Source organism: Acinetobacter sp. AS167 (assembly GCF_037152175.1).
In the GTDB taxonomy this organism is placed as follows: domain Bacteria; phylum Pseudomonadota; class Gammaproteobacteria; order Pseudomonadales; family Moraxellaceae; genus Acinetobacter.
Genome location: NZ_JBBCMP010000002.1, coordinates 230686 through 461371, shown reverse-complemented (window position 1 = coordinate 461371; position 230686 = coordinate 230686). Strand labels below are relative to the sequence as shown.

Here is a 230686-nt window from a genome sequence, read left to right as displayed (position 1 = left end):
TAACAATTCCAAGTTAATTTTCATTTTGTTCAATCCATTGAACCAAATCATAAATTTTTTCAGCGACTTCAACTCCTTTATTTTCAGATAAAGAATATTCTACATGTGGCGGAATAACTGGATATTCCTTACGAATCACAAAACCATCATTTTCCAAATCACGTAAAGTTTGAGTCAACATTTTTTCACTGATGCCATCAATTCTACGTCTTAACTCACTAAAACGGTGAGTCCCTCTTCTTAAACAGAACATGACCAAAACGCCCCAACGATTGGTTAAATGCATAAGCTTAACCCGAGAGGGGCAATTCTTTGACAACACATTTGCGGCTAAACAAGATTCATCAGCATTCATAAACTTTCCACGACTAAAAAACACTTACTTTTTTGTAAGTACTTACAAAAAGTAAGTTTATTATTTACTATAACAAATATCAGCAAAACTGTGTGGCTTTTCACACATTTTGAATTATATATTTATAGATGAGAGTTAATTTATGGCTTCTCCAATTCTACACTGGATTATCGACCCGATCTGCGGCTGGAGTTATGGTGTACTGCCTTTAATTAATGCAGTCGAAGAAAAATTTCCAAATCTACAACGTCTACATTTTGGTGGACTTTATAGTGAAGATCATCAACCACAAATGACAGCAGCAATGCGAACACAGATCATTCACTATGATGAACAAATCCATCAACTCACAGGCGTGGATTTTGGTGATGAATATAAAAATGGCTTGCTTAAAGACTGCACACTGATCATGAACTCTATCCCTGCAACTCATGCTTTACTGAGTATTCAGCAGGGGGGAGGGCATAGCGCGATGATTTCGTTATTAAATTTAATACAACAGGGCTACTATCAAAAAGGTCTAAATGTTACACAATATAGTGTACTGGCGCAATTTGCTGTCGAGTTAGGACTGAATAATGACCAATGGTCAAAATATTTAGATGCGATCGATCAAGATCAACAAGATGAATATATTCAACATGCACGCCAATTATTATCCCATGTTCGAGGACAAGGTTTTCCAACATTGGTGTATGAAAATCAACATGGTGAAATGGGCAAAATACCGCTTCATGGTTTTTATAATAAATCAGAGGATTTTGTACGTTTTTTAGATCAACAACTACTTAAATCTTAATTTAATTCTAAAGAGAGCCAACAATATGAAATTATTCTTAAAAACACTTCTTGCAAGTTCAGTGATGTTGAGTGCTTCAGCATTTGCAGCAGAGTTAAGCTATAAAGTTTATAACCCACAAGCACAAGGCATTTTTCCAGTTACATCTACACTTATTTCGGGTGAAAAAGATGCAGTGCTGGTAGATGCGCAATTCAGTGTTAACGATGCAAAGAACTTGGTTAAAATCATTCAAGACAGCGGTAAAAACCTTAAATATATTGTGATTACAGCGGGTGATCCTGATTTTTATTTTGGTTTAGAGCCACTGGTACAAGCATTTCCAGATGCAAAAGTGATTGCAACCCCTGAAGTTGTTAAACATATTGAAGCAACCAAAGAAGGTAAGTTTGCTTATTGGGGGCCTATCTTAAAAAATGGTGCGCCATCTCAAGTGATTGTACCGAGTACCAGCGAAGATAAAACCATTGTGCTTGAAGGTGAAAAAATTGAGATCAAATCACCGGGTAAATACGCATCTTATCTTTGGGTTCCAAGCAATCGTACAATTCTAGGTGGTGTAGGGTTATCTTCAGGGATTCATCTGTGGACAGCAGATGCACAAACTGAAAAAGAACGTAACGAATGGCGAAAAACGCTAAAACAAATGAATCGTTTAAATCCACGTGCAGTGATTCCTGGACATTATATTGGTGATATTCCAACAGGAACTCAAGCAATCGACTTTACTTATCAATACCTTGTGGATGTTGATCAAGTTTTAAAAGATCATAAAGATTCAGCATCAGTGATTGCTGCTTTAAAAGAAAAATACCCGAACTTGGCTGAAGAAAGCTCTTTGGAGTTAAGCTCTAAAGTGTTGACGGGTGAGATGGAGTGGAAATAATTTAACAATGACCTATTGTTTTAAATTCATGAACTTCGTGATTGTTGGTGAACGAGGATAATGTGTTAAGCTAATCAGGTGAAACTTAATCTAAGATCAGGGTTAAGTTTCATCATTAAAGCCATCGATTTTTTCTAAGCGGCATTTTGAGTTTCAAGGCTCAATACACAATCAACATTTAAAAAATCACTCACAGTATTCCATTTCATCGCCACGTTGTATTTCTGTATCAAACGTGAGTATTGATCGTAGAAAAAATAAAAATTTCTTTAAATATAGTTTAATAAAAATTAAATACTTATTTTTAATAAAAGCAGGGTTTATCGGCAGCGATAGTCTGATAAAAATTGAATTCAGCATATGTTTTAAAATTGTAGAAATAGGGGTTTTCCCTCATTCAAAAATCTTTTTAGGGCAGAATATACTGTGCATGTTGAATATATCCTCTATAAGAACGCTTGGAGTAAAAAATGACTGAACTAAGTAAAATACCTACACCAGATACTGCTGAAGATAATGCATTTTTTCCATCCCCTTATTCTTTAAGCCAGTACACCGCATCGAAAACAGATTATGACGGTACGACTTATTCCAACCCATATCATGGTGACAAAAAAATTCTGATGATTGCAACGGATGAGCGCTATATCCTGATGCAGAACGGTAAATTCTTTTCTACAGGAAATCATCCAGTTGAAATGTTACTTCCAGTATTTCATTTAGACAATGCAGGCTTTGAGTTTGATATTGCAACGCTTTCAGGCAATCCTGCCAAGTTGGAAATATGGGCAATGCCGAATGAAGACCAAGTGGTTTTAGATACTTATGCAAAGTACGCTGAAAAACTTAAAAACCCGTTAAAGCTTGATGATATTTTAGACGAGATCATTACTGGAAACTCGCCATATGCAGGTGTTTTCATTCCCGGTGGTCATGGTGTACTCGCAAAAATTCCTGAAAGTAAAAGTGTAAAAAAAGTTTTAGAATGGGCGATAAACAATGATAAATATGTGATTACACTGTGTCATGGACCCGCAGCTCTACTTGCCGCAGCTGTCGATGAAAAACCAGAAAACTATATATTTAAAGATTATGAAATTTGTGTATTTCCTGACTTTTTAGATAAAGGCGCAAATATTGAAATTGGTTATATGCCGGGACCATTACAATGGTTGGTGGGTGAAAACCTCGATAAATTAGGCGTTAAAATCCTAAATAAAGGTATCACAGGGCAGGTCCATAAAGACCGAAAACTTCTGACTGGAGACAGTCCTTTGGCATCGCATAATTTAGGTAAGTTAGCCGCTGAAACCTTATTGGCTGATCCTGAATTGCTATAAGCATCAATCAAGAGGTTGTTTCTATTTAGACGCAATTTTTTATCTCAATATTGGAGATCTAGAGGCGATTTGCTACTGATCTCCAATATTTTAGTTTTAAGTGTTCAGTTTAGTGAGAAGACGGCTTTATGAGACTTGCAAGCAATCAATTGGCCGATTTATTGTTTCAGACCGTTCACCAATTGAGACAAGCACGTGACCTCGAAAGTCTATTTAAAATTCTGGTGGGATTTGCTGCTCAGCTAAATTTTGATCGGATTATTGTATGTAGTGTTTCACCTCAAAACCAACATGAATGGATTGATGAAGTTTTCTTTGTGCATGGTAACTGGGTTGATCGCAGCAATATCGAAGAGCGTGAAGTTTATTTACGCCGCTGCCCAATCACCAAGCATATTTTTGAATACGATGAAGCCTTTTTTTGGGCAAAGAGCTCGCATAAAAAAACTGCAAAAGAAACCTATCGGATTATCAAAAGCCCTCTACATCTTGGTGAGGTCAATGGAATACAAGTGCCCGTATTTGGTCGAACAGGTTTAGAGGGTGCAATTTCATTTGCAGGTGAGATTTCGGATATGGGTGCTGATTTTAAACTCACAGTACAGATGGTTTGTAATATTGCTTTTGGTGAAATTCTATATAAACAAAAGCATAGAATTGCGCATAGAAAAATACTGACCAAACGTGAAAAAGAAGTTTTAAAATGGGCAGCAGTGGGTCAAAAGCATTTCGAGATTGCCGACATTTTAAAAATTTCAGAGAGAACTGTTGAAAATCATTTACGCAGTATAAGAAAGCGCTTAGGAGTAAAATCTACTGCTCAAGCAATTGCTTCTGCCATCATCAGCAGAGAAATTGAATTATAAAGCAGCCCGATGTTTGCGACTTTTAAACATTCAGGTTTAGCCAAAAGCGCAGCGATTCTTTTAAGAAGCATAGCGTGAGCATTGAGATTTTAAGCCCCCCCCAAAAAAAAGAAAAGAAATAATAATGATCGCCAAATAAAAACCAGAAGGACTTTTTATTTGGCGTGTATATCTAGAAAGTTTGGTTTGTATTCACGATGCCCAAATTGAAGCGATGAGATTTTATCAATGCTTAAAAATAAATAAATTTTGAAATTTTATCGGCATACTCAACCACATTTTGAGAAATTTCACCTCTAAATAAATCTTCTGTATAGGTGCTTAATGGGCAACTTACAGATAATACGGCAGCGATTTCTTGAGTTGCCTGACTATAAATCGGTGCAGCGCTGGCAGCCATGTCGGTATTAAAGTGCCCCCAACTGATCATAAAATCCTGACTGCGGACATAATTTAAACGTTCTAATAAACTCGCCAAATCACGTGGTGTACGATCAGAATAGACTTTCCAATCAGTAAAGTGTTCATAGCGTTTAATCACTTCAGTCTCAGAAAGGCGAGATAAAATTAATTGTCCAATTACAGTGGCATGGGCATGCCAACGTGTACCAATATGCACATTACTGGTAAATGAACCAATGGATTGGGCATTACTGATAAAGACAATATCAGTGCCTTCTAAAATCGAAAGATGCACAGCAATCTTAATTTTATCGCGTAATTCACGCATGATGGGGCTAGCCAGATCAGTCAGCGATGATTTGGATAAGCTGTTAAAACCAAGTTCCATCACGTTGCTGTTCAGCGCATAAGTCTTTTGCGACATTTTTCTTAAATAACCACAAAACTCTAAAGTGTGGATTAAACGAAAAGCACTCGAACGGTTTACATCTAATTTTTCTGCGATTTCAGAAATGGTCATTTCCTGATGCTGTTGATCAAATAATTTTAAAATAGCTAAGCCACGCACCAAACCCGGTACTAAATAACGCTCATCATTATTGGGTTCAGCATTTTGCTCCAAGAGAGCATCATTTATTAAGTTCATTGCCAAGTTGCCCTGTGTTTATTTTGGAATTCCTGCACATGGAATATCACTATAGTAATCATCAATTTTTCTAATCTCAATGTTTATATATAAAACATTTTTTTGATTAAGAAACATCTAAAAATATAACTTTTTATTAATTCATTGAAAAACATAAAAATATAGTATTTGACAAGCAAAATGATCAAAGCTTATGCTATTCATTATGTTTTAAATGCTAAATTAAGTTTTATATATAAAACAAATAAGGATGCAAAAATGAGTTGGATCTCAGTTTGTCAGCAAGATGACATTACCGAAGACGAGCCGAAAGCCATAGAAGTCGAGGGTAAGAAAATTGGTGTTTTTTTTATCGATGACAATTATTTTGCGATCGAGAATGTTTGCCCACATGCCTTTGCGTTGCTAACAGAAGGTTTTATTGAAGATCAAACCGTGGAATGCCCATTACACGAGGCAATTTTTGATATTCAAACAGGTGAGCTAAAGAGTGGACCGGGATGTCGTGATTTGTGTACTTATCCCGTACGTGTTGAAGGGCAGGACGTTCAAATTCAACTATAAGTCTTATTTATAAGGATGGAATCTCATGAAAACATTTAATGAGAAGCTAGCGAACTGGATTCATGCCACGCCAGCGACCGAAGCAGGGATCAACAATATTCAAATACCGGGACAGCCAGAGCTTTTGATTTGGCAAACGCGCTATAAAGTGCCAACAGTCTATGAGCAGGATTTTGTTCAACATTTAATTCAAGCCTTTTCTTCAGGCGTAACAGAACTTACCGATTTGGTTCAATCTTTAAATCAACAAGGTTTTCGTTGCGAGTCTGGTGAACTTTGGACTTCTGAAACATTTTCTGAAGAAATGCAACGTTTAGGTTATTGATTCAAGGAAGAACAGTGATGAATGCAGCAGTAACAGTGACTCCGAGTGTTGAGGAGTATTTAGATTTAGGTTTACGTGATCAGTGGCATCCTGTACTGGCAAGTTGGGAAGTCGCAGCCAATCCTGTGGGTATTACCCGTTTAGGTGAAAATATCGTGGTTTGGCGTGATGACCAAGGTCAGGTACATGCTTTAGAAGATCGTTGTCCGCACCGTGGTGCTCGTCTTTCTTTAGGCTGGAACTTAGGTAATCGCGTGGCATGTTGGTATCACGGCGTTGAAGTTCGCCATGATGGCAAGGTTGAAGATGTACCCGCAGTACATGAATGCCCAATGAAAGGCACAACCTGTGTGAAAAGCTACCCAGTGATTGAGCAACATGGTGCAATTTTCCTGTGGTTTGGGATTGATCCAAATGAAGTCGCTAAACCCCTTGATTTTCCTGAGCAATTGGCGAGTGAGGAGTGGAGTTCATTCCTATGCCAAGCGGATTGGAAGGTCAATCATCAATATGCGATTGATAATGTGATGGACCCAATGCATGGCACTTATTTGCATTGTACCTCGCACTCAATGGCAGACGGTGAACGTACCGCAGAAATGAAACACCGTTCAACAGAAAATGGCTTTGTCTTTGAAAAAGAGGGACAAACTGGGGTCAATTTTGACTGGGTTGAATATGCCAATACTGGTGCAAGTTGGTTACGTCTTTCGATTCCTTATCGTAAAGATTTTGGTCCAGGCGGTGAGTTTTGGATTGTGGGGTATGCCACACCGATTGATGCTCAAAATACCCGTGTTTTCTTCTGGCGTTGTCGTAAAGTCAGTGGTTGGCAACGTAATGTTTGGCGTTTTCTTTATCGCAATCATTTAGAAAAACTGCATTGGGATGTCTTGGAACAAGATCGAATTATTTTAGAAAATCTTGCGCCAAACGCACGTCAACATGAATTCCTCTATCAACATGATGTCGGTTTATCGCGCTTACGCCGTTTAATGAAAAAAGAAGCGGAAAAGCAGATAAAGAAAATTGCGAGCTTGAATAGCTCAAACCGTATTGAAATGCAGGAACAAGTTCATGGTTAATGTCGCATTGTTGCAGGGCAAGAAAGTCTTTGTTACAGGCGCAGCAAGAGGCTTGGGACGAGACTTTGCACAGGCCATTGCCGAAGCAGGTGCTCAAGTGGTCATGGCGGATATCTTGGCAGATCTTGTGCAACAAGAAGCAGCAATATTGCAGGCACAGGGTTTACAGGTGACTGCGGTCACGATTGACTTGGCTGATGCTGATTCGATTCAACAGGCTGTTCAGCAAGCAGCTGAACATTTAGCTGGAATAGATGGTTTGGTGAATTGCGCTGCACTTGCGACCAATGTGGGTGGTAAAAGCTTGATGGATTATGACGCCGATCTATGGGATCGCGTCATGAACATCAATGTCAAAGGGACGTGGTTGGTCACCAAAGCATGTGTGCCATATCTCAAGCAGTCCGATGCAGGCAAGGTAATTAATGTGGCATCGGATACGGCTTTATGGGGCGCACCTAACTTGATGGCTTATGTTGCAAGTAAAGGTGCTTTGCTGGCAATGACCCGTTCGATGGCAAGAGAGTTAGGGCCATTTAATATTTGTATCAATACGCTTTCTCCAGGATTGACGCTGGTTGAAGCAACAGAATATGTACCGCAAGATCGTCATGATTTATATGTAAATGGTCGTGCGATTCAACGTCAGCAGTTACCACAGGATCTGAACGGAACAGCACTTTATTTACTTTCGGATTTGTCCTCATTTGTGACTGGACAGAATATTCCCGTAAATGGTGGTTTTGTCTTTAATTAAGGAATTGTTTCATGATTACAGGGATTGAGATTTTAAAGTTTGGCGTTGAGGATCGGGCTGCTTCAAATAAATTTTTGGCAGATTTTGGTTTAAAGCCAAGCCAATCAGATATTGAGGGTACGGATCTTTATCAAACCCAGAACGGCAGTAAAATTTATTTATTTGATTGTGATGATCAGCGTCTACCACAGGCCATCGAGTCAGGTTCAACCTTACGTGAAGTGACTTGGGGCTTGGATGATGCAGCACAGGATTTGGCTGATTTAGCGACTCGCCTGAAAGATGTAGATGGCTATCAAGCCACGGCTGACATGCTGCAATGCTTAGACCCAAATGGGATGACCATTTGCTTTCAAGCCAGCTTTACCCAAGAGCTACCTGCGTTAAAAACTGAAGGGATTAATCAATACGGCAGTATCACTCGTGTCAATGCAGCCAGTCCAGTGTATGAAAAAGGGCAACCTGTTGCGATTGGACATGTGGTGTTCTTTACTCCAGATTTAGAAAAAACAGAATCGTTCTATATCGAAAAGCTCGGTTTCTTCTTATCGGATGCTTATCGTAATCGTGGTGCTTTTTTACGTTGTCGTGGCAAAGGCTATCATCATGATTTGTTTTTGCTTTCGGTACCCAATAAACCTGCTGGACTCAATCATGTGGCCTTTGTGGTGCGTGATATTCATGAAGTGATTGGCGGTGGCTTAAACATGAACCGTTCTGAATGGTCTACTTTTATTGGTCCGGGTCGTCATCCAATTTCTTCGGCTTACTTCTGGTATGTCAACTCACCTTTGGGTGGTGCATTTGAATACTACACCAATGATGATTATTTGACGGAAGAATGGCAACCACGTGTTGAAGAACATTCTTTAGAACTCTTTACTGAGTGGGCGGTTGAAGGTGGTTTAGATGACCACACTCGTCGCCAAGTCAAACCTGTATAAGCAGTTGGAACAGAGAGATTAAGCTATGCAAAGAATTGTCATCGTTGGCGCAGGACAAGCCGCAGGTTGGGCGGTCAGCACACTCCGTCAACATGGATTTCTAGGTGAAATTCATGTGGTATCCAATGAGGAACGGGTATTTTACGAACGCCCACCGCTGTCAAAACAAGTCCTCTCCAAAGAAGCCAGTTATGACAGTTTGCATCTGTTCTCTGCTGAACAGGTTCAAGATTTTAATATCGAGTGGCATAAACCAGCTGTGGCAACTCAAGTGGATCGCCAACAAAAACATGTGGTTTTAGAAAGCGGTCAAGTTTTGCCTTATGACAAATTATTGATTGCGACTGGAAGCCGAGCACGTGTGCCAGTCAATACATGGCAGTTTATTCCCAATGTGGTGACTTTACGTAATGTACAAGACTGTGAACGTTTAGCCGAAATCTTACAACATACGCAAAAGTTAGCAGTAATTGGTGGTGGTTGGATCGGCTTGGAAATTGCAGCAACGGCACGGAAACAAGGCAAACAAGTGCATGTTTTTGAATACGGTGATCGACTTTGTGCACGTAGCGTTAGCTCTGATGTGTCTGAATTTCTGCAAAATATGCATCAACAACAAGGTACTCAGATCCATTTAAATAGTAAAAATGTGCATTTGATTGAAGCAGGTCAACAGCAAGTTGAAGTGGTGAATCATCCAAATGCCAGTGAACTGTTTGATTGTGTAGTAGTGGGTGCGGGTGCTGATATTGCCAAAGAGCTGGGTGTGAGTGCGGGTTTAGACGTTAAAGATGGCATTGTCGTCAATGGTTTTGGACAAACTTCAGACCAAGACATTTATGCCGCAGGTGATGTGGCGATACATCCAAGTTTGGGCTATTGCATTCAGTCTTGGGCCAATGCACAAAATCAAGCCATTGCCACGGCAAAGTCAATGTTAGGTATGGATACGGAATATCTGGATATTCCTTGGTTATGGTCAGATCAGTATCACTACAACATTCAGATTTTAGGAACTTACCAACCTGAAAAAACTAAGCAGATTGTGCTACGTCAAAATGCAGCAGATCAGTGCAGTTATCTTTATCTGGATGAGCAAAACTGTTTGATCAACATGATTGCAATCAATGACTCAAAACTGGTCAAACTGGCAAAACGCTGGATGCAATCCAATACCGTGTTAGACCCTCAATTATTAGCAGACCCTGAATTTAATGTAATGAAATTAAAACCGTAAACCTTAGAGTCTGTTGATATTTAAACCATTGTGAAATGTCAACAGCACCTAGATCCGGTTCATGACTCAATCGAAGGAATGAAATATGAGTAATGAAGAGAAAAGTGGATTGAAGCATTGGGTTCCTGCTTTTGTCCTGATGATCTGTGTCGTTCTGGCATTTTTCGACAAAATTAGTATCGCAGTCTTATTTGCTGACCCGCACTTTCAGGGCGCGATGGGGATTGCCCAAGACAAAGCAAAACTTGGATGGTTAATGACCAGCTTTTTATTGGCTTATGGTTTTTCCTCTGTGTTCTTAAGCTTCTTAGGCGATATTTTTAGCCCTAAAAAAATGCTGTTTTGGAGCGTCTTATCTTGGGGGATACTCATGTTCTGTATGGGTTTTACCACCAACTATACAGGGATGTTGGTCCTCCGCGTTCTGCTTGGATTAGCTGAAGGCCCATTATTTGCCTTGGCTTATACCATCGTGAAACAAACCTATACAGATCGTCAGCAAGCACGTGCTTCCACCATGTTTTTATTGGGTACGCCGATCGGTGCCTTCTTGGGTTTTCCAATTACAGCGGCTGTTCTCGCAAACCATGATTGGCATACCACCTTCTTTGTGATGGCTGGTTTAACTGTAATTGCACTGATTGCGATTGTCTTTGGCTTACGTAATTTACAACTCAAGAAAACCATTGAGCTGGAAGCGACCAGTAAACGTGTCAATTTTAAAGGGCATATCCATAACACCAAGGTGCTATTACAGAACGGTTCATTTTGGTTGGTGTGTATTTTCAATATTGCACTGATGACTTATCTGTGGGGATTAAACAGTTGGGTTCCATCCTACCTGATTCAAGACAAGGGCTTTAACCTTAAAGAGTTTGGTATTTATTCAAGTTTCCCATTTATCGCCATGTTGATTGGTGAAGTGATTGGTGCATTTCTTTCTGACAAGTTAGGTCGTCGTGCCATTCAAGTTTTTAGTGGCTTATTGGTGGCCGGCATCTTTATGTATGTCATGGTCATTATGACAGATCCAATTTTAGTGATTGTTGCAATGTCTCTTAGCGCAATGGCTTGGGGCTTTGGTGTCGCAGCAATATTTGCACTACTTGCTCGTGTGACCACTGCTGATGTGGGCGCGACTGCGGGTGGGATTTTTAATGGACTGGGTAATTTTGCCAGTGCAATTGCACCCGTTCTGATCGGTTACATCGTGATGCAAACCCATAGTTTTAATTTAGGAATTACCTTCTTAGCAGCAGTTGCTGTGATTGGATCGTTCTTCTTAGTTCCTTTACTAAAACGTTATTAATTCAAGATATCTAGGAGTTAAAACATGACTACTCAACAATTCGAATCATGGTCACAGCCTGAAGGTACAAGCTTACAAGATTGGTTAAATACCCGTATCGCACGTTTTGAAACACGTAAATATGATTTTGATGCCTTGAAGTTCCAAGCGGACTATGACCCCAAATATCGTCGTGCCCAAATGCGTTATATGGGCACGGGTGCAACAGGTGTAGTGAATGATGGCAACACTGTTCCAGCAGAAAACTTCACTTTTTCAACCATGGTTTTACCTCCGCAGTGCGAAGGGCCTTTGCATATTCATCATGATGTTGAGGAAGTGTTTTTTATGTTGCGTGGTGAGATTGACCTATTTATCGAACATAACGGTGAGAAATTTCAAACCAAACTTAAAGAGCGTGATCTGATTTCAATTCCACCTGGAATTTACCGTGGCTTGTTTAATCCAGGTCAGGAAGATGCCTTGATGTGTGTGATGTTAGGTGCGGGTAAACCGACCATTCCGAACTATCCACCAGAACATCCATTGTCGCAAATCAAACGTTGATTGAATCGACAAAGCCCAGCCCTACAGCAAAGGAATCCAGCCATGACATTGCTTGATCGATTAGCCAAATATCCAGTCAAAACCATTGTAGTTGATGGACAAGTACACGCCTATCGTGAGGCGGGTCAAGGCCAGCCGTTGATTTTGCTACATGGGATTAGTTCGGGTTCTGCTTCATGGATCAACCAACTTGATGTACTGAGTCACTCTTTTCGTGTGATTGCTTGGGATGCACCGGGTTATGGCTTATCAGAAGGTTTAAATACAGCGCAACCGAATGCAGAAGATTATGCACAACGTTTGTTGGGTTTAATCGATGCTTTGGCAATTTCGCAAGCCATTTTGGTTGGTCATTCCCTTGGGGCTTTACAGGCCAGTGCTTTTGCTCATCTTTATCCTGAACGTGTACAGACTTTGCTGATTGCCAATGTAGCACAAGGTTATCAACGTTCAGATGAGGAAAGCAAATCACAGGTTTATCAAAAACGACCAATGCTGTTGAAAAGCTTAGGTCATGCAGGCATGGCGGCAAGTCGTGGACCGCATTTAATTTATAAACAAGATACTCAAGCTTTGGCTTTGGTCACAGCGGTGATGCAGGATTTGACCCTAGACGGTTTTACCCATGCATCGTATTTGTTGGCCTATGACGAAATTAGAAATTATTTAACAGATATTCGTGTTCCTTGCGTCGCGATTGCAGGCGATCAGGACCAAATTACACCTGCACAAGGTACCCAAGACCTTGTCGCAGAAATGCAATTGAGCCGATGTCATCTGATTACAGATGCAGGTCATCTGAGTTATGTCGATCAACCACAACAGTTTAACGACATTATTTTATCGGCACGTTAATACTCAAACGAGAGAAAAAAATGAGCTTCCAAGTTGAAGGAAAAATAGCAGTAGTAACAGGTGGCTCGTCAGGCATTGGTTTGGCTGCTGTCGAAATTTTAGTTGCAGAAGGTGCCCAAGTGGCATGGTGTGGTCGGGATGAACAGCGTTTAGCAGAATCAAAAAATTATATTTTGGAAAAGTATCCGCAAGCCCATATTTTTACTCAAGCCTGCAATGTTTTAGACAAACAAGATGTAAAACGCTTTGCACAACAGGTCAATCAAAATTTAGGCAATGTCGACATGTTGATCAATAACGCAGGTCAAGGGCGTGTATCCAATTTTGAAGACACCCAAGATGAAGATTGGATGAAAGAAATTGAATTGAAGTATTTCAGTGTTTTGCATCCTGTACGTGCATTTTTAGATGATTTAAAAAATTCGGCGTGTGGATCAATCACCAATGTCAATTCCTTACTGGCCTTGCAACCTGAACCACACATGATCGCGACTTCATCGGCACGCGCCGCTTTGCTGAATTTAACTCATTCCTTAGCACATGAATTTAGCCAGTATGGGATTCGGGTGAATTCAATTTTATTGGGCATGGTGGAGTCAGCACAGTGGAAACGCCGTTTTGAAACACGTTCAGATAGCCAAGCGTCATGGGAACAGTGGACAGGCAATATTGCAAAAAACCGTGGTATTCCAATGCAACGTCTAGGTAAACCTGAAGAACCAGCAAACGCTTTGGTCTTCTTGGCTTCACCATTGGCATCATATACCACGGGTGCAGCCTTGGATGTCTCTGGTGGATTTAACAAACATTTATAAGGTGTGCCCATGAAACAGTTGATGATGATTGGTTTCGGTGCAATGGCAGCAGAAGTGTACGCACATATGCCACAAGATTTACAGCTTAAATGGATTGTGGTGCCTGCACGCAGTGTTGAAAAAGTACAGGCACAAGTATCCGCTCAGGTACAAGTAATTAGTTCGATTGATGCATGCCTTGGCACGCCTGATTATGTGATCGAAGTGGCAGGCCAAGCGGCGGTAAAAGAACATGCCCAAAAGGTGTTAGAGAAAGGTTGGACCATTGGTCTGATTTCAGTAGGAACCTTAGCCGATAGCGAATTTTTCTCTCAACTGAAACAGACTGCGGAACAACACGATGCCCATCTGCATCTTTTAGCGGGTGCGATTGCGGGGATCGATGGTATCTCTGCGGCAAAAGAAGGTGGTTTGGAAAAGGTCACCTATAAAGGCTGTAAAAGCCCGAAGAGTTGGCGTGGCAGTTATGCTGAACAATTGGTTGATCTCGATCAGGTCAGTGAAGCTATGGTTTTTTTTCGTGGTACAGCCAGAGAAGCAGCACTGAAGTTTCCAGCCAATGCCAATGTTGCAGCAACCATTGCACTCGCAGGTTTAGGCATGGATGAAACCATGGTTGAGCTTACGGTTGATCCAAAAACTAATAAGAACAAGCACACCATTGTGGCAGAAGGCGTGTTTGGTGAAATGACCATTGAATTGGTGGGTGTGCCTTTGGCAAGCAATCCTAAAACCTCAACTTTGGCTGCGCTTAGCGTGATTCGTGCATGTCGCAATAGCGTTGAAGCAATTCAGATTTAAAAGGATTTGATCATGGTAAAGGAAATTTATATCGCAGGTGAATGGCGATTAGGTAAAGGCAATACGATTCAAAGTCTGTTTCCAGCAGATCAATCTGTCAATGCTGAAATTTCTACAGCGAGTTTAGATGATGTCAATGAAGCAATTGAAAAAGCAGACTTGGCATGGCGACAAGCGGGCTGGCGCAATAGCATGCCACATGAACGTGCGCGTATTTTGTATAAAGTGGCAGAGATTATTGAAGCGCGTGTAGATGAGCTTGCAAAATTACAAACCCGTGATAATGGTAAGCCACTGGCTGAAACACGTGGTTTAGTGATGAGTGCAGCCGCGACAGCACGCTATGTTGCCGCAGCATGTGAAACGCTGAATGATGAACTCACCACACAACGTGCGGCTGACTTTATGACCATGAGTGTGCATGAACCTGTCGGTGTGGTGGCCGCGATTACACCGTGGAATTCACCGATTGCCAGTGAAGTTCAAAAACTTGCCCCTGCGATTGCTGCTGGAAATGCGGTGATCCTTAAACCGGCAGAGGCAACGTCTTTAATTGCCTTGGAACTTGCGAAAATCTTTGAACAAGCAGGACTGCCAAAAGGCTTACTCAGTGTTTTAGTGGGGCGTGGTTCTGTAATTGGTGATGCCATCGTAAAGCATCCTTTGGTCCGCAAAATTTCATTTACTGGCGGAACCACTACAGGGCGTCATTTGGCTCATCTTGCCGCAGATAAATTGATTACCACCTCATTAGAGCTTGGTGGAAAATCCCCTACGATTGTTATGCCTGATGCAGACATTGAGTTGGCTGCTAAAGGTGTGGCTTATGGGATCTTTAGTTCCGCAGGACAAGCCTGTATTGCAGGTTCACGACTCTTCGTGCATCACAGTATTTACGATCAGTTCCTTAAGCGTTTGGTTGAAATTACCAAAGCTTTACGAGTGGGACATCCAGAAACCGCGGGTGTACATTTGGGCTCTTTAATTAATCCAAAGCATTTGGCTTCTGTCGATGCCTATGTGCAATTGGCCAAGCAAGAAGGTGGTCAAGTTGTAGTGGGTGGTCAAGCGCTGACGGATGGTGATTTGGCGAAAGGAAGTTATTACTTACCGACCATCATCACCGGCTTAAATAATACTGCACAAACCTGTCAGGAAGAGATTTTTGGTCCAGTCTTGGTGGTGATGAAGTATCACGATGAAGCTGATTTAATCACCCAAGCCAACGACAGTTGTTTTGGGCTTGCAGCAGGAATCTGGACTGAAAATTACCGTAAAGCTTGGCAAATTGCGCGTGCTTTGGAAGTCGGTACAGTCTGGATTAATACCTATAAAAAATTCTCTATTTCGGCACCGTTTGGTGGCTTTAAAGAAAGTGGTATCGGGCGTGAAAAAGGGCGTTTAGGTATTTTGTCTTATATGCAGCAAAAAAGTATTTATATGGGATTAAGCGAACAGCCAAATCCTTGGTGTGAATAATAAATTCATGGAATGAAAAAGTTTTTGAGGAATAAACAATGACAGAACGTGTAAATGTAGGCGAAGCAATCGCGCGTGTTTTAGAAGCACACCAAGTGGAAAGTATCTATGGGGTGATTTCAATTCATAACCTACCAATTGCAGATGCCGTAGGGCGTCGTGAAAAAATTCGTTTTGTGGCAGCGCGTGGCGAAGCAGGTGCAGTCACGATGGCAGATGGTCACTCACGCTTTAAAGGTTTAGGGGTTGCTTTGACCAGTACCGGTGCTGGGGCAGGCAATGCAGTAGGTTCATTGATTGAAGCGATGAATGCTGGAAGTCCTGTGTTGCATTTAACAGGGCAAGTTGAACGTGAATATCTTGATCGTGATGCCAGCTTTATCCATGAAACCAAAGATCAACTGACCTTCTTACGTGCTTCAAGCAAAGCTGCATTTCGTATTACCAGCCCAGACAATGCAGTGGGTGTAATTCGTGAAGCAATTCGTGTTGCAACCACAGTACCGATGGGGCCTGTAAGTGTTGAGCTCCCGATTGATGTGCAAGCTGCAGAAATTGACTTGCCATTGAATTTAGGTCCTGTCAAAGCGCTTGAATTACCGCAGGCTGAGCAAGTTGAAATAGATTTAATTGTTGAAGAAGTTAAAAAAGCCAAACGCCCCATCTTCTGGATTGGTGGTGGCACATTAAATAGTGTTGATGAAGTGAAAGCCATTGCGGATCTTGGGATTCCTGTTGTTTCTTCTACCCATGCTCGTGGTGTGTTAGCGGATGAGCATCGACGTAGTTTAGGTGCATTCCATAATTCAGCAGGGGTTGAGCAACTGTTAAAAGAGGCTGACTTATTGGTGGTGGTGGGCTCGCGTTTACGCAGCAATGAAACTAAAACCTATTCGGTACAATTCCCTGATAATCTGATTCAGATTGATGCCAATCCAGTAGCACAGCAACGTAATTATAAAGTTCGTAACTTCATTTGTGGTGATGCCAAAGATGTATTACAACGTGTGCTCACAGGGCTAAGCGGTATCTCAAAAGTTGATGCAGATTATGATGCAGCGGTTGTTGCGGCAAAACAGTCAGCTATTGAGGCGTTGCGTACTCAGCTGGATCAATATGCCCTGATCTGTGATCACTTACGTGCGGCACTACCTCAAGACGGCATCTTTGTTCGTGACATTACCATGTCAGGCAGTACTTGGGGCAGCCGATTATTTCCAGTACAAGCACCAAATCAAAATATTCACTCACTTGCAGGGGCAATTGGTCTTGGATTAGCCACAGCAATTGGTGCTTCTATTGCCAATCCAGATAAAAAAGTGATCGGCTTAGTAGGGGATGGTGGTTTGATGCTCGGTATCGGTGAGATTGCCACCATGGCACAAGAAAATACCAACATGGTGCTGATGATCATGAACGATGGTGGTTATGGCGTCATGCGTGGTATCCAAAAGAATTACTTTGAAGGGCGTCAATATTTCAATGAATTGCATACCCCAGATTATAAAATCTTAGGGGAAGCAATGGGAGTGAAAAGCTGGAAAGTGGGCAGTGCAGATGAGTTTAAAAGCGTGATTCAACAAGCGGTCGATTTTCAAGGGCCAAGTGTGATCGAATTGGATATGAATTCGATTGGACCACTGAACTTTGCAGGACCACCGCAGAAAAAACTCTATTAAACCCAGTTGAACATCCGATGCTGGCATCGGATGTTCAGCAAAAGCTCCGGCAAATTTTTTTGCTCAAAATACAATAAAAACTATGTTTTATAGGTAAAACAAAAGTCCAACAGGATCGTTGGAACACAAGGGAAGGACGCAATTATGAAAAAGACATCAATCGCGATGCTACTTGCAGCAATTTATTTGGGTACCACATCCAATGTTTTGGCGCAAAGCTCAGCATTAGAATGGAAAAGTGAAGATGGGACGGACTCTATAAAATTGGGTGGCGTGGTGCGATTAAACCAACGCTATGAAAATTGGGAAGGGCCCAATGATGGCTTTGGCAAACTCTATTTTGATATTTTTAGAGTCGATGTAAAGGGTAAATTTAACGATGCCTATTTTAATGCAAGTTATCTGTTTCAAGATCAAGAGAAGCGCTCGATTGAAAAAGCTTATGTGGGCTACAATTTAGACCAACAGAATAGTCTAGAAGCAGGATTTGTATATAAGCCTTTTGCGATTTATCCTTATCCGCAAAATGGTTGGACTTACCATATCCCATTCTTTTTGGGCTATGGCAATAACATTGCGCCAGGTTTGAACTGGAATTTTCATAATCAGGACTGGGAGGTAAAATTGGGCTATTACCCTGAAATGCTGGCAACCAATCTGCGCTATTCGCCCGAAAGTGCCACTTATGATGACCTAGCCGACAATGCATTTCCAAGTCAAAAAGCCTATCAAAATGAAAAGCGCCATCAATTCAATACGCGGATTGTGCGCAAGCTAGACACCAAAGTGGGTAAGCAGGAAGTCGGGGTATCAGGGGCAATTGCGCAATTGCATAATAAAACCACCGATAAAAATGGTCAATATTATGCAGTAGGGGTGCATAGCGATAACAATTACAAACGCTTTAATTTACAAAGCTCTGTGATTCATTATCAATATGATGCAAAGAATCCTGATGGGGTCAATAATGATATGACTTTAATGGGGAATAACGGATTTACCCCTGCTTATTTTATTGCCTCTGAAGCGACAGTTGCCAGTTTAAATCTTGCCTATACCTTACCTATGCAAAATATGGGCAAACTCAAAGCGATCCGATTCTACAATGATTATAGTTATATGGATAAGAAACGTGATGATTGGTCAGATTCTCAAATGAATACCACTGGGATGATGTTTATTGCGTCACCCTTTATGGTGTGGGCCGATTATACTTGGGGGAAAAATGCCAATATTATTGGTGGTGCAATGAATTCAACCGGTTTTAGCTCGACCGTTTCACCCTATAGTGACCAATGGTTGTATCGTATCAATTTAAACCTTGGATTTAGTTTTTAGAAAGCTGATTTGGGAATTGATTTGTTTGTTACGCCGATATTTGCTATGGCAATAACCGCTTTGTTGCACTTAGATTTAAACACCGCTGGATGACATTTACTTATCATTTGAGTATCTGTCAAAGCAGCGGATCGGCTGTGTATGCAACAAAGCATGTTTATCGGATCAATTTTATAACTTCACAAGCGCATACGACGATCGTTTACGCTTGTTTTGCTAAGGCCATCAACGACTTTAATTGCTGAACTTCCAGTGGGGTAGCATGTTGTAACGGTTTTCTTGGTTCACCTACAGAAAAACCTAATTCATTTAAACCCGCTTTGACTGTTTTAGGTAAGCCACCTTGTACAATAAAGCGCAGCAAAGGCAATTGACGATAAAACAAGGCTTTGGCGTGGTCTAAATCACCATCTTTGACTGCCTGATATAACTGACTTGGTAGCTCACCGAGTAGATTTGGCGCCACAGTACACCAGCCACTTGCCCCTGCACAAAATGCCTCAAGTGCCAAAGGATTACAACCATTATAAAAGGGCAACTGTCCTTGAGATAATTCATGAAATTTATGCATGCGCTGAATATCGCCGGTACTGTCTTTAACCATGCAAATATTCTCAATTTCTTGAAACATTTTCACGATCAATTCTGGTGACATATCTACTCCACTGGTTGCAGGGTTGTTATATACCATGATTGGCAGCTTGGTCGATGCAGCAATTTGCTGGTAATAATCATAGATTTCTTGATCATTGAGTTTCCAGTAAGACACTGGTATCACCATAATTAGATCAGCGCCAAGCTCCTCAGCTTTTTGGGCTTTTTGAATCGCCATCGCCGTTGTGAGTTCAGAAATTCCCAACATGACTGGGACACGTTGATTAACGACTTCGATACTTTTTTGTGCGACTTGTTGCCATTCTTGCCAAGATAAATAGGCACTTTCACCAGCACTGCCCAATGGCACAATCGCATTACATTGTTGTTCTAGCAGAGCATTTAATGTGATGGTCAGCGCATCAACATCGACAGCTTGGGTGTCTGGGTGAAATGGTGTGATTGGGTATGCAATAATGCCTTCTAATTTCATTTTCATTACTCCTCGATACAGTCCGCATGATTTTTTAAAGCTTTACGCGCATAGTAGGCAAAATTGACATGATTACGCTTGTTGGTAGAGACCCAGTCATGAGCTTCTTTTGCCAGTTCATGTGGGATAGGTTGAATTTGTCCAGCAGCCATTGCCAAAAGCTGAAGTCGGGCAGCGCGTTCAATTAAAATGGCTAAGTTGCAAGCCTCTTCAATGGTTTTACCTGCCACCAGCTGACCATGATGTGACAGTAGTACAGCGCGGTTTTTACCTAAGGCTTCTGAAATAAAGATACCTTCTTCATTGCCGACAGGGACTCCCGGCCACTCTTCCACAAAAGAACAGTCTTCGTATAAAGCGCAAGTATCCATTTGTGCGATCGCTAAGGGCACACGGAGCATTGACAACGCTGCAATATGTGTTGGATGGGTATGGATAATGCAATTCACTTCAGGATGTTGTTTATAGATCCATGTATGAAAGCGATTTGCAGGATTTGCCATACCTTGTTGGTCAAGTGGTTTTAGATCTTCATCAACTTCCAATAAATTTTGCGCTGTAATTTCATCAAAGCCGAGACCAAAACGCTGAGTGATAAAGGTATTGCCTTGCGTGGTACGACAAGTGATTTGTCCAGCTAAGCCAGCATCATGTCCGTGATCAAATAAAATACGGCAGGTTAATGCCAACTTTTGTCGATCTGTATAGCTTGAATCTTGAATAAATTGCTGCATGTTTTGCTGTGCATTTTGCATCAATTGCTGTTTGTCTAGTTGTGCCGTTTGCATAAATAAAACCTCTCGCTGAGTTGATTTTCACATCGCCTAAGTACAGAATAAAAATTCTGTGGATGGATTAAAATATCCAGTTTCTAAAACTTATATGGGCCAGAGAGTTATGCGTCAGCCTTGGAAAATTCGGCTACATTTAGAAGATCGTGAAGAAAAGACCCTTTTTTTAAAGTTGGCAAATCAGATTATTCAAGAGATTTTATCTGGCAGAATTACTCAGGGAACACGCTTGCCTGGTTCACGCACTCTGGCAGATGAACTTGGGATTAACCGAAAAACCGTACAATCGGTATATGAAGATTTGGAGGCACAGGGGTGGCTGGTCTCAAAAGCCAGACAGGGCACTTTTGTTTCAGAAAACTTACCAGACCTAAAAGTGCAGTCATCGCCTACACTCAAACAGATTGATATCACACCCATTTTTCCTACGCAGATACTTATCAAAAATGATGGTGTGCCAGACAATCGGTTGATCCCCTATGAATTGTTTTCTCGGGCTTATCGGCATGCATTGATTCAAGTGACACGCCATCAAACCATGGGATATGGAGATCCTCAGGGCAGTTTAGAACTTCGTCAAGCCTTATTAAATATGTTATCTATGGAGCGTTTTATACAAACCTCTATGGAAAACATTTGTGTGGTTCGTGGCAGTCAAATGGGGATTTTTCTAGCTGCGCGGGTTCTGGCTCAACATCAGTCTCAGCGTCATATGATTGTGGTAGAGCAATGGGCTTACCCACCGGCAGTAGAAACATTTCTTTCTAATCATTATCAAATTATTCGCGTGCGTTTGGATAAGCATGGTTTAGATACCGATCATTTAACTGAAATTTTGTCCAGCCATGCAGTTGCTGCGGTCTACACCACACCCCATCATCAATATCCAACGACAGTGACGATGTCTATGGATCGACGATTAAAACTATTAGAGCTGTCTAAAGCCTTTGATTTCTATATTATTGAAGATGATTATGACCATGAGTTTCATTATGACAGCCGACCCATTCCGCCGTTAATTAGCTTACCAGCAGCAGACAAAGTGATTCATATCGGCTCTTTGTCTAAAGTATTCGCGCCCAGTTTAAGAATTGGTTATGTGGTGACCAATGTACAGATTATTCAGGCGATGAAACAAGATATTTTGCTGATCGATAAACAGGGCAATGCGATTACTGAATTGGCAATGGCTGAGCTGATGCAGCAGGGTGAAATTAAGCGACATATCCGTAAAATGCGCAAGATTTATCAGCAACGTCGAGATTTTGCTGTGATGGCTTTTCAACAGACGTTTGAAGATAGGGTTAAAATAGCCACACCCGCAGGTGGCATGGCGTTGTGGGTAAAATTTAAGTTGCCTTATCAACAGCAGTTTTTAATGGTTTTAAAACAATTACATATTGATTCTGAATATGATTTTGGTTCGGTATGGCATCATTCAGATGATAGTTTTTATATTCGTTTTGGTTTTGCAGCCCTGACCGAATTGGAAATCCGTCAAACTGTTGAAAAGTTATATCAGGTTTTTGTGAGTTCATGATGCTCAAGAGATTGAAAAATCAGCTTAAGTCATGTTGAACTGACTTTAGAACGGTTTAGGTTTAAGTAAAGATGCTACAAATTGAAATAATCACAATATATTGAGATTTAAGTAAAAACCAGAAGCATTGTGTTTCTGGTTTTTTATGGATTAATTTAAAGGCATACGATATTCAATGACCCCTGGTTTTTCAGCAATCCAGTCATAGAGTTTTTGTGCAGTTTGATTGCTTTGTTGAGTGTGCCAATACAAACGCGCGCAGGGTTGAACTATAGCTTGCTGTTGTACATATTCAATCAGGCGCTTGCCTACATGTTGACCTCTTGCCTGTGGAGAAACATATAAGTCTTCTAGATAGCAAAAGTTGGTCTCGGCCCATGTCGAGCGATGGATCACATAATGTACAAAGCCAAGAACATGCTCAGCTTGTTTAGCAACAGCACAATATATCGGCTCTTGATCATCAAAAAAACGTTGCCAAGTGGTTTGCGTAACAGTGTTGGATAAAGCCACTTTGTAAAAGTCTTGATAAGCCAGCCAATACTCCAGCCATTGTTTATAGTCTTGTTGTGCAACAGGCACAATTTGAACCACTAAATTTTCCATAGGTATTCTCCAGTTGTCGGGAAAGAAAGAGGAGAAATGAGTTTAAGTATGATTGTGGTATTGAAATAAGATACACTTTGAGTATTTTTAACAGTACCAGTTTTGTTTATGGTGACAGTAACCTCTGCTTATTTCCCTCATTTGATCTTACCTAAAGGGGTGATTAAAGAGGGTTTATATAGCGTCTTACGTGATGCAATTTTAGATGGTCGTCTAGCTTCTGGAACCAAACTGCCCTCTAGTCGTGTCTTGGCAGAAATGATGTCGATTTCTAGAAATTCAGTCTTGGCTGCAATGGACCGTTTACTGGATGAAGGCTATATTGTGACCAAGCCAAGCTCTGGTACTTATGTCGCAGAGCTGATTCCTGATCAATTAATTTCTATACAAGAGATACCGACAGAATCTTCATCTGATATCTGTCACAAGCTAAATATTAATCCGCATATCGCAAGCTTATTACCTGCTTGGCAGCAACAAAATGTATCTGGGCAGGGTGAAAAAATATTTCATGTCGGCGTTGGTTGTATCGATTTATTCCCACATTCGCTTTGGGGGAAATTATTGGGACGTGCTTGGCGGCAGTCTCATCAGCAATTGGGGCAGTTTCATGATTGTCGAGGCTATTTGCCTTTACGTCAGGCAATTTGTGATTATGTTCGTTCTACACGGGGACTAAAATGTGATGTACAACAAATTTTGATTGTAAATGGTACCCAACAAGCGATTCATCTTGCAGCTTATGCATTATTACAACCTTTGGATCAGATCTGTTTAGATGAGCCGGGCTATGATGCCGCTTTAAATATTTTTCGGAGTTTTGGCATTCAAGTTCATCCTGTATCAAGTGATCACGAAGGGATGAAAGTTGCCGAGATTATTCAGCATTATTCCGAAAGTAAATTAATCTATACCGCACCTTCACATCAGTTCCCTTTAGGTGGAACACTCAGTTTAAGTCGACGATTGGCCCTGTTGGAATGGGCAGCGAGTCAGCAAAAATGGATTTTTGAAGATGATTATAATAGTGAGTTTAGATATGGAACTCATCCAATTCAAGCCTTACAGGGCTTAGACCAACAACAAAGAGTGATCTATTCTGGTACTTTTTCTAAAATGATGTTTCCGGAGTTCCGACTTGGATTTATGGTGGTTCCAGAATCGCTGATAGAAACATTGAGTCTGGCAAAATACTATACTGATACGCGGAGTGCTTATTTAGAACAAGCGGCTTTGGCTTTGTTTATCAAAGAGGGGCATTATGCACGCCATGTACGTAAAGTGCGTAAAGCTTGCCAAGAACGTCAACAGGCATTAATTGCTGCGATTCAACAATTTCTTGCAGATGTATTGACTGTTCAGCCAACCGACTCAGGGATTCATGTGATTTGTTGGCTAAATGCCCCATGGACTGAGCAAAGCTTTATTGACCAGTGTCTTGCCATTCATTTGGCTGTTCAGCCTTTATCCCGCTACTGTCAACAACCTTATGAAAAAGCTGCGGTATTGTTTGGCTATGCAGCGCATACTCCAGATGAGATTAGCATGAATATTCAGAAGCTGGCGCAACAGATCAAGCACAAGTAACACGGATTCCAGTTTCATCTTCTATATTTCTTCATTTCCTATATAAATCGCTAGCTGGTCTAGCTGTATAAGCACTGATGATAATTGTTGTACATCTGTTTATGTAATGTTATAACATAACAATAAATTACAATTCGGAATCCATGATGCGTCACCATACTTTAGCAATCGCTATTTCTTTACCGGTCTTTCCTGCATATGCGATTGAAAACAAACAACTGACTGTACTTCCAGTGATTCGAGTCAATGCCGAAAATGATCCATTTATCAATCAAAGTATTGTTGTAGAAAATAGAAATGCAGACAATAAAACTTTAGGTGATGCTTTAAAGCATCTTTCAGGGGTACAAAGTAGCGCTTTTGGTCCCAATTCAGGTGCGCCTGTGATTCGCAGTTTAAGTGGAAACCGAGTGCAGATTTTGGAAGATGGTCAGTCTATTTATGGAATGAATAGTATCAGCGGCAATATTAATATCCCTTTTGATCCTTTATTCACTCAATCTGTTACTGTCAATAAATCTTCAGACAGTGTACGTTATGGTGGCAATGCCATTGGCGGAAGTGTGAATATTGATTCTGGTCTAATCGATACAGCGATGCCGAATAAAAGTTCTCAATTAGAGCTGGTAGCGAAAAAGGGCTGGAATGATTTTGATGCCAAAGGTTTTAAGCTCAATCTCAATAACCAAAGTAATTTTTCCACCAATTTATTGTTTTCTAGCCAAGATATGTCAGCTTATAAAATTCCGGGAGAGGGTAAAGCGAGCGTATGTAATAGTGGCGTATTTCCAGCGACGGGTGGGGTAAATACAGCATTAGCAGATGCTTGCCAAAAAGAAGTACGCATTCAAAAAAATTATAACACTGCATCTCAGCCTTATATTAACCAGTTTATGACAGAAAACCCTGATTGGGCAGATGGTTCATTTTCCTTCTATACGGATCAACCAACTACTGAGATGCGTGGAAAAACCTATACCAATCCGATAAACCCTAAATATGTGCCCAATACCCAGCAATATACTGAAAACAAAATTAATAAAGATGTCACACCCAACTATAAAAAAAAGCTGGGCAATAGCTATTTAGACAATCAACACTTTGCGATTGGAAGCACTTATTTTCTTAACAATGGACGTATTGGGCTCAGTGCTGATTCAAAAAAAAGTGAATATGGGGTACCCGGATTTTCTCTTGAAAATAAATCTTTTCAATCTACCAGTGACAGCATACCAGTCGGGGTGAAAACAGATCAGCGAAGATATGCCTTAGACAGCGAGTTTAATTTTAGCCCGTTGTTATTGAAACAAATACAATTTGATGTGAGTAAGAGCGTTAATACATCAGGAGAATATTTAGGATCAAAAATGGCCAATAACTATAAATTTGATACCCAACAGGCTGAATTATTACTTATGCATAGACCTGTTGAATTTTGGAATGGTTTTATTGGCTTTAATCAGATTGATCGTAAAGTGGTAGGGCATGGAAATTTACGTTATTTACCGAATATCAATACGCAAACACAAGCCGTGTTTATCAAGGAAAAATTAGACTTTGATTGGCTAGAACTCGATGCTGGTTATCGTAACGAAAAGGTTGAACATAAAATTCAAAAAAGTGATTTTGTACCATCCAGAAACTCACCGAATACAAAACTCACCGATACGAAATTTAATCTTGAAAGCTATAGTTTCGGTTCATTCTTAAAATATAATGATCTATTGGGTTTAAAGTTGCGTTATTCAGTATCAGATAGAGCACCTGAAATTAATGAACTTTATGCCAGCCATCCACATTATTCAATTATGTTACAAGAAGAAGGTAACCAAAAACTCAAAGAAGAACAGTCCAAAAATCTTGAGTTAACAGGTCTGTTCAATTATAAAAATTTTAATTTTGAAGCAACTGTATATAAGATGAAATATGACAAGTATTTGTATTTGACCCATTCAGGGGCACAAATGCGTAATCGTTTGCCACTCAAATATTGGACCCAGACAGATGCTGAAATTACTGGATTTGAAATTGATTTAAAACAAAAGTTTGAACTCAATCAGTATGGTAATCTTTTGATCTCTGCTTTTGCTGATTTGGTGAAAAATAAAAACTTGAATCCAAACAAAACCAGTTTAGCAAATGATGGAAATTACTTACCTAATATGCCAACGAACCGTTATGGGCTAAATCTTGAATGGAATAAAAATGATTGGTTAGCACGCTTATCCAATATTTACTATGATCAAGCTCAGTATTTAGGCAAAAATGTGTCTAAAGAAATTCCATTGCCGTCTTATAACTTGCTGGATCTACAAATTCAGAAACACTTCAAATTACAAAATGCCAATTTTGATGTTTTCCTCAATGGATCTAATTTGTTAAATGAAGATGCACGACCACAGAACTCGCCATTAAAATACATTGCACCTCTTCCTGGGCGTGGGGTACAGCTGGGTATAAGTATGAAAATTTAATCGCTTAACTTTTGTTGGCTAAATTTTATATGCGAGATCTTAACTTAAGATTTATTATCGGGGGCAATAAGTTGCTGTTGTCTAGAAGACTTCAAGCAACATGTTGGCCCCTTTATTTTGATAGATTGAGAGTAACAAATTGATGTGATTAAATTAAAAAATAGCTGTTAAAAATAGTCTATTCGATTCAATCATTACAGCTTGATTTATTACAGCGTGAATTGTTTAACATGCGATTGCTGCTTCACGTTCAAAAATAGATTCAACACTTTCAAATACCAAATGACAAGTTTGGTTTTGATATTGTCGCGCATAGCTGTTTACTGCATTTTCAAGCACTTGTAAAAAATCATTATAATTCTGTTCAAAGTCTAATAAGTCGAGTAAATCTGATTTTTTGCTGTTATGGCAGTTATATTTTTGAATAAAATCAAGCATTATTTTTTGAATAGGGGCGTGAGTAAAATAAATTAAATAAGTCGCTGCCGAACCACAATGCAAACAACCTTGTTCAAGATAAATTTCTTCACTGTTTAACCAGCAACATTGTAAGGTAAAAAATGCTCGAATCGCTTCAGTCGCTAGAGTAGGCTGTTCCAAAGTGTTCACCAATCTTTAGATAATGAAATTGATAATCATTATCAATTATATTTTGCAAAAAGTCTATTTGATAATCATTAAATTTCTTAAATGGTGTGCTGAAAGCTGTATTGTGAAATTTAAAAAGCTTTTATAAGAAAAAATCGATTTAACAAAGACTGCAACTACAGAGTTCAAATATACAAATTATTTTTAATTGCTTAATAATTAAATGATATTTATTGTTTTTTTGAGATTATTTACATTTTGTGTTAAGTTTTGCTTATTAATTTTAGGCTATAAGAATAAATAAATGTTGAACAATATTTTTACTTTCTTCAATAGCTAAAAATACTTATACATCTGATAACGCTTATCTAAAAAGGAAATATTAATGAATAAACTATTTTCTTCTTTATTACTCACCACTTGCATGATCACGACAAGTTGCGCATTTGCACAATCAGCAATAAAAAATACTGGAAATAATATGATCAATTTAGAAAAAACTAAAACTTATTGTATTGGGCGTTATGTGGTGGATATTCCTGCTGAGGCTAATCCATTAGAACGTTATGATAAATATGATTCTTTTACTATTAAGGTTCAAACTAAAGCAACACGTCAAGATTTTGATGAAGCAGTTCAAAAAGTGAGAAAAGAATATTCTGAAGACGGTTGGTTTATCACTGATGATCCTCAAGAACAAAAAATTGATAGTCGAGTCACTAAAATTATCAAAGGTAAGACATCAAAACATAAAGGCGATCCTTTAGATGTCTTTGGCTTTGTACTTGATAAAAATACTTTATATTTAATTGAAGGTGGGCATAGTGACTCCCCTGAAAGAACCAAGAGAAGTAACGAGGCGATTCATAATTTAGTGAAAAACTTACGCTATCGTAATGAACATGAGATTCCTAAGGAAGCAGGACAATGTATTTACCAAGGCTTTATCAAAGATCAAACCAAACAGTACCGCTATAGTATCCAAAAGCTTGGTTTTAGATTTAAGGACTATCCAACAGTAGTGTTACGTTTTGAGGCAGAAACAAATGATGAATATGTCTTGCCAATGATTCCACGGATAGAAAAAAAGTTTAAAGAGGTCGGGCAAAGCCAGCGTCAAATTGATAAAGGCAATATTCGTAAAGGTGAAAAAAATACTGGGCATTTAACGGGACAAGAATGGATTTCAGTAGAAAAAATGAAAGGAAAAAATGGCATTAGTGCCTTATGGGAACATACAGGCAGTGCCAATAATAACCAAGATCCATTGATTAGTTTTGAGGTAGATACGGCACGTTCTTCACCTCTTACACAGAGCAGTAGCCTAGAACAATATGATGCCTTAAAACTATATGAATCGATTCTAAAAACCATCCGTAAATTCGGAGAATAATAATGTCAAATAATGTCCATCGTCATGAAGCCTATGAAATACTTTACGAATCTGGAAGTGTGTCTTATGTTTCATATACCACACCAGAGAGTGTTAATTCCGAGTGTGTAATTCCTGCACCTGTCAAATATGTCGTGCCGATTATTTTTATTCCAGGGATTATGGGGTCAAATATTAAAGATACCGCTGATGATAAAGAGGTTTGGTATCCCCGAATATCACTGTCTACAATTATTGAATACAGTAAACGAGATGCACGAGAACGACAGATTGCCCTGAACCCAGCAACAACTCAGGTTGGGTACGATGGCGATGTAAAAATAAGTAAAAAAGCAATTCCACATATGACCAAAGACTTGGCTTTGGCACGCGGTTGGGGTTCAGTGATTACCATGGGTTATGCAAATTTACTGATTTATTTGGAGAGTAATTTAAATCAACCCTTCAAGAAATTAAAAGATCAAGAGAAGGATAAGTTTAATGGTACAGCTGAATGGGAAAAAATTGTCCAACCCGGCAATGCAGATACGGAAAAAATACTTAAAAATTGGTCGTCGCAAAAAACTGTTGAATTATTAGGTCTAGAACAGCATGAGGAATTGGCAGATTATGCTTTTCCAGTGTTTGCCTGTGGCTATAACTGGTTACAAAGTAATATGAAGTCAGCAGATCATGTTGCAGACCGACTGAATAATCAAGTTATGGCGCAAGTTAAAAAAGAATTTCCTACAGCAAAATTTAAAAAATTTATTATCGTTAGCCACTCTATGGGGGGCTTAGTGACTCGCGCCCTGATCCAAAATGCTAAGGTTAAAGATAAGATTGCTGGTGTGATACATGGTGCGATGCCTGCCAGTGGTGCGCCAGCAGTATATCAACGCCTCACTGTAGGCTGGGATGGTTGGAAAGCCTCAACAGGACTTTTCAAAAGTGCTGTAGCTTGGGCAACCAAATTTATGTTTGGGAATACTTCTGAACGTCTCACCGCAACATTGGCAAATGCGCCCGGTGGCTTAGAGTTATTGCCTTTTTCAAATTATTCCAATGTTGGGGATTTTCCCAAAAATTCTCAAGCATGGTTGGTCATTAAAGCGAAAACGCCTACAGGTGAAATGACTGCCACATTGCCAAAAAGCAATGATCCTTATAATGATCTCTATAAAAGAAAAGACTGTTGGTGGGCGATGATCAATCCTGATTTTATCGATCCTGCTGGATTGGTTGCAAAAACGGTAGATAAAGAAGGATATGATAGTATTTTTGATGTTTATAGTAAGAATATAAATATAGTCAAAAAATTGCATGATCATATAAAAGATACCTATCATGCCAATACTTATGCAAGCTATGGTGCTGACGAAGGGTTTAAAGCATTTGGTCAAGTGGTGTGGCGTTGTAAAGAAGAGTTAAATATTAGCAGTGAAAATGAACTAATTGAATTAATGAACTTATATGGCAAGAAAAATTTAATTGAACTTCCAGATATAAAAGATCGAAGTGATATAAAAGAAGACGATGTAAAACATGTTCAGGAAGATGATGCTGAATTAAGTATAAAAGGTTCGAAAATCCATAATTTACTAGACAATGCCTATAAAAAAGATGGCATAAGGGAAGTCTTGCTAGATGAAAAGTCCAAAATTTCTAAAACCAATAAAGCCACATTTTATTTAGATATTAAGCCAACTTCAAAGGGAGACGGAACGGTTTGTTATCAGTCTGGACAGGATGTGCGTGCTGATGGTCGTAGTCCAATTGAAACATTTATTATCAATGGTTATGAACATGCAAGTAGTTATGATAATGCGCATGTTCAATTAAATACCATCTACTGTATCGCAAATATTGTTGACATTATGAAGCAAGCTTCAGCAGCAGAAGTGTGTAAAAGTGAAATAAACAGACCATAAGCTAACTTTAGTAAACCAAACCATAGCTGTTGTTTAAGAAATTGATCAAACAGCACAGTCAACGATGATGGCGCTGTTTAATCCAATAGATTTTGTCATAAGAACATGCAGTTAAATGACGGTTTTAAACTTATTTGCTGTTTAAACGATGCCCTGATTTAAAACCATTTTCACTTGCTAAAAATACAATACATAACCCCAATAATGATAAGGCGATGATACAAACAAAAAATGAGTCTATTCCTACATTTTGCAGTAGGATGCCGCCAAAAATACCGCCCCCTGCAACAGCAAGATTGAACACTGTCACCAGCATTGATTGGGCAATATCTACATTTTCACCTGCAACATCTGCCAGCGCAGTTTGTAGTAGGGTTGGTGCACCACCAAAAGTCATTCCCCAAAGTACGATACCTAGCATCGCAAGCCAGATGTGATGACCGCTCAAGCCCATCAAAAGAGCAGCGATTGCAAAACCTGTTAAACTGATCAGGATTAATTTGCGTAATGATCTATCTATCCAAATCGCTGTAATCCAAATGCCGAATATTGAAGAAAGACCAAAAATAAGCAGGATAAGATCAATATGCTCACTCAGCTGGACAGCTGATAAATAAGGAGAAATAAAGGTATAAAGTATGTTATGTGCCAAAATCCAAACAAAAATAACTGTCAAAATTGCGCCTATACCAGGGTGAACCAAGACTTTGAGGATAGACTGTTGCTTACTCGGGGGTTGTCCAGCCAAATGAGGAAGGCTTACTTTAATCCAGATGATTAGGATTAAGGCAAGCCCTGAAATCATCCAGAAAACCCCACGCCAGCCAAACAGATTGCCCAACCAAATGGCTAAAGGCACACCCATACATAATGCGATGGGTTGACCAACCCCAACGATTGCCATCGCTCTGCCTTGTAGATGGGCAGGAACCAGATTTCGAGCATAACCAGCCAAGATACCCCAGATAATTCCAGCAGACATTCCGGCAATAAATCGTGAAATCAGGATGACGATATAGCTAGAAGATAGCGCTGTTAGACTATTGAAGATAAACAAGCCGGCGATTGCCAATAATAATAAAGGTTTTCTTGACCAACTTCGTGTTGCAGCAACCACAGGGATCGCCGCAATGACCGATCCTAAGGCATAAACTGAAATCATTTGCCCTGCTAAAGCTTGAGAAACTTCTAAGTCATGACTGATTAATGCCAATAAGCCAGCTGGTATGATTTCCGTCATAATGGTAATAAAACCTGCAACCGTAAAGGCCAATAATTTCCAAATTGGTAAGCTTGACGCAGATCGATTCAGCTCTGGTCTGTTGTTGAGCTGATTCATGCGTTATACCTCTGTGTATGATTGACAGAAAGATCATCTCGGTTAAGGAATATAGGCATCACAAAATATTGAAGATAAATATCCATACTAAACACCATGTTGTCATTATAACGGAACGATCGTTCCATTTTAGGGTAAATAAAATCCTCAGCATTGCAAATTGGACAGTCTGCTAAGGGGTAACTCGAAATTAATACAAGATATTCAATGCTACTTCAGCAACATTCTCTAGATATTGCTGACGATTTTCTGGGCTACAGCCTTTGCTTAAAACGCGAATGCCTTGAATGGTATTCACAAAAAAAAGAGCTAAAGCTTGTGGCGAACTATGTAGGATGATTTCACCAGATTGCTTTCCTCTGATTATGAGCTGTTCTAGTGCAAGTTGTAATCGTTCAAAATTATACGTGACAGATTCAGCTGTCTTTTGATCATGTCCTGCTAACTCCAAACAGGCATTGGCCATTAGGCAGCCCCGTTGTTGCGGATCGTTTAATTCATCTTCAATGATACGAGATAGTAATTGTTGGATGATACTTTTGACTGATCCATCACTGGATAATAAGTCGATATTTGATTTACTAATCAGGCGTTGATAGCGAGATAAGGCTTGTTGGTATAGCTGCTCTTTATTGTTAAAGGAACTATATAAACTGCTGCGTGAAAGTCCAGTTTCCTCAACCAAATCTTGAATGGATGTCGCTGCAAACCCTTTACGCCAGAAAACTTGCATAACGGCATTTTCAACTTCTTCTGGATCAAACGCTTTAGTGCGCATAATGTTAATTCATACTGGAACAATCGTTCCTGATACTTTATACAAACAATCAATGGCTGTCTAATGATAATTCAACAGTATGGGGAGATTTGAGTTTGCTTTATTGAATTAAGCCAAGATATAAGTCAACCTGTCAAAAAAGCTCAGACATAATAATATAATTTTTTTTAATGAATATTTTTAATTAAATCAATTGCATGAGAAAATAAATTATTTAATTATAAAAAGCTTGCAATGCCACACCTTACATTCAAAGTTTAAATAGCTTTGCGTAGGCGATGCCTCACTTTCGTAAGAGGTGCCAAACCTTGCGCTTCAAACAAAGCAGTGCTTTGTTTTTGCTCATGTTGGGCGAGGGGTAGGATCACCATCTATAATTCAAAAGTAAAAAAATGAATTGATACCCAACAGTTTCTAAAAGCACATACAAAAACATAAGTTCATTTCTGATCAATGACTTGATAGAAATCACTTGTATGAATAATTAGGGGGGTGACTATAGACATTAAAAAACCACGCTCTTGGAGGGCATAGTTTTTGGTTAATCTATAACAGGTTACTAAATATCTAAACTTTAGCTTAAAACTTTTTAGTGAGTGAAAAAGTGAGGGTGGAATCAATTGGATTTGAAACATTGGCATTGGGATTGCCATTGCTGTATTTTTGATAATATCCGTTTTTGTCCCATGCTTTGCTATAACTTAAACTGGAAGATAAGCCATAAGGTAGCACTTTATTAATGGCAAAACTGGCATCTTGAAAGCTTGCGGCAGAAAAGTTTTTTATACGTTGATTGCCATAATGCATATTCACCGACCAGCCTTGAGCGATGGGTTGTAACCAATTTACATCTAAATAGCCTGAACCTCGAGAGTGCTTATTGGAACCAATTGCTAAAGTTTCAGAATTATTGCCAAAATAATCTTGGGTATAGGTGATTGCATATTTAACACTCAGCGGACCATAGCTGATTTCTGGAATAATTTCACCATAATCAAAACGGGTATGACCTGTTTCAGCAGTGGTTTTTGCCCCAGGATAGTAGTAATAAGCGACTTTAGTAGCCAGATTTAACTGACCGAAACTACGGCTATAACCAGTATAGACATCCCATTCAACATTGGCATCACGGATGAAGTCATCACTCACAGTAGAAGCCCAAGTTCCTGCATAAAAACCATTGGGATGTGCATAATCAAATCCGCCTTGTATAGCAGGGTTGCCCCAGGTCTGTTGAAAACCACGTGAGATATATTGGCTGGCCACTGTCAAATTTGCACTATAAGGAGATGGTGTTTCTACACCTGATTCATTGGCATGTATGGTTTGAAAAAATAGACTCAAAGGGATGGTCAATAATAATTTTTTTCTCATTTTATTCGTCCTTGCAAGATGCGACACACTCAGTCAAAACTCAGGTGTCGCTAAAATATGAATACTTTTACACGATCGGACGTAAAGGTGCTTTGCGCACGGGTGCAGTGCCAGCTTTGTAATAACCCGCTTCAGAACGTGGCAATTTTTGACCACGAATTTGATCTGCGATTTTTTCAGCGATCATGATCGTTGTGGCATTTAAATTTCCAGTAATGATCAGTGGCATTATCGAAGCATCAACAACCCGCAAGCCTTGTAGACCGTGTACACGACCTTGACCGTCAACCACTGCCATTTCGTCTTCACCCATCTTGCAACTACATGAAGGATGGTATGCCGTTTCAGCATGGTTGCGCACGAAGTCATCCAGTTCCGCATCAGTTTGCACCTGTTTTCCAGGACTGATTTCCTCGCCACGATATGCATCCAGTGCAGGCTGTTGCATGATTTCACGTGTGATACGAATGGCATCACGGAATTCACGCCAGTCTTGCTCAGTCGACATATAGTTGAACAGGATGCTTGGATGCTCAAAAGGATCTTTTGATTTCAGCTTAATTCTACCACGTGAAGGTGAGCGCATAGAACCGACATGGGCTTGGAAGCCATGTTCTTTGACGGGATTACTGCCGTTATAGTTAATCGCAACAGGTAAGAAGTGATATTGAATATTTGGCCAGTCAAATTCATCTGAGCTGCGGATAAAACCACCTGCTTCAAACTGATTACTTGCGCCAATACCAGTCCCATTAAATAACCATTCAGCGCCAATCGCAGGCTGGTTAAACCATTTTAAAGCGGGGTAGAGTGAAACAGGTTGCTTACATTTGTATTGTAAGTACATTTCCAAATGGTCTTGTAAGTTTTCACCGACACCCGGTAAATCATGTACCACGTCGATGTCCATCGATTTAAGGAAATTACTTTCGCCAACACCCGAACGTTGTAAAATTTGTGGGGATGCAATCGCGCCTGCACAAAGCAAGACTTCACGGTTTGCGCGTGCTTGTGTGAGATTGGCTTGATCTGCACCAATAATATATTCCACACCAATGGCATGTTTTTGATTAAATAAAATTTTATTGGTGGTGGCATGGGTCACGATAGTTAAATTAGGGCGACCCTTTGCCATGTCTAAATAACCACGCGCAGTACTAGAGCGACGGCCTTTTGGTGTCACAGTACGATCCATTGGACCGAAACCTTCTTGTTGATAACCATTCAAGTCATCTGTACGTGGATAGCCTGCTTGTACACCTGCTTCAACCATGGCATGGAACAAGACATTATTGCCATTTTTAGGGGTTGCCACAGATACAGGGCCATCGCCACCGTGGTAGTCATTGCCACCAATATCGCGGGTTTCAGCTTTTTTATAATACGGTAAGCAGTCTGCATAGCTCCAGTCTTCTAGCCCTTTGAGCGTCGACCAGTGATCTAAGTCCATCGCATTACCGCGGATATAACACATCCCGTTAATCAATGATGAACCACCTAAACCTTTACCACGGCCACATTCCATACGGCGATTATTCATATGTGGTTCAGGATCAGTGAGATATGCCCAGTTGTAACGGCGTCCTTGTAGTGGATAAGCCAACGCTGCTGGCATTTGAGTACGGAAATCTAAACGGTAGTCTGGGCCACCTGCTTCCAAGAGTAAAACTGTAATGTCTTTGTCTTCAGTTAAACGTGTTGCGAGCACATTTCCGGCAGATCCTGCGCCGATGATAATGTAGTCATATGCTAGAGTATTCATAATTATCCTTTTTGTATTTTTAAAAGTGCCAATGCAATCAGGTGATGACATGGCACATAGGATTGATATACGGAGAAAGCCTGAGTGCATTAAAAAATGCTTTGATACTCACCTAACTCAACTTGAACTGACTTGATACGGGTGTAATGTCCAAGTGTGGTTAAACCATTTTCACGGCCGACACCTGATTGTTTATAGCCACCCACTGGCATTTCAGCAGGGGATTCGCCCCAAGTGTTGATCCAGCAAATACCTGCTTCGATTTGATGAATAATACGATGTGCTTTGGTGATGTCTTGTGTGACAACACCTGCCGCTAAACCAAAAGTGGTGTCATTGGCACGACGAATGACTTCTTCTTCAGTTTCATAACTGAGAATGCTCATGACAGGGCCAAAGATTTCTTCTTCAACGATGCGCATATCATCTTGGCAGTCACTGAAAACTGTCGGCAACACATAAGCACCTTGCGCCAATTCAGCTTCTGTCGCACGACCACCGCCAATCAACAGTTTGGCACCTTGTTGTTTACCTGACTCAATGAACGACAAGACTTTTTCCATATGTGGGAAGCTGGTGAGTGGACCAAAGTTGGTTTGCTCAGCCATTGGATCACCAATACGGATCCGTTTTACCCGTTCTACAATAGCGGCTTCAAAATCTGCCAACAGGGCTTTTGGAACAAAAACACGTGTACCATTGGTACATACTTGACCTGAACTAAAGAAGTTAGCCATCACCGCAATGTCTGCTGCTCGATTGAGGTCAGCATCATCACAAATAATTAAAGGGGATTTACCGCCGAGTTCCATGGTCACTTCTTTGAGTGTAGAGCCTGCGGCACTTGCCATAACTTTCTTGCCTGTTTCAACACCACCAGTGAAAGAAATTTTTTCAATAACAGGATGTTCAGTTAACCATTGTCCAATCTCACGGCCTGCACCTTGTACCACGTTAAATACGCCATCTGGTAGTCCCGCTTCAGTATAGATTTCAGCAAGTTTGAATACGCTCAGCGGTGTGGTTTCACTTGGTTTAAAGATCATGGCGTTCCCAGCAGCTAGAGCAGGGGCAGATTTCCATAATGCGATTTGAATTGGATAGTTCCAAGCACCGATTCCCGCGACAACACCAAGTGGTTCACGACGGGTATAGAAAAAGCTTGATTCACGAAGCGGAACTTGCTCTCCCTGAATTGCAGTCGCGAGACCTGCGTAATATTCGAGGACATCAGCACCTGTGACAATATCAACGGTCGATGTTTCGCTAAAGGCTTTACCTGTATCGAGGGTTTCTAAGCGAGCGAGTTCATCATTACGCTCACGTAAGATGTCGACAGCGCGACGTAAAATACGAGAACGTTCCATCGCTGTCATTGCGGCCCAAATTTTTTGACCTTGTTGTGCGCTTTGAACAGCCGCTTCGATGTCTTGTTGTGATGCTTGTTGAAGGGTTGCAATCACTTCACCATTGGCAGGGTTAATACTGGTAAAGGTCTTACCACTGGTCGCTGCTACATAGCGACCATGGATGTACAATTGATGAACTTGTGAATCACTCATTCTGTCTCTCCTGCAAAGGCTTTTCCGCAAATTGTAATTGCGTTTTTACATAATCGTAAGCAATGGAACGTGCCAGTTGGCTGTCAAATTCATCATGACTGCTTAGACTGCCACGTAACCATAATCCGTCAATCAATGCCGCTAAACCACGAGCGGCAATGCTTGCCTGTTCTTTGTCCAATAACTTGAGAAAGTGAAACTTCAAGTTTGAGTACAGGCGTTGATCATTAATTTGTTGCAAGCGCCCAAGTTCGGGTAGATGCATGCTTGCAGACCAAAAGTCTAACCAGATGCGCATGGCTTGTTTATTGACCTGACTAATATCAAAGTTAGAATCAATAATCGCTTTAAGTTGGCTTTCTGGATGCTCGTCTGCTTCAGTTTTATTTTGGTCGGTTTTGCGACGTAAAACATTCAACATTTCTTGCATGCAGGTATTTATTAATCCCTGTTTATCACCAAAATAGTGACTCACAATACCTGTGGATAGCTCGGCTTTCTTTGCGATTTGTGCAATGGTCATATTGGATAAACCCACTTCATAAATCACATCAAATGCGGCGTTAATAATTTCTTCACGTCGCACATGCTCTGGTTTGACTCTACGTTTTGTCATGTATATCCACTTAAAGTGCTGAAAAGGCACTTTTTATTTAACATTACTCAATGTAGAACATCTTAGCATTTTTTTATAATACTTTTTATTGATTGAACGTTCAATCAATAAAAAGTATAATCTACAAAAATCAATAATTTTTTGATGAGTAATAAGAAATGTAAGTGTATACATCAACATTCTGATCCATCAGAATGTTCAGTAAAAAGAGTACATATCCTATTATTTTTTAAGAAAATACACCAATTGCAAGGAGCAATAGCATGGTGTCAAATAGCCATAAAGGATATTCATCCGAACGGATTCGGTTAAATTTATTTGTGTTTGGAAGTTCTGCAATCAGTATCGGTATTTTTGGTCTATTGTTTGTTTTATTTCCAAAAAAAAGTCAGTTTTGGCTAACCTATGTACAAGAGCAGGCCAATCAACTCTTTGGTTGGTATTACATGCTGGTGATTGTGGCATGTCTAGGTTTTGTTGGATGGTTGGCTTTTTCTCGTGCTGGACAACTTCCACTTGGAAAAGATGGCGATAAACCTGAGTTTGGTTACTTGGCTTGGGTATCTATGCTGTTTTCCGCAGGTATCGGTATTGCCTTACTGTATTATGGTGTTGCTGAACCTGTCGATCATTTTTTAAGACCACCTGAAGGCGAGGGTGGCACAATCCAAGCTGCCAGAGATGCCATGATGTATAGCTTCTTACATTGGGGTATACATGGCTGGGTGCTCTATGCCTTGTTAGGTGTCACTTTGGGCTATTTTGCTTTTCGCTTAGATTTACCCCTAGCTTTACGTTCTGCACTTTATCCAATTTTTGGCGATCGGATCTATGGTTTGATCGGTGACTTCGTAGATGGTTTTGGGATTTTAGCCACGGTGATATCTTTGGTCACCAATCTAGGTATAGGTGCTTTGGTATTGGTTTCGGGCATCAGTTATTTAGTCCCAGCCATTCCAGACAACAATGTTACTCTGATCGCAGTGGTATTGGTGATGATGTCTGTTGCGACCATCACCACAGTGGTGGGGATTGAAAAAGGACTGGCTTGGCTTTCACGGATTAACTTACGTTTACTCTATGGCTTATTGTTATTTGTATTCTTAACAGGCCCAACCAATCATTTGCTCAATGGTTTGGTACAGAACGTGGGTGACTATCTCAACCATTTTGTCGCGAAAAGTTTTGATGTGTATTTATACAATTCACAAGCGAAAGGCTGGCTCGGTTCTTGGACGGTGTTTTATTGGGCTTGGTGGATTGCTTGGGCACCTTTTGTTGGGATGTTTATTGCGCGTATTTCAAAAGGGCGCACCATTCGTGAAGTAGTCTTGGGTGTGTGTCTAATCCCTTTAGGCTTTACTTTGGCTTGGATTTCCATTTTCGGTAATACTGCAATTGAATTAATTTTGAATCAAAAACAAAAAGTTTTGGGCGATATGGTTCTCACCGATCCAGCTTTATCTTTGTTTAAGTTACTCGAATATTTACCTTTTAATCCTTATGTGGCTGGGATTGTTGTGGTGATATGTTTTGTGCTGTTTTTGACTCCAGTGGGTTCTGGCACGCTGATGATTGCAAATCTGTCTACAAAAGGCGGAAGTAATGAAAGTGATTCACCGATTTGGTTGCGAATTTTCTGGTCGGTGGTGATTACTATTGTCAGTATTGGTTTATTGTTAGCAGGTAGTTTCCATTCGATGCAAAGTGCTGTGGTATTATGTGGATTACCATTCTCGGTGATTATTTTGCTTTATATGTTTGGTTTAACCAAAGCAATTAATCAGGACTTAGCTGATCAAGCCCCCAAAAAAGTCATCAACAAACCCATTGAATCCTCAGATCGGAACAAATAAAAATCAGAAATACTATAGTTTTATGATTCTTCTTTGTGCTTGGTTTAGCTTTGCCTTTTCCTCCACTAGACAGTGAAAAGGCATAGCTAAAGATAGGGCTTGAGTTTTAAAAAATTCAATGCTCAAAATAAATAATAAAATCCGCAGATCAACCGGGTGATTTAAGACCAAATTAGGTTGATGTTAGCGTAGGATGAAATGAGATCAGTGATTTTGGAACAATAGTAAAAGCTGACTGAATAGTTGAAACTTCCCCATGCAGTATGATGTTTGTCTATTACCTAGAGGAAGTCAGTTAAACCTGATTAAAACTTATATTTAAGTCCTAAATTATAATTACGACCTTCGCCCCATGTATACGTGCTATACCAGCTAAAAATCGTATAATATTTTTCATCTAGAAGATTGTTTACATTAAAAGAAACGGATAATTGATCATTTACTTCATAGTTTGCCATTGCATCAAATAACCAATAATCAGACACCACATGTTTAACAGGATCTTTATACAGTGGATTGGTGACATCGCCCCAAGTCTTATCTTGCCAACGTGCACCACCACCAACAGTTAAACCATCCACCCATTGATTGAGCTTATAGCTGGTATAAAGGCTAAATTCATTTTCAGGAGTCAAAGTGCTCTGTTTTATCCCATCTTGTTTAGAGATTTTATGATTAAAGCCAGCATGTAAATTCCAACCAGGACGAATTTCACCAGTAACTTCGAGTTCAGCCCCTTTGGTTTTGACACCTTGGAGCGCTTCAGATGCGACACCACCAGATGGTGTAAGGACGTTTGGAATCTCTTTCGCAAAATTGTCTTGTTTGAGTTGGTAATATGCCAAACTTGCATTTAAGCGACCATCAAAAAATTCACCTTTGATTCCAGCTTCGTAGTTTTCTCCCTCAAGCGGATCAAGTGTTTTACCGTTTGGATTTTGTGCAGATTGAGGTTTAAATATGGTGCTGTAGCTTGCATAAACTGAGTATTGGTCATTTAAATCATAAACCGCACCGACATAAGGTATAAAGATACCTGACTCTTTAGTCTCTTCTGACTTATAGTTTGCAATACGTCCACCCAAAATGACTTTTAAATCATCATGTAAATTCAAACGTGAGGTGAGATAAAATCCATTCTGCTTGGTGGTTTCATTGTTTGACCAATGATTACCTTTTTGCCAATCAGGCTCCGCAACGTTCCCATTCCATTGATAATATTGATCTACACTGGTTTTATAACCAGTTGGTGCACTATAACCATTATTTTTCCAAGTGCTCTCAGAAATGCTTGCGCCTACAACCAGCTCGTGTTCACGGCCAAAAAGTTGAAATGGACCTGTTGCATAGATGTCTGCAGCATCACTTTTGGTTTCGCCCTTATAGTTTCCAGCCCACATTGAAACACCAGTTCCCGTCGATGGATTTGGATGACCACCTGCCGCTGCGCCTAATTGTGCATCATAGCCATTGATTTGATGATTTAACTGGATTTTTGCGACCCAATCATTATCAAACTTATGCTCTAAAGTTGAGAAAATAGTTCGAGTATATTGTTCCCAATTACTCCAATTTGCACCATTGTTAAAGCCACGCGACATTTTATTAAATTGACCCGCTGAATTATAAATTGGGATACCGCCCCACGTTGAGCCCTTAGGTTTATTGTCTTGATAATCTGCGCCTATAGTCAGTAGGGTATTCTCAGTTAAATCTGCTTCTAATATGCCGTAGAACACAGGAGTCTTGCGTTCATAGCGATCTAATTGAGATTCTTTGTCTTGATACGCAGCAACGCCACGTCCACGAATACTGCCCGTTTGGTTAAGTGGACCGCTTAAATCAATTTGGCCGCGGTAGTTATTCCATGTGCCTAGACCCAGAGAAACATTCCCTTGAAAATCTTTGGTTGGTTTTTTACGAATCAAATTAATCGTTGCACCAGGATCACCCACCCCAGTTAAAAGCCCCGTTGCTCCTTTTAAAACTTCGATACGATCATAAATCGCCATATCACTTAGGGTATTTCCTGCTGAGTAGGCCGAATCACGATTCATCGGGATCCCATCGTACTGGAAGTTTTGTATTGCAAAACCACGGGAGTAATATTCTGTCCGTTCACTGTCATAGGTCACCACACTAACACCCGGGGTATGCCGCATAACATCATCGATAGAGTTGAGATTAAAATCATCCATTTCTTGGCGAGTAATCACACTAATCGTTTGTGGGGTTTCTTTGGGTTTTAAAACCAAACGCGTTGCTGTGGCAATTGAACCCGGAGTATAGACACCACTGTTTTCTGTAATTTCACCCAATTGGTTTGCTGTAAACTTGAGCGTTGGCAATGCAAGAGGTTCTGCATTATTTTGAGTTATCTCTTCAGTAGCATGCAAAAGGGTAGAAGCAACTACAGAAGTGAGACCTAACATGATCATTTGAATCATTTTTGACAGGTATTTTTTGTCTGCCATTTGTATTCTTGTTGATGACATCGAAAGCGGCCTTATAAGATGTGAGGAGTATGCTTATAATGTCGTTTGAGATTTAAAAAAGGATCAAATAAATTTATCCCTGTCATTTTGAGATTGCATGGGCCTATCTGTGAACGAGGGAAGATTGATTTTAAGCTTTGCACTTGGCTAGAGAAAAATAAGCTTGGCAATCATGTTTTCAGCAATTACATCACCATGTTTTCGCCGTTGTTATAATTAGCCATCATGTAAAAATGTTGTAGTGGATTCGCTTTGGATCTTTAAGCAGACCATGATGTAAAGATATGCAACACAGGCTGTGCAATGAATAATATAAAGACTTGGATCGTAAGATCCAAGTCGAGTGCTGTTAATTGTGTTGGGTCATCATTGAGCTAGGACATAATAACGCCAGAGTATCAACCTCAAAGATTGATTTACATTCCAAATACTCCCTCTAAATAATCGTCTTAAGAAAACTGAGATGGGGGCAAATAGGTCAATGATTTCATTTAAACAGGCATATCTAGATCATCAAATGTTTCTAGCGTTTTACCTTGTTCTAGGTGTTTTTGATAATATGCGACTCTGCTTAGATCTAATGTTGAGCTGGACATGCCGACATTCCAATAGCCGGCCACACGAATATCATCTTTACTCAAATGACCGTGTTGGGTAAACAGCTTCCGTATCACTCTTGCTTCATTACGTTCACAGGCTGCCCAAATGCTAATATCTTCACGATCTTTAAAATGTTCGGCAACTTTAAGTAGTAAGCCCAATTTACCCGCTTGCTGTGATTTTCCCCGATGAAGTAAATGAATATTTACGCCATGATATTTTGGTAAATCATCAATAATATTGGCGTCACAACTTTCAATATAAATCTCTCCCTGAATTCCCATTTGCCATTGCTGTAAAATTGAATAGACGGCTGGAATGGCGGTTTCATCGGCAAACATCACCACGCGTTTAGCTGGGGTAAAATTGGGGAGAAAGTGCGGTCTTGGACCCGTAAGTTGAATTTTAGTGCCAATTTTTGCTGAATCTAGCCAAAGCATTGCTGGACTTGGGTCAGCATGTAGAACAAAGTCAATTTCAATTTGACCAGTACTTGGATCAAAGCAACGCACGGTATATACACGTGATATAGGTAAGCTGTCTGCTTGTTGATGCACTTCTAAACGAATAGCAAGGTTAGGTGTTGTCCATAAGTCTGGCTGTGTTGTATTGATTTCGCCCCGAATACGTACAATTGATGGAAAAGGATGAGAAATCGCCGTTATCGTCATCTCAATGACTTCCAGATTCCGCATATGATCATCTTGTTTCAGTATCGCTTTTTGATCTGATACTGTTTTTTTGTCTGAAACCTTTTTTTGGTCTGGTACTATTTTTTGATCTAATGTCGTTTGTTGTTGGCTATTCATCATTAAGTCTACCTATCTTTATTGAGCAATAAACCACAATTGCCTTTCTTTCAGTGCTGAGCGGATCGAGAAAATCTGCATGGTGTTAAATGTAAAATATAATCATTATCATTTAAAGGGCATTTATGTTTAAATTACTTGTATTTTAATTTTAGCAATCGATTTATTGCGGAGAGAGGTAAGATTGTGAGACGTTGTAGTATTGATCAGGCTCATGGTTTATTTTAATTGCGTGAAAAATATATTAATTTTAATCTTATAATTTTCTATATAGTCAAATCACCTAATTATTTCATACAAGTGATTTGCATCAAGTCATTGAGCATAAATGAAGCTTATGTTTTTGTATGAACTATTAAAAATTGTTGGTTACCAATTCATTTTTGTACTTTTGAATCATAGCTGGTGATCCTACCCCTCGCCCAACATGAGCAAAAACAAAGCACTGCTTTGTTTGAAGCGCAAGGTTTGGCACCGCCTACGAAAGTGAGGCATCGCCTACGCAAAGGGATTTAAACTTTGAATGTAAGATGTGGCAGTGTAAGCTTTTATATAATTAAACAATACTATTTCATCATATTATTGATTTAATTAAAAATATTAATTAAGAGAAATTATATTATTGTGTCTGATTTTTTTTGACAGGTTGACTATATTTACCGTGCATTTTCTGTCGTTGGCTTTAAAAATTAGTCTTAGATTGATTCACTTATTATTTTTATACAGAGCAACTTTATAGCCTTAAACATCAGGGCAAAACAGTGCTGTGCTATCAGTTGTGCAATAAAATATCTAAGTTCATTGAGCCTAAAGTAATTTTAAAAAATACGCACGATGCTGACTTTGTTCAGGCAATAATTCCAGTACCCGTTGTATAGCATCATTACGTTCAGGAAGACGACTAATAATTTTTAAAAGCGGGTCAATATCCTGAATTTGATAAATCAGATGACTTAAACGTGCATCGAAACAATCACGCCATGTGGTCAAGAAAGGGCTTTCTGATTTCGCCAAAAAACTTCCTTTGTAGAGTGAAAATGTACTGGCGAGAAAACCTGTATTGAGGGATTGTTCAGCTCTGGTAAAGTCGGTTTGAATCTCACAAACTAGCTTATACGGGCGCGATAAAATACAGTTGGGGAGCAAGGTGCGTAATTGTGACATTTCTGCTTTTAAGGTTTTTTCACTAATGTCCCGATCACCGTATAAGGCATAGTGCAGTTCATCTAGGTTAATACCCTCAGGGTGTAACACAAGAATGCATAAAATTTCAATTTGTCGATGGGTCAATGTTAAAAGCTGTTGGTTAAATTGAACTTTGGGTGTACCAAAAACTTTGAGATAAAGCATGTTTTTTTGTTCAAATTGAATCGCACGTTGAACCAACTCTGCACAGCGTTCTACAGCCAATACTCCCAGTGAAGTATGCTTCTTGTACTTGGTCGATAAATTAATCACACCGTGAAATTGTCCAGATACAGGGTCAACGATCGGCGCGGCATAACAAACCCAATCCTGTACACTGTTCATCTGATTTTCATGTGAATAAACACAGCTAGAGAGATGATTATTTAAGGCCAAACCAATCGCATTTGTACCGACAGCCTGTGTTGACCAATGTCCACCTTCGACAAAATGCACTTGCTCAGCAGAGGAGAGCATAGCACGGCTACTCCATGTCCAAAGTAAGGTGCCATGATGATCTGTGATTCCAATTGCCATTTCAGAATCATCTGCAATTTTTAGTAAATCCGCATAATTATGTTGAAGAGAACGACGAAACAGAGAGGGTTCTGGTTCGGGAGGTAAAGCGAGAAGTGGCGCAGCAGTGACGGATTCGATATTGACAAAATGTGTGGTCTGTAAACGAAGCGCTTGCGGCTGTAGTTGATTCAATAGCTTCATATCATATTCCTTTATGATGAATGGTTATGCCATTAATACTTTGTATTCTTTATCGCTGTATCTGGTGATTTTATTTGATGACACCAAATTTTAATCTATATTCAAACAAATAGTGTTCTGAAAATAATCATCTTTATTAGGTTCTCACTTTAGAAGTTAATGTTTTGCTTTAAAATGAGTTTTCTGCTCACAAATGTTAAATAAAGTTACCAATAAAAAGACAGCGTATTCTTTTTGATACTCATTGTTTAATGTTTAGGTGTACATATTCACTTTGAACACTGAATCATCCTAAATTTCTGTGGCAATGTTTTCACGTGTAAACGGCTTAGGTACAGGCTCGCCCTTGTATTGACGATCAGCAAAATAGCTAGAACGAACCATTGGCGCACTCCATATATTTTTAAACCCTAATAACTCACCATGCGCTTGATAATGTTCAAACTCTTTCAATGAAACAAAACGATGTATTGGGGCATGAGATTTAGATGGCTGTAAGTATTGACCAATGGTGACATAGTCCACTTGATAGTCACTGAGGTCATTCAGCAACACAATAACTTCTGCTTCGACTTCACCTAATCCCACCATCAAGCCACATTTCGTTGCGATGTCTGGGCGTAAATGCTTAAACCGTTTTAACAGTTCCAGTGAATGTTGATAATCTGAACCTGGACGCATTGCACGGTACAAACGAGGGACCGTTTCAATATTATGATTAAATACATCTGGCGGGGTTTCGCTCAGAATGTTGAGGGCAACTTCTAATCTGCCTCGAAAATCAGGGACTAAAATCTCAATCAGCGTATCTGGACTACTTTTACGGATTTCTCGAATACATGCAGCAAAGTGTTCTGCTCCACCGTCAATAAGATCATCACGGTCTACTGAGGTAATCACCACATAGTTTAAATTTAGATTTTTAACAGTTTCTGCTAAATGTTTCGGTTCATCAGCATCTAAAATATTTGGACGTCCATGCGCCACATCACAAAATGGGCATCGACGGGTACAAATATCTCCCATAATCATAAAGGTCGCTGTTCCACCACCAAAGCATTGTGGCAAATTGGGGCACGCGGCTTCTTCACATACTGTATGTAGTTTTTGTTGACGTAATAAATTTTTAATACGTTGCACTTCTTCAGGCTGGCTGATCTTGGCACGAATCCATTCAGGCTTTTGAGGGATCTGTTCTGTACTGATAATTTTTACTGGAATACGTGCCAATTTATCTGCACCACGTAGTTTTTGTCCTGTGGTGACTGAAACTTTTAAATCCATTTTAAATAGTCCATTAAATAATATAACTTAATATAAGATGACATTTTTATTTTCGATGTCAATTATATTTAAAATTTTTTTAAATATAATAAAAGAGTGAAAAATATTAATATTATAAAATAAAGGTTGGTTAAAGGTTTGATTTTTTAAGTTTTTGAAAATTATAAAAATTTACAAATATTTTTTGCTTTGTAAGGTGCTGTTTTTAATATTTTTATTGTGTTTTATAAAGAGATATTTTTTTAGTCTAATATTAATTTTTAATGAAATAATTTTATATAAATATACGGGTTTTAAATACCAATATTTATTTTTAAATATATGGTTTTACTTTTAACTGTGAGCATGAAGGAATAAGTATATGCAATTAACGGAAGAGCAATTGCTAGCAGCATACAGACGGATGCGAGATATTCGTGAGTTTGAGGATCGACTTCACGATGAAAATAATACAGGTGATATTCCCGGATTTATCCATCTTTACAGTGGTGAAGAAGCGGTAGCCGTTGGAATTTGTGAAAATTTGACTGACAAAGATTTTATTACCTCAACCCATCGTGGTCACGGTCACTGCATTGCCAAAGGATGTGATATTCACGGCATGATGTTGGAAATTTTTGGTAAAGATGATGGTTTGTGCCGTGGCAAAGGCGGTTCAATGCATATTGCTGATCTAGACAAAGGTATGTTGGGAGCCAACGGAATTGTTGGTGGTGGGCCACCTTTGGCAATTGGTGCAGCGTTAACCGCAAAAACCTTAAAGACGGGTGGAGTTGGTTTGTCATTTACTGGGGATGGTGGTTCTAACCAAGGTCTGACCTTTGAAGCCATGAATATGGCTGTGGTTTTAAAACTTCCCGTGATTTTTGTTTTTGAAAATAATGGTTTTGGTGAAGGTACTGCGCATGATTATGCAGTCGGAAGCAAAGACATTGCAGGTCGTGCTGCGGCTTTTGGGATGCCTGCTGAAAAAGTAGATGGGACAGATTTCTTTGCTGTGTATGAGGTCGCCCAAAAAGCCATTGAACGTGCACGGCGTGGCGAAGGCCCAAGTGTGATTGAAACCATTACCAATCGTTTTTATGGACACTTTGAAGGTGACCCAGGACTGATTCGTTCCAAAGAAGAACTCGATTATGTCAAAGAGCATAAAGATCCGTTGAAAATTTTCCGTGAAAAAGTCAAAGGCAAGATTGCTGAAGCCACGCTGGATGCAATTGATGTTGAATCAAAAGCCAATGTCGATGCTGCTGTCGCAAATGCACGTGCTGCCAATTATCCAGAACTTTCTCAACTTCTTACTGACGTTTATGTCTCTTACTAAAGGAATAGTAAAACAATGCCAAATAAAAGTTATCGAAACGCGATTAAAGAAGCGATTGAATCAGAAATGCGCCGTGACCCAAGTGTGATTGTTGTCGGTGAAGATGTGCGTGGCGGGCATGGCGGTAAAAATACAGATGACAATAAACTCGAAGGCTTTGGGGGCGTACTTGGTGTCACCAAAGGGCTATGGACAGAGTTTGGCTCTGAGCGTGTGATTGATACCCCGATCACTGAATCTGCAATTATTGGAATGGCGGCAGGGGCTGCTGCAACAGGTTTACGACCTGTGGCTGACCTGATGTTTATGGACTTCTATGGCGTATGTCATGACATGTTGTATAACCAAGCGGCCAAATTTCGTTATATGTTTGGTGGAAAAGCCAAAGCGCCTTTGGTGGTTCGAGGCATGATCGGCGCAGGCTTTTCTGCTGCCGCACAACATTCACAATCCCCGTATAACGTGTTTGCTGCTGTACCCGGTTTAAAAGTCGTGGTGCCGTCCAGTGCATATGATGTAAAAGGCTTATTGATCCAAGCCATCCGTGATGATGACCCAGTGGTTTTTTGTGAACATAAATTGCTTTATGACATCAAAGGTGAAGTGCCAGATGAACCATATACCATTCCTTTTGGTGTAGCAAATTACACCCGTGAAGGAACCGATGTCACGATTATTGCCTTAAGTTTAATGGTGCATCGTGCTAATGAAGTCGCGGATAAGCTTGCTAAGGAGGGAATTTCTGTCGAAGTTGTCGATCCACGAACGATTTCTCCATTGGATGAAGAAGGCATTTTAGAATCTGTAGCGTCAACAGGGCGTGTGGTGATTGTTGATGAGTCTGCTGCCCGTTGTGGTTTTGGGCATGATGTGGCCGCACTGATTGCACAAAAAGGCTTTCATTATCTCAAAGCACCCATTGAACTGGTGACACCACCGCATTCACCTGTGCCATTTTCACCCGTATTAGAAAAACAATGGCTACCAAGTGTAGAACGTATCGAACAGGCTGTACGTAAAACGTTGGAGGCTTAGGATGAGCGAAATTAAAACTTTAGAAATCCCAAAATGGGGTTTGTCGATGGAAGAGGGCACCATTGCCCAATGGTTGATTCAAGCAGGCGAGCAGTTTAGTAAAGGACAAGAAATTTGTGAAATTGAGACCACAAAAATCGTCAATGTCCTTGAAGCACCGTTTGATAGTACCTTGCGTAAAATCATTGCCAATAATGGCGATACTTTAGTGGTGGGCGGGATCATTGCAATTTGTGCAGATGCGCAAGTTTCCGATGCTGAAATTGATGCCTTTGCTCAATCTTTGGCTGGCGCACCTATTCTCAATGAAAGCAAAGCTGTTGAAGTGGTTACTGAAAAGCTGACGGCAACGCAGCCTGAAACCAAGCCACAAACTGCGCCTAAACAGAATCGTATTGAGCAGGTATCAAAAGCTGTTGCCCAAAATGGTTATGTAATTCCTGCTGCATTACAAGGTTATCAACATGTTGAGGATGTTTTTGCAACACCGCATGCCTTGAAATTGGCTGAAAAGCATCAAGTGAATTTGGCGCTGGTTTCAGGCTCAGGGCGTGGAGGTCGTATCAGTGTGCAAGACATTCAAAACGCAGTTCAAGCTGCGGGTGGATCATGGCCCGATATTCGGCAGCAACCGAGTGGTAAAGTGGCGAAATCTAAAGCTGATGATAGCCAAGTGTTGGCAACACCAGTTGCACGTCGTTTAGCCAAACAATGGGGCATTAATTTACATGACTGTCGTGCCTCAGGATCAAGAGGGCGTATTTGTAAGGAAGATGTTGAAGCAGTTCATCAGCGTGAAAACCCTGCACTTGCCCAAAATAGCGCTGATGTAATGCGAACTGAAACTGCCAAGGTGACCACCATTGCGATGAATGGTATGCGTAAAGCCATTGCTTCACGCTTACAGGCAGCAAAACGTAATGCACCACACTTCCGTTTAACCGTAAATTTAAATGTGGATGCTATTCAGGGACTACGTCAACAGATTAATGCCACTGTGCCGCAAGTGAAATTGTCAATCAATGACATGTTGATTAAAGCGGCAGCAGCTGCATTGATCAAAGTGCCACAGGTCAATGTTCAGTTTGATGAAGAGAATCAGCAGATTTTGCAGTTTGATCAGGCGGATATCTCTGTTGCTGTAGCGATTGAGAATGGCCTCATCACTCCAATCATTAAAGCTGCCAATACCAAGTCTTTGGCACAAATTTCCAATGATATGCGTGATCTTGCAACACGTGCCAAAACTGGCAAATTGGCGCCTGATGAATTTCAGGGCGGTAGTTTCAGTATTTCGAATTTAGGTATGCTCGGCGTTCAACAGTTTGACGCGATTATTAACCCACCCCAAGGTGCGATTTTAGCTTTAGGTGCAGCAGAAAAACGGGCAATTGTTGAAAATGAGAGCATCGTGATTCGACAGATGGTCACCGCGACCTTGTCTTGTGATCATCGGGTGATTGATGGGGCGTTAGGTGCACAGTTCTTGGCAGCATTTAAGCAGTTTGTTGAAAATCCTGCATTGATTTTGGTGTAGGAGTATGAGCATGTCAGACACACAATTTGATCTCATTGTGATTGGCGCTGGTCCAGGTGGCTATGTGGCTGCGATACGTGCAGCCCAACTGGGTTTAAAAACCGCCATTGTAGAAGAAAAGCATTTGGGTGGAATTTGCCTGAATTGGGGCTGTATTCCAACCAAAGCTTTATTGAGTGGAGCGGCACTTGCACAGCAATTTAAACATTCACAACAGTTTGGTTTTTCTTTAGGTTCTATCGATTTTGATATCCAACAACTGGTTCGTCATAGCCGTCAGGTTTCTGAACAGTTGGTACAAGGGATTGGGCAATTACTGAAAAAGAATCAAGTTACTGTATTTAATGCAAGCGCTCAATTTATCGAGAAAGAAAGCTTAGAACTGACTGATGCAAAGGGTCAAAAACAGCAGATTTCTGCACCGCATATTATTGTGGCTACGGGCGCCAGAGCCGCCAATTTAGCGCATGTCCCTGTCGATGGACAGCATGTCTGGAGTTATAAAGAAGCTTTAGTCCCAGAACACTTGCCGAAATCACTTTTGGTAATTGGTTCAGGGGCCATTGGCAGTGAGTTTGCCAGTTTATATCAGGACTTAGGTTGCCAAGTGACTTTGGTTGATATTGCCAAACAGATCCTACCTAGTGAAGACATTGAAGTTGCCAAATATGTGCAAAAGCAATTTGAACAGCATGGTATGACGGTTTTGACTGAAGCTGCTGTACAAAACATCGAAATAGATAAGGACCAAGTACATTGCCATGTTGAAACCGCAACAGGTGTACAAATCATTACTGTTGAAAAAGTCCTTTCCGCAATTGGTGTACAACCTAATACTCAAAATTTGGGTTTAGAAAAATTGGGTATTGAGTTTGAGCATAGTTTTATCAAAGTTGATCCGTGGTGTAAGACCAATGTAGTTGGAGTTTATGCCATTGGTGATGTCGCTGGTGCGCCGTGCTTGGCGCATAAAGCCAGTCATGAAGCAATTTTATGTGTAGAAAAAATTGCAGGGCTGACGCATGTACATGCTTTAGATCGTAGCCAAATTCCAGGGTGTATTTTTACCCATCCGCAGGTGGCAAGTATTGGTCTAAGCGAGCAAAAAGCCAAAGCAGCTGGTTTTACAATCAATGTGGGTAGATTCCCTTTACAAGCCAATGGTAAAGCTTTGGCTTTAAGCGAGACCACAGGATTTGTAAAAACTATTTTTAATCAAGAAACAGGGGAATTATTGGGGGCACACATGGTGGGTCATGAGGTCACTGAACATATTCAGGGCTTTGCCATCGCTAAATATTTAGAAGCCACTGATGAAAGCCTAGCACAGGTTATTTTCCCACATCCTACGTTATCTGAGGCGATGCATGAGTCGGTTTTATCGGCAATGCAACGTGCAATCCATATTTAAGGAGTCGCAACATGCCTAGAGGTCTAAACAATAAAGTCGCATTAATTACTGGTGCCGCACAGGGCATAGGACGCGGTATTGCTTTACGCTTGGCACAAGAGGGCGTACATATTGCCTTGGTTGATCTTCACCAAGAAAAGTTAACTGCTGTTCAGCAAGAGATTCAAGCATTTGGGGTTAAAGCCACCACATTTATTGCAGATGTTGCTGATCCTGTACAAATCAGCAGTGCGATTGACCATGCAGAATCAACATTAAATGGCTTTGATATCATTATTAATAATGCAGGGATTGCCCAAGTCCAAGCCTTGGCAGAGGTCAGTCCAGATGAATTTAATCGGATTATGAATATCAATGTGGGTGGTGTGCTGTGGGGGATTCAGGCCGCTGCCGATAAATTTAAACAGCGCCGAAATTCTGGCAAAATTATCAATGCATGTTCGATTGCTGGGCATGAAGGTTTTGCTTTGCTTGGTGTCTATTCAGCTACTAAATTTGCCGTTCGTGCTTTGACTCAAACAGCAGCAAAAGAATATGCCAGTGCTGGTATCACTGTGAATAGTTACTGTCCCGGTGTAGTTGGTACAGATATGTGGGTGGAAATAGATCAACGTTTCGCTGATATCACTGGTGCACCCGTTGGTGAAACATATCAGAAATATGTGGATGGAATTGCTTTAGGACGTGCCGAAACCCCAGATGATGTTGCCGCATTGGTTGCTTTTCTAGCCAGTGAGGACGCTGATTATATTACTGGACAGTCAATTTTGACCGATGGCGGAATGGTTTATCGTTAATATTGGAATGAGGAATGCATCTATGAAAGCAGCTCGTTTTTATGATAAAGGGGATATCCGAATAGAGGATATTCCAGAACCACAGGTACAACCAGGAACAGTTGGCATTCAAGTCGCATGGTGTGGTATTTGTGGCACAGATTTACATGAATTTATCGATGGTCCAATTTTTATTCCTCCGTGTGGTCATCCGCACCCGATTTCGGGTGAAGCTGCACCTGTAACCATGGGGCATGAGTTTTCAGGTGTGGTGTACGCTGTAGGGGATGGCGTTGATGATATTCAGGTGGGGCAACATGTTGTGGTTGAGCCTTATATCATTGCGGATGATGTTCCGACTGGACCGCATGACAATTATCACTTGTCAAAAAATATGAATTTTATTGGTCTAGGTGGTCGCGGTGGTGGGCTATCTGAAAAAATTGCGGTACAACGCCGTTGGGTACATCCCATTTCTGCCCAAATTCCGTTGGATCAAGCCGCATTGATTGAGCCTTTATCTGTCGGGCATCATGCCTTTGTAAGAAGTGGAGCACAGTCAGGTGATATTGCCTTGGTGGGTGGAGCGGGCCCGATTGGATTGTTATTGTCTGCAATTTTAAAGGCCAAAGGCTTAACCGTCATCATTACCGAGCTCAGTGCAAAACGTAAAGAAAAAGCCTTAGAAGCGGGTGTTGCCGACTATGTGCTAGATCCGTCTCAAGTGGATGTTGTGGCTGAAGTCATGAAAATCACCCAAGACCGTGGGGTAGACGTGGCTTTTGAATGCAGTAGTGTCAATAAGGTCATGGATACACTGGTGGCAGCTATGAAACCAACTGGTGTGGTAGTGATAGTTTCGATCTGGAGTCATCCTGCAACGATTAATGTGCATAGTGTGGTGATGAAAGAGCTGGATATTCGCGGTACGATAGCCTATGTTAATGACCATCAAGAAACCATTCGCTTGGTTGAGCAAGGTAAAATCAATTTAGAACCTTTTATTACCCAAAGAATTGCTTTAGATGATTTGGTTTCGCAAGGCTTTGAAACCTTGATTCATAACAACGAATCTGCGGTCAAGATTATTGTGCATCCCTAGAAATCATACTACTCAATAAGGCATGTTATTGGTTAATGAATCGTGTGTGGGAGGGCTTCACAATTACTGATCAATAATCAATAACAAGTTTTAGCTGAAGTGAAATTGAATGGAGCTTCTTTGGAGCACCTATTGCGAATCTTGGTGTAATCGGTGGTGTTGCCTATATTGATCCTGAATTAACCCAAACTGCAGGTGGTAAAAATCAAGGCAATATTGCGACTGGGGTTGCCAAGCAACAGGCGAAATTAGGTATGGAGTGGGATATTTCGATTTTGCAGGGTTTAATCTAGACTGGAAATGCCACAGCAGTTTCAAAGCAATATATCAATCAGGAACATACACTACATGCTTCTGAACGAACACTGTTTGATGTTGAGGCGAGATATAAGACCAATGTTTCAAGTTTTCCACTAAACTTAGCTGCGAGTATCAATAACGTGACCAATAAGGCGTATTGGGGCATGCCACAATTGTCCAGTTTAGCCTTGGGTGCACCTCGAACTTTTATGCTGTCGGCTTCTATCGATTTTTAATTTAAGCGATACAGCACTATATTTTTATATGGTGCTGTATGTTGATTCAATGAGGGGCTTTAAATCTGTTCAATCAAAAAATAATGCGGATGGGATTTTTGTCTCAGGGCAGGCTTGCTTAAAGCGCTGTTGATAAAACAACACTAAATCTAAAACAAGTGATGAAATCTAAACATTTATTAAAATTAGATTTTGTATAAGATATTGAAAATTATAAAAATAAATATTGGCATAAAAGCTGCTCAATACAAGTGATATGAAATTGGAAGTATCTTAAGGAATACCTATGTCACTTGTCATCGATAAAAAAGAAAATTCTAAAGAGTTTGTAAAAAGTACTTTATCTGAAATTTGGGTCACACGATGTCCTGTACCCACTGCAACAGGAATCTCATTAAAACGCGGCACCTTAGTCGAAAAATTTGAGCGACATGGTATTGATGTTGCGGTATTGCAAGATGCGCGTAAAGGCTTGTCTGTGCATCATTTTGATCATCAGCTCCCGGCTTTATTCCGTGAAGGAGGTAATGTACCTGCTTTGGCTGCGCGTTCAGAAGGTGCCCCAAGTCGTCTGATTGGATTAACTTGGATTGATGAATGGCAAGTGATTATTGTTCGACCAGATTCAGCAATTCGTCAGCCCGAAGATTTAAAAAATACCAAAGTGGCTTTACCTGAATATGCCGATAAACGTGCAGGCAGTATTTTTAGAGCCATGTCATTACAAGGTATTCGAGGGGCTTTACAACTTGCAAATTTAAGTTTTCGTGATGTTGATTTTATTGAAGTTCCTGAGCGAGCTGAATCGAAACAAGATCGTGATGCCAGTGCCTATTGGTCAGGCCTTGATGCCTTGATTACAGGTGAGGTGGATGCCGTGTATGTCAAAGGGGCATCGGCTGTTGAGGCAGCCACCAAACGTGGTTTAAAAGTCGGTATCGATTTAGATCAATTTACAGATGTGACTTCGCGTGTGAACAACGGGACACCTCGACCTATCACGGTACATGAAGATTTATTGGAACATCACTTTGATGTCGTCGTTGACTTTTTGGAAGAGCTTTTTGATACCGCAGATTGGGCAGAAGATCATTTAGATGAAGTGCTGGTTATTCTACAAGATGAAACCATTGCGGGTGCTGAAAGTGTGGCTACAGCGTATCGTAATAATTTTCATAAATCTTTACATCCTTCATTAAGTGCAGAACGCCTTGAGCTTTTAAAACAACAAAAAGATTTCCTTTGGTTACATGGCTTCCTTGAAAAAGACGTCGATCTTGATACATGGGTCGATCATCGCCCATTACTCGAAGTTTTAAAGCGTCGCCAAAATAAACAACGTTAAAACAGGATATTTATCATGACTACACTGATTCAATCGCCACTTTCCCCTGAACTTAATGATTTTATTGAACGCAACCGTCAAAAAGCTGAATTTGCATTTGAGGTGTTCCGTGAGACGGGCACCATCACTGCCAATGGCACAGTCAATTTTGTTGAACGCGCCCCTGAAAATACCTTGGTGACCTTTAACTATGCAGGTCCTTGGTCACGAGATAAAAAAAGCAAAGTATTGGTAGAGAAACTTGATGGTGAAGTTTTATTGGGACGAAAAGGTGCGGGTGGCCGTTATAACAAACTATTTTGTGAACATGCAGATGTCACCACAATCTCTCATGTACATGCACCGAATTTAGGTGCTTGGGCCCAAACACACCGAACCCTACCGATTCGTTATGTGCCTGTTCAGCGTTTTCATTTATTTAATGAACTGCCGATTTATATCGATCGCCGTCAAGCAGAAGTCGATTTTATTTTAGATCAACTCAAGATTGATATTGAGCATCGGGCTATTTTGGAAGCCAATGGCGGTGCCACAGTTTGGGGGCGTCAAGGTCTACAAGAAACTGCTGAATTTATTTTATTGCTTGAAGAAGGTGCTCAAATTCAACTGTTAGCAGAACTGGTTGGGGGAAGTCGTGAATATGGGCAAGGGGTGTTACAGCAACAGTGGAAAATGAGTGGATTGACTGAAAAAGCAAAATCACTGGGATTACTTCCACTCCATTAGAAACATGATTTAAAAACAAATATAGAGAATATTATGGCTGTAAAACTTTTATGGTATCTCACCTCTCCTGATGGTCCCTATCCTTGGTTGGAGTCGGGACGCTGGGATACCGATTATGAACATTTACAACAAATTGCAATTACCGCAGATCGTCTGGGGTTTTACGGTTCACTCATGGGTACAAGTGAGTATGAAACACTGGCAGTTGCTGCGAGTTTAATTCCTTTTACTGAGCGCCTGAAGTTTTTGGTGGCGCAGCATCCAGGTGAAGTTCAACCCGCAGTTTTAGCCAAATATGCACAAACTTTTGACTCTTTCTCTCAGGGACGTTTGTTGTTTAATGTGGTCAATGGCAATGATCAGGGACTTGCCGCATTGGGTATTCATTATTCACATGATGAACGCTATGACTTTAGTAAAGAATACTGGAGCACATTTCAACAGAATTATTTAGGCGATAAATCTGGCTTTCAGGGTGAGTTTATTCAAGTTGCTCCACGTCAAGAGGGGGCTTCACCGATGTCAAAATGGCATGGGGCAACCCAAAAACAAGGCGTACCGCTGTGGGGAGCTGGCACATCAGCCAAAGGGGTACAACATTCAGTGGAATTGCTGGATGTGTATTTAAGCTTTGCCAACACACCGCCGCTGCTGGGAGAAAAATTCAGTAAAGTTGCAAAAGAAGCCGCTAAAGTTGGACGAACTTTGCAGTATGGAACTCGCTTACAAATTATCGTTCGTGAAACCGAAGAAGAAGCGTGGCAATACGCGCAGTCTCTACTCGATAAAATTGATGTGAATTATGCGATTGAAGCTGTAAAACGTCAGCTTCCACCCAATGAAACTTTCGAAAGCTATCAGAGTAGTAACCCGATTGTTCAAAAAAATTTAGAACGCTTACGTCAGGGGATATTACCTCAAGCTAAAGACTTTGAAATTTATCCAAATATTTGGACAGGGCCATCACTGTTTGGTTTTGATATCTTAAATCCCGCTGCGGGGACCGCATTGGTCGGGAGCGCTGAAAATATTGCTCAACGTATCCAAGAATATGAAAGCTACGGTACATCTGCATTTATTTTGTCAGGTTTTCCTTTAATTACGGAAGTTTATCGTGTTGCAGACTTGTTGTTTCCTTTACTTGAGCTCGATCATGGTTTTGAGTTACCGAAGTTAAAAAAATGCTCGTCTGTAGATTCTCTGTTGAATCAAGAAACTGTGGTTTAAAAGGAGAATCCTATGAGTAAAATTACGCGCAGAGTATTAATTAAAAATACGGGTTTAGGTCTAGGTACGATTGCAGCAGCAAGCCTGATTGGGTGTTCTCGTTCCGATTCCTCAGCATCAAATGAAGCTGCTGCACATACAAGCCAGCATACCACACCGCAAAAAGGTGGAGTGATCAAAATTGGGGTGATTAATGGTAATCAAGCTGGAAATTTAGATGCCCATAAGCCGATTGGGATGTCGAGTGCCTTTAGAGGTTGGCCGTTATATGCCAAATTATGGGAATGGGGGCGAGATATTCAACCTAAATTGGCGCTTGCTGAATTTGCAGAACCCAATGAGGATGGCACTAAATGGACGATTCGGCTAAAGAAAGGGCTTGAGTTTCATCATGGTAAAACCATTACAGCCGATGATGTCATTTTCTCTTTACGTCGTTTGACCGATCCTAAACTGGCGTCTCCCTTTGCGGCTTATCTGTATTCACTACAGCGCGATGCGATTAAAAAGCGGGATGATTACACCGTTGAAATTCCATTTGCTCAAGGCAAAGGCTTAGTAGCCCTACCTGAAGCATGGATGAGTTGGGGCGGTATTGTTCCAACAGATTATGACCCAATCAAGAATGTCGTCGGAGCAGGCCCGTTTAAGCTAGAAAGTTTTACCCCAGGTCAACGTTCCCGTTTCGTACGTTTTGAAAATTATTGGAAAGACAATCAGCCTTATGCAGATGCCATTGAAATTATAGATTTTAAAGAGCAAACCGGGCGTCTTGCTGCTTTGCAATCAGGGCAAATTGATATTGCATCAGGTATTAGTGCCGAGCATTTATCTTTGATTCAAGCCAATAAACGACTGAGTGTTGTTTCATCTGAAACAGATGCTTGGCAATCCTTCGATATGAATACCACTAAAGCACCGTTTAATGATCCTCGTGTCAGACAAGCATTTCGTTTGATTGCCAATCGGGATGATTTAGTGAAACGGGCATTGGCGGGTCAAGGACGAATTGCCAACGATCTGTATTCATTTAGTGATCCTGTTTATAACCATGAAATTCCACAGCGTAAGCAAGATTTAGCCAAAGCTAAAACACTATTAAAAGCTGCTGGTTTTGATCAAAACTTAAAAGTTGATTTATATACAGGACCAGATAGCAATGCCGCCTTGGTGTTTGCGCAACATGCAGCGCAAGCTGGCGTGATTGTAAACGTTAAACAAGTTGAAGCTGCAACATTTGCAGATGCAGTCAAACAAGATTGGGCATTGAGTACAGGTTCAAATGTTTCTCGTCCATTTTTATTGACGGTATTGCAGATTGATGGACCCGGTGCAGCCAATAACAAAACCCGTTTTAATCAAGCCCGTTTTACGGAGCTGGTGCATCACGCATTGCAACAGCCTGATCTGGAAAAACGCAAAGTTCTGGTGCATGAGGCACAGCAAATTCAACATGAACAAGGTGGCTTACTGATTTGGGGTTTTAACAATGTTTTAGATGCACATTCTCATCAGATTGGTGGTGTAACACCTGATCGAACCGGTTTTGCAGCATGGCGAACTGATGAGTTTTGGCGTAAAGGGGAGTAATGATGACGACTCAAGCCAGCAAAATTGAAAGCTCGATTCAACATCCAGCTATCGCCAAGTCGTTTGAATTTCCTGCATGGTTACCTTGGTTTTTGACCCGTATCGTGTCAGGAATTTTAGTGATTTTTGTGATTAGTTTAATTGTATTTATCGCGACTCAAGCGCTTCCATCTGACCCTGCGCGGGTCATTTTAGGGCCAGAAGCACCAGAAGCTACGGTTCAAATACTGCGTGAACAATTGGGGCTGACTCAACCGATATTGGTGCAATACTGGAATTGGCTGACTCAATTATTACAAGGTAATTTTGGACGCTCAATTGATTCTAATGTACCTGTGTTACAGATTATTCAAAACTATTTTGGTAATACGCTTGCTTTGAGTAGCTTGGTAGTGGCAATCACTGTGCCGATTTCAGTTTTACTTGGGGTTTGGTTATCGCTACGTCGTGATAGCAAACTAGACCGAATCATTGTATCTAGCTCGATTATTTTTAAAGCAGTGCCCGGATTTGTCATTGCCATTTGGCTGATGATGTTGTTTTCAACTTCGATCATGCATGTATTACCTGCTGCATCATTGTTGATTCCTGGGCAGTCTCCGTTTAGCCAGCTAGAGTTTTTAATTTTACCCATTTTAACTTTAGCTTTATCGCTTATTCCTTATCTCATGCGTCTTGTGCGAGGCTCAATGATCGATGCCTTAGAGTCCGATTATGTCACTTCAGCACGATTACGTGGTATTCCAGAGCGTCGCATTATCTGGAAGCATGTTTTACCTAATGCTTTAGTGCCCGTGGTACAAGGCACGGCATTGACCATACGGGTTTTACTCAGTGGGGCTTTAATTATTGAGGTTGTATTTAGTTATCCGGGAATTGGCAATGCATTGAATGCAGCAATTGAAATGCGGGATATTCCTACGATTCAAGCGATTGTGTTATTGCTGACCATCTGTGTGGTGGTGGTCAATTTAATTGCAGACTTAATTACGACTTTACTCACACCGAAAATACGCACTGCAAAAAAACATAAAGCCCGCTCACCTGGTTTACGTCAGGCATTACGTTTATGGAAATCTGGCCGACCGATTACGGTAAAGCCTGTGGATCGCCGTAATGCCTTGAAGAATATCAATTCGGGAGAGGGAAAATGAGCACACTTCATTGGTATCAACGTAAGTTTTTTAAAGCCTTGATTTCTGAGCGACAAGTTCGTTTTGGTTTTGTAGTGACAAGCTTAGTTTTGATATTTGCGCTTATTGGCCCAGTGCTGGTTCCTTTTGAACCAACTGCCTTAGTGGGCATGACCTATGGTGCGCCTGAAGCACAGGCTTTTCTTGGCTATGACTATATTGGGCATGATGTTTGGTCTCGTGTATTAGCGGGTGGTGCTTCAATTATTTGGATGACCCTCGCTGCCAGTCTGGTGGCTTTAATTATTGGTTCCAGTTTAGGCATATTGGCTGCTTTTGCACGAGATAAAGTTGACCAGTTTGTGACTTGGCTGACGGATGTTTTTATGGCATTTCCTGATCTGATTTTAGTGCTATTAATCGTTTCGATGCTAGGGCGTGAGCCATGGCTGATTGTGCTCACTGTTTCGATTGCTTTTATTCCTGGGGTAGTACGTCTTGCACGAAGTGTTGCGCTAAATTTGGTTGAGCAAGAGTATGTAGAGGCCGCCAAAATTTTAGGTTACTCGAAAAGCTATATTTTATTCCGTGAAATCCTACCCAATATGCTGACACCCTTATTAATTCATCTTGGGGTGATGTTGACGTGGGCTGTTGGCATGTTATCTGGTCTGGCTTTTCTTGGTTATGGTATCGCACCTCCTGCAGCCGATTGGGGCCTGATGATTAATGAAAATCGTGCTGGGTTATTGGTTCAACCGTGGGCAGTATTTGCACCGGTGATTTTAATTGCTTTGTTTGCGCTGGGAACCAATGTGTTGGCTGAAGGTGTAGGGCGTGCCGCAGCACGGATTGAGGAAAAATCACCATGACAGAGATTTTAAAGAATACGGTACTACAGGTAAAAGACTTAACGGTGGCATTGGTCAACACAGGCAATCATGTGGTTTCGAATATTTCTTTTCATTTAAATGAGGGCGAAGTCCTTGGGTTGGTGGGAGAAAGTGGTTCAGGTAAAACCACATTGTCGAGTGCGTTATTGGGCTATGCACGACATGGTGCCAAAATTATTCAAGGCACAATTGCGCTGGATGGACAAGATATCCTCAGTCTTGACGATCACGCCTTGCGTCAAATTCGAGGTTATAAAATCAGTCACGTTGCCCAAGATCCGGGAACGGCACTAAATCCAGCATTAACCATTGGACAGCATCTACTTGAGTTATTAGAAGTCCATCAATTACGCTTATCCAGTAGTGAAAGAAATCATAAAGTTGCTAAAATTTTAGATGAAGTGGGATTGCCTCAGGATGATGTGTTTTTAAAGCGCTATCCTCATCAACTTTCTGGCGGGCAACAACAACGGATTTTATTAGCATTGGCATTTTTGTTACAGCCTCGCTTAATTGTCTTGGATGAACCGACAACAGCATTGGATGTTACGACCCAAACTTTAGTGCTGAATATTATTCGTAAATTATGTCGCGAATATAATGTCGCAGCAATTTATGTATCACATGATTTGACTGTGGTGAAAGATATTGCAGATCGCGTAATCGTCCTGTATTCAGGCCAGATTGCAGAAGATGCCGCATTAAGCCAGTTATTTGAAACGCCAAAACATCCTTATACCCAAGGTTTACTCAATGCCATCCCCGATGTGTCGATTCGTAAATATTTATCCCCCATCGAAGGACATGCACCCTCACCGAATGATCGTCCAACAGGATGTGCTTTTGCCGCAAGATGTACTTTCGCTAGCGAATTATGTCATCAACAGCAACCGAAATTAACCCTGTTATCTCAAGCATTTGATCCACATTTTGTTGCTTGTCATCATTGGGATGAAGTGAGCGTGATCAATTTTCAAGAGCTTGATCCGCATATGATTGAATTAAAAACAGATCAACAGGCACTGCTTAAAGTAGAACATATCAATGCTTGGTATGGCCAGCAACAAGCACTTTTCGATGTTTCTTTTCAAATACAGCGTGGAGAATGTTTGGCCTTAGTCGGGGAGTCTGGTTCAGGTAAAACCACACTGTCTAGAGTGATTGCAGGACTGAATGAAAATGCAGAAGGTCAGGTGATTTTAGCAGATGAAGTATTGTCCTTGCAGGGACAAAAACGTCAGTTAACACAACGACATAAACTGCAATATATCTTTCAAAATCCATATAAAGCCTTGAATCCAGCACATACCATAGGACAGACACTCACTAAAGTGGTTCAGCACTTTTTTGCTACATCTCAGCAAGAAACTCAACAAAAGGTCGTTCAGGTACTTCAACAAGTATCGCTTCCTCCACAGGTTCAAGAACTCTACCCAAGAGATTTATCTGGCGGAGAACGGCAACGTGTAGCGATTGCACGAGCGCTGTTATGTCAGCCTGATGTCTTGATTTGCGATGAAATTACTTCTGCTTTAGATGTCTCAGTACAAGCATCTATTTTAAAACTGTTGCAACAATTGCAAAAGCAAGGCGTAACTTTACTTTTTGTTACCCATAACCTTGGGGTAGTTAGAGCAATTGCTGATCGAGTTGCCGTTTTAAAAAATGGCCATCTGGTGGAATACGGTGAAACCGATCAAGTACTGAGTCATCCGCAACATGCGTATACCAAAACTTTGCTTACACATGCCCCCAGCTTATTTAAGACTACAGCACAGCGTATCTGTGCATAAAAAAAGAGATTTTCCGGAGTTAAAATGAACGATATTCAGCAACACAATTTTTTAGAATTGGGCAGTATAAGACATATTCAAAGTGAACAAGAAGCATTGGATATTGCCAAGGCAGTAGCAAAACAACTGACAGAATTTGCCCAAGATCCTCAATATAACAAAAGTGTTCCTTATGAACAGGCCCGCCTAATTTCAGAAGCAGGTCTGACAGCGATTATTGTTCCTCAACAATTTGGTGGTTTAGGTGCGAGTATTAGCACATTGGTCAATGTGGTAAAGATCATTTCATCTGCAGATGGTGGTGTGGGACAACTTCTACAAATTCATTTCACCATGTTTCGAGGAATTTTAACGGGTTATGAGGATGATATTCGCGATCAATTATTGCGTGATGTATTGAGTGGTAAACGTTTAGGCAATGCACTCGCAGAAGTGGGCGGAAAAGATAAATTTCAGCATAAGACTCGTGTAGAAAGAAATTCACAAGGGCAGTTAATCTTAAATGGCAGTAAATTTTATTCCACAGGCTCTTTATTGGCTGAGTGGATCTCTTTATTTGCAGGCAGTGATGATGGACCTGTTTCGATCTTGATTCATCGTGATACGCATGGGGTAGAACTGCTTGATGATTGGGATGCAATGGGGCAAAACAATAGTGTCAGTGGTACAGTCAATTTTAAAGACGTTATTGTCGATGAACGCTATGTTGCCAAGCGCAATACTGGTGGTTTAGGGACAGTGCTACGCACAGGTTTAACTTGGCCTCAGATTTTGCATGCAGCTATGGATACAGGTATTGCCAAAGGTGCACTTGAAGGGGGGATTGATTATTTGCAACAGAATGCTCGTCCTTGGGTGGAAAGTGGTGTCGACTCCCCGACACAGGAACCGCATATCATTAAGCAAATTGGCGAGTTTGCAGTTTTGGTCCGTTCAGCAGAAGCACTTTTAGATCGCTCAGCAGCGATTTTTGAGCAGCATTTAACCAATCTGGAAGATGAAGCTTTACAAACTGAATTGATTTTATCTGTGGCTGCCACACGGAGTCAGTCCGACCATGCATCTTTGAAAATTTCCAGTGAAATTTTTGGCTTACTTGGAGCAAGCTCTACTTTGTCAAAATGGAATTTAGATCGTTTCTGGCGTAATGCACGTACGCATACCACACATGATCCGATTCGTTGGCGTTTATATCATGTTGGGAATTATTATTTAAATAATATTCCACCTGGTGAATATAACTCTGTACTTTTAAAGAAACAGGCTGAAAATGTGACCAAATTTAAGTCATAATTTGAGTTCGATAAAAATATGCTATTCGTAAACCTCATCCACAACTGTTTGAGGCAGTACTTAATCGCATATTTTTTGCGATTGATTAAACGAGCTGATGGTGGGCAGTGAGTTTTACGGTGAGAAGCAGCACTCTGCAAGATGCTTTTCTTGCAAAGTTTGGAGTCTCATTTTCCCGGAACAAAAGTAGCGTGAGCCGTTGACTGATTCTGAGGCTAGGTAAGAGCTGGTTAAGAACTTCAGTAAGACGCCATTAAGATAATTGTTATTCATGAGCATAGCAGTGCTTTATGCGTTGAGAATAGTCAGAAGCTTTTGTATAGGGGGATGTCTTAAATTTGAAAGCTGAAAAATAAAAGGTTGTCATTACGACAACCTTTTATTTTTTCGTATTGTTAAGCCACTTGTGCATGAATAGCAATGTCTTGTGCTAGCCATTCACGAACATTAATTTGAGCTGGAATAAACTTCCAGCGATAGAGAAAGTCACTGAGGTCTTGTAAGGCAATAATCGATGTTTCATCAAAATTGGTATTCAGTTTGAGATGTGCATCTGCGCCATAAGCTGCATGAACCCATTGTTCACTGCTATTACATTCTTTAGCCAGATAGCGGTGAGTTTCATCTGCATGCACATGCGCCCATTGTTCAGCTTGTAAAACCGCATCGACAATGGATTGAGCTTGTTGTGGATATTGCGATAGAAAATCTTCATCCACAGTTAGTGTTCGAGGGGTACCATTATTTGAACGTAGGATAGGGTCGGGATGTGAACCAATATCAATAATGGTATGCAGGGCAAAATCATGGGCAATTTGTGCTGCATGTGCACCTTTTAAAAAGATGGCATCGACATCCCCTTTGATTAAAGCCACAATCTCTGCACTTGCGCTGAGTTTATTACGATTGCTAAAGAAACTCGAATCATTTTCTTCGGTATGATTTTGCTGTTGCGCCACTAATATATCAGCACGCAGACAATCCACCAGTTCCAGATCACTGACCTTAAGATTTACTGTTTTTAATGCATTTTCTAAACCGCGAATGGCTTGAGCACGAGAGAAATCGATGATGGCATCTTGATTGAGTGGGAGTCCAAAGCGTTTACCTTTTAAATCCTCAACCGTCTTAATTTGGGAATCATATCGAGTCAGCAGTAATTGGACTTCATCTGCCCAAGATAAACCGATGACTTTGGTTTTTTGTCCAGAAGCATATGCCCAAATTGCAGGAATACTGCCACCATGCCGAACTGAATTGGCAAGGGTATGGTTAAAATGTGAGTTACGAACCTCTTTTGAGTTCGATTCACGAATTGATTTAATTTCAATTTGTTGCTCAATAAATTTTTCTTTTAGCCAGCCTTTTTGAATCGAGATTCCAAGCCCTGTAGGAACTGGACAGCGTGTATACCAAAGTGTATTCAATGGTTGCATTTGAAGTGTTGTCATTGTGACATCCTGTTGTGATTTGAATGCTTTAAAGCAATATTGATGCCATTGTTTAACTTGTTGATATTTAAAATATATTTTTAATATCTATTTTTATGATGTTGATATATCAAATATTGTTGCAATAACAACAGATAACAAGTGTGGATGTTTTAAATCAAACATCTCATCAAACATGTTTTTTAAAAAAATAATATAAAACAGTAGATTAAAATATTTATGCCTTTGAAAAATTTGGCATAGATCTCGCAGTGAGCTATAGATCTTTAGTTGTTGTTTTATTTTTATGTTTAAAAATTATCCACTGCTGCGAAGTTTGGCCTTATATCGTTTTATGCCATTTCGCTTTGTATTGACGGCAACATTATTTGTCCTTGCCAATTTTGGCTTAGCACTACAGCAATATTCAATCGGACATGCGATTGATACGCTAAAACACAGCCAACCTGAACGTTTATTTCAACATGCTTTTACAGATCCGTTAAATCCGTGGTTTTGGTTTATTCTACTGACGAGTATCGCTTTACTTCGTGCAATTATTCAATATTTAGCAGGTTTAAGTGCCTTGACGATTGGACAGCAATTGTTAAGTATTTTAAGAGAAAGAATCTTTAGCCAAGTCCAGCATTTAGATGTTTCATGGCACTGGAAACACGGATTAGGTGAAGTTTTATCAAGAACTACCCGAGATTCAGATAAATTAAAAGAAGCTTTAATTAATTTTTGGCGACAAGTGTTTGAATCCAGTCTAGTGGTCGCCGCAACAGTTGGATTGTTGTGTTGGTATCATCCTTGGTTGGGGATCGTCCCGCTTATTTTTATTTTTCTAGGCCTAGCAGTGCTATTTAAACTGACCAATCAGTTGGTGGTGCTGGATCATCAAGTTGCCTATGCCTATGAAAAAGTCAGTGATACTTTGGCTGAAAGCGTCAATGGCATTCGAGTAGTCAAAGCCTTTCAACTTGAGGAAAAGCTCTTACAACGTTTTGATGCTGCAGTTGATAGCTTTATTCGTCATTCTATTCAAACCATTCGCACCAGCGCACAACGCTTACCGATTCCTCAAATGATTATTGCCTGTTCTTACTTATGGGTGATTGGGTTTGGTGGTTACTTAATTGGACAAAATCAATTACAGATTGGGCAATTTGTGGCTGCTGTACTTATGGCAAATTTATTGGTGTTTCGTATTGAAAGTATTGGACAGGTCTTACATATTTTTGCAGATGCACGTTCATCGGCAACTCGAATATGGCAAATGCTAGATGAGAAATCGGCAATTGTAGATGCTGCACATGCTTTGCCACTACAAGGGGATGCTGAAGGGGATGAAGGTTTAAATATTCGACTGGAAAATGTCAGTTTTCAGGATCGAAGCACAGAAAAGTATATTTTAAAACAGTGTAATGTTGAATTCCGAGCAGGTGAAATCGTCACCATTGTGGGGAAAACTGGAGCGGGTAAAACCACACTGATGAACTTGCTCAATCGTTTTATCGATCCAACGGCAGGGCAGGTCTGGATTGGTTCAGATCAACGCGGTTGGCTCAATCTTAAAGATCTGAGTTTGGTTAACTTACGTCATATGGTTCAGATTATTCCGCAAGATAATTTCTTTTTCTCAGGAACCTTGGCGGATAACTTAAAAATAGCCAAACAGGATGCGACTGAACAGGAGATGCGAGACGCGTTGCATTTGGCTTCAGCATCTGAACTATTACAGCGACTCGATGCTGGTCTGGAGACACCAATAGGGGACAAGGGAGTCACCTTATCGGGAGGGCAAAAACAACGGATTGCACTGGCACGGTCAATTTTAAAAAACTCGCCAATCTTGGCACTTGATGATTCAACCAGTGCTTTAGATTCCACTACAGAAAAACAGGTGTTACAGCGTTTATCAGGCTTGGCTGACAATAAAAATCAGCTCAAAAGAACCATTCTGATCAATTCAAATAAACAGACCACGATTTCTTTATCAGATCGCATTATCGTATTAGATCAGGGACAAATTCTTGCTCAAGGGAGCCACACAGAATTGCTCCAGCATTGCGTATTTTATCGGGAGTTGATGGGCTTTCAAAAAGTGCAACAGGAGATTCAAGCATGAATACCACGGTTAAAAATTTCCAACCGCTGACGAAAATCTCTGATCTGCAGATCGAAGAAAACTTAGCAAAAACCGCGCTACATCGCGGAATGTTAAAAAAACTCATTCCTTTGCTTTATCCGATTCGTTATTTAATTCTAGCCATGATCTCAGTAGAGATCTTACAAGTGCTGAGCATCTTTGTACGTCCATGGGCAGTCAAGTACATTTTAGATTCTGGATTTCAGCAAGTGGCTGGGAAACTGGTGTTGTATCAGCCAGTACTTTTTATAGCAATTGCTATTCTGGCATTCAGCTGGGTGTGTCGTTTTGGATTAGCGGGTATATCAAAATACTTGTCTGGAAAAGCGGCTTTAAGTGTCATTAATGATCTAAGACGTTCATTATTTCAACATATTCAAGCTTTAAATATTGGTTATTTTGATCGAACTAAAGCCGGCCGAATTATTTCACGAGCGGATCGTGATGTCGATACTTTAGAACCAGTATTGATACAAGGACCACCTGAACTACTTTCTGCGATTTTACGTTGCGGATTAGCATCTGTGCTTTTGTGGCATATTTATCCCCCATTTTTCTGGTGTTTATTTGCAACTTTGCCGATTTTATTGACAATGACTGCAATATTTAAAAAGTCATCACAACGGCATTGGGGACGGGTTGCCGAAGAACGCAGTCGATTTACTGCACATTTGGTTGAAACGGTAAATGGCGCCAAAATTATTCAGCAATTGAATTATAGTGAAACCAATCAACAGCGCTATCAGCAGCTCTTAAAAGATTTTAATGATTCTATTATTTATGGAAGTAAGCGGACCAGCTGGTTTGCCCCATTTACTGGATTGCTTTCGACAGTGGCAACCGCAGTTTTTATTGTGATTGGAAGTTATGCTTATAGTGAAGGTGTCATCAGTATTGGACAGTTTGCCGAAAGTATTTTTTATGTGTTTTTATTCTTGGCACCTTTACAGGAATTGACCGATTTATTTGAGCGTTATGCCAATGGTGCAGCGTGTGCACAACGGATATTTCTACTTTTAGATACCCAATCTAGCATTCAAGATGCACCACATGCGTTGAAATTAGGGCAACTTAACGGGCATATTCGTTTTCAGTCTGTACATTTTGCTTATACCACCAAAGCTGTTTTACAAAATTTTGATTTAGAGATCGACGCTGGAACGGTGGTTGCGATCGTGGGGCCTACAGGTCATGGTAAAAGCACGATCGTTCAGTTACTGACACGGTTTTATGAGCCTCAGCAGGGTGGGATTTTCTTAGACCGTTATCCGATACAGGATATTCATCTGGACAGTTTAAGACAAAATGTCAGTATTGTTTTACAGGACAATGTCTTGTTTAGCGGCACAATTTTAGACAATTTACGTTTAATTCAACCCGAAGCTACAGATCAACAACTGATTCAGGCGATTGAAGAACTTGGTGCAGATGATATTCTAGGACAGCTTCCTCATGGTTATTTTACTGAAGTTGGAACACTCGGAAAAAATTTAAGTCATGGGCAACGCCAACTTGTTTGTCTCGCACGTGCATATTTGGCTGATCCTAAAATTTTAATTTTAGATGAAGCGACCTCTGCGATTGATATTTATACGGAACAGAAAATCCAATATGCCCTTCGACGCTTATGTAAAAATAGAACCTGTATTGTGATCGCACATCGCTTAAGTACCATTCAAGAAGCAGACAAAATTGTGGTGATTGAGAATGGGGCTGTAGTTGAACAAGGTTCTCATGAACAACTGATTCAACAGCAACAATCTTACTATCAGTTGTATCAATCTTATTTACACAATCAACTTGTATAAGCTTATGCGCCACTAGCAAATCTGTGGTTTTATAAACATTTTTTCGAATCATTGTTTAAATATAAACAATGATTTTTTTATTTTTAATGACAAGTTTTTGATATTCAATAATAAAAATTTTGGCATTGGCTTTGCTATATCGGTGCAGATCGTTAAGGAAGCTTATATGCGTACATATTTTTCTCAATTCATTCTTCATTCTTCTGTTTTTGCGTTCAGTACACTTACCGCCTCAATCACTTTGGCAAATGAACAAAGGCCTGTATCAGAAAAAGAGGATGTCGTGACATTGCAATCAGTTGTTGTAACGGGTTCTCGGCGAGCTATCAATAGTGCTTTAGAGGCTCCTGCTCCAGTAGACATTGTGACAGCCAAAGAACTACAAGAAACAGGGGCAGGTGATCTTGCAGCTGCATTAACACGCTTATCGCCGTCAGTGAGTTTACCAACATCACCTGCGGGTGGTTTCGGTGCATCGGTGCCGCCGAGTATTGCATTGCGAGGTTTATCTGCAGATCAAACCTTAATTTTGATCAATGGTAAACGTCGCCATACAGCGGCTTACTTCACTCGACAAGCGTATGCTGGGGGGAGAGGTGCTGCGGTAACAGATTTAAGCCTAATCCCGATTAGTGCCATTGAACGTATAGAGATTTTACGAGATGGTGCCGCAGCTCAATATGGTTCTGACGCGATCGCGGGCGTGGTTAACATTATATTGAAATCACGTGATCATGGTGGTGGCGTGAGTTATCAAACTGGAGGCTATACACAAGGGGATGGTGAACAGCATAAAATCAATCTTTGGAAAGGCTTTGAATTACCCAATGATGGTGCTTTAACTGTTGCCGTAGATTTAGGAAAGCGTGAAGCTGCAAGTAATACTGCACCAGATACGCGAACATTTTATGATGGTTCAACCCAAGCCCAATATACCGAGCAGAACACACCATTTAGAACTTGGAAATTTGGTTCTCCTGAACAAAAAGACCAAATCAATATCACTGCGAATTTAGATTTACCTTTAACTGATGAAATTGCCTTGTATGGTTTTAGTAGTTATGGGCATCGTAAGACCATCGGGGAAAATTTTTATGAACCTCCAACCACCAAAACAGTACTGAATCAATCCATTTATTTTAAGCAACGTTATCCTGATGGACGCTCACCTTTGAGCTTAGTCAGTGTGGATGATTTTGCGACCACGTTTGGGGTTAAACAAGGCAACCAGACTTCAGGAAAATATGACCTGTATGCCACTTATGGACAAAACAAAGTCAGCACTGAACAAGGCAATGGCATTAACCCAAGTTATGGTGCAGATTCACCCTCTCATTATGATTTAGGGGAAAACATTTTTGCCCAACTCAATACAGGACTGGACTATAGTCGTGATTTTGCAATTGATGGTTTAGCCAGTCCATTGACTGTTTCGACGGGAGCGCTATACCGTTGGGAACAATATAAACAAAATGCAGGCGACCCCATTGCTTATACCCGTGGACCCTATTTTAATCCAAGTACGGCTTTAGGTACGGGTATCCCAGGTATATACGCGGGTATTACAGATCAAGACCAACGCAAAATTAGTCGAGATGTGTACGGCATTTATTTGGATCTCGAAGCCGATATTGTAAAAGATTTAAATGTTGGTGCTGCTATTCGAACAGAAAAATATTCAGACTTTGGTTCGACAACCAACGGCAAACTCTTTGCCAAATATGATATCTCTCCGCAGTTGACCCTTCGTGGATCTGTCAATACAGGTTATCGCGCACCGTCATTAGCCCAGCAAGGATACTCCGCTTATAGTGTACAAACGGTGCAAACTCCGACAGGTTGGCAAGATGTACAGCAAAGGACTTTAGTTGCGGGAAGTGAAGCGGCTTTACTGATTGGTGGAACTTCACTTAAGCCTGAGAAATCCACCAATTATTCTTTAGGTTTGGTACTCAAACCATTTATCAATACCTCTGCAACTTTAGATCTTTATCAAATCGATATTCGAAATCGTATTTTACTTTCTGACAATATTACTGGCAGCGTGATTAATAATGCTTTTGCAAATACGCCGTATGTAAATATTGCCAATGTGGCGTTTTTTAATAATTTATTAGATACGCAAACACGTGGTTTGGAGTTCGCATTAAAACATGATCTTGATCTTGAACAATATGGCAAGTTAAAGCTGAATTTAGGTTTGGCTTATCATAAAAATAAAATCACTGACAGCCGAGACTCAATCACTGCAAAAGGTGAGCGAATTCCAGTCTCTAGTATTGCTGGTCGAAATACCCAAAGCCTAATTGAATCTACAGCGCCAAAAACCAAATTAGCATTGGGTGCACTTTGGTCAAATCAAGTGTGGAGTATCAATGCCGCAGTCCGTCGTTATGATAAATGGACCACCTTAAATAATACCAATACTTCATTGGATCAGACCTTTGATCCGCAATGGATTGCTGATTTGGACTTTGGCTACAAAGCAGATGCGTGGGTAAAGGGGCTAAAATTCAATCTGGGCGCAAATAATTTATTTAACAGTTACCCAGACAAAGCCAAAGACTCATCTGTAGGGAACATCGTCAAATACAGTTTTAATGCGCCAGAAGGTGCCTTTGGAACGTATTTATATGGCCGTGTAAGTTACGACTTTTAAATTAAAAAATAAATTTTTAAAACAGTTTTTAAATAGGTTTCAAGGTCATGAAAATGCAAAATACTTTTATATCTAATGTGGTTAAATCCGTTTTTGTCGCAAGCATACTCACGTCTGCTGGAATGGCAAATGCCCAGCAAGCCCCACAGCCTGAAGATCGTTATGGGGATGGACGTGTTTCAGCATTTTATACATGGAAAGCTGCGATTCCAGAACAAGCTGGAAAACTCTTAAAGACAGAGGACATCAGCAACCCTTATATCCGTTTGGACAATGATAGTACGGCCATTCGTATTTTATATAGTTCAACAAGTGGAAGGGATAGTAAGACCCCCATTGTGGTTTCTGGGACAGTACATCTTCCTAAAGGTACGCCACCGAAAGAAGGTTGGCCTGTTGTGTTATGGGCACATGGTACGGTTGGTCTAGCAGATGCCTGCGCACCTTCTTGGAATGGACGATCTTATCGAGATGTACAATATTTAAACCGATGGTTAAAAGAAGGATTCGCTGTAGTAGCAACTGACTATGAAGGACTTGGTGTGGCTGGCCCGCACTTGCTGATCAATAATCCAATGCTTGCTTATAGTATTTTAGACAGCGGTCGAGCTGCGCTTAAAACGAAATTACCTCTAGCAAATCGTTTTGTTATTGTGGGGCAATCTCAAGGTGGGGCAGGGGCTGTTTCAGCTTCAGCTTATTCAGCAACCTATGCACCAGAGTTAAATATTAAAGGATCTATTGGCACAGGGGTGATTTATCAGGACCCCGAGGCAACAGCTGAAAAGAATCAGTTAAAGTTAAATCCTTATGAAGTCAGTCCATCCCTAGCATATGGTATTTATAGTTTTCTAGTGACGCAAAGCTTATTTCCTGAAATCAAAACTGAAGATATTTTTACCGCTGAAGCAGTGCCTTTGGTGGAACAAGCAAGAAATGCCTGTTTGACCAGTTTTATGGGAGATATTCAAACAGCAGGACTTTCACCTGCGCAAGCCTATAAGGTGAATCCACCATCGATCTATAAAAAATTACAGGAAAAACAATCCAATGATTATGGCTATTACCCGACCTTAAAAATCAATCATCCATTATTTATTGGCACTGGGGCAAATGATCGTACACCAGATGCACGTAATCAAATGAAGTTGGTGGCGGATGCATGTAAGGCAGGTACAGTCGTTGAAGGGCATTTGTATCATGGATTGGGACATAGTGAGACAGTGAATGCTTCCCTACAAGATTCTATTCCATTTGCCAAAAAGGTGATTGCAGGGGAGAAGATTCAGTCCATTTGCAAACCAGATTTACAATAGAAAATCAGAAGAAAATAACCATCCCTCATAATGATGCTCATGGTTATGACAAGACCTTAAATTAGCAAGCAAGAAAAAACCGCTCATTCAATCCGATTAAATGAGCGGTTTTTATTTAGCTTGAGGACTTAGGCAATCTGTTTGTTTCGCTTGGCCGCCTTATCTCGTACCGCAGGAATAATATAACGACCATAGTCCACAGTATCGTAAATTGGATCATAACCACGATTTAAAAAGGTGGTGACGCCCAGATCTACATAATCAAGTAATGCGGCAATAATCGTATCAGGCGTTCCGACAAGGGCGGTGGTATCACCATAGGCCCCAACTGCGCTTGCAGTTGGCATCCATAAGGCTCGGTCATGGCGATCACCTTGTTGTGCTGCTGCCAGTAACCGTTGTGAACCTACGCCTTTAATTTTATGTCCCGAAAGTGAGCCATTATTTTGGAACGTTGGATTTTGCTGAATATCAGCTAAAATTTGTTGTGCTCGTTGCCATGCGAGTTGTTCTGTTGGCCCAATAATAAGACGTACTGATAAACTGACCTGCGGCTGGGGTTTATTGGCTGCTTCTGCTGCCTTTTTAAGTTTATTTATCTGCTCTTTCACGCCCGCTAAAGGCTCACCCCAAAGAGAATAAAGATCTGCATGACGCACTGCGATATCGTAGGCAATATCCGAAGAACCACCGAATGAAATCGGAATAGAAGTTCCATTGACCGGTTTTAAAGGGCAGAAAGCATTTTCCAGTTTAAAGTATTTGCCTTCATAGTGAATCGGTTGCTCACTTTTCCAAAGCTTTTGGATGATATCTAGATATTCACCCGTGCGTTCATAACGTTGAATTTTATCAACAATATCATCACCTTCTTGCGGTTCAGCAGTAATTCCCGTAATGGCATGTAAACGAATGCGTCCTCCGCCAGTGGTATGGTCCAGTGTGGCAAAGGAACGTGCAGCCAGATTAGGCGTCATCAGCGCAGGGCGATGTGCAATCATAAATCCAAGTCGTTCAGTCTGTTGTGCCAGATAAGCTGCGATTTGGGTACTATCAGGGCTACTTGGTCCATTGGCGATTAAAACTTTATCAAAGCCTGCATATTCATGTGCACGAGCATGATAACGTAAATATTCGAGATCAATTTTATGACCAATTCGGGTTCCTTTGGTTTCAGACCATTGATTTGGAAAAACCATACCCACAAACTCTATGCTCATCATTTAACCTATGCTGTAAATTTTAAATAAAAGAGCAAAATAGATGCCAAATAGTGAGGGGAGATAAAATATATAATTTTTTCAAAAATATTATTGTAAGCTGTTTATATATGATCAATTGACAGACATATTGTTTAAAAAGCAACATTGCATAAAAATAGAAATATATTGATTATAAATGCATAAGCAAAAACGCCTATTAAATCATTCAATATATAAATTTAGGATTAAATATCTGTAATTATTATTTATCAGCTTTGTAATAGAATTGTACTATTCTATTTTAATATCCTCCTCAGCTATTTAAAGGGTTAATTATGAAATCCTATTTGGATAATGATTATAAAGTAATTACCTTGCCTGATAATGGTGTGCCAATTAAGCCAATAAGAGCAAAAGCGATTATATTTTCTGATCAAAACTCTCGTAAGCTATTAAGCCAAGTTGAAACCATTGCACCAAGTTCTGCCAGTGTGATCATCCAAGGTGAATCAGGTACAGGTAAAGAATTAATCGCACGTGAAATTCATTTGAAAAGTGATCGCCAAAATAAGCCGTTTCTTGCTGTCAATTGTGGTGCTTTAGTTGAAACACTTGCAGAATCTGAATTGTTTGGTTATGAAGCAGGTGCATTTACGGGTGCGCATAAGACACGCCCTGGTATTTTTGAAACAGCCGACGGCGGAACTTTGTTCTTGGATGAAGTGGGTGAGTTGCCGTTGTCTTTGCAAGTAAAACTGTTACGTGTATTGCAAGAAAAGGAAGTTGTTCGGGTCGGTGGACGTAAACCGATCCCGATTAATGTACGCATCTTGTCTGGTACACATGTTGATTTGCGTAAAGCTGTCGCGGAAAATAAATTCCGTTTAGATTTATACTATCGCCTAAATGTGGTTGTGCTAAATATTTTACCATTGCGAGAGCGTAAGGGTGACATTTTGCCTTTGGTGGATTTTTTCTTAAACTCCTATTCGCAAAAGATGATTACGCCGAAACCCAACATCAGTGATCGCGCCAGAAATGCGCTGCTCAACTATAGTTGGCCGGGAAATATCCGTGAGCTTGAAAATAATATCCATTATGCACTGCTTATCAGTGGTGGCAAAACCATTGATATTGAACATTTAAGGTTTTCAGAGGAGGGTGGCTCAAGCGTTTTACCAGATAATGATTTGATTCAAGAGTTTGAGGATGTACTCAAGCGTTTATTTCAAGAATATGATGGTGAAGCATGGCACATCATTGAAGATAAAATCGTCAATACCGCTTTTTCAAGTTGCTGGAATAATCAGGTTAAGACTGCAAAAATGTTAGGACTGTCGCGCAATGTTTTACGTAATTTGTTATCAAGATATAATTTATTACCAAATAAAAATGAAATTGTTTAATTGGGCTGTGCAATAGAAACATCCATTTTACCCATGGATGTTTTATTTTGGGCTGGTCATTTTTGTGATCCATAAACCCAGTTCAAACAAAAGCCACATTGGTACTGCCAGTGCAAGCATGCTAAAAATATCAGGGGGTGTAATAAACATTGCGATAAAGAAAAACAAAACAATGATGTGTTTACGGTAATGTTCCAATTGTTGAATAGAAAGAATACCAATAAAAATAAGAATATAGGTGAGTACAGGGATTTGAAAGGCGATACCAAAAGCCAGAAAAAGCTTGAGACAGAAATCAAGATAACTGTTGATATCAGTCATCGGTAAAACATTATCTGGTGAAGCTAAGACAAAGAAGTTTAACGCCAAAGGCAGAATCAAATAATAGGCAAATAATAGGCCAAGATAAAATAAACCGATGCTGGAGAGTACAAGCGCCACGCCAAATTTTCTTTCACTTTGATATAGAGCAGGTGCAATAAAGCGCCAGAATTGATAAAGAATAAAGGGAATCGCCAATAAAATTGCAAAATAAATATTGAGTTTAAAGGGCGCTAAAAATGTACTCATCACATCTGTAGCTATCATGGTTGAATTTTTAGGCAATCGGGATATTAAGGGTTGAGCCAAAAAATGATAATTGTGTTGTGCAAGGGGCAATAATAGTAAAAAAATAGTTAAGACTGTAGCAATGCTATAGATCAAACGCTTTCTAAGCTCTTTTAAATGTTCGCTATATTTCATTTCAGTGAGTGTTTCACTGAGTATTTGTTCGGTCATGCAGCTTGATCCTCACGCAAGATATTGGATGATGTTGTGTAAATTAAAAAGGGTACTTTTAATTCACGCGCAGAGATTTGATAAACATAATCATGTGTGGGATAAGGGGGCGCTTGATGTGCTATAGCAACATCGCTATGTACACTTTGGATTTCGTGTTGCATTTGTGCAAGCTGCTGTTTGAGCAGCTCTTCGTTTTGTTTTATTTTGAGCAGCTCTTCTTGCATGATCCTTTTTAGTTCAAGCAATTCCAGTTCATTTTCTAACTCTAGCTGGATTTTGTTAAGATTATTTTTAAGGGCTCTATATTTAAGTAATCCCACCCTTAATGTTTGAGGGAGCTTTTCAGGTCCCAATATAATCAGTGCAATAACAGCAAAAGCCAAGAGTTCACCAAAACTGATATTGAACATAATGATTTAGTACTCACCGGTTAGTGTTTTTTTCTTTATTTAAATCGAGATGATGGATTTCTTTAGGCTGATTTGTTTCAGACAGTTTTTGATCATCAGAATGAACCGAGTCTTTAAAATCTTTAATTGCACCACCTAAATCCTTACCTAAGTTTTTAAGTTTTGATGTACCAAATAATAAAATAACGATCACGGCAAATAATAATATATGCCAAATTGATAAACCCATTTCATATTTCCTTAATAATTTAAAACTTGTTGATATAAATATCATGCTTGAATATATTTTCTAAATAATATTTATATCGATGAATATTCGATTTCATTATGCGCTATGGTCCAGCATATTGAGTGCTTGATTACGATAGTTAAATAATAATTCGCTGTCTTTATGTCTTGGATGGATCAAAGGAACTTGAATGATTTCTTTAATTTTTCCTGGTCGAGCAGACATTACGATCACGCGATCACCCAGATAAACTGCTTCTTCTATATCATGTGTAACTAGAATCATGGTGATCTTTTGATCTTGCCAAATACGTTGTAATTCAGTTTGCAGATGGCTACGTGTAATTGCATCTAAAGCACCAAAGGGTTCATCTAAAAGTAAAATATCAGGCTGATTAACCAAGCCTCGTGCAATCGCTACCCGCTGCGCCATACCCCCCGATAGCTCATGTGGATAAGCATTTTCAAAACCTTTTAAACCCACCATTGTAAGATGTTCTGCCACACGGGCATTTTTTTCGGCACGGCTTAAGTCGGTTTCTTCGAGCGCTAAATGAATATTTTCGGAAACACTGAGCCAAGGCAATAGACGGTGCTCCTGAAAAATTAAACCTCGTTTTAAATCTGTCCCTTGTATTGGTGTTTGATTCAGTAAAATCTCACCTTGATAGTCTTTATCTAATCCTGCAATTAAGCGCAACAAGGTCGATTTACCACAGCCACTGCTTCCGACAATAGAAATAAATTCTCCTTGTTGAATATCGAGATGAATACCATCTAATACGGTGAAAGTGTGTTGGTCTCGATAAAATGATTTATTGAGTTTTTTAATCGAGAGTAAGGAAAAGCTCATATCAATATCCTGAGAAGATGGGTGATTCAGTTAAACACGCCATTGCAGTAGTCGTTTAGAAATCAAGTGAATGCAAAGCGTCATGCCAATACCGCTGAGGGTGACCGTGATTGCACACACCAACAAAATATCCATTTCGGCATTGATTTCAGCTTTCATCATTAAATTGCCTAAGCCTGCACCAGCATTGAATAACAGCTCACTGGCAGTTGTGGTAATCCATGTAAAAGGCACCGCTAAATTCAACCCTGTTAAAATATATGGGAGAGCTTGAGGGAAACGGATTTTTTTAAATTCCTGCCAAAAAGATAATTTGTAAATACGAGCGACTTCACTGTATTTCTGATCATAATGACTTAGCCCTTGAAAGCTGTTAATCACCATCGGGAAAAAAGAAGCAAGCGCAATAATAAAGATTTTTGCCTGCTCACCATTGCCAAACCACAGTGCAATCAATGGGGTTAAACCAAGTAAGGGTACTTGGCGAATGCTATTAAATAATGGTGAAACCAAGGCATTTAAAATTTTTGAATAGGCAAGTAAGGCACCGAGTAGTAGCCCTGTTGTCGAGCCAAGTAAAAACCCCAGTCCAGCTTTTTTAAGACTTCCCCATGTGTTTAACCATAATTCACCTGTTTCAAGCAGCTGAATAAAAGCAAAATACACCTTCTGTAAAGGCACAAATGCATAGGCATGACTGGCGCCTAAACTTGAATTGTATTGCCATAAAGCCAGTAAAAGGAGCGGGAGCAGCAGACCTTTGATCAAGATCAGTGGTTGCGCAAAAGCACTTTTTAAGTTCAGTGGATGCTGTGACATTATTTCCCCCTTGAACTCAATGCAGGTGATACAAGATATTGTTCGAGCTGACGTAAAGTTTTATCTAAAGCAAAACCAATGATTCCTGTAATAAAAACTCCGACCATGACAACGTCTAAACGTAACATTTGTCGTCCGAGCTCCATCATTTGACCAATGCCAGTGCCTGCAGCAAGTAATTCAACGGCCACCAAAATCAACCAGGCACGACCTAGAGCAATCCGCAGTCCACCGATTAATGGTGGGAGGATGCAAGGGATGATGATGTATCTCAACCATGCTGGAGTTTTTAGTTTGTAGATCTGGCCCAATTCAATATATTTTTTAGGAATATTTCTAACAGCATCCGCTGTTGTGAGTGCGATTGGAAAAAAACAGGCTTTAATAATCAGTAAAATTTTAAATAGTTCACCAATGCCAAAAACCAAAATAAAAATAGGAATAAGCACAAAGATTGGAATTTGATAAAGGATATTGAACAAAATATAGGTGTAATTTCGGAAAGAGCTGAGAGATGCATAGGCAATGCCAAACAAAATCGCACAGGTGGCCGCAATTGAAAAACCCATCAGCAGTCGAGAAAGGCTATCTTTTAAATGCAGTTGGAGTTCACCACTTTGCAACAAGGCAAGAAATGTCTGCCATACCGTTATAGGTGGTACTAAAATTTGGGTTGGAAAAATCTGTAAATAGCTAATCAATTGCCAAACCAGTAACGCCAAGATGGGTGAAAGGAATGAGAGCAAGCGATAGACCTGCTCAGAAGACAATCGCCTCCATAATGGTGCTTTGATCGCCACGATTTTTTTTTCGATAAGCGGATTTACGAGGATTTTCATAACCTAGTTTCCTTGCTTATGTTGAATATCAAGTGGTTGTAAATTTTGAATGGCTTGACTGGTAAACTGAGCATTGAGCAACTCTTCAGCTTTGATTGGCGTTTGAATCAATTGGTTTTTTACAGCATGGTCGATGACTTTTGCATAATGCTGTTTAAGAAAATCCACTTGGTACTCAGGTGACCAATCTTGTTGCCAGTTACTGCTGGTATTTTGACTTTCGCGTTGAATCACACTTAGAGGCTGACCAAATTTGGTTTGGCTTTGTTGGAATTCATCTTGATGCTGTGAAATCCACTGCATTGCCCGTACTGTCGCATCAGCAAGCAGTTGGGTTGTGTCTGGATGTTGATCCAGATAAGTCTTGCGTCCCCATAGTTCAGCACGCATTTTCCAGTCAGCGGGTAGACTTTGCGATGACCAAATAATTTTGCCAAGATGGCGATCTTGTAAAGTGAGCGCATCACTTAAGGTAAAAAATGCATCGACGCTTTTAGCGGATAAAGCAGCAGCTCCCGCCTGTGGATTGAGATTGATGATTTGAAAATCTTTAAGCTTTAAACCTTTGCTCTGTATCAATTGAGCAAAATTAATTTCCCAAGGACGACCACGATGTAAGGCAATCTTTTTACCTTTGAGGTCCTCAATGGTTTTGATGGGTGAATCCGCTGGAACCACCAAATAAACATTATTACCGACTCCGCCAGGGACGACAATTTGTGTTCTAACACCAGTGGCATTGAGTACTACCGCAGGAAGATTGCCATAAAAAGCAAAATCAATTTTATTGTTGATAAAGCTTTCATTGACTAAGGTGGCCACAGCCGCAGTGGTTACAGGTTCCCACTTTAATTCAATATTTTTCTGCTTTAATGCTTTTAGAAAAATGGGGTCCTGTGCAATAAGTTGTGGTACACCAATAAAGTCCAGACCGCCAGAAGTTCCATTGGCCACAACCGCAATACGAAGCTGTTGTTGACTGGTTTTACTTTGGTTTGGATCTTCGGTTTTTTGTACGCCACAAGCAACCAATCCTAAAAGACTAAAACTTAAAAAAAGACCAGAAAAAATACGCATATCATCATAAAAATCTAGAAATATAAGGGGGATAGAGCAAGAACCAAGCCAAAATAATTATTTTATATAAATCAGTTTGTTATGTTTTTATGATTGGTGCTATTTGAATGGATTAAACAGGTTATGTTGTGAAACCGACAGTATTGGATGGATAAGTGTTGAAATTTCAACACCATGTTTAGCTGGGTTTTTATAATATTTAGATAAAACAACAATATAGATGAATTCAATATTGCATAAAAAACGGCATGGTTTCTGCTCATGAGTTGTATCACTCACGATAGCGTGTAAAACCTTTAAATTATTGAGAAGTATTATGTCTGTTGAATTTTTATGGAGAATCCCTGTACATGGGGATGGTCGTCGAGCACATCAGTTACATACACGAGGTGAATGGAACCAGTTGGGCCCAGCAGTACAATCCCCTCAACGTGTGGCACCTCAACATCAAGATGAATTGTTTGCCTACTATGATTATGTACAACAGGTAGCAAAAGCCGCAGATATCGTGGGTTTTCACGGCGCATTGATTCCTGCTTTTCCACATACTGAAGAACCGTGGGTGCTGGCATCGGCATTGGCAAGAGAAACCAAAAGACTCCGACTATTGATTGCGATTCAACCTTGGTTTATTCATCCTGCATACGCAAGCCAAATGGCAGCAAGTTTGCAACGTCTCAGTCAGGGACGGGTCGAATGGAACGTGATTTCAGGTGGCGGTGGGGCACAGCAACGTGCCTATGGTGATTTTATTGAACATGATCAGCGCTATGCGCGAACCAATGAATTTTTAGAGTTTGTAAAAGGGTATTCGCATCAGGCACCTTTTGACTATGATGGAAAGTTTTTCCATGTTGAACAAGGTGGTTTGAAATACCCAATGAATCAATATGACGTTCCTCGTTTGTGGTTAGCGGGAGCAAGTCCAGCGGCACTGCAAGTTGCAGGTCAGCATGCCGATATCCATTTAACTTGGGGTGAAACCGTTGAAGAGCAAAAAAAAGTGATTGAACAGGCGCGAACCTTTCTTGCACAAAATACCCCAGACCATAAGGTAAAGTTTGGTATGCGTATTGATATTTTGGCACGCCCCACACAGGAACAAGCATTTCAAGAGCTTAAACAGATGTATGAAACCATTGCTGTTGATGGCAATGCATTTGAACGTAAAGATACTGAGTCGGTTGGTGCAAAACGTCAGCAGGCCTTAGCACAAGGCAATCGTTTTGAAGACTTATTTGTCAGTCCAAATGTTTGGGCAGGTATGTCAAACGTAAGGGGCGGGCCAAACTGTATTTTAGTGGGGAGCTATGAACAAGTAGCAAAACGCTTACAAGAATATATCGACATTGGCGTTGGGCATTTTATTCTCGCCAGTAACCCACATTTGGAAGAAGCATATCGGGTTGCTGAAGAAGTCTTACCCTTGGTTGGATATAAATTAAAATAATAAGTTTAGATCCCTTTGAGATATTAGAGGGATCTTGTTGTTTCAACAGCATAGAACTGTCTTAAAACCAACAGCTTTGTTGAAAAGTCAAAGAGCGTTTTTAATTAAATTTATAAAAATTAGTAGCTTATATTGTTGGCATGACTTGTGCAATTTTCAATACAGTATTTTATTTTTTAGTTTAAATTGCCATGAGTGAACGAATATTTAATCCCCATCAGCGGGCGTTGCTATTTGGGCAATATGCATCTGCTTCAACTGCAACTGGCATATCAGACCCATTTACACGACATCATTTGGATGTGAGTCAATCACCTCCAGCAAAATTGAATAAATTGTGGATCGCGATCATTGCGGTTGCTGCAGCACATTTGGGTATTTGGTATATCGCAAAACAATTACCGACACCAGCTTTGGACATTGCAAAGCCAGAACCCGTGGTGATTGAAATTGTCAAACCAGTGGAACCACCTAAAGTCATTGAACCTAAAATTCCACCAGTGACGCAAAAACCCAAAATTCCGCCTGTGGTCGAAAAACCAAAACCGATTGCGAAACCTATTGAACAGCCGAAACCTGTTCAAAAAACTGTGGAGCAAGCCAAACCGATTGTAAAACCCATTGCGCAAGACACAGTTCAAAAAACTGAGGAACCTGTTGTAAGCAAAAAACTGAGCGCTGAACCTGCTCCAAAAACAGCAGAACCAGTGAAGCCTGCTGATGACAATTTACCTGTGACAGAAGCCAAGGGGTATGCAGGTTATCTAAGCAACCCTGCAGCAGAGTACCCTGAACAGGCCTTAGAACGTGGTTGGGAAGGCTCGGTGATTTTAAGGGTCAAAGTATTGCCAAACGGTAGCCCAGATAGCGTAACGGTTAAACAAAGTAGCGGCAAAAAACTTTTAGACAGCGCGGCTGTAAGAACAGTAAAGCAATGGAAATTTTCACCGGCCTTAAAAGGTAAAACACCTGTCGAAGGTTGGGTTGATGTTCCAATTCATTATCAATTACCGAAATAAACTATTTTAAATTAAGAGGATATCTACATGACAGACATAAATTCATTAATCCATGACGGCACAATCTGGTTATTGGTTGCTTTCTCCATCGTCACATGGGTGTTGATCGTGGTTAAAGTGGTACAGACACAGAAAGCCAGCAAGCAAAGTAAGGTTTTTGTCGAAGCCTTTTGGAAAGCCAAAAATTTGCCTGAGGCAGTGACTCAATCACAACAAGGTGAAGGCCCTACAGCCCGTGTTGCAAATGCAGGTTTTCAAACCTTGATTGAGGCAGATGAAAAGACTCATCAAGATTTGCAAAACAGTTGGAGTCGTCAGGATTTATTAGAGCGTCATTTACGCAAGCAAATTTTAACTGAACGTCGTCAATTGGAAAAAGGTTCTGCATTATTGGCTTCGATTGGTAATAACGCACCGTTCATTGGACTATTTGGAACCGTGTTTGGGATTATTCATGCTTTACAGGCCATTGCACATTCAGGTAATGCAAGTATGGATGTGGTTGCAGGGCCAATTGGTGAGGCCTTGATTGCTACAGGTATTGGTATTGCTGTGGCGGTACCCGCTGTGTTGGCTTACAACTATTTCATACGTAAAGTTAAAACCATCGGTGCAGACCTCGATGATTTTGCTACTGATTTTGTCAGTTTAAATCAAAAAGCAGGTTTTCAATTACCTGTCGCTAAGCCAAAAAATACCACTGGAAATACTGTAGTCAATCATGATGCATCCAGTAAAGAAGTCAAAGAAAAAGGAGTGTTTGCATAATGGCCGTTTCAACCTCCCAAGAAGATGATGTGGTGAGTGAAATTAACATTACGCCATTGGTTGATGTAATGCTGGTTTTACTCATCGTGTTTATCGTTACAGCACCCCTGTTAACCAATACCGTGAAAGTAAATTTACCCAAGGCTGCACCGACGCAGTCAACGGATCAGAATAAAGCGGTTGTCATTAGTGTTAATCCGCAAGGAGAAATCTTCCTTGACAAGGATAAAGTAACTTTGGCAAGTTTTGAAAAAGAGATTCAGTCACGTAAAAACAGTAACCCTAAATTGGCTTTGAATTTAAATGCCGATGAGACCATTCCTTATGGAACAGTTGCAAAATTACTTGCCAGTATTGAGCGAGTAGGGGTAGAAAAATTATCCGTGATTACCGTACCCAAGTAGTCTTTGGATGCTGAATGAAATAGCTGCTACGGCAGCTTTTTTAGTGCCTAAAGATATGAGTAGTTAAAATAAAAACAGCGTTCAAATTTTGTTGCTTTGTATAAGCATGATTTATATAAGCCTGATTTTTATAAACTGAATATGTACAAAATGAATGTGTTATTCACGATTTTGATCAGCAACATTAAGGTCGTTGTGTTGGGTAGCAATAGTCGGGATGCATCATCAGAGCCCCATACTGGATTGACTTTTCGTCCTTGAAAAGTCAGAAGATCGCTGACTACAGCAGATGCTTGCTGGTGTTAAGGCTCTGCAAATTTTATTTTAGGCTTGATCGGTCCATAATTTCTCAAAACGCCACGTTGGGAAAATAGTGTGTTCTGCCGCTAATCCTCCGATCTGTTTCGATGCAGCATCTATGCTATGGCTAAAACCCCAAATCAGCATTCCACCGCGTTCATGTTGAATTTTTTGTGCCTGAGCCAAATACACTTTACGCTTGGCTAAATCGGGTTCAGCCAGTGCTTTATAAAACAGCTCACTATATTCTGGGTCTTTAAAGTTGACACGATTGGTTGTTGAAATTGGCGCATCATTCACTACAGCAGTGGATAAATAGGGTGTACCCACGTTGGTTGCATTACTGGAGAATTGCCATTTACTTCGATCAGGTCCATTAAAGGTAGCTAAATCAACTTGTTTGACCCGAATACTGACATTGGCTTTCTTTGCTTGTTCTGCAAATATCAGGGCAGGTTGGGCGTTCCCAACGGGGGTAATCAGTTCAACGCTTAAGCCATCTTTAAAGCCCGCTTGAGCCAATAAATTCTTGGCTTCCGTAATGTCTTGTTGACGTTGTGGCAAATTTAGAAATGCTGGATCCTGTGGAGAATATAGATCATTGGCGATGCGTCCCTGACCGTTTAAACCCCGTTGTATCAGCTCTTGACGGTCGGCGATTAAACGAAATGCTTGGCGGACTTTGGGATCATTAAATGGTGCCTGTTGAGTATTAAAGTCAAAACTATTGTGGGTATTGGTTTGAGAACGAACCGTTTGAATATGTTTTGCTTGCTCTAAAATTTTAATGTATTCAGGTGAAATCGCATTTGCAAGATCAATTTGTCCTGCCAATAATGCATTTAGTCGAGAAACTTGATCTTTAAAGTCAATGACTTCAAAACGATCTGCATAAGGCCGATCTGCTTTAAAATAGTTTTCAAACCGAGTAAAGACTGAACGTTGACCGGGGATAAATTCTTTGACTTTATAAGGACCTGCGCCCACAGGGTTATGAATGGGATCAAAATCAGTGGGGACAATACCACCAAAATTGACCCAAGTTTCAGGCAGCGCCACAAAGCCAGCAATTGAACTAATAAAAGGGATGCGTACCGTATATTGATCTAATTTTTGGATACGATCACGATCAATCCATTGCACAAGATTCCGAAAAGGTGAGGCAAGCTTTGGATCTGTTAAACGTTGCAATGAAAAAATGACATCATCTGCGCTGACGGTTTTAGCATGATGAAATTCTAAACCTTTACGCAGTCGTATGGTCCATTCGCTGGCATTATGATTAGGTTCTGCAAATTCAGCCAAAGCAAGACGAGGAAGCATGTTTTCGTCCCATTCCCAGAGCTTATTATAAATCGCAAATCCACGGGTAATCCCACTTCCTGAAGCTGAAAGGTGAGGGTCAAGGCTACCTGATTGTTGTCCACCAATCAGCCCTAATCGAATTGTTCCACCATGCTTAGGGGTACTGGAAAGTGAACTTTGGGAGTCAGCGCTAGGTTGTGGAGATTGTCCACAAGCAGATAAACCACTGATTAAAGAAACGCCACCGAGCGCAGTAAGACTCTGGGTTAAAAATTTTCGACGTGAGAGTAACAAGGTTTCATGTGTCATTAAAAATACTCAGTTAGAACGTATCCAGAGGAGATTGCACAATGAATGCCAATTCTTTTTTATATTTTTCTAATATTTATCAATTAATTATAAGCATTGTGTTTTTTGTCACTGTTGCTTTTTCAGCATTTCTGTTGAAAAAATAAACATGCATAAAAGTTGTATATCAATGAAGGCTATTTAAAATTAATAAAAATCAATGTCTTATATTTGAGTTTTGCCTATTTAAAGATTGGCATAGGCTTTGCGTAACGCAGTGTAAATTTATTTTACTGAGTGTGATATGAAACAGAACTTTCAATTACAGCCACTGGTGATTGCGCTAGGGCTATTTGGGGCAATTTTTCCATGCGCTATTTTTGCTGAAGAAACCTTAGAGCAAGCCAAGGATTCTGATGGTGATGTAATTACCTTAGCTGATGTTGTGGTGACAGGGGCAAATAAAAAAGCCACCATTCTTCCCAAGCGTAAAGTCACTTCGATTTATGGAACGGATAGTTCTGTGCTAGATACCCCACGTGTCGTTTCACAAGTATCAGAACAACAGTTTCGTGAAGATGTTATTCGTAGTGCAGATGATTTGGTTAAGTATGCTCCAAGTATCACCAGAGGAGGTGGGCAAAATGCCAATTTCGCGCCACAAATACGAGGTCAAAACTCCGAAGTTTTTCAAGATAGCCAACGAATATACAGTACCCGACATCCGACCAATTTAAATGCCTATGAAGCTGCTGATATTGTTGCGGGACCAACGGGAGTAATTTTTGCACCGACCTCAGGTTCAGGGGGATATATTAATTATCTCACCAAAAAACCGAATTTTAATAAAGCACAAACTACGATTTCGGGATCAGTGGGTTCAATTTATGCAGGGCAAGGTGCTGAGCCTAATTTCTCAGTCAGTATTGATCATACTGCACCTATTTCTAAAGAATTGGCATTTCGTGTCAGTGCAACAGCACAACGAACAGATGACTATTATGACAATGTAAAAAATAATTTTAATGCATTTTATGGTGCTTTGGCTTGGCGTCCAGATGACAGTCTGCGGGTTGACTGGAATATCAGTTATGACGATTATTCAGATTTTAATGTGACGCATGGTTGGAACAGAGCGACACAACAATCCGTTGATCAAGGGCTTTACTATAAAGGCAGAGCGACCCCGATTATTCAAAACGGTTCAAACTTTTGGTCTCCAGTCTTTGAGTCTGGTGCAGCTCACTCTAAAGTGATTGGTTGGCAAACTCGGCAGAAGAATGACAAAAATCAATATATTGCTGTAGGTCCAGTACAGACTTCTCCTTTGCCAAGTTCTACTGCTGATCAAGCGGGTACAATTCGAGGCTGGGTCTATGATCCATCAATTGCAGGCAATGGCTTAGTCAAATTAGATGATGATGTTTCTGGTCGGAGCGAAGATAAAAACAGTGCAAAGCGCTTTAGTACACAATTTAAACTGGTCAAAGATATCAATGAAAATTGGTCTGTGGCCAATAGTACGCTATATCAAAAGAGTCGTGATTTGGGTGATTCTGTTGGGAGTTTCTTTACCGATTTGGACCATGAATTATTGGATAACCGCTTAGAGTTTTTAGGCGATCATGACTTTGAGCTATTGGGTGTCAAAATCAACAATAAAAGCAGTACAGGTGGCGCTTATCGGCATGAGAAATTTACCTCTCTCGCAGCAAACAATAGTTTTAATATCAATCCTTATGATTTAACCAATGATCCATCACAGAAAAACCCTGGAGATTTATTGGGGTTGGTCAATCATGGTGGTTCGACTGGAAGCTGGATTGGGCAGGCTGGTGTTCCACAGTATTCGCAGTATTTTGGCTATTTAAATCTACCTCGAATGTACCCTGTGGGTCATGGCTTATATGCTGAAAAAGGCGGTTTTCCTCCCAATGGAGGTGGAGCAGTTTATACAGGAACAGGCTTTTGGGACACTTACAGCGTATTTACACAGCAAAATTTTACCTTTAATGATGTTTTTGGGATTAATCTGGGAATTAACCACAGTTCTATAAAAGCAAAATTAGAGAATCCACTGGTTTTAGTCCCTACAGATGTCCGCTCAGATTCCAATAAATACAGTTTACTCAGCTATCAAGCCAGTACCTTTATTAAACCTACTGAAAAAAGTACCCTATATTTTACTTATGATAAAAGTACAGCTTTGAATACGGGTGTATTTGGTCCATTTTTAATTTGGGGCGCTGGAAATCAGCTAAATCCTTTGGCTTTTGACAGCCAAAGTGAATTAAAAGAAGTGGGAGTGAAATACGAGCCGATCACTGATCAACTTCTGTTAACGCTCAGTGGTTTTGAACAGAAGCGCGATTTATCACCTGATACCAATGGCAATATGGCGCGTTTTGAAATTAAAGGCCTTGAATCATCATTACGTTGGCAGCTACAAAAAAATATCGCGATCGGGGCAAACTTAACCTATCTCAATGCTGAATATTCTTCCATTATTCCGGCTGGTTTTTCACCTTTTGGTTTCCATGCAGACAATGCGACGGTATGGGGCGATAGCAATGCTTTAAACCAACGCAAAGCTGGACGTTATGATGCAGCAGGCATTCCTAAATATTCTGCAAGTGCTTATGTGGACTATCAGCACCAGTCAGGTTTTGGGCTAAACTTATCGGGCTGGTGGACAAGTAACTGGTATACCAATTTAAGTCAGACCGTAAAGGTACCCAATAATTATAATTTAGATTTGGGACTTTATTATCGTCAACCGCAGTGGACAGTGGGCTTAAATATTCTTAATTTGACCAATGAGCGTAATTTCGTAAATGGTTTAGCTGGTGCAAATAGCGAGTTTTTACAGCCAATGCGTCCATTGACGGTACAAGGACAATTTAGCTATAAATTCTAAATTAAACAGATTTTTATTTTTGATTGCATTAGCCATACTTTTGTATGGCTTTTTTATAAATTTATTCTTAGTAGATATCATTAAAAATAAAAAACAGCAAAATGTTGAAATAACAACAATACGACAATTAAAAATGTCTATCTATCAGCAAAAATAAATAATTTTTTTATGATTTTTTATATAACAATTTGAAAATATTTAAATAAATAGAATGGCACAAAAGTTGCCAATAACAAGAATAGATTTATTTAAATGGAGTCACCATGTTTAAGGTTACAAAAATTAGGCAGAGTATTTTAACTGCTATGTGGGGCGTAACGGCGAGTGTTTCAACACTGGCTATTGCAAATGAAGAGATCGAGACTACACCAGCACAACAAGCACAGGTTGAAAAAGCCAAAGATGTCAAAAAATTAAGTGATGTGATCGTTACTGCACAATATCGGGCGCAAAATATTCAGAAAGTTCCAACTGCAATTACTGCTGTTTCGGGTAAGGACTTGGCAGCGAAAGGTTCTACTTTTATTGGGGATGTTTTAACCTATACACCAAATGCTGCAGCTGAAAACCCAGATGGGGATAGTCGTCCACGTTGGTATATTCGTGGTCTAGGTACGGGAGATGTGGCTGCATCGACAGTATTTCCTGTTGGCGTGTATGCAGATGGGGTTTACTTAAATGCGCCAGTTGCAGGTGCAGGTGACTTGTTTGATTTAGAGCGTATAGAAGTTTTACGTGGTCCACAGGGCACGCTCTATGGGAAAAACACCACTGCGGGTGCAGTCAATTATATTTCTAAAAAGCCTAATTTTTCAGATAAACCCAATGGATATGCAACCATTGGTTTAGGGGATCATAACCTAAGAACATTTGAAGGTGCTGCCAACGGCAAAATTTCAGAAAATGTTGCGGTGCGCGGGGCTTTTTACTCTGAAGACCGTGACGGATATGCAAAGAATATTGCCAATGGTGAAGATTATGGCAACGTGGATAAAAAATCTTTTCGCTTCCAAGTGCTAGGCAAAATCAATGATGAATGGGATGCTTTGGTCAATCTACACAGCCAAACTTATAATGGTTTAGGCAGTAATGGTTCCTTAAGCGTGGGTAAATACTGGGGTATTTATGAAAGACCTAAAGGACGAGACACCAATTTAGATTTAGATGAAAACAATAAGATTCAGCATGATGGCGCGTCATTAACCTTAACTGGAGATTTGGGGGGCGGATATAGCTTTACTTCGATTACTGCTTTTGATAAGACCACACAAAAGTCGATTTCAGATGGTGATTACACCCCTTATGATGTCGCACGAAGCTATAGTGATAATGAATGGCGTCAATATAGCCAAGAGTTCCGTATCGCTTCTGATGCTGAAAAACGCTTAAGTTGGATTGCAGGATTTCATTATTTCAATGAGGATTTAGATTCCACTGGAGTCAGTGCACGTGTCAATAAAACATTGCCAAATGGCGCTGCTTCTCAAACTGCGTCTACGCCAGCATTTAGAGATATAACCTATAACCAAGCCACTCAAAGCTTTGCACTTTTTGGTAACAGTACTTATAAATTTACAGATAAATTTAAAGTGACAGGTGGTTTACGTTGGACCAGTGAAGAAAAAGATATTGATCTCAATCTGACCCAGATCACAACGGGAGACTATACAAAAGGCAGCTGGTGGAAAAAAGATGGCTATAGCAATGCAGTTTATAACCCAACTCCAAATGCAAATGGATCAACAAGTCGCAATAAAACTTGGAATGAGTTGACCTATGACATCACCCCAGAATATGAAATTAATCCTAATTTAAATACTTATTTTAGATTCGCACGCGGTTTCCGCTCAGGTGGATTTAACACAGGTTTATCCAGCAGCTTAACCCAACTTGCCGACGTGAATCCTGAATACTTAAATAGTTATGAACTTGGTTTAAAGTCTACGTTATTGGACGGAGATTTAATCGCAAATGCCAATATCTTTTACTATGACTATAAAGATATTCAAACCAATTTACTGGTTGCAACAGAGGGACAAGGTGGCGGTGTGACCTCGGTTCTCGCCAATGGACCAAAAGCTGAAGTTAAAGGTGCTGAATTAGAGTTAGATTATTCAGTGACTGAAAATCTACGTTTACGTTTTGCTGGTGCTTATCTTGACAGCGAATATACCGATTTCGTCGATAAAAACCCAGTAACCAATGTGGTTAATGCAGATAATACAGGCAACAGTCTAGTCCGTTCGCCAAAATACACCGTCGGTCTGGGGGGAGAATATACCTTTAATCTCAATGACGGTGCTCGTGTTGTTGTAGGTACAGATGCCAGCTACCGTGATCGTGAATTTTTCCTCGTAAACCGTCAAGACTATTCGGTAGATCCAATCTTAAGCCAAAAAGCATATACCTTATGGAATGCCAATGTTGGCTACCATAGTGCTAATAATAAATACCAAATCAATGCCTATGTTAAAAACCTATTGAATGAAGAATATCAAGTACATGGTCGTCCCAATGGACCCGCTGGACAATATGTTCTAACTTATGGAAACCCACGCCAAGTTGGTGTTTCTCTTACTGCTAAATTCTAAGTTATACGGAGAACCTCATGGGAATTGAATTTTTTACCCGTCTACCACTACACGGTGAAGCAGAGTACTTAGCAGGCGATCCAAGGAATCGTGGTGATTGGTCACGTGTGGCGGGTGTAGAGAATACTGGTGCGACATCAAACTACCAAGTTGGTGATGACTTTACCTATATCGACTATCTTAGCCAAGTGGCTCGCGCGGCTGAAATCAACGGTTTTGCAGGTGCGCTGATGGTGAATGCACCTACAGGTGAAGAACCATGGACAGTGTGTTCCTTATTGGCAAGAGAAACCAAACGCTTAAACTTTGTGACTGCATTCCAGCCTTATCATTTTAGTCCTTATAATGCAGTACAAAGTGCAGCAACGTATCAGCGCGCGACTGGGAATCGTTTGGTCTGGAATATTATCAATGGGGGCTCTGAGGTCATTCAGCGCCAAGTTGGAGATGTTACCCCGCACGATGACCGTTATATCCGTGCCACTGAATTTTTAGATGTGGTGAAAGGGTACTGGTATAACGAATCATTCCATTACCAGGGCAAATATTATTCTGCAGAAGGTGGCGGTTTAAAATATCCTTTGAATAAAGCTGAACTACCGATCATTTGTACGGCAGGATCATCTGAAGCTGCCCGTGAGTTTGGTGCAAAGCATGCTGATTATTATTTAATGCGTGCTGAAAAACCCAGTGAAATTGCCGAATTGATTGCAGATGTGCGTAAACGTGCTGCAAGATATGGGCGAGATAATATTAAATTTGGCTTATCCATTGATACGATTGCACGCCGTAGCGAACAAGAAGCTTTGGCAGAGGCACAACGCTATTTGGATGAAGCTGCTGAAAAACAACGCTTACATGCGTCTGCTGCTCATGCAGGTTTGAGATCGGCGCGTGTATTGAGTTTTGAAAAAGAATACAGTGAAAAAGCAGGCAGTAAAAACGTTGATGATTTCTTTATCCATCCCAATGTTTGGTCAGGCTTTGGCTATATTGGCATTCCACCCGGTGTTGCTTTAGTGGGAAGTTATTCGCAGATTATCGAGCGGATTCAAGAATATAATAGTATTGGGATTGATCTGTTTTTCTTGGCGGGCTATCCACATTTAGAAGAAGCTTATCGCCTTGGCGAACATGTTTTACCTTATTTCAAAAAACAGCGTCAGGCATTACAGCGTATTTCTGAAGAGGCAAAATATCGTATCGCCTAACTTCCATTGCAAGATGTTAAAGCCAAGATTTTTAAGCCAGTCTTGGCTTTTTTATATTCATTTTTATACCGATAAAAAATACTGTGGCTTGTCGTTGAAACTTTGAACAGAAAATTTGTAATGGTTTAAATTATGTAACGACATAAAGCCTCAACAATCTTGAATAAAAAATAAAGCTGTTTTCTTTCAATGATAAATACTGATATTTGCGTGTTTTTATTTTTTATAGATTTACATTTCTGCTATCAGAAAATCACCAAAAGCATTGACCTTAAAGTTAACTTTAATCCTAGTATAGAATGACGGTCCATACGAATCGTATCAAACATTGTAATTTATTGACATTAATGAGAACAGCAATAAGTTATTCAAAGTGTAAATCATACACAGGAGAAATTAACATGGCATATGTTACGACAAAAGATGGTGTTGATATTTTTTATAAAGATTGGGGACCGAAAGATGCCCCAGTATTATTTTTTCATCATGGATGGCCATTAAGCTCAGACGACTGGGATTCTCAGTTATTGTTTTTTTTAAATGAAGGTTTTCGTGTAGTTGCACATGATCGTCGCGGACATGGACGTTCAAGTCAAGTATGGGATGGTCATGATATGGACCACTATGCCGATGATGTTGCAGAAGTGGTCAGACACTTGGGTATTAAAAATGCAGTGCATATTGGACATTCTACTGGTGGTGGTGAGGTTGCTCACTACATCGCACGTCATGGTGAGGAAAATGTATCAAAGGCCGTATTGGTCAGTGCTGTACCTCCAATTATGGTGAAAACGGAAAAAAATCCGCAAGGCTTAGCCAAAGAAGTCTTTGATGACTTACAGAATCAGCTCTTTAAAAATCGTGCTCAGTTTTATCATGATCTACCAGCGGGGCCATTCTATGGCTTTAACCGACCAGATGCTCAACCTTCGGAACCCATCGTATTGAATTGGTGGCGTCAGGGCATGATGGGTGGAGCAAAAGCGCATTATGATGGAATTGTTGCATTTTCACAGACTGACTTTACCGAAGATTTGAAAAAAATCTCAGTGCCTGTTTTAGTCATGCATGGAGATGATGATCAAATTGTACCTTATGAAAACTCAGGGGTACTTTCTGCCAAACTGGTTCAAAATGGCCGGTTAAAAACCTATAAAGGATATTCACATGGTATGTTAACCATTAATGCAGATGTGATTAATCCAGATTTGTTGGCGTTTATTCGCGAGTGAACAGTTGTCGTTTGATTTAAAAACAGAATATTAATAGGGGCCTTGCGGCCTCTATTTTTTTGCTATTAAAGCATTGAACCATTTTATTCTGATGTAAGTCTTTAAATAAAATTAGTTCTTAAAATAATAAAAATTAAATGCAAAAAAAGGATTGACATTAAAGTGAGCTTTAATCTTAAAGTAAGTCCATACTCTATGAGGCTATAAAAATGAACGTCTTTGAAAAATTAGTTTTACCTAATGGTACTCAGATTCCAAATCGTATTGCAAAAGCTGCGATGGAAGAGAATATGGCAGATCTCAATCATGCACCATCAGAAGAGCTTATGCGTTTGTATCAGGCATGGGCAGATGGTGGGGTCGGTTTAATCATTACCGGTAATGTGATGGTGGATCGTCGTGCGATGACAGGACCGGGTGGGGTGGTCTTGGAAGATGAACAGCAATTAGCGCACTTCAAACGTTGGGCTCAAATCGCACGTTCTCAAGGCGCGCAAGCATGGTTGCAGATCAACCATCCAGGTCGCCAAATGCAGTCAAATTTAGGTCAGTCAACGTGGGCACCTTCTGCTGTGGCTTTAGATTTAGGTAAAATGTCAGATCGTTTTAATACTCCAATTGAAATGACTCAGGCCATGATTGACGAAGTGATTCAACGTTTTGCCCATACCGCATATTTGGGTGAAAAAGCGGGATTTACCGGTGTAGAAATTCATGCAGCTCATGGCTATCTACTCAGTCAATTCCTTTCGCCTTTAAGCAATCAACGTCAAGATCAATGGGGCGGTTCATTGGAAAATCGTGCGCGTATTTTGATTGAGATCGTCAAAGCAGTACGTGCGGTGGTGTCATCAACATTTACAGTTGCTGTTAAACTGAATTCTGCAGATTTCCAACGTGGTGGTTTTAGTGCTGAAGATGCTCAGCAAGTAGTTAAAATGTTAAATGATCTGTCGGTTGATTTGGTTGAATTGTCAGGGGGGAGTTATGAAGCACCTGCTATGCAAGGCCAAGCCAGAGATGGACGGACTTTGGCACGTGAAGCTTATTTCTTAGAATTTGCTCAAGAGATTGGCAAGGTTGCCCATATGCCGATTATGGTGACTGGTGGTATTCGCCGTAAACCCGTTGCAGAACAAGTCCTTGACAGTGGGATCGATATGGTAGGAATTGCAACAGGCTTGGCAATCGAACCTAACTTACCCAACAAATGGAGACAAGGTCAGAATATCGCACCTGAATTGAAACCGATTCGCTGGGAAAATAAAACATTAGCTTCACTTGCCAATATGGCAACAGTTAAATTCCAGTTACGGAAACTCAGCCATGGGAAAACACCGAATCCTAAAGTTTCACCTTTATGGGCCTTGATATTACAACAAACAGAAACGACATGCCGCACACGTCAGTATAAAAAACGTATGCATCAGTATTCACCTTCAGCTTAAGTACAGTGCTTTGTTTAGATATTGGATTTGATCTGACAGACTGTACTACAGCTGTGGCTCGAAGAGGATTTACCCGATGTTTAGGTATGATCACTCATTAAAAGTAATGATGAGAATACTGATCAAACAGTTTTGCAGACTTCAATATTTGAAAATCATAGATCACATATCAATGACCTATGCACAATCCTGAGCTTAAAGTGAGATTTAAGCTCAATCGCTTTTATGATTTTCCGATAACATGGAAATTTTTAACATTTATCATTGGCATAATAGAGATTCAGTAAACGGTTGGCGTTTTCTTCACAGGCGATTTCGTCAGGCTTACTATTGATTGCAGTGATCATGCTGCCTAGGTTTTGCTTACTGATCAACAACTTTTGTTCTAGATCTTCAATGTCTTTGATTTTACTTTCGAGTAATCCAATTAGAATATCCTGATTCCATTTGCCTACATTTGAAGGCAGGTAAGCTTTGATTTTAGTCAATGAAAATTCAACTTGTTGAGTTTGCTAAATTAGAAATAATTGTTTTAGGTCATTGTCGCTATATTTATATTAAGCATTAGATTTACGTTTTGCTTTAGGAAATATTTTGATTTGTTCATAATAACGAACCGTTGGGGTACTCAAATCACTCTGTTTGGATAACTCGCTAAGATTCATTTTACTGATTTCCACTTGACATTAAAGTTAACTTTAGGCTTATAGTAAGCTAAAAGAAAGATCAGAAATAACTTAAAAGCTGAGGCTAATCATGTCGAAACGTATATTACACATTGTGACGAACATCGCTGAATATAATCAGATAAAGCGACCTACAGGATTATGGTTAGGTGAATTAACCCATGCTTATGATGAGTTCGAAAAGTACAATTATATTCAAGATATTGTTAGTCCTTTAGGTGGAAACTCTCCTATTGAGCCAAAATCGTTAGAACGTTTTGTTACCGATGAATCGGTATTAAAACGGAAAAATGATCCAGGATTTATGCGGCTTCTTGAGAATACCAAAAAGCCTTCAGAGATCAATTGGCAAGATTATGATGTGATTTACTATACTGGTGGTCATGGGGTGATGTGGGACTTCTTAGACAATCCTGAGCTACAAGAAATCACTAAAAATATTTATGAAAAAGGCGCTATTGTTTCCAGTGTATGCCATGGCTATTGTGGGCTGCTCAATGTACGACTTTCAAATGGTCAATATCTGATTGATGGTAAGAAGTTGACGGGTTTTGCATGGCTTGAGGAAGTCGTTGCAGGAGTTGCAAAAATTGTTCCTTATAATGCAGAAAATTTGGCCAAAGAACATGGTGCAAATTATGATAAGAGAGTTATTCCCTTCGCACCTTATGTGGTAAGAGATAAAAACTTAATCACAGGACAAAATCCATTTTCTGCACGTCGTACGGCTTTAGCCATCATCGATGCTTTAGAAAATCAAGCAACTTAAACACTTAATAAGTCCAGACAATTGGGCATCCTTAACTTAGATAAAAACCACGTCAGTAATTTTTATTTGCTAATTTAACGGTCAATTTCTAGTTGCTGTCCCTGACAATTCAAAAACAGTTGTTGTTGATGCCAAGCAAGTTGTCCAGAAACAATTGTAGTGCTGACTTCATAAGCAAGTGTTTTATGTATAAATGGTGTCCAATTGCATTTCATATAGTTTTTTTGATCTTTCACTGCAATGTGCTGTTGATTTTCTTTAAGAATCACTAAATCAGCCCAGTAACCTTCTCGAATATAACCACGGTCTTTGATCCTAAATAAGTCTGCCACTTGATGAGCAGTTTTTTGAACCAGTGTTTCAATACTCAGGTTACCTGTTGCAACTAGCTCCATGAGTGCAGGCAACGCATGTTGTACTAAAGGTAGGCCAGAAGGGGCATAAAAATATGATTGATGTTTTTCATCCCAAGTATGTGGTGCGTGGTCAGTACCAATAATATCCAACCGATTACTGTTGGCAAGGGCATTAATCAAAGCATCTTTATCTTGCTGGGTTTTAATGGCGGGATTACATTTAATTAAGTGACCCAAAGTAGCATAATCGGCATCATCAAAACTGAGATGATGGATACACACTTCTGCTGTGATATGTTTTCGATTTAAAGGCAGATTTTTAAACAAACACAGTTCTTTCGCGGTGGTGATATGTAAAACATGCAACTGTGTGGCATATTTCTCGGCCAAAGATACCGCTAATTTTGAGCTTTCAAAGCAAACATGTTTATTTCTAATCTGAGCATGAATTTCAGCTGGAATATTTTCCCCATATTTTTGAAAATAGAAATTTTCTTCGGCTTTAATGGCAGGGGTAAACTCGCAATGGGTCAATAAAACTGTTGGAACATTTGCAAATAAACGTTCCAAAACTTTAGGGTCATCGACGAGCATATCACCCGTAGAAGCACCCATAAAAACTTTAACACCACTGATTGATTTAGGATCAAGTTGTTCAATAATATCTAAATTATGCGCACTGACTCCAAAATGGAAAGCATAATTGGCCCGACTATGTTGTTTTGCAATCTGCTTTTTCTGGGTCAAAGCGTCTAGAGTTAAGGTGGCTGGATTGGTGTTTGGCATATCCATGTAGCTAGTAATTCCACCAATCGTTGCTGCCATTGATTCCGAAGCAATATTGCCTTTATGCGCTGCGCCGGGATCTCTAAAATGAACTTGGTCATCAATCATGCCGGGAATTAGCCACGAACCTTCAGCCTCTATATTTTTCGCAGGATAAGCCCCTGTAATATTAGGATGAATCTTTTCAATCCGTCCATGTCGAATCAGTACATCGGAATAATACTGCTTGCCTTCATTGACAATATTGGCATTACGAATAATAAGATTGGGTGAATTTTTAAAACTCATTGTGCAATGCCTTATAGCCTTGAACCAGTTTGATATTGGTGCTGACAACGCTTTCTGAAAACTCACTGATTGAAATATCAATGGGTGGAAATTGCTTTAAATCAGTTTTAGGGTTGATATAACTCATTGCAGGTACATAAAAATGATCGGGTAAATCACGACCATCAACCACGGCATTGTGACGAATCGCGCTGTGATGACCCACTTTGCAGTTAAATAACACACTGTTAAAGCCAACAAAAACATGATGTCCAATTTCACAGGGACCATGAATAATAGAGCGATGTGCGATTGAAGAATTTTCACCAATGCTCACTGCTGCCCCGGCTTTGGAGTGAATCACGACACCATCTTGAATATTGGAATTTGCACCAATAATGATGGGTTCCATATCACCTGCGTCATTGGTTTCATCTGCTCTGATCACTGCATAAGGACCAATAAAGACATTGGCATGGATAATGACTTTTCCACAAATAATTGCGGTTTGGTCAACATAGGCTGATTGATTTATAACAGGGAGATCACCAGATGGGTTTTTTCTAAGCATGACTAGACCATTTTAAATAAGTTAAACAATGAGGGAGGGAAGATAAGGCATTACCATTGCCAGGCACCCTGAGCAACTGCATCATGGGCATGTAAACTTTCCGCATGAATCACCTTAAAGTTAAAGCCTAGAATACTGGGATGATGGATAAATGTGGTATACAAGCGTCTTAAGGCATCTTCACAAAACATCAGGTTTTGACCATTTGCAATAGCAAAGGCTTGTTCATCAATACGTTTTACCGCCGTTTGTACGGGTGTCATCAAGGCTTGCTCAGCCTGATTAATAAATAAAATCAGTGGAATATACTGAATGTTCTGATCTAATTTGAAATTTAACTGAGCAAAACTTCTTTGGCTGTGAGGCGTTGCTGCAATTGCATCTGTGCTATTTAGCCAACTGAGGATTTCTTGCGGGTCTAACTGAATTTCATGATTTTCCAATGCGGTTGCAAATCTTTGTTGGATGATATTTCTGGCAAGTGCTGCGGAACAAGGACAAGTAGATGAATAGGGAATTTCGATTTTTAATTCAGCATAAAAATCATCTTTTAAAAGCTGACAGGACAACACAAAAGGATAGCTTTTCCAGCCAGACAATTGGCTGACTAAGGCAGGGCGCTCGATATAAAGCTCACTATGAATTTCGATTTTGGCATGTGCTGATAAATCTTTATGGCTGGCTAAGAAATCCAATAAAGCATCTTTAATATCAAGTAGAGCTAGATTTTTGATCGTGCTCAATTTCAAAAGTCGCGTATACAAGCGCGACATATGAATACCTTTGGCAAACACATCATCCAAACTGACATAAGCATTCACTTGGCTTTGACAAAGACTATTTTCTAGATAAAGCGGAAGCGCGATTTTTTCCATACCGACCCAATCGAGCGGGTAGTGATAGCTTCTTGTAAGTGAGGATTCAGCAGAAACATCTGGAAGAACAAGATTCATAGGGGGAATAGCTTAAGTTGAAATAGATATTGTTATGTTATAACATAACAATATTAATCAACACTACTCATCTGAGTTAAATTTACGCTATGAGATCATTGCAAATTGAGATGAACAAAAAATATTTGATCGGATTCATACTCTGCCTTTCTGCATGTAGTCAAAATAACTCAAATACAATGCATGCTATGCGTACAGTTCAGCAAACGTCACCACAAGTGCCATTAAAAGCAGACTTTCCTCAGCAGCAAGGTATTTTAAAACAAGAGAAAAATCTGCCGCCTGCTTATTTAAAATGGCTCAGTGAGCCGACAAATGCTGAAAGCGTTCAGGCTTATCAGCGCTTTTTAAAGCAACAAGGTATTTCTGCTTATGTTCCTATTTTTGAATTTTTACAAACAGCCAGAGATTGGCAACAATGTGATGCATCTGAATTTGAAGTTCCGCCACAAGAGCTGTGGGGCAATATTGTGCCAACATTAAAAATTTTAAATCGTCTTGTGGATGAAAAAATTTTAACCCAGTTTAGCGTGACTTCTGTCTATCGAAATTTCAAGCTTAATCAGTGTGCAAAAGGCGCTGCTTCCTCCAAACATATTTTTAATGCCGCATTAGATTTTCGTATCGGTGATGAAAATCCGGACTTAAACCAACAGCTGATGATTCAAGAGCGCAAAGCAAAATTATGTCAATTTTGGCTGGATTCTGGTGAGGAACTTCACATGGGCTTAGGCGTCTATGCATCAGGACAGATTCATATTGATAGTGCAGGTTTTCGTACTTGGGGTGCAGACCATCGCTATAGCTCATCACCATGTATCAATAACGCTTTAATTGGCAAAAATAAAAAAGTGAGTGAATCGCCATGAAGTCAAATTTCATCCGTGACATCAGACAACTTTTAATACGAGAAATTCAAGCGACACATGTTTATCCGCTATTAAATAATCTTAATCCTGATGTTTTTCAATCCTCAGCTTAGATTTATAGGATCTGGAAAAACGCTGTAATCATCACCGAATGATTAAAACCGAATCATCAAATTGCAGTGTTGAAAATGTATATGCAAGCACAGCTAAAATTTAACTCTAAAGCGATCTGTTTGGAGTTATTCAGTCAGTATTTTCATGTCGATCTAGATATGAAAACACAAAAATATAAAGTGAGAATGCCAATGAATACTCTTTTAGCCACTCCGCAAAAACTTCCCGTCACCGTGCTTTCTGGATTCTTAGGGGCTGGAAAGACCACCTTACTCAATCATATCTTAAACAATCGTGAAGACCGAAAAATTGCAGTGATTGTGAATGATATGTCGGAGGTCAATATTGATGCCGCTTTAGTTCGAGAGGGCGGTGCTGAGCTTTCAAGAACGGATGAAAAGTTAGTTGAAATGAGTAATGGTTGTATTTGTTGTACTTTAAGAGAAGACCTACTGGTTGAAGTACGTCGTTTAGCACAGGATCAGCGCTTTGATCAATTGGTGATTGAATCTACAGGGATCTCTGAACCACTCCCTGTTGCAGAGACGTTTACCTTTGAAGATGAAAATGGGATTTCTCTCAATGAGTTTGCCCGCTTAGATACAATGGTGACTGTGGTCGATGCTTATAACTTTTTAAAAGATTATAGTTCGCTGGATAGCTTACAAGCGCGCGGTGAATCATTAGGTGAACAAGATGAGCGAAATGTTGTTGATCTACTGATTGATCAAATTGAGTTTTGTGACGTGATTGTATTGAATAAAACAGATTTGATTGATCAAGACGAGCTGGAAAAATTATTTGGAATTTTGCAGTCTTTAAACCCAAGAGCAAAAATTGAAGTTTCTGCGTTTGGCAAGGTGAATCTTGATCGGGTGTTAAATACCCAGCTATTTGATTTTAACGAAGCGGCACAAGCTCCGGGTTGGTTAAAGGAATTAAGAGGTGAGCATACGCCTGAAACAGAGCAATATGGAATCAATAATTTTGTTTATCGAGCGCGCAGACCTTTTCACCCACAACGGTTTTTTGATTTTATCAACTCCGAATGGAAAGGCGTAATCCGTTCCAAAGGCTTTTTTTGGTTAGCCTCAAATCCCGAGTTTGCTGGATCTTGGTCTCAAGCAGGGGCGATGGCACGCCATGGTGTTGCTGGATATTGGTGGGCAGCAGTGCCAGACGAACATTGGCCAACGGATCAACAAAGTCGAGATGCAATTCAACAAAGCTGGGATGCTCAAACAGGTGATGCACGACAAGAAATCGTGTTGATTGGGATGCAGATGGATCAATCTGAACTTATTCGTCAATTTGATAATTGTTTATTAAACGATGATGAAATGGCGTTAGGCGCAGAAAAATGGCAAGAGTTTGAAAATCCTTTTAGTGGGTGGACTGATTCTATTATTAGCCATTAATTCATTATGATCCGTTCAATTCAGCTAAAGCATTGCTGAGAATACTTGCAAGCATGAGCGCTTTTAATCATATGCTCATGCTTGGCTTTATATTTTATTAAAATTTCGCTCTTAAGGTGAAAGTCACATTCCGTGGTTCTCCCCAATAAACACCATTATAGAAACCTACATTTAAATAGTATTTTTCATCAAATAAGTTGTTGATATTCACACTTGCAGTCAGCTCATCACTTAACTTATAACTGGCAAAAGCATTGGCCAATACATAGGCCTTTTGTGTGACTACACCACCGTTATAGGCATTTACAGGAGCTCCCCCCCATTTTTGTGAGATTTCACTTTGCCAATTCAATCCACCACCTAATGTTAGCTTTTCTGAACCTGTCCAAAGATTTTCTGGAAGAGTAATACTACTAAATAACTTTACTTGGTTTTGAGGAATATTGCTTAGAGCATTGGCGTTTGCAGAACTTACACTATTGACATAGGTATAGCCGAAACTAAGATTCCAATTTTCCTGTATCTTTCCTATGGCTTCTAACTCAAACCCATTAACTTTCAGTCCTTTGCCCGATGATATATATGCAGTATCCATCTCATCTACTTTTGGAATAGTGCCATTTTTTACACCTTCACGATATTCAACATCTTCTACCGCAAGGTCTTTGACACTTGACCAAAATAAAGCAGCACTGGTCAATAACTTACCATCCAATAGATCTGCTTTAATCCCTAGCTCAGTGGTGCTTCCCATTTCAGGGTCTAGATAATCGCCGAAACGATCTCGTCTAGTGGATGGATTAAATACATTGGTGTAGCTGGTGTAGGCCGTATAAGTATCATTAATATCGTACAAAATCCCTGCATAAGGCACCAATTGATCAAAGTTACGTGGCTTTGTAGGAGAAACTGGGGCATTAGGATCCCACTTGTTAACTTTATAGTCATATGAGCTATAACGTGCGCCCAAAATTAACTTAAGCGGGTCAGCTAGATTTAAACGTAAAGTCGAATATACCCCGTAAAGCTCTGTGGTATTGGTACTTCCAGCTCCGGTTTTCTCATAGGTTGGTTTTGCAATATTACCTGTCCAATTACGATAATCAGGTATAGCTGCTGGATACTCGACATTGCTTTTTACACTCAATGAGGTACTTTCACTTTTAAAACCACTATAGCCAATAATTAAATCATGTTGGCGATTTAACAACTGAAATGGTCCTGTGGCATACAAATCGATATTGAGCTTTTTACTTTCAGCATAAGGGCTAACACTGGTCCATAAACTTAAGCCTTTCCCTGTCTTTGGGTCTGGAAAGCCACTACCACCATAAGCCACCATCCAACTATTATCTGAGGTACTGTGGGCAATCGCTGCTTTAACCAGCCAGTCATTGGCAAAATTATGTTCAAGATCGGCAAAAACGGTTTTATCAGTATTGGCAATTGAACTCCAGTCCGTAGATAAACTAAAGTTTCGCGGAAAATTTGCTTTGCTTCCATCAGCATTGAAATATGGTACTGTTCCCCACGTTGAGCCTTTAGGATCGTTGTCTTGATATTGAAATCCTACTGAGGCTGTTGTTGTTGGGGTTAAATCTGCACTGATGATTCCCATTGCGGCTGTTGACTTGAGCTTATAACGATCCATATAGGATTCTTTATCGGTATACGCTGCCATGAATCGACTTCGGACACTGCCATCTTGAGTCAGTGGAATGGATACATCTGCTTCAACACGGGTATTGTCCCATGAGCCATAAGTTGAGCTGACATTGCCCTTAAACTCTTTTTCAGGACGCTTACGCACCATATTGATGGTTGCAGAAGGGCTGCCTGTTGAACCAGTTAAGCCAGAAGCACCTTTGATCACTTCAACTCGGTCAAAGAAAAAACTATCAAAGCGGGGAGCATTGTCTCCTACAGGCATACCATCAATTTGCCTATTGGTAATTTGAAAACCACGGGAATAGTAGTTAGAACGTTCACTGTCATTTTTAGTGACGGTAACACCTGGTGTTGCGGCAAGAACATCATCCAGAATGGTCAGCCCGCGTTGTTCAATTTGTTCACGGGTGACCACGCTTACAGATTGTGGTGTTTCTTTTAAAGATAATTTTAATTTTGATGAGCTTTTTGAGGACTTTGCTTTAAAACTTCCGCTTCCCTCAGTTTTTTCATCCTGAGCATCTGCTTTAACTGTAATGGTTGGGAGTACAGAAGTATTCGCTTCATCACTTTTTTGCTCTTGTGCAAAAGCACTATGGGAAATAGCGCTGCAAATAAGAATTGATTTTATTGCAATGTTTAATGCCGTTTGTTTACGTAGATTGTCCATAAGAATAGAAATTAGTAAATAAGAATCATTATTATTATCAATTAACATACAAAAAGATACAAATAAAACATAATTTTTAAACTTTTTTATGGATGATATAAATGCAAAATTTAGATGGGGTTTTGAATTGAAGTGTATGATTTTGATTTATAAATTATCAAATATTGGTTGTGTTTGAGTGTAATTTTACACTAATAAATTGTAAAATATGAAACCTATATTTTATTTATCACAGTGATTAATTATGGACTGAGCCTTATCCTGATTCCGAATTGAAAGCTTATATCTTTTTCCATTGTCGATTTTCTTCTGAGAAATTAACTAGAAACGAAACACCTGACTCATCACCAACAAGATATGAGGATGGATTCACCATCAGTACCTTTAGTAAAGTCCCTGTTTTAATGGTAATTGGTTCTAAATTATCTTTATTTAAGGTAACGGGTTGGAGTAATTCAATGATTTCCACTTTTATACTAACCTATTGTTTGAACATAAAATTCTATAAATAATTATTGCACAGCGCAAAGCGCTGTGCTGAGATACAGCGTTAAAAAACGCAACATTGATAGGTCTTTATGTAGCCTAAACATTTTTAAAGTTTCACTGTTGTATAAGGCTAAGTTTTCTCTCAGCGGAAATCTTAGCTTAGACAGTTTTAAATTTTATAAAGTAATCGTTGCACCAAGCGCTTTAACAAATTGGGCTAACCAAGCAGGATGTGCTGGCCATGCTGGCGCTGTTACCAGGTGTCCATCTGTGACTGCTTCAGTGACTGCAATATCTGCATATTGCCCGCCTGCAAGTTTAACTTCTGAGGCACATGCAGGATAAGCGGAACATAAGCGTCCTTTTAATACATCGGCTGCGGCAAGCAGTTGTGCGCCATGGCAAACAGCGGCAATTGGTTTTTTAATCGCATCAAATTCACGAACAATTTCAATTACTCGGTCATTCATACGTAAATATTCAGGTGCACGGCCACCCGGAATCACTAATCCTACGTAGTTGTCGCTGTTGACTTGGTTAAAGTCATAGTTAATTGCAAAGTTGTGACCACGTTTTTCGCTATAGGTTTGCTCACCTTCAAAATCATGAATCGCTGTTGCAATTGTATCGCCAGCTTTTTTATCAGGGCAGACTGCATGAACACTATAGCCTAATCCAGTGAGGAACTGAAAAGGAACCATGGTTTCATAATCTTCTACATAATCACCCACTAACATTAGAATTTGTTTAGACATTTTTACACCTTTTGTTTAAATTTTATGATTTATTTCATGTAAAATAGCATGCTCTAGTTGCAGTTTTAAGTTGAATTTATACGGCTTTAGTCTTAATTTAACAGACTTAACTGTAATAAAAATTGTATTCAGTGATGAATGAGAAAAATATGAAAAAGTATCTATTGGGTTTAGTGATCGCGACTGCTGCTATGAGCAACCATGCTGCAGTAGAAGAAACAGTGTATAGAGGAATGGGCGAGGCATCTGCACAGTTTCCAAGCTTTAAAAAGATGCAAAAGCAGGGGATAATCAATAAAAAACCGGATATTTCAAGAAATGACTATAATGATGTATATAAATTAAAAAAACCGCTTCAATTTATGGGGCAAACAGTTGCACTCCTATCAGACGAATATATGACACAGTATGCTGGTTGTTGTGTCAGTGAGGGCTGGGGAGCTGTTTTAGCTAAAAAGAGTGATATGAAACTCTTGACTCAATTTGCCAAAACTAATCAGTGTTCGTTAAGCAAAGTAGAGTCAGATGCCAGTAATTATTATGGTTTTAAACTGAAAGCATTACCAACGGCAGAATATTATGAGCTTTCTTGTCGTGAACGTGATTTAGAAAACCAGCAGTAAAATAGATAAATTAAGCTATATAGAGCAGTCGCGATTTAAATCTCATATTATATTATAAATTTTCTCCCTCTTTGCTTTGTGTGATGCACTGCTTAGAGGGAGGAAGATGTCTTGTCTGAATTTTTATGAATGAACCTGTATAGGCGGTCTTAATCAATATCTATAGAATTAAAGCACCTGTACCAGCACCAATCACCATTAACCAAACTGGGTGAACGTTCTTAAACAGACTTAGGCAAATGGTGATGGCGACGATTGCAATCAGTAAAATATTTTGAGCAGAGGCTTGGGCAATAATCCAAGCGCTGACTAAAACCAAACCGACTGTAATCGGTTTTAACGCCTTTTCAAATTTCGCCCGCAGTGGATGACTTTTAAAATTATTCCAAAATTTAAGTGCATAAATGGTGATGATTGAAGACGGACCAAACTTCGCAAAAGACGTCACGATCAGTCCCATTGGCCCAGCGACATGCCATCCCACTAAAGGAACAATCATCATGTTGGGACCGGGTGCAGCTTGCGCCATTGCAAACATAGAGCTGAATTGCTCAGCAGTCATCCATTGGTGAATCACAACCACCTGATGTTGCATTTCAGGTAAGATGGCATTCCCGCCACCAAAGGCCAATAAAGACAGTTGAGTAAACACTAAAGTCAGTGCGATGAGAACATACATCTTATTTTACTCCTGAGTCACTTTAGTTTGATTAAATGCTAAAACTGCCATATTCACGGTGACTAAAATCAACAGCGTCAGTGCCAAGGGCAATTTAATCAACAGCATAAAAATAATGGTCAAGATAATGGTGAAATAGGTCAGCTTACTTTTCATGATTGGTTTTAACATCTTAAAACCTGTAGCAAACAGTAGACCCGCAGCAGCGGCAGCTAAACCTTGAATCATGTGCTGTACCATTTGAATATCTTGAAAGCTGCTATATAACTGGTACAAAGAGATGACAATAATGGTCGGGGCCAGCATAAGACCCAATACCGCACTCATCGCACCTTTTACTCCAGCAAAGTCATAACCAATCGCCACTGCCATATTTACAATATTTCCACCAGGTAAGATTTGGCAGACACCCAACAAGTCGGTAAATTTTTCAGATGTTAACCATTTCTGATCTTCTACAATTAAACGATGTGCGAGAGGAAGTACCCCACCAAATCCCATGAGGCCAAGTTTCATAAAACCTAAAAATAATGCTTTGCAATTGGGTATGGTCATGGATTGTTCCATTGGGATTGCTTCAGTATTCATTTAGACCTCTTCAATTTGCTGTGATGTACTTGGCTTGAATGTGATTATCTGCTTGTTGAGTCATAAAGAAAAATGCTATTTTTGCTGTTATCCATACCTAAAAAGTATGCTTTGAACGTGGATTAGCACGAAAAAATGAAAAGATCGATATTGAGGCGAAAAGATGATTGATATTCATAAGCTTAATGCGTTTATCGCTGTGGTTGAGGAAAGTAATATTTCTCGGGCAGCGGTACGTTTGAATATGCAGCAACCGCCTTTAACACGAATTATCAAAAACTTAGAAGATGAATTAGATACGGATTTATTGAAGCGTTTACCGCGTGGCGTAGAGGCAACTGAAGCGGGTAAGGCCTTATACCAAGAAGCACTTACCATACTTGCACACGCTCAGGCTATCCCCAAACGCGTGCAAAATATTTCTAAAGGTTTGGAAGGGCAAATCAATATTGGTTTTACCAACTCAGTTGGCTTACATTCCTTTTTACCTGCTTTACTGCGTAATTTTCGTGAAGTATTTTCAGCGGTGTCTATTCATTTGGAAGAAGATGGCAGTAGCTCCCTGATTGATTCGATCATCAATGAAAAGAATGACATCGTTTTTTTGCGTAAGCCTGCACCGATTGGTTTGGGACTCACCAGTTTGCATGTACTTGATGAGCCCTTAATTGTGGCATTGCCCAATAATCACCCCTTAGCTGAACATCCAGATGCCATCCAGTTACTTGATTTAGAGCCTTATGATTTTGTGCTGTATCGCCGTTTAGCAGGACAAGACTTGTTTGATAATATTTTGGCCAGCTGTTATCAGGCTGGATTTAGTCCAAAGATTGTTCAAGAAGCCCCACGTTTAACGTCGAGTTTAAATCTGATTGCAGCTGGAATTGGTTTGTCGATTGTTCCAGAGGCCATTCGAGATTTTTGGAACAAGCAAATTATTTACAAAGCGCTTAAAGCGGATACGCCGTGTATTGCACCAATTTATGCAGTCTATAAGCAGGCTGCTGAAAATATCCGTTTAAAACATATTTTAAATTTGCTCGCTTAATTTATAGGTTGACTTACTAAAGCTCCAGCTAAATAAGTGGATTTATATATTTTGAATGTTGATGCTGTTCACAGTGATTAAAGATTTAGGCTTAAATTGAGTTTTTTGGAATAATCTATGCTGTGAAATTCTATCTTGAAAACAAAATCAGTGAATCATTGCATTTTTGCTACACATAAAGTCTGAGCTCAAGATTACTATTATTGTTTTAAATTCAAACCTTAGAAATAAAATTGAGGATATCGCTTTGAAATTTGGATTTGTAAAAAGTGTTTTAGCATCTGCAATCATGTTGTCATCTGCACCAGTATGGGCTGAAACAACAGGGCAAATCACTCAAACCACTTCAGCTATTGTGAAAGATCAAAAAAAATCGGGGATTGATCATCAATATTTTGATCAAAATATAAAAGGAAATGATGACTTTTATCAACATGTAAATGGAGGATGGTTGAAAAATACTGAAATTCCTGCAGATAAATCACGGTGGGGAACTTTTGATATTTTGCATGAAGAATCATTAAAACAATTGCATGACATTGTCGATGAGCTTTCAAAACAGCAATTGGTGGAAGGAAGTTCTGAGCAAAAAGTGGCAAGTCTATATGCTAATTTTATGGATGAAAAAAGTATTGAAGCATTGGGGATCCAGCCGATTCAAGCGGAAATTACCAATGTTGATGCATTGAAAAGCAAAAAAGATATTGCGCAATTGGCCGCACATTTTTCACGTATTGGTGTAACCAGCCCTTTTGATGTGGGCATTGACCAAGATATGAAAAATTCAACTGAAATGGTGGCAATGCTTGGACAGAGTGGTTTAGGGTTACCTGATCGTGATTATTATTTAAAAAATGATGCCAAATTTAAGAAAATCCGTTCGCAATATTTAAAGTATATTGAAAAAACTTTAAGCCTAGCTGGAGACAAGCAAGCCGCCCAGCATGCGCAAGGGATTTTAAAATTAGAAACTCAAATCGCCAAGATACAATGGAGTAATGTCCAAAACCGTGATGTAACAAAACTCTATAATATTTATAAAACGCAAGACTTAGCCAAACTTAGTCCAAAAATTGATTGGCAAACTTATCTAGAAAAACAAGAATTGTCCGATAAGATTAAAACCATACAAGTCATTCAACCGAGTTACTTCAAAGGTTTAGGCCCAATTGTTGACAATACCTCATTAGAGGTTTGGAAAGCTTATTTTAAATTTCATTTAGTCAGTGATTTTTCATCACTGCTTAGTCAAGCTTTCGTAGACAATAGCTTTGATTTTTATAGCAAACAGCTCAGAGAAATCAAGGAACAGAAACCACGTTGGAAGCGTGGTGTGCAATTGGTTGAAGGAACTTTAGGTGAAAGTCTGGGCCAGATTTATGTGAAAAAGTATTTTTCTGCTGAGAAAAAACAACGCATGGAAGTCTTGGTGCAAAACTTAATGAAAGCATACTCTCAAAGCATAGACAAACTGGATTGGATGAGTCCAACAACGAAAGTTCAAGCGCAGAAAAAGTTAGCAAGTTTTGCGGTGAAAATTGGTTATCCAAACAAATGGCGTGATTATTCAGCTTTAGAAATCAAAAATAATGACTTGATTGGAAATGTGATCCGTTCACGTGAATTTGAACATCAATATGCCTTAAATAAATTGGGCAAGCCTGTTGATCGTGATGAATGGGGCATGACACCGCAAACCATCAATGCGTATTACAATGCCTCTTTAAATGAAATTGTCTTTCCAGCAGCGATTTTACAACCCCCATTCTTTGATATGGATGCCGATGATGCAGTGAACTATGGGGCGATTGGTGCAATTATCGGACATGAAATCAGTCATGGTTTTGATGATCAAGGCAGTCAATTTGACGAATTGGGCAATATGAAAAATTGGTGGACGGCAGAAGACCATCGAAAATTTAAAGAAAAAACCAATACATTGGTTGCTCAATACAACGCTTATGAGCCAATCAAAGGCTATCATGTCAATGGTGAGTTAACTTTAGGCGAAAATATTGCAGATAACTCTGGATTGGCAATTGCTTACAAAGCTTATCAACTGTCTTTAAATGGCAAGGCTGCGCCAGTATTGGATAATTTAACAGGTGAACAACGCTTTTATATTGGATGGGCACAAGCATGGCGTTCTAAAATTACTGATGCAATGCAAGTTGAATTCTTAAAAAGAGATCCGCATTCACCTGATAAAGTTCGTGGCAATGCTACCTTGCTAAATCAAGCGCCATTTTATGATGCTTTTCATATTCAGCAGGGCGATAAAATGTATTTACCTGCCAATAAACGCGTGACCATTTGGTAATAATCTGACCTAAAAGCCTGCCAAGCTGTATCAACACTTGGCAGCTTTTTAACATTTTTTTCACATGTTGTATAAATAAATCGCAATGAAATAGATGTCTAGATAGAGCTTTTTAAGTTTTAACTTAATTGATTATCTCTAATCATTTTTTTTGTGACTTTTTTATCACTTTATTTCGATAAATAGTTAATAAATTCAATGTAATAAGTTTGTTGTTTTGAGTATTTTAAGATATTTTTATGCATAAATATAATTGAGAAATGTCAGGTGAATTTAAAAATATTCTTATTGTTGAGTGGGGTAGGTTTTGTATTGCAGGGTTGTACAACCATGAATACATCAACATCAGACGCTTTTAAACAATATGCTTCTGCTCAAGAACTCATTGAGAAGTACAATATTAATGAAAACAATAGCGCATCTAAAGAATATGTTTATGATTGGGGATCAAAGCAAAGTGATCAGCAGGTGCAGTCTTTAACACCCAAAAGTTACTTAAACCGTTATTGTAGTGCCAAAGGTGGTCATTTTTCTCAAGTGCAAAAAAGCACAATGAGTTCGGTTAAGGATATTTGGGCAAAAAAATTATTAAATACTTATAGCAGTGTTAAACAGGGGATCGGTGCATACCAATGTACTGAAAGTAATGGTCAGCAATGGTATGTATCTATCGAACCTTTATCTGAGCGTAAACTTGATCAAACTGGAACTCGAGTTGTAAATTTGCAAACCAAAGTTTTATCTTTGGATGAGCTTAACAAATTCTATAACAACAAAAGTAATATGGCGACAGTTACCCAAGAAAAGAAATCTAAAAATAGTCATTCAAAAAGCAGTGATGCAAAAAGCACTGATATAAAAACGAACAATTCAAAAAATATTGCTATCAACAACGTAGCAAAAACTGCCTCTGTTAAAGTCGTGGAAGAAAAAAAGCCAGTCGCCACAATTGCAGATGAAGTAAAAGAAAGACTTCAGCCTGAAAAAATCGTGACTACACCGCAATCACAACAGATGCAATTATATACATCAGCGCGTAAGGATTTAGGGCGGGGGCAAAATCAGATCAATGCCTGTAACAATGCAGAACGCGCCTATAATTATGGACGCTTGCATGGGGCAAGTGGAATCAATGTCTATGCCGAATCAGGTGTAATGGTGGCAAGATGTTTAACCAATGTGCCGGGTTACAGTCAGCGTTTTTCTAATCCGCAAGATCGAGCCAAACGTATTTTACAGAATCTGGCGGCTAATCAAAATCATGCTGTTGCCAAACATATGTTAAAGCAGATTAAGTAATGGAATGGGGTATTTCATCTCAATGGAGTGAAATACCCGAATAAACAAAAAGCTTTATTCATCATTTAATGAGCATTCAAAACTACTCGGATTCTCTTTACAACGAACTTTTTTGAGGAAATTCATCATTTGTGGATCATAAATACCTGATTTAGTCAGTGCAATACGAGATTCACGCATCATTTTGATATAGTTTAGTTGTTCATTGGCTGGGATATTCATCCAATATTTTGCGGGAATTTCTTTTTCATATTTTGCTACGATGTTAAATGTTCTGCCCAATTGACTCGCGACCCAAGTTCGAGATTTTTGTCCAAAGCCTTGAGGGAATTTGTCTTTGCGAATAATAAAATTGGCCGAAATTTGAGTCAGTGGAAATTTTACAATTCCGCCTTTTTCTCCTAGGCCCTTATAGAGCTCAAAAGGTTTAAATGCAACAACAGGTGCAGGAAGAATATCAATTTCATGATTGTTAAATTTAGCGCCTGCACTGGTGACATCAACAGAAACAGCTTGTGCGCCCACTTGTTGAACCAATTTTGGTTGCGCTTCGTCATAACGGAACACCCCAATTTTTTTACCGGCAGCTTTTGCTAAAGTATTGATATTTTTGTCATTTACAAAAAGATATGCTGGGCCAATTGTACCTAATCCTGCAATTTCATAAGGACCATTGACCATTTTCTCCGCTGCTCGAGGTAAAGACAATAATTTATAGGCTGAAATGGCTGTTTTCATATCCGTTAATGCACCGATCGCATCTAAGGAGCCAATATATTTATTAAATTGGCGCCCACGTAAACCACTGATAATGGCACCATCACATTTACCCACTTTTAAGTCTTCTGCGGCGAGCCTTTCGTCAGTAACGGCTCTTAAATCTATATCAGCACCCCAATTTTTTGCTTCAAGTGCATAATCTTTAGCTAGGGCATATGCATCACCTGCTTTACCAACCGGATCAAAAACACATACAACTTGCTTTGCAAAAGCAGGTATTGAAAGTGCGAATAAAGTAGTTATTGTGAGAGTTTGAACCATTTTCATATATATTTCCCTATAAACAGTTATGGCATATCTTATTAAAACGTATGTGCTATTGATGAACTAATGACCATGAGGATTGTTTTTTATGTCAAAAAATCCAACAAATGTAGGTTTTTGAATATAGATTATCGATTGAGATCTGAGATATTGGTCTTTTAGATCTTTAATCAGTTTAAGTTAGATGATGGATTAAGAAAGTATTTTATTTTTGAAATTTGAGATGCTTTCTATTTTTAAATACAACCTAAATATTGAATCGAGTTTAGCACAGCAAACAAGATTATTTTCATTAGTGGTTGTTTACAGAGTCATAACAGGCGAATAGGTAGCGCTTGTGATACAAAGGATTTAATTTCGAATTGGACTTTGTTTATGTCACGCCAAATTTTCTCCTCAATGTATTCTAAATTTTCCCATATGGGTCGTTCTGTATTTATGGCGACGGCATTAATGGGAACAGCACAATTTGCTGTCGCAGGACCAACCGTTGATCAACTTAGCGATTGTTTGGTAAAAGCAACCACAGCAACAGATAAAACTACAGTATTACAGTGGACCTTTGCTGCGTTATCTACACACCCTGATCTAAAAGCATTGAGTAATGTTAGTGATGCACAAAGAACACAACTCGATCAAAAGTTTGCTCAGGTTTTACAACGGGTGATTGTAGAGCAGTGTGCCGCACAGACCAAAGCAGTGATTGCCGCTGAAGGTGTGCAAGCAGTAGGTGACAGTTTCCAAGAGCTAGGTCGTACGACAGGTGAAGATATTATTAAAAACCCTGAAGTGAAAAAACAGTTACAGGGTGTATTGCGTTATATCGACTTAAATAAATTGGTGATGACTTTTTTAACCCCTGATATTTGGAATAAGTTGGGTGTGATTCGTCCATAAATCACTTTACTTTTACAGAGCAAGACTTCTTATCTGTTTAAAGGAGTGGGAGTCTTGATGATTCAATTGAAATAATTATAGAAATTTCAAAGAAGCTCTTCTTATTATTGAAAGGGTTTGGGGAGTGGAATAAATGCATCAAGAAAGCTTATTAAAGCTAAATTGAGTCTTTGTGTGTAAAAACGTGGCATTTGAGGATATTTAAAAGATTGGTTTTTTTCAGTGATTGCATGCTATCTTGATGATTTGATTCAAAGAAAGCTTTAGGTCAATTTAATGAATTTTGAAAAACTCTTTTTATATAAACAATGGTCGGATCAGCGGTTATTTAAAGCCGTAGATCAGATCAATCAAGTGCAATATTTAGAAGATTATAATTTTGCCAAGCAACAATTCAATCATATGATCATTGTCGAAGAGCTATTTAGATCTCGACTAGAAAACAAAAAAGCATTGCACACCCAAACCAATACAGAATTTTTACCCTCCTTAGATGAACTTAAGCATCGAATTGCTGAATCACATTTATGGTTTATTGAATTTGTCCAAAATATTCCATCGAATCAACTTGCTGAAATTATTCATTTTCAATTTATAGATAAAAAAACGGGCAGTCTTTCAATAGAAGAGATCTTCTTTCATATCATCAATCATGGAACATACCATAGAGGCAATATCGCACATGCTTTACATCATGCTCAGGTGGTTCATCCTGCCGATACATATACAGTCTTTATTCATCAGTATGAACCTGAACGTAGAGTGGGATAAATCATTATCATGATATATGTAAGATGTTGAATTAAAAAATTAAGTGAATAGATAAATAAACATGGACAAGAAAGCAGTAAAAATTTTACTTAAAACCATTAAAAGCTCGCAGGATCAAAATTTAGAGAGCTGGTTTTATTGGGATACATACATGCAATTCATTACTGAAGATGAGTTTGAATATGCAAAAAGCCATTCCGTTATGTTTGAACAAGAAAAAATAAGTCACAATGAAATCTGTCGAAGAATAAAAACAGCAGTTAATCAAATTGAAAAGCAATCTGTGGTGGATGCATTTATTTACAGTCTAAGTACAAGACGATTGGAGTATCGATCTTTTTTATCAAGTTACTGTATTGGTAAAAGTTTGATTGAACATGACTTTGTTTCCAGTCCAGAACCAAACTCAAATATATGTGCAGTTTGTGGGCTATATACGTATGAGTTTGAAAGACTCATTGAGTTTAATACACTCAATTTCTTTAAATACAAACATGGAAGCTGTACCGATAATTTGATTTCTGTTTTATTTGATTTGGAACAATTTCTTAAATTTCCTGTCGTTGAACCAAGCGATGAAGATTACAACATTCTCAATGAACTCAAAACGATAATAGAGACAGCTCAACCCAATGACAGAATAGCTCAACTTAAAAAGAGTATTTCTAAAGCACTCAAGTCCAATGACGATGAGCGTTTGGGGCTTTTAGAGATTTTTGGAGTGATTGGTATTTTGCATGATGACAAGCATTTTGGCTATGCTGAAAAATATGTGACATATCCAGAAAGAGAGCACCGACCGATTAGAAATGATGATGTGAACTATCCAACACGATGGTGGCAAGGACAGTTTGGCGTTGATCGTGAGAAATGGGATTATTGGTTTAATAATAAATGATCAGTAGCGCTCCTCATCTCGTAAACGGAGGGAGAACATTCATTATTGGATGAATAGCATTATTAAGATCATATGAAGCTCCCTCTGGGAGAGGGTTGGGTACCTTCTCACAAAAAAATGACATTGAAAAGAAATAATCTATTTGGATATCTGGGAGAGATTTTAAAAACTAAGGGTATATATTTTATGAACTATAAGATCGCTCTTGAATAGTATCATCTTGCCGATACATATACGGTCTTTATTTATCAGTATGAACCTGAACGTAGAGCGCTTTGATAGTTTAAAAATAGCAGATGATTTTTGCTTTCTGATATTAGAAATAAGTTAGGTATGCGAAATCAATCGTTGTCTCATTTGGTTAAAATTTAATTGTTAAAAATTAACCAATACGTATAATTAATTAAATGATACGTATGAGGTGAAATCTTATGCAAGCGAAATTGACTTTATCTATAGATAAAAAAGTGATTGAACGGGCGAAACTTTTTGCTCAGGAACATGAGCAGAGTGTTTCGAGTTTGGTTGAAGCTTATTTAGATCGTATTTCAGCACACACTGAAATTTCGAGTGATGTTCAAGCTCCTATTACTGGACGTTTGACAGGGATGTTTGCCATTCAAGACCAAGGGCAAGATTATAAGGCATTGCTTTCTGAGGCTCGTATGGAAAAACATAAATGAGCGAGCGGATATTTATTGATTCTGATGTAATTTTGGATGTGGCTTTAGCGCGTCAGCCTTTTGTTGAGGCAAGTCAAACTGTTGTAGCGTTGTGTGAGAAAGGGCATTTTACAGGGTGCATTTCTTCGAACAGTGTTGCCAATATTTATTATATTTTGCGTAAATTGGGCGGTGATGAGAAAGCGCGTCTTTTTATTCAACAACTTTTAAAAATTTTGGTGATTATCCCTGTTGATCATGTTGGGATTTCTCAAGCACTGGTGTCTAAGTTTTCTGATTTTGAAAATGCAATTCAATATTTTTCTGCGTTGAGTTTTGGTTGTAGCAAAATCGTGACGAGAAATATTCAAGACTATAAATTTGCTGAAATAGGTGTTGTTTTACCGAGTACTTTTGTAGGCTGAAGGTATGTTCCCAGATACAAAATTTTGAGAAAATAATAGATTTAAATGTCTCCCAAATTTTAAAAACTAAACATATAAATACTTTAAACAAAGAAAACCCGCTCTAAAGCGGGTTTTCTTTTAAAATTAAATCAGCTTAACCAATCAATTTCTTCATCAATTCATTGACTTGAGCAGGGTTGGCTTTACCACGAGAGGCTTTCATTACTTGACCAACGAGACCGTTGAATGCTTTCTCTTTACCAGATTTATACTCTTCAACCATCTTCTCATTGGCAGCAAGCACTTCTTTGATAATGGCTTCAATGGCACCTGTATCAGTTTCCTGTTTCAAGCCTTTTTCAGCAATGATGTCATCTGCAGTTTTGCCTTCTTCCCACATAAAGCCAAACACTTGCTTAGCAATCTTACCGCTAATGGTATTGTCAACAATACGTGCGATCATCCCACCCAGTTGTTCTGCTGAAACAGGAGAGTCTTGAAGTTCAAGGCTGGCTTTATTTAAAGCACCAGAGAACTCACCCATCACCCAGTTGGCAGCAACTTTACCTTGAGCCGCGCCGCCAGAAGCAGTAACAACCGCTTCATAGAAGTCAGCCAATTCACGAGATAGAGTCAGTACATGTGCATCATATTCAGTCACAGCAAAGTCTTCGATAAAACGCGCACGACGCGCTTTAGGTAACTCAGGAAGTGCAGCACGAGCAGCTTCGATTTGCTCATTGGCAATGATCACTGGAAGCAAGTCAGGGTCAGGGAAGTAACGGTAATCGTTGGCTTCTTCCTTAGAACGCATTGAACGTGTTTCCATTTTGTTCGGATCGAACAAACGGGTTTCTTGATCAATACGACCGCCATCTTCCAAGATGTCCATTTGACGTTGAATTTCAACATTGATGGCTTGTTCGATAAAACGGAATGAGTTGAGGTTTTTTAACTCACAACGGGTACCAAATGGTTGCCCAGGACGACGTAACGATACGTTACAGTCAGCACGGAATGAACCTTCAGCCATGTTACCGTCAGAAATCCCTAACCAACGCACCAAAGTGTGAATCGATTTGATATAAGCAACAGCTTCTTCAACTGAACGCATATCAGGTTCAGACACGATTTCAAGTAAAGGTGTGCCAGCACGGTTTAAGTCGATACCAGACATGCCTTCGAATTGATCGTGAATTGATTTACCTGCATCTTCTTCCAAATGCGCACGGGTAACGCCTATACGCTTCACTGTGCCATCTTCAAGCTGGATGTCGATATGACCTAGCCCGACGATAGGATTGTCCATCTGGCTGATCTGGTAGCCTTTTGGCGAGTCTGGGTAAAAGTAGTTCTTACGCGCAAATACAGAGGCTTGATCGATATAGGCATCAATCCCCAAACCAAAACGAATCGCAAGATCAACCACTTCTTGGTTTAGCACAGGAAGTACACCCGGCATTGCCAAGTCAACAAGGCTGGCTTGAGTATTCGGATCTTGACCAAATTCAGTTGATGAACCTGAAAAGATTTTAGACTGAGTTGCAAGCTGTGTGTGAATCTCAATACCAATAACGACTTCCCAACCGTCAATCAGCTTTGACACGGACGGTGCTAACTTTTGAGCTTCGGTCATTATGCATTCTCCTCAGCAATTGCCGCACGTTTAGTATGCCAATCTGTATTTTGTTGATATTGATGCACAATTGAAAGCAATTGTGATTCTGACCAATAGTTACCAATTAACTGTAAACCTACTGGGAGATTATTCGTATCAAAACCAACAGGTGCGTTAATGGCTGGTAAGCCCGCTAAGTTCACCGCAAGTGTATAGATATCGCCTAAATACATTTCGGTTGGACTCAAGTTCGCACCGATTTTGTATGCTGTCGTTGGTGCAGATGGCGCTGCAATGACATCGACATTCTCAAAAGCTTTTAAGAAATCCTGTTGGATTAAACGACGAACTTTTTGTGCTTTCACATAATAAGCATCGTAATAACCAGCAGAAAGCGCATAAGTACCAATCAAGATACGACGTTGTACTTCTGCACCAAATGCTTCTGAACGAGAGCGTTTATAGAGATCTAAAATATCTGTTGGGTTTTCACAACGGTAGCCATAGCGAACACCATCATAACGTGACAAGTTAGAAGATGCTTCCGCAGGTGCGATCAAATAATAAGTTGGTACATAGGCTTCAGTCATGTTGAGGTCAATTTCAACCAACGTTGCGCCCATGTCTTGCAATTTTTTCAACGATTCTTCAACACGTGTCTTAACTTCTGTATCGAGGCCTTGAACATTGAAGTATTGTTTTGGAATACCAATACGTAAACCTTTCACAGCTGTTGCATTTAAGTTTGCAACATAGTCATCCACTTCTTTGTTGATAGAGGTTGAATCTTTGAGGTCATGTCCAGCAATGGTGTTCATCAAAAAAGCACAGTCTTCAGCAGAACGTGCCATTGGGCCACCTTGATCCAGTGATGATGCAAACGCAATCATCCCGAAACGAGAGACACGGCCATAAGTCGGTTTAAGACCAGTTAAGCCACAGAAAGAAGCTGGCTGGCGAATTGACCCACCTGTGTCGGTACCTGTTGCCAGCGGTGCAAGATCAGCCGCGACAACAGCAGCCGAACCACCAGAAGAGCCTCCAGGAACATGTTCTAAATTCCATGGGTTTTTAGTCGCACCGTAGAATGAACTTTCAGAGGTTGAACCCATTGCGAATTCATCCATGTTCACTTTACCTAAAGTCACTAGGCCAGCTGCTTTGGTTTTTGCCACTACAGTTGCATCATAAGGTGAAATGAAATTGTCCAGCATTTTTGAACCCGCAGTGGTTTTAATCCCTTGGGTACAAAAAATATCTTTATGCGCCAGTGGAACACCAGTCAATACGCCAGCTGTTCCAGATTTTAGTAAGTTGTCAGCAGCATCAGCTTGTGCCAACGCTTGTTCGGGAGTGACCGTTACATACGATTTGACACGATCATCAATTTTCGCAATACGATCCAAATAATGCTGAGTCAATTCACGAGATGAAAATTGGGCAGATTTTAAGCCTTCTGTCATTTCACGAATCGATAAACGGTGTAAATCAGTCATGAGTACAATTCTTTACGATTAATTTTTTAAAATAAGTTCATTTGATCAAATATTATTCAATCACTCTCGGAACAAGGTACAAACCATCCTGAGTTGCAGGAGCAATGGCTTGATATTCTTCACGATGATTCACTTCAGTCACAACATCTGGACGAAGTGGTTGCGGATTATCAAATGGACTCTTAAGTGGCTCAACACCATCGGTATTGATCGCTTTTAAGGTCTCCATCATTCCTAAGATTTTATTTAAACTTTGAGCATATTCAGCAGATTGCGTATCATTCAGCGACAATCGAGCAAGATTGGCGATTTGCGATACAGTTTGTGCATTTAATTCTGCAGAATGCTGAACATCTGAACTTGACATGATGTCTCACCTAATCAGTTTTAAAAAAATTCAAAATATCGTGCGTTATAATAAGCGATTGACTTGTTCAAATCATCACATTTAGTTAAAGTTGCCATCTTGCGTCCATATAAAGTTTAAACTGAGAACGACCCGTGATTCTAAAACGACTAATTGGCTTGTTTTCGCCAGATCTAGCCATTGATTTAGGTACTGCAAATACACTTATTTATGCACCAGGAAGGGGCATTATATTAAACGAACCGACAGTTGTGGCAATTCGTCACAGTGGTTCGCAGAAAATTGTTGCAGCTGTAGGTTTAGATGCTAAGCAAATGCTTGGTCGTACCCCAGCCAATATTTCTGCAATCCGTCCGATGAAAGATGGTGTTATTGCAGATTTCGAAGTTACTGAAACCATGTTAAATCAATTTATTGGTAAAGTGCATGAAAAACGTTTATTTCCACCTGCACCTCGTGTAGTGGTATGTGTACCATGTAAATCAACATTGGTAGAACGCCGTGCGATTCGTGAAGCTGTGTTTAACGCAGGTGCACGTGATGTACGTTTGATTGAAGAGCCTATGGCTGCTGCGATTGGGGCGGGTATGCCTGTTGAGCAAGCGTGTGGTTCTATGGTCGTAGATGTGGGTGGTGGTACAACTGAAATTGCCATCATTTCCTTACAAGGTTGTGTGTACGCAGATTCTTTACGTATTGGTGGTGATGTTTTTGATGAACAAATTATTAACTATGTACGTAAAGCACATGGTTGTGTAATTGGTGAAACAACGGCTGAAACTATCAAAAAAGAAGTGGGTATGGCTGTTGCTGACGGCACAACTTTAGAAATTGAAGTTCGTGGTCGTAACCTTGCTGAAGGTGTACCGCGTGCGATTACGGTTACCTCAGATGAGATTACCCAAGCGATTTCTGATCCATTACAAAGTATTGTTTCTGCTGTGAAATCGGCACTTGAGCAAACTCCACCTGAGTTATCTTCAGATATCGCTGAGCGTGGTATTGTGCTGACAGGTGGTGGTGCATTACTGCGTAACCTAGATAAGTTGCTTGCTCAAGAAACAGGTCTACCTGTTGTTGTAGCAGAAGATCCTTTAACTTGTGTAACACGTGGTGGCGGTAAAGTCTTAGAATTCTTTGACAATCCAAACCATGATATGCTTTTTGTAGGCTAAACTATACTCGATTAAGTTTAAGGATGAGGCGGTGCAACCGAATCTCTTTTCAAGACAACCGCCATCTTTTCGCTCGTTCATCATTGCGGTCATCACTTGTTTGGTAGTGCTGTTTTTTAACTGGCGCATGCCACAAGTGATTCAACCGGCAAGAGATGTCTTGTATGCGGCATATAATCCAATTTATGCCTTAGCAAGTTATCCTGTATTGTCGAAAGAATGGCTAAATCAACAAACTAAATCTGAGGCTCAGTTACGTCGTGAAAATACTGCGATGCAAGCTGAATTGCTTCAGGCTCAAGTACGTCTGCAAAAACTCTCTGAACTTTCTGCTGAAAATACCCGTTTACGTGGTTTGCTTGATACGCCATTGATTATCGATGGGCGTATGGAAATTGCAGAAGTGATTGGAACCGATGCTGACCCATTGCGCCATATCATTATCATCAACCGCGGTGAAGCTAATCATTTAAAAGTCGGGCAAACCGTTTTAGATGATAAAGGAATCATGGGGCAAATCATCAACGTCTATCCCCATAGTAGTCGCGTTATGTTACTTTCCGATAAAGAACATTCTTTATCTGTACGTTTAGAAAGCTCAGGTATGCGCGCCATCGTGACGGGTACTGGTGATTTAGGACATTTGAAAATGGAATATGTTCCAACAAGTGCCAATATCAAAGTGGGTGATAAGGTCTATAGTTCAGGCTTAGGTCAACATTTTCCAGCCGGCTATTTGGTCGGTTCAGTATCTAAAGTTATGCGTCACAACACGGGTGAGTTTGCGCAAATTGATGTGGTTCCAGCTGCACAATTAGCAGGCGGTCATCATGTTGTGGTACTTTTCTCAGATTCTTTAGCGATGGAGCAGCCAAATGTTGATCGCTAAAAGATTACCTTCTGAAAAGCAACGTAAAGATCCATTATGGATCATTGTTGTATCCATTATTATTGGTTCAATTTTAGTGGTGTATCCGATGTCCTATGCGATAGCAGGATGGCGACCACTATATATGTTTTTGATCATGCTGTTTTGGGTGTTGTGTCAACCTACATGGTGTGGAATTTGGTTTGCATTTACCATGGGTCTATTTACCGATCTATTATTAGATGCACCTTTGGGGATGAATGCGTTGAGCTATGTGCTGATTGCATTTTTAACTCGTTATTTTATTCGAGAAAGACGTGTGCTGACATTTAGTAATCTTTGGATTATTAGTATGTTTGCAATCCTAGCACATTTGGTATTTACCTTTATGGCACAAGTGATGGCAGGTACGCATTTTTCGATTACCCGTCATTGGCAGACATTGGTTTCGAGTATTTTTTGCTGGCCAGTTCTTTATTATTTATTAAGAAGATGGCGCATTTAATTCTGGCCTCAGGCTCGCCAAGGCGTAAAGAGCTGCTTTTACAAGTGGGCTTGGATTTTAGCATCCACAGCCCAGATATTGATGAATCTGTCTTAGAGCATGAACAGATTGAGCAGTATGTACAACGTTTGGCTGAAAGCAAAGCCAAAGTGGTATTGAAATTGTACCCGCAAAGCACTGTCATTGCAGCAGATACAAGCTTGGTTTTTGCCAATCAAATTATTGGTAAGCCAACATCTAAGCAGCATGCTTTTGAAATATGGACATTATTGTCAGGTCAAAAACATGAAGTATTGACAGGTGTTTGCGTTGCAAATGCACATCAATTATTGAGTGTCGTGGTTCGCACGCAAGTTGAGTTCCAACAATTCAGTCTGAATGATATGGAAGAATATTGGGCTACAGGTGAACCTTTGGGGAAAGCTGGCGCATATGCAATTCAAGGCATTGCGGCAAAGTATGTGATAGGTATAAATGGTAGTTATAGCAATGTGGTTGGGCTACCGTTGCATGAAACGATACAGTTACTTGATCGTATAGATCAGCGCAGTTGAGGCACTAAATTAACTGCTGAAAAGAATTTTTATAATGTTTTGAGTTTAGTTATGTCTGACGAGTTATTGATTAACGTCACACCTATGGAATGTCGTGTGGCGCTAATTCAAAATGGTACGGTTAACGAACTGTTTGTTGAGCGGACTGTTAAACGCGGGTTAGTCGGGAATATTTATAAAGGAAAAGTTGTCCGTGTACTTCCAGGGATGCAAGCAGCCTTTGTGGATATTGGCTTATCACGTACTGCATTCTTACATATCAATGATATGATTTGGTCGCGTAATCAACCTACGCCGAATGTCTTTGAGTTATTACAACCCGGTCAAATTCTGACAGTTCAAGTGATGAAAGATATGTTGGGTACTAAAGGTGCACGACTGAGTACAGATCTTTCTATCCCATCTCGTTATCTTGTTTTGATGCCATATGGCAGCCATATTGGGGTATCACAGCGGATTGAGTCCGAAGAAGAGCGTGACCGTTTACGTTCAATGATTGAAAGGATTCAAAGTGAGCATAAGTTGCCTGGTTCGGTCATTGTACGTACAGCTGCTGAAGGCATTGAAGAGGCTTCAATTGCTCAAGATATGGCGTATTTAGCCAAGCTTTGGGAATTTATTCAGAAAAAACAAAAAATTATTGCAGTTCCTTCGTTGATTTTTGAAGAGCTTCCTTTACCACAACGTGTTATTCGCGACTTAGCCAATGATGATACGGCAACGATTTATGTCGATTCAAGAGAAATACATGCCAAGTTGCAAGAGTTCGTTTGTGAATTTGTACCGAGTATGGAAAGCCGTTTGCAGCATTATCCTGGTGAACGTCCACTTTTTGATTTGTACAATGTCGAAGAAGATATTCAAAAAGCATTACAAACCCGAGTTGCATTGAAGTCGGGTGGTTATCTGATGATTGATCAGACTGAGGCGATGACTACAATTGATGTCAATACAGGTTCCTATGTCGGTGGTCGTACACTAGAAGACACTGTGTTTAAAACCAATATGGAAGCAACTCAAGTGATTGCACGCCAATTACGTTTACGTAATTTGGGTGGCATTATTATTATCGACTTCATTGATATGCAGGAAGCTGTACATCGTGAAGAGGTCATGAATCAATTTGATAAAATGCTTGAACGTGACCATGCAAAAACTAAAATTACTCAAGTTTCCGAACTTGGCTTAGTTGAAATGACACGTAAACGTACACGTGAATCTTTGGAGCATTTGTTGTGTGAATCATGCCCAACATGTCAAGGGCGCGGATTTGTGAAAACAGCTGAGACAGTATGTTACGAAATTTTTCGAGAAATCTTAAGATATACCCGTGCTTATGAGTCTAAGAGTGGCTTTACTGTTATAGGTCATCCATCTGTAATTGATCGCCTGCTCACTGCGGAAGCCCCAGCAGTCGCGGATTTAGAGCATTTTATTAATCGTGTGATTAAATTCCAAGTCGAAAATTTATACACGCAAGAGCAATACGATATCATTTTAAGTTGAAATTGTAACAGGATATCGTTAAACAGTTGTTACATCTGAAATTTTACTTTTAGGACTGATTTCACAATACTAGATTACAAAGGTAGCCAAAGACTTTCTCCCTTCCACAGTCTTAGCAAGTGAGGTCAAAAAATGAGTGTAAGTGAACAATTAATCAGTCGTAGTATAAAACATGTATTGGAAAGCCAACCTAAAAATACATGTGTGATGTTAGATGACAATGGTCAAGAAGTGAAAATTACCAAAGACATGGTTGTAAATGTCTGTCATCAACTGTTAAACAAGTGTCGTAATGTTAAAGATTAAGGGGCATTAATTAGCCCCTTAATTTTGAATCAATTTATGTTTTATATTTAAATTAACCCTAAAATAAAATCAATTATAAAATCTTATACTGACTTTCGTTCGGCAATAGATTCTTTCAGTTTGGCTTGAGTATCTGCTTTTGTTTGAGCATTTGGCTTTTTATCGGCAAGTTCAACTGCATTTTTCTCAGCAATAATGTGCTCAAATTTTTGGATTTCATTTTCTAAATGAGTCAGAAGATTTTGCAATTTAGGCAGAGATTTACGGCAACCGGTTAAACCCACTTCTAATTTGTCTAAATAACTAGTCATGGTGATATTCAGTGCTTGACCATCCAAAACAATTGAAACAGGGTATAGGGCATCTAATTTAGCGCCATTCCAATACAAAGGTTCACGTGGTCCAGGTACATTGGAAATAATCACATTAAATGCCTGACGCTTTGGCATAAGTCCTGATGCAATATTGATGCCTGCTGCACCAAAAACGAAAGCACTATAGTTTAAGATTTGATCGGAACTCATACGTTTAAAACGATTTTTTGCATTTTGTACACTGCGCTTAATGATGTCTAAACGTTCTAACGGACTCTCTTTATGGGTTCCTAAATTTGCCAAAATCATGGTGATACGATTACTCATATCTGAGTCATCATCACGTAATGAGGCAGGAACCATTGCAATCAGTGGCTTTTTCGGTAAAGCCTCTTGTGTGATTAAATAATCACGTAACGCGCCCGCACAGACAGCCAGTACTACATCATTAATCGTGACGCCAAGAGCTTTGGAAATATCTCTGAAACGGTCAAGTTCAAAGGACTGGGCAGCGAAACGACGTGATGAACTTACGCGTTGGTTAAATAAACTACTGGGTGCTTGAAAGCTTGAAACATAATCGGGGTTTTTCCCCATTTCTTTAAATACAGTTTGGAATAGCTCTTGGGTGACCTTGGGGGCTGCTTCAACTTGTCCTTTTAGTGCAGAGAATATTTTTTTAGCTTTATCCAGTTTGGTTTCCTTTAAACGTTTTGCACGTTTACCTTCGACACACCAAGGAGGAATAATGGTTTTGGAATCAGCATCTTTTGAAAATGATTTTTCTAAAAGACGCATACCTGCTACACCATCAATCATGGCATGGTGGATTTTAAAGTACATGGCAAAACGATTGCCTTCAATGCCTTCAATAATATGACAAGTCCAAAGTGGCTTTGCTCGGTCAATCAGTGAACTGTGTTCTTGTGAAATATAAATCAATAATTCACGGATACGTCCTGGATGAGGTAATGCGATATGACGGAAATGATGATCAATATCAAATTCTTCATCTTCATCCCAAAACATACCACTTAAGCGATTGTTAAAAGGTGGGACCGGGATAGATTTTGAGTTACGAATATCCGCAACGAGATCTTGAATGAATGTAGAAGGCGCATGTTCGGGTATTTCAAATAAGAATAACCCACCAACATGCATGGGTTGTTGACGTTTTTCTAAATTTAAAAAAATAAAATCAATGGGGTGTAATGGGCGCATAGTCTTGGATTGCCTCACTGCAATTTCTACCACAACTCATTTATGAGTTGGTGAATTGTTAGAATTATAGAACCGTGTAACTTGGGTCTGTTGATCATTCATCCATGGTTACAACGATGACATGTTGGAAAACAATTTGTACATCGCTGCGTCTTGTGGTGCCGACAAAGCAGTGCTTTGTAGATACTCAGTGTATAGCTAAAATTATCTCAGTCTGTGTGATGAAACTTGAAAATAGTATTGCTATTTTTACATGTCGTTACCTACTCAACTCTAGCCCACAACGCAAGCTATAGGGGAAATATCAACAAATCTTAGTATAAAACTTTTCTAAGCGTAAAATCCAAGCATTTCGATGAACGATAAGTTAATAAGAAGCCATGAGTTTTCATGACTTTTTCTACTATTACTTTTTTAAGTTACCTGCATGTAAGCCACATTCTTTATGCGTTGCTTCTTCCCACCACCAACGGCCTTCGCGTTCATGTTGATTTGGCAATACTGGACGGGTACATGGTTCACAGCCAATTGAGATAAAACCCTTTTCATGTAATGGATTATAAGGAATCTCCATCATACGAATATAGTTCCATACATCCGCACTGGACCAATTTGCCAATGGATTATATTTAATTAGTTGTTTCCCTTCACCAGAAAAACCACTATCCACTTGAATAACTGGTATTTCTGTACGTGTGCCTGGACTTTGATCTTTGCGTTGTCCTGTGATCCAGCCATCTAAAGTGGCTAATTTTTTACGTAAGGGCTGAACTTTACGAATACCACAGCATTCTTTATGATCATCTTGATAGAAACTAAATAAGCCTTTTTCATTAACCAATTGTTGAACGGCATCAGCTTCAGGAAAGCAAATTTCAATTTTAATCCCATAGTGCTTACGAACTGTTTCAAGAAATTGATAGGTTTCAGGATGTAAACGGCCTGTATCTAAACTAAAAACACGAAATGGTTTGCCTAAATTATGTGCCATATCGATAAGAACAACGTCTTCTGCGCCAGAAAATGAAATTGCAATTTCACCTTCCTGAGAAAGCGCAAGTTCTAAAATTTCAGAAGGTGATTTGTCGGCATACTCAGTCGCAAGTGCGTCCACAAGATCTATGGTTGGAATGGCGGTCATATCTGCTCCTGGCAGTTAGCTTGAAGCTACATTTTTCGTAAACATATTCAAAAGATATTTGAATTTAAGCATTTTGGCAAAAATTAGCTCAATTCAACTTCTGTGAATTGCTGCTTTTGACAATCAAGATATTTTAAAGTAAATGAAATATGCCACTTAGCAGATTAATTAAAATGCTTATGAATAAAACAGATTTGTAAACATTTACAAGCCTTATGCATAACCAAATGAAATAGATTTGCTGTAAAAACTTTCAGCATTCTTTTTAAACTTTAGTGCTATGATAAGCCCAAAATTTTTAACTGACATTTGGGAGAACCCATGGAAATCGTATGTCTTGATCTTGAGGGTGTATTGGTACCAGAAATCTGGATCAATTTTGCTAAAAAAACAGGAATCAAAGAATTAGAAGCAACAACTCGTGATATCCCTGACTACGATGTGTTGATGACTCAACGCTTAAATATTCTTAAACAGCATGGTCTAGGCTTAAATGACATTCAAGCTGTGATTGCAGACATGGGGCCATTTCCGGGTGCAAAAGAGTTTGTAGAATGGTTACGTACCCATTTTCAGTTGATTATTCTTTCAGATACATTTTATGAGTTTGCACATCCGTTGATGCAACAGTTAGGTTGGCCAACAATTTTCTGTCATAAATTAGAAACTGATGAAAATGGTATGATCACTGCGTATAAATTGCGTCAACCTGATCAAAAGCGTGAAGCTGTAAAAGCATTACATGGTCTAAATTACCGTGTCATCGCAGCAGGCGATTCGTATAACGATACAACAATGTTGGGTGAAGCTGATCATGGTTTCTTATTTGATGCGCCTGAAAATGTGATTCGTGAATTTCCACAGTTCCCACCAATTCATGGCTATGACGCCCTTAAAGAAGCAATTCGCAAAGCATCTATCCGTGATATTCCTGCTTAATCTAAGATTTAAATCCAAAGGCGCTCAATGCGCCTTTTGTTTTGCTTTGATTTTTAACATACTTTAGTGGATGTTCTGTTTATTTTTAAAAGCAAAAACAAACGCCAAGCTGGCCAACAAAATAATCATACAAATATAGACATCTGCTGTAAAAATTAAGCCAACTTTATTGACAAAGTATCCAGCAATAATCGCAGGTATACTAAAGGCCAAATAGCTTTCAACAAAAAATGCGGCCATTAAACCTGCACGTTGTTCAGGTAAAGCTAAGGGCATTACAGCACGAATTGCACCCATAAAACCTGTACCAAAGCCAATCCCAGTCACCACAGCACCAATAAACAATAAGATTGGTTGCACCAGATGAATGCCAAGCAAAATAACACTTGAGCCCAAGACAATCGTAATTGCAGCAGTAATTAGAATTTTAAATGTTGACGCATTGCGCAGTGTTAAAATCCCAACAGCCCCTGAAACTGATAGAGTAATAAACATCATGCCATTCAGCCATGCCGATTGCACATGGAAAGCTTGAGCCAGCAATGAAGGCATTAACGAGAGGAAGAACCCACTGACCATCCATAACGAGATATTAATTGGACTTACGATCAAGAGTGCTTTTCGGGTTTGTACTGGAATAGTCAGTTGCGGTTTTAATGATGCCAAAGCACCCACACGTTTAGTTGCTGTTTCAGGGCTAAAAATTGCGATAAAGCTGGTAGATACAAAAAGAAAGATGAGTATTTCAAAAATTAGTGTCAATGGAACAGTTGAAAACTCTAAAACAATACAGGTCATCAGCATACCCGCAGCCATGCCGAGCATGGGAGAAATACTATTAATTAAAGAACCCTGTGTTTTACTTAAATCAAGTAAAGCTGCTCCAAATGTAGATGCGGCTAAAGCCGTGGCAATACCTTGCAAACCTCGTGCGATAAACAGCATTTCGATATTGGATGCAAACAAGAAAAAGCCCATGGACATAATTTCTAAAATCAATGCCACAAAAATAACTGGCTTACGTCCAATATAATCAGACAATGATCCTGCCACCAATAAGGTTAATAGCAATGCAAACGCATAGGTGGCAAAGATAAGCGTTAATAAAACAGGAGAAAAATGGAAGTGTTGTTGATACAAACGATATAACGGTGTTGGTGAGCTTGAGGCTGCCAAAAAGGTCATCAGGGTAAAAGTATGTGTGTACAGTGCAGCATTATGGCTTAATTTATAGGAAGTCACTTGACGATTAAAATTAGAGTTGCGCATAATCAACATGTACATAAAAGCTATTAATTAGCTTTTATACCGTATTTTGGATTAAACACAAAGGTTTAGCTAAGATGATTTTTGCTTAAAGCTGTTCTTTAATTATTAACCCATTGATAGATTTTCATTTATAGATTTGTAGTGATTTGCTGATGACGAAAGTGATTACAGGTTTGCGTCCCGGTGGGCGCAGTGCACGAATACAAGCTGCAGTTCATAATGCAGTGCAAACATTACAGCAAAATGTTGCTGTGGCAGATTTGACGATTCCGATGATTGCTGAATTTGCAGGGGTCACCCCCTCTACGATCTATCGACGTTGGGGAGATTTATCTCAACTGCTTGCAGATGTTGGCTTTAATATTTTACATCCAGACAGTGTACCTGCGGATCTTGGTAGTTTTAAGCAAGACTTATATGCATGGATGGAGCAATATTTTGAGGAATATGCCTCACCCGTTGGGCGTACAATCTTAAGCGATATTGTGGCGGAAAATGATTCGCCGACCTCTGGTAAGTGTTATGACTTTTTGATTCAACAGTTAGACATTATCCAGCAACGTGCCCAGCAAAGGAATGAAACAAGCATCGAAAATCAACTGATTATTGAAATTGTTATTGCACCGATGTTACATCGGATTCTATTTACCGAACAAGAATCGAGTTTGGACTATATTTACCATTTATTAGCGCGTTTATTTAATTTTGCGGATGTCCTTAAAAACACGACATCCGATTTAGTCAAATAAACAGCTGCAATCATTTCGGCTTTGAGAAAAAATTAAAGCGCGCCTCGAATTAAAGGATAAATATTATCTAGCAGAATTTTCTGTGCCGTTGCATTGGGGTGGATTAAGTCTTTTTGCATCAAACTTTTATTGCCTGCAATTCCATTCATAAAAAACGGATGCATTTTAACTTTGTATTGTTGGCTTAGGGTTTGGTAATTTTTCTCAAAAGCTTGACTATAAGCTGCGCCATAATTCGGTGGAATTTTCATACCCAATAAAATGACCGTGGCTTGGCTGTTCTGGCTTTGTTGAATTAATTGCGCAAGATTTTTATGAATCATTTGTGGCGGTTGACCGCGTAAACCATCATTGCCACCCAACTCAATCACCACGATATCAGGTTTATGGCTTTGTAATAGTTTTGGAAAACGCGCCAACGCACCACTGGTGGTTTCACCACTTACACTGGCATTCACCACATTATGTTGTTTAGGAAATTGTTGGTTTAAGCGTTGCTGTAGCAAGAAAACCCAGCCTTGTTGTGGGCTAATACCATAACCCGCACTTAAGCTATCACCTAAAATCATGATCGTTTTTGCAAAACTACTAACGGGCAACAGACAGAATATGCTAAAAAATAAACAATGAATTAGATTTTTCATCATTTTCAAATTTAACAATTTTTTGATTTGCATATTATAAGGTACTTTATGATGTCTAAGGTTCAGGATGATTCAACTTCTCCCATCATGCCACAAGTGATAATTTCTGCACAGCAACTTACACAAAAGATAGAATTACCTCATCAAACGCTTACAATTTTTGAAAATCTAAATCTTAATATTTATACAGGTGAACAGGTCGCGATTACTGGACGTTCTGGTTCCGGAAAATCAACTTTATTAGGCATCCTTGCTACTCTCGATCAAGCCAGTGCAGGTCAACTCAGTGTTTGTGGTGAATCAATTGAGCATTTAAATGAAGAACAACGTGCGTTGATTCGACTTCAATATATTGGTTTTGTATTTCAATCTTTCCAGTTGCTCCCACATCTTTCTGCCTTAGAAAATGTGATGTTACCATTACGTTTACAGAAGAATTTTAATTATGCACACGCAGAACAAAAATCTTTAAGTTTATTGGCCAAAGTTGGTTTAGAACGACAAAGCCAGCAAACACCGAAAGTATTGTCTGGTGGGGAGCAACAACGGGTTGCCATTGCACGAGCTTTAATTTCTGACCCCAAAATTATTTTTGCCGACGAACCTACAGGCAATTTAGATGAACATACCGCCTTTGAAATTGAACAACTCTTATTTGATTTAAATAAAGAACTCGGTACAACTTTAGTGCTTGTCACTCACGATTCGCAATTGGCCGCACAGTGCCAACGTCATTATGAATTAAAAGATGGTCAATTGATTGAACATGTGCAAACTCCTCAATCGAATGAGGTGGTGAAATGTTGACCTTGTTTAAACCCTTATTTAGGCAAAGTTTTGCCAGTTCAGGCATATATCTGCTGATTATTGCATTGAGTTTAGCCATTAGTGCGACTACTGCATTAAAGTTTAGCAATGATCAAGTCAAACAAGCAGTGACCTTACAAGCTGCCAAAATGCAAGCTGCAGATTTACAACTTAGTGATACAGATCCAATTGACCAACAATGGATCAAACAGGCTGATGATTTAAAATTAAAACAGTCCCATGTCACCATTTTTGGTTCAATGGCCTCTACACAGGATCAGTTTGTTATGGTCAATGTGAAAGCCATTGACACAGCATTTCCCTTACGTGGTGAATTAAGGATTGCGCCAAAACAAGCCTTACAAAGTGGCGGGGTTTGGCTAAGCAAACGCGCACAAGAGTTATTAAAATTAAACCTAGGCGATAGCGTTCAAATTGCCAATGGTCAGTTTAAAGTTACTGGCATCATTGAACATGATTCAAATCAAGAATTAGGCTTTTCTGCCTTTTCGCCAACCGTGATTATCTCTCAAGCAGATGTTGCAAAAACGGGTGCAATTCAAGTTGGAAGTCGGATTGAATATCGTTTGTTGATGGCAGGGGATGCGGAGTCGATTGCAACATATCAGCAATTTTTTAAGACTTTTAAAGCGCAAGAAAAGCAAAATGTGAATCCAAAGATTGCACAAAATTCGGATGCAGATTCAGCTTTAAGTGCACCAAGTGCCACTACATCGACTGAAAATCAGCCAGCAACACACTCACAAACAGATCAATCCATACAAGATCAACAAAATGCGGATAATGAACTAGATGCACAAAGTAATTTAAGACTACGTAATGCAGATGAGGGTAATTCACGCTTACTTAAACCAATTGAAAACCTCGATACTTTCTTACAATTGGCCAATATTCTGACGATTCTTTTATGTGGTTTAGCCATCGCTTTAACCAGTCAGCGTTATGTACAGCAGAACCAAGATCATATTGCACTGATGCGTTGTATGGGGGCAACGAAACGGCAGATTTTTCAAACCTATCTCGGGTTGCTGAGCGTTGTTATTTTAATCGCCATTGTCATTGGCAGTATTTTAGGACTGATTTTAGGTTATTCGTTATTGCAATTGATGTTGCAGATGATTCCGAACCTAGAGTTGCAATTTTCAATGTTGCAGATGCTGGTTGGTCCTTTGCCTATTGCAATTTTTACCAGTGCAATTGTATTGATTGGATTTATTTTACCGAGCTTGTGGCAACTGTTAAATACACCGCCTATTCGGGTGATACGCCAACAAGAAAAGTCGGCACGTTCAATGTTGTGGATGATGGCTACAGGTTTAGTCAGCTTGATTATTTTTAGTTTGGTCTTGACCGAAAATCTGATACTTACTGCGTTGGTAATGGGTGCAGTCATTGTGTTAACAGCTTTGTTATATGCAGTGGTTTGGATGATTTTAAAGACTTTAAAATCAATGAAAAATAGGCTCTCAGCCTATATCCGAACCCCTTCGCAAACCGCATTGCAAATTACCGCTTTGGCATTGGGTTTAAGTCTGATCACGGTACTTGCTGTATTGAGAACTGATTTATTAGAGCGTTGGCAGCAACAATTGCCTGAAGGAACGCCTAACCAGTTTATTTATGGTCTACCACCATTTGAACTGGATGCCTTTAAGCAACAATTAGCACAGCAACAATGGAAAAGTACACCGTTATATCCCAATGTAAAAGGGCGCTTATTGGCAAAAAATGGTCAAGCTTTTCCTGCCCAATTGGTAAAAACCAATAATTCTTTACGTCGTGAGTTAAATCTCACCCAAGCAGATCATTATCCACAAGATAATATTATTGTTGCGGGAAATGCTCAATTAACTCAAATTGGGCAGGTATCTGTAGAGGCCAAATTGGCTGAAGAATTGGACATTAAAATTGGTGATCGTTTAACCTTTAGTTTGCCTGAGGGAAATTTGGACGCGCAAGTTGTGAATTTGCGTACCGTGGAATGGCAAAGCTTTAGTCCAAACTTTTTCTTTATTTTTACTCCAAAGACGTTGGATGAAAACGCAGGCAGCTACTTAGGGAGTTTTTATGTGCCACCGAGTGAAAAAATCAAGATGGTTAATCTGATTCAGCAATTTTCCAATACGGTATTTATTGACGTCACTTTAATTTTTGATGAAATTAAAAACTTGGTTTCTGTGTTGGTCAAAATCATTACAGTTTTGGCAGTATTGGTAAGTTTATCTGGTTTTTTGGTGCTGATCGCCTGTATCAATTTGCTGATGGATGAACGTAAAAAAGAAGTGGCATTGTTACGTTCTTTTGGTAGTTCAAAGCGTCAGTTAAAAAATATGATGAGTTTTGAAATCGGTTTTATTGGATTATTGGCGGGGATTGTTTCCTGTTTCTTTGCAGAGGTGATTAGTGCAGTTGCCAGTTATCGTATGGAAATGGTGGTGCAATTACATTGGGAAATTTGGTTGATTTTACCAATTTCGATGGCAGTGTTGTGCGCATTGATTGGACGTTACCGATTGAGCTATTTATCTGAAATCCCACCATTGCAAAGTCTAAGAGAGTTGAATTAAACCGCTTTGTTTAAGTGGTTTTATTTGACTGTTTAATCTCAGTTGAGCCTTTAAAAGGCTGCCCAGTGAAGACAGTAAATTAAAAAATGGCAACCTACTAGGTCGCCATTTTTTATGCTTCTTGAATTCAGTGTACTCTGTAATGTTTTATTACGGCATAGACAAGCTATTTTAGAGATTAAAAGTTTAATTGCTCACGCATTTGTGCAATGGCTTGTTGCCAAAGTGGGCTAAGTGGTCCAACGAGATGCTGGCAATAGAGATAAACGCCATAGGTTGCTGCAATCCCTAAAATCACAATGATAATATTGGCAGCTTTACCCATTTTGGCACGCTGTGTTGCATACCAAGCCAAAGCCATGACCGCACCCATTAACATCCCACCGATATGGGCAGCATTGTTAATTCCAGAGGCTAAAAAGCCAAAAGCTAAGTTGACCGCAAGTACGGTTAAAAGTGATCTTTTATCTAAAATGAATCTTTGATTCGGGGTAGGTGGGAACAACGATAGTAGTGTCAGTGCACCACCAAGTCCCATTACAGCACCCGATGCACCTGCAGATACATGAGGAAAGAGTTTTTGATCAAAATTTTGCAGCAGTTCGTAGCTATTTCGAATATCCAAATAACCACTTAATAAACTTCCCATGAGTCCAGCAAGGATATAAAGTCCAAGGAAATAAAACTTTCCTAAAGTTTTTTCAGCAACATCACCAAAAATATACAGTGCCCACATATTCATCATTAGATGCAGGATACCGAAGTGAAAAAACATACTGCTGAATAAGCGATATGGTTCCTCTAAGAAGGTTAAAGGTGCATAATCAGCACCCCAACGCAACGCGTCCAATGTTGTCGGGTCAGTAATATTGACACCTGATAAGACTTGGATGGCAAATAAACCGACATTGATGACAATCAGCAATAAGGTTATTTTACCAATAGAATTGGGTTGGCTATAAGTTGAAAGATCTTGATATTTAGACATGCTATTGCTTAGCTTTTTATAGATAGATTCAGCTTAACATGAAACGTCAGAATTTTCGGAGTAAGCAGCTGACATGAAAGCTTTTATTGTTCGTGCTTTGTTAATTGTGGTCAGTATTTTGATCATGATTCAGCTATGGATTTTCTCAAGTTTAATTTATTGGCGTACCCATGATGTAGAAACCACCATGTTTATGCGTTGGACATATCTGTCTGATTTTGAGCCGATTCAACATCAATGGTGCGACTATGACAAGATCAGTGATAACTTTAAACATGCAATTGTCGCTGCTGAAGATGCTAAATTTCTCGATCATCATGGTTTCGACTGGGATGGTATTGAAAATGCACTACAACGTAATCTAAAAAAAGACAAATTAGTCGCTGGTGGTTCAACGATTTCTCAACAATTGGCTAAAAATTTATTCTTCTATAATCGTCGCTCATTTATCCGCAAAGGTCAGGAAGCGATTGCCACCACCATGATGGAGCGGATGTGGACTAAACAGCGCATTTTAGAAGTCTATATGAACTCTGTTGAATTTGGTGATCATATCTATGGTGTTGAAGCTGCATCACAACATTACTTTTCTAAGAGTGCGGCAAGTTTAAGTCGTGAGCAGGCCGCATTTTTAGCGGTGATTTTAACCAATCCGAAGTATTATCAAAAAAATCGTGATGATTCTAAGCTTCAATACCGTAAGCGTTTGGTTTTGAAGTATATGCGTTATACCCGTATTCCAGATTGACACTAAATAAATGAATTTAAAAAAGCACAAATTGATGTGCTTTTTTTATGAAATTGTCACAAATTTGAAGCATACTAGAATTAAGACATTTTTTTTGATGCAGGTTTATTGCATGAATACCGCAGTGACGACAACAACGCCTACAGAATATTCTTATAATGAACGATATATAAATCGTGAGCTTTCAATTTTAGATTTCCATTTACGTGTTTTAGAGCAAGCCGTTGATCCTTTACACCCCTTGCTTGAACGTATGAATTTCTTGTTGATCTTTTCTCGTAATATGGATGAATTTTTTGAAATCCGTGTTGCAGGAATGATGGAGCAATTAACTTTAGGGAATGAAAGTCGTTCACCAGATGGTTTGACGCCAAAACAAGTTTTAGACCAAATCTCTAAAACTGCACATGAAGCGATTGAGCGTCAGTACCGTATTCTTAATGAAGAAATTTTTCCTAAGTTACGTGAAGAAGACATTTGTTTTTTACGTCGTGGCGAGTTAACGCCTGCACAATCTGTGTGGATTAAAAAATATTTCCAAGAACAAGTTGCACCAGTACTTACCCCAATTAGCCTTGATCCTGCACATCCATTCCCACGACTGGTCAATAAAAGCTTAAACTTTATTGTGACTCTAGAAGGGAAAGACGCATTTGGTCGACAAATTGATTTAGCAGTTGTACCAGCACCACGTTCGCTTCCTCGTGTAGTGCGTTTACCTGATGAGCTTACAGGCGGTAAAGAACATTTTGTGATGTTGTCTGCGATTATTCATGAGCATGTATCGGATTTGTTCCCTGGGATGACAGCTACAGGTTGTTATCAGTTCCGTGTCACACGTAATGCGGATTTGGCGCTGAATGAAGATGTAGAAGACTTAGCCAAAGCATTGAAAGGCGAATTGAGTTCACGTCGTTTTGGCCGTGCAGTACGTTTAGAAGTGACAGAAAACTGTCCAAAACATATTTATGAATACTTGCTTGAAGAATTTGATCTAGAACAAGAACAACTTTATAAAGTGGATGGGCCAGTAAATCTGGCACGTCTTGTGTCAAATTTTAAACGTCCACATATGCGTTATGATTCGCATGTACCCGCGATTCCAAAAGTATTGAAAAAGTCTGAAAATATTTTTTCAGCAATGCAAAAACAAGACATTCTCTTACACCATCCATTTGAATCATTTGCACCAGTTATTAACTTGTTGCGTGAAGCTGCACGTGATCCCCAAGTGCTAGCGATCAAACAAACCTTATATCGTAGTGGTGCTGACTCTGAAATTGTTCAGGTACTTGCAGAAGCGGCACGTAATGGTAAAGAAGTCACTGCTGTGATTGAGTTACGGGCGCGTTTTGATGAAGAATCAAATATCGCCGTTGCCAATGTATTACAAGAGGCGGGTGCTGTTGTGGTTTATGGCATCGTGGGCTATAAAACGCACGCCAAAATGATCTTGGTGGTACGCCGTGAAAATAATAAGTTAGTACGTTATGTGCATTTGGGTACGGGTAACTACCATGCAACAAATGCTCGTATTTATACCGATTATGGTTTGCTCACTACAGATAAAGAGCTCTGCGAAGATGTACATCGTATTTTTCAAGAATTGACTGGTATGGGGAAAATGGCAAAGTTGAAAAAACTGTTACATGCGCCGTTTACTCTTCATGCTCAGTTAATTGCTTTTATTGATGATGAAATTGCCAATGCCAAAGCGGGCAAGCCTGCACAAATTATTGTTAAAGTTAACGCGTTAACTGAAGTTCAATTGATCAATAAATTATATGAAGCTTCGCAAGCAGGGGTACAAATTGATCTGATTATTCGCTCAATTTGCTGTTTACGTCCAGGGTTACCAAATCTGTCTGAAAATATTCGAGTTCGTTCAATTGTCGGGCGTTTCTTAGAACATACCCGTGTCTATTATTTCGGAAATAATGGCAATCCACGTATATACTGTTCCAGTGCAGACTGGATGGATCGTAATTTATTTAATCGTGTAGAAGTGTGCTTCCCGATCGAAGATCCAGCATTAAAAAAACGCATTTACCAGCAAGGTTTAGTCAATTACTTAAAAGACAATATCCGCGCTTGGCTATTGCAAGGCGATGGGACTTGGACTCGTGTGCAACCTAAAGAAGGCGAGGCAATTTACAATGCTCAACAAACTTTGCTTGAGCACTTTGTAAATGGTTAAGCCAAGATAATCTGATTGTCTTAAGCCCGATTAAAATTAATCGGGCTTTTTTGTATCAGTCAGTCGGATTTTAATGAAATTGAATGACTTGGTTATTTTAGATTTAAGCTTTTTTAAATCAGCAATCAACGCTTCTAATAAAGCATTGAAGTTCTTAAATACTAGGATGACTTAAGCTGTTGTGGTTTTAAACTCGATAAAATTGCAGGTAGTGCAATTAAATAAATCATCGCGACAACCAACCATATAGCGCCAGTCCATCGTGTTTGGAAATGAAAGTAAAGTGTAGAAAACAATAAGGGGGCAATAATCGAGGCTAGACTAATGGTTGAGGCGATAACACCTTGAAACTGTCCTTGCTGTGCAGCTGGGATTTTTTGTGAAACAACAGCTTGTAGTGCAGGAGTACCAATACTTCCTAGGGCAAAGATCGGCATGATTGCAAAAATGATCCAAGCGTGTTGGGTAAAAGCCATGATGATTAATGCCATACATATACATGCCAGACCAATCAGCACGGTATTTCTTTCACCAAAATATCGGACGGCATGTTGAGGTATAAATGACTGAACCAGTACTTGGCATAAACCAAAAGTGCCTAAAGAAAGACCAACCCAAAATGTATTCCATTTAAAGGTATCATGTCCCCAAAGTGCCCAGCAGACACCATAAGCTTCACCGCAGGCGCTAAACAGAAAAAATATCAGTAAAATGGGCAGTATATTTTTTTGAGCAAGGATAAAACTAAGACTTTTAAATGGATTCATTTCTAAACTGGAAAGTAAAGAAATCGCAGGTCGAGAAATGGTGGGTAAAGGATTGTTGCTTTGGGATTCAGGGAGTAGCCAGAATGCGATAAGCAAGTTAACTGTTGTTAAAATTGCCGCAACGAAAAAAGGTAGCCGTAACCAATACCCGCCCAATAATCCACCGAGGATAGGACCGAGAATAAATCCTATACCAAACATGGCACTCATTAAACCGAAGTATTTTGCTCGATTTTCTTCTGACGTGGTATCAACGATATAGGCTGAAGCCACGGACATATTGGCACTACTTATTCCAGCAATGATTCGTCCAATGAACAGCAAGATAAGAGAGGGTGAGCAAGCAAGAAAAAAATAGTTGATTGCAGAACCCGCAAGTGAAATCAGCAAAACAGGTCTTCGACCAATGCGGTCACTCAAAGCACCTAAGATCGGGGAGAACATAAATTGCATAAGCGCATACAGGCTTAGGAAAACCCCCATTAACAAGGCAACGTTATGCTGATGGCTTAGGTCTTTCAGTAGTGAGGGAAACAGAGGGAATACGATGCCAATGCCAATTGCATCTAAGACAATCGTTGAAAAAATAATATATAAAGGTCGGTTCATACGCGTCCTATCGAAAATTCAGGCACAGAAAACTGTGAAAACCTGTTAACGATGCTTGGAAGATTCAAGCCCTGTGGAACGCTGACCAATGCAAAGGATTGGATATGTGTCGACGAGATGGATGCATGCTTTTTAAAACAAGCTGAGGATAGGTCGATTTTTCGCGATTTTCATCGTAACAATACATACAAAAATAAGCGAGTATTTTGTACTGCTCAAATATTATCATTCTTGATCTAGTAAAAACAAGATCGTTTTAATTTTGCTTATGCTGAGGTGATCTATAGACTTTTTAGATCTTCAATAAAAAAGGAGTCAATCATGACTCCTTTTCAGTATTGGAAAATTAACGTAAATTTGGCGTGATTTTTTGAAGAATTTGTACCAACACATCAAATTCACTTTGTAGCGGTGTACTTTTACGTGTAACCAAAGCCAAAGTGCGTGAAGGCGCATTCTCAATAGGTTTAACCACAATCTGATCATTGTTTTTCAGCATATGTGCATGAATTGCAATCTCAGGAAGCAGTGTATAGCCTAAGTTTGAACTGACCATTTCCACTAAAGTTGGCAATGAGCTTGCTTTTAAACGGTGATCATTTTTACGCTCACCGATTGGGCAAACACTTAAGGTATGATCACGTAAGCAATGACCTTCTTCAAGGAGCATGAGATGAGAAAGATCTAAATCATCTAAGCTTCTTGCATTCATCGCATTTTGATCTGCTTTATTGCAGACTAAGAATAAATCTTCTTTCGCAATTTCAGCAACTTTCAAACCACGTGTGTCGAATGGTAAAGCCAGCATGATCACATCTAGATTGCCATGCTCAAGTTTTTCAACAATTTTTTCACTTTGTGCTTCATGCAGATGCAACTGAATTTTTGGAAGTTGTTTATGCACTTCTTCCAAAAGCTGCGACAAAATGAAAGGGGCGATGGTTGGAATAATCCCTAAATGCAAATCACCAGTTAACGGTTCACTCATTTCTCGACTTAACCGCATCAAGTCCTGAGCATCGGCGAGTAGAACACGGGCTCGGGCAACAACTTGCTCACCTAGAGGAGTTAAACGTACGTTTTGGCGATCACGTTCTACGAGTACGCCACCCAATAAACGTTCTAACTCCATGATTCCACCAGATAAAGTAGATTGAGTTACAAACGAACGGCGCGCTGCTTCAGTGAAGTGCAGCGTCTCAGACAGTGTCACTAAATATGACAACTGTCTTAGGGATGGTAATGCAGCCATAGTGTCCTAATGCTTATGATTTAAAATGATGTGCAAATAAGCCGCTAAGTTGAGGAACAAAATGCGGTGGGATATCATGCCCCATTCCCTCAATTAATTCAAATTTAGCGCCTGAAATTGCTTTAGCAACTGCCTTACCATGACTTGGAGGTAGTAACCGATCTTTAGAGCCATGTAACACTAAAGTTGGCTTTTTGATCTGCTTATCCAATTTAAGTAAGGAACCTGTACATAATATTGCTAAAAACTGTTGAAGTACACCCGCTGGGTGATAACTACGACGATATAATTTACGTGCAGTTTGAATTGCTTCAACTTGGTTGATATAACCAGGTGAACCAATCATATGAAATACCTTCAAGGAATGATTCACAATCCCTTCTTCATCACGTGATTCAGGTTTACCGATAAGACTAAAGAGTTGTTTTGGAAACGGTGGTGGTAGCAAAGGTTGATTATTACTAGTAAAGAGTAATCCGACTTTATCAATTTTCTCAGGATATTTTGCTGCTAAAATTTGAGAAATCATCCCCCCCATTGAAGCACCCAAAATATGTGGTTTTTCAATGCCTAAACGATCAATCAATAATGCAACATCATCCGCCATATCAAATAAGTTATAAGGCGCGCCGTCATTTGGTAAGCCCAAAGCAAAGCGACCCATCAGCTTATAAGAGTTTAAACGTGGACCTTGGTGGCGAATTTTTGAAGATAAGCCAATATCACGATTATCAAAGCGGATCACATGAAAGCCTTGATCAATCAGTGATTTACAAAAAAAATCAGGCCAAAATAACATTTGCGCACCCAAACCCATAATCAACAGAATGGTCGGGTGTTGTGGATTTCCACCAGTTTCAACATGAAGCTGAATACCATTACCTAAGTCGACTTTGGTTTCATTCATGAACGAGGCATAAGGTGAAACTTGAAATTGAAGTGCGCTATTCATTGTTATTTTCCTAAGCAAGGATATTCTTTGATTAAAAAATATCCTTGCTATTAAAACCTTAAACGGATGCAGGAATCAAGTCTGGAACCAGTTTTGTTAAAGTTAAACGCTGTTTTCCAGCAGTTGCACCTAACAATACAAAACCACGTAAGGTACCTTCAGCATCTGTTGCTTTAGATAACATCCCATCTTCAAACTCTTCATTCTCCCATGTAACATCTACATCAATTGGAGCTGGAAGTACAGTCAAAGGTGCAGCTGGGGTTTTCACCGCGACTGGCATTGCAGGGTAGTGTACAGTGGTGGTTTGTCCACTCAAGGTTTTGGCTAATGCACGCGCTTGTTGCATGATTGGCATGACAAATGGCAAGAGTGTTCCATTCACTTCGGCACAGTCACCGATGGCAAAAATATCTGCTTGACTGGTTTCGAGCAAGGTGTTGGTAATGACACCACGACTGGTGTTGATTTCCGTAGCTTTAGCCAAGGCAATATTAGGTTGTAAGCCAATTGCAGAAAGCACAACATCCGCGAGCAAGGACTGACCACTGGCCAATGAAACGATATAACCACGCTCAGATTTAGAAACTTTTTCTACAGTGGTACCCAAGGCAAATTTAATTCCTGATTGTTCAAGATTGTCTTTAAATGCTTGTGCAACATGATTAGGCAATAAACGCCCTAAAGGTTGTGGTGCTAAGTCGATCACCGTAACCTGATGCCCAGTATTTTGTAAGTCATTGGCAAATTCACAACCAATTAAGCCCGCGCCTAAAATCACCACACGTTTGTTGCCACATTCACCCGTGCTGCAATTGTCTAAAGTTTCACGGAATGCTCGATAGTCAATTAGTGAGTTAACCACATGAATATCATCACTCCCATCACCAGCAATCGCTAATCGAATCGGATTTGCGCCCACTGCAAGAATAAGTTTTGAGTAGCCTTGAGTTGAAGATTGTCCATCTTTTTCAAGGGTTAATTCATGTTTCTCTACATCAATATTTTTAACCCATGTCTCTTTTTCAATCCGCATGTTCAGTTGGGTGCTCATCTTTTCAGCATCGCCTAAACCAATTTGTTCAGGTGCTTTTTTCCCAACCAATGCATTAGATAGGGTCGGTTTTGCATAATTCACCGCATCATCTGCGCAAATCATCACCAATTCCTGTTCGGTGTTTAACTTACGAAATTCTCTTGCAAGGGTATAACCCGCCATGCCAGAACCTATGATGATAATCGGTTGCATATCTTTCTCCATACCTGTTTCAAATTTAGCGGTGAATTGAGTAATTTTGTATTATTGAAAATAAATGTAAAAAGACCATGTGAACATGGTCTTTACGCAATATCTTAGATTTCGACCATTTCAAAGTCTGCTTTAGAAACACCGCAGTCTGGGCATGTCCAGTCATCAGGAATATCTTCCCACTTGGTACCTGCTGCGATGCCATCTTGTGGCCAACCTTCTGCTTCGTCATAAATCCAACCACAAACGATGCATTGATATTTCTTCATCTGATTCTCCGATATCTGACAGATGTTATGTTTTTTCTGTCAGTTAAATTCCTTCTGCTGCTTGACTCAAATAATATGCAAATAAAATGTGTACATATTCCTCTAAATTCTTACGCAGTTCTGTATCTAAAGTAAAGTAAATATCGGAGTTTATCTAACTAATCTCAAAGCTGAATGGCAGCTCAGGACAAAAGCGATGTTTATTATGCCAACTTTGTCAGACAATTTTAATTATAATCGTGTCGCTACAAGGGATGAGTACTGCTATAAATGTTTAAATTTTTTGTATTTAGACCAAGGTTAGATGAATATTTTAGACAATAATATTAAGCTAGAGTCAGTATGTTATATAGCCATTATTTTGTGTGAAAATGGACTTAATAAATTCAATAACTTAGGGTGATTTCAATAGAGGGTAGATAGCGAACTGCTGTCTATTTTGACTAAAAAACGTTAAAATTCGCATATTATTTATTTTTTAAATCTCTCCCTATGATCAACATATCTACTGCTTTGTGGTCAAATATCCGTGCTGTCCCGAATTTTCCAAAACCAGGTATTTGTTTTTATGATTTAACCCCATTGTTTATGAACAATCTTGTGGAGTTAACCGATGCATTGATTGCAAGTATTCCAGTAAAACAATTAAATGCAGTGGATAGTTTTGTTGCAGTTGAGGCGCGAGGTTTTGTTTTAGCAAGCTTATTGGCACAGCGTACGGGCAAAGGTTTATTACTGGTTCGTAAAGCAGGTAAGTTACCACCCCCAGTGATTGGTGTAGGCTATAGCTTAGAATATGGTTTAGATCGCTTGGAAATGTCAGCTGATATCAAAGCACAGAAAGTGATTATTGTAGATGATGTATTGGCTACAGGTGGTACTTTAAAAGCAGTCAATGAATTGATGCATAAATGTCAACACACCGTATTGGGTGCGAGTGTTTTTCTTAATCTAACTGATTTACATAAAGATCTTGATTTAAAGATTTGGTCAGTGCTTGATGAGCATTCAAAGCCAGTTGAACAAGCGGTTGCTTAAAGGCAATAACAGGTTAAGTTTTCGAACTCAATTTTTGTCATTGAATACTTAAATCATTTTGTTTGTCTGTCTCGTCGTGGGAAAAGCCTTGTAAATACAAGGCTTTTTTATGCCAAGTACGCCAATTTGTGCTTTGCTGATTTTTTTCAAGCAATAAAGGTTTGTTCCATATATTCAATTAAATGATTTAAGTTTTCAGGTTGGACTAAACGATGATGTCCACCTTCAACAGCTTCAATCTGCATATAGGATTCTAGTTGCTCAACTACTTTATACATATCTAAAACCTCATCACCAAGCTCCAGATAAGCAATCTGTGGTATATCATGGTCTAAATCATGTTCATCAATCGCTACATAATCCTCACGGAAATCTGGATCTAAGCTTGGATTTGCAATGATTGCAGGAATTCGATGTTGTTGTGACATTTTTAATGCCCAATATCCCCCTAAACTATGACCTACCAATAAATCGGGTTTAATTTTTTCGATAATATCTTGATAGAAACATTCAACCGTTTTGTAGTTAAGGTTACGGTAATCCACATCAATGCAGTATTTTTTTTCAGCATTTATTGCATGGAATTTTGTCGATTCTTTGGAAGAATCTAGTCCATGTAAAAATAAAATTTTAGAATGAATATTCTTCATTGTTATCGTTTTCATATGGTCTTTCTTTATTGAGCAAAGGTAGAAATTGAATAAAGCTAGAAAAAGTTATCAACGGATTTAAAATTTTCCATCTAACTATTTTTATATTCAAATATTCTACTTAGCTGCACTTTTTTAAAAACTTAGATTTTGGTCTAAGAGTATTATGTAACAGATCAATATGCTTGTTATTTATTGTTTAACATATTGAATGTTTAGGTTTAAATTTTTTAGGTTATGGATTTTTATTAACAAAAATTAATCATTCTGGGTTTTTATTGTACTAAGCTATAGATTGGATTAATAAAATAAGAGAAACAAATGATTACTTTAAGCTACGACATTGTCATTCAAGCGAATGCACAAACAGTATGGAATATCCTTTGGGATACGCATACTTATTCAAAATGGACCCAACCATTTTCTGAAACTTCGCAGATGCAGTCTGACTGGAAAGTTGGCGGGGAAACCTTATTTCAAGATGCCAGTGGCAATGGCATGGTCGCCACCATTGTAGAGTTGGAGCAGTTTAAAAAAGTGGTATTTAAACATTTGGGTGTTTTGAAAAATGGTGTTTTAGATTCAACAAGTGAAGATGTTGAAAGTTGGAGTGGCTCTTTAGAAAAATATTTCTTAAATGATCAGGATGCAACAACCACATTATCTGCTGAAATAGAAACCTCTGAGGAATATAAGGACATGATGGATCGTGCTTTCCAGCAAGGGTTTGCCATAGTCAAATCATTGGCTGAACAAAACCATTGAGAAACTTTGCGCTTACTGCGTAGCTTAGCCCTGATGTTTTTTCTCATTATTTAATGGCATTGAATGATCAGTGGTTGTTCAATAGAAAATGATTTTGCCACACCATTTTCATTACGTGGTTGGAAGCGAATTTTTTCTAGTAATGGTTGGAGTATTGATTTCATATGTTCGTGAATTAAAGGGGGGTAGCGGATATTAAGGATTTGCCCTTGTGCCTCTACTAAAAATTTTGCTGAGAGCAAGATATTACCTTGTTGATCAAATTTAATTTTATTCTGAGATGGCGTCTTACTTTGAGTACAAAAAGGTTCTAAAGCGCTTTGTAGTTGTGAGAAGTTAGGTTTTATGGCGTATTGGACGGTGGTGGGAAATTTAATAAACAGAATGTATTTTCCATAATAGTATTTTGTTTTTGCGATGTTTTGCTCATCAAAATTAAGCGCTTTATTTTTAAAATCATTAGTGACCTGTGGTAATTGATCTAGAGTGAGTTTTTTTGCCAGTTCTAAAGCCCTTAAATTGAGTGCTTTTTGAGTGAGGTGTGGATTCATTAATTTGACTTGGCTTTGCAGACTAGTTCGATTTGGAGTGATTTCTAATTGCCAAATATAATCTTGATTATTGAGATTGGTACTTTCAATTTTTATGGGAAGATCTTTTTGAGTATTGCTCATAACAATGATTTGCTCGGCTCCAACTACAGTTGAAAATGACAAAACGTTGAAAAGAATGATACTTTGGGCGAATCTTTGCCAGTATTTACTCATGATTTTTAATTTTTAAATGGTTCGTAGAGTTATATTCATACGCATTATGTTGTAAATCTGCTATGCTATGCAACTTCCGTTTTTTAATATAATCGAGGCAGAGATGACGCAACATAACGCTCAATCGACTTCTGAACAACACATTTCCGAAAACGATTTAATTGCACAGCGTCATGCCAAGTTAAAGCAAATTCAAGATCACGCCAAGGAAACAGGTGTTAGCGCATGGCCAAACACATTTAAACGTGAGCATTATGCGCAAGATCTACAAGAACAATTTGCAGATCAATCTAAAGAACAAATCGAAGCAGGCGAGCAAGTTCACGTATCTGTAGCGGGTCGTGTGATGTTGAATCGTGGTTCATTTATCGTGATTCAAGACATGACGGGCCGTATTCAATTATATGTGCCACGCAAAGAGCTTGCACCAGAAGTTTTAGAAACTGTAAAAAGTCTAGATCTTGGTGATATTATTGCTGTACAAGGTTATATCGGTCGTTCTGGCAAAGGTGATTTATATGTTCATATTGAACATTTTGAATTATTGACGAAATCTCTTCGTCCACTTCCAGACAAGTTTCATGGTTTGAATGACACAGAAGTAAAATACCGTAAACGTTATTTAGACTTAATTGTGAATGAAGAAACACGTAAAACTTTTGAAATTCGTGCAAAAGTTGTGTCTGGTATTCGCAACTATCTCATTAATGAACGTTTTATGGAAGTTGAAACTCCGATGATGCATGTGATTCCAGGTGGTGCGTCAGCGCGTCCATTTGAAACACATCATAATGCATTAGATATGCCATTATTCTTGCGTATTGCACCTGAGCTTTACTTAAAACGTTTGGTTGTTGGTGGATTTGAGCGTGTATTTGAAATTAACCGTAACTTCCGTAACGAAGGTGTTTCAACGCGTCATAACCCTGAATTTACGATGATTGAATTCTATCAAGCTTATGCTGATTACAAAGATCTTATGGCTTTGACTGAAGGTATGCTAGAAAAATTAGCAATCGACATCTTGGGCTCAACGGATGTTCCTTATGGTGAAGAAGTGTATAGCTTCAAAGGCCCATTTAAGAAAATCTCGATGTTTGATGCGATTCTTGAGCATAACCCAAATTTCACTGCTGAAAATGTTTCGGATCGTGAATTCTTGGCAACATTTATTCGTGAAGAGTTAAAAGAGCAAGTTAAACCAGGTTTTGGTTTAGGTCGATTACAAACGATCGTATTTGAAGAAACTGTTGAAACTCAATTACGTCAGCCGACATTTATCACAGAATATCCTGCGGAAACTTCCCCGTTAGCGCGCCGAAATGATGATAATCCGCATATCACTGACCGTTTCGAATTCTTTATCGGTGGTCGTGAGTTGGCAAATGGTTTCTCGGAATTAAATGATCCAATTGACCAAGCTGAACGCTTCCAAGCGCAAGTTGCTGAAAAAGATGCGGGCGATGATGAAGCAATGCATTTCGATGCTGACTTTATTGAAGCATTAGAATACGGTTTACCTCCTACAGCAGGTGAAGGTATTGGTATCGATCGTTTGGTGATGTTATTTGCCAATGCAGCAAGTATCCGTGATGTGATCTTATTCCCACATATGCGTCATAAAAATTAATTTATGATGTTATAAAAGATGTTGTAAAAAAAGCCACTGAATTCAGTGGCTTTTTTTTGCTTAGACAATCAGGGCATTTTAGAAATGAAATACGCCTAAACCATTTTTAATTTCATCTAAAGTATCTTGAGTGATGATACGGCATTTTTCCGTACCAGTTTTTAAGATATCCATGATGTAAGCTGGATCTTTGGCAAGTTCCATACGACGTTCACGAATTGGTGTAATCAACTCTTTTAACACACCTTCAAGACGTTTTTTCACAGTACCGTCACCTAAACCACCACGACGATAATGTGCTTTAAGTTCTTCAACTTCTTCTTTATTTGGATCAAAAGCATCTAAATAGGTAAATACAATATTTCCTTCAACCTGACCAGGATCTTCAATACGCAGATGGTTTGGGTCGGTATACATTGCATTGACTGCTTTTTTGATGTCTTTATCGGTTGCATCTAATACAATGGTATTGCCCAATGATTTCGACATTTTTGCTTTACCATCGAAGCCAGGTAAACGGCTCATGTTAGATAAAAGCGCTTTACACTCTGGTAAAACCTCTTGTCCAATTTGACGGTTTAAACGCCGAACAATTTCATTGGTCTGTTCGATCATTGGAATTTGGTCTTCGCCAACTGGCACGACAGTGGCTTTAAATGCAGTAATATCGGCAGCTTGTGCAACAGGGTAGCAAAGAAAACCAGCTGGAATGTCACGCTCAAAACCACGTAATTGAATTTCAGCTTTGATGGTTGGGTTACGTTCTAAACGTGAAACCGTCACAAAGTTTAAATACAACATGGTGAGTTCATTCAACGCGGGTAAACAAGATTGAACACAGATTGTAGTTTTTGTTGGGTCAATGCCGACTGCTAAATAGTCTGTTGCTACTTCAAGAATATTACGACGAACTTTTTCAAAGTTATCCGCATTATCTGTTAAAGCTTGAGCATCTGCGAGAAGGAGGTGTTGATGATGAGAATCTTGTAAGCCTACTCGTGAGCGCAAAGAACCTACAAAATGTCCCAAATGTAGTTGTCCAGTAGGACGGTCGCCTGTCAAAATCACAGGACGATTATCTTGATTCGTCATTATCGCTTCCAAAGTCTTTATATAGACAGTCGTGTTTTATGAATGGGCACTATTGTACGAGATAATTTATTTTAATGTCAGCGAAAAATGGTGTAGAACCAATTTTTATCAATAAATGTGAAAATCTACAAAATTTTATATAGAAAAATGAATTTTCACTTTAAAATGACAGGATAACTAAAATTTTGGATAAAAAATGGCAAGTAGTCTATTAATATTATTAGATGATATCGCAGCGGTACTCGATGATGTTGCAGTCATGAGTAAAATGGCGGCTAAAAAAACTGCGGGTGTTTTAGGTGATGATTTAGCACTGAACGCACAACAAGTGAGTGGTGTAAGAGCAGAGCGTGAACTTCCTGTGGTTTGGGGTGTCGCGAAAGGCTCATTTATCAATAAATTAATTTTAGTACCTTTGGCTTTGTTGATCAGTGTAGTTGCACCATGGTTGATTAACCCATTGTTGATGATTGGTGGTCTGTTTCTTTGCTATGAAGGTGTTGAAAAAGTTCTACATAGTTTGCAGCATAAAAAAGCCAAAACAGGTGAAGCTGCGCAAGAGGAATTTGAACAAATTGAAACTGATTTAGCCACATTTGAAAAAGATAAAATTAAAGGCGCAATACGTACAGACTTTATTCTCTCTGCTGAAATTGTGGTGATTTCTTTAGGCACTGTTGCGGCTGCAACATTTGGTACCAAAGTGATGGTGCTATCTGTCATCGCAATTTTAATGACCGTCGGTGTCTATGGCTTTGTCGCCATGATTGTAAAGATTGATGATTTAGGTTTGTATTTAACCCAACAAACATCAAATGTTAAACAAAGCATTGGCCGTGGTTTACTGGTATTTGCACCAAAGTTAATGAAGACTTTAACAATTGTTGGAACCATTGCAATGTTCCTTGTCGGTGGGGGGATCATCACCCATGCTGTTTCAACTTTGCATCATTGGTCAGAAGAAGCCGTTGATCATATTCAACATATTCCAACCGTTGGTAGTGTTATTGGTGCATTAACACCAACGTTAATCAATTTACTGATTGGTATCGTAGCCGGCTTAGCTGTGGTATTGGTTGTTGGACTTATTCAAAAAGTTCGTGGTAAATCAACTACTGCATAAATGCAAAGCACATTCTAAATGATAGCCAATATAAAATAAAAGGACCGATCTATGCGTTGGAAAGGACGTAGAGAAAGTGATAATGTCGAAGATCGCCGTGGTGGTGGTGGCGTAAAAGCGGGTGGGATTAGTATACTAGGCTTAATTGTCGCTTTTGTTGCATGGAAATTCTTTGGTGTTGACCCACAGCAAGCCTATCAGGCGACTAAACAGGTGACTTCGGCTGGTGTAAGTCAAAATTCTGCACCGACGAATTTAACCCCTGAACAGCAGGAAACCTCATCTTTTGTTAAAACGGTTTTGGCAGATACCGAAGATACCTGGAAGCCAATTTTCCAACAACAAGGTGTACAGTATGTTTCACCTAAGCTGGTGATGTTTAGTGGTGCGATACAATCGGGTTGTGGTACGGCTGAATCTGCGATGGGGCCATTTTATTGCCCAGCAGACCAAAAGGTGTATATCGATACCCAGTTCTTTAAAGATATGCGCCAGCAGATGGGTATTTCTGGTGAAAAAAATCAATCTGAGCTTTCAGCTAAAGATGAAGCAGGTGATTTTGCTCAAGCCTATGTGATCGCGCATGAAGTGGGGCACCATGTACAGAATTTATTGGGAATATCATCTCAGGTTCAGCAAGCACGCCAGCGTGCCAGTGAAACTCAGGGCAATCAACTATCAGTTCGTCTAGAATTACAAGCAGACTGTTTAGCTGGGGTCTGGGCCAATCGTACTCAACAACGGACTCAGTTCTTAGAACAGGGTGATATTGAAGAAGCGATGGATGCAGCTGAAAAAATTGGCGATGATTACTTGCAGAAAAAAGCACGGGGTTATGTTGTTCCAGACAGCTTTACCCATGGTACCAGCCAGCAACGTATGCAATGGTTTAATATTGGTATGAATTCTGGTGATATCAATGCATGTGATACCTTTAAATAGATAGCTACTCAGTATTGCGTTAAAAAAGGGAACATCATGTTCTCTTTTTTTCTGAATCAATTTTTTCAAGCATTTTTTATGTTAAAAAATATAACCAGTAATCATCATATTTCAGTTTTTTTTGTACAATTATCCAGATTGTTAAATGGTCTCTTATTTTATATTTTATAAAAAAATGATTGAGTGTTTGATGTGCATTTAAATTAAAAATCTAAACAGGTTTCTGATGGGTAACTATTTCTTTCTTCAGGTCTTTACAGTCATTTTTGCGCTTTCTATCGCGACTACAATTTTTAATAAGCGAATATTAGGTTTCCCTCAAGCCATCGGTGTTCCCATTGTCTCTGCAATTTTTGTCTTTATTTTGCAATGGGGCGCCAGTTTACTTAATGGCAATCAATTTATCTCTATTAATATCCATAATATCGAAGAAGCTGTAAGGCATGTCGATTTTTATGATTTTTTAGTCAATGGCGTTATTTGTTTCATTCTGACATCTTCAGCGCTTAAATTTAAAGTTTCAGATTTAAAAGTTTATTGGAAGCCGATTAGTATATTGGCAACGATTGCCTTACTGCTCTGTGCTGTATTTTTTGCAGGATTGGTCTTTGGCTTTCAGTTTTTGATTGGTAATCCAGTCCCAATTTTAGTTTTATTATTACTGGGTTCAGCATTAGGTGCAACAGATCCGATTGGGATCAAAGGTGTTCTCAGTTCAGTACGAGCGCCACATCATCTCATTGTTAAATTGGAAGGTGAATCCTTATTTAATGATGCGATGTGTATCGCGGTCTTCATGACTTTATTAAATGTCCTTGAAGGTGAGCATTTTAGTTTAGTTGCAACATTACAAACATTCTTATATGAAATTGTGGTTGCGGTCATCATTGGTTGGGCTTTTGGTTTAGGAATCTTGCGTTTATTACGTGGCAAGCATGAGATGGAATCATTGATTCTCACAACTGCGTTATTGGCATGTGGCTCTTATCTTGTTGCATTATTTGCTCATGCATCGGCACCAATTGCTTGTGTAATTGGGGGCTTAATCGTAGGTAATAAGTGGAAAGAAATTTTACAGGATCGTGAGATTCGAGAGGTTAATCATTTTTGGCATACAGTAGAAGGGATTATTAATTCTTTTCTCTTCACACTGATTGGTCTAGAAATCTTTATTTTAGACTTAAGCACAAGTCTGATTCTTGGCGGTATTTTTGCATTCTTTGCATTGCATCTTTCTCGTTTTGCTGCAAATTTCTTAGCTTTTGCATTTTTCCCATCATTTCGCAAAAAGAGTTATAACGGTAGTCTAGCTATTCTTTCGTGGGGAGGGGTTCGTGGAGGAATTTCCCTTGCATTGATCCTTGCTGTGGCAAACGCCCCTGAGCTACGTGATTACAGTAGTATTTTAATTGGTTATACCTTCATTAGTGTATTACTTTCAGGTGTGGTCTGTGGGCTGGGTTTACCAGCAGTCATGAATGCATTTTATTACAACCCAAATGAAGAAACACAAGGTTTTAAAGGTTGGTATCAGCGCATGTGCAATAAAATGAATCGTAAAGGTATCAAATATATTGTGGGGGAAGATAACGAAGGACATGAAACCATTACCATTTATAATCCTGAAGCGCTTGTTGACAAGAAAGCTGCAGATGGTGTGGCATCGGTACATCATCCTGAAAAAGCCCAGGAAATGAAGCGATTGGAACATCCTGGTAACTTTTAAACATAGCGCATTAAGCTAAATGAATAGTTAAGGTATAAAACTGAGCGACTAAAAATTAAATATTTTTAAAGGTTTAGCGCCATAAAAAAGCCAGTAACAATACTGGCTTTTTTATTAGAGCTGTTACTTTGCGTTTTTGGCTAAGAAATCGAGGTAAGGTTTCACCAAAAGTTGCTCTTGTTCTAAAATCGGTAAATGCCCGACTCCTTTGAGAATTATCGGCTCTTGTGCATTTTTCAATAAGCCTTTGAGTTCAGCCGCAGCTTCAACATTGATAATTTGGTCTTTGTCTCCCCATGCAATCAATACGGGTTGGTCAATAGAGCGTGCTGCAATTGCAAATGAATCTGGGGTAAATAATTTAGACATGACAATCAGTTGTTCAACCAATTTGGTTGTGTTTGCAGATTGGCTGATCATCAATTTTTCTTGGGCATCTTTTAATTCTTTAGGAATAAAAGGAGGCATGCTGGTTGCGATTTTCATTAAACGATCAAAATCGCCTGGTTTACTGACAATCATGTTGCGTAAAGTTGTTGGATCTTTTAAATAAGGCGTATTGGCTGATTTAAACACACCCGCACTATCAATCAGAAATAATGATTTAGTATCGACAGGGTATTGTGCTGCGTAAAGTAATGAAATAGATCCCCCCATAGAGTGACCTGCGACGTTTAAGCCATTGTCTACTTTAATCGCTTCGGCAAAACGACGTAATTTTTCAGTTAGATTAGGCAATGAATAATCAAAATCATTTGGTACCTTACTGTCACCTTGACCTGGAAGATCAGGAATTATTACATGGTAATAAGGGGTTAAATAGCGTGCAACACGATTCCAGTTGTCACGACTTCCTGCAAGTCCATGAACTAACATGATCGTCGGTTTACCTGCTGGCCCACCTTCACTATATGCCCAGTCAATATCACCTACTTTTACACGTTTGGTTTCCATGCCAGCCCACGCTCGTTCTTGTTGCAGCACACTTTGGATGTCAATTGCTGGAGCAGCATAGCTTGTAGTTGATATACCAACTGTTACCACAGAACCCATTGCCAATGCCGTTGATAAAATCAGTTTGTTGAAGATTCCTTTCATCTTTGAATACTCTTGTTGTTGTATTTGATGTACGATTTAAGATTAGTTTATGTACAGTCAAATTACATTTGCCTAAAATGTTTAAAGCTTATTTTCAAAGTCAATTTAACGTTATTTGCCAAGACGATTATGAATATTATTTTTTATTACTTGATTGATCTGAAAAATGTCAAATCATGAGCTCGCTCAGATGATCTTAAGTGTCATCATTCAAATCCCCAAAGGCAAAGTAGCCAGTTATGGTCAAGTGGCTAAATTTGCAGGCTTACCTAAACATGCACGATTGGTTGGGCGTGTCTTAGGACAATTACCTGAAGATCATAATATCCCTTGGTATCGAGTGGTCAATTCACAAGGTCGAATCAGCTTAAAAAAACTGGACGAAAAAGGTATGTGTATTCAGACGATAAAGCTGTTGGCAGAAGATGTGGTTGTTATTGATGGCAAAATAAATTTAAAAAAATATCAATGGATACCATAATTCCTCACTTTCAGATGTAGTGAGGAATCATAAAAGGAATGACAAAAATTATTTAATCACTAAGACTGGGATTTGCAATTCAGTTAATAAACTTTGTGCCACACTGCCCATAATAATTTTTTTTAGCCCCGTACGACCATGTGAGCTGAGAATGACCAAATCAACTTTTAAATCATGTACAGCTTGATTTAAAGTATGCGCAATGTTTTCGCCTTCGAGTAACCGTGTTTCAACTTGAACGCCTTCTGCAGCAAATTGATCTTTAGCTACATTAATATTTGCTTGAATAAATTCACGAGCCCGTTCAATCAGCATATTGCTTTGACCATTTGCCAAATATTCTGATGCAATATAAGGGTCTAAAGTCATCACTTGCACAACCGTGATTTTACTGTTAAATGCTTTTGCAAACTCAACTGCATGTTTCACAACAGATAATGAAGTTTCTGAACCATCAACTGGAACGAGGATATTTTGATAAGCCATGTCTATTTTCCTTATTTTACCGAAAAGCTGAGATGATTATTTATTACAATTCTAAGTTTATAGAACCATCATAACGTGAATATGAGATGAATAAAACCGAGTAAATGTGTATGGATAATTCATATAAATATCATAAATTTAATTAAAAGCATTGGCATCAAGTTACATCGTTTTGTTGCTTTTAAATGCAACTAAATAAAAGATAAATCAATCAATAAAATAAAGATCGAGATGCAATCTAGCACGATCAAAGTAAAGCTTTAAATGGTTTAAATAAAAGACATACACAATTGAGAAAATATAGAGACTGAATGAAACAATTGGCAAATTGTAAATCCATTTCTTCCTTTAAAATATTTTAAATATAAATACTGAACAGAATAGGACATTACAATTTAAACCATGGATTAAAAGGAAAAGACAATGGAATATCAAACAATTATCGTCGAAGAAAAAACGAAGCTAGATATTTGAGCTTAAATCAGCCTGAACGCTTTAATAGTTTTACAGCGCAAATCTGCCTTGAAATTGTATAGGCTTTAAAATAATTGAAAGATGATACTGGAAGCCGCATTATTGTGATTGCTGCGATTGGAATAGCTTTGCGAGTCTGTATGCAAAATGATTTTACCAGCCCAGTTAAAGTTGAGCAGGATTTGCAAAGAAAGGCGGGGTAGTCAGCAGATTTTTTTAAAGGTGTTCACGTTTTTAATGAAAGATAAGCTAAATTTAAAGTACGATAAATGATGTTTATCCTTAAGATTCAAACGATCAAGACATTAAAATGAATGATGTGCTCTGGATTATTCTTTTTCCAAAAAACAGGCAATTGCGGATCAAATCAAAGCAATTCCACAGATTAAAATGGATACTTAAACAGGTCAGTTCAAGCACATTTTGCACAAAAATAGTATGCTCGACTTTATTAAAATAAGAAATAAAATTACACATAACATAATTTGATTATGTATTGCATAAATAAAAGCTTTCTTGTAGGATAAATTTAGTGTTAAACGTCACTGTAAATGCAGCTTAAACTTAGAGCTTTACGTGGACTAAATTATGGAAAGGAAGAGTTCAAATCAGAATATTTTGTCGATTGACCTAAATACCTGTGAGCTTTTCTCGGCATTAAAAAACGGATGAATTTATTCAAATAAGGGAAACTAGATGGATATTTTAGATAACCCATTAGAACTATGTGGCTTTGCTTTTATTGAGTTTGTTTCGACGGAAAATGGATTAGATCAAATCTTTGAAGCAATTGGTTTTGCTAAAGTCGCAAAACATAAATCAAAAAAAGTTTATTTATGGCGTCAGGGTAATATCAATATTATTTTGAATTATCAACCTGAATCTTATGCATCATTCTTTTTTAAAGAACATGGCCCATCAGCATGTGCAATGGGATTTAGAACACGTGATGCAGCCAAAGCTTTTAAAAATGCAATTGAACTTGGCGCAGAGCCAATGTATTCGCAAGCAGGACCAATGGAATTAAATATCCCCGCGATTAAAGGCATAGGCGGTATGCCAATTTTCTTGGTCGATCGTGATATTTATGAAAATGATTTTGTATTCTTTGATGACGAAAATCGCAACCCACGTGGTGCTGGTTTAAATGAAATTGATCATTTAACCCATAATGTCTATAAAGGGCGTATGGATTATTGGGCAAATTTCTATGAAAAAATCTTTAACTTCCAAGAAATTCGTTACTTTGATATTAAAGGTGAATACACGGGTTTAACCTCTAAGGCGCTGACTGCACCTGATGGGATGATTCGTATTCCTTTGAATGAAGACTCAGACAAAGGCAATGGGCAAATCGCCGAGTTTTTGGCTGACTTTAATGGTGAAGGAATTCAACATATTGCTTTTATTACCGATGACTTAATTTCCACATGGGATAAGTTAAAAGGTTTAGGGCTGAAATTTATGACGGCGCCTCCTGAAACTTATTATGAAATGTTAAAAGATCGTTTACCTGATCATGGTGAACCGACAGAAGAACTGCAAAAGCGTGGTATTCTGTTAGATGGCAATACCAAAGAAGGTCAGAAGAAACTATTATTACAAATTTTTTCTGAAAATATGCTTGGTCCTGTGTTCTTTGAGTTTATCCAGCGTAAAGATGACGATGGTTTCGGTGAAGGCAACTTCAAGGCATTGTTTGAATCAATCGAACGTGACCAAATCCGCCGTGGTGTGTTAGAAGCCAAATAACAAAATCGTATTGAAAGTGAAAAGCCAAGAATTAAATTCTTGGCTTTTCACGATCTTTCGCTAAAAACTTAACGTGTTTGTATGTATTGATTTATCGTAGCAACTTCACGTTTAAATAGTTCAAGTTTTTCACTGCCCGCGTTGACTGGTAAAAACATTTCACTGTCTAATGCAACAATGCAAAACTCCATTGCAAGATGCGCATTGAAAATAGGTAAACCCACAGCATTGATGCCAACAAGTAAGTCTCCTTGAGCAATCGCCATACCTTGTTGTAAAGTATTTTCTTTTAAAACAAGAAATTCATCCCAATTGTTTGGTTTAATTTGAATATGATTGAGTGCTACTTTTTCCCATTCTGAGTGCATTAATGGTTTAATTACTGCTTCAGGCAAATATGAGGCAAAAACCCGCCCAGCAGCCGAATTGACTAAGGGCATGATCGAACCTACTTTGGTCACAATGGAAATTGGATGATTTGATTCAATCGACTGTACAACTAAAGGGCCTTTAGGTGACCATTTGCTGATTTGAATACCACAACCAATTTTACTTTGTAGTTCATAAATAAGATGCTGAACAAGTTGTAAAACATCTGTGTGCTGTATACAGTTTAAGCCCAATCGCCAAGCTTGATCCCCTAGCGCATACTGACCATCTTCAAGTTGTTTTGCATAATTCATGCGAATCAGACTAACAAGGTAACGATGTACCTTAGCTGGATGCATATCAAGTTTACTGGACAGCTCTTTTAAAATAATCGGCTTGTTATGCTCCAAAAGGGCATTGAGAACGGCTAAGCCCACCTCAAGTGATTGAACCCCACCAGACAACTTTTCTTCAATCATTGAATAACCCTTAATCTGCATACGATTTAGCAGTGTTCATTTGCTGTCGATATTTGATTTACATATTTAACACATAGTGCCTGAGCATTGTACAAAATAGAAATCATCTTTTTAAATGATTTAAATAGGCGAATGCTATAAGCATACAATTGTTTTTCGAGGTGTTACATATTATTTGTTAAACAACAGTACATCATCAAAAGATCTAGACCATTAAAGTTCAGCCGATAAAAATCGGTATTGGAGTTACAACGCTTCAATACCGATGAGTTCTAGCATTGTCCAACAGCAATATTTTAAATACTGATTGCTGTTGTTAGCTGAAGCTTATATAAGCTTCAGCAAAACGAGCATTGTGTACCATTAAAGCTGCTTATTATGATGTTCAACTAGATATAGGATACCAAATCATGAATTATTCGATTAATAAACTTAGTAAATACCAAGTCGGCTTTGGCACCTAGACATATTCAATTGAGTATGATTATGCTCCCAACTCGTCTTCATGCAAAAAATGAGTATGCTGAGGTGCGCGTTTGGTACGACTCCACTCATCCAGCATTTCTAATTTCATTTCTTCGGTAATTCGTGCAATTTTTGCATCTGCATGCACATCGTTATAGGTTAGTTCTAAACGGTGACCATTGGGATCAAAGAAATAAATCGAGTGGAAAATGCCATGGTTGGTGATGCCAAGAACTTTAACGCCATGTGCTTCGAGATGCTCTTTTGCAATCAGTAGAGTATTCAGGTCTTCAACTTCAAATGCGATGTGTTGAACCCATTGAGGGGTATTTTCGTCACGCCCCATATCTGGTTGAGTAGGCAGCTCAAAAAATGCCAATACATTTCCTTGCCCAGCATCTAAGAACAAATGCATATACGGATCAAAGGCTTTGGTCGAAGGCACATGGTCTTCAGCAAAGGCCAAAATAAAATCCATATTGAGCATTTTTTTATACCATTCCACGGTTTCTTTGGCATCTTTACAACGATAAGCCACATGGTGAATTTTTTTAATCGCAAAGCTCATGATAAAACTCCTTTATCTTTATTCCCAATCAGGTTGTTGTTCTGGAGCAGCATTGAAGAAGGCTGGAAGGGTTAAACAGTGTTGACTAATCGACTCAATCTTTGCAAAAGTGCTTAAATCAATTTCAAAGCGTTTGGCGTTATAGACTTGAGGAATCAAACAACAGTCTGCAAATGTCGGTTGTGTACCAAAACAGAATTTCCCATTTGAATCTTGTAGTTGGGCTTCTAAGCTGTTAAAACCCTCTACGATCCAGTGTTGGTACCAGTGTTTTTTTTGCTCGTCACTGAGAGCAAGATCATCTTGTAAATACTTTAAGACTCTTAAATTATTTAACGGATGAATATCGCAGGCGATCGCTTGTGCAAAAGCACGTACTTTACTTCGCGTGACGATATTTTCAGGCAATAATGAAATTGCTGGATAACGTTCTTCAAGATATTCCAAGATACTGAGTGACTGTAAAAAGCTTTGATCTTCATCCACTAAAGTTGGAACACATTGGCTTGGATTAACGGCTCGGTAAAGCTCTAGTAGTTGCTCATTCTTGACCAAATGCACGGGTTGTATTTCATAACTCAGTTGTTTGAGATTCAGTGCAATCCGAACCCGATAAGCCGCAGAGCTACGAAAATAACTATACAGTTTCATAGCTCAAGTCTTCTGTTTGATGGAAGCTAAACTGGCGCGCTGGCAAAATGCGATTGGCAACCTCACCAAAGCCCACACGGATCCCTGCTTTTTCACAGTAGCCTTTCATCACGACACGGTCACCATCTTGCAAGAAACCACGTTTTTCTCCATTCGAGAGAGTTAGCGGTTTGGTGGTATTCCATGTCAGTTCAAGTAAGCTACCATAAGCATCTTCTGTAGGACCTGAAATTGTGCCTGAACCCATCAAGTCACCGACTTGGACATTACAACCTGCAACTGTGTGGTGGGTGAGTTGCTGTGCCATGGACCAATACATATATTTAAAGTTGGTTTGGGAAATCACATCAGCTTGTGTTGATTGAGGGCTTTGAACTTCAATACTGAGGTGAATATCATAGCTGTTGGCAATATTTTCTTCTAAATAGCAAAGTGGTTTAGGTTGTTGTTCTGGACCTTTGACTTTAAACGGTTCCAGTGCTTGCATGGTCACCACCCAAGGTGAAATTGCACTTGCAAAAGTCTTGGCGTTAAACGGGCCTAATGGTACGTATTCCCATTGTTGAATATCACGTGCCGACCAGTCATTGAGCAAAACCATACCAAAAATATGATCCCAAGCATCTGCAATCACGATAGGCTCACCCAATTCAGTCGCTTTGCCAACGATAAAGGCAGTTTCTAATTCAAAATCGAGTTTACGTGTTGCAGAGAAAACAGGGCGTTCTTGATCAGGTAATTTGATTTGCCCAGAAGGTCGAACAATATCTTTGCCACTGACAATCACAGAGCTGGCACGACCATTATATCCCACAGGAAGTTCGCTCCAGTTTGGAAGCAATGCATTCTTAGGATCTCTAAACATGGTTCCGACATTGGTGGCATGTTCTTTGGATGAGTAGAAATCTGTATAGCCAGAGACTTGAATAGGTAAGTGCAAAGTGACTGTATTTTGCTTAAATAATGCATTTTGGCGTAAAACCACATCATCACGAAGTGTTGGATTTTCAGCAGAGAGTAGACTTTGTAATGTAGTACGAACCTTTTGCCAGTTGTGTTTACCCGTTTCTATAAATTTATTCAGTGTCGCTTGATTAAAACAATCTTGATGTCCATTGATCGCTAATAGTCCATGTGCCTCTAAGTGGGCAAGGTCTATGACCCAATCTCCAATGGCAACACCCACTCGTTTTGTGCCTTGGGGTGTTTCACTAAAAATACCGTAGGGCAAATTATGTATGGTGAAATCTGATTGTGAGTCAATTTCAAGAAAACAAGTTAAATGTGAGCTCATGATTTGCTTTCCTTGTCTTTAATTTTGTTAGAGAAGATCAAAATCTTTGATATTTTTCTTAAGTATTTGAAAAACAAATGAATATAGATTTATTTAAATGCCTTATTCAAATGACTCAAGCAAGCTGTCAGTGTCTTATGATTTCTATCATACTGAAAATATTTAATTACGCAATACATAATTTAATTACATAATTCATAATAATTGTTATTTGTTGAATTTTCTGCTTATATGCGCGGTTATGAGAAAAGTAAATCAATTATTTTTCGATTAGATATAGGCATTTTTGATTAACTTATGATATACGTAATTTTGAATACAAAAATTACGAGACAAGGATGAGAATAATCATATGTCAAAACATGAGCAAGGAAACCTGAAACATGGTTTAAGCAATCGGCACATCCAGCTTATCGCGCTAGGTGGTGCAATTGGTACAGGATTGTTTCTGGGTATCTCGCAATCGATTAAGCTTGCAGGTCCTTCAGTCATACTCGGTTATGCGATTGCTGGATTTATTGCGTTTTTAATGATGCGACAGTTAGGTGAAATGGTGGTGCAAGAACCAGTCAGTGGTTCATTTAGTCACTTTGCATACAAATACTGGGGCTCATTTGCAGGTTTTATGTCTGGCTGGAATTATTGGGTACTCAATGTTTTGGTCTGTATGGCAGAGCTGAGCGCAATTGGTCTTTATATTCAATATTGGTGGCCTGAAATCCCAACTTGGATTTCAGCATTGGTGTTTTTTGTTTTAATCAACGGTATCAACTTATTGCATGTAAAATTTTTTGGTGAAATGGAATTTTGGTTCTCTATCGTCAAAATTTTGGCAATCCTAGCCATGATCGGCTTTGGTTCCTATCTACTTGCAACAGGTACAGCAGGGCCACAGGCAAGCATTAGTAACCTTTGGGCATTGGGTGGGTTTTTCCCATTTGGTGTGGAAGGTTTAGTCATGGCAATGGCTGTGATTATTTTTGCCTTTGGTGGGATTGAGCTATTTGGTATTACTGCAGCAGAAGCGCGTGATCCTGATAAAACTCTGCCTAAAGCAGTCAATCAAATTATTTATCGTATTTTGATTTTCTATATTGCAACACTGTTTATCTTATTTGCACTTTTTCCATGGAACCAAATGGCAGAAGGTGGTAGCCCATTTGTAATGGTATTTGCTTCACTGGATAGTCATGGTGTTGCGACCTTACTGAATTTTGTCATTCTTACCGCAGCTGTTTCGGTGTATAACGGGACCAGTTATTGTAGTAGTCGCATGTTACTTGGTTTAGCACAACAGGGTAATGCACCGAAGTTCCTTAAGCATATTAATAAGCGTGGTATTCCAACCAATGCGGTTTATGTTTCAGCTTTTGTTACGGTTTTATGTGTACTACTCAATTATGCATTTCCAGAAAAAGCATTTGGTTTATTGATGATGTTAGTGGTTGCTGCAATTGTGATTAACTGGGTGGTTATTTCATGGACGCATTTAAAGTTCCGTAAAGCCATGCAAACACAAGGGCAGACCACCAAGTTTCCAAGTATTGCTTATCCATTCAGTAATTATCTTTGCATTATCTTTATGTTGGGTATTCTGGTGGTAATGTCATTCACCGAGAATATGCGTATTGCGGTAATGATGATTCCAGCATGGATTCTTTGTTTGATGCTTGCTTATTATCTGAAACAACGAAAGTTAAAAAATGCACAACAAAATGTTGTGTTAAATTCTGATGTGTAGCAAAAGATTTTAATCTTTGCAAAAGGGCTAAATTGATATTTAGCCCTTTTTGCTTTTTGTGTGATTATTAACCTATACCGAGGGTATTATTCTGCTGCTTTTAAAAAATCAATCAATTGATTGATATCATCGCTTTGTAATTGTTCACGAATTTTTAAAACCTGCTTCTCATCTAAATCATACAATTTAACTGATTGTAATTTTTCAGTCTGATCCTGAGAAAACCGATATTTAATGAGTTTTGCCGGTACACCACCGACAATTGCATACGCTGGCACGTCTTGAGTGACGACTGCACCTGTAGCAACGATGGCACCTTCACCTAGCGTTACCCCTTGCATAATCATGGCACGACTGCCAATCCAACAGCCATCGCCAATCACTGTATCCCCAGCGGGTAAAAAGCTACGGGTATCAAAAGGAAATGTAGAGATCCAGTCAGAGCGATGTAATTGATTGCCACCCATCATGACCACACATTCCGCCCCAAAACAAACAAAGTTACCAATATATAATTGGTCAATTGGTTTCTCTACAGTTGACGGCTTATCATGCAAATAACGCACCACGCAACGTTCAAATCCCTGATCCCAATATGCCGAATAATAAGAATAATTTCCTTTAATATGAATATTGGGATTTTTCACAGTTTTAGAAATAAACTCAAATTCGCACCAGTGTTTTACGGGGGAGTGAATAGCGTCAGTCATGGGAGTACAAAAGCTTAAGTGCAAGGGCTAGAGCGCGCATTGTAACCTTAGATTGAACTTAGATCTTGATCAGCAATTAAAAAATATTCAGTGTATTGGGTTTAAACATCAATTCTTCAGCTATTCCTTGGCTGGTATTCAAGTATTAACCTATTTTTAAATGGATCAAATGCGTGGCATGGGTATGACGAATATGATCAGCACGATGGTTAAAGTAACGATGGGTAATGTCTTTACCTGATAAATCTTCAACCACCTGATAACCCATCATTTCAACTGCATGATGCAATGCTTGCGAAGCAAACGCACCAATCAAAGGCTCTTTTAAGAAACGGGTAAACTGTGACACTGCGAAGCTACCCAAACGCTCAATACCTTGTAAGACTTTATAATCAATCGAATAATCCATCACAACTTGGCTATTTTTGCCAGTAAAGGATGCAATGTTGTGTAAGGTTGCTAGGGTTGCTTGTGGGGTTAAATAATGGGTTGTGCCCAGCCATGAAAAAAATGTGGCTTGGGTGTTTTGAAATCCACTACGCGCCAAAGCATCAGACAGTTTTTCTTTTTCAAAATCAATGCCAACAAATTCCACATTGCTTGGGAGCTCACCTGTATTACTAAGCTTTTTTAATTTTTCTAATTTGGTTCTTTGTGTATCAGGATGATCAATTTCAAATATTTTGAGTTGGGGGTATTGCTGGGCCAAGCGTAATACAAAAGAGTCTAGACCAGCGCCAACCAATACATATTGTTGAATATGATCATGTTCAATCGCTTGTTTTAAAAGATCTTCTGTATAGCGAGAACGTCCAACCACTTGGCCTGTCAATTTACCAAAAGTTTGATTCATTAAATTGGAGTTTAACGCTTTACGTAGAAGAGCATTATTTAAAAGTAAACGCCATTGTGAATTGGTCATTTCAAATGCATAAGGGTCAGAGAATACTGGATCGTTGGCATTTAAATGATGATTGGCTCTAATTGCTGCCGCTGCTTCAGCAGTTTTACTTGCTCGTCCTGCTTTCATTCTCGTTCTCAATGAATTTTAATTTTTCCTCAATGTAATGCATCGAAAATATTTAACAATGGCAATTTACTTAGAGCGGTTGGTGATAAATGCTAGTTTTCTTTGAGTTCGTATGGCGGATGCATCATATTTTGCTTGGAGCAAGATTTGAGAAATGTATGGATGATGTTTGATATTTATTAAATAGATACGTGATCAGTGTTAATTTCTATGTGAATGCAGGATTGTTCTGATGTGAATGTTTTTAAACTTTTTATCTATATAGCTAAACCTTCTAATTGTATATATAAATGATTTGCATCCTGTCATTGATCATCAATGAAGCTTATGTTTTTGTATGAACTTGAAAATTTTCGGCTATGAATAAGTTTTTGTATTTTTGAATTCTAGATGATTATCCTACTGTGGGGCGACATGGATGTTGCCCTTGATGTTTGGGAATGCAGGGGTACAGGATGTACCCTTTGCCTAAACAAAGCTATTTAGACTTTAAATGTAATGTGTGGCATTGCAAGCTTTTTATAATTGAATAATTTATTTCTACATTTTTTTGATTTTATTAAGAATATTAATTATTGAAATTGTATTTTTGTGTCTTAGGCTTTGACAAAAATATTTTGAGTCGTTTTGTCTTAGTCAATAACTGATGGTTGAATATAAAAGCGATTAGTTTTTTGTTATTCATTTTATATTTTTAGCTCAATAAAAAGGGCTGAATCATCAGCCCTAGTATGTGTTAAATATATTCAACACTCACCACTTCATATTCCACTTCACCTTGTGGTGTAGTGATTTTAGCTTCGTCACCTTCATTCTTGCCAAGAAGACCACGCGCAATAGGCGAGTTCACTGAGATCTTATTGATCTTAAAGTCAGCTTCATCATCACCTACAATCTTATAGGTTTTCTTTTCTTCAGTATCCAAATTCTCAATGGTTACCGTCACACCAAAAACCACACGACCAGTTTGCTCAAGTTCCTTAACATCAATAACTTGGCAAGCACCAAGTTTACCTTCGATGTCTTGAATACGACCTTCACAAAAACCTTGTTGCTCGCGCGCTGCATGGTATTCTGCGTTTTCTTTTAAATCCCCATGTTCACGTGCTTCTGCAATTGCTGCAATAATACGTGGACGATCAACAGATTTGAGCTGTTGCAATTCTTTCTCTAAGGCTACCTTGCCTTCAGGAGTCATAGGATAACGTTGCATTGTTGTCCCTCAGTTCAGTATTTAAAAAATACAGGTTTATAAAATGAAAAAAGCCCGCCACCGATAAGATGGCGGGACTTATCGGAAACGAATTAACCTAGTGTTTGCAAATCTTGCAAGCGATATACATCCATTGGCAATTTAATTGCTAAAGCTTGGCATACAGCATCAGCACCATTCAAGGTAGTTGTGTAATACACTTTACCTTGAAGAGCAGAGCGACGGATTGAGAATGAATCCTGCTGAGCTTGTTTACCTTCAGTAGTATTGATAATGAGGTGAATCTCGCCATTTTTCAAGCGGTCGACAATATTTGGACGACCTTCAGTTACTTTATTCACACGTTCACATTCAATACCAGCCTCTTTAATGACATCATAAGTACCGCCAGTTGCGATAATTTTGAAGCCTAAATCAACCAATTGTTTCGCAATACCCGCGGCACGAGGCTTATCTGAATGACGTACTGAAATAAATACGTGCTTCACTTCACCATCAGTTGGTTTACCTGGTAAGCGATCGTTAGAGCCTAACACAGCTTTATAGAAAGCTTCACCAAAAGTTGTACCAACACCCATCACTTCACCAGTAGATTTCATTTCTGGTCCAAGGATCGGGTCTACACCTGGGAATTTGTTGAACGGGAATACTGCTTCTTTTACAGCAAAATGCGTTGGGATAATCTCTTTTGTGAATCCTTGCGATTCTAAAGATTGACCCGCCATACAACGTGCCGCAACTTTTGCTAATGATTCGCCGATACATTTAGAAACGAACGGTACTGTACGAGACGCACGTGGGTTCACTTCAAGAATATAAACGTCATTGCCTTTAACAGCAAACTGTACGTTCATCAAGCCAATCACACCAAGCTCTTTCGCCATAGCAACGGTTTGACGACGCATTTCATCCTGAATCTCTGCAGAAAGAGAGTAAGGCGGAATTGAACATGCTGAGTCACCAGAGTGAATACCCGCTTGTTCGATATGCTGCATAATACCGCCGATCACCACATCTTTGCCGTCAGATACACAGTCAACATCGACTTCTGTTGCATCATCAAGGAAATGGTCAAGCAGTACAGGTGCTTCGTTAGACGCTTGTACAGCATCACGCAAGTAACGTTTAAGTTCGTCGTCGTTGTATACGATTTCCATCGCACGACCACCAAGGACATAAGATGGACGTACAACCAACGGATAACCCACTTTAGATGCTTCAGCCATACCTTCTTCAGCAGATTTAACAATGCTGTTGCTTGGTTGACGAAGATTCAAACGTTGAATCATCTGTTGGAAACGTTCACGATCTTCTGCACGGTCAATCGCATCTGGAGACGTACCGATAATTGGTGCACCTGCTTCTTCTAAAGCACGAGCCAATTTCAAAGGTGTTTGACCGCCGTACTGTACGATAATACCTTTTGGTTTTTCTGTACGTACGATTTCTAAAACGTCTTCTAAAGTGATCGGTTCAAAGTACAAACGATCAGATGTGTCATAGTCAGTTGAAACCGTTTCAGGGTTACAGTTAACCATAATGGTTTCATAACCATCTTCACGCATTGCAAGGGCAGCGTGAACACAGCAATAATCGAACTCGATCCCTTGACCAATACGGTTAGGACCACCACCGATCACCATGATCTTGTCACGGTTAGACGGATTCGCTTCACACTCGTCATCATAAGTTGAGTACATGTAAGCAGTATCTGACTCGAACTCAGCTGCACAGGTATCTACACGTTTGTAAACAGGGTATACACCCAAGTTCCAACGGTGCTTACGGAATTGCTTTTGCGAAATGCCCATCAAGTCAGCAATACGTAAATCAGATAAACCTTTACGTTTAAATGCACGGATATTGTCAGCGTTCAAATCACCAAAACCTAAAGTTTTGATTTGCTCTTCAGACTGAATGATGTCTTGGATTTGAATCAAGAACCAACGATCGATATTGGTTGCAGCAAATACTTCATCTAATGTGAAGCCATGACGGAATGCGTCAGCAACATACCAAATACGCTCAGGACCTGGCACTTTAAGCTCGACCAAGATTTTATCTTTCGCGCCTTCAGTACCTACTGCAATTTTCTCATCAAAACCACAAGCACCGACTTCAAGACCACGAAGTGCCTTTTGTACAGATTCTTGGAAGTTACGACCAATTGCCATGACTTCACCCACAGATTTCATCTGTGTCGTGAGTGTTGCATCAGCTTGTGGGAATTTCTCGAAGTTAAAGCGAGGAATCTTGGTTACAACATAGTCGATTGCAGGTTCAAACGATGCAGGCGTTGTTCCACCAGTGATGTCATTTTTCAATTCATCAAGGGTATAGCCCACTGCAAGTTTTGCTGCAATTTTGGCAATAGGGAAACCTGTTGCTTTAGACGCAAGCGCAGAAGAACGAGATACACGAGGGTTCATCTCGATCACAACCATACGACCATCTTTCGGGTTGATACCGAACTGAACGTTTGATCCGCCTGTCTCTACACCAATTTCACGTAGCACAGCTAAAGAAGCATTACGCAGTAATTGGAACTCTTTATCTGTTAGTGTCTGTGCAGGTGCAACAGTAATGGAGTCACCGGTATGCACACCCATTGGATCGAAGTTTTCAATGGTACATACAATGATACAGTTGTCGTTTTTGTCACGAACAACTTCCATTTCATATTCTTTCCAGCCAATTAATGATTCATCAATCAATAATTGTTTGGTTGGAGAAAGATCAAAACCGCGTTCACAGATTTCAATGAATTCTTCTTTGTTATAGGCGATACCACCACCTGAACCACCCATCGTAAATGATGGGCGGATAATCACAGGGAAGCCGAAACGGGCTTGAATTTCAAGCGCATGTTCCATGCTTTCTGCAACATCAGCACGTGGGCATTCCAAACCAATTTTGCGCATTGCGATATCGAAAAGTTTGCGATCTTCCGCTTTTTCGATGGCTTCTTTGGTCGCACCAATCAATTCAACATTGTATTTTTCTAAAATACCGTTGGCATCTAGTGCCAATGCACAGTTTAATGCCGTTTGACCACCCATTGTTGGAAGAACCGCATCTGGGCGTTCTTTCTCAATGATTTGTGCAACAGTTTGCCACGTAATCGGTTCGATATACGTTGCATCTGCCATAGTTGGGTCAGTCATAATGGTGGCTGGGTTAGAGTTCACCAAAATAACACGGTAGCCTTCTTCACGAAGGGCTTTACATGCTTGTGCACCTGAGTAATCGAACTCACATGCTTGCCCGATGACAATCGGACCCGCACCAATAATTAAGATGCTTTTAATGTCTGTACGTTTAGCCATGATCGCTTCCTTAATTACTTCTTAGATGCTTCAATAAGTTCGATGAAATGATCGAACAATGGGGCACAGTCATGTGGACCAGGGCTTGCTTCAGGGTGACCTTGAAAGCTAAACGCAGGTTTATCTGTACGATGAATACCTTGTAAGGTTTGATCGAACAAAGATTTATGCGTAGCTTTGAGGTTTGCAGGTAAGGTTTCTGCATCTACTGCAAAGCCATGGTTTTGAGAAGTAATCATCACTGTACCATTTTCAAGATTCTGTACAGGATGGTTTGCACCGTGGTGACCATGTGGCATTTTCACCGTTCTAGCGCCAGAAGCTAAAGCTAGAATTTGATGACCCAAACAAATACCGAAAACTGGTAGGTTTGTAGTTTCAACAATGGTTTTTACTGCCGCAATTGCATAATCACATGCTGCTGGATCGCCAGGTCCATTTGACAAAAATACGCCATCTGGATTTAACGCCAATACTTTTTCAGCAGGTGTTTGTGCAGGAACAACAGTTAATTTACACCCACGGTCGGCAAGCATACGTAAGATGTTGGTTTTGACACCGTAATCGTATGCAACAACATGAAACTTTGTTTCAGGTTGAGAAAAGCCTTGGCCCAGTGTCCATGAGCCTTCGGTCCATTCAAAACCTTGTGGGTCACAACATTCTTTCGCAAGGTCTAAACCATCTAGACCACCAAAGGCACGTGCTTTTGCAATAGCTTCTTCTTCAGTAATATTATCGCCGGCAAGAATGCATCCGTTTTGTGCGCCTTTGTCACGTAAAATACGTGTCAATTTACGAGTATCAATATCTGCAATGGCAACGACATTATGTTGTTGTAAATATTCGCCAAGAGACTGAGTAGCTCGGAAATTGCTGTGTAATAACGGTAGGTCACGAATGATTAAACCATTCGCCCAAACTTTATGAATTCGACCTGATTCAGCGTCTTCTTCATTACAACCAGTATTACCGATATGAGGATAAGTTAAAGTTACAAGTTGCTGTGCATAACTAGGGTCGGTCAAAATTTCTTGATAACCAGTCATGGCAGTGTTAAAAACGACTTCACCAGTCGTACTTCCCGTAGCGCCGATCGATGTACCTTTAAAAACAGTACCGTCAGCAAGGGCTAAAATGGCGGGGGTGCTCAAACCATAGCTCCTGAACTAAAACCACAAAAATAGGGCTGTAAAAAAGCGAGTAGACGAAAAAAAAGGAAGGCTTACTAAATCCTACCCTCCTCTTGTCTGCTCGCTTGTAACTTAACAGCGCATTATACGCATGAGCCCCTCGAAAGTCTATTTTATTTCGAGGGATAATCTAAGATAAATACCTTGCTATTTATCATTAATTCTGCTTTTAAAGTGAAATATTTGAAATTGTAAGTATTTAATTATTGTTAGACAAATCAAAATCTAAAATTTATCTTTTCAATGTATCTTATTGACTCACATTCCAGGGGGAATCAATATGACAATATCTAAAGAAAGTGTTACAGAGAAAGTAACCAAAGACACCGCAGCTTTGAAAGAAGTTGTAACTGAAACTACAGAGAACTTAGAGAAGTTAGGTAAAGAAGCGCAGCAGAAAGTTGCTGAAGCTGTTACAGAAACTAAAACTAAGCTTGAAGCAGAGTCAGAGCAATTAACTGAGCAAGTTCAAGATCAAGTACAAAACTTTAAACAAGATTTGGTGCAACGTCTTGATGTGATCAAATCACAATTTTCCACTTCACAAAAAGATTTGGCTGAATTAGCTGATTTCTTAAAATCAGAATTAAGCATTTTAGTGAAAGAGTTAACTGAAGTTGGTAAAGAAATTCGTGAAGACGTTTCACAAATTTCGAGCAAACATAAAGTTCAGTTAACTGAAACTTTAAAGCGTTCTAAAGATCACACTTTAGAAGTTTGGAATAAAGTAACGACAAAACAATAAGATATGTAAGGCTTATGTTTTAAGAAAAGCTATTTTTAAGAAAAATGGCAATAAAAAAGTGAGGCAACTAGCCTCACTTTTTTTATTTTCAAGCTCAGTTTACATAATTGTAGTCTAAAATGTATGTAACCAATCACGTTTATTGTGAAAGTCGGCCTGTTGGCCACTGTGTTGCATGGCAAAGAAATGTTGACCTTGCGTGGTATTTAAAACAGCGCTTAAACCCAAAAATAAGTCTGACCATTTTAATTTATTGGCAAGCATAAACTCGCTAAGATCTATGCTGACATTTAATCCATAATGTGTGCGCTTTAACTGATTTAATTCAATGTCATAAGCAGCGACTGGTGGCATATTTTCAGGATAACGATATTCTTCAAATTGATAAGCTTGCCAAGCTTGAGAAGGGGATAGATTAATTTCACGATAATAATCTTCGCCTTGCACACCTATAAAAATCTCAAAACAGGTATTTTCCCAAAGCAAATCCTGACGCGGATTTGCTGTAACCAGTTCAGGATAAATTATGAATTGATTGGGATCTCTTAACCAATAACCGACATTGAGCGTATACGGGCTAATTTGTTCAATCGCACCAACTAGGGAGATACTTTGAAAACGACGATCAAATGCATTCAGTTCGAAACTTGCCATGAAAATAAATCTTAATTTGAAAGATGAGCGTGGCGAACTAAATTAGACAATTTTGGATTTTGTTTCGCAGCTTTTTTATAAAGCAATGCAATTTTACCAATTGTTTGAACAACTTCAGCACCAGTAACATTTGCAATTTCAGTAATCGTTGCAGCACGTGCTTCGCGGTCTTCACCAGTAACCTTGACTTTAATTAACTCGTGATCATTTAAAGCACGATTTAATTCTTCAACGACACTTTCAGTCAAGCCTTTATCGCCAAGCATTACAACAGGATTTAACGCATGGCCGATTTGACGTAAACGTTTACGTTCTTGGATAGATAGAGCCGCCATATAAAGATAACCTAATTTTAGAAACGACTTAGTATAACAAAAGCCATATCACTACGCTGTAAATTCTGTAGAAATAATCGATGAAGCTTATTCAAAAAAACATATCAATATCTGTCGATTTAAATCAATATGAATACTGCAATGAGATTTTTTTTCACGTACAATCAGAAGTTAGTTATCGGTTTAGATCAAGAGAGTTATGGCTACACGCATTACCAACCAGAAGTTATCCAAAAGTAGTCGTGCGTGGATGAGAGAGCATTTAGATGACCCTTTTGTGAAAAAAGCACAAAAAGAAGGTTACCGAGCTCGCGCTGCATATAAACTTCTTGAAATTCAAGAAAAACACAAAATGATTAAACCAGGTATGACCGTGGTTGACTTGGGTGCTGCGCCAGGAAGTTGGTCGCAAATCGCTGGTAAACTGGTTGGTGATAAAGGTTTAGTGATTGCTTCAGATATTTTGGAAATGGATGCTTTGCCTGATGTTACCTTCTTACAAGGTGATTTTAGAGAAGAAGAAGTTTTCGAAAAATTGTTAAATATTTTAAATGGACGCACTGTAGACGTTGTAATTTCAGATATGGCCCCCAATACATCAGGTAATAGGGCTGTAGATCAACCTCGCCAGATTTACTTGTGTGAACTTGCGTTAGATTTTGCCAACAAGGTTCTTGGACCAAAAGGGCAGTTTTTAGTTAAAGTTTTCCAAGGAACTGGTTTTGATGAGTTCCGAAAGCAAGTCGTGGATAGTTTTGATGTGTTAAAAACAGCAAAACCAGCTGCTTCACGTGCACGTTCAAAAGAAGTTTTTTTAATTGGACAGGGCCGTAAAAAAGTTTCGCAATAGGTGGTGGTTTTGAGGTATGTTCATTCTTCGTAATGAATTGCCAACAAATACTTGCCAAGTTGTTAAAAATTGTGCATTTTGTACCTTTTTAACCTTTATTGCGAAATTCATTACTCGCTTTTTGTTACGATCAAGCAAGATTGAGCCTGATCAAAATAGTTATATATGGGAATAAAGCTTTGAGCGATTACTTCAAAAATGCCGTATTGTGGCTGGTCATACTGGGTGTGCTGATCTTAATTTTCAGCAATCTCAGTGACCGCAGTAAGCCTTCTGCGATGAATTATTCAGAATTCGTCACAGCGGTGAATGCTGGTCAAATTAGTAAAGTCACAATTGATGGTGAAAGAATAAGCGGCGAAAAAAAGAACGGTTCGAACTTTGAAAGTATTCGCCCAGCAGTTCAAGATCCTGAATTGATGCCTACACTCATCAAAAATAACGTTGTTGTTGAAGGTACTGCACCTCAACGTCAAGGTTTATTGATGCAACTTCTCATCGCAAGCTTTCCTGTGCTTTTAATTATTTTATTGTTCATGTTCTTTATGCGTAACATGGGTGGTGGTGCAGGTGGTAAAAATGGACCAATGAGTTTTGGTAAATCTAAAGCGAAAATGCTTTCAGAAGACCAAATCAAAGTGACCTTTACCGATGTTGCTGGTTGTGATGAAGCAAAACAAGAAGTTGTAGAAATCGTTGATTTCTTGAAAGACCCCGCAAAATTCAAACGCTTAGGGGCAACAATTCCTAAAGGCGTATTGATGGTTGGTCCACCAGGTACAGGTAAAACTTTACTTGCAAAAGCGATTGCTGGTGAAGCCAAAGTTCCATTCTTTAGTATTTCAGGTTCTGACTTCGTTGAAATGTTCGTTGGTGTTGGTGCATCTCGTGTGCGTGACATGTTCGAACAGGCGAAACGCCATGCACCATGTATCATCTTTATTGATGAGATTGATGCAGTCGGTCGTCATCGTGGTTCAGGTACAGGTGGTGGTCATGATGAACGTGAACAAACACTAAACCAAATGCTTGTTGAAATGGATGGTTTTGAAGGTAATGAAGGGATTATCGTCATTGCGGCAACAAACCGTGCGGATGTACTAGATAAAGCATTACTTCGTCCGGGGCGTTTCGACCGTCAAGTGATGGTGGGGCTGCCAGATATTAAAGGTCGTGAACAGATCTTGGCAGTGCATTTAAAGAAACTTCCTTCGGTAACTGGTGTTGATCTTAAGGTATTGGCACGTGGTACACCTGGTTTCTCTGGTGCGCAATTGGCGAATCTTGTCAATGAAGCTGCATTATTTGCTGCTCGTCGTAACAAGAACACCGTCGATATGCATGACTTTGAAGATGCAAAAGATAAGATCTACATGGGTCCTGAGCGTAAGTCGATGGTGATCCGTGAAGAGGAACGTCGTGCAACTGCTTATCATGAAGCAGGTCATGCCATTGTTGCAGAAATTCTTCCAGGGACTGACCCTGTGCATAAAGTAACAATTATGCCACGTGGTTGGGCTTTGGGTGTAACTTGGCAATTGCCAGAACATGATCAAACCAGCCATTACAAGTCTAAGATGTTGAATGAACTTTCAATCTTATTTGGTGGTCGTATTGCAGAAGAAGTTTTCATTGATCAAATGTCAACGGGTGCGTCTAACGACTTTGAACGTGCAACCAAAATGGCACGCGCAATGGTGACCAAGTACGGTATGTCAGACAAAATGGGCGTGATGGTCTATGAAGATGAAAACCAAAATGGTTTCTTCGGAAATGTCGGTAGCCGTACAATTTCTGAAGCAACGCAACAGCAAGTTGACCAAGAAGTACGTCGTATCCTAGATGAACAGTATCGTGTTGCACGTGATATCCTTGAAAATAACAAAGATATTGCACATGCAATGGTAAAAGCTTTGATGGAATGGGAAACGATTGATCGTGATCAGATCCGTGACATCATGGAAGGTCGTCCTCCTCAGCCACCTAAGGTTTATGTTGCGGAAAATCCAGTGCTTGATGTAACACCTACAGATGGTCCATCAACGCCACCACCATTGCCAGCGACCTGATCAGTCAGTAAATAAACAAGAGCCTCAATCGAGGCTCTTTTTTTATACAAAAAAATTCACAGATAAAAATCACTGTGTTATTGATTTGAATTGTTAAACTAGCCTGAATTGAATACGGAGAATTGACATGCAACTGATGCCACTACCTAAGCAAATTTTGCAATGTGGGCGTTTGAGTCTGGATTTATCGCAAGCACATGTCATGGGCATACTGAATGTCACTCCAGATTCATTTAGCGATGGTGGGAAACATGATCAAAAAGATCAAGCTGTTGCTTATGCCAAGCAAATGATTGCTGACGGTGCGACAGTAATTGATGTTGGAGGGGAATCTACACGTCCTGGTGCCTCTTCAGTTGAGATTGCTGAAGAAATACGTCGTGTCGTTCCTGTGGTTGCTGAATTAGCTAAATTAGATGTCATTATTTCAATAGATACCTCACAACCAGAAGTGATTTGTGAGGCGGTTAAGGCTGGTGCGCATATTTGGAATGATGTCCGTGCCTTAACTCGTCCACATGCCTTAGAGACTGCTGCAGAGCTCAATATCCCTGTGATTATTATGCATATGCGAGGCGAGCCAACCACAATGAATCATCTTGATCAGTATGAAAATGTTACTCTAGAGGTAATTGCTGAATTACAGCAACGAGTAGATGATGCACTACAGGCAGGAATTCACCCCAAAAATATTATGATAGATCCTGGTTTTGGTTTTGCTAAAAATGCGCAACAAAATTTAAAGCTTCTTAATGAGTTTTATCAATTGAACAAAATGGGCTATCCAATTTTATCAGCCTTATCACGTAAGCGCTTTATCGGTGAAGCTCTAGATGGTGCAGATGCAAGTCATCGTGCTGTGGGTAGTGTTGCTGCACACTTGCTCAGCATTCAACAGGGCGCGTGTATGGTGCGTGCACATGATGTAAAAGCGATGTCGGATGCAATTAAAGTATGGCAAGCCATGCGCTCTGCAATTTAATGATGAATAGTCAATAGCCCCTGATATTGTTTGATCTTTTTTAAAATTTAGATTATCTACATCTGAAGAATTAATCAGTTAAATTGCTCAATCAATTTGGTGAATTGTATGGTTTGTGTTATATAAGCGCGTGAATTGCTGTTTTATTTTAGGTTGCAATGTTTAACGATCTACTTCTCCCAATGTTCGATGATGAATATTATCCAGATATTCTAGTTGCTGAGGTTAAGCAACTTATTGAAAATTTTGCTAAAAAAGTGGCAAAAACCAGCTTTAGTGATGCAGAAATTTATTCTATGGCAAAACTGACTGTGATTGAAATTAATGAAATGAAGCCACAGTTTGAGGATCTTGATTCTTCTTTGGATGGTACTGCGGCTGATTATATTGCTGAGGCAATGATGATGGTGGTACAAGACCAAGGGTATCTCGATATTGAAATGGAAGAACTTGTTGCAAATAGAGAGTGGTAAGCCACTCTCTTTTTTTGCTATGGATTTTTAGAGATAAACAAGTACAGTCAATCAGTCAAAAACTCAGATACAAAAATATAGTTTTTCTTAATTAATATTTTAAATTAAATCAATTGCATAGAGAATGATTTTTTTGATTATAAAAAAGCGTGCAATGCCACACCTTACACTCAAAGTTTAAATAACCTTTACGTAGACGATGCCTCACTTTTAGTAGTAGATGCCAAACATTGCGCTGTAAGCACAGCTATGCTTTGTTTTTGCTCATGTTGGGCGAGGGGTACGTCCTGTACCCCCGCCCAACGGAGACGTCCATGTCGCCTCATGATAGGATCATCATCTCATTTGTGTGAATAATTAGGTGGTTTACTATAGAATGGCAAGCTTAATTCCTTACTTATATATGCTGCTTATTAAGCTTTTTTTTCGATAAAAACATAAATATGTATTAATTTTAAACATTTAAATATCAATTGCTTAAAGTATGATCATTGCTGCGTTTCTAGGCTTGACGTAGGGTAGATAAGTTTAGATAATGCGCACACAGTTTATGGCTATGTAGCTCAGTTGGTTAGAGCACCGCACTCATAATGCGGGGGTCACAGGTTCAAGTCCCGTCATAGCCACCATTTTTATAGACCATGCTCACTGCATGGTCTCTTTTTTTGCATCATCAAAAGATAAGTAGATAAAAATTAATAAATATTTAGAACATTGAGAAAATCCAGTTGAATGTTTGATTAAGCTTTTTCTGCTAAATAATTTTCTATAAATCTTTGTGTTTGCGTGTCAAGGTAGAATGGTGCAATCAAGGATTGAATAATCTCATCCAATAAGCCATGTTGGTCCAAAGCACCTAGTGTATGCGGAATAAAGCGATCTGCTTCGATAAATAAATCGTTTTGATCTAAGCCAACTGAGTGTAGTAATTCTTGTAAGCTATATTCCCCAAAGTATTCATAAAATGCTTCGACAACATTTAAAATGACCTGTTGCATATATTCTGTTTGACGTAATTCTTTCCAAGTTTCATAGACAAGAATAAAGAATTCTTCAAAATCAATGGATTGAAGTTGAGAGAAAGCCTCTTTTAATGTGCGTTGCTTAACTTCATTCCAAACATGTGTAGCGATATCTGCTAGGTCTTCATTAGGCAGTAGAATGATATTGCTGAGTTGGCTACGTATTGCTGTAGCGAGTTGCTGTTCTAACTTAAGCTCAATATTGTGTTGCTGATCTTGAATAAAGCTGATGACTTTAGCGCCAATGCGGTTATGTTTAACTGTATATTGACGTAGCTGATTGAGCCAAGGGGTATTGTTTTCTAAAATCTGATTGGCAAGCTGTAGGCTAACCTGTTGAATTTGGGGGTTGTGTTGTAAGTTTTCTTGAATATAGTCCCTTAATTGTTCTAATTCTAATATTTTAAACAGCCACAGTTCAAAAGATTCATCTGAGAGTAGATCATTGAAAATGGTTTGGCTATGAATGGCATATTGATGAATTTTTTGAGCGACGACACCAATAAATTCAAGAATGTCAGAGCCTAAATTCAATTCAAAAGCATATTTTTGCACTACAGACTGCAGTTGCTCAAGTTGAATCACATTTTTTAAAAGAATTTTGTCTGCATTCTGATAGGTTTGAGAAATAAAATTTTGAATAAATTGCGGATTTTTTTGATCTAAGAGTTGTTTTTTTATAAAGCGAACTTGCTCAAGCAAGAGTGCTTGAGCAAGTTCCTGAGCAAAGCTCGAAGGTGGTGGTGAATTATTCACATTCACGAGGCTTATACACCTGCTTTCCAGCCATTCACAATCGGATAACGGCGTTCACGGCTAAATGCACGTGAGCTGATACGCGGTCCAATTGAACCTTGACGACGTTTGTATTCATTACGGTCAACAAGCTGAATGACTTTTTCCACGATTGCACGTTCAAAACCTTTGGCAATGATGTCTTCTTGGCTTTGTTCTTCCTCAATATATGCATATAGAATGGCATCAAGTACATCATAAGCAGGTAAAGAGTCTTGGTCTTTTTGATCAGGACGAAGTTCTGCTGATGGTGGACGAGAAATAACCCGTTCAGGAATTACAGGCGTTTCAGAAATACTGTTACGGTACTTAGCCAATTCAAAAACAATAGTTTTATAAACATCTTTGAGTACAGCAAAACCACCTACCATATCGCCATACAGTGTGCAGTAACCTACAGAAAGCTCAGACTTATTGCCTGTTGCAAGCACAAGGTTACCAAACTTATTGGACAAGCCCATAAGCAATGTACCACGTGCACGTGCTTGAAGATTTTCTTCAGTTGTATCCGCAGGTGAGTTACCAAAGAATGGGAACAAGGTCTGCATAAAGCTATTTACGATAGGATGAATTTCGGCAATGCCAAAAGTAACACCCATACGTTTTGCTTGTTCAGTGGCATCTTCCACACTAATTTGTGATGTGTAAGTAAAAGGCATCATCACGGCTTGAACTTTATCTGCGCCAATCGCATCAACTGCAATTGCCAAGGTTAAAGCTGAGTCGATACCGCCTGATAGTCCTAAAATCACACCAGGGAAACCAGAGCGTTGTACATAGTCGCGTGTTGCTAAAACCAAAGCTTGATAGATCTCAGCCATAGTGTTTAATGCTGGCGCAGCTTCAACCACTTGATAGGCTTTGTTTTCTATTTGGTAGTCAGCAAAGTAGAGATCTTCTTTAAAGCTTGGTGCTTGTAACGCAACTTCACCTGAATGGTTAATGACAAAACTGGTTCCGTCAAAAATAAGATCATCTTGACCACCCACTTGGTTGATATAAACCACATTGAGGTGAAGCTGTTTTGCCAATTCTTTTAACGTTTCAATACGATGTTGTGGTTTACCTACTTCATATGGGGAAGCATTCAATACTAGAACACTTTCCACATTAAGTTGAGCAAGCTGTTGAACAGTATTTAGAGACCAGACATCTTCACAAATGAGTACACCAAATTTATGACCTAGATACTCAAATACAAGATGTTGATGGCCTTCATTAAAATAACGTTTTTCATCAAAAACGCTGTAATTAGGAAGGTTTTGTTTGTTATAAACACCTAAAACTTGACCATCTTTCATCACTGCAGCAGCATTATAGCGTTGACCATCATCAGTAAGATTGGCAAAACCAAATACCATCACAATGTCTTTAACAGTAGACAGTTTTTCGAAAGCTTGTGCTGTACGCTTTGCTAGGCTTGGGCGTAAAAGCAAATCTTCGGCAGGGTAACCGATTATAGAAAGTTCAGGGAAAACAACAATTTCAGCATTCTGTTTTTTTGCATCATTGGCTTGTTCAATCATTTTCTGAACATTTGACTCAATATCACCAATGAACGGAGAGAATTGCGCGAGAGCAATTTTAAAACTTTTCATTTAAACCAAATCCTATTCCAATAGGGTAATTTATACACAAATTGTTGATTTTTAAAATGTAGTTATTCAACATAAGTATATAGATATCACAGAAATTGCCAAAGGGCGAAACTATAAAATCATTAAAAATCATCAAAAATCTTTATTTTCTTGCAAGGCAAAAATTTCAGACATTGAGTATTTTAACTAAAAAAACGTCAGAAGCTAGTGATTCATCAAGTTTATTCAGTACACCATCAATGACCTCATGAATTTAGAGTATTTCTTTTATAGAAACTAGTGATTTTTCATTATTTTTTTGGATTTTATATTGGGAAAGATCAGCTTTAAATATTTTTTGTGAAATACATCACTTTATTTGTTTGAATTAGCATCAAAAAGCAATTAAATAGAAGAGTTGCCTGAATTTTTATTCAGAATAATATTTTCAATTCGATTTAAATAAATATCTTTCGCAATATCTCCTTGTTGTTCAATATTATAATCAAAATAAGGTTTTCCTTGAATCAGAGTGTAGCGATAAGGGTTGTATTTACCAAAACTTAGATAGAGTGCGGATTGTAAAATAGCACCTTTGAGTAATACATTTTCTTGACGCTGATATTGATAAACATGGGCCATTTCATGAATAAAAACAGCTTGATAACCCAAGCTCATACAGGAAAAGTCTTCACAATAGTCTGCATCTTTTAAGTGAATATAGCCATTGGGCGCCATCAAAATCCCAACAGGCTGCCACGGTAAATAAGGATGATTCATCACCTTGACTTGGCTGTAGTCAATTAAATCTCCAAATACACTTTGGCTAATACGAATTTCGCCATCTGTCAATTTTCGATATTTGAATTGATCCAATTGGAGAAGCTGTACAAAGCGCCAAATGAAATTGAACATTGTTTAATTTTGTTCTGTTTAAAGAGTACATCATTAAGTTTAGCACTGATTCAGTTTGACCCAAAGATTAACTGTGACTCAGTAACACCATGATAAAAGAAAATGTCTGTTGTTTTTATAGGCTGAAATGAACTTTTTATTGATAAATCTTCATTTGACTGGTTTTAGTGATTCAGAGAATGTAATTGTGTGGGTGACTAAGTATCTCTTAATGATTTCACTCTTTGTAAATCACAATAAAAGGGAAGCGGGTATAGTTTAAGCAATGCGTAAATCAACAAAGTCACCTGTCTGTTTCAGCGTTTATAACTGTTACGCTTTATTGCAAATTGAGACATCCAAGATTTTATATAAGTGGTGATTTTGTCATATGTAGCTTTATAACAATTTAGAATTCTACAGTTTAATATTCTGCCTATTCTTTTCAATTCTTTTGCTGGTTCAGCATACCTAATATTTAAATCATGATGTCAGCATGTCAAAAGTGATGATTTATCCACAAAGGTCATTATTTATCAGTAGAGGCAATCTCCTCTCTTATTTGTCAGACACTTTATTGAATAGTCATAAATTGCCAATGGATTGACCTGAAATGTCAGTGGTATTTGAATCAAGATGACTTACTTTTTCAAACATAAATATGATTTTTACTTGAAATGTGAATTTGTACTGGTTTCAGTCAAATCCTTGCTCCGTAAATAACCAATGGGTGCTATATGTTACTTGCTAAGCCTGTCAAAAAAGTGTTTGCAAAAGCTTTTCCAAGCCGATTGCCTGATTTAAAAGATCAGATTGCAAATATTCCGATTCGTCACTTCAATTTTAAATTTAGCTCGGATGAAATGGATGTTAAATTTTTTATGCAGAAAGAGTGGGCAAGTGCTTATTTTGCAGCGCTGTCAATTTTTTTGACCTATGGTGAAGAGTTAGTGATTGAAACTGCACGACATCATCGTGATCAAATACAAGATCCTGTTTTAAAACAGCGTTTGACTAGTTTGATTGGGCAAGAGGCAATTCACTCAAAAGTCCATGAAGAATACAATGAAACTATGATTCCAAATAATTTGCCAGTGCAGTTGTATCGGTTTTTAGCAGAACAGGTTTTTAATCATACTTTTTTAAAATTCCCACAACCTTTAAAGCTCTCAATGATGGCTGGGATTGAGCATTTCACAGCTGTCTTTGCTCAATATGCCATGACTCATCAAGACATCTTTAATCATTCTCTCGATGAAAAGACACGTGCTTTATGGTTATGGCATATGCTGGAAGAATCTGAGCATAAAGATATTGCTTATGATACTTATCAAGTGCTGTCTGCAAACTATCCATTACGAGTTTCGGGATTCTTTATTGCGCTGATTACTTTGGGTTTAGGCGTAGGTGCTGGCGCATTGATGTTGCCATTTTTACGACGTCCAATGAATACCTTTAGTCTAAGTTTTTGGAAAGAGGCAAAGGGCAGTTGGGATTTATTATTTAGTCGAGATAATGGTGTTTTTGGTAGCAGTTTAGGTCATATTTTTGATTATTTACGTCCAGACTTTCATCCTAATGATCATGATACAACTGAGCTTTTAGACTATTTCAAAAAAGAGTTACTTGATCCTGAAACAGGTACACTCACCCCTTATTTTGTTAAAGCGTTTACACCTGCTTTACGGGTGTAATTCTATTCAGTCTCTGCGTTCAACATTCTATTTAATATGAAAATGATGTTGTAGATCAATACTGAGCTTTTTCATCAATTTTTTGAAGGAAAAGCTTTTTTTAAAGCTGTGATTCTAACCAAGCATCTCATAAAAATTGTTTTTAAGGGACATTCTTTATCAGTGGAGGCAACTTCTCAAAGTGATTGTCTGACAATTATATAAGGTTGTCATAATTTGCAAACCGAATGAATGCATGTGCCAATGGTAATTGACAAGGCTTGTCGTAATTTTTAGCCATCAAAGTAGAGTTTTTACTCAAAAGGCGATCTGTAAGTCATCAGCATTAAGACGATGAAATGGATTGCCATATTAAATGAATAAAGAGTACCAGCTATGTTCGCTAAGCCAATTAAGAAAGCCGTAGCCAAAGTTTTTGCTGCGGCACCATTCAGTCTGGAAAATCAAACGCCGATTATTCCAATTCGACATATGAAGTTTGATTTTGATCCAGAGCAAGTAGATCACCGATTTTATATGGATGCAGAATTGGCAAGTGCATATTTTGCATCACTGTCGATTTTTTTAACCCGTGGTGAAGATCTCGTAATTGAAACTGCACGTTATCATCGTGATTTCATAACCGATCCATTATTAAAGCAACGTGTTACCTCACTGATCGGTCAAGAGGCTATTCATTCAAAGATGCATGAAGAGTTAAATGATGCTTATTTAATTCGTGATTTGCCAGTGAAACTCTTTCGTACTTGGGCTGGCTGGGCATTTGAATATGGGTTTGAGCGTCTTCCACAACCAATGAAATTATCATTGATGGCAGGCATTGAGCATTTCACGGCGGTACTTGCAGAATACATGATGAACCATGAAGAAGTGTTCTTCCGTTCACAAGACGAAAAACAACGGGCAATTTGGATGTGGCATATGCTTGAAGAGTCAGAGCATAAGGATATTGCTTTCGATGTGTTTCAAGAATTATCCAATAACTATTTATTGCGTATTGCAGGATTCTTTCCCGCATTGATCACAATTTTGGTGCTGATTTCAGCTGCATCATTTTTAGTGCCTTTCTATCGCAATCCTAAGAACTTGATTAGCTTACGTTATTGGAAAGAAATTCCATATAATTTTCGCCTTATCTTTGGCTTAAAAGATGGGGTCTACGGCAGTAGCTTTAAGCATATTTTTGATTATCTGCGTCCCGATTTTCATCCAAATGATCATGACACATCTGAATTTCTGGACTATTACAAAGAGAAACTGCTGAATCCAAAGACAGGGCTTCTTACGCCATATTTGACGAAAGAGTTTTATCCTGCATTGCGTTCATAAAACCTAAAAGAGATGGATTTAAAGTTTATGGGAATTTTTTCTAAAAAAGTTAAGCCGAGCTACAGTGCTTATGCAGTTGTGACAGGCGCAGGCAGTGGCATTGGACGTAGTTTTGCAATGGAGCTTGCAAAACGCGGAGGAACAATTGTTTGTGCTGACATAAATTTGGATGCAGCCAAAGAAACTGTCAGTTTGATTGAATCAGGAACGTCAGCAAAAGCATTTGCTGTGCAATGTGATGTTGGTGTGAAAGAGCAAGTAAAAGAACTTTCTGAACAAGCCGAAAAATTAATGAATCACCCTGTAAGCCTGATCATTAATAATGCGGGTGTGGGGTTGGGCGGTAAGTTTGATGAAGTTTCACTGGAAGATTGGCAATGGTGTATGCATGTCAACCTCTGGGGGGTTATTCATGGTTGTCACTATTTTGTTCCTCAGTTTAAGCAACAAGGTTATGGGGCTATTATCAATGTTGCTTCAGCTGCGGGTTATACAGCAGCCCCCGAAATGACCGCTTATAACGTGACCAAATCCAGTGTGCTGGCATTGTCAGAAACTCTTTCAGCAGAACTTCGCGGTGACAACATTCGAGTGAATGTGTTGTGTCCAACATTAGTGCCTACAAATATTATGAAAAATGGTCGTTTGCCTGGTCATTATGCGGGTTTAGCAGATGATTTATTGATGAATCATGCATTTACCACCAGTGATCAGGTGGTGGTTAAAACCTTAAATAATTTGGATGCAGGCAAGCTGTACACCATTCCTCAGCCAGATGCAAAACTGTTTTGGATATTAAAACGTGCATCACCCGCGTTATATGCCAAAGCGTTGGGTATTGGATATCCATTATTTAACAAATACATCAAATAAGCTGCGAGTAGATCAAAATGACAACAGAAACAACTTTAGCTAAGCTACCTGAAGAGAACAGCGTAGAGCAAAAATCAACCCAAACTACAGTTGAAGATATTAAACAGGTGACTCAACCGAATATGGCACAAGATAAGTCACTTGCAGCAAAACAGCTTAAAGAAAAAGCGTCAGTTCAGAAGCAAGCCGAGGCAAAGACTGTTACAAAGCCAGCGAAAGAAAATACCGCTAAAGCTGAAGTCCAAACTCAGTCTAAAGCTAAAAATAAAGCTGATACTCAAATAGCGTCTACCTCTGAAAAGCTTGAACAGCCCACAGAGAAAAGTGCTCCAACAACTCAGCAGAAAGATGCTGTACATGTATATGACACCATCGTGGTTGGTGCTGGTATTTCAGGGATTGCTGCTGCTTATAAAATGAATCAAGCAGGCTATAACGATTATGTGGTACTTGAAAAAGCCAGTCGTGTGGGGGGAACATGGCGCGACAATAATTATCCGGGCTGCGGTTGTGATGTACCCTCAGCACTTTATTCATTTTCTTTCTCACCAAGCCATAAATGGAGTCATTTATTTGCCAAGCAACCAGAAATTCTAAGCTATTTAGAAGAGGTGGTGGAAAAATATGATCTTGGTGAGAAAATTGAATTTAATAATGAATTAATCAGTGCCAAATGGGATGAAGCACAACATGTTTGGCACTTAGAAACCTCTAAAGGTCAATATCAATCAAAGACAGTGATCTTTACGACAGGACCGATTACTGAGCCTGCTTTGCCGAAATTAAAAGGAATTGAAAGTTTTAAAGGTGAAATGTTCCATTCAGCACGTTGGAATCATGATTATGATTTAACGGGTAAGCGTGTTGCAGTGATTGGTACAGGGGCTTCTGCAATTCAGTTTATCCCACAAGTACAACCTTTAGCGAAACAGCTGATCGTATTCCAGCGTACAGCACCGTGGGTACTACCCAAGGCGGATATGGAGTTAAACGAAACGGCTAAAGGGATCATTTCTCGATTCCCAATCATTCAACAAACTTGGCGTAATAGCATTGCACAGATTTTAAATGGGATTAACTTTGGATTGCGTAATCCTAAAGTATTGGAACCTGTTAATTTCCTAAGTAAGCAATTACTCAAACTACAAATTAAAGATGAAACTTTGCGTAAAGCAGTGACACCGAACTTTACTATTGGATGTAAGCGCTTATTGTTTGCAAACAATTATTATCCAGCACTACAACAAGATAATGTGAATCTGATTGCACATGGTTTGGTTGAAATTGATGGAAATACAGTGGTTGCAGCAAATGGTGAACGTCATGAAGTGGATGTGATTATTTGGGGAACAGGCTTTGAAGTTTCACATCCTCCAATTGGTAAACGAGTTTATGACAGCAATGGTCAAGTCCTTGCTGAGCGTTGGAAAAATAGTTCACCTGAAGCCTATTTGGGTGCGAGTATTGAACATGTACCGAATGCGTTCTTGGTCCTCGGTCCAAACATTCTGGTATATGATTCATTTATTGGTATTGCGGAAGCACAAGTCGGCTATATTGTTGATGGCTTGCTAAAAATGCGTGAGCAAAAATTCACTCGCTTTGAAATCAAAGCGGATGTGCTTGCACAGCATAATAAACGTTTGCAGAAACATTTAAAAACCACTGTATTTAATGCGGGTGGGTGTAAGTCTTATTATCTGGATGAAAATGGTCGTAACTTTGCAGCATGGCCATGGTCATTGCAACAATTACGTAACCAATTAAAACAACTAGATTTAAACCATTATAGTGTGAGTAAAAAATAAGTTTAGTATTCAATTTCTGTACACTTTTTATGCAAGCCCTAAATTGATTTAGGGCTTTTATTTTTTTTGTCTTGTGCGACGATGTAATCCAAAAATAATGATTTCAGCTAGGATTAGATTGACCACCCAACCTAACCAAGATTCTAACTGATAGATGTGAATTGGGGTTAACCAATCAAAATAAGGTTGTAACTCATAAAGCACGATTTTCCATGTCCTTAAGCTCAGCGCTGAAAGGCTCAGTGCAAAACTACGGATCATCCAGTCACGGTGTAAAATCCAGCGCTTTTTCAATAAAAAGTATAAAGCGGATAGGGTGGTGATCGCCCAGAGTGAACTTAATAAGACAAAGCTGATTTGTGTGGATAACCCTCCAGCCGCTGAAAAAGCTAAAATTAAGCCACTGGGTAAAGACAGCCCCAAAATGGTGATGATGTAGAGCCAACCACTCCAGCGATGAATTCGGGGATAACGCGTGCGAAAGACACGGAAAAACTGTGTAAATCCAGCGATGAGTACAAAACTACTGCTGATCACATGGATTTTAAAAGCCGCCTGCCAAGGTTGAGTATTGACTACATCTTGCTTTAACAAGAGAAAATGCTGATCAGTTTGCCATGGGAAATATTGTAGACATATTGCGACCATGAGATAGCATAAATAAGCATAGATCACGAGTGAAATTAGACTCAAGCTTGAATATGCCAAGTTAGTTTTTGTTTTGTTCATCACTGCTTATAATGGAATGGTGATTGAGAAATTATAGTGGAAGATAAGTTGAAACAGCATATTTATGTTCGGGTATGGCATAGATTTTAAAATAAACCACAGAGAATCCTGATTTATTTATCTTAAAGTAGATCACAAAGCAAACAATTTAATCTAAAATCAATGTGAAAATGCATCCAATATCTTCATAACAAATAGGTATAACAATGAATAAAAGTTTAATCACACTCGTTGGATTAGGAATGATTGGTTTCCAGAATAGTTATGCACTGGATATTCAACAGTTGCAAAAATCTTGGTCTGGAAAATATGATGAGCAGAAAATTGCTGTTTTCATCCAATCTATCGATCGTAATCAGGTCAAAGGCTATAGTGTTCTTGGTAAAAATAAACAAAATTTCTCAGGGAAAGTACAGACAACTTCACAAGGCTATAAAATTACCGCAACAGAAAGTGGCGCTAAAGCAAGTAGTGGTGTGTTTACCTTTACTGTAAAACAGAATCAACCGAATGTGTTGGAGTCTAGTTGGGAATCTACAACGGCTAAGGTTAAACCAAAATATTTTGATTTAAAGCCGCAACAGTGTCGCTATCAAAAAGATGTCGGTGATTATCCAGTTGCATCACAACGTTTATTAAAAGATGAGGATCTACAAATTCCTCCTGAAGAGCTGGACTGGATGCGTAATGAAATTTATGCGCGTCATGGTTATTCATTTGCCAATAAAGAGATAGCCTCTCAATTTGCTAACGATAATTGGTATATGCCATGCAGTACTAATGTTGAAAATCAATTAACTCAGATTGAAAAGACCAATATCCAACGTATTAAAAAAATTCGCCCGTATATGGCGAAAATGGAATGGGGTCGTTAAGCACACAATCAATCACAAAATCTGAGAGTTTATCTTATGCTTCACTATCCTTCAGTTCGATTGAGTATTATGGTTTTTGTTTTAAGTTCATCTGCCCTAAGTTTTGCAGCAACACCTACAGATCAAGCAGTGATCAACAGTATAACGAACCTAAACGCTTCTCAAGCTACACCCGCCAAAGCGATAATGATTGATTATATGAAAGAGGTTCGTTTGCTGTCAGGAGAGCTGGCTTATCTCTCTGGTGTAACATTTGAAAATGCAGGACGAAATTTTTGGGGAGGCTATATATTGACGCGCCCAAAACTAAAACAATCTCGAATACTTGAGTTCGGTGGTCAAGCCAATGATTTCACAGTACATACGGTGCAATATCGAGCAAAACCAATCGATTTGATTGAAATAGAATCTGCAGGCTCGGGTCAGGGGCAAGTTTCCCAGACAACTGATTTAGTCTATTTTGATGGATGGAAAGCTAAAATTATTGTAACTGCTGAATCTTCGAGTGATCCGGGGCGTTTTAGTGAGAAGTTGGGTGAGGAAGATTGTAAAACGGGTGGGGAAATTGTTTCAAGTTTAAAAATTTTATCCGCCAGCAATGAAGTGATTAAAACTATTCAATCATCCAATGCGTGTAAAAATGCAAAAGTTACAACCAAAACGGAAAAAATTAAAATCGTACTATAAGTACCCGTGTTGATTGCAGTGCTCGGTGATTCGATTAGATGGGATTCACTTTTTCCATCTCTGAAAAATGAAGCATCATCTGTGCAAAGTAATTAAACTTAAAATGTAAGGCAGGGTAGTCACAGCATTCATATCACCGTCCGATATATTCGACGGTTAATTTTATTATTGAAGATAAACGATATTTTGTTGTATGTGTTTTCCATAAACTCACTATGCTAAAAAGTGCAGAATTTTATCTTTATTATATTCATCAATGGTATATAGCTTTTCAAAAAAGCGCACAGTCAAAAGGCTCTGCGCTTTTTTGATTGATATGAAGAGTTAAATAGCTTGGGTGTTTTCATTTAGCCAGTTTAAAACATCACCTTCTAAGTGAGCTGCTAATCGTTCTCTGACTGTTTGATGGTACTGATTTAACCATGCTTTTTCATCATCATTTAACAACGTTAAAATAATACAGCTTAGGTTAATTGGGCACAGTGTTAGTGTTTCGAATTCTAAAAATTGGCCATAGGTGGTATCTTCAAAATGCTTAATTTTGTTGACGACAAGATTCTCAATTCGAATGCCGTACTTGCCTTGATGATATAAACCAGGTTCATTGGAAGTAATCATCCCTTCGCGCATCTTAGTGGATGGTGTGACTGGGGCATAATATGAAATCACTTGGGGACCTTCATGAACATTCAATGCATAGCCTACACCGTGACCTGTACCATGACGATAATCCAAACCATATTTCCACAGGGTTTGACGTGTGATCGAATCTAAAAGAGGTGATGCAATGCCTTCAGGGAAAACGCTTTGTGCAAGTGCAATATGGCTTTTTAACACCAAAGTGTAATCACGTTTTTGTTCAGCGCTTGCTGTGCCTATGGGAACAACGCGGGTAATGTCTGTGGTTCCTTCATCATATTGTGCGCCTGAATCAATCAGCAGCAAACCATCACCACTAATCTCGCTAAAGCTTTCTTCTGTAGCGCGATAGTGTGGTAATGCACCGTTGGCATTAAAGCCTGCAATTGTCGAGAAGCTTAATCCAATAAAACCTGCTTGTTGTGCGCGAAAGCCTGAAATTTTTTCGTCGATGGTGAGTTCATTGATCGATTCTTTATCAGCCAATGCGTTATCTAGCCAATGAAAGAAATGACATAGGGCAACACCATCTTTGGTCATTGCACTGCGTATATGGGTAATTTCAATAGGCTGTTTTTGCGATTTAAATAAGGTGCTTGGATTAATGTCATGGACTAAATGACTTTGCTGCTCAATGGCCTGTGCAGATGAAATTGAGACTTTAGCTGGATCAATTAAAATATTTTGTTGTTTAAGTTCGGCCAAAAACTCGATGCTTGCGTTATAAGATAAGATTTCAATGTTATCCAAAGCAAATCTTTGCTGCATTTCAGTTGAAAGTTTTGCAACATCAATAAAAAGCACAGTTCGAGAATGGTCAATATATAAGTGCGCTAAGAACACGGGGTTATATTCAACATCACGCCCCCTACAATTCAAAATCCAAGCAATATCATCGAGTGCAGAAATAAAATGCCCCGTTGCTTTTTTCTGAATAAGTTTGTGACGGATCGCTGTTATTTTTTCTAAGCGTGTTTGGGCATTTAAATCATCTGCCATTTTCCAAATGGGTTGTAGGGGCAGTGCTGGCCGTTCAGTCCAAATTTCATCAATTAAATCTAAGTCTGTTTGAATGAAGAAATTGTGTTCTATTGCAAGCGCTGATAATGCGCTGTATTGTTGAGTTGAAATGGTATTTCCATTGACAGAGATTTTTGCATCCTTGGCTAAATGTTGTGAAAGCCAAGCCAAATGTGTTGAAGCAGGATCAGGTGTCTGCTTTTGTAAAACGTAACCTGTATTTTCCAGTTGCTGTTCAGCTTGTACCCAATATCGACCATCTACCCATAAACCTGCGAAGTTTTGAGTGACTACAATTGTGCCGACTGAACCTGTAAAGCCTGTTAGCCATTGACGTATTTTCCAATAATCAGGTAGATATTCTGACATATGTGGATCTGCACTCATGGCGATAAAAGCATCCTGCTGATATTTCTTCATAATTGTACGAAGGTTTTCTAATTTGTTGGCAGGTGACAAACTGTTCATACTTTTTCCAATTGCATATCAATAGATTTTTGAGAGGGGGTCGATGTTTGATTGAGTAATTTACGAATCGGTTTTCTCATTAACCATAGAACGAGTGCGCCAAGAAGTAAAGCGATGACACATCGCACAAATAGCAAGGGTAATTGGTCAACTTCATGGATTGAAACATGACCACCGATTAAACCTGCCATCAAGTTTCCTAAAGCAGATGCTGTAAACCAAAGCCCCATCACTTGCCCACGAATTATGGTTGGAGCAAGTTTAGTCATCGTTGAAAGACCAACAGGGCTTAAGCATAATTCACCTAGTGTTAAAAGCAGGAGGCTTGATGCGATCCATAATGCAGAAACAGTTCCACCATTTTGGGTGATCAAGTAACTGGCAATGCTCATCACGAGGAAACCACCCGCAGCGAGGAGTAAAGCAATAATAAATTTGGTGATATAGCTAGGGTCACGATTTTGTTTGCCTAATTTAACCCAAAGCCATGCGATGATCGGTGCGAAAATAATAATGAAAAGCGGGTTAATCGATTGAAACCAAACTGCGGGTATTTCAAAGCCAAAGAATTGGCGATCTGTAAAGTCTTGGGCGAAAAGATTGAAAGATGTTGGTTTTTGTTCAAATGCTGACCAGAAAAGTGCAGCGGTGATGAGTAAAATAAAACAGATGATGATTTGTTTTTTCTCAGTATTATTCAAACCAGCAAAGAGTAATAGGTAGCTGAAATATAAGGCAATACAAATACAGATTGTGATCGTGAAATATGTGGCGATTTGAATTGGATTGATGTTAACTATGCCAAGAGAAACTAGACCGATAATCAAGCCAACAACGGCAATAAAACCTATGATCATTTGGGGTGCTTTAGGATTGTAATGTACAGGACGAGCCCAGTTATTTTCATTGCCTTGCACATGATTAAATTGTTTTAATTGAGGCACAGTTATTAACTTAAAAATCAGTAATGCGATTAACATTCCAAGGCCACCAATTCCGAACCCCCAGTGCCAACCATGTTCTTTAACCAATAAACCAGTCAATAGTGGAGCAATCAACGAACCTAGATTAATTCCCATATAAAAAATGGAAAATCCTGCATCACGCCGTGAATCTTGAGCCTGATATAAAGTGCCAACAATGACGGAAATACAGGTTTTAAATAAACCAGAACCGATCACAATCAAAACTAAACCAAAATAAAAAAAGAAATGCCCAAATAAAGCTGCCAATGCAATGGATAGATGTCCAAATGCGATGATCAGTGAACCGTACCACACAGCGCGCTCCTGACCGAGATAATTGTCAGCAACCCATCCACCCAATACGGTCATTAAATACATACTGCCTGCAAATAAGCCGACAATTGCTGATGCTGTTGGGCGATCTAAACCGAGACCGCCATCAGCAACTAAAGCCGCCATATAGAGGATTAATAAAGGGCGAATACCATAATAGGAAAAACGTTCCCAAAGCTCGGTAAAAAATAAACCTTTTAATGGTTTAGGGTGACCAAAAAAAGCTTGATCTGGGTCGTGCATTTGCTTGGATAAATGTTGAGGCATCTTCAAGTCCTTTGAAAATGTATGATTAAAAATTTTTAAACAATATATAAAATAAAGTTATTTGTTGGGTATTTTTTAAAGTAGTGATTTGTAAGCTTTATAGTAAAAATATAAATTTCATTTTCTATGCTTATCATTGATATTGTTGTGGCTTGATTTTAAATAAATTTTAAAATAAAAAGGTTATACCAATTGGTATAAATATATAATAAAAAACCACCCAAAAGGGTGGTTCTTCAATGTGAATGCGTAACGAATTAACGTTTGATATCGCGTTCAGTTTCGCCAGTATAAAGCTGACGAGGACGACCGATTTTGTACGGACCGCTGTGCATTTCTAACCAGTGGCTGATCCAACCAACTGTACGTGCAAGCGCGAAGATTACCGTAAACATTTCAGTTGGGATACCAATCGCTTTAAGGATGATACCTGAATAGAAGTCTACGTTCGGGTAAAGTTTACGTTCGATGAAGTACGGATCGCTTAATGCAATACGTTCAAGTTCCATTGCAAGCGCAAGTTGAGGATCATTGATACCAAGTGCACTTAACACTTCGTCACAAGTCTCTTTCATTACTTTTGCACGTGGATCGAAGTTTTTATAAACTCGGTGACCGAAGCCCATAAGTTTAACTTCTTTAGTTTTTACTTTTTCCATGAACGGCGCAACATTTTCTACAGTGCCGATTTCATCGAGCATCTTAAGAACAGCTTCGTTTGCACCACCATGCGCAGGTCCCCAAAGTGCAGCAATACCCGCAGCAATACATGCATAAGGGTTAGCACCTGTAGAACCAGCTAAACGTACTGTAGACGTTGATGCATTTTGTTCATGGTCAGCATGAAGCGTAAAGATACGATCCATTGCTTTAGCAAGAATAGGGTTAACTTTGTAGTCACGATCTGCTGGAGTAGCAAACATCATGTACAGGAAGTTTTCAGCGTAGCTTAAATCATTACGTGGGTAAACGAATGGTTGACCAACAGTATATTTATAAGTCCAAGCCGCAAGGGTAGGAATCTTAGCAATTAAGCGAACTGCAGTAATTTCACGGTGATCAACGTTTTCAACATCAAAACCGTTGTGATAGAACGCAGATAACGCACCAACTACACCGCACATAACCGCCATAGGGTGAGCATCACGACGGAAACCATTGAAGAAACGGCTAACTTGATCGTGAACCATCGTGTGGTTGCGGACTTTGTTTTCGAAGTCTGTTTTTTGTTCAGCAGTTGGAAGCTCACCGCTTAATAATAAATAGCAAGTTTCTAAGTAAGAAGCTTGAGTTGCAAGTTGAGCAATTGGATAACCACGGTGTAAAAGAACGCCTTTATCACCATCAATGAAAGTGATTTTAGACTCGCAAGAAGCTGTCGCCATAAAACCAGGATCAAAAGTAAAGTGACCTGAAGCCAACACATCCTTAACGTCGATTACATCTGGGCCCAATGTGCCGCTGTAAATTGGTAATTCAATTTTTTTGCCATCAAGCTCTAGAACGGCTTTCTTGCCAGTTGCTGCAGACATTCAATAGATCTCCTGTCCTGGTGGATATTTTATCTAACTTGCTGAGTCATCTTGTAATGTACAAGTCAGACGGATCAAAAATTGCTATTTAGCTTAGTGAGTACTGAAATTTTGTCAATTATACTTATGGATGAAAAAATGATGTTTTCATCAGTAGTTAGTCTAACTTTAACCAGTAAGATTGATCATTAAATTTCAGAGTCGGTCAGTATAATAAGGTAAATTCTAAAGAAGGTGCAGAAAAATAATTGTGATTGCTAGACAGGAAATGGCATTTTTGACCAATATTTTGTAGCTTTTGTAAGTTGGTAAATGCATTGTTGCTGTTTTAAAACCATCTGAATTTCACGACTTACATAGCTTTTGATATTATTTTTGTGTAAAAAACATCCAAATAAGATGATGAAATATTTATTTTCATTTTAATGCTTAATTGATTAAAAAATAGTTTTTATTGAAGCTTTTAAAGTATAAAAAATAATCGAATTAGCATAAAAATAGATATTTGATTGCCTGATGAATAATCAAATATGACAAAATCTTGAATCTAAATTGTGAATTATTCACAAACTAAGTCTTTATTTCTTATTACAAAGCTTTCAGTCAAATCACTGAATTAAATGATACCCATTTAAAATAGGAATAAAGGACTATTTTAAAATAACATGTTGGGTATCTAAAAAAATTTAACAACGTGAAAGAAAATAAAAGCGCAGATAAAATTAACCACAGGACGATTTTGTCCGTAATGTTGTGCTTTAGTCTAAATTTATAAAAATAATATAAGTCGTAATTATGTATAAAAGTAATATGTTTAATTATCATAAAAAATAAAGAGATAGCCCTTAAAAGCCTAGATGGGTGTTCTACTTTATTTTTTAAATAGCTGTAAATGATTCTTATTTGAGTGTTTTTTAAAGAAAAAGCCAATTTCGATGGTTTGTATTTTGACAGTGCACGTTTTATAATTCAGTGTCGTTTAAAGTTCAGGCAATTTATTTGTCTGACAATGCTAGCTTTCCTTCGAATTAATTCCAACAAACTCCGGATGGAGTTTTTACTTACAGGATGCCCGCTGTGAAAAGCAACAGACCTGTCAATTTGTCCATGGGTCAAGTTTTAGATGTAAACTTAAAATCCCCTGTGGCTATTGCATCAATTCTACACCGTCTATCAGGTGTCATCGTATTTTTACTCGTACCGGTACTTTTGTGGCTTTTAGACAAGTCTTTGTCTTCGCCTGAAGGCTTTGCTCAAGTTCAAGCAATCTTTGGTGGCTTCATTGTACGTTTCATCGTATGGGTATTTGTCGCTGGTTTATTGTTCCATTTTATTATGGGCATTAAACATTTACTTGCTGATCTAGGCTTTGCGGAAGAGTTACAAAGCGGTCGCATAGCAGCAACTATTGCATTAATTTTGGCTGCGATATCAGTTGTCGCATCATTTGTATGGATCGTTCTCTAATGAAAAGTGCTACAGGTTTAACGGGGTCAGGTTCTCGTGATTGGTATATCCAACGCGTAAGTGCTGTAGTTCTAGCTGTTTATACTGTTGTCGTATTAGGTTGGATTCTGTGCAATGTCGGATTTAACTATGAGCAATGGTTTGGCTTTATGATGACACTTCCGATGAAGATTTTATCTTTATTGGCAGTCTTATCTCTTGTTGCGCATGCTTGGATTGGTATGTGGCAAGTATTCACAGACTATGTGACTACTCGTCAGATGGGTCCTTCAGCTTCAGGTTTACGCATCGTGTTAACTTCAGCAGTGATTATTGCTGTTATTGCATATGCGATCTGGGCAATCCAGATTTTTTGGGCGAATTGATAGGAAAATGTCATGGGCGCTTTAACCCCTAAAGAAGATTATTCAAATATTCCAAGCCAGTTCTTCGATGCAGTCATCGTTGGTGGTGGTGGTTCAGGTATGCGTGCTTCATATCAACTTGCTCAAGCAGGCTTGAATGTTGCAGTGCTAACTAAAGTATTCCCAACACGTTCTCATACTGTTGCGGCTCAAGGTGGTATTGGTGCATCGCTTGGTAATATGCAAGACGACAACTGGCACTATCATTTCTATGACACAGTAAAAGGTTCTGACTGGTTAGGTGACCAAGATGCAATCGAATTTATGTGTCGTGAGGCGCCTAAAGTTGTTTATGAACTTGAACACTTAGGTATGCCATTTGACCGTAATGCAGATGGTACAATTTACCAACGTCCATTTGGTGGTCACTCTGCGAACTATGGTGAAAAACCAGTTCCACGTGCCTGTGCCGCTGCCGATCGTACAGGTCATGCTCTTCTTCATACGCTTTATCAAAGTAATGTGAAAATGGGTACTCAATTCTTCGTTGAATGGATTGCATTAGACTTAATCCGTAACGAAGCTGGTGATGTACTTGGTGTAACAGCAATTGACCAAGAAACAGGCAAAATTGCTGTATTCCAAGCCAAAGCAACATTGTTTGCTACTGGTGGTGCTGGTCGTGTTTACCGTGCATCTACCAATGCTTATATCAATACTGGTGATGGTCTTGGTATGGCAGCTCGTGCGGGTATTCCATTACAAGATATGGAATTCTGGCAATTCCACCCAACCGGTGTTGCTGGTGCAGGTGTATTGTTAACGGAAGGTTGTCGTGGTGAAGGTGCAATCCTTCGTAACAAAGATGGCGAACCGTTCATGGAGCGTTATGCACCAACTTTGAAAGATTTGGCTCCTCGTGACTTTGTATCACGTTCTATGGACCAAGAGATCAAAGAAGGTCGTGGTTGTGGTCCTAAAGGTGATTATATCCTTCTTGATATGACTCACTTGGGCGCAGATACCATCATGAAGCGTTTACCATCTGTATTTGAGATTGGTAAGAAATTCGCAAACGTGGATATCACCAAAGAACCAATTCCAGTTGTACCAACAATCCATTATCAAATGGGGGGTATTCCTACCAATATTCATGGTCAAGTGGTTATCCCTGAAACAGCGAAAAATGCAGCAGATTTCTATGCAGGTTTTGATAAAGCTGCAAATGAATACACAACCAACGGTACAATGAATTACACAGTGCCTGTAAAAGGCTTCTATGCGATTGGTGAGTGTTCTTGCGTGTCTGTACATGGTGCAAACCGTTTAGGTACAAACTCATTACTTGACTTGGTTGTATTTGGTAAAGCTGCTGGTGAACACATCATTGATTACGTGACTAAACATCACGGTGATGAATACCAGCCACTTCCAAATGATGTACTTATGAACACGTTGAAACGTATCAATCATTTAGATGATTCTACTTCTGGTGAAAATGCACAAGAAGTTGCGGATGCGATTCGTGATATCGTTCAAGACCATGCGGGTGTATTCCGTACTCAAGCATTGCTTGATGAGGGTGTTAAGCAGATTCTTGCGATTGAACCACGTGTACGTAACATTCATTTAAAAGACAAATCTAAAGTATTTAATACTGCACGTATTGAAGCCTTGGAAGTTGAAAACTTATACGAAGTAGCAAAAGCAACATTGATTTCTGCTGCTGCACGTAAAGAATGTCGTGGTGCACATACTGTTGTAGATTATGAATTGCCTGCTGATGATGAGCACTATTCATATGGTCGTCGTGATGATGAATGGATGAAACATACTTTATGGTATTCAGCGGATAACCATCTTGAATACAAGCCAGTACGTTACAGCCCATTGTCTGTAGACCCAATTGAACCTAAACCACGTACATTCTAATCGGGAGAAATAAGATGAGTAGAGGTACACGTACATTCGAAATCTACCGCTATGATCCTGATAAGGATAAAGCACCGTATATGCAGACTTTTAAACTAGAGTTGACGGACAAGCATCGTATGTTGCTTGACGCACTTTTAGCGTTAAAAGTTCAAGACGAATCATTAACATTCCGTCGTTCTTGCCGTGAAGGTATTTGCGGTTCAGATGGTGTGAATATCAATGGTAAGAATGGTCTTGCGTGTTTATGGAACTTGAACGATTTACCTGAAAAAATCGTCATTCGTCCATTGCCTGGTCTGCCAGTAGTTAAAGATTTAGTTGTGGATATGAATCAGTTCTACGATCAGTATGACAAAATTCATCCATTCTTAATCAATAATCAACCTGCACCACCAAAAGAGCGTTTACAATCTCCAGAAGAGCGTGAGCACTTAAATGGTTTATATGAGTGTATTCTTTGTGCATGTTGTTCAACGTCATGCCCATCATTCTGGTGGAATCCGGATAAATTCTTGGGTCCTTCAGCATTGTTGAATGCATATCGTTTTATTATTGATTCTCGTGATACTGCGACACAAGATCGTTTATCACGTCTTGATGACCCATTCTCATTATTCCGTTGTAAAGGAATTATGAACTGTGTGTCTGTATGTCCGAAAGGCTTGAATCCAACAAAAGCAATTGGTCATATTCGTAGCATGTTGCTCGATCAAGCGGGTTAATACGATGTGAAAAAAGGGCGTACATCTTGGGATGTACGCTCTTTTTTTATTGGATTTTTAATGAGATGGTTGTTTTTTGTTCGAGCGAGTGAAGGATAAGTTTTAAGCATTGAAAAAGTAGCAACAGACCCGATATAAATGGATGGATAATAATAGATTATTTCTTGTATGTATTTCGCTAATTTATAGGTGGTATGTGTCAAAAAAATCAATTGAAGTGACAGATCATGTTACGATTTAACAAACCACTATATGTGAAAAACACACCATATTTTTGGTACATTTTTTCTACATAAGTGTGATCCAGATCAGTTTATAAATAATTTTATAAGCAAAGTTTAGAACCGCTTTAGAAAAAGCAAAAAAGTCTTTGTTTTTTCTAAGTCGATTTGCAAAAAATTGCTCAGCTTCGGTTGAGTATATAAGTGAGTGATGATGCCATTGAGGGCGTTATGATTCATTGTATGCATTAGTAAAAGCTAATGTTTATAACGCCCCTTGGTCATGAGTATCTGATGGGTGAATGTCAATTTACCGATTTGGCATTATCAATCATGGGAGTGCTTAAAAAGCACCCTCTAATGTTTTTGCAATAGGAAATGGGTCCACAAATGCAAGAAGTTGCTGACGCATTGCGTCTTGATACTGAACTTTCCGCTGATAGTGCAGCGTATATTGAAGAGCTTTACGAACAGTACCTTTCTTCTCCAACCTCAGTAGGTGAGGATTGGCGTCAATATTTCGATAAATTCCCTAAAGGTGACCAACCGCACGGAAACATTCGTGAGCAATTCTTATTATTAGGTCGTAATTCAAGTCGTGTTCAGCCTGTTGTGCAAAGTGAAGTAAGTACTGAGCATGAGCGTCGTCAAATCGGTGTTTTGCAACTGATTGCAGCATACCGTAACCGTGGTCATCAAAAAGCGAAGCTTGATCCACTAGGTTTGGCTAAACGTGAAGATGTGCCAGATTTAGATCTTGCTGCACATGGTTTAACCAAGTCTGACCTAGATACAGTTTTCAATGCTGGAAATTTGGCGATTGGTAAAACTGAAGCAACTTTAGGTGAAATGGTTAGCGCAATGGAGGCAACATACTGTGCTTCTATTGGTGCTGAATATATGCACATTGTTGACACCAAAGAAAAACGCTGGATTCAACAACGTCTTGAAGGTGCACGCGGTCAGTTCGGTTTCTCGGCAGATCAAAAGAAACATGTACTTGAACGTTTAACTGCTGCTGAAGGCTTAGAAAAATTCCTCGGTAATAAGTATGTTGGTGCGAAGCGTTTTGGTGTAGAGGGTGGTGAATCTTTTATTCCAATGGTAAACGAACTTATTCAACGTGCAGGTTCTGTAGGTTGTAAAGAAGTCGTAATTGGGATGCCACACCGTGGTCGTTTAAACTTACTTGTGAACATTATGGGTAAAAACCCAGCTGATTTGTTTGGTGAGTTCGAAGGTAAAACTTTAGCTAAAAAAGGTTCTGGTGATGTTAAGTATCACCAAGGTTTCTCATCAAATGTGATGACACCTGGTGGCGAAGTTCACTTGGCTTTGGCATTTAACCCATCGCATTTAGAAATTGTTGGTCCTGTGGTTGAAGGTTCAGTTCGTGCACGCCAAGTACGTCGTAAAGACATTGGTGGTGATGACGTATTACCTGTAATCGTACATGGTGATGCTGCATTTGCTGGTCAAGGTGTCAACCAAGAAACCTTCCAAATGTCACAAACGCGTGGTTATACCGTAGGTGGTACGGTTCATATCGTAGTCAACAACCAAGTTGGTTTTACTACATCTGATCCACGTGATGCACGTTCTACTGAATACTGTACTGACATTGCAAAAATGATTCAGGCGCCAATTTTCCATGTAAATGGTGATGACCCTGAATCTGTATTGTTTGTTGCGCAATTGGCGCATGATTTCCGTCATACATTCCGTAAAGATGTTGTGATTGACATGTTCTGTTATCGTCGTCGTGGTCATAACGAAGCAGATGAGCCAGCAGCAACACAACCAATGATGTATCAAGTGATCAATAAAAAAGCGACTACACGTACGCTTTATGCGGATCAATTGGTACAAGAAAAAGTATTAGATCGTTCAGATGCAGATGCTTTAGTTGAAAAATATCGTGAAGATCTTGAAGCAGGTAACCATGTTGCCAATGCTTTAGTGCTTGAACCAAATGACAAAATGTTTGTGGACTGGAAACCGTATCTAGGCCATGAATATACAGATGTTTGGGATACGACTTTCCCAATCGAACGCTTAAAAGAAATTGGTACGAAAATGCGCGAATTACCGGAAGGTTTCGTGATGCAGCGTCAAGTGTCTAAAGTGATCGATGAACGTTTGAAAATGCAAACTGGTGAAATGCCATTAAACTGGGGTGCAGCAGAAACTTTAGCTTATGCTTCTATCCTTGATGATGGTTTCTTGGTGCGTTTGACTGGTGAAGATGTTGGTCGTGGTACATTCTCACACCGTCATGCTAAGCTACATAACCAAGTTGATGGTTCGGTTTATATTCCACTGTGTCATATCAAAGAAAACCAGCCACGTACTGCAATTTATGACTCATTATTGTCAGAAATGGCTGTGCTTGCATTTGAATATGGTTATGCAACAACATTGCCAAAAAGTTTGGTCATCTGGGAAGCTCAGTTCGGTGACTTTGCAAACTGTGCGCAAGTGGTTATTGATCAGTTCATCTCATCTGGTGAAACCAAATGGGAGCGTGTGTGTGGTTTAACATTGCTTCTTCCACATGGTTATGAAGGTCAAGGTCCTGAGCATTCATCTGCACGTCTTGAGCGTTTCTTACAGTTATGTGCTGAAGAAAACATGCAAGTGATTACACCTACGACACCTGCACAGATTTTCCATGCAATGCGTCGTCAGGCAATTCGCCCAATTCGTAAGCCAATGATCGTGACTTCACCGAAGTCGTTACTTCGTCATAAACTTGCAACTTCAACTTTGGAAGAGCTTGCAACTGGTACATTCCAGACTGTGATTGATGAAGTGGATCAAATCAACAAACAAGATGTAACACGTGTTGTACTTTGTGGTGGTAAAGTTTATTACGACTTACTTGAAAAACGTCGTGAAGAAAACTTGAACATTGCAGTGGTACGTGTTGAACAATTGTACCCATACCCAGAAAAACGTCTTGCTGAAGTGCTTGCGACATATCCGAACATAAAAGAACTTGTTTGGTGTCAAGAAGAACCGAAGAACCAAGGCGCATGGTTATTCATTGCTCCTCGTTTATACGAAGGTGTAATGAAGTCTGCTCTACAAGTTCAAATTAGCTATGCAGGACGTGAAGCTTCAGCTGCACCTGCATGTGGCTCACCATATTTGCATGCAAAACAACAAGCTCAGCTCGTGAATGACGCACTTGCGATCGTAGCTGAACAATCAGGAGAATCTAAATAATGGCAACCGAAATTAAAGCACCGGTGTTCCCAGAGTCAGTTGCTGACGGAACAATTGCAACTTGGCACAAACAACCAGGTGAAGCGGTATCACGTGATGAAGTCATCTGTGATATTGAAACGGATAAAGTTGTTTTAGAAGTTGTTGCTCCTGCTGATGGTACTATCTCTGCAATCATCAAAAATGAAGGTGACACAGTTCTTTCTTCTGAAGTTATTGCGACATTTGAAGAAGGTGCTGTTTCTGGCGCTACTCAAACTCAAGCAGTTCAATCAGAAGAGAAAGTAGAACAAGCTGCGGCACAAACTCAAGCGGGTAATGCACCTGTTGTTGAACGTGCTCAAGTACAAGATCAAGCACCTGCAGTGCGTAAAGCTTTAACTGAAACAGGTATTGCAGCTGCGGATGTAGATGGTACTGGTCGTGGTGGTCGTATCACCAAAGAAGATGTTGCAAATCATCAAACTAAACCAGCTGCTGCTGTGACACCATTAAGCGTTGCAGTTGGTGAGCGTATTGAGAAACGTGTTCCAATGACACGTTTACGTAAGCGTGTTGCTGAACGTCTTCTTGCTGCTACACAGCAAACTGCGATGTTGACTACGTTTAACGAAGTTAACATGAAACCTGTGATGGAAATGCGTAAGCAATATAAAGATGCTTTCGAAAAACGTCATGGTGCACGTTTAGGCTTTATGTCATTCTTCGTTAAAGCTGTAACTGAAGCACTTAAACGCTATCCTGCGGTAAATGCTTCAATCGACGGTGATGATATTGTTTATCATGGATACTATGATATCGGTGTTGCGGTTTCTTCTGATCGTGGTTTAGTGGTTCCAGTATTACGTAATACTGACCGTATGAACTATGCTGAAGTTGAATCAGGTATTGGTGCGTATGCTGCAAAAGCACGTGAAGGTAAATTAGCAATTGAAGATATGACTGGTGGTACTTTCACAATTACCAACGGTGGTACTTTCGGTTCATTACTTTCAACACCTATTTTGAACCAACCACAAACTGCTATTTTAGGTATGCACAAAATCCAAGAGCGTCCTATGGCTGTAAATGGTCAAGTTGAAATTCTTCCAATGATGTACTTAGCGCTTTCTTATGACCATCGTATGATTGATGGTAAAGAAGCTGTAGGCTTCTTGGTAACTGTTAAAGAGTTACTTGAAGAACCAGCTAAACTAATCCTTGACCTTTAATTCTTTAGAATAACAACACGAGTTTAGAGTGATCCTTTAAACTCGTTTTTGGAGATAAGCATGTCTCAGTTTGATTTAGTTGTAATCGGCGGTGGGCCAGGTGGTTATGAAGCGGCAATTCGTGCTGCTCAACTTGGTTTCAAAGTTGCGTGTATCGAAAAACGTGTACACAAAGGTAAGCCATCTTTAGGTGGTACTTGCTTAAACGTAGGTTGTATTCCTTCTAAAGCACTTTTAGATTCTTCTCATCACTATGAAGATACTCTTCATGGCTTAGATGTTCACGGTATTACAGTTGAAAATGTCCAACTTGATCTTCAAAAGCTTCTTGCTCGTAAAGACAAAGTTGTAGATAACTTAACTGGTGGTGTTGCTCAATTGCTGAAAGGCAATGGTATCGAGTGGTTACAAGGTACGGGTAAACTACTTGCTGGTAAAAAAGTTGAATTCACACCATTAGAAGGTGGTGATGTTCAAGTTTTAGAACCTAAATTCGTAATTCTTGCAACTGGTTCTGTACCTGTAAATATTCCTGTAGCAAAAGTTGATGAAGACCTTATCGTTGATTCAACAGGTGCTTTAGAATTCCAAGAAGTGCCTAAACGTTTAGGTGTAATTGGTGCAGGCGTAATTGGGCTGGAACTTGGTTCAGTATGGCGTCGTCTTGGATCTGAAGTTGTTGTGTTCGAAGCATTAGATGCATTCTTACCAATGGCGGATAAAGCGTTGGCAAAAGATTATCAAAAACTTTTAACAAAACAAGGTTTAGATATTCGTATTGGTGCTAAAGTTTCAGGCACTGAAGTGAATGGTCGTGAAGTGACTGTTCAATATAATCAAGCAGGCGAAGATAAAACTCAAACTTTCGATAAATTAATCGTTTGTGTTGGTCGTAAAGCGTATGCAGAAGGTTTATTGGCTGAAGATTCAGGCATTAAATTAACTGAACGTGGTTTGGTTGAAGTGAACGATTGGTGTGCAACGTCTGTTGACGGTGTATATGCAATTGGTGACTTGGTGCGTGGCCCAATGCTTGCGCATAAAGCAATGGAAGAAGGTGTAATGGCGGTTGAGCGTATGCATGGTCATGCTGCTCAAGTGAATTACGACACCATTATTTCAGTGATTTATACACACCCTGAAGCTGCATGGGTAGGTTTGACTGAAGAGCAAGCTAAAGAGAAAGGTCACGACGTTAAAACCGGTCAATTCCCATTTGCTGTCAATGGTCGTGCTTTAGCTGCCAATGAATCTGCTGGATTTGTGAAGTTTGTTGCAGATGCAAAAACAGATCGTTTATTGGGTATGCATATCATTGGTCCTGGTGCTTCTGACATTGTTCACCAAGGTATGATTGCACTTGAATTTGTATCTTCTGTTGAAGATTTACAATTGATGACTTTCGGTCACCCAACTTATTCTGAAGTCGTTCATGAAGCAGCGCTTGCTGTTGATGGGCGTGCGATTCACGCGATTCAGCGTAAACGTAAATAACACAAAAAAGAGCGGTTTCGACCGCTCTTTTTACTTTTGATGGTTGTTTTTAATTGAATAATCATCTAAAAATAAAAGAACAAACTTTAATAAATGCCGATAGTTATTGTGATGGAAGTCTAATTATTGGTGTGTCATAACAATGTGAAAAGTAGTAAAAGGTAAAACATGAATCTACATGAGTATCAAGCGAAAACGCTGTTAAAAAAATATGGTATGCCAGTTCAAGAAGGCATTTTAATCACTACGCCTGAAGAAGCATCTGCTGCCTTTGAGCAAATTAGTGGCAAATTCGCTGTGATGAAGGCCCAAGTCCATGCAGGTGGTCGTGGTAAAGCGGGTGGCGTAAAAGTTGTTAAGTCAAAAGAAGAAGCAGCTGAATATGCAAAAAGCCTGTTAGGTACTCGTTTAGTCACATATCAAACTGATGCCAATGGCCAGCCTGTAAATAGTATCCTTGTTTGTGAAGATGTTTATCCTGTAGAACGTGAATTGTATTTAGGTGCAGTGGTCGATCGTTCTAGTCGTCGTGTGACATTCATGGCGTCTACAGAGGGTGGCGTAGAAATTGAAAAAGTTGCTGAAGAAACGCCTGAAAAAATTATTAAAGTCGAAGTAGATCCATTAGTTGGTTTATTGCCATTCCAAGCGCGTGATGTTGGTTTCCAGTTGGGTTTAAAAGATAAGCAAATCAGCCAATTTGTAACTATCATGACAGGCGCGTACAAAGCATTTGTTGAAAATGACTTTGCACTATTTGAAATTAATCCACTTTCCGTTCGTGAAAATGGTGAAATCTTATGTGTAGATGCCAAAGTCGGTATCGACTCAAATGCACTTTATCGTTTGCCTGAAATTGCTGCGATGCGTGATAAATCTCAAGAAAATGAACGTGAGTTAAAAGCATCTGAATTTGACCTCAACTATGTTGCTCTAGAAGGCAATATTGGTTGTATGGTAAATGGTGCAGGTCTTGCAATGGCAACAATGGATATCATCAAACTGTATGGTGGTCAGCCAGCAAACTTCCTTGATGTTGGTGGCGGTGCAACCAAAGATCGCGTCATTGAAGCATTTAAAATTATTCTTTCAGATTCATCTGTACAAGGTGTGTTGATCAATATTTTTGGTGGTATTGTACGTTGTGACATGATTGCTGAAGCGATTATTGCAGCGGTTCAAGAAGTAAATGTAACCGTACCTGTTGTTGTTCGTTTGGAAGGCAACAATGCGGAGTTAGGTGCTAAATTACTTGATGAATCAGGTCTAAAATTAATTTCTGCGAACGGCTTAGCTGATGCCGCAGAAAAAGTTGTTGCTGCTGTGAAAGCGTAAGGAGTATCAATCATGAGCGTATTAGTTAATAAAGACACAAAAGTATTGGTACAAGGCTTTACAGGTAAGAATGGTACATTCCATTCTGAGCAATCAATTGCATACGGTACAAAAGTAGTTGGTGGCGTAACACCAGGTAAAGGTGGTCAAACTCATATTGGTCTACCTGTTTTCAATACAATGCGTGAAGCAGTAAAAGAAACGGGTGCAAATGCAACTTCAATTTATGTACCTGCTCCATTTGTACTAGATTCAATTGTTGAAGCAGTAGATTCTGGTATTGAGTTAATCGTGGTGATCACTGAAGGTGTGCCAACCTTAGACATGTTAAAAGCCAAACGTTACCTTGAAACTTATGGTAATAATGCACGTTTAATCGGTCCAAACTGTCCAGGTATTATCACACCGGGCGAATGTAAAATTGGGATTATGCCAGGGCATATTCATCAACCAGGTAAAATCGGGATCATTTCTCGTTCTGGCACATTGACTTATGAGGCGGTTGCTCAAACGACTAAGCTTGGTTTAGGTCAGTCTACTTGTATTGGTATCGGTGGTGACCCAATTCCAGGTATGAATCAAATTGACTGCTTAAAACTTTTCCAAGAAGACCCTCAAACAGAAGCAATCATCATGATTGGTGAAATTGGTGGCAGTGCCGAAGAAGAAGCTGCTGAATATATTCAATCTAATGTGACTAAACCTGTTGTTGGTTATATTGCGGGTGTAACAGCGCCTAAAGGTAAGCGTATGGGTCACGCTGGAGCGATTATCTCTGGCGGTAAAGGTACTGCTGAAGAGAAGTTTGCTGCATTTGAAAAAGCGGGTATGGCATATACGCGTAGCCCAGCTGAACTTGGTTCAACTATGTTTGATGTCTTAAAAAAGAAAGGCTTGGTTTAATTTAATTTTTAATTTTTTAAGCTAAAAAATGGGAGCCAATTGGCTCCCATTTTTATTGGTTGTAGAGTATTAGTTGTAGATTCTTGATTGTTAGTATTTAACTTTGTAATCAAAATAAAAAAAGGGAATTTATATGAGATGGGTGATCTGTGATTAGCCTTTGACTAAACCACCATCCACAATCAAATTTTGTCCTGTTACAGCACGTGACCACGGTGATAAAAACATCAGCACGGCATCTGCAAACTGCTCAGGTGTGGTGACTTCTTGTAAGGGCGTAGAGGCTGCGATTAAATCAAACACTTGATCAGGTGTTGCACTACTGGCATCAGTCTTACGTAATAGACCACCTGAAAGCATATTTACATTAATACCATACTGACCTAAATCATGTGAAGTGGTTCGAGTAAAAGCCAAAAGTGCTGCTTTAGCCGCAGTATAATCATGATAAGGAACCACAGGATTTTGCACGAGATTGGTTCCAATATTGATGATTCGACCAAAATGATCTTTTTTCATATCTTCTAGCGCAGCTTGGGTGGTGTTTAAAGCGGCTTTTACTGCACTGTCCAATTGCTGTTGCATACTGTGCCAGCTCAGTGTTTCAACTTTTGGACGTAGATCACCATCAAATTTAAATGCCAATAGTGCATTATTAATCACTGAAGTGATTGCATGTCCATAATGCAGTTTTGCCTTTTTAAACATCGTGTTGACTTGATCTGCATCGGTTACATCTGCTTTGTAAATAAAAACCTGTTCGGCATGTTCCTTAGCAAGTTGTTGTGCGGATTCTTCACTATTGAAATAATTCACCACAACTCTTGCACCTTCACGAATCAAAGCATGGGTAATTGCAAGTCCTAAACCACGTGCGCCACCAGTCACTAGAATAATTTGATCTCGTATTTCCATGTTCAAATCAACTCATTTGATATCAATTTAATTTTAGCACTTTTATCGATCAGACACTTCGATTGAGAGATGAGTTACAAAGTTTATCAATTGCACATACTCAAGATGAAAAATATAAAAAACATCTAGAGAAATTTAAGCATCTTAGTGGATTGATTACATATCAATATTCAAATAATTAAACTTTTTAAATCCTATTGATAAAATGATGGCTCAGAATGATAGTTAATTGGTTTAACATATTGATCATATTATTTATAATTAAAACGAAATGCATTTGATATTAGGTGTGCTTCAGCCATTCTGATTTATATGTAGGCTACAATTAGACTGATCATTTAAGTGACTTATAAACAAACAGAGGAGACAACCATCTTGTTTTATGATTGGTATAACTCCGATAAAAATCATGAATTGATTAGGCAAAACATGCGATCTATTTACCCGCTCAATTTAATGGTCATTTTTATATTTTTCATAAATTCAAATGTTTATGCTTTTGATGATCTGGAACTTATGGTAGAAGAGGCACAAAATCAAGTTGTGGAATATCAAGATGAATTATTAGGACAACCAGATCAATTGCAAGATGAGCAATTATTTAAAATTGAAAATCAAGAAAATAGCCTAAGTAATACTGAAATGAGCATTGAGCGAAATGATATTTTTTTTGAACAAGACCAATTGCAAAAAAAGCTAGCAGAACAGCATGAGCATGAATTGGCAGATTATTCAATTTTAACCAATAAATTTTATGAAAATGAGCGTATTCGGGTGTTCAATTATACTGCTTACAATGTACAACAATTAAAGACATCATTGCTCAATCCTTCAAATGATAATCCTGCATCAAGTGAGCTTTATCTTTCTTTTGGTTATGGCATTGAATTTAAGATCAATGCTTTAAACAAAGTGGGTTATGAATACATCTCTAGTTTTCCTTATGATCGTGGGCAATTATTGCGTCTGTTTTGGATTAGAACGCTGACTTATTAACAATAAATATTTTATCGATCATTTTTATTACCATGAAGAAATCATGTTGGAAATACTACAACTTGAAACATAAGCTTGTTTAGCACTACACATTAAAAGACTAACTTAAACAAAATGAGATGAAGAGGTGAGTCATCATGTTAAACAAAGTTATTGTGTTGGGTGTAGTTGCTATTTCATTAACCGGCTGTATTGTTGCACCATTTGATGATGGTCATCGAGGTGGTCATGGTCGTTATGATCAGCGACATGATTCGGATCATCGCAGGGATCAGCATCGTGATGGTGATCGACATCGTTATGACCGAGATCGCAATGATCGTGACTGGAATTGGAAAGGACGTTAATTCTTTATCTTAAATATAAAAATGGGCAATGTATGCCCATTTTTTTCTATCTTGTTGTTTGAAAATATATGAATGAAGTAATTAGGGTCTGTTGACAATTCGTCTACGTTTGCGACTACAAGTGGTTTTTGGATGATACAAGGCAAGAACTATTAAACTTAATCATTCTAAATGATGAGAAACATCGTTTCGAAAGGTAACGACGTAGCGGTAAAAACTACTCTAGTCCCCACTGCGCCTTGCGCTGCAAACAAAGCAGTGCTTTGTTCTTGCTCAGGGTTGTGGCTAAAATTATCTCAGCCTACGTTATGAAACTCGAAAATAGTCTCGCTATTCTCTTCGTTTCCTGCTTTACGACGTATACGTCTCATGCTCAATTTTAACCTACAACGCAAGTCATTTATGAAATGTCTACAGACCCTATATTATTTTTTTAAATAAACCTGCTTGTACTACACCAGCTTTGGTTTGTTTCTGTAATTGCCATGTTGAGGGTAAATTCAGTTGATTTAAGCCACGATCTGCTTCTACATAAATCAATGCTTGATCAGATAAGTATTGATCCGCTTTTTGAGCCAATTCATCCCATAAATTTAAACTATAGGGTGGATCTAAAAACATTAAATCAAACTGTTCATTTAAATTGGATAAGGCTTGTTGTGCTGTTTGTGTTTTTAGCTGACAGTTATCAGCTTTGAGCAACTGAATATTGTCTTTTAAAAATTTAGCTTGCGTGGCATTGGGTTCAATCATGATCACGTGCCTTGCACCACGTGAAAGTGCTTCAAATCCTAAAGCACCTGAACCAGCACAAAGATCTAAGACTTTGGCATTTTGAATATCCCACATGAGCCAGTTAAACAGTGTTTCACGTACTCGATCAGGTGTGGGACGTAAACCATCGATATCAGCAAAAGGAAGAACTCGACGTTTCCATTCTCCACCAATAATACGTAATTGGTTTTTCACTTTATTATTCACTGATATCAGCCTCAGGTACAGGTGGAGGAGTGGGTTGCGTCGAAGTCGTACTATGACCTTGAGTTGGTATACGGTTTTGGGTAGCCGTATTGGTCTGCGTATTTGGCTTCGGTTTAGGCAAGGCATTTGGATCTGCTGCAAGGGAAACATCACCACTTGGCAGTTCACCCGGTTTGATGCCGGCTGTCATTAAGCCCCCACTGACTTGATGATTAAGCGGTACAATTGGATTCTTTTTGCGAGTTAGCAACCAGTAATCAAATACAGGACGAGCAATTTTGGCAGCAGAACCACCATGCTTACCATTTTCCCAAATCACGGCAATGGCAATTTCAGGATTTTCAGCAGGTGCAAAACCAACAAATAAACCGTGGTCTAATTGTCTTGATGTCAGTGCAGCTTCGTTATAGCGTTTGCCTTGCGCAATACTCTTCACCTGTGCTGTACCTGTTTTACCTGCGATTTGGTACATCGGTGTACGGATACCTCGGCCTGTACCTGTTTGAATAACATCAACCATTGCATCGCGCATTTTGACCCAGTCGTCATCCGTACCACTAAAGTTGATTTTTCCTGTCGGGGCATTGAGTACTTCATGCTTTTTCGCCCCTTTAGATTCACGTAATACGTGTGGGGTGACATGCGCACCATGGTTGGCCGTAATTGCCGTTGCCATAGCTAACTGTAATGGAGTGGCAGTAAATGCACCTTGACCAATACTGACAGAAATGGTTTCACCTTTGAGCCATTTACTCTTACGAGTACGCATCTTCCATTCAGGACTTGGATATAAACCTGTACTTTCGCTTGGTAAATCTACACCCGTTTTTTCACCGAAACCAAATTGACGCATCCATTCATTCATTCGATCTATACCCATCTGGTAAGACAAGATATAGAAGTAAGTATCACAAGAAACCACTATAGATTTATGTAAATTGACAGCGCCATGCCCAGTTTTTTTCCAGTCACGGAATTTATGTGAATCACCAGGTAAATGGAAATAACCAGGATCGGAAATTGTAGTTCCCCAATCCACAGTTTTAAAATGGATGCCACCTAAGCCTTCCATTGGTTTGATGGTAGAACCGGGAGGGTAAGTCCCTTGAACAGCGCGGTTATAGAGTGGTTGGTCTAAGTTGTCACGTAAAGCAGTATAGTCCGCATGCCCAATACCTGTCACAAATAAGTTCGGGTTGAAACTTGGGCTGGAAACAAGCGCTAATATTTCACCAGTGCGTGGGTCAATTGCGACGATTGCACCACGACGATCTTTAAGTTGTTCTGCTGCAATAGTTTGCAAACCATAATCCAATGAAAGATATAAATCATTGCCTCTGGTTGACTCTTTACGACCTAAATGGCGTAACACATTACCATGTGCATCAGCTTCAATCGATTCATAACCAGGAACGCCATGAAGTAATTCCTCATAAGATTTTTCTACACCAATTTTCCCGATTAGGTTTGTGCCAGCGTAACTATCTTTATCAATTGCTTTAAGTTCTTTATCGTTAATACGACCAACATAACCCACCACATGAGCAAACAATTCACCATGTGGATAATAGCGAGTCATTTGAGTTTCAATATCAACACCTGGAAATTGAAACTTTATTTCACTAAAGCGAGCAATATCTTGTTCTGTTAGATTTAGCTTTAAGGTAACACGTTCTGTTTTTTTAGAGGTTTTAATGCGGCTATTAAAACGGTCGATATCTTCTTGATTGAGATTTAAAATTGGAATCAAGCGCTTAACAGTGTCATCTATATCTTCGACATCGGCTTTGCTCAATGTTGCGGTAAAAACAGGGTAGTTATCTGCAAGTAAAATCCCATTACGATCATAAATATAGCCACGTGCTGGTGCTATAGGTTGTAGTCGAATTCGGTTTTTATCTGACGCTTCACTAAACTCTTGATGATGAAAAATTTGCAGATAAGCATAGCGTGCAACTAGAAGGCACATAAAAAATGAAACAATACCAATCGCAAAAAAGACACGACCACGGAAGATGCGTTTTTCTTGTTGGACATTTTTTAGAGGAAACTGCTGCTTCATACGTCGTCGGCTTTAGTACTTAAAGATGGGTGAATTTAGGGGTCAAACATTTTACCCTAGATTGCGTCTTAAAAATTAAAAAACACAAATAAGTCATCAAAATATATTTTAACTAAAAACTGTAATTGATTTTGTTTCTTAGATGAGACCGTTTACATTTCATTTGAAAAATACGCATCATTGTAAAGCTAGGCAAAATGTCAATAGCCCCTATATGGATTTGACCTTAGCGACATTAAATTTATAGTGTTTTGTATATGAGTGCTAAAATAATTCTGTTAAAGTCGAGCCTTAAGGATAAATATATTCGACCTAAGTTAAGATTAGGGATAATGGAGAAAATAATGAAAAAAATCTTTCCCTTATTAATATTGGTTGCTGTCGGAAGTTTCGCGCACGCTGATGTTAAAGATTATTTGCCAGATATGAAGGGAATTTTACCAGAGGCAAAGTTTAAGCCTGAAGATGCTTCTAAATGGAATATCGGTGCGGGTGTAACACAACAGATGGTCCATGCAAATGGTGAATGGGTAAATCCTTATGGAATTGCCTATACTAAATTAGGTGTTTTTTATAATGGTGACCATGAGTTTGCAGGCCAAGTCGGTTATAGAATTCCTGTAGTATTAAATGGTAAAGATAAAAATGGCTTCTATGTAGGGGTCTATGGCGGAACACTTAAAAGCAAAAAAGTGGACGGAAGTGATGAAGTCCAATATGGTGGTGGTGCCGATTTATCTTATGTTTTATTGAATAAAGAGCGTATAAGTACATTTAGTGTGGGGATGGGTGCAGGTAGTGAACTTCATAATAAAAATGGAGATATGATCCTAGAGACTCGTCCACAAATACAATTTGCTTATACCTTAAGTGTCGGGTTCTAAAGTTTTATGATTTTATCTATATCCTTCGACCGCAAATAGAAATAAATACGAGAGTCATGCATGTTGGAATACGTTAATGGTTTGTGGCACGCTTTTACAGCTCGACCTGATCATCTTGCCATTTTAAGTATCATCCCAGTGACGGCCTTTGTAACGTGGGCGCACGTTTGGATGGCACTGAAAATGGTATTTTATCCAATCACGTTTTGGGGATTTCATATTGGTCCCTTACCTGTAGGATGGCAAGGGATTGTGCCACGTAAAGCTGGGCGAATTTCAGGCATTATTACAGACAATACATTATCCAAACTAGGTTCTTTGCGTGAGTTTTTAGATGCAATGGACCCTGAAGATATGGCTCGGATTATCGGTGAACAAGTCGGTTTCGAACTTGAGCATTTGATTGATGAGGTGATGTTAGATCGTAATGCTGTTTTGTGGGAAAACCTACCTTATTCGATTAAACGGCGAATTTATGGTCAAGCGCATAAACAATTGCCGGGTGTTTTAAGAGAACTCGTGACCGAGCTGACTATGAATGTCGAGTCACTGGTCAACATGCGAGATATGGTCGTAACTCAAATGGAAGGCGATCGCCGTTTGATGGTCCGTATGTTTTTAAAAGTTGGACAAAAAGAAATTAACTTTATTTGGCATATTAGTGCGGTCATTGGCAGTTTCTTTGGTATTTTTCAAATGTTTGTCTATGTATTTGTTCCTCAACATTGGACTGTACCTTTCTTTGCTGCAGTCTGGGGCTTTTTAACCAACTGGATTGCAATCTGGATGGTTTTCAATCCTGTAGAGCCACATTATGTACGCTATCCACAATTTTTTGAACGGACAAAAGATCGAAAATTTCCATGGATTAAACCTGTTATTCCAAGAATTGGCACTTATAATGTTCAAGGTGCGTTTATGAAACGCCAAGAAGAAGTGTCAGATGTTTTTGCAAGTGTCGTCACTGAAGATTTGATTACATTAAAGTCAATCATGACTGAAATGATGTACGGTCCTAAGAAAGAAAAAACCCGTCGTATTGTAAAGCGTCATATTAACGAAATTATGGAAACTCCATTGGTTCGTACCTCTTTACAATTGTCTTTAGGACTAAAAGAGTATGCAAAACTCAAGACAGACTTGATTGATCGGTCAATTGAAATTACGATGGTGCCTGTTTGCGACCCTGCGTTTAATGCGAGCCGTGCACAGAAAATTTTTCAGATGTTTAAAGAGCGGATCAGAGAGTTAACCCCAAAAGAGTTTCAAAACTTGTTACGTCCTGCATTTCAGGAAGACGAATGGATTTTGATAGTACTCGGTGGTGTGACTGGATTTTTTGCTGGTCTAATACATTTATTTGTGGCTTTCTTATAAATTTGATGCCATTACGATGATAAGTTTTAATTTGTCATGGCAAACGGTATCATACATATTGTTTTAAATGAGGATGTTTTTTTATGCGCATTATATTACTCGGACCACCTGGAGCAGGTAAAGGTACACAAGCTCAGTTGATCTGTAAGCGCTACAATGTCCCACAAATTTCAACCGGTGATATGCTCCGTGCTGCAATTCGTGAAGGTACTGAATTAGGTCTTAAAGCTAAAAGTGTAATGGAATCAGGTGGTTTAGTATCTGATGAGCTTATTATCGGTTTAGTGAAAGAACGTATTGCACAACCTGATTGTGTAAATGGTTGTATTTTCGATGGTTTCCCACGTACGATTCCTCAAGCTGAGGCTTTAGAGAACGAAGGGATTAGCATTGACCATGTGATCGAAATTGAAGTGCCAGACGAAGAAATCGTAAAACGTCTTTCTGGTCGTCGTCAGCACCCAGCATCTGGTCGCGTTTATCACACGATTTATAACCCACCGAAAGTGGAAGGTAAAGATGATGAAACTGGCGAAGATCTTGTGCAACGTCCAGATGACGAAGAAGCAACGATTCGTAAGCGTTTAGGCTCTTATCATAATGAAACTGAACAGCTTGTTGGTTTCTATCAAGGGCGTGCAGCTTCTGGGGAAAATGCACCGACTTATAATAAATTGAACGGTTTACGTCCAATAGAAGATGTCCAAAAAGATTTATTTGCGATTTTAGATAAATAAGACCGCATTCAAAGCATTTTTTTAAGCTTTGACAATAACAGAGACCTGATTCATATTAGGTCTCTTTTTTTTGCAAGAGTAGCGTAGAGAGTGAAGTTTGTATTAATTGCCTTGGTCATTTTGAGTATATTGCTTCTTTTGGGCTTATTGTATATGAGCTTTAAATTACTACGCAAAGCACAAAAAGAAGAGCTTCAGCAACGCCGTGAAATGAGAAAATCAGGTAATTACCAAGTGCATCCACAGGTGGCTGAAGAGTGGAAACGGCTTGAAAAGTTAAAGAAAGATTTGGAAAATAAAAAGTAAAATAATTAGGGAGATGAATGCTGAGGATAAATTCATCCTTATCTATCATCGCGCTTCATTCTTCCAAATTAATGAATTTAACTGATGAATTTTTATGATTGAGATGTGTAAGCAATTAATTCTAAGTATTTTGTTTATCCATCTACATGTTAAATTCACAGCATTCATATTATAAGAAGACTGTCTAAATGAAATTGATTGCCTAACAGCACATCTTAGCGAATATTTAGAGCCTATTCATTTTTCAAAGGGGACTTTGCTGAACATAGGCGAAAAGTATCAAGGCTCGGAGAATTGGGACAATTGGTATTTCTGCACAGTTGATAATGGATTAGAGGGGGGTGCTACTCAAATCATTGAATGGATCAATAAGCATCAAGGCGCCATGCAATAGCAGATTACACAGCGAAAGAACTCAATGTAGATCATGGCGATCTATTGGTTGGAGAAGAACAACTAAATGGCTGGATTTGGTGTAGCAGATTATCTGATGATCAGTCTGGCTGGGTGCCCTTAGAGGTGTTAAGTCAGATTTGATTGAGAACTATTTTAAGATGCTAGCTGTTTCTTCGGAAAATAGCTTCCTCAGGAAAATGACAAAGCCTGATTTTAATTAAATGATGATTATGCTTTGCTAAAATCTCTCGTTTATTCGCTACTTTGTTTTGACTTCGCGTACAGCGCCAAATTCATATTTATCAGGCCAATTACAAACATCTGACACAATACATTCATGGCATTTCGGTTTCCGTGCAATACAGCAATATCGCCCATGTAAAATTAACCAATGATGCGAGTCTATAATAAATTCTTTTGGAATCACTTTGATTAGACGATGCTCGACCTCAAGTACATTTTTTCCTACAGCAAGTCCAGTACGATTGCCAACTCGGAAGATATGCGTATCTACAGCCATTGTAGGCTGACCAAAGGCGGTATTCAGCACAACATTGGCAGTTTTGCGTCCTACACCGGGTAAAGCCTCTAAATCAGCACGATTATCTGGAACTTGGCTATTGTGCTTCTCAATCAGAATTTTACAGGCTTTAATCACATTTTCAGCTTTGGCATTATATAAACCAATGGTTTTAATATATTGTTTTAAACCGTCTACACCCAATGCATAAATCTGTTCAGGGGTATTGGCGACAGGAAATAACTTATCAGTGGCTTTGTTGACACTTATATCTGTGGCTTGAGCCGATAAAGTAACAGCAACAAGCAACTCAAATGGGTTTGAGTAATTGAGTTCTGTTTTCGGATTTGGGCGTTGCTCGCGTAATCTTTCAAAGAAAATCTGAATCTGCTTTTTGGTCATATTCTTTACAGTCATGATGCATCCTCTTGCAAAACAGATAACTGTTGAATCAATTCATTTAATTGATGTTGCTTATTTTCATCTGCTCGAACACTCAATTGTTTCTCTAATTTTTTAATTTGAGTTCGCAGCTTAGCCAATTGAATGGTGGTTTTAGCATCTGTAACAATTGGATTTTTTATTATGGGTTGGTTGATTTCAATTGTAGGTAAAGCCTGACTTTGCTGTGTTATTTGTGCAAAGAGTTCAGTGTCGATTTCTGCACGAACCACAGGGCCTTTACGATGGATGCGTAGCTTTTCTTCACGTTGAATATGGGCATAGTAACGACCACGTAAGTCATTTTGTTCTAAGAAACGTTGTTCGTCATTTGGAATAGGCTGGATGTCTTCAACTAAATCGATGCAATCTACTGGGCAAGGAGCAATACATAGTTCACAACCAGTGCATAAATCTGTAAGTATGGTATGCATTAGTTTACCAGAACCAATAATGGCATCTACAGGGCAAGCACTGATGCATTTGGTGCAACCGATACATTCATCTTCACGAATAATAGCTTTCATGCGTTGTGGGCGGCCATCGCTTTGAATTGGCCAGACACTTGGTTCAGCAACGAGTTTATTGCGATTGAGTATATCAGCAAGCGCATCTGCAACAGGTTGCCCACCTGGCACACATTTATTGGCTGCTTCACCTTTTTCTACAATAGATTTTGCATAAGGTAGACACCCATCACGGTGACCACAGAGTCCACATTGTGTTTGTGGCAAAATAGCATCTATTTGCTGAATGAAGGAAAGCGATGAATTCATGTGAATAAAACTTTAAAGAAAAATGAACAAATACTTGGTAAAAGCGAAGAATATTTTGCAATTTTAGCATGTTTTACAGTGAAAATCTTTGCTCTAATTTGGCGCTAAAAATGCGCTAATTTAGATCAAAATATTCAATAATTTTGGTTTAAAAACGCCAACAAATTGACATTTTATTTGGGGTTGATTAGAAATTATCATATTGAATTTAAATATTATTTAAAAAAACATTTGAAAAAAGGTTGTGGATTATATACAAAAGGGATTAAATACTTTGCGCCAAAATTTATCATTTTATTAAAAGGGTTGACCTTTTTTGTATCATTTTCTGCTGAGGAATGAGCGTTGAAATATAATAGCCTGAATGACTTTTTAAATTACGTTAAAGCACGTGATCCAAATCAACCAGAGTTTTTACAAGCTGTGGAAGAAGTTATGACCAGTTTGTGGCCATTTATTGAGAAAAACCCAGAGTATGCTGAGCACGGTTTGCTTGAACGTCTTGTTGAGCCAGAACGAGCGATTCAATTCCGGGTTTCATGGGTAGATGACAAGGGCCAAACTCAAGTTAACCGTGCTTTTCGTGTTCAATATAATTCTGCTATTGGTCCATTTAAAGGCGGCATGCGGTTTCACCCATCTGTAAACCTTTCTATTTTAAAATTTTTAGGTTTTGAGCAAACGTTTAAAAATGCTTTGACTACACTACCAATGGGTGGCGGTAAAGGTGGTTCTGATTTTGATCCGAAAGGCAAGTCAGACGGTGAGATCATGCGTTTTTGCCAAGCATTAATCATCGAACTATACCGACATCTAGGTTCAAATACTGATATTCCAGCAGGGGATATTGGTGTGGGTGGCCGTGAAGTGGGTTACATGGCGGGTATGATGAAAAAGCTCAGTAACGACACTTCGTGTGTATTTACGGGTAAAGGTTCATCATTTGGTGGTTCTTTGGCTCGCCCAGAAGCAACTGGTTTTGGTACAGTTTATTTTGCTGAAGAAATGCTAAAAACTCGCGGTGAAAGCTTTAAAGATAAAACTGTGGTGATTTCAGGTTCGGGCAACGTTGCGCAGTTTGCTGCAGAAAAAGCTATTTATTTAGGCGCGAAAGTGGTTTCATTGTCTGACTCAAATGGCACGGTACATGTAAAAAATGGCTTTACCAATGAGCTTCTTGCCGAAGTGATGGAACTTAAGAACGTAAAACGTGGACGTATTTCTGAATTTGCTTCAAAACACGGTTTTGAATATTTAGAAGGTCAACGCCCTTGGTCAATTCAGTGTGATATTGCATTGCCATGTGCAACTCAAAATGAATTAAATGAAGAAGATGCAGATGTACTTCTTGCCAATGGTGTAATCTGTGTTGCTGAAGGTGCCAATATGCCTTCAACACTAGAAGCTGTAGAAAAATTTGTAGAAGCAAAAATTCTTTATGCGCCAGGTAAAGCGTCTAATGCAGGTGGTGTTGCCACCTCTGGCCTTGAAATGTCACAAAATTCGATTCGTTTGGGGTGGACATTTGAAGAAGTGGATGAGCGCTTACATGCGATTATGAAAGAAATTCACCGTAACTGTGTGAAGTATGGTACTCAAGCAGATGGCACAGTGAACTATGTAAATGGTGCAAATATTGCTGGTTTTGTAAAAGTTGCAGATGCAATGTTGGCGCAAGGCGTGTTCTAATTTCTGTTTGATTTTGAACTTAAAACCGATGCTTTTGCATCGGTTTTTTCTGAGCAATTAAAACAGTGACAAGCTTATTTTTTAGGAATCGTTTCAACAACTGAATCGAGCTCATATTGGTATTGAGACTGATCAGCGGCCGGATTGACAATTTCTGTGCGCTTGACCTTAATAATTTGATAAGACTTTGAATTATGGGTAAAGCCGTCAATAGAATCATAAAAATAACTCGCTTCTTTTTCGCTATAATTTTTTTGACCAGTTTCGCTTATTGTCAATTCACGGACTAAAAAACAGGTTTGTGGTGCAACACCAGTACAGGGTCGAATTTCAGGACTGACTTCTAAAAAAATAATTTGTGGTTGAACTGTTGTATTTGAAATTTGGGTCTCTATATGTGCAGGCGTCGGAACTTTTTGAGTTGTAGATTCTTCGCTACATGCTATGACGAGCAACGGTAAGAGCAGTAAAATGCTTGATTTGTGATTCATAGTTTTACCTTTATCGATCTTCCTAAATTAAAAATGTGCTTTCATGCAATGACTATTGATTGCTTAAGTTTCTATTATTGAGTGTTTAAATTCACTGTTATTTAACTATTGTGCAGTGTTTGGGGGCTTTGCATCGATTAAAATTAAAAGGTAGACCTTAAGGTAGAAATGTTTTGATTATCTGGTTGAAAAAGCATGAAGCTGAATTAAATCTATATGTTTATAAGTAGCTAAAATGAAAAGCTGAAGTTGAACTTCAGCTTTTCTATACAATTATTTTAAAGTTTCACGTTCGATAATCATGTCTTGGACATAAGCGTATTTAGACTGATCAGCCGCTGGGTTTTTAATCTCATAACGTTTTACACGAACCACTTGACGTTCAGCAGGGCTATGAGTAAAGCCTTCGATATCGTCATAGAAATATGTCCAATCTTTATCTACTTGCGTTTTTACACCATTATCAGCATATTTGATTTCGCGTACTTGTAAGCACTGCATTTTTCTTACACCAGCAGAACATTCTTTGGTTTCTGGGCTGATTTCTAAGAAAATTGTTTCACCTTGGCTTTGGTATTTAGTTTCAGGTGTCATTTTACCAGTAAATACAACTTTACCGCCTGTCGCATTTACCAAGGTAAGCGTTGGGTTTTCAGTATTTGCTGTATCAAGTACAAATGCTGTTTTATTCGATTGGAACAATGCCGCAGCAAAACTTTCCTGTTTCATTAATTCAGGGGAACACATCATGTTTGTTGAGGCGATATTTCCTGTTACTAATAAACCATTCTCAACTTTAGCACTTGTCATTAGTCGGTTACAGCCAGTTGCAACATTTAAACGTTGGTCTGCAAAGTTAAGTACGATGGGTTGCTTGGTATCTGCTGGTTGATAAGACCATTGATAAGCATTTAATGTTTGCTCTGCATTACCTTGTTGTTGTAATACTTTCACTGCGGTATCACCCAATTTTTGAATATCGCCAGATTGGCAAGCCGCGAGGGCTAAAGGAAGTACAGCTAATGCTAAATATTTGAATTTCATATTCTATTCACGTTTTAAAAAACTATGCATAGGATAAACCATGAAACACTAAAAGATATGGATACAATTTATTAATTCGGTTTCAATATGTATCCATATAACTAAAAGTTAAACAATAATTAACAAATTTTTATTATTCCAACTAAATTTTGATCAATTAGGTTCTTTAGTCAAAACGATAAATATCCATACCTAGCGCACCCATTGAAAAACTACTGTGGACAATACTAAAGCGGTGACCAGTGCCCATTGCAAAGAACAAAGGTGCAAAGTGTTCAAGTGTTGGGTGATTCTTCTGTAGATAAGGAATGCTATCCCATTCCAATACAGCATCATAATTACTATGATTGAGTTTGCTCACCACATAATTTCTAAATGTAGATGCCCATTCCGGGACATTCTCATCTTTGCCGTTCCATGACAATTCTCTTAAATTGTGAGTGATGCTACCTGAACCAATCAATAAAATTTGTTTTTCACGGAGTGGGGCAAGTGCTTGACCAATTTGGTAGATTTGATCAGCATGCATATTCATAGGTAAAGAAATTTCAATGACTGGAATATCTGCCTCAGGGTACATATGTAATAAAGGCATCCATACGCCATGATCACGTGGTCGAGTACTATTTGCATGTGCAGGAAGATGTGCTTCAGCCAAGAGATGCAAAATTTCTTCCGCTAATTCAGGATTTCCTGGTGCGGGATAGCGAATCTCATACAGCGCTTGAGGAAAACCACGAAAGTCATGCCATGTTTCAGGGCGTACACCTGTATTGACTTCTAAAGCCTCACTTTCCCAATGGGCAGACATCACCACGATGGCTTGTGGTTTTGGCAAATTTAGACCAAGACGATGTAGAGCAGGACCGACTTGTTCAGGATCTAGCGCAAGCATGGGAGAGCCATGTGAAATGAATAAACCTGGGAGTGTTTGTAAGTTCATATCTTTGTGCCTAAATGATCATTAAATACAGCGTGAATTGCCCATTCTAGCTAAAATGTATGCTCTCAATAAGCCTTTTATTTCAACAGACTGTTTCATCAATGCAACTTTTGCCCAATTACATGACTAGCCTGCACGATGATACGGATGATTATGATTAATACTCATCGCACGATAAAGTTGTTCAATCAGCATAACCCGAACCAATGGATGGGGCAGAGTTAGTTTTGACAGTGACCAGTGCCAAGCAGCAGCTTTTCGCACGGCTTCAGAATGCCCATCTGGTCCGCCAATGGCCAGTGCAACATCATTACCTTCAAGCATCCAGCCTTTCATGGTTTCAGCCAGCTTTTCAGTACTAAATTCACGTCCGCCTACTTCAAGTGCAATCAATACTTCATTGTGTTTCAGTTGGCTGAGAATACTATCACCCTCAATTTGGCGATATTTTAAAATATCTGCTTCTGAATCATTTTTGCCACGCTTTGCCATCGGGAGTTCAATAATTTGCGTCTGTACAAAAGGTTGGATTCTTTTGAAGTAATCTTCAAAACCAGTTAATACCCAAGCAGGCATTTTTTGACCAATGGTCAGAATACGGATTTTCATATTAACAATTTCTAACGTGGTAATTGCATCATTATAGCGCGATATTGGTTATTCTCAGGCGTACAACAAGAACTGAATGTCTAACTGCTGTTTTTTTAAATTATAGCTATACCAACACGCTTTTAAATTGGATTTATACATGCAAATAGGTTATCCAAATTTTTTAAATTTAAATTATCTTTTCATTATATTGCTCAGCTGTGTGCTTTCAACATGGAGTGTAGCCGCAGAACAACGCTATGATCAGCAAGCTGAACCTGATCGTTTAAACAGTTATTTACAACAAGTGATTCACCCACAAGCGTTTCGAAATTATCAAAATATTCAAGAGCTCGATCGAGTTGCGGCTTTCATTAAACAACAACTTGAACAGTTTGCGATTCCTTGTGAATACCAGCCTTATCAAGTCAAAGGCAAAACTTATCGAAATGTAATATGTCACTTACAAATGGGGCACGCCAAAAAAGTGATTCTTGGTGCCCATTATGATGTTTATGGGAATTTCAAAGGTGCTGATGATAATGCTTCTGGTGTGGTGGGGCTGATTGAGACAGCGCGAATTTTGGCAGTTAATAAAGCCAATCTTAAACAGAATGTTGATTTTGTCTTTTATACTTTGGAAGAACCTCCGTATTTCCGTACAGAACATATGGGGAGTTATATTCACGCACAATCCATTTTAAAACAAAAAGATCAAATTCAAGCGGTGTATATTTTGGAAATGATTGGATATTTTGACCATAAAAATGTTCAGGATTATCCATCCGGATTAGCTCTGTTTTATCCCAAACATGGAAATTTTATTGGCGCAGTGAGTAATTTCACTTCACGTGGATTGGGTGAAAAATATTGTGATGCCATGAAAGCGTTAAAACGCCTTGATTGTCAAAGATTGATAGCGCCATCATTTGTACAAGGCGTGGATTTCTCAGATCATTTGAATTATTGGCTTTTCGATATACCTGCTATTATGATCACAGATACGGCTTTTTTTAGAAATAAGTATTATCATACCCAAGACGATACTGTTGAAAAACTCAATTTAAATAAGATGGCAGAAGTTATCAATGGTGTGGTGTATACAGTTTTACAAGACTGATATTTTTCAATCAGGTTATATCATTTGCTATTTTGATCAAAGGAGAGCTTATGCAATACGGTGCAATGCAATTGCTCTCGATGTGGATTAAGGATCGGAAAATACAGAATCAATCGGTACATACCTTAGAAGCTTATTTCCGAGATGTGGCTAACTTTATTGACTTTTGCTATGACAAGCAGATGGAGTTAAAACAAGTCGAAGCTACTGATTTAAGAGAGTATGTGGCTTATCGTGTCGAAAAAGATCAGCTTTCAACCAGTAGTTTACAACGGCATTTAACTTCAATTCGTCAGTTTATGAAGTGGGCTAAACAGGGTGATTATTTAGAAATCAATGCAGCTGATGATTTTCAGATAAAGCGGCAATCTCGACCATTACCAGGGATGATTGATATTGAAACGGTCAATCAGATTATGGATCAGCCCGAGCCTGAAAAGCCTGGAGAAAAGCAGTTGTGGTTACGAGATAAAGCTATTCTGGAATTGCTCTATTCCAGTGGCTTACGCTTGGCGGAAGTGCAAAGTTTAACTATACGGGATATTGATTTTACCCGCCATTTATTGCGTATCACGGGTAAGGGGAATAAAACTCGAATTGTACCTTTTGGCTCTAAAGCGAGAGAGAGTCTGATTGAATGGTTAAAAATTTATCGAATCTGGCAGGGGGAGTTTAGCCCTGAGTCTTTGGTATTTATTACCCAACGCGGCACAAGTATTACCCCACGTCAGATTGAAAATCGAGTCAAATATCAAGCACTACGTGCAGGGGTAAATGTTGATTTACACCCACATTTATTGCGCCACTGTTTTGCCAGTCATATGTTATCCAATAGTGGAGATCTGCGTGCAGTGCAAGAAATGCTAGGACATAGCAATTTAACCACGACACAGATTTATACCCATGTCGATTTTGATCATCTGGCACAAGTCTATGATCAAGCGCATCCAAGAGCTGCTGCATCGAAAATAAAAGATTGACCTTGCATATAAGGCTTTATTAAGCGTTGATCTTTGTATTTTGTAATGAATAGACCTGCTGAGAAGTACTGTTAGTTTTTGATAAAATGCACAGCGCTTAAACACATTTAGCACAGAAAAAAGTCGAATAGATAATTGTTTTTAAAAATGCTCTCATGTATATCTAGGTTTCTTATTTATTCAATACATTTCTATTGATTCAATTTTGCAGAAAAATTAGGTCTTTCAATGATCCCTGAACTTGAACAAAAATATAAGCAACTGACTGACGCTCAAAAAGAAATTTTTAAGGGCTATGGCTTACGTCAAATTAAACATTTTGTAGAATTCAGCCTTCCCAAAATTGAGGCAACGTTACCGCAAGAAGGAAAAGTATTGGGTATCAATGCTGAGGGTAAAGTTCAAGCTGTAAATACAGCAACTAATCAGACCTATTTATGGATATCAGACCAACAATGGCAAGCGGCCCAAACAGTGTCTAATCATATTGATTTAAAAGAAGACTTTATTGAGATTTGGCAAGTGCTGGAGCTCAAAAATCAAGATTTGATTGATTTAAGCCATATTCATCGTGATTTTTTAGCAAGCATGGCGAAATAGTTCAATACTCAAATTGAAAATCTTGTTTTTGGATTCGATAGAGCTTCTCTTCATGTAGTGGATGGTGCTCATCAAAATCAGGATGCAGAAAGTCATGAGAAAAGCTCATTCCAATTTTTTTCATGACATTTTGCGACGCAAAATTATGTTTAGATGTAAATGCAACAATTTCTTGAAAATTCAGTTCTTCAAATGCAAATCTTAGACAAGCTTGAGCTGCCTCAGTTGCATAGCCTTTATTCCAAAATTTTGGATCAAGCCGCCAGCCGATTTCTATACATGGTGAAAATTCAAATTTTGAGGGTTGTTGATGTAGTCCCACACATCCAATAAATTCTTGGGTTTCAATCAATTCAACAGCCCAAAGTCCCCAGCCTTTGATTTCGATTAAATATTTAATCTGATTTGCCAGTTCGTCACTTTGCTCACGATTTAAAATTTTTGGGAAAAATTGCATCACTTCAGGGTTTGCTGTGATTTTTGCAAATGCATCGTAATCAGAAGCTTGCCATTGTCGAAGTAAAAGACGATCTGTACATAATTCATAAATCATTTTTATTGAATATCCTGATTAAAGCACTACTTAAGTAGAAGAGGGGAGAATTTTTAGCGTATTGCCTCAGTCAAATTTTCACCTATGATATATAATTTTACATCGTCTAAGATAATCCGCATATTGACCAGCGTTACAGCTTTGGATTTTGTATACGGTAAAGTACATGTTCAGCCAAAGCATGGTTTTTGTCTAAAACGGGATGCATAAAGTTCTCGACATAATCCATACCAAGTCGTTGCATTACTTTTTCCGAAGCTTGATTCAGTACAGTTGTGAACGAAACAACCTGTTCTAAAGCCAATTTTTCAAATGCAAACTTTAAACATTGCTGAGCGGCTTCCGTTGCATAACCTTGATGCCAATATTGCTGTGCCAAGCGCCAACCAATTTCAACACAAGGAGAGAAAGTAAATTTTTCCGCTTGATTGGCTAGACCCACAAAACCGATAAATTGCTGATTTTCTTTTAACTCAACCGCCCAAAATCCCCAACCATATTCAGTAATTGTGTCTTGAAATCGACCTGCCAAAAGGTCACTTTCATTTTTTGACAAGGCCGCTGGAAAATACCGCATAACATCTGGATCAGCATTTAAATCTGCAAAAACATCAAAATCACGAACTTGCCATTGTCTAAGAATAAGTCTAGGTGTTTCTAATTGAACGGGGGGAGTAAATGTTTTCATATTCACCTAATGCGTATTTTTGAATTATAAATCTTCAAGAGGTAGCTGAAAGCTTTGTTTAATGATTTGACTTGGGACATCGGTTTTTACACTGGTAATACCATTCTTCTTGGTCAAATGTGTCGACTGAAATTTACGGTAGCTTTCTAAATCGGGGACGACCACTTTTAACATCGCATCACATTCACCCAGAATAATATAACACTCCATGACCTGAGGCAGTTCTTTCATTGCTTCAATAAAGGTATCAATGGTTTCAGCATCTTGTCCTAACAGCCAGATTCTTGAGAATAGTATCAATTGAAATCCAATTTTTTGTGGATCCACCACTGTTGTATAGTTTTGGATGACTTTAGCTTCTTCTAAGAGTCGAATTCGTCTCAGACATGATGAGGGCGAGAGCCCAATCTCACGAGCCAAATCATTATTTTGGATTCGGCCATTGGCTTGTAAAGCCCGAATGATATTTTTATCAATACGATCTAGTTTGATTAGAATAGTCTTAGATGAAATTTTCATAAATTAGAATTTAATTCGAAAAATAATCATTATTATAGAATATTTGAAATCCTATTTTAAGCATTTTAAAAGATACTGTTTTCTTCTCGCAGTCAAACTTCAGAAAGGGAAAAGAGATGTCTGTATTTGTACTTTTTGCCTTAACGGTACTTCCGTTAATTTTCACACCAGGACCAGATATGTTATTTATCCTGTCACAAGTGATAGGTAAAGATGCGAAAGCAGGCATGATGGCGACAATCGGTATTTGTTCTGGCTATCTGGTTCATTCGATTCTGGTTGCGCTTGGAATTGTTGCAATTATTGTTTCATTCCCAGTATTGTTTGAGACGATTCGATATTTGGGGATCGCCTATTTATTGTATTTGGCATTTCATTTGATTAAATCAGTATTTAGCCCAAAGGCATTACGTATTGAACAGAAAGCAGTTTCAAATCCTATTCGCAAAGGCTTTGTTACGGCATTGTTGAATCCAAAAGGCATGTTGATCTATTTTGCGATTTTGCCACAATTTATCGATAAATCAGGCAACACCGTGTTTCAAGGCTTGGCTTTGTCAGCAATTTTTATTGCTTTGATTTTCTTGGTGTATTGTGGTTTGAGTCTTTTGATTGCTCAATTGACCAAAAAGCAGCACATCAATGAGCGTAAGCAAAAATGGATTGATGGTGGTTCAGGGACTTTGTTGACTATTGCAGCCGCATGGTTATTGGTAAATTAATCCAAGCAGAAACAAACGGGTAATTCTGAAAAGAAGCCCGTTTTTGTATATTTAGTATTTTGTTACAAGTTTAATGCCAAAAAGTTCACAAATTTAATCAATAAACATACTTAGAAAAATTGCTGATTCTGTCTAAAATGACAGAGTGTAGCAGTATCGATGAACGGGTGGTGTCATCCCTTTGATTGATTGATAATTTATCTTAATTTTTTTGATTATTTATACAGAATCTATACAAATAATGTTATTTATCAATATATAAATATTGTCGAAATAGTAGCCTTATGTGTCTAAGTTAAAATATTTAGAAAAAATGTGAACTGTACGTTCAAGCTTTTTTATGACTTTTTACAGCAGTTTTGCGAATTGTGACTTGACCGAAATGCCAATCACATTGCAAGATAGGACACCTAAATAATTTTAAATGAAGCGTTATTATAACTCTTCTTAACATTTACTTTTGCTAAAACAGCCGAGGATTACATGAAGGCTCTTGTTGCTGTAAAACGTGTGGTTGATGCCAACGTTAAAGTTCGCGTTAAACCGGACAATAGTGGGGTAGACCTTACTAACGTTAAAATGTCAATTAACCCATTCGATGAAATCGCAGTTGAAGAAGCGGTTCGCTTAAAAGAAAAAGGAACAGTTTCAGAAATCGTTGTTGTTTCTATTGGACCAAAAGAAGCGCAAGAACAAATTCGTTCTGCTATGGCGCTTGGTGCAGATCGCGGTATTTTAGTTGAGGCTG

At 39.1% G+C, this 230686-nt stretch carries 201 protein-coding genes, 1 tRNA gene and 2 pseudogenes (1 of these 204 cut by a window edge); 120 read left to right on the top strand and 84 right to left on the bottom strand.

The annotated features are described in order from the left end of the window. Positions 1 to 13: 13 nt before the first annotated feature. Positions 14 to 355 carry a winged helix-turn-helix transcriptional regulator gene (locus WFN33_RS05415; RefSeq protein WP_336951946.1) on the bottom strand — a complete coding sequence of 114 codons (342 nt, stop codon included), beginning with the start codon at positions 353 to 355 and terminating at the stop codon, positions 14 to 16. Between the two features lie 142 nt (positions 356 to 497). On the opposite strand from WFN33_RS05415, the gene WFN33_RS05410 reads away from it, so the two are divergent. The 4 genes from WFN33_RS05410 to WFN33_RS05395 all read left to right on the top strand — a co-directional run bounded on the left by WFN33_RS05410 (position 498) and on the right by WFN33_RS05395 (position 4246). Continuing rightward, entirely contained in the window at positions 498 to 1154 is a 657-nt protein-coding gene (locus WFN33_RS05410) for a DsbA family protein (RefSeq protein ID WP_336951945.1), read from the top strand. Between the two features lie 25 nt (positions 1155 to 1179). Beyond that, entirely contained in the window at positions 1180 to 2040 is an 861-nt protein-coding gene (locus tag WFN33_RS05405) for a Vmh family MBL fold metallo-hydrolase (protein ID WP_336951944.1), read from the top strand. Between the two features lie 470 nt (positions 2041 to 2510). Then, a complete protein-coding gene (gene hchA, locus WFN33_RS05400) occupies positions 2511 to 3380 on the top strand; it encodes a glyoxalase III HchA (RefSeq protein WP_336951943.1) in 870 nt (289 codons plus the stop codon). 128 nt (positions 3381 to 3508) lie between these two features. After that, complete coding sequence (locus WFN33_RS05395) at positions 3509 to 4246, top strand: PA1136 family autoinducer-binding transcriptional regulator (RefSeq protein WP_336951942.1); 738 nt, start codon at positions 3509 to 3511, stop codon at positions 4244 to 4246. 232 nt (positions 4247 to 4478) lie between these two features. On the opposite strand, the gene WFN33_RS05390 is transcribed toward WFN33_RS05395, so the two are convergent. Then, the gene (locus WFN33_RS05390; protein WP_336951941.1) at positions 4479 to 5294 is read right to left on the bottom strand and encodes an IclR family transcriptional regulator; all 816 of its coding nucleotides are present in this window, start codon (positions 5292 to 5294) and stop codon (positions 4479 to 4481) included. 258 nt (positions 5295 to 5552) lie between these two features. On the opposite strand from WFN33_RS05390, the gene WFN33_RS05385 reads away from it, so the two are divergent. The 14 genes from WFN33_RS05385 to WFN33_RS05320 all read left to right on the top strand — a co-directional run bounded on the left by WFN33_RS05385 (position 5553) and on the right by WFN33_RS05320 (position 19028). Further along, positions 5553 to 5858 (top strand): non-heme iron oxygenase ferredoxin subunit, encoded by a 306-nt coding sequence (locus WFN33_RS05385; RefSeq protein WP_034615827.1) that lies wholly within the window; start codon positions 5553 to 5555, stop codon positions 5856 to 5858. A gap of 25 nt (positions 5859 to 5883) precedes the next feature. After that, positions 5884 to 6183, top strand: a complete 300-nt coding sequence (locus tag WFN33_RS05380) for a recombinase-like helix-turn-helix domain-containing protein (RefSeq protein WP_336951940.1) — start codon at positions 5884 to 5886, stop codon at positions 6181 to 6183. Between the two features lie 17 nt (positions 6184 to 6200). Further along, entirely contained in the window at positions 6201 to 7268 is a 1068-nt protein-coding gene (locus tag WFN33_RS05375) for an aromatic ring-hydroxylating dioxygenase subunit alpha (protein ID WP_336951939.1), read from the top strand. Then, a complete protein-coding gene (locus tag WFN33_RS05370) occupies positions 7261 to 8025 on the top strand; it encodes an SDR family oxidoreductase (RefSeq protein WP_336951938.1) in 765 nt (254 codons plus the stop codon). The genes WFN33_RS05375 and WFN33_RS05370 overlap by 8 nt, the downstream gene beginning before the upstream one ends. Before the next feature lie 11 nt (positions 8026 to 8036). Next, complete coding sequence (locus tag WFN33_RS05365) at positions 8037 to 8969, top strand: VOC family protein (protein ID WP_336951937.1); 933 nt, start codon at positions 8037 to 8039, stop codon at positions 8967 to 8969. A gap of 25 nt (positions 8970 to 8994) precedes the next feature. After that, a complete protein-coding gene (locus WFN33_RS05360; protein WP_336951936.1) occupies positions 8995 to 10206 on the top strand; it encodes an NAD(P)/FAD-dependent oxidoreductase in 1212 nt (403 codons plus the stop codon). 85 nt (positions 10207 to 10291) lie between these two features. Further along, positions 10292 to 11515, top strand: coding sequence for an MFS transporter (locus WFN33_RS05355; protein ID WP_336951935.1), 1224 nt, complete (start codon positions 10292 to 10294; stop codon positions 11513 to 11515). A gap of 24 nt (positions 11516 to 11539) precedes the next feature. Next, positions 11540 to 12061 (top strand): cupin domain-containing protein, encoded by a 522-nt coding sequence (locus WFN33_RS05350; RefSeq protein ID WP_004717620.1) that lies wholly within the window; start codon positions 11540 to 11542, stop codon positions 12059 to 12061. 42 nt (positions 12062 to 12103) lie between these two features. Beyond that, positions 12104 to 12916 carry an alpha/beta fold hydrolase gene (locus tag WFN33_RS05345; protein ID WP_336951934.1) on the top strand — a complete coding sequence of 271 codons (813 nt, stop codon included), beginning with the start codon at positions 12104 to 12106 and terminating at the stop codon, positions 12914 to 12916. A 20-nt stretch (positions 12917 to 12936) separates the two neighbouring features. Further along, a complete protein-coding gene (locus WFN33_RS05340) occupies positions 12937 to 13731 on the top strand; it encodes an SDR family oxidoreductase (RefSeq protein WP_336951933.1) in 795 nt (264 codons plus the stop codon). Positions 13732 to 13740: 9 nt separating this feature from the next. Then, the gene (locus WFN33_RS05335) at positions 13741 to 14532 is read left to right on the top strand and encodes an aspartate dehydrogenase (protein WP_336951932.1); all 792 of its coding nucleotides are present in this window, start codon (positions 13741 to 13743) and stop codon (positions 14530 to 14532) included. 12 nt (positions 14533 to 14544) lie between these two features. Continuing rightward, positions 14545 to 16011 (top strand): aldehyde dehydrogenase, encoded by a 1467-nt coding sequence (locus WFN33_RS05330; protein ID WP_004717613.1) that lies wholly within the window; start codon positions 14545 to 14547, stop codon positions 16009 to 16011. Positions 16012 to 16049: 38 nt separating this feature from the next. Further along, entirely contained in the window at positions 16050 to 17690 is a 1641-nt protein-coding gene (locus tag WFN33_RS05325) for a thiamine pyrophosphate-binding protein (protein ID WP_336951931.1), read from the top strand. Positions 17691 to 17834: 144 nt separating this feature from the next. Next, entirely contained in the window at positions 17835 to 19028 is a 1194-nt protein-coding gene (locus WFN33_RS05320; protein WP_336951930.1) for a hypothetical protein, read from the top strand. Between the two features lie 202 nt (positions 19029 to 19230). On the opposite strand, the gene WFN33_RS05315 is transcribed toward WFN33_RS05320, so the two are convergent. Next, positions 19231 to 20115, bottom strand: a complete 885-nt coding sequence (locus WFN33_RS05315) for a dihydrodipicolinate synthase family protein (protein WP_262780939.1) — start codon at positions 20113 to 20115, stop codon at positions 19231 to 19233. A 5-nt stretch (positions 20116 to 20120) separates the two neighbouring features. Further along, entirely contained in the window at positions 20121 to 20903 is a 783-nt protein-coding gene (locus WFN33_RS05310; protein WP_336951929.1) for an aldolase, read from the bottom strand. A gap of 109 nt (positions 20904 to 21012) precedes the next feature. Here WFN33_RS05310 and pdxR (WFN33_RS05305) point away from each other — a divergent pair, with 109 nt between their 5' ends. Then, positions 21013 to 22446: a MocR-like pyridoxine biosynthesis transcription factor PdxR gene (gene pdxR / locus WFN33_RS05305; protein WP_336951928.1), complete on the top strand. Its 1434-nt coding sequence runs from the start codon at positions 21013 to 21015 to the stop codon at positions 22444 to 22446. 150 nt (positions 22447 to 22596) lie between these two features. Here the strand turns inward: pdxR (WFN33_RS05305) and WFN33_RS05300 are convergent, their stop codons facing one another. After that, positions 22597 to 23052: a GNAT family N-acetyltransferase gene (locus tag WFN33_RS05300; protein WP_336951927.1), complete on the bottom strand. Its 456-nt coding sequence runs from the start codon at positions 23050 to 23052 to the stop codon at positions 22597 to 22599. Positions 23053 to 23160: 108 nt separating this feature from the next. Between WFN33_RS05300 and pdxR (WFN33_RS05295) the strand changes: the two genes are divergently transcribed. Beyond that, complete coding sequence (pdxR, locus tag WFN33_RS05295; RefSeq protein WP_336951926.1) at positions 23161 to 24639, top strand: MocR-like pyridoxine biosynthesis transcription factor PdxR; 1479 nt, start codon at positions 23161 to 23163, stop codon at positions 24637 to 24639. 146 nt (positions 24640 to 24785) lie between these two features. Then, positions 24786 to 27113: a TonB-dependent receptor gene (locus WFN33_RS05290; protein ID WP_336951925.1), complete on the top strand. Its 2328-nt coding sequence runs from the start codon at positions 24786 to 24788 to the stop codon at positions 27111 to 27113. 225 nt (positions 27114 to 27338) lie between these two features. Here WFN33_RS05290 and WFN33_RS05285 read toward each other — a convergent pair whose 3' ends face one another. Then, positions 27339 to 27722 (bottom strand): hypothetical protein, encoded by a 384-nt coding sequence (locus WFN33_RS05285; protein WP_336951924.1) that lies wholly within the window; start codon positions 27720 to 27722, stop codon positions 27339 to 27341. A 364-nt stretch (positions 27723 to 28086) separates the two neighbouring features. Between WFN33_RS05285 and WFN33_RS05280 the strand changes: the two genes are divergently transcribed. After that, positions 28087 to 29094, top strand: coding sequence for a T6SS immunity protein Tli4 family protein (locus WFN33_RS05280; protein ID WP_336951923.1), 1008 nt, complete (start codon positions 28087 to 28089; stop codon positions 29092 to 29094). Between the two features lie 2 nt (positions 29095 to 29096). Continuing rightward, the gene (locus WFN33_RS05275; RefSeq protein WP_336951922.1) at positions 29097 to 31004 is read left to right on the top strand and encodes a lipase family alpha/beta hydrolase; all 1908 of its coding nucleotides are present in this window, start codon (positions 29097 to 29099) and stop codon (positions 31002 to 31004) included. Between the two features lie 130 nt (positions 31005 to 31134). Here the strand turns inward: WFN33_RS05275 and WFN33_RS05270 are convergent, their stop codons facing one another. The 6 genes from WFN33_RS05270 to betI all read right to left on the bottom strand — a co-directional run bounded on the left by WFN33_RS05270 (position 31135) and on the right by betI (position 38435). Next, positions 31135 to 32343, bottom strand: coding sequence for an MFS transporter (locus tag WFN33_RS05270; protein WP_336951921.1), 1209 nt, complete (start codon positions 32341 to 32343; stop codon positions 31135 to 31137). Positions 32344 to 32533: 190 nt separating this feature from the next. Continuing rightward, the gene (locus WFN33_RS05265) at positions 32534 to 33121 is read right to left on the bottom strand and encodes a TetR/AcrR family transcriptional regulator (protein WP_336951919.1); all 588 of its coding nucleotides are present in this window, start codon (positions 33119 to 33121) and stop codon (positions 32534 to 32536) included. Positions 33122 to 33700: 579 nt separating this feature from the next. Next, a complete protein-coding gene (locus WFN33_RS05260) occupies positions 33701 to 34495 on the bottom strand; it encodes a TorF family putative porin (RefSeq protein WP_336951918.1) in 795 nt (264 codons plus the stop codon). Positions 34496 to 34562: 67 nt separating this feature from the next. Further along, on the bottom strand, positions 34563 to 36257 hold the full coding sequence (betA, locus tag WFN33_RS05255) for a choline dehydrogenase (protein ID WP_336951917.1): 1695 nt from the start codon (positions 36255 to 36257) through the stop codon (positions 34563 to 34565). Positions 36258 to 36346: 89 nt separating this feature from the next. Beyond that, complete coding sequence (betB, locus tag WFN33_RS05250) at positions 36347 to 37819, bottom strand: betaine-aldehyde dehydrogenase (RefSeq protein ID WP_336951916.1); 1473 nt, start codon at positions 37817 to 37819, stop codon at positions 36347 to 36349. Next, the gene (betI, locus tag WFN33_RS05245; protein WP_336951915.1) at positions 37812 to 38435 is read right to left on the bottom strand and encodes a transcriptional regulator BetI; all 624 of its coding nucleotides are present in this window, start codon (positions 38433 to 38435) and stop codon (positions 37812 to 37814) included. Before betI ends, betB begins: the two co-directional genes overlap by 8 nt. A 263-nt stretch (positions 38436 to 38698) precedes the next feature. Between betI and WFN33_RS05240 the strand changes: the two genes are divergently transcribed. Beyond that, positions 38699 to 40291 carry a BCCT family transporter gene (locus WFN33_RS05240; RefSeq protein WP_336951914.1) on the top strand — a complete coding sequence of 531 codons (1593 nt, stop codon included), beginning with the start codon at positions 38699 to 38701 and terminating at the stop codon, positions 40289 to 40291. A gap of 305 nt (positions 40292 to 40596) precedes the next feature. Here the strand turns inward: WFN33_RS05240 and WFN33_RS05235 are convergent, their stop codons facing one another. From WFN33_RS05235 to lipA, 4 genes are all read right to left on the bottom strand, one after another. Further along, a complete protein-coding gene (locus WFN33_RS05235) occupies positions 40597 to 42765 on the bottom strand; it encodes a TonB-dependent siderophore receptor (RefSeq protein WP_336951912.1) in 2169 nt (722 codons plus the stop codon). Positions 42766 to 43277: 512 nt separating this feature from the next. Further along, positions 43278 to 44195: a siderophore-interacting protein gene (locus tag WFN33_RS05230; protein ID WP_336952137.1), complete on the bottom strand. Its 918-nt coding sequence runs from the start codon at positions 44193 to 44195 to the stop codon at positions 43278 to 43280. An 807-nt stretch (positions 44196 to 45002) separates the two neighbouring features. Further along, the gene (locus tag WFN33_RS05225) at positions 45003 to 46100 is read right to left on the bottom strand and encodes a transcriptional regulator (protein WP_336951911.1); all 1098 of its coding nucleotides are present in this window, start codon (positions 46098 to 46100) and stop codon (positions 45003 to 45005) included. Positions 46101 to 46391: 291 nt separating this feature from the next. Continuing rightward, positions 46392 to 47384, bottom strand: a complete 993-nt coding sequence (gene lipA, locus WFN33_RS05220; RefSeq protein ID WP_336951910.1) for a lipoyl synthase — start codon at positions 47382 to 47384, stop codon at positions 46392 to 46394. 361 nt (positions 47385 to 47745) lie between these two features. Between lipA and WFN33_RS05215 the strand changes: the two genes are divergently transcribed. The 15 genes and pseudogenes from WFN33_RS05215 to WFN33_RS05145 all read left to right on the top strand — a co-directional run bounded on the left by WFN33_RS05215 (position 47746) and on the right by WFN33_RS05145 (position 65105). Continuing rightward, a complete protein-coding gene (locus tag WFN33_RS05215) occupies positions 47746 to 48708 on the top strand; it encodes a thiamine pyrophosphate-dependent dehydrogenase E1 component subunit alpha (protein WP_336951909.1) in 963 nt (320 codons plus the stop codon). 15 nt (positions 48709 to 48723) lie between these two features. Then, positions 48724 to 49743 carry an alpha-ketoacid dehydrogenase subunit beta gene (locus WFN33_RS05210; protein WP_004717558.1) on the top strand — a complete coding sequence of 340 codons (1020 nt, stop codon included), beginning with the start codon at positions 48724 to 48726 and terminating at the stop codon, positions 49741 to 49743. Between the two features lies 1 nt (position 49744). After that, on the top strand, positions 49745 to 51280 hold the full coding sequence (locus WFN33_RS05205) for a 2-oxo acid dehydrogenase subunit E2 (protein WP_336951908.1): 1536 nt from the start codon (positions 49745 to 49747) through the stop codon (positions 51278 to 51280). A 10-nt stretch (positions 51281 to 51290) separates the two neighbouring features. After that, a complete protein-coding gene (lpdA, locus tag WFN33_RS05200; protein WP_336951907.1) occupies positions 51291 to 52691 on the top strand; it encodes a dihydrolipoyl dehydrogenase in 1401 nt (466 codons plus the stop codon). 11 nt (positions 52692 to 52702) lie between these two features. Next, positions 52703 to 53488, top strand: coding sequence for an acetoin reductase (locus tag WFN33_RS05195; protein WP_336951906.1), 786 nt, complete (start codon positions 52703 to 52705; stop codon positions 53486 to 53488). Positions 53489 to 53510: 22 nt separating this feature from the next. Further along, positions 53511 to 54569 (top strand): 2,3-butanediol dehydrogenase, encoded by a 1059-nt coding sequence (locus tag WFN33_RS05190; RefSeq protein WP_336951905.1) that lies wholly within the window; start codon positions 53511 to 53513, stop codon positions 54567 to 54569. Between the two features lie 104 nt (positions 54570 to 54673). Continuing rightward, positions 54674 to 55105: pseudogene (locus WFN33_RS05185) on the top strand (TonB-dependent siderophore receptor); the annotation flags it as partial. Positions 55106 to 55391: 286 nt separating this feature from the next. Next, positions 55392 to 56450, top strand: coding sequence for an ABC transporter substrate-binding protein (locus tag WFN33_RS05180; RefSeq protein ID WP_336951904.1), 1059 nt, complete (start codon positions 55392 to 55394; stop codon positions 56448 to 56450). 15 nt (positions 56451 to 56465) lie between these two features. Then, positions 56466 to 57176 carry a class II aldolase/adducin family protein gene (locus tag WFN33_RS05175; RefSeq protein WP_336951903.1) on the top strand — a complete coding sequence of 237 codons (711 nt, stop codon included), beginning with the start codon at positions 56466 to 56468 and terminating at the stop codon, positions 57174 to 57176. Between the two features lie 33 nt (positions 57177 to 57209). Next, entirely contained in the window at positions 57210 to 58403 is a 1194-nt protein-coding gene (locus WFN33_RS05170; protein ID WP_336951902.1) for an LLM class flavin-dependent oxidoreductase, read from the top strand. Positions 58404 to 58415: 12 nt separating this feature from the next. Continuing rightward, positions 58416 to 59993: an ABC transporter substrate-binding protein gene (locus WFN33_RS05165; RefSeq protein ID WP_336951901.1), complete on the top strand. Its 1578-nt coding sequence runs from the start codon at positions 58416 to 58418 to the stop codon at positions 59991 to 59993. 2 nt (positions 59994 to 59995) lie between these two features. After that, positions 59996 to 61147: an ABC transporter permease gene (locus WFN33_RS05160; RefSeq protein ID WP_224965543.1), complete on the top strand. Its 1152-nt coding sequence runs from the start codon at positions 59996 to 59998 to the stop codon at positions 61145 to 61147. After that, positions 61144 to 61998 carry an ABC transporter permease gene (locus tag WFN33_RS05155; RefSeq protein WP_336951900.1) on the top strand — a complete coding sequence of 285 codons (855 nt, stop codon included), beginning with the start codon at positions 61144 to 61146 and terminating at the stop codon, positions 61996 to 61998. The genes WFN33_RS05160 and WFN33_RS05155 overlap by 4 nt, the downstream gene beginning before the upstream one ends. Continuing rightward, positions 61995 to 63812: an ABC transporter ATP-binding protein gene (locus tag WFN33_RS05150; RefSeq protein ID WP_336951898.1), complete on the top strand. Its 1818-nt coding sequence runs from the start codon at positions 61995 to 61997 to the stop codon at positions 63810 to 63812. Before WFN33_RS05155 ends, WFN33_RS05150 begins: the two co-directional genes overlap by 4 nt. Positions 63813 to 63836: 24 nt before the next feature. After that, a complete protein-coding gene (locus WFN33_RS05145) occupies positions 63837 to 65105 on the top strand; it encodes an acyl-CoA dehydrogenase family protein (RefSeq protein ID WP_336951897.1) in 1269 nt (422 codons plus the stop codon). A 395-nt stretch (positions 65106 to 65500) separates the two neighbouring features. Here WFN33_RS05145 and WFN33_RS05140 read toward each other — a convergent pair whose 3' ends face one another. Continuing rightward, a complete protein-coding gene (locus WFN33_RS05140; RefSeq protein ID WP_336951896.1) occupies positions 65501 to 66556 on the bottom strand; it encodes an ABC transporter substrate-binding protein in 1056 nt (351 codons plus the stop codon). Between the two features lie 286 nt (positions 66557 to 66842). Here WFN33_RS05140 and WFN33_RS05135 point away from each other — a divergent pair, with 286 nt between their 5' ends. The 4 genes from WFN33_RS05135 (at position 66843) to WFN33_RS05120 (ending at position 74470) form a co-directional block, all read left to right on the top strand. Further along, positions 66843 to 68666, top strand: a complete 1824-nt coding sequence (locus WFN33_RS05135) for an ABC transporter ATP-binding protein (protein ID WP_336951895.1) — start codon at positions 66843 to 66845, stop codon at positions 68664 to 68666. After that, positions 68663 to 70495, top strand: a complete 1833-nt coding sequence (locus tag WFN33_RS05130; protein ID WP_336951894.1) for an ABC transporter ATP-binding protein — start codon at positions 68663 to 68665, stop codon at positions 70493 to 70495. The genes WFN33_RS05135 and WFN33_RS05130 overlap by 4 nt, the downstream gene beginning before the upstream one ends. 166 nt (positions 70496 to 70661) lie before the next feature. Further along, complete coding sequence (locus tag WFN33_RS05125) at positions 70662 to 73154, top strand: TonB-dependent receptor plug domain-containing protein (RefSeq protein WP_336951893.1); 2493 nt, start codon at positions 70662 to 70664, stop codon at positions 73152 to 73154. A 53-nt stretch (positions 73155 to 73207) separates the two neighbouring features. Beyond that, positions 73208 to 74470 (top strand): lipase family protein, encoded by a 1263-nt coding sequence (locus WFN33_RS05120; protein WP_419327115.1) that lies wholly within the window; start codon positions 73208 to 73210, stop codon positions 74468 to 74470. Between the two features lie 128 nt (positions 74471 to 74598). On the opposite strand, the gene WFN33_RS05115 is transcribed toward WFN33_RS05120, so the two are convergent. Then, the gene (locus WFN33_RS05115) at positions 74599 to 75690 is read right to left on the bottom strand and encodes an LLM class flavin-dependent oxidoreductase (protein ID WP_336951892.1); all 1092 of its coding nucleotides are present in this window, start codon (positions 75688 to 75690) and stop codon (positions 74599 to 74601) included. A gap of 317 nt (positions 75691 to 76007) precedes the next feature. On the opposite strand from WFN33_RS05115, the gene WFN33_RS05110 reads away from it, so the two are divergent. Further along, a complete protein-coding gene (locus tag WFN33_RS05110; RefSeq protein ID WP_004717502.1) occupies positions 76008 to 77078 on the top strand; it encodes a sigma-54 interaction domain-containing protein in 1071 nt (356 codons plus the stop codon). A gap of 42 nt (positions 77079 to 77120) precedes the next feature. On the opposite strand, the gene tatC is transcribed toward WFN33_RS05110, so the two are convergent. The 7 genes from tatC to WFN33_RS05075 form a co-directional block, all read right to left on the bottom strand. Continuing rightward, the gene (tatC, locus tag WFN33_RS05105) at positions 77121 to 77858 is read right to left on the bottom strand and encodes a twin-arginine translocase subunit TatC (RefSeq protein WP_004717500.1); all 738 of its coding nucleotides are present in this window, start codon (positions 77856 to 77858) and stop codon (positions 77121 to 77123) included. Continuing rightward, complete coding sequence (gene tatB, locus WFN33_RS05100) at positions 77855 to 78271, bottom strand: Sec-independent protein translocase protein TatB (RefSeq protein ID WP_336951891.1); 417 nt, start codon at positions 78269 to 78271, stop codon at positions 77855 to 77857. Before tatB ends, tatC begins: the two co-directional genes overlap by 4 nt. 13 nt (positions 78272 to 78284) lie before the next feature. Then, positions 78285 to 78500, bottom strand: a complete 216-nt coding sequence (locus WFN33_RS05095; RefSeq protein WP_004823388.1) for a Sec-independent protein translocase subunit TatA — start codon at positions 78498 to 78500, stop codon at positions 78285 to 78287. A gap of 96 nt (positions 78501 to 78596) precedes the next feature. After that, positions 78597 to 79352: an ABC transporter ATP-binding protein gene (locus WFN33_RS05090; protein WP_336951890.1), complete on the bottom strand. Its 756-nt coding sequence runs from the start codon at positions 79350 to 79352 to the stop codon at positions 78597 to 78599. 30 nt (positions 79353 to 79382) lie between these two features. Beyond that, positions 79383 to 80171: an ABC transporter permease gene (locus WFN33_RS05085; RefSeq protein ID WP_004717492.1), complete on the bottom strand. Its 789-nt coding sequence runs from the start codon at positions 80169 to 80171 to the stop codon at positions 79383 to 79385. Continuing rightward, positions 80171 to 81010 (bottom strand): ABC transporter permease, encoded by an 840-nt coding sequence (locus WFN33_RS05080; protein WP_315074354.1) that lies wholly within the window; start codon positions 81008 to 81010, stop codon positions 80171 to 80173. The genes WFN33_RS05085 and WFN33_RS05080 overlap by 1 nt, the downstream gene beginning before the upstream one ends. Before the next feature lie 3 nt (positions 81011 to 81013). Next, a complete protein-coding gene (locus WFN33_RS05075; protein WP_336951889.1) occupies positions 81014 to 82087 on the bottom strand; it encodes an ABC transporter substrate-binding protein in 1074 nt (357 codons plus the stop codon). Positions 82088 to 82403: 316 nt separating this feature from the next. Between WFN33_RS05075 and WFN33_RS05070 the strand changes: the two genes are divergently transcribed. The 4 genes from WFN33_RS05070 to WFN33_RS05055 all read left to right on the top strand — a co-directional run bounded on the left by WFN33_RS05070 (position 82404) and on the right by WFN33_RS05055 (position 85728). Further along, positions 82404 to 83537, top strand: coding sequence for an LLM class flavin-dependent oxidoreductase (locus WFN33_RS05070; protein ID WP_336951888.1), 1134 nt, complete (start codon positions 82404 to 82406; stop codon positions 83535 to 83537). A 191-nt stretch (positions 83538 to 83728) separates the two neighbouring features. After that, positions 83729 to 84556 carry an energy transducer TonB gene (locus WFN33_RS05065; protein WP_224964047.1) on the top strand — a complete coding sequence of 276 codons (828 nt, stop codon included), beginning with the start codon at positions 83729 to 83731 and terminating at the stop codon, positions 84554 to 84556. A gap of 27 nt (positions 84557 to 84583) precedes the next feature. After that, on the top strand, positions 84584 to 85324 hold the full coding sequence (locus tag WFN33_RS05060; RefSeq protein ID WP_096734860.1) for a MotA/TolQ/ExbB proton channel family protein: 741 nt from the start codon (positions 84584 to 84586) through the stop codon (positions 85322 to 85324). Next, on the top strand, positions 85324 to 85728 hold the full coding sequence (locus tag WFN33_RS05055) for an ExbD/TolR family protein (protein ID WP_004717481.1): 405 nt from the start codon (positions 85324 to 85326) through the stop codon (positions 85726 to 85728). The genes WFN33_RS05060 and WFN33_RS05055 overlap by 1 nt, the downstream gene beginning before the upstream one ends. Positions 85729 to 86052: 324 nt before the next feature. On the opposite strand, the gene WFN33_RS05050 is transcribed toward WFN33_RS05055, so the two are convergent. After that, a complete protein-coding gene (locus WFN33_RS05050) occupies positions 86053 to 87642 on the bottom strand; it encodes an ABC transporter substrate-binding protein (protein WP_336951886.1) in 1590 nt (529 codons plus the stop codon). Positions 87643 to 87925: 283 nt separating this feature from the next. Between WFN33_RS05050 and WFN33_RS05045 the strand changes: the two genes are divergently transcribed. The 5 genes from WFN33_RS05045 to WFN33_RS05025 all read left to right on the top strand — a co-directional run bounded on the left by WFN33_RS05045 (position 87926) and on the right by WFN33_RS05025 (position 97020). Then, entirely contained in the window at positions 87926 to 90538 is a 2613-nt protein-coding gene (locus tag WFN33_RS05045) for a TonB-dependent receptor (protein WP_336951884.1), read from the top strand. A 263-nt stretch (positions 90539 to 90801) separates the two neighbouring features. After that, positions 90802 to 93129 (top strand): TonB-dependent receptor, encoded by a 2328-nt coding sequence (locus WFN33_RS05040; RefSeq protein ID WP_336951883.1) that lies wholly within the window; start codon positions 90802 to 90804, stop codon positions 93127 to 93129. Between the two features lie 17 nt (positions 93130 to 93146). Beyond that, positions 93147 to 94340 (top strand): LLM class flavin-dependent oxidoreductase, encoded by a 1194-nt coding sequence (locus tag WFN33_RS05035; RefSeq protein WP_151956364.1) that lies wholly within the window; start codon positions 93147 to 93149, stop codon positions 94338 to 94340. A 401-nt stretch (positions 94341 to 94741) separates the two neighbouring features. Next, the gene (locus tag WFN33_RS05030; protein ID WP_336951882.1) at positions 94742 to 95572 is read left to right on the top strand and encodes an alpha/beta fold hydrolase; all 831 of its coding nucleotides are present in this window, start codon (positions 94742 to 94744) and stop codon (positions 95570 to 95572) included. Positions 95573 to 95781: 209 nt separating this feature from the next. Further along, positions 95782 to 97020 carry an NADH:flavin oxidoreductase/NADH oxidase family protein gene (locus WFN33_RS05025; RefSeq protein ID WP_336951881.1) on the top strand — a complete coding sequence of 413 codons (1239 nt, stop codon included), beginning with the start codon at positions 95782 to 95784 and terminating at the stop codon, positions 97018 to 97020. A gap of 251 nt (positions 97021 to 97271) precedes the next feature. Here the strand turns inward: WFN33_RS05025 and WFN33_RS05020 are convergent. After that, a pseudogene (locus WFN33_RS05020) lies at positions 97272 to 97685 on the bottom strand (MerR family transcriptional regulator). A 91-nt stretch (positions 97686 to 97776) separates the two neighbouring features. Between WFN33_RS05020 and WFN33_RS05015 the strand changes: the two are divergent. After that, complete coding sequence (locus tag WFN33_RS05015; RefSeq protein ID WP_336951880.1) at positions 97777 to 98475, top strand: type 1 glutamine amidotransferase domain-containing protein; 699 nt, start codon at positions 97777 to 97779, stop codon at positions 98473 to 98475. Between the two features lie 74 nt (positions 98476 to 98549). On the opposite strand, the gene WFN33_RS05010 is transcribed toward WFN33_RS05015, so the two are convergent. The 3 genes from WFN33_RS05010 to folE2 are packed head-to-tail and all read right to left on the bottom strand — an operon-like array spanning position 98550 to position 101408. After that, positions 98550 to 99905 carry a dihydroorotase gene (locus tag WFN33_RS05010; RefSeq protein WP_336951879.1) on the bottom strand — a complete coding sequence of 452 codons (1356 nt, stop codon included), beginning with the start codon at positions 99903 to 99905 and terminating at the stop codon, positions 98550 to 98552. Beyond that, complete coding sequence (locus WFN33_RS05005) at positions 99895 to 100455, bottom strand: gamma carbonic anhydrase family protein (protein ID WP_336951878.1); 561 nt, start codon at positions 100453 to 100455, stop codon at positions 99895 to 99897. The genes WFN33_RS05010 and WFN33_RS05005 overlap by 11 nt, the downstream gene beginning before the upstream one ends. 50 nt (positions 100456 to 100505) lie before the next feature. Next, positions 100506 to 101408: a GTP cyclohydrolase FolE2 gene (gene folE2 / locus WFN33_RS05000; protein ID WP_336951877.1), complete on the bottom strand. Its 903-nt coding sequence runs from the start codon at positions 101406 to 101408 to the stop codon at positions 100506 to 100508. A gap of 110 nt (positions 101409 to 101518) precedes the next feature. On the opposite strand from folE2, the gene WFN33_RS04995 reads away from it, so the two are divergent. Continuing rightward, positions 101519 to 102277: a D-Ala-D-Ala carboxypeptidase family metallohydrolase gene (locus WFN33_RS04995; protein ID WP_336951876.1), complete on the top strand. Its 759-nt coding sequence runs from the start codon at positions 101519 to 101521 to the stop codon at positions 102275 to 102277. A 305-nt stretch (positions 102278 to 102582) separates the two neighbouring features. After that, positions 102583 to 103809 (top strand): zinc metallochaperone GTPase ZigA, encoded by a 1227-nt coding sequence (gene zigA, locus WFN33_RS04990; RefSeq protein ID WP_336952135.1) that lies wholly within the window; start codon positions 102583 to 102585, stop codon positions 103807 to 103809. Positions 103810 to 103906: 97 nt separating this feature from the next. On the opposite strand, the gene WFN33_RS04985 is transcribed toward zigA, so the two are convergent. Beyond that, a complete protein-coding gene (locus tag WFN33_RS04985) occupies positions 103907 to 106147 on the bottom strand; it encodes a TonB-dependent siderophore receptor (RefSeq protein ID WP_336952133.1) in 2241 nt (746 codons plus the stop codon). Between the two features lie 665 nt (positions 106148 to 106812). Next, a complete protein-coding gene (locus WFN33_RS04980; RefSeq protein WP_336951875.1) occupies positions 106813 to 107391 on the bottom strand; it encodes a DJ-1/PfpI family protein in 579 nt (192 codons plus the stop codon). Positions 107392 to 107540: 149 nt separating this feature from the next. Here WFN33_RS04980 and WFN33_RS04975 point away from each other — a divergent pair, with 149 nt between their 5' ends. Further along, positions 107541 to 108014: a hypothetical protein gene (locus WFN33_RS04975; protein ID WP_336951874.1), complete on the top strand. Its 474-nt coding sequence runs from the start codon at positions 107541 to 107543 to the stop codon at positions 108012 to 108014. 160 nt (positions 108015 to 108174) lie between these two features. Here WFN33_RS04975 and WFN33_RS04970 read toward each other — a convergent pair whose 3' ends face one another. Beyond that, positions 108175 to 108693, bottom strand: a complete 519-nt coding sequence (locus WFN33_RS04970) for a chromate transporter (protein ID WP_004823357.1) — start codon at positions 108691 to 108693, stop codon at positions 108175 to 108177. 6 nt (positions 108694 to 108699) lie between these two features. Then, on the bottom strand, positions 108700 to 109281 hold the full coding sequence (locus WFN33_RS04965) for a chromate transporter (RefSeq protein WP_336951873.1): 582 nt from the start codon (positions 109279 to 109281) through the stop codon (positions 108700 to 108702). 163 nt (positions 109282 to 109444) lie between these two features. Between WFN33_RS04965 and WFN33_RS04960 the strand changes: the two genes are divergently transcribed. The 3 genes from WFN33_RS04960 (at position 109445) to WFN33_RS04950 (ending at position 113948) form a co-directional block, all read left to right on the top strand. Then, on the top strand, positions 109445 to 110329 hold the full coding sequence (locus tag WFN33_RS04960; protein WP_336951872.1) for a LysR family transcriptional regulator: 885 nt from the start codon (positions 109445 to 109447) through the stop codon (positions 110327 to 110329). A gap of 247 nt (positions 110330 to 110576) precedes the next feature. Next, positions 110577 to 112649 (top strand): M13 family metallopeptidase, encoded by a 2073-nt coding sequence (locus WFN33_RS04955; RefSeq protein WP_336951871.1) that lies wholly within the window; start codon positions 110577 to 110579, stop codon positions 112647 to 112649. A 267-nt stretch (positions 112650 to 112916) separates the two neighbouring features. Continuing rightward, entirely contained in the window at positions 112917 to 113948 is a 1032-nt protein-coding gene (locus WFN33_RS04950) for a hypothetical protein (RefSeq protein ID WP_336951870.1), read from the top strand. A 54-nt stretch (positions 113949 to 114002) separates the two neighbouring features. Here the strand turns inward: WFN33_RS04950 and WFN33_RS04945 are convergent, their stop codons facing one another. Next, entirely contained in the window at positions 114003 to 114995 is a 993-nt protein-coding gene (locus WFN33_RS04945) for a putative solute-binding protein (protein ID WP_336951869.1), read from the bottom strand. Positions 114996 to 115367: 372 nt separating this feature from the next. On the opposite strand from WFN33_RS04945, the gene WFN33_RS04940 reads away from it, so the two are divergent. The 5 genes from WFN33_RS04940 (at position 115368) to WFN33_RS04920 (ending at position 118645) form a co-directional block, all read left to right on the top strand. Then, on the top strand, positions 115368 to 115889 hold the full coding sequence (locus tag WFN33_RS04940) for a hypothetical protein (RefSeq protein ID WP_336951868.1): 522 nt from the start codon (positions 115368 to 115370) through the stop codon (positions 115887 to 115889). A gap of 276 nt (positions 115890 to 116165) precedes the next feature. Further along, complete coding sequence (locus WFN33_RS04935; protein WP_336951867.1) at positions 116166 to 116660, top strand: DinB family protein; 495 nt, start codon at positions 116166 to 116168, stop codon at positions 116658 to 116660. Positions 116661 to 116811: 151 nt separating this feature from the next. Beyond that, positions 116812 to 117558, top strand: a complete 747-nt coding sequence (locus tag WFN33_RS04930) for a hypothetical protein (RefSeq protein ID WP_335955461.1) — start codon at positions 116812 to 116814, stop codon at positions 117556 to 117558. Between the two features lie 431 nt (positions 117559 to 117989). Further along, positions 117990 to 118241, top strand: coding sequence for a DUF6364 family protein (locus WFN33_RS04925; RefSeq protein WP_336951866.1), 252 nt, complete (start codon positions 117990 to 117992; stop codon positions 118239 to 118241). Then, complete coding sequence (locus WFN33_RS04920; protein WP_336951865.1) at positions 118238 to 118645, top strand: PIN domain-containing protein; 408 nt, start codon at positions 118238 to 118240, stop codon at positions 118643 to 118645. The genes WFN33_RS04925 and WFN33_RS04920 overlap by 4 nt, the downstream gene beginning before the upstream one ends. 136 nt (positions 118646 to 118781) lie before the next feature. On the opposite strand, the gene gatB is transcribed toward WFN33_RS04920, so the two are convergent. From gatB to gatC, 3 genes are read right to left on the bottom strand one after another with little or no spacing between them, the layout of a single operon-like run. Beyond that, on the bottom strand, positions 118782 to 120263 hold the full coding sequence (gene gatB / locus WFN33_RS04915; protein ID WP_336951864.1) for an Asp-tRNA(Asn)/Glu-tRNA(Gln) amidotransferase subunit GatB: 1482 nt from the start codon (positions 120261 to 120263) through the stop codon (positions 118782 to 118784). Further along, positions 120263 to 121741, bottom strand: a complete 1479-nt coding sequence (gatA, locus tag WFN33_RS04910) for an Asp-tRNA(Asn)/Glu-tRNA(Gln) amidotransferase subunit GatA (protein WP_336951863.1) — start codon at positions 121739 to 121741, stop codon at positions 120263 to 120265. Before gatA ends, gatB begins: the two co-directional genes overlap by 1 nt. A gap of 52 nt (positions 121742 to 121793) precedes the next feature. Next, on the bottom strand, positions 121794 to 122108 hold the full coding sequence (gene gatC, locus WFN33_RS04905) for an Asp-tRNA(Asn)/Glu-tRNA(Gln) amidotransferase subunit GatC (protein WP_336951862.1): 315 nt from the start codon (positions 122106 to 122108) through the stop codon (positions 121794 to 121796). Positions 122109 to 122242: 134 nt separating this feature from the next. Between gatC and WFN33_RS04900 the strand changes: the two genes are divergently transcribed. From WFN33_RS04900 to WFN33_RS04875, 6 genes are all read left to right on the top strand, one after another. After that, positions 122243 to 123283, top strand: coding sequence for a rod shape-determining protein (locus WFN33_RS04900; RefSeq protein WP_004717418.1), 1041 nt, complete (start codon positions 122243 to 122245; stop codon positions 123281 to 123283). A gap of 31 nt (positions 123284 to 123314) precedes the next feature. Then, positions 123315 to 124172 (top strand): rod shape-determining protein MreC, encoded by an 858-nt coding sequence (gene mreC, locus WFN33_RS04895; protein ID WP_004717416.1) that lies wholly within the window; start codon positions 123315 to 123317, stop codon positions 124170 to 124172. After that, complete coding sequence (mreD, locus tag WFN33_RS04890) at positions 124159 to 124656, top strand: rod shape-determining protein MreD (protein ID WP_336951861.1); 498 nt, start codon at positions 124159 to 124161, stop codon at positions 124654 to 124656. The genes mreC and mreD overlap by 14 nt, the downstream gene beginning before the upstream one ends. Then, on the top strand, positions 124644 to 125210 hold the full coding sequence (locus WFN33_RS04885; protein WP_336951859.1) for a Maf family nucleotide pyrophosphatase: 567 nt from the start codon (positions 124644 to 124646) through the stop codon (positions 125208 to 125210). The genes mreD and WFN33_RS04885 overlap by 13 nt, the downstream gene beginning before the upstream one ends. 51 nt (positions 125211 to 125261) lie before the next feature. Beyond that, a complete protein-coding gene (gene rng / locus WFN33_RS04880) occupies positions 125262 to 126716 on the top strand; it encodes a ribonuclease G (protein WP_336951858.1) in 1455 nt (484 codons plus the stop codon). 132 nt (positions 126717 to 126848) lie between these two features. Further along, positions 126849 to 127022, top strand: a complete 174-nt coding sequence (locus WFN33_RS04875; RefSeq protein WP_004717412.1) for a PA1571 family protein — start codon at positions 126849 to 126851, stop codon at positions 127020 to 127022. A gap of 83 nt (positions 127023 to 127105) precedes the next feature. Here WFN33_RS04875 and WFN33_RS04870 read toward each other — a convergent pair whose 3' ends face one another. Further along, complete coding sequence (locus tag WFN33_RS04870) at positions 127106 to 128557, bottom strand: WS/DGAT/MGAT family O-acyltransferase (RefSeq protein ID WP_336951856.1); 1452 nt, start codon at positions 128555 to 128557, stop codon at positions 127106 to 127108. A gap of 406 nt (positions 128558 to 128963) precedes the next feature. Beyond that, on the bottom strand, positions 128964 to 129698 hold the full coding sequence (locus WFN33_RS04865) for a phosphoadenylyl-sulfate reductase (RefSeq protein ID WP_336951854.1): 735 nt from the start codon (positions 129696 to 129698) through the stop codon (positions 128964 to 128966). 321 nt (positions 129699 to 130019) lie between these two features. On the opposite strand from WFN33_RS04865, the gene thrH reads away from it, so the two are divergent. Continuing rightward, a complete protein-coding gene (gene thrH / locus WFN33_RS04860) occupies positions 130020 to 130637 on the top strand; it encodes a bifunctional phosphoserine phosphatase/homoserine phosphotransferase ThrH (protein ID WP_004717409.1) in 618 nt (205 codons plus the stop codon). Between the two features lie 63 nt (positions 130638 to 130700). Here the strand turns inward: thrH and WFN33_RS04855 are convergent, their stop codons facing one another. After that, positions 130701 to 131906 (bottom strand): MFS transporter, encoded by a 1206-nt coding sequence (locus tag WFN33_RS04855; RefSeq protein ID WP_336951852.1) that lies wholly within the window; start codon positions 131904 to 131906, stop codon positions 130701 to 130703. Positions 131907 to 132058: 152 nt separating this feature from the next. On the opposite strand from WFN33_RS04855, the gene WFN33_RS04850 reads away from it, so the two are divergent. Beyond that, on the top strand, positions 132059 to 132655 hold the full coding sequence (locus WFN33_RS04850; RefSeq protein ID WP_336951850.1) for a TetR-like C-terminal domain-containing protein: 597 nt from the start codon (positions 132059 to 132061) through the stop codon (positions 132653 to 132655). 32 nt (positions 132656 to 132687) lie between these two features. Here WFN33_RS04850 and WFN33_RS04845 read toward each other — a convergent pair whose 3' ends face one another. Further along, entirely contained in the window at positions 132688 to 133302 is a 615-nt protein-coding gene (locus tag WFN33_RS04845) for an arylesterase (protein ID WP_419359381.1), read from the bottom strand. A 48-nt stretch (positions 133303 to 133350) separates the two neighbouring features. On the opposite strand from WFN33_RS04845, the gene WFN33_RS04840 reads away from it, so the two are divergent. Together WFN33_RS04840 and WFN33_RS04835 are read left to right on the top strand one after the other, a co-directional pair. Further along, positions 133351 to 134106, top strand: coding sequence for an ABC transporter ATP-binding protein (locus WFN33_RS04840; protein WP_336951846.1), 756 nt, complete (start codon positions 133351 to 133353; stop codon positions 134104 to 134106). Next, positions 134100 to 136694, top strand: coding sequence for an ABC transporter permease (locus tag WFN33_RS04835; RefSeq protein WP_336951844.1), 2595 nt, complete (start codon positions 134100 to 134102; stop codon positions 136692 to 136694). The genes WFN33_RS04840 and WFN33_RS04835 overlap by 7 nt, the downstream gene beginning before the upstream one ends. A gap of 178 nt (positions 136695 to 136872) precedes the next feature. Here the strand turns inward: WFN33_RS04835 and WFN33_RS04830 are convergent, their stop codons facing one another. Then, positions 136873 to 137682, bottom strand: a complete 810-nt coding sequence (locus WFN33_RS04830; RefSeq protein ID WP_336951842.1) for a rhomboid family intramembrane serine protease — start codon at positions 137680 to 137682, stop codon at positions 136873 to 136875. A 73-nt stretch (positions 137683 to 137755) separates the two neighbouring features. On the opposite strand from WFN33_RS04830, the gene mtgA reads away from it, so the two are divergent. Both mtgA and ppk1 read left to right on the top strand, forming a co-directional pair. Further along, entirely contained in the window at positions 137756 to 138430 is a 675-nt protein-coding gene (mtgA, locus tag WFN33_RS04825) for a monofunctional biosynthetic peptidoglycan transglycosylase (protein ID WP_336951840.1), read from the top strand. 112 nt (positions 138431 to 138542) lie between these two features. Further along, entirely contained in the window at positions 138543 to 140627 is a 2085-nt protein-coding gene (ppk1, locus tag WFN33_RS04820; protein ID WP_004823258.1) for a polyphosphate kinase 1, read from the top strand. Positions 140628 to 140788: 161 nt separating this feature from the next. Here the strand turns inward: ppk1 and WFN33_RS04815 are convergent, their stop codons facing one another. The 5 genes from WFN33_RS04815 to rubA form a co-directional block, all read right to left on the bottom strand. Continuing rightward, on the bottom strand, positions 140789 to 142003 hold the full coding sequence (locus tag WFN33_RS04815) for a TCR/Tet family MFS transporter (protein ID WP_336951838.1): 1215 nt from the start codon (positions 142001 to 142003) through the stop codon (positions 140789 to 140791). 346 nt (positions 142004 to 142349) lie between these two features. Continuing rightward, on the bottom strand, positions 142350 to 143255 hold the full coding sequence (gene oxyR, locus WFN33_RS04810; protein ID WP_004717396.1) for a LysR family transcriptional regulator OxyR: 906 nt from the start codon (positions 143253 to 143255) through the stop codon (positions 142350 to 142352). A 13-nt stretch (positions 143256 to 143268) separates the two neighbouring features. After that, entirely contained in the window at positions 143269 to 144207 is a 939-nt protein-coding gene (gene estB, locus WFN33_RS04805; protein WP_004823254.1) for an esterase EstB, read from the bottom strand. Positions 144208 to 144265: 58 nt separating this feature from the next. Further along, on the bottom strand, positions 144266 to 145456 hold the full coding sequence (locus WFN33_RS04800; protein ID WP_336951836.1) for an NAD(P)/FAD-dependent oxidoreductase: 1191 nt from the start codon (positions 145454 to 145456) through the stop codon (positions 144266 to 144268). Between the two features lie 104 nt (positions 145457 to 145560). Then, positions 145561 to 145725, bottom strand: coding sequence for a rubredoxin RubA (gene rubA, locus WFN33_RS04795; RefSeq protein ID WP_004678010.1), 165 nt, complete (start codon positions 145723 to 145725; stop codon positions 145561 to 145563). A 492-nt stretch (positions 145726 to 146217) separates the two neighbouring features. On the opposite strand from rubA, the gene WFN33_RS04790 reads away from it, so the two are divergent. Next, a complete protein-coding gene (locus tag WFN33_RS04790) occupies positions 146218 to 146763 on the top strand; it encodes an adenine phosphoribosyltransferase (RefSeq protein WP_336951835.1) in 546 nt (181 codons plus the stop codon). Between the two features lie 146 nt (positions 146764 to 146909). On the opposite strand, the gene WFN33_RS04785 is transcribed toward WFN33_RS04790, so the two are convergent. Next, entirely contained in the window at positions 146910 to 147413 is a 504-nt protein-coding gene (locus tag WFN33_RS04785) for a YqiA/YcfP family alpha/beta fold hydrolase (RefSeq protein ID WP_336952131.1), read from the bottom strand. Positions 147414 to 147734: 321 nt separating this feature from the next. On the opposite strand from WFN33_RS04785, the gene WFN33_RS04780 reads away from it, so the two are divergent. Then, the gene (locus tag WFN33_RS04780; RefSeq protein ID WP_336951834.1) at positions 147735 to 148178 is read left to right on the top strand and encodes an SRPBCC family protein; all 444 of its coding nucleotides are present in this window, start codon (positions 147735 to 147737) and stop codon (positions 148176 to 148178) included. A 50-nt stretch (positions 148179 to 148228) separates the two neighbouring features. Here WFN33_RS04780 and WFN33_RS04775 read toward each other — a convergent pair whose 3' ends face one another. Next, entirely contained in the window at positions 148229 to 148945 is a 717-nt protein-coding gene (locus WFN33_RS04775) for a hypothetical protein (protein WP_336951833.1), read from the bottom strand. A 103-nt stretch (positions 148946 to 149048) separates the two neighbouring features. On the opposite strand from WFN33_RS04775, the gene lysS reads away from it, so the two are divergent. Beyond that, a complete protein-coding gene (gene lysS / locus WFN33_RS04770; protein WP_336951831.1) occupies positions 149049 to 150575 on the top strand; it encodes a lysine--tRNA ligase in 1527 nt (508 codons plus the stop codon). Between the two features lie 78 nt (positions 150576 to 150653). Here lysS and trpS read toward each other — a convergent pair whose 3' ends face one another. After that, a complete protein-coding gene (trpS, locus tag WFN33_RS04765; RefSeq protein ID WP_336951830.1) occupies positions 150654 to 151667 on the bottom strand; it encodes a tryptophan--tRNA ligase in 1014 nt (337 codons plus the stop codon). A 196-nt stretch (positions 151668 to 151863) separates the two neighbouring features. Between trpS and WFN33_RS04760 the strand changes: the two genes are divergently transcribed. The 3 genes from WFN33_RS04760 to WFN33_RS04750 all read left to right on the top strand — a co-directional run bounded on the left by WFN33_RS04760 (position 151864) and on the right by WFN33_RS04750 (position 155458). After that, positions 151864 to 152790, top strand: coding sequence for a DUF808 domain-containing protein (locus WFN33_RS04760; protein WP_336951829.1), 927 nt, complete (start codon positions 151864 to 151866; stop codon positions 152788 to 152790). 51 nt (positions 152791 to 152841) lie between these two features. Continuing rightward, positions 152842 to 153732 carry a KPN_02809 family neutral zinc metallopeptidase gene (ypfJ, locus tag WFN33_RS04755; RefSeq protein WP_336951828.1) on the top strand — a complete coding sequence of 297 codons (891 nt, stop codon included), beginning with the start codon at positions 152842 to 152844 and terminating at the stop codon, positions 153730 to 153732. Positions 153733 to 153958: 226 nt separating this feature from the next. Then, complete coding sequence (locus WFN33_RS04750; protein ID WP_336951827.1) at positions 153959 to 155458, top strand: cation:proton antiporter; 1500 nt, start codon at positions 153959 to 153961, stop codon at positions 155456 to 155458. A 123-nt stretch (positions 155459 to 155581) separates the two neighbouring features. Here the strand turns inward: WFN33_RS04750 and WFN33_RS04745 are convergent, their stop codons facing one another. Beyond that, positions 155582 to 156556 (bottom strand): alpha/beta fold hydrolase, encoded by a 975-nt coding sequence (locus tag WFN33_RS04745; protein WP_336951826.1) that lies wholly within the window; start codon positions 156554 to 156556, stop codon positions 155582 to 155584. Positions 156557 to 156722: 166 nt separating this feature from the next. Between WFN33_RS04745 and WFN33_RS04740 the strand changes: the two genes are divergently transcribed. Beyond that, complete coding sequence (locus tag WFN33_RS04740) at positions 156723 to 157037, top strand: MGMT family protein (protein WP_336951825.1); 315 nt, start codon at positions 156723 to 156725, stop codon at positions 157035 to 157037. Positions 157038 to 157085: 48 nt separating this feature from the next. Here the strand turns inward: WFN33_RS04740 and WFN33_RS04735 are convergent, their stop codons facing one another. Next, positions 157086 to 157523, bottom strand: coding sequence for a universal stress protein (locus tag WFN33_RS04735; protein ID WP_336951823.1), 438 nt, complete (start codon positions 157521 to 157523; stop codon positions 157086 to 157088). Between the two features lie 548 nt (positions 157524 to 158071). Between WFN33_RS04735 and WFN33_RS04730 the strand changes: the two genes are divergently transcribed. Together WFN33_RS04730 and hppD are read left to right on the top strand one after the other, a co-directional pair. Beyond that, entirely contained in the window at positions 158072 to 158200 is a 129-nt protein-coding gene (locus WFN33_RS04730; protein WP_336951822.1) for a hypothetical protein, read from the top strand. A gap of 493 nt (positions 158201 to 158693) precedes the next feature. Beyond that, complete coding sequence (gene hppD, locus WFN33_RS04725) at positions 158694 to 159749, top strand: 4-hydroxyphenylpyruvate dioxygenase (protein WP_336951821.1); 1056 nt, start codon at positions 158694 to 158696, stop codon at positions 159747 to 159749. A gap of 68 nt (positions 159750 to 159817) precedes the next feature. On the opposite strand, the gene WFN33_RS04720 is transcribed toward hppD, so the two are convergent. The 4 genes from WFN33_RS04720 to fahA form a co-directional block, all read right to left on the bottom strand. Beyond that, complete coding sequence (locus tag WFN33_RS04720; RefSeq protein WP_336951820.1) at positions 159818 to 160597, bottom strand: IclR family transcriptional regulator; 780 nt, start codon at positions 160595 to 160597, stop codon at positions 159818 to 159820. A 484-nt stretch (positions 160598 to 161081) separates the two neighbouring features. Beyond that, a complete protein-coding gene (locus WFN33_RS04715; RefSeq protein ID WP_336951819.1) occupies positions 161082 to 161630 on the bottom strand; it encodes a VOC family protein in 549 nt (182 codons plus the stop codon). An 18-nt stretch (positions 161631 to 161648) separates the two neighbouring features. After that, a complete protein-coding gene (gene maiA / locus WFN33_RS04710; RefSeq protein ID WP_336951818.1) occupies positions 161649 to 162281 on the bottom strand; it encodes a maleylacetoacetate isomerase in 633 nt (210 codons plus the stop codon). Next, complete coding sequence (gene fahA, locus WFN33_RS04705; protein WP_336951817.1) at positions 162268 to 163575, bottom strand: fumarylacetoacetase; 1308 nt, start codon at positions 163573 to 163575, stop codon at positions 162268 to 162270. Before fahA ends, maiA begins: the two co-directional genes overlap by 14 nt. 352 nt (positions 163576 to 163927) lie before the next feature. On the opposite strand from fahA, the gene WFN33_RS04700 reads away from it, so the two are divergent. Next, positions 163928 to 165316 (top strand): amino acid permease, encoded by a 1389-nt coding sequence (locus WFN33_RS04700; RefSeq protein WP_004823234.1) that lies wholly within the window; start codon positions 163928 to 163930, stop codon positions 165314 to 165316. Positions 165317 to 165402: 86 nt separating this feature from the next. Here WFN33_RS04700 and WFN33_RS04695 read toward each other — a convergent pair whose 3' ends face one another. From WFN33_RS04695 to carA, 5 genes are all read right to left on the bottom strand, one after another. Further along, a complete protein-coding gene (locus WFN33_RS04695; RefSeq protein WP_336951816.1) occupies positions 165403 to 166026 on the bottom strand; it encodes a CatB-related O-acetyltransferase in 624 nt (207 codons plus the stop codon). Positions 166027 to 166171: 145 nt separating this feature from the next. Further along, a complete protein-coding gene (locus WFN33_RS04690; RefSeq protein WP_336951815.1) occupies positions 166172 to 167056 on the bottom strand; it encodes a class I SAM-dependent methyltransferase in 885 nt (294 codons plus the stop codon). A 736-nt stretch (positions 167057 to 167792) separates the two neighbouring features. Beyond that, complete coding sequence (greA, locus tag WFN33_RS04685; RefSeq protein ID WP_336951814.1) at positions 167793 to 168269, bottom strand: transcription elongation factor GreA; 477 nt, start codon at positions 168267 to 168269, stop codon at positions 167793 to 167795. 92 nt (positions 168270 to 168361) lie between these two features. Continuing rightward, positions 168362 to 171595: a carbamoyl-phosphate synthase large subunit gene (gene carB / locus WFN33_RS04680; RefSeq protein ID WP_336951813.1), complete on the bottom strand. Its 3234-nt coding sequence runs from the start codon at positions 171593 to 171595 to the stop codon at positions 168362 to 168364. A gap of 14 nt (positions 171596 to 171609) precedes the next feature. Next, positions 171610 to 172749: a glutamine-hydrolyzing carbamoyl-phosphate synthase small subunit gene (gene carA / locus WFN33_RS04675; RefSeq protein WP_336951812.1), complete on the bottom strand. Its 1140-nt coding sequence runs from the start codon at positions 172747 to 172749 to the stop codon at positions 171610 to 171612. Between the two features lie 319 nt (positions 172750 to 173068). Between carA and WFN33_RS04670 the strand changes: the two genes are divergently transcribed. Further along, entirely contained in the window at positions 173069 to 173533 is a 465-nt protein-coding gene (locus WFN33_RS04670) for a hypothetical protein (protein ID WP_336951811.1), read from the top strand. A 114-nt stretch (positions 173534 to 173647) separates the two neighbouring features. Here the strand turns inward: WFN33_RS04670 and WFN33_RS04665 are convergent, their stop codons facing one another. Next, positions 173648 to 174187: a DOMON-like domain-containing protein gene (locus tag WFN33_RS04665; protein ID WP_336951809.1), complete on the bottom strand. Its 540-nt coding sequence runs from the start codon at positions 174185 to 174187 to the stop codon at positions 173648 to 173650. A gap of 11 nt (positions 174188 to 174198) precedes the next feature. After that, the gene (gene yhbY, locus WFN33_RS04660) at positions 174199 to 174522 is read right to left on the bottom strand and encodes a ribosome assembly RNA-binding protein YhbY (RefSeq protein WP_004717326.1); all 324 of its coding nucleotides are present in this window, start codon (positions 174520 to 174522) and stop codon (positions 174199 to 174201) included. 199 nt (positions 174523 to 174721) lie between these two features. On the opposite strand from yhbY, the gene rlmE reads away from it, so the two are divergent. The 4 genes from rlmE (at position 174722) to WFN33_RS04640 (ending at position 178896) form a co-directional block, all read left to right on the top strand. After that, positions 174722 to 175372, top strand: coding sequence for a 23S rRNA (uridine(2552)-2'-O)-methyltransferase RlmE (rlmE, locus tag WFN33_RS04655; RefSeq protein WP_004717323.1), 651 nt, complete (start codon positions 174722 to 174724; stop codon positions 175370 to 175372). A 179-nt stretch (positions 175373 to 175551) separates the two neighbouring features. After that, on the top strand, positions 175552 to 177441 hold the full coding sequence (gene ftsH, locus WFN33_RS04650) for an ATP-dependent zinc metalloprotease FtsH (protein WP_336951808.1): 1890 nt from the start codon (positions 175552 to 175554) through the stop codon (positions 177439 to 177441). A 127-nt stretch (positions 177442 to 177568) separates the two neighbouring features. Then, on the top strand, positions 177569 to 178423 hold the full coding sequence (gene folP / locus WFN33_RS04645; protein WP_336951807.1) for a dihydropteroate synthase: 855 nt from the start codon (positions 177569 to 177571) through the stop codon (positions 178421 to 178423). A 158-nt stretch (positions 178424 to 178581) separates the two neighbouring features. After that, the gene (locus WFN33_RS04640) at positions 178582 to 178896 is read left to right on the top strand and encodes a DUF5713 family protein (RefSeq protein ID WP_336951806.1); all 315 of its coding nucleotides are present in this window, start codon (positions 178582 to 178584) and stop codon (positions 178894 to 178896) included. Between the two features lie 188 nt (positions 178897 to 179084). On the opposite strand, the gene WFN33_RS04635 is transcribed toward WFN33_RS04640, so the two are convergent. Continuing rightward, entirely contained in the window at positions 179085 to 179222 is a 138-nt protein-coding gene (locus WFN33_RS04635; RefSeq protein ID WP_336951805.1) for a hypothetical protein, read from the bottom strand. Positions 179223 to 179448: 226 nt separating this feature from the next. Here WFN33_RS04635 and WFN33_RS04630 point away from each other — a divergent pair. Continuing rightward, positions 179449 to 179525, top strand: a tRNA-Met gene (locus tag WFN33_RS04630). A 111-nt stretch (positions 179526 to 179636) separates the two neighbouring features. On the opposite strand, the gene WFN33_RS04625 is transcribed toward WFN33_RS04630, so the two are convergent. The 3 genes from WFN33_RS04625 to WFN33_RS04615 form a co-directional block, all read right to left on the bottom strand. Then, entirely contained in the window at positions 179637 to 180680 is a 1044-nt protein-coding gene (locus tag WFN33_RS04625) for a hypothetical protein (protein ID WP_336951804.1), read from the bottom strand. Positions 180681 to 180685: 5 nt separating this feature from the next. After that, positions 180686 to 182311 carry an NAD+ synthase gene (locus WFN33_RS04620; protein WP_336951802.1) on the bottom strand — a complete coding sequence of 542 codons (1626 nt, stop codon included), beginning with the start codon at positions 182309 to 182311 and terminating at the stop codon, positions 180686 to 180688. A gap of 384 nt (positions 182312 to 182695) precedes the next feature. After that, entirely contained in the window at positions 182696 to 183205 is a 510-nt protein-coding gene (locus WFN33_RS04615; RefSeq protein WP_336951801.1) for a hypothetical protein, read from the bottom strand. A 716-nt stretch (positions 183206 to 183921) separates the two neighbouring features. Between WFN33_RS04615 and WFN33_RS04610 the strand changes: the two genes are divergently transcribed. The 4 genes from WFN33_RS04610 (at position 183922) to WFN33_RS04595 (ending at position 188888) form a co-directional block, all read left to right on the top strand. After that, the gene (locus WFN33_RS04610; RefSeq protein ID WP_336951800.1) at positions 183922 to 184878 is read left to right on the top strand and encodes a metal-dependent hydrolase; all 957 of its coding nucleotides are present in this window, start codon (positions 183922 to 183924) and stop codon (positions 184876 to 184878) included. 375 nt (positions 184879 to 185253) lie between these two features. Next, on the top strand, positions 185254 to 186207 hold the full coding sequence (locus tag WFN33_RS04605) for a metal-dependent hydrolase (RefSeq protein WP_336951799.1): 954 nt from the start codon (positions 185254 to 185256) through the stop codon (positions 186205 to 186207). 27 nt (positions 186208 to 186234) lie between these two features. Beyond that, complete coding sequence (locus tag WFN33_RS04600; protein WP_336951798.1) at positions 186235 to 187080, top strand: SDR family NAD(P)-dependent oxidoreductase; 846 nt, start codon at positions 186235 to 186237, stop codon at positions 187078 to 187080. A gap of 281 nt (positions 187081 to 187361) precedes the next feature. Further along, positions 187362 to 188888, top strand: coding sequence for a flavin-containing monooxygenase (locus WFN33_RS04595; protein ID WP_442892776.1), 1527 nt, complete (start codon positions 187362 to 187364; stop codon positions 188886 to 188888). Between the two features lie 57 nt (positions 188889 to 188945). Here the strand turns inward: WFN33_RS04595 and WFN33_RS04590 are convergent, their stop codons facing one another. Then, positions 188946 to 189617 carry a DUF2306 domain-containing protein gene (locus WFN33_RS04590; RefSeq protein WP_442892765.1) on the bottom strand — a complete coding sequence of 224 codons (672 nt, stop codon included), beginning with the start codon at positions 189615 to 189617 and terminating at the stop codon, positions 188946 to 188948. Positions 189618 to 189823: 206 nt separating this feature from the next. Here WFN33_RS04590 and WFN33_RS04585 point away from each other — a divergent pair, with 206 nt between their 5' ends. Together WFN33_RS04585 and WFN33_RS04580 are read left to right on the top strand one after the other, a co-directional pair. Beyond that, positions 189824 to 190492: a YARHG domain-containing protein gene (locus tag WFN33_RS04585; RefSeq protein WP_239045192.1), complete on the top strand. Its 669-nt coding sequence runs from the start codon at positions 189824 to 189826 to the stop codon at positions 190490 to 190492. 36 nt (positions 190493 to 190528) lie between these two features. After that, on the top strand, positions 190529 to 191179 hold the full coding sequence (locus WFN33_RS04580; RefSeq protein WP_336951795.1) for a hypothetical protein: 651 nt from the start codon (positions 190529 to 190531) through the stop codon (positions 191177 to 191179). A gap of 324 nt (positions 191180 to 191503) precedes the next feature. Here the strand turns inward: WFN33_RS04580 and WFN33_RS04575 are convergent, their stop codons facing one another. From WFN33_RS04575 to gltA, 3 genes are all read right to left on the bottom strand, one after another. Next, entirely contained in the window at positions 191504 to 193306 is a 1803-nt protein-coding gene (locus WFN33_RS04575) for an aminopeptidase P family protein (RefSeq protein WP_336951794.1), read from the bottom strand. Further along, positions 193303 to 194871, bottom strand: coding sequence for a peptide MFS transporter (locus tag WFN33_RS04570; protein WP_336951793.1), 1569 nt, complete (start codon positions 194869 to 194871; stop codon positions 193303 to 193305). Before WFN33_RS04570 ends, WFN33_RS04575 begins: the two co-directional genes overlap by 4 nt. Before the next feature lie 257 nt (positions 194872 to 195128). Next, positions 195129 to 196403 (bottom strand): citrate synthase, encoded by a 1275-nt coding sequence (gene gltA / locus WFN33_RS04565; RefSeq protein ID WP_309285271.1) that lies wholly within the window; start codon positions 196401 to 196403, stop codon positions 195129 to 195131. A 1068-nt stretch (positions 196404 to 197471) separates the two neighbouring features. Here gltA and sdhC point away from each other — a divergent pair. From sdhC to sucD, 9 genes are all read left to right on the top strand, one after another. Beyond that, entirely contained in the window at positions 197472 to 197870 is a 399-nt protein-coding gene (gene sdhC / locus WFN33_RS04560) for a succinate dehydrogenase, cytochrome b556 subunit (protein WP_336951791.1), read from the top strand. Next, positions 197870 to 198235, top strand: coding sequence for a succinate dehydrogenase, hydrophobic membrane anchor protein (sdhD, locus tag WFN33_RS04555; protein WP_336951790.1), 366 nt, complete (start codon positions 197870 to 197872; stop codon positions 198233 to 198235). The genes sdhC and sdhD overlap by 1 nt, the downstream gene beginning before the upstream one ends. A gap of 12 nt (positions 198236 to 198247) precedes the next feature. Next, entirely contained in the window at positions 198248 to 200146 is a 1899-nt protein-coding gene (locus WFN33_RS04550) for an FAD-binding protein (protein WP_336951788.1), read from the top strand. 14 nt (positions 200147 to 200160) lie between these two features. Further along, on the top strand, positions 200161 to 200871 hold the full coding sequence (locus WFN33_RS04545; RefSeq protein ID WP_004717284.1) for a succinate dehydrogenase iron-sulfur subunit: 711 nt from the start codon (positions 200161 to 200163) through the stop codon (positions 200869 to 200871). 611 nt (positions 200872 to 201482) lie between these two features. Beyond that, positions 201483 to 204320: a 2-oxoglutarate dehydrogenase E1 component gene (locus tag WFN33_RS04535; protein ID WP_004717282.1), complete on the top strand. Its 2838-nt coding sequence runs from the start codon at positions 201483 to 201485 to the stop codon at positions 204318 to 204320. Beyond that, a complete protein-coding gene (gene odhB / locus WFN33_RS04530) occupies positions 204320 to 205531 on the top strand; it encodes a 2-oxoglutarate dehydrogenase complex dihydrolipoyllysine-residue succinyltransferase (protein ID WP_105713590.1) in 1212 nt (403 codons plus the stop codon). The genes WFN33_RS04535 and odhB overlap by 1 nt, the downstream gene beginning before the upstream one ends. A 60-nt stretch (positions 205532 to 205591) precedes the next feature. Next, on the top strand, positions 205592 to 207025 hold the full coding sequence (gene lpdA, locus WFN33_RS04525; protein ID WP_004717278.1) for a dihydrolipoyl dehydrogenase: 1434 nt from the start codon (positions 205592 to 205594) through the stop codon (positions 207023 to 207025). Positions 207026 to 207193: 168 nt separating this feature from the next. Further along, positions 207194 to 208360 (top strand): ADP-forming succinate--CoA ligase subunit beta, encoded by a 1167-nt coding sequence (gene sucC / locus WFN33_RS04520; RefSeq protein ID WP_004717276.1) that lies wholly within the window; start codon positions 207194 to 207196, stop codon positions 208358 to 208360. A gap of 12 nt (positions 208361 to 208372) precedes the next feature. After that, positions 208373 to 209263, top strand: coding sequence for a succinate--CoA ligase subunit alpha (gene sucD / locus WFN33_RS04515; RefSeq protein ID WP_004717274.1), 891 nt, complete (start codon positions 208373 to 208375; stop codon positions 209261 to 209263). A gap of 153 nt (positions 209264 to 209416) precedes the next feature. Here the strand turns inward: sucD and WFN33_RS04510 are convergent, their stop codons facing one another. Continuing rightward, positions 209417 to 210178 (bottom strand): 3-oxoacyl-ACP reductase, encoded by a 762-nt coding sequence (locus WFN33_RS04510; protein WP_004717273.1) that lies wholly within the window; start codon positions 210176 to 210178, stop codon positions 209417 to 209419. Positions 210179 to 210694: 516 nt separating this feature from the next. Between WFN33_RS04510 and WFN33_RS04505 the strand changes: the two genes are divergently transcribed. Together WFN33_RS04505 and WFN33_RS04500 are read left to right on the top strand one after the other, a co-directional pair. Continuing rightward, positions 210695 to 211174 (top strand): hypothetical protein, encoded by a 480-nt coding sequence (locus tag WFN33_RS04505; RefSeq protein ID WP_336951785.1) that lies wholly within the window; start codon positions 210695 to 210697, stop codon positions 211172 to 211174. A 137-nt stretch (positions 211175 to 211311) separates the two neighbouring features. Continuing rightward, on the top strand, positions 211312 to 211521 hold the full coding sequence (locus tag WFN33_RS04500; protein WP_336951784.1) for a hypothetical protein: 210 nt from the start codon (positions 211312 to 211314) through the stop codon (positions 211519 to 211521). 420 nt (positions 211522 to 211941) lie between these two features. Here WFN33_RS04500 and rsmD read toward each other — a convergent pair whose 3' ends face one another. Further along, positions 211942 to 212490, bottom strand: coding sequence for a 16S rRNA (guanine(966)-N(2))-methyltransferase RsmD (gene rsmD, locus WFN33_RS04495; RefSeq protein WP_171500312.1), 549 nt, complete (start codon positions 212488 to 212490; stop codon positions 211942 to 211944). A 4-nt stretch (positions 212491 to 212494) separates the two neighbouring features. After that, positions 212495 to 214564, bottom strand: coding sequence for a penicillin-binding protein 2 (gene mrdA / locus WFN33_RS04490; RefSeq protein ID WP_336951783.1), 2070 nt, complete (start codon positions 214562 to 214564; stop codon positions 212495 to 212497). Between the two features lie 344 nt (positions 214565 to 214908). Here mrdA and WFN33_RS04485 point away from each other — a divergent pair, with 344 nt between their 5' ends. From WFN33_RS04485 to WFN33_RS04470, 4 genes are all read left to right on the top strand, one after another. Continuing rightward, positions 214909 to 215448 carry a hypothetical protein gene (locus tag WFN33_RS04485; RefSeq protein ID WP_336951782.1) on the top strand — a complete coding sequence of 180 codons (540 nt, stop codon included), beginning with the start codon at positions 214909 to 214911 and terminating at the stop codon, positions 215446 to 215448. A 60-nt stretch (positions 215449 to 215508) separates the two neighbouring features. Further along, on the top strand, positions 215509 to 216825 hold the full coding sequence (locus WFN33_RS04480) for a hypothetical protein (RefSeq protein WP_004717262.1): 1317 nt from the start codon (positions 215509 to 215511) through the stop codon (positions 216823 to 216825). An 83-nt stretch (positions 216826 to 216908) separates the two neighbouring features. Next, on the top strand, positions 216909 to 217562 hold the full coding sequence (gene adk / locus WFN33_RS04475) for an adenylate kinase (RefSeq protein ID WP_004717260.1): 654 nt from the start codon (positions 216909 to 216911) through the stop codon (positions 217560 to 217562). 90 nt (positions 217563 to 217652) lie between these two features. Further along, entirely contained in the window at positions 217653 to 217868 is a 216-nt protein-coding gene (locus WFN33_RS04470) for a hypothetical protein (RefSeq protein WP_004823188.1), read from the top strand. Between the two features lie 655 nt (positions 217869 to 218523). Here WFN33_RS04470 and nth read toward each other — a convergent pair. Then, the gene (gene nth, locus WFN33_RS04465) at positions 218524 to 219201 is read right to left on the bottom strand and encodes an endonuclease III (RefSeq protein WP_336951781.1); all 678 of its coding nucleotides are present in this window, start codon (positions 219199 to 219201) and stop codon (positions 218524 to 218526) included. Then, positions 219198 to 220001, bottom strand: coding sequence for an RnfABCDGE type electron transport complex subunit B (locus tag WFN33_RS04460; RefSeq protein WP_336951780.1), 804 nt, complete (start codon positions 219999 to 220001; stop codon positions 219198 to 219200). Before WFN33_RS04460 ends, nth begins: the two co-directional genes overlap by 4 nt. 345 nt (positions 220002 to 220346) lie before the next feature. Between WFN33_RS04460 and gdhA the strand changes: the two genes are divergently transcribed. Continuing rightward, complete coding sequence (gene gdhA / locus WFN33_RS04455) at positions 220347 to 221690, top strand: NADP-specific glutamate dehydrogenase (protein WP_336951779.1); 1344 nt, start codon at positions 220347 to 220349, stop codon at positions 221688 to 221690. A gap of 74 nt (positions 221691 to 221764) precedes the next feature. Here gdhA and WFN33_RS04450 read toward each other — a convergent pair whose 3' ends face one another. The 4 genes from WFN33_RS04450 to rlmH all read right to left on the bottom strand — a co-directional run bounded on the left by WFN33_RS04450 (position 221765) and on the right by rlmH (position 224777). After that, positions 221765 to 222181: a DUF4377 domain-containing protein gene (locus WFN33_RS04450; protein WP_336951778.1), complete on the bottom strand. Its 417-nt coding sequence runs from the start codon at positions 222179 to 222181 to the stop codon at positions 221765 to 221767. 273 nt (positions 222182 to 222454) lie between these two features. After that, entirely contained in the window at positions 222455 to 223225 is a 771-nt protein-coding gene (locus WFN33_RS04445; RefSeq protein ID WP_336951777.1) for an META and DUF4377 domain-containing protein, read from the bottom strand. A gap of 166 nt (positions 223226 to 223391) precedes the next feature. Further along, complete coding sequence (locus WFN33_RS04440; protein WP_004717246.1) at positions 223392 to 224168, bottom strand: dioxygenase family protein; 777 nt, start codon at positions 224166 to 224168, stop codon at positions 223392 to 223394. Between the two features lie 126 nt (positions 224169 to 224294). After that, a complete protein-coding gene (rlmH, locus tag WFN33_RS04435) occupies positions 224295 to 224777 on the bottom strand; it encodes a 23S rRNA (pseudouridine(1915)-N(3))-methyltransferase RlmH (protein WP_336951776.1) in 483 nt (160 codons plus the stop codon). Between the two features lie 139 nt (positions 224778 to 224916). On the opposite strand from rlmH, the gene WFN33_RS04430 reads away from it, so the two are divergent. From WFN33_RS04430 to WFN33_RS04420, 3 genes are all read left to right on the top strand, one after another. Further along, positions 224917 to 225876 carry a M28 family peptidase gene (locus WFN33_RS04430; protein WP_336951775.1) on the top strand — a complete coding sequence of 320 codons (960 nt, stop codon included), beginning with the start codon at positions 224917 to 224919 and terminating at the stop codon, positions 225874 to 225876. Between the two features lie 80 nt (positions 225877 to 225956). After that, the gene (locus WFN33_RS04425; RefSeq protein ID WP_336952130.1) at positions 225957 to 226856 is read left to right on the top strand and encodes a tyrosine recombinase XerC; all 900 of its coding nucleotides are present in this window, start codon (positions 225957 to 225959) and stop codon (positions 226854 to 226856) included. 228 nt (positions 226857 to 227084) lie between these two features. After that, positions 227085 to 227456 carry a hypothetical protein gene (locus WFN33_RS04420; RefSeq protein ID WP_004717237.1) on the top strand — a complete coding sequence of 124 codons (372 nt, stop codon included), beginning with the start codon at positions 227085 to 227087 and terminating at the stop codon, positions 227454 to 227456. Position 227457: 1 nt separating this feature from the next. Here WFN33_RS04420 and WFN33_RS04415 read toward each other — a convergent pair whose 3' ends face one another. The 3 genes from WFN33_RS04415 to WFN33_RS04405 all read right to left on the bottom strand — a co-directional run bounded on the left by WFN33_RS04415 (position 227458) and on the right by WFN33_RS04405 (position 229216). Then, complete coding sequence (locus WFN33_RS04415; protein WP_336951774.1) at positions 227458 to 228009, bottom strand: GNAT family N-acetyltransferase; 552 nt, start codon at positions 228007 to 228009, stop codon at positions 227458 to 227460. 133 nt (positions 228010 to 228142) lie between these two features. After that, positions 228143 to 228697, bottom strand: a complete 555-nt coding sequence (locus WFN33_RS04410) for a GNAT family N-acetyltransferase (protein WP_336951773.1) — start codon at positions 228695 to 228697, stop codon at positions 228143 to 228145. A gap of 24 nt (positions 228698 to 228721) precedes the next feature. After that, positions 228722 to 229216, bottom strand: a complete 495-nt coding sequence (locus WFN33_RS04405) for an Lrp/AsnC family transcriptional regulator (RefSeq protein WP_336951772.1) — start codon at positions 229214 to 229216, stop codon at positions 228722 to 228724. Between the two features lie 116 nt (positions 229217 to 229332). Here WFN33_RS04405 and WFN33_RS04400 point away from each other — a divergent pair, with 116 nt between their 5' ends. Next, positions 229333 to 229938: a LysE family translocator gene (locus WFN33_RS04400; RefSeq protein WP_336951771.1), complete on the top strand. Its 606-nt coding sequence runs from the start codon at positions 229333 to 229335 to the stop codon at positions 229936 to 229938. Positions 229939 to 230421: 483 nt separating this feature from the next. Beyond that, positions 230422 to 230686, top strand: partial view of an electron transfer flavoprotein subunit beta/FixA family protein gene (locus tag WFN33_RS04395; RefSeq protein ID WP_004823176.1) — the start only. Its footprint extends 488 nt past the window's final position; only the first 265 of its 753 coding nucleotides appear in the window; its start codon is at positions 230422 to 230424; its stop codon lies off the right edge, out of view.

Bases quoted from the DNA above. Each gene is read 5' to 3' on its own strand.
- WFN33_RS05415 (WP_336951946.1), bottom strand. From the start codon at position 355: ATGAATGCTGATGAATCTTGTTTAGCCGCAAATGTGTTGTCAAAGAAT.
- WFN33_RS05410 (WP_336951945.1), top strand. From the start codon at position 498: ATGGCTTCTCCAATTCTACACTGGATTATCGACCCGATCTGCGGCTGG.
- WFN33_RS05405 (WP_336951944.1), top strand. From the start codon at position 1,180: ATGAAATTATTCTTAAAAACACTTCTTGCAAGTTCAGTGATGTTGAGT.
- hchA (WP_336951943.1), top strand. From the start codon at position 2,511: ATGACTGAACTAAGTAAAATACCTACACCAGATACTGCTGAAGATAAT.
- WFN33_RS05395 (WP_336951942.1), top strand. From the start codon at position 3,509: ATGAGACTTGCAAGCAATCAATTGGCCGATTTATTGTTTCAGACCGTT.
- WFN33_RS05390 (WP_336951941.1), bottom strand. From the start codon at position 5,294: ATGAACTTAATAAATGATGCTCTCTTGGAGCAAAATGCTGAACCCAAT.
- WFN33_RS05385 (WP_034615827.1), top strand. From the start codon at position 5,553: ATGAGTTGGATCTCAGTTTGTCAGCAAGATGACATTACCGAAGACGAG.
- WFN33_RS05380 (WP_336951940.1), top strand. From the start codon at position 5,884: ATGAAAACATTTAATGAGAAGCTAGCGAACTGGATTCATGCCACGCCA.
- WFN33_RS05375 (WP_336951939.1), top strand. From the start codon at position 6,201: ATGAATGCAGCAGTAACAGTGACTCCGAGTGTTGAGGAGTATTTAGAT.
- WFN33_RS05370 (WP_336951938.1), top strand. From the start codon at position 7,261: ATGGTTAATGTCGCATTGTTGCAGGGCAAGAAAGTCTTTGTTACAGGC.
- WFN33_RS05365 (WP_336951937.1), top strand. From the start codon at position 8,037: ATGATTACAGGGATTGAGATTTTAAAGTTTGGCGTTGAGGATCGGGCT.
- WFN33_RS05360 (WP_336951936.1), top strand. From the start codon at position 8,995: ATGCAAAGAATTGTCATCGTTGGCGCAGGACAAGCCGCAGGTTGGGCG.
- WFN33_RS05355 (WP_336951935.1), top strand. From the start codon at position 10,292: ATGAGTAATGAAGAGAAAAGTGGATTGAAGCATTGGGTTCCTGCTTTT.
- WFN33_RS05350 (WP_004717620.1), top strand. From the start codon at position 11,540: ATGACTACTCAACAATTCGAATCATGGTCACAGCCTGAAGGTACAAGC.
- WFN33_RS05345 (WP_336951934.1), top strand. From the start codon at position 12,104: ATGACATTGCTTGATCGATTAGCCAAATATCCAGTCAAAACCATTGTA.
- WFN33_RS05340 (WP_336951933.1), top strand. From the start codon at position 12,937: ATGAGCTTCCAAGTTGAAGGAAAAATAGCAGTAGTAACAGGTGGCTCG.
- WFN33_RS05335 (WP_336951932.1), top strand. From the start codon at position 13,741: ATGAAACAGTTGATGATGATTGGTTTCGGTGCAATGGCAGCAGAAGTG.
- WFN33_RS05330 (WP_004717613.1), top strand. From the start codon at position 14,545: ATGGTAAAGGAAATTTATATCGCAGGTGAATGGCGATTAGGTAAAGGC.
- WFN33_RS05325 (WP_336951931.1), top strand. From the start codon at position 16,050: ATGACAGAACGTGTAAATGTAGGCGAAGCAATCGCGCGTGTTTTAGAA.
- WFN33_RS05320 (WP_336951930.1), top strand. From the start codon at position 17,835: ATGAAAAAGACATCAATCGCGATGCTACTTGCAGCAATTTATTTGGGT.
- WFN33_RS05315 (WP_262780939.1), bottom strand. From the start codon at position 20,115: ATGAAATTAGAAGGCATTATTGCATACCCAATCACACCATTTCACCCA.
- WFN33_RS05310 (WP_336951929.1), bottom strand. From the start codon at position 20,903: ATGCAAACGGCACAACTAGACAAACAGCAATTGATGCAAAATGCACAG.
- pdxR (WP_336951928.1), top strand. From the start codon at position 21,013: ATGCGTCAGCCTTGGAAAATTCGGCTACATTTAGAAGATCGTGAAGAA.
- WFN33_RS05300 (WP_336951927.1), bottom strand. From the start codon at position 23,052: ATGGAAAATTTAGTGGTTCAAATTGTGCCTGTTGCACAACAAGACTAT.
- pdxR (WP_336951926.1), top strand. From the start codon at position 23,161: ATGGTGACAGTAACCTCTGCTTATTTCCCTCATTTGATCTTACCTAAA.
- WFN33_RS05290 (WP_336951925.1), top strand. From the start codon at position 24,786: ATGCGTCACCATACTTTAGCAATCGCTATTTCTTTACCGGTCTTTCCT.
- WFN33_RS05280 (WP_336951923.1), top strand. From the start codon at position 28,087: ATGAATAAACTATTTTCTTCTTTATTACTCACCACTTGCATGATCACG.
- WFN33_RS05275 (WP_336951922.1), top strand. From the start codon at position 29,097: ATGTCAAATAATGTCCATCGTCATGAAGCCTATGAAATACTTTACGAA.
- WFN33_RS05270 (WP_336951921.1), bottom strand. From the start codon at position 32,343: ATGAATCAGCTCAACAACAGACCAGAGCTGAATCGATCTGCGTCAAGC.
- WFN33_RS05265 (WP_336951919.1), bottom strand. From the start codon at position 33,121: ATGCGCACTAAAGCGTTTGATCCAGAAGAAGTTGAAAATGCCGTTATG.
- WFN33_RS05260 (WP_336951918.1), bottom strand. From the start codon at position 34,495: ATGAGAAAAAAATTATTATTGACCATCCCTTTGAGTCTATTTTTTCAA.
- betA (WP_336951917.1), bottom strand. From the start codon at position 36,257: ATGAATACTCTAGCATATGACTACATTATCATCGGCGCAGGATCTGCC.
- betB (WP_336951916.1), bottom strand. From the start codon at position 37,819: ATGAGTGATTCACAAGTTCATCAATTGTACATCCATGGTCGCTATGTA.
- betI (WP_336951915.1), bottom strand. From the start codon at position 38,435: ATGACAAAACGTAGAGTCAAACCAGAGCATGTGCGACGTGAAGAAATT.
- WFN33_RS05240 (WP_336951914.1), top strand. From the start codon at position 38,699: ATGGTGTCAAATAGCCATAAAGGATATTCATCCGAACGGATTCGGTTA.
- WFN33_RS05235 (WP_336951912.1), bottom strand. From the start codon at position 42,765: ATGGCAGACAAAAAATACCTGTCAAAAATGATTCAAATGATCATGTTA.
- WFN33_RS05230 (WP_336952137.1), bottom strand. From the start codon at position 44,195: ATGAATAGCCAACAACAAACGACATTAGATCAAAAAATAGTACCAGAC.
- WFN33_RS05225 (WP_336951911.1), bottom strand. From the start codon at position 46,100: ATGAAGCTATTGAATCAACTACAGCCGCAAGCGCTTCGTTTACAGACC.
- lipA (WP_336951910.1), bottom strand. From the start codon at position 47,384: ATGGATTTAAAAGTTTCAGTCACCACAGGACAAAAACTACGTGGTGCA.
- WFN33_RS05215 (WP_336951909.1), top strand. From the start codon at position 47,746: ATGCAATTAACGGAAGAGCAATTGCTAGCAGCATACAGACGGATGCGA.
- WFN33_RS05210 (WP_004717558.1), top strand. From the start codon at position 48,724: ATGCCAAATAAAAGTTATCGAAACGCGATTAAAGAAGCGATTGAATCA.
- WFN33_RS05205 (WP_336951908.1), top strand. From the start codon at position 49,745: ATGAGCGAAATTAAAACTTTAGAAATCCCAAAATGGGGTTTGTCGATG.
- lpdA (WP_336951907.1), top strand. From the start codon at position 51,291: ATGTCAGACACACAATTTGATCTCATTGTGATTGGCGCTGGTCCAGGT.
- WFN33_RS05195 (WP_336951906.1), top strand. From the start codon at position 52,703: ATGCCTAGAGGTCTAAACAATAAAGTCGCATTAATTACTGGTGCCGCA.
- WFN33_RS05190 (WP_336951905.1), top strand. From the start codon at position 53,511: ATGAAAGCAGCTCGTTTTTATGATAAAGGGGATATCCGAATAGAGGAT.
- WFN33_RS05180 (WP_336951904.1), top strand. From the start codon at position 55,392: ATGTCACTTGTCATCGATAAAAAAGAAAATTCTAAAGAGTTTGTAAAA.
- WFN33_RS05175 (WP_336951903.1), top strand. From the start codon at position 56,466: ATGACTACACTGATTCAATCGCCACTTTCCCCTGAACTTAATGATTTT.
- WFN33_RS05170 (WP_336951902.1), top strand. From the start codon at position 57,210: ATGGCTGTAAAACTTTTATGGTATCTCACCTCTCCTGATGGTCCCTAT.
- WFN33_RS05165 (WP_336951901.1), top strand. From the start codon at position 58,416: ATGAGTAAAATTACGCGCAGAGTATTAATTAAAAATACGGGTTTAGGT.
- WFN33_RS05160 (WP_224965543.1), top strand. From the start codon at position 59,996: ATGACGACTCAAGCCAGCAAAATTGAAAGCTCGATTCAACATCCAGCT.
- WFN33_RS05155 (WP_336951900.1), top strand. From the start codon at position 61,144: ATGAGCACACTTCATTGGTATCAACGTAAGTTTTTTAAAGCCTTGATT.
- WFN33_RS05150 (WP_336951898.1), top strand. From the start codon at position 61,995: ATGACAGAGATTTTAAAGAATACGGTACTACAGGTAAAAGACTTAACG.
- WFN33_RS05145 (WP_336951897.1), top strand. From the start codon at position 63,837: ATGAACGATATTCAGCAACACAATTTTTTAGAATTGGGCAGTATAAGA.
- WFN33_RS05140 (WP_336951896.1), bottom strand. From the start codon at position 66,556: ATGACAACACTTCAAATGCAACCATTGAATACACTTTGGTATACACGC.
- WFN33_RS05135 (WP_336951895.1), top strand. From the start codon at position 66,843: ATGTTTAAAAATTATCCACTGCTGCGAAGTTTGGCCTTATATCGTTTT.
- WFN33_RS05130 (WP_336951894.1), top strand. From the start codon at position 68,663: ATGAATACCACGGTTAAAAATTTCCAACCGCTGACGAAAATCTCTGAT.
- WFN33_RS05125 (WP_336951893.1), top strand. From the start codon at position 70,662: ATGCGTACATATTTTTCTCAATTCATTCTTCATTCTTCTGTTTTTGCG.
- WFN33_RS05120 (WP_419327115.1), top strand. From the start codon at position 73,208: ATGCAAAATACTTTTATATCTAATGTGGTTAAATCCGTTTTTGTCGCA.
- WFN33_RS05115 (WP_336951892.1), bottom strand. From the start codon at position 75,690: ATGAGCATAGAGTTTGTGGGTATGGTTTTTCCAAATCAATGGTCTGAA.
- WFN33_RS05110 (WP_004717502.1), top strand. From the start codon at position 76,008: ATGAAATCCTATTTGGATAATGATTATAAAGTAATTACCTTGCCTGAT.
- tatC (WP_004717500.1), bottom strand. From the start codon at position 77,858: ATGACCGAACAAATACTCAGTGAAACACTCACTGAAATGAAATATAGC.
- tatB (WP_336951891.1), bottom strand. From the start codon at position 78,271: ATGTTCAATATCAGTTTTGGTGAACTCTTGGCTTTTGCTGTTATTGCA.
- WFN33_RS05095 (WP_004823388.1), bottom strand. From the start codon at position 78,500: ATGGGTTTATCAATTTGGCATATATTATTATTTGCCGTGATCGTTATT.
- WFN33_RS05090 (WP_336951890.1), bottom strand. From the start codon at position 79,352: ATGAGCTTTTCCTTACTCTCGATTAAAAAACTCAATAAATCATTTTAT.
- WFN33_RS05085 (WP_004717492.1), bottom strand. From the start codon at position 80,171: ATGTCACAGCATCCACTGAACTTAAAAAGTGCTTTTGCGCAACCACTG.
- WFN33_RS05080 (WP_315074354.1), bottom strand. From the start codon at position 81,010: ATGAAAATCCTCGTAAATCCGCTTATCGAAAAAAAAATCGTGGCGATC.
- WFN33_RS05075 (WP_336951889.1), bottom strand. From the start codon at position 82,087: ATGCGTATTTTTTCTGGTCTTTTTTTAAGTTTTAGTCTTTTAGGATTG.
- WFN33_RS05070 (WP_336951888.1), top strand. From the start codon at position 82,404: ATGTCTGTTGAATTTTTATGGAGAATCCCTGTACATGGGGATGGTCGT.
- WFN33_RS05065 (WP_224964047.1), top strand. From the start codon at position 83,729: ATGAGTGAACGAATATTTAATCCCCATCAGCGGGCGTTGCTATTTGGG.
- WFN33_RS05060 (WP_096734860.1), top strand. From the start codon at position 84,584: ATGACAGACATAAATTCATTAATCCATGACGGCACAATCTGGTTATTG.
- WFN33_RS05055 (WP_004717481.1), top strand. From the start codon at position 85,324: ATGGCCGTTTCAACCTCCCAAGAAGATGATGTGGTGAGTGAAATTAAC.
- WFN33_RS05050 (WP_336951886.1), bottom strand. From the start codon at position 87,642: ATGACACATGAAACCTTGTTACTCTCACGTCGAAAATTTTTAACCCAG.
- WFN33_RS05045 (WP_336951884.1), top strand. From the start codon at position 87,926: ATGAAACAGAACTTTCAATTACAGCCACTGGTGATTGCGCTAGGGCTA.
- WFN33_RS05040 (WP_336951883.1), top strand. From the start codon at position 90,802: ATGTTTAAGGTTACAAAAATTAGGCAGAGTATTTTAACTGCTATGTGG.
- WFN33_RS05035 (WP_151956364.1), top strand. From the start codon at position 93,147: ATGGGAATTGAATTTTTTACCCGTCTACCACTACACGGTGAAGCAGAG.
- WFN33_RS05030 (WP_336951882.1), top strand. From the start codon at position 94,742: ATGGCATATGTTACGACAAAAGATGGTGTTGATATTTTTTATAAAGAT.
- WFN33_RS05025 (WP_336951881.1), top strand. From the start codon at position 95,782: ATGAACGTCTTTGAAAAATTAGTTTTACCTAATGGTACTCAGATTCCA.
- WFN33_RS05015 (WP_336951880.1), top strand. From the start codon at position 97,777: ATGTCGAAACGTATATTACACATTGTGACGAACATCGCTGAATATAAT.
- WFN33_RS05010 (WP_336951879.1), bottom strand. From the start codon at position 99,905: ATGAGTTTTAAAAATTCACCCAATCTTATTATTCGTAATGCCAATATT.
- WFN33_RS05005 (WP_336951878.1), bottom strand. From the start codon at position 100,455: ATGCTTAGAAAAAACCCATCTGGTGATCTCCCTGTTATAAATCAATCA.
- folE2 (WP_336951877.1), bottom strand. From the start codon at position 101,408: ATGAATCTTGTTCTTCCAGATGTTTCTGCTGAATCCTCACTTACAAGA.
- WFN33_RS04995 (WP_336951876.1), top strand. From the start codon at position 101,519: ATGAACAAAAAATATTTGATCGGATTCATACTCTGCCTTTCTGCATGT.
- zigA (WP_336952135.1), top strand. From the start codon at position 102,583: ATGAATACTCTTTTAGCCACTCCGCAAAAACTTCCCGTCACCGTGCTT.
- WFN33_RS04985 (WP_336952133.1), bottom strand. From the start codon at position 106,147: ATGGACAATCTACGTAAACAAACGGCATTAAACATTGCAATAAAATCA.
- WFN33_RS04980 (WP_336951875.1), bottom strand. From the start codon at position 107,391: ATGTCTAAACAAATTCTAATGTTAGTGGGTGATTATGTAGAAGATTAT.
- WFN33_RS04975 (WP_336951874.1), top strand. From the start codon at position 107,541: ATGAAAAAGTATCTATTGGGTTTAGTGATCGCGACTGCTGCTATGAGC.
- WFN33_RS04970 (WP_004823357.1), bottom strand. From the start codon at position 108,693: ATGTATGTTCTCATCGCACTGACTTTAGTGTTTACTCAACTGTCTTTA.
- WFN33_RS04965 (WP_336951873.1), bottom strand. From the start codon at position 109,281: ATGAATACTGAAGCAATCCCAATGGAACAATCCATGACCATACCCAAT.
- WFN33_RS04960 (WP_336951872.1), top strand. From the start codon at position 109,445: ATGATTGATATTCATAAGCTTAATGCGTTTATCGCTGTGGTTGAGGAA.
- WFN33_RS04945 (WP_336951869.1), bottom strand. From the start codon at position 114,995: ATGAAAATGGTTCAAACTCTCACAATAACTACTTTATTCGCACTTTCA.
- WFN33_RS04940 (WP_336951868.1), top strand. From the start codon at position 115,368: ATGTCACGCCAAATTTTCTCCTCAATGTATTCTAAATTTTCCCATATG.
- WFN33_RS04935 (WP_336951867.1), top strand. From the start codon at position 116,166: ATGAATTTTGAAAAACTCTTTTTATATAAACAATGGTCGGATCAGCGG.
- WFN33_RS04930 (WP_335955461.1), top strand. From the start codon at position 116,812: ATGCAATTCATTACTGAAGATGAGTTTGAATATGCAAAAAGCCATTCC.
- WFN33_RS04925 (WP_336951866.1), top strand. From the start codon at position 117,990: ATGCAAGCGAAATTGACTTTATCTATAGATAAAAAAGTGATTGAACGG.
- WFN33_RS04920 (WP_336951865.1), top strand. From the start codon at position 118,238: ATGAGCGAGCGGATATTTATTGATTCTGATGTAATTTTGGATGTGGCT.
- gatB (WP_336951864.1), bottom strand. From the start codon at position 120,263: ATGACCGAAGCTCAAAAGTTAGCACCGTCCGTGTCAAAGCTGATTGAC.
- gatA (WP_336951863.1), bottom strand. From the start codon at position 121,741: ATGACTGATTTACACCGTTTATCGATTCGTGAAATGACAGAAGGCTTA.
- gatC (WP_336951862.1), bottom strand. From the start codon at position 122,108: ATGTCAAGTTCAGATGTTCAGCATTCTGCAGAATTAAATGCACAAACT.
- mreD (WP_336951861.1), top strand. From the start codon at position 124,159: ATGTTGATCGCTAAAAGATTACCTTCTGAAAAGCAACGTAAAGATCCA.
- WFN33_RS04885 (WP_336951859.1), top strand. From the start codon at position 124,644: ATGGCGCATTTAATTCTGGCCTCAGGCTCGCCAAGGCGTAAAGAGCTG.
- rng (WP_336951858.1), top strand. From the start codon at position 125,262: ATGTCTGACGAGTTATTGATTAACGTCACACCTATGGAATGTCGTGTG.
- WFN33_RS04875 (WP_004717412.1), top strand. From the start codon at position 126,849: ATGAGTGTAAGTGAACAATTAATCAGTCGTAGTATAAAACATGTATTG.
- WFN33_RS04870 (WP_336951856.1), bottom strand. From the start codon at position 128,557: ATGCGCCCATTACACCCCATTGATTTTATTTTTTTAAATTTAGAAAAA.
- WFN33_RS04865 (WP_336951854.1), bottom strand. From the start codon at position 129,698: ATGACCGCCATTCCAACCATAGATCTTGTGGACGCACTTGCGACTGAG.
- thrH (WP_004717409.1), top strand. From the start codon at position 130,020: ATGGAAATCGTATGTCTTGATCTTGAGGGTGTATTGGTACCAGAAATC.
- WFN33_RS04855 (WP_336951852.1), bottom strand. From the start codon at position 131,906: ATGCGCAACTCTAATTTTAATCGTCAAGTGACTTCCTATAAATTAAGC.
- WFN33_RS04850 (WP_336951850.1), top strand. From the start codon at position 132,059: ATGACGAAAGTGATTACAGGTTTGCGTCCCGGTGGGCGCAGTGCACGA.
- WFN33_RS04845 (WP_419359381.1), bottom strand. From the start codon at position 133,302: ATGATGAAAAATCTAATTCATTGTTTATTTTTTAGCATATTCTGTCTG.
- WFN33_RS04840 (WP_336951846.1), top strand. From the start codon at position 133,351: ATGTCTAAGGTTCAGGATGATTCAACTTCTCCCATCATGCCACAAGTG.
- WFN33_RS04835 (WP_336951844.1), top strand. From the start codon at position 134,100: ATGTTGACCTTGTTTAAACCCTTATTTAGGCAAAGTTTTGCCAGTTCA.
- WFN33_RS04830 (WP_336951842.1), bottom strand. From the start codon at position 137,682: ATGTCTAAATATCAAGATCTTTCAACTTATAGCCAACCCAATTCTATT.
- mtgA (WP_336951840.1), top strand. From the start codon at position 137,756: ATGAAAGCTTTTATTGTTCGTGCTTTGTTAATTGTGGTCAGTATTTTG.
- ppk1 (WP_004823258.1), top strand. From the start codon at position 138,543: ATGAATACCGCAGTGACGACAACAACGCCTACAGAATATTCTTATAAT.
- WFN33_RS04815 (WP_336951838.1), bottom strand. From the start codon at position 142,003: ATGAACCGACCTTTATATATTATTTTTTCAACGATTGTCTTAGATGCA.
- oxyR (WP_004717396.1), bottom strand. From the start codon at position 143,255: ATGGCTGCATTACCATCCCTAAGACAGTTGTCATATTTAGTGACACTG.
- estB (WP_004823254.1), bottom strand. From the start codon at position 144,207: ATGAATAGCGCACTTCAATTTCAAGTTTCACCTTATGCCTCGTTCATG.
- WFN33_RS04800 (WP_336951836.1), bottom strand. From the start codon at position 145,456: ATGCAACCGATTATCATCATAGGTTCTGGCATGGCGGGTTATACCCTT.
- rubA (WP_004678010.1), bottom strand. From the start codon at position 145,725: ATGAAGAAATATCAATGCATCGTTTGTGGTTGGATTTATGACGAAGCA.
- WFN33_RS04790 (WP_336951835.1), top strand. From the start codon at position 146,218: ATGATCAACATATCTACTGCTTTGTGGTCAAATATCCGTGCTGTCCCG.
- WFN33_RS04785 (WP_336952131.1), bottom strand. From the start codon at position 147,413: ATGAAGAATATTCATTCTAAAATTTTATTTTTACATGGACTAGATTCT.
- WFN33_RS04780 (WP_336951834.1), top strand. From the start codon at position 147,735: ATGATTACTTTAAGCTACGACATTGTCATTCAAGCGAATGCACAAACA.
- WFN33_RS04775 (WP_336951833.1), bottom strand. From the start codon at position 148,945: ATGAGTAAATACTGGCAAAGATTCGCCCAAAGTATCATTCTTTTCAAC.
- lysS (WP_336951831.1), top strand. From the start codon at position 149,049: ATGACGCAACATAACGCTCAATCGACTTCTGAACAACACATTTCCGAA.
- trpS (WP_336951830.1), bottom strand. From the start codon at position 151,667: ATGACGAATCAAGATAATCGTCCTGTGATTTTGACAGGCGACCGTCCT.
- WFN33_RS04760 (WP_336951829.1), top strand. From the start codon at position 151,864: ATGGCAAGTAGTCTATTAATATTATTAGATGATATCGCAGCGGTACTC.
- ypfJ (WP_336951828.1), top strand. From the start codon at position 152,842: ATGCGTTGGAAAGGACGTAGAGAAAGTGATAATGTCGAAGATCGCCGT.
- WFN33_RS04750 (WP_336951827.1), top strand. From the start codon at position 153,959: ATGGGTAACTATTTCTTTCTTCAGGTCTTTACAGTCATTTTTGCGCTT.
- WFN33_RS04745 (WP_336951826.1), bottom strand. From the start codon at position 156,556: ATGAAAGGAATCTTCAACAAACTGATTTTATCAACGGCATTGGCAATG.
- WFN33_RS04740 (WP_336951825.1), top strand. From the start codon at position 156,723: ATGTCAAATCATGAGCTCGCTCAGATGATCTTAAGTGTCATCATTCAA.
- WFN33_RS04735 (WP_336951823.1), bottom strand. From the start codon at position 157,523: ATGGCTTATCAAAATATCCTCGTTCCAGTTGATGGTTCAGAAACTTCA.
- hppD (WP_336951821.1), top strand. From the start codon at position 158,694: ATGGATATTTTAGATAACCCATTAGAACTATGTGGCTTTGCTTTTATT.
- WFN33_RS04720 (WP_336951820.1), bottom strand. From the start codon at position 160,597: ATGATTGAAGAAAAGTTGTCTGGTGGGGTTCAATCACTTGAGGTGGGC.
- WFN33_RS04715 (WP_336951819.1), bottom strand. From the start codon at position 161,630: ATGAGCTTTGCGATTAAAAAAATTCACCATGTGGCTTATCGTTGTAAA.
- maiA (WP_336951818.1), bottom strand. From the start codon at position 162,281: ATGAAACTGTATAGTTATTTTCGTAGCTCTGCGGCTTATCGGGTTCGG.
- fahA (WP_336951817.1), bottom strand. From the start codon at position 163,575: ATGAGCTCACATTTAACTTGTTTTCTTGAAATTGACTCACAATCAGAT.
- WFN33_RS04700 (WP_004823234.1), top strand. From the start codon at position 163,928: ATGTCAAAACATGAGCAAGGAAACCTGAAACATGGTTTAAGCAATCGG.
- WFN33_RS04695 (WP_336951816.1), bottom strand. From the start codon at position 166,026: ATGACTGACGCTATTCACTCCCCCGTAAAACACTGGTGCGAATTTGAG.
- WFN33_RS04690 (WP_336951815.1), bottom strand. From the start codon at position 167,056: ATGAAAGCAGGACGAGCAAGTAAAACTGCTGAAGCAGCGGCAGCAATT.
- greA (WP_336951814.1), bottom strand. From the start codon at position 168,269: ATGCAACGTTATCCTATGACTCCTGAAGGCAAGGTAGCCTTAGAGAAA.
- carB (WP_336951813.1), bottom strand. From the start codon at position 171,595: ATGGCTAAACGTACAGACATTAAAAGCATCTTAATTATTGGTGCGGGT.
- WFN33_RS04670 (WP_336951811.1), top strand. From the start codon at position 173,069: ATGACAATATCTAAAGAAAGTGTTACAGAGAAAGTAACCAAAGACACC.
- WFN33_RS04665 (WP_336951809.1), bottom strand. From the start codon at position 174,187: ATGGCAAGTTTCGAACTGAATGCATTTGATCGTCGTTTTCAAAGTATC.
- yhbY (WP_004717326.1), bottom strand. From the start codon at position 174,522: ATGGCGGCTCTATCTATCCAAGAACGTAAACGTTTACGTCAAATCGGC.
- rlmE (WP_004717323.1), top strand. From the start codon at position 174,722: ATGGCTACACGCATTACCAACCAGAAGTTATCCAAAAGTAGTCGTGCG.
- folP (WP_336951807.1), top strand. From the start codon at position 177,569: ATGCAACTGATGCCACTACCTAAGCAAATTTTGCAATGTGGGCGTTTG.
- WFN33_RS04640 (WP_336951806.1), top strand. From the start codon at position 178,582: ATGTTTAACGATCTACTTCTCCCAATGTTCGATGATGAATATTATCCA.
- WFN33_RS04635 (WP_336951805.1), bottom strand. From the start codon at position 179,222: ATGAGGCGACATGGACGTCTCCGTTGGGCGGGGGTACAGGACGTACCC.
- WFN33_RS04620 (WP_336951802.1), bottom strand. From the start codon at position 182,311: ATGAAAAGTTTTAAAATTGCTCTCGCGCAATTCTCTCCGTTCATTGGT.
- WFN33_RS04615 (WP_336951801.1), bottom strand. From the start codon at position 183,205: ATGTTCAATTTCATTTGGCGCTTTGTACAGCTTCTCCAATTGGATCAA.
- WFN33_RS04610 (WP_336951800.1), top strand. From the start codon at position 183,922: ATGTTACTTGCTAAGCCTGTCAAAAAAGTGTTTGCAAAAGCTTTTCCA.
- WFN33_RS04605 (WP_336951799.1), top strand. From the start codon at position 185,254: ATGTTCGCTAAGCCAATTAAGAAAGCCGTAGCCAAAGTTTTTGCTGCG.
- WFN33_RS04600 (WP_336951798.1), top strand. From the start codon at position 186,235: ATGGGAATTTTTTCTAAAAAAGTTAAGCCGAGCTACAGTGCTTATGCA.
- WFN33_RS04590 (WP_442892765.1), bottom strand. From the start codon at position 189,617: ATGAACAAAACAAAAACTAACTTGGCATATTCAAGCTTGAGTCTAATT.
- WFN33_RS04585 (WP_239045192.1), top strand. From the start codon at position 189,824: ATGAATAAAAGTTTAATCACACTCGTTGGATTAGGAATGATTGGTTTC.
- WFN33_RS04580 (WP_336951795.1), top strand. From the start codon at position 190,529: ATGCTTCACTATCCTTCAGTTCGATTGAGTATTATGGTTTTTGTTTTA.
- WFN33_RS04575 (WP_336951794.1), bottom strand. From the start codon at position 193,306: ATGAACAGTTTGTCACCTGCCAACAAATTAGAAAACCTTCGTACAATT.
- WFN33_RS04570 (WP_336951793.1), bottom strand. From the start codon at position 194,871: ATGCCTCAACATTTATCCAAGCAAATGCACGACCCAGATCAAGCTTTT.
- gltA (WP_309285271.1), bottom strand. From the start codon at position 196,403: ATGTCTGCAGCAACTGGCAAGAAAGCCGTTCTAGAGCTTGATGGCAAA.
- sdhC (WP_336951791.1), top strand. From the start codon at position 197,472: ATGCCCGCTGTGAAAAGCAACAGACCTGTCAATTTGTCCATGGGTCAA.
- sdhD (WP_336951790.1), top strand. From the start codon at position 197,870: ATGAAAAGTGCTACAGGTTTAACGGGGTCAGGTTCTCGTGATTGGTAT.
- WFN33_RS04550 (WP_336951788.1), top strand. From the start codon at position 198,248: ATGGGCGCTTTAACCCCTAAAGAAGATTATTCAAATATTCCAAGCCAG.
- WFN33_RS04545 (WP_004717284.1), top strand. From the start codon at position 200,161: ATGAGTAGAGGTACACGTACATTCGAAATCTACCGCTATGATCCTGAT.
- WFN33_RS04535 (WP_004717282.1), top strand. From the start codon at position 201,483: ATGCAAGAAGTTGCTGACGCATTGCGTCTTGATACTGAACTTTCCGCT.
- odhB (WP_105713590.1), top strand. From the start codon at position 204,320: ATGGCAACCGAAATTAAAGCACCGGTGTTCCCAGAGTCAGTTGCTGAC.
- lpdA (WP_004717278.1), top strand. From the start codon at position 205,592: ATGTCTCAGTTTGATTTAGTTGTAATCGGCGGTGGGCCAGGTGGTTAT.
- sucC (WP_004717276.1), top strand. From the start codon at position 207,194: ATGAATCTACATGAGTATCAAGCGAAAACGCTGTTAAAAAAATATGGT.
- sucD (WP_004717274.1), top strand. From the start codon at position 208,373: ATGAGCGTATTAGTTAATAAAGACACAAAAGTATTGGTACAAGGCTTT.
- WFN33_RS04510 (WP_004717273.1), bottom strand. From the start codon at position 210,178: ATGGAAATACGAGATCAAATTATTCTAGTGACTGGTGGCGCACGTGGT.
- WFN33_RS04505 (WP_336951785.1), top strand. From the start codon at position 210,695: ATGGTAGAAGAGGCACAAAATCAAGTTGTGGAATATCAAGATGAATTA.
- WFN33_RS04500 (WP_336951784.1), top strand. From the start codon at position 211,312: ATGTTAAACAAAGTTATTGTGTTGGGTGTAGTTGCTATTTCATTAACC.
- mrdA (WP_336951783.1), bottom strand. From the start codon at position 214,564: ATGAAGCAGCAGTTTCCTCTAAAAAATGTCCAACAAGAAAAACGCATC.
- WFN33_RS04485 (WP_336951782.1), top strand. From the start codon at position 214,909: ATGAAAAAAATCTTTCCCTTATTAATATTGGTTGCTGTCGGAAGTTTC.
- WFN33_RS04480 (WP_004717262.1), top strand. From the start codon at position 215,509: ATGTTGGAATACGTTAATGGTTTGTGGCACGCTTTTACAGCTCGACCT.
- adk (WP_004717260.1), top strand. From the start codon at position 216,909: ATGCGCATTATATTACTCGGACCACCTGGAGCAGGTAAAGGTACACAA.
- nth (WP_336951781.1), bottom strand. From the start codon at position 219,201: ATGACTGTAAAGAATATGACCAAAAAGCAGATTCAGATTTTCTTTGAA.
- WFN33_RS04460 (WP_336951780.1), bottom strand. From the start codon at position 220,001: ATGAATTCATCGCTTTCCTTCATTCAGCAAATAGATGCTATTTTGCCA.
- WFN33_RS04450 (WP_336951778.1), bottom strand. From the start codon at position 222,181: ATGAATCACAAATCAAGCATTTTACTGCTCTTACCGTTGCTCGTCATA.
- WFN33_RS04445 (WP_336951777.1), bottom strand. From the start codon at position 223,225: ATGAAATTCAAATATTTAGCATTAGCTGTACTTCCTTTAGCCCTCGCG.
- WFN33_RS04440 (WP_004717246.1), bottom strand. From the start codon at position 224,168: ATGAACTTACAAACACTCCCAGGTTTATTCATTTCACATGGCTCTCCC.
- rlmH (WP_336951776.1), bottom strand. From the start codon at position 224,777: ATGAAAATCCGTATTCTGACCATTGGTCAAAAAATGCCTGCTTGGGTA.
- WFN33_RS04430 (WP_336951775.1), top strand. From the start codon at position 224,917: ATGCAAATAGGTTATCCAAATTTTTTAAATTTAAATTATCTTTTCATT.
- WFN33_RS04425 (WP_336952130.1), top strand. From the start codon at position 225,957: ATGTGGATTAAGGATCGGAAAATACAGAATCAATCGGTACATACCTTA.
- WFN33_RS04420 (WP_004717237.1), top strand. From the start codon at position 227,085: ATGATCCCTGAACTTGAACAAAAATATAAGCAACTGACTGACGCTCAA.
- WFN33_RS04415 (WP_336951774.1), bottom strand. From the start codon at position 228,009: ATGATTTATGAATTATGTACAGATCGTCTTTTACTTCGACAATGGCAA.
- WFN33_RS04410 (WP_336951773.1), bottom strand. From the start codon at position 228,697: ATGAAAACATTTACTCCCCCCGTTCAATTAGAAACACCTAGACTTATT.
- WFN33_RS04405 (WP_336951772.1), bottom strand. From the start codon at position 229,216: ATGAAAATTTCATCTAAGACTATTCTAATCAAACTAGATCGTATTGAT.
- WFN33_RS04400 (WP_336951771.1), top strand. From the start codon at position 229,333: ATGTCTGTATTTGTACTTTTTGCCTTAACGGTACTTCCGTTAATTTTC.